Consider the following 224,083-nt stretch of genomic DNA (forward strand, 5'->3'; position numbering starts at 1 on the left):
CGGTGCACGATCAGAGCGGACAGCCGCATTTCCCGGCGGGTGCCGACGCGCTGGCGCTGGTCGCTGTGTAAACCCCATCTCGTCATTCCCGCGAAAGCGGGAATGACGAAGGATCAATTCCGCTTCGCTTCCAGCCAGGCGGCGAGGCGCGTCACATCATCGTCGGTGAAATGCAGCCCCAGCTTGCTCCGCCGCCACAGGATGTCGTCGGTGGTGCGCGCCCATTCGTGCGTCGTCATCCACTCGACCTCGGCGGCGCTCAGCCCGTGCGCGATCTCGCCGCCCAACGCGTCCCAATCCTCGGCCTTGCCAAGCCACGCGCGGGCGTCGGTGCCATAGGCGCTGACGATGCGGTCGACCGTTGCGGCAGGCAGGAAAGGGTGAGCAAGCTTATATTCGGCCCGGAGCGCCGCGGCGCCATGGGTCGGGAAATCGCCGCCGGGAAGCGGGGCCTTCGCGGTCCAGTGCTTGCCCTTCAGCGCCGGGATATGATCGACCAGTTCATCGACCGCGGCCTCGGCAACATGGCGATAGCTGGTGATCTTGCCGCCATAGATGGTGAGCAGGGGCGCGCCTTCGGCCATGTCGAGGTCGATGCGATATCCGCGTGTCGCCGCCTCGGGGCGCCCCGATCCGTCCTCGATCAACGGCCGTACGCCCGAATAGGTCCAGACGACATCGGCGGGGGTGATGGGGGTTCGGAAATAAAGGCTCGCGCCTTCGCAGAGATAGGCGATTTCCTCGTCGCTCGCCTTGGCCTCGCTCGCCGGTCCGCCGTGATCCTGATCGGTCGTTCCGATCAGCGTGAAATCGCGCTCATAGGGAATGGCGAAGAAAATGCGCCCGTCGGGAAGCTGGAAGAAATAGGCATAGTCGTGCTCGAACAGCCTGCGCACGACGATATGCGACCCGCGCACCAGCCGCATCGCGCAATCCGATTCGGCGTCGGCGCGGCGCAGCAGGTCGAGCACCGACGGCCCCGCGGCATTCACGACGCTGCGGCCGGTGAAGCGATATTGGTGCCCCTGATCGTCGCTCGCGTCGACAACCCACATCCCGTCTTCGCAGCGCAGCATGTCGGCGCGCGTCCGCGTGCGCACCCTTGCGCCATGATCGGCGGCATCGCGCGCATTGAGCGCGACGAGCCGCGCATCATCGACCCAGCCGTCCGAATATTCGAAGCCATGGACATATTGCGGTTGCAGCGGGCCGCCCGCGACGTGGTGGCGCAGGTCGATCGAGCGCGTTGCGGGCAGCTTCTTGCGGCCGCCGATATGGTCGTAGAGAAAGAGGCCGAGCCGCAGCAGCCAGCGCGGGCGCAGCCCCGGGCGGTGCGGCAGGACGAAGCGCAGCGGGCGGATGATGTGCGGCGCGATGCCCCATAATATTTCGCGCTCTTTCAGGGCTTCGCGGACCAGGCGGAATTCATAATGTTCGAGGTAGCGCAGCCCGCCGTGGATCAGCTTGGTCGATTTCGACGATGTGCCTTGCCCCAGGTCGTCTGCCTCGAGCAGCAGCACGCGGGCGCCGCGCCCGGCGGCATCGCGCGCGACGCCGGCGCCATTGACGCCGCCGCCGACGACGATGACATCATAGGGGAGGGCAGTATCGGGCATCGGGCATCCCTATGGCAGCGTTGTCGGATTTGCCAAGAGGCGACATCGTATGCGGCTTACGTATGCGCGTTGCATTCGCGGGTCGCATCCTCCAGTTCTTTGCATGTTATCCAAGGGGACGGTTGTGAGCGTGAAAGTCGAAACATTGGTGCTGTTCGGCGCGACGGGCGACCTCGCGCAGCGCATGCTCTTTCCCTCGCTCTACAATCTTCACCTCGACGGACTGCTCGCCGATGCGCTGACGATCATCGGATCGGGGCGCTCGAAAATGGACCGCGCGGCGTTCCAGCAGCAGGTTCGGGCGGCGCTGGGCGAGCATCTGCCCGCCGACCGCATCGAAGAGGGGGGCGTCGCGGCCTTTCTCGATCGCATCGATTATTGCGCGATCGATGCCGGGGCGGGCACCGGTTATGTCGAACTGGCAACCTTGCTCGGCGACCGGATGCAGCGGCCGATCGGCGTCTATCTCTCGACCCCTCCGTCGATGTTCGGCCCGATCGCGCAGGGGCTCGCCGCCGCGAACATCGCATGCGCCGATTGCCGTATCGCAATGGAAAAGCCGATCGGTCACGACCTGGCCTCGTCGCGCGAGGTCAATGCGCAGGTCGGCGACGCCTTTGCCGAAGACCGGGTGTTCCGCATCGATCATTATCTCGGCAAGGAAACGGTGCAGAACCTGCTCGCGCTGCGCTTTGCCAATATGCTGTTCGAGCCTTTGTGGAACGCGCAGGCGATCGATCATGTCCAGATCACCGTCGCCGAGACGGTCGGGCTCGAGGGCCGCGTCTCTTATTATGACGGCGTCGGCGCGCTGAAGGACATGGTGCAGAACCATATGCTCCAGTTGCTCGCGATCATCGCGATGGAGCCGCCCGCGAGCGTGTCGTCGACCGCGGTGCGCGACGAGAAGGTCAAGCTGCTGCGGTCCTTGCGCAAGATGAGCGCCGAGGATGTGAAATCGCACAGCGTGAAGGGGCAATATAGCAGCGGCGCAGTCAATGGCGGCGCGGTCGCGGGCTATGCCGACGAACTCGGCCAGCCATCGAACACCGAAACCTTTGTCGCGATCAAGGCCTATATCGACAATTGGCGCTGGAAGGGCGTGCCCTTTTACCTGCGCACCGGCAAACGCATGCCCGAGCGCAAGTCCGAAGTGCTGATCCAGTTCAAGCCGGTGCCGCACAACATCTTTGCGCGCGTCGGCGCAGGCAAGCTGGACGCGAATGCGATGATCATCAACCTGCAGCCTGAGGAGAATATCCGGGTCAAGGTGATGGCGAAGCAGCCGGGTCTCGACCGCGACGGCGTGAAGCTCAAGGAAGTGACGATGGACGTCTCGCTCTCGCACAGCTTTGCCGGGGAGCGGCGGCGGATCGCTTACGAACGGCTGCTGCTCGATTTCATCGAGGGCGACCAGACGCTTTTCGTGCGCCGCGACGAGGTCGAGGCGCAGTGGCAGTGGATCGATTCGATCCGCGATGCCTGGGCTGCGGTCGACATGGCGCCGCAGAATTACACCGCGGGCAGCTGGGGGCCGAGCTCGTCGATCGCGCTGATCGAACGCGACGGGGCGAGCTGGCATGACTGATCTGAACCCCGTAATTGCGAAGGTCACCGACCGCATTATCGTGCGCAGCCGGCCACGCCGCGCGGCTTACCTCGACCTGATGGACCGCCAGCGCGAGGCGGGCACCAATCGTGGCAACCTGTCGTGCGGCAACCTCGCGCACGGGTTTGCCGCCTCGGGTGAGGACAAGCCCGTGATCCGGTCCGGCGCCGAGATGAATATCGGCATCGTCACCAGCTATAACGACATGCTCTCGGCGCATCAGCCGTACGGCCGCTATCCTGAACAGATCAAATTGTTCGCGCGCGAGGTCGGCGCGACGGCGCAGGTCGCGGGCGGCGTTCCCGCGATGTGCGACGGGGTGACGCAGGGGCAGGCGGGCATGGACCTGTCGCTGTTCAGCCGCGACAATATCGCGCAGGGCACGGTGATCGCGCTCAGCCACGCGATGTTCGAGAGCGCGCTGCTCCTCGGCATCTGCGACAAGATCGTCCCCGGCCTGTTGATCGGCGCGCTGCGCTTCGGGCATCTGCCGCAAATTCTGATCCCCGCCGGGCCGATGCCCTCGGGCCTTGCCAACAAGGAAAAGCAGCGCGTCCGCCAGCTCTATGCCGAGGGCAAGGCGACCCGCGACGAACTGCTCGAGGCCGAAGCGGCAAGCTATCATGGCGCGGGCACCTGCACATTCTACGGCACCGCCAATTCGAACCAGATGATGATGGAGCTGATGGGGCTGCATATTCCCGGCAGCGCCTTCACCAATCCCGGCACCAAGCTGCGTCAGGAACTGACGCGCGCGGCGACGCACCGCGTCGCTGAAATCGGCTGGAGCGGCGAGGATTATCGCCCGCTGGCGCGCTGCGTCGACGAGAAAGCGATCGTCAACGCCGCGATCGGCCTGCTCGCGACGGGCGGGTCGACCAACCATGCGATCCATCTGCCCGCCATCGCCCGCGCCGCGGGGATTATCATCGACTGGCAGGATTTCGACGAGCTGAGCCACGCCGTGCCGTTGCTCGCGCGCGTCTATCCGAACGGCGCAGGCGACGTGAACAATTTCCATGCCGCGGGCGGCATCGGCTATGTCGTGCGCGAATTGCTCGATGCCGGATTGCTCCACGGCGATGTGTTGACCGTCGGCGGCACGATGGCCGATTATGCGTCGGAACCGGCGCTCATCGACGACAAACTCCAATGGCAGCCCGCCCCCGCGACAAGCCGCGACGATATGATGCTGCGCCCGGTCGCGGCACCCTTCTCGCCCGACGGCGGGATGCGGCTGCTCGCGGGCAATCTCGGCCGTGCGATCATCAAGACGAGCGCAGTGGCCGAAGATCGCTGGACGATCGAGGCGCCGTGCCGGATCTTCGACACGCAGGATGCGGTGCTGGCGGCGTTCAAGGCGGGCGAACTCGAACGCGATGTGGTCGTCGTCGTGCGGTTCCAGGGGCCGCGCGCAAACGGCATGCCCGAGCTTCACAAGCTCACCCCCGCGCTCGGCGTCTTGCAGGATCGTGGTTTTCGCGTTGCCTTGCTCACCGACGGCCGCATGTCGGGCGCGAGCGGCAAGGTGCCCGCGGTGATCCATCTGTCGCCCGAAGCCTTGCCCGGCACCGACGGCATCAGCGGCCCGCTCGCTTTCCTCACCGACGGCGATATCGTCCGCATCTGCGCACGCCAGGGCGAGGTGCTCGCGCTTGTCGATCCCGATATATGGGCTGCGCGCAGCCCCGTTGTCGCGCCGCCGCCTGCGGTCGGCGTTGGCCGCGAGTTGTTCGCTCTGTTCCGCCATCATGCCGACGAAGCCGAAAAGGGCGGGTCGGCCGTTCTTGCTGCCATGGAGTCCGTCATTTGAGCCAGTCCATCGACCAGATCATGCGCCTCGCGCCCGTCATCCCGGTGATCGTCATCGACCGGGTCGAGGATGCGGTGCCGATGGCCGAGGCGCTCGTCGCGGGAGGGCTGACGGTGCTCGAAGTCACCCTGCGCACCCCCGCCGCGCTCGACGCGATCACCGCGATGAAAGCGGTGAAGGGCGCGATTGTCGGCGCGGGCACCGTGCTCGACCCAGCCATGCTCAAGAATGCCATCGCGGCGGGCGCCGAATTCATCGTTTCGCCGGGACTCACCGACCATCTCGGCAAAGCGGCGGTCGCGAGCGGCGTCCCCTTCCTCCCCGGCACCGCCAATGCCGGCGACATCATGCGTGGCATGGACCTTGGCCTCGACCGCTTCAAATTCTTCCCCGCGGCGACCAGCGGCGGCATTCCGGCGCTGAAGGCGCTCGCTGGCCCGTTCGGTCAGGCGCGTTTCTGCCCCACGGGCGGCATCAGCCTCGCGACCGCACCCGAATGGCTTGCACTCGAGGCCGTGCTCTGCGTCGGCGGCAGCTGGGTCGTCCCCTCGGGCCCGCTCGATCCGTCGAAAATCGAAGCGCTGGCGCGCGAGGCTGCTGCACTTTCACGCCATTGATTAACCCTATTTTACCTGTCACTGTGCAGGGATAAAGCGGCATACAAGCCGTTGGTGGGGAGACAGGCGTGCCGAGACCGCAGCCGCATTTGGATGAAGTTCTGGCGTCGGAGCCGGGGTCGCATATCGCCGCGCTGTTCGATTTCGATGGCACGATCATCTCGGGCTACTCCGCCACCGCGATCCTGCGCGAGAAATTCCAGCGCCGCGAAATGTCGATGGAAGAGATTGCCGAGACCGCGCAGGTCATTGCGCAGCACAGCCTTGGCACGATCGGCTTTTCGGGCCTGATGTCGGGCGCCGCCAAATTCATGAAGGGGGTCGACGAGGAAAGCTTCATCGCGTTCGGCGAAGAACTCTACAAAAAGCATATCGCGCGCAAAATCTATCCCGAAACCCGCGCGATCATCGAAGCGCATCAGGCAAAGGGGCACCGCGTCGCGATCATTTCGTCGGCGACGATCTATCAGATCGAACCGACCGCGCGCGACCTTGGCATCGACGATATCAAATGCTCGGCTTATGAAATCGAGGATGGCGTCTTCACCGGCGACATCATCCGTCCGCTCTGTTTCGGCGAGGGCAAGGTGCTTGCCGCCGAGGAACTCGCCGCCGAATATGGTCTCGATCTCGATCAGAGCTTTTTCTATTCGGACAGCGACGACGACATCGAACTGCTCGAACGCGTCGGCAAGCCGCGCCCGCTCAACCCCAATTTGAAACTGAAGGCGATCGCCGAGGAAAATGGCTGGCCGGTGCAGCGTTTCGGCAGCCGCGGGACGCCGTCGTGGGTCGATTATACCCGCACCATCTATGCCACCGGCTCGCTCGTCGGCGCCTTTGCCGCGGGCCTGCCGATCTGGGCGCTGACGCGCTCGCAACGCGAGGCCGCCAATTTCTCGATCGGGCTGTTCGGCGATTTCGCGACCGCGATCACCGGGGTCGAGCTGGAGGTCGAGGACGAGAAACATCTCTGGTCGTCGCGCCCGTGCGTCTTCATCTTCAACCACCAGAGCAAGGCCGATGTGATGATCCTCGCCAAGCTCATCCGCCGCGACATGGGCGGGGTGGGCAAGAAAGAGATCAAGAATATCCCCATCCTCGGCAAGCTGATGGAATGGGGCGGCACCGTCTTCGTCGATCGCGCCGACGGCAAGAGCGCGATCAAGGCGATGGAGCCGCTGGTCGACGCGATCAAGATCGAGGGCAAGTCGATCTGCATCTCGCCCGAAGGCACGCGCAGCCTGACGCCCAAGCTCGAACCGTTCAAGAAGGGCGCATTTCATCTCGCGATGCAGGCGGGGGTGCCGATCGTCCCGATCGTGATTCACAATGCGACCGACGTCGCGCCGAAGAATGAGTTTGTGATGCGCCCCGCGACGGTGCGCGTCACCGTGCTGCCGCCGGTCGACACGTCGAAATGGAGGGCGCGGACGATGGGCAATCATGTCCGCGACGTCCGCAACATGTTCCTGCGCACGCTGGGCCAGCCCGAGGAGAGCGTCGCGGAATCGGTGGCTAAGGAGCCCGCGCCCGAAGCGGCGCCCGAGGCCAAAGCCGAAAAGGCGAAGCCCAAGAAGGCGACAGCGAAGAAGCCCGCCGTGAAGAAAAAGGCCCCTGCCAAAAAGCCAGCGACCGGCAAGGGAAGGGCTGCCTAAGCGGTGGCGGACGGAACGCCCCGCACCCCGATCGTGACGGAGGACGCGGCCGACCGGCTCTATATCATCGACGCGCGTAATCGGGTCGAGCGGAAGCTCTTGCTCGACTGGGTCCACGCCACCGCTGGCGACAACGATCCCCAATGGGCCAGCCTTGCGATCGAGGATGACGATCACGCCCTCCCGCTCGAAACACTCCGCGCGCGGCTCGAAGGGGCGCCCTCGCGGCAGGTCCTGCCGCTCCGTGTCGCCTGGCGCATCCCGGGGTTCGAGCGCGACCGCGCGCTCAAATTCCGCCACATCATCTTTGGTGATCCACGCCACCCCGGCCCGCTCCGCTCGCGGCTGATCCTGCTCCGCGACCGTCGCCGCGCGCAGATTTTGGTGGGTGAGGCCGCGACGCTCGATGCGCTCCGCGACCGTTTCTGCCAACAGACCGGCGGCGGCGACGGCGAGGGAACCGACAGCCCCGAATTCGCGGGCTTTGTCGCGCGGCAGGCGGGACTCGCGCTCGATGTCGCCGAACGCGGCATCCGCGGCACCCGCTACAAGGTGCCGCGCTTCGTCGCCGACGGCCTGCGCACCAGCCCGAAATTCCGCGCCGCGCTCGCCGAGCTGTCCGAGACGACAGGGCGCCCGGTTGTAGAGCTGTTCCGCGAAGCGCGGCCGCTGATGAAGGAAGTGATCGCGCGGCCCTCGGCGCTCTTCCTCGACCTGCGCGCCCGGCTCGACCGCATGATGTTCGGCGGCTACGCGCCGGAGATGGAGGTCGATGCCGTCGAACTCGCGAAGCTCCGCTCGATCCTGCGCGAGCATCCGACCGCGATCCTGTTCACCCACAAAACCTATATCGACGGCGCGACGCCCAGCCGACTGACGTATGAAAAAGACATGCCGATGCTGCACAGCTTTGGCGGCGCCAACCTTGATTTCGCGGTGATGGGTGAATTTTTCCGTCGCTCGGGGATGATCTTCATCCGCCGCAGCTTCCAGGACCAGCCGGTCTATAAGCTGGTGCTGCGCCATTACATCGCGTGGCTGCTCGCCAAGCGCTTTCCGCTAAGCTGGGCGTTCGAGGGCACACGGTCGCGGCTCGGCAAGCTGATGCCGCCCAAATATGGTCTGATGAAATATGTCCTCGACGCCGCGCATGCGACGGGGACGCGCGATGTGCATTTTGTCCCCTTCGTCACCAGCTTCGACCTGATCCGCGACGTCGAGGAATATGCCGCCGAACAGACGGGGCGGAACAAGAAGCCCGAAAGCCTGTCGTGGTTCCTCGGCTATATGAAGAGCCTGAAGGAACCCTCTGGCCGCATCCGGCTCGACATCGGCAACCCGGTGGTGATCGACGAAGCTCCCGGCCCCGACGACAAGCGCGCGCTCGAAAAGATCGCCTTCGCCGTCGCGGTCGAGGCGAACCGGGTCACACCGCTCACCGTCACCTCGGTGATGTGCCTGATCCTGCTCGGCATGGCGCCGCGGGGGGCGACGTCTGCCGAACTGCTCGGCGCAATCGGCGCGGTGACCGACTGGGCGCGTGCCCGCGATATCCGCCTCAGCAGCGAACTCGAAAGCGGCGATGACGTCGCGCTGTCGGCCACGGTCGACACGCTCGTCGAGAGCGGCCTGCTCACCCGCTACGAAGCGGGCAGCGAAAATGTCTATTCGATCGACCCCGCCAAACATCCGATGGCGAGCTATTATCGCAATATCATCGCGCATCATTTCCTCGACCGCGCGATGATCGAGCTTGCGCTGTTCGAGCTGCGCGACGCCGACAGCGGCGATGCGACCGCCGCCTTCTGGGCCAAGATCGATCGGCTGCGTGACCTGTTCAAATTCGAATTCTTCTATCCGCCGCGCGATGAGCATCGCGCGGCACTCGAAGCCGAGCTTGCCCGCATCGATCCCGTCTGGGACCGCCGTCTGGCGAGCGGCGACCGCGGCCTCGCGCAATTGCTCCGCCGATGCCAGCCGGTCGTCGGCCATGCGATCCTGCTTCCGTTCGCCGAGGCCTATTCGGTCGTCGCCGACCTGCTCGCGCGGGCGAAGCCGGGCGATGCGGTGGACGAAAAAACATTGCTCGACGCGGCACTTACCGAAGGCAAGCAGGCCTATCTGCTCCGCCGGATCAGCAGCGAGGCGGCGATTGGCAAATTGCTCTTCGCCAACGGCTTGTCGCTGATGCGGCACATCGGGCTGACCGACGAGGCGACCCCGATGAACCTTGCGGCGCGCCGCGCGCTGCTGATGGAACTGCGCGGCCTTGCCAACGTCATGGAAACGATGCGCCTGTCGACGGTGGCGCTGGCGGATCGATTGCCGTCGCCCGGAGAACAGGTGTGACCTGCCTCGAAGTTTTTGATTTGAACAGGAACTAATATGCTCAAACAGCTCAGCGCGCAGGACGCCCAGTTCCTCTACACCCAGACCGCGAACAATCTGACGCACATCATGGGGGTCTATATTTACGATCCCTCGACCGCGCCCGGCGGCTTCGTGCGGTTCAAGGATATCATCCGCCACGTCGAAAGCCGTGTGCACACTTCGCCCTTGTTCAAGCGCCGCCTCCACCGCCTGCCGTTCGACATGGACCATCCCTATTGGGTCGAGGATGAGCATTTCGATGTCGAGGCGCATATGAGCCATGCGCGCCTGCCCGAACCCGGCGACTGGCGGCAGTTCTGCATCGCGGTCGCGCGCTATTTCTCGAAGCCGATGGATATGAACCGCCCGCTCTGGGACATCTATATCATCGAGGGGCTCGACCGCATTCCGGGCATTCCAAAGGGCAGCTTCGCGATGCTTCACCGCGTCCACCATGCCGCGGTCGACGGGGCGTCGGGCGCGCACGCGTTTATCGCGATGAGCGATATCGACGCGAAGGGCACACCCGCGATTGCCGAGCCGCCGCCGGTCGAAGACCTCGGCAAGGCGCCGTCGAGCACCGAAACGCTGTCGCGGGCCTGGTCGGCCTCGATGCAATCGCCGGTCAAATTCATGAACGCGCTGATGAAAATGTCGCCGGCGATCGTCGCATCGGCGCGCAAGTCGATTGCCGAGGGCGGGATGACTGCCGGGGTTCCTGAAACGCGCTTCAATGTGCCGGTCGGCCCGCACAAGATGTTCGACGCGACGACGGTCGCGCTCGCCGACGTGGCCGAAATCCGCAAAAAGGTGCCGGGTGCGACCGTAAACGATGTCGTGCTGACGACCGTCGGCGGTGCGCTGCGCAAATATCTCGCGAAGCACAAGGAGTTGCCGAAGGACAGCCTCGTCGCGGTTGCGCCGATCAACTTGCGCGGCAAGGAAAAGGGCGCGGGCAAGGCCTCGAAGCCGGGCAATCAGGTCTCGGCGATGAGCGTCCCGATCCGCACCGACATCGCCGACCCGCTCGCGCGGCTCGCGGCGGTGCGCGACTATACGGTCGAGGCAAAGGAAGCGAAGGCGGGGGTCAGCGCGCGCATCATGACCGACCTGTCGCAGCATATTCCGGGTGCGACGATGGCCGCGGTCGCGCGGATCGTCACCAGCGAACGCTTTGCGGTGCGCGGTACCAATCTCTTCATCTCGAACGTGCCGGGCGCGCAGGTGCCGCTCTATCTGGCGGGCGCACAGCTCGTGCAGCAGCACGGCATGGCGCCGCTCGCGAACAATATGGGGCTGTTCGTCGCGACGCCCAGCTATAACGGGCGGATCGCCTTTTCGCTGATTTCCGAACGCGCGGTGATGCCCGACATCGCTTTTTTCCGCGAATGTATCGAGGAAAGTTTCGCCGATCTGATGACGGCGGTGCCGAAGCCCGAAAAGCCCAAAGCCGCTACGGCAACGCCGAAACCCGCGGCAAAGCCCCAGCCGAAACCGAAAGCGGCGGCGAAACCTGCGACGAAGAGCAGGGTGAAACCGGTTGCTAAACCGAACGGAACCCGCAAGAATCCGAAAAAATAGACCATGCTCTCGCAGGATTACCGAATGCTCTTCACCCCGACGCTCAGCGCCGACCGCGATCTTGTGACCGCGCCCGACTATATCGCATGGGCCAGGGCGGCCCGCGAACATGACAAGAAGTCGGGGCTTCAGGCGTGGCGCGATGCCGACGAAAGCAAGCATTTCGACTATAAGGCGATCCGTGCGCGGCTCGAAAAGCTGCGCAAGCTGTCGGCAGCGGGTGACGTCAAGGGGCTGCTTTTCGTGCTCAACGAGGGCATCCACGGCAATATCGACGGCATGGGGCACGAGCGGCTCTATCAAAAGGCGCGCTTCGGCACGAAGGCGCTGATCGAGGATTATGTCGCCGAAGTCGTCGCATCGCTGGACAAGATTGCGACCGCGCGCAGCATCGGGCGCGAGGAAAAGCGCGACTTTTTCCGCCGCGCCCAGCATTGTTACGGCCGCTCGGCGCTGCTGCTTTCGGGTTCGGGCAGCTTCCTGTTCTTCCATATCGGCGTCGTGAAGGCGCTCTGGTCCGAGGGCGTTCTCCCCGCGATCATGTCGGGCGCGAGCGGCGGGTCGATCGTCGCCGCGGTCGTCTGCACGCGCAAGAATGCCGACATCGGCGCCTTCCTCGAAAGCGGTCGCCTCGCCAACCCCAGCCGCAATCCCGATCAAAAACGCCTCGCGCCCGACGAGGTCCGCGAACGCCTCGCCGACCTGATCCCCGACCTGACCTTTCAGGAGGCCTATGAGATCAGCGGCCGTCACCTCAACGTGTCGGTCGCGCCCGCCGAAAAGCATCAGAACGGCCGCCTGCTCAATGCGATCACCGCGCCGAATGTGCTGATCCGCGAAGCCGTGCTGGCATCTTGCGCGGTGCCCGGCGTTTTCCCCCCCGTGATGCTGATGGCGCGCAACGACAAGGGCGAACGTATCCCCTATCAGCCCGACCGGCGCTGGGTCGACGGGTCGGTGACGCACGATATTCCCACCAAGCGGCTCGAGCGGCTGTACGGCGTCAACCATCATATCGTCAGCCAGGCGAACCCGATCGCGCTGCCCTTCGCGACCGACACGCGCAAGCAGATGGCGCCGATCGAGGCGATCCAGCATGCGTCGATGGCGACCTTCAAGGCGTGGCTCAACGCCAATATGGTCATCTTCCAGAAACCGCTGGAGCTGATTCCGCCGCTCAACAGCCTCGCGAACATGGCGCGGTCGGTGATCAACCAGGAATATACCGGCGACATCAACATCATCCGCCCGCCCAAATTCTGGTCGCCGGCCAAGATTCTGTCGGACCTGGCGCAGGACGACATCGACGAGTTGATCGACACGGGGCTGCGCACCGCGTGGCCCAAGGTCGAAATGGTCCGCACCCAGACCGCGATCAGCCGTGCGCTCGAAGCCATTCTGGCCAAGATCGACAAGGCCGGCGACGATGGCCCCGGCCATCGCAGCACCGCGCTCCAAAAGGCTGTTCGCTGAGCATGGCGGCCGGCGCGGTGATCCTTCCTGCCGGTTCCGCCGGCGCCGGGGCCAAACTCCACGTCACCCACTGGCTGCCCGAAGGCCGCCCGCGCGCGGTCGTGCTGCTCGCGCATGGCTATGCCGAACACGCCGGGCGCTATGAATATGTCGCGCAGCGGCTGACCGAGGCGGGTTATGCCATCTATGCCGTCGATCATTGGGGGCACGGCAATTCAGACGGCGAAGGCGGTTTCGTTCCCCGCTTTTCGGCCTTTCTCGACGGGATGAGTGAATTGCTGACGCTCGTCGAGATCAACCATGCCGATACGCCGCGGCTGCTGCTCGGTCACAGCATGGGCGGACTGATCGCGGCGCTGTTCCTTGTCGAGCGCCAGAGCGCCTTTGTCGCGGCCGCGCTCTCGGGCCCCGCGATCCTTCCTGCCGAACCGCCATCGCGCTTCACCGTTTTGATCAGCCGCTTTCTCTCGCGCTTCTTTCCGCGCCTTGGCGTGCTGTCATTGGACTCGAACGGCGTCAGCCGCGATCCCGAGGTCGTCGCTGCCTATCAAGCCGATCCGCTCGTCTATGGCGGCAAGATCGGCGCAAGGCTCGGCAAGGAATTCATGGACGCGATGGCCGTAGCACAGGCCGATGCGCCGAAGATCCACCTTCCGATCCTGATCCAGCATGGCGAAGCCGACCGCCTGACCGCCCCCGCGGGGTCGCGTTATCTGTTCGACAATGTGGCGTCGCAGGACAAGAAGCTCGAAATCTATCCGGGGCTTTTTCACGAAATCTATAACGAGCCCGAACGCGATGCGGTGCTGGGCGACCTGATCGGCTGGTTCGATACGCATGTGAAAGGCAAAGTCGCAGCATGAGAATCCTGCTCATCCTCATCTTTGCGCCGCTGATCGCGCTCGCGCTGATGTATTTCGTCTTCCCCGGTCGCCTCGTCGCGATCGCGCGCGCGCTGCTGCGGCGGCGCGGCGGGATGGTACAGAAAAGCGTCGCCGTCGACGGTCGGATATGGCCTTATCTGGAGGGCGGCGACCCGTCGAAACCGCTGCTTCTGCTCGTCCACGGCTTTGCGGGCGACAAGGATAATTGGTCGATGATCGCGCCGTACCTCACGCGCGAATATCATGTCATCGCCCCCGACCTGCCGGGGTTCGGAGAGAATGAGCGCAATCCCGACCTCGCCTATGACCTGCAGGCGCAGACCGCCCGGTTGAAGGCGTTCGCCGATACATTGGGGCTGCAACGCCCGCATGTCGCGGGCAACAGCATGGGCGGCTGGATCGCGCTGCGCTACGCGATCGATTTTCCCGATGCGCTCGCGACGCTGACGCTGCTCGACAACGCCGGCGTCAACGGCGCCAACGAAAGCGACCTGCAGAAACAGGCGGGGAATGAGGATTATAACCCCCTCATCCTTGCGGGTCTGGAAGATGCCGACCGACTGGTCGCGATGGTCGTGCACAAACCGCCCTACATTCCCGCACGGCTCAAACCTATACTCTATGCCGATGCGCTCAAATATCGCGACCAGCTCGACACGATCTTCTGGGTCATCGCGACCGAGGGCCGCGACCATCCGCTCAACGCCCGGCTGGGCGAGGTGAAGGTGCCGACGCTGATCATCTGGGGCCGCCACGACAAGCTGCTCGACGTGAGCTGCGTTCCGGTGCTCGAAGCCGGCATCGCGGGCAGCGTCTCGCACATCTTTGACCATATCGGCCATGTCCCGATGATCGAGGATCCCAAGGCGACCGCGGCGGTGATGAAGGGCTTTCTTGCCAAGCACTGATTCCGGCGCCACTCTCCCCGGAAAATGGGGGAGAAAAGCATGCGCCTGAAAGTGGGCCTGCTCGGCGGCGGCAGCTGGGGAACGACGGTCGCATCACTGGTGTCGCGCAATGCGCCGATCACGCTGTGGGCGCGCGATGCCGAGACGGTCGACGGCATCAACGCCGACAATGAGAATCGCAAATATCTGCCCGGGATAAAGCTGCCGACCGCGCTGCGCGCCACCGCCGACATGGCCGAGGTCGTCGCGGGCGCCGATGTGCTCGTCATGGGCGTCCCCTCGCACAGTTTCCGCGCCGTGCTCGAGGAAGCGAAAACCCATCTGCGCCCGTGGGTGCCGGTAATCAGCCTGACCAAGGGGCTCGAACTCGCCTCGGGCAAGCGGATGACCGAGCTGATCGAGGAAGTCCTGCCCGGGCACCCCGTCGGCGTGCTCACCGGGCCCAACCTTGCGCGCGAGATCATGACCGGGCAGGCGGCGGCGAGCGTGTTGTCGATGGAGGACGAGATCGTCGTGCGCGCGCTCCAGCCGGTGTTCCACTCGGGGTTGTTCCGCGTCTACACCAACACCGACCTGCTCGGCTGCGAGCTCGGCGGGGTGCTCAAGAATATCATCGCGATCGCGGTCGGCATGGGCGACGGGCTGGGGGCGGGGGACAACACCCGCTCGGCATTGATGACGCGCGGGCTTTCGGAAATCACCCGGCTTGGCGTCGCAATGGGCGGCCGCGCGGAAACCTTTGCCGGGCTGACCGGCATGGGGGACCTGATCGCAACCTGCACCAGCCCGTTGTCGCGCAACCGCCATGTCGGGGTCGAGCTGGGCAAGGGGCGCCCGATCGACGAAATTATCGCGGGCATGAATATGGTTGCCGAGGGCGTGAAGAGCGCGCCGACCGTCATCGCGCTCGCCGAAAAGCACGGCCTCGACATGCCGATCGCGCGCGATGTGTATGACGTGACGCAGGGCAAACGCAGCGCGCAGGACGTGTTTCGCGGCCTGCTCCGCTCGGCCGTCGGCGACGAAGCACACCCCGGCTGATCCATTTTTTCCCGATTCCGCCGCGAGCCGTGCCGAATCTCCGTTCGGCCGGGAAGAAAATCGCCGCGCGCTTCGTTGACTCGCTGACCGGCCCGCGAGCGGGCGGGCAATCAGGAGATGGACGATGAAAAAATGGACCACCCTTGCAATTCTTGTGGCTCTTCCCGCCACGGCCGCTGTGGCCGCCGTTCCTTATGGCTCGCAGCCGCCGGGGTTCGAGGCGCCGCACATTCGTACCAGCCCCATCGCGGGCATCGTCAACCAGCAATGGTATAATTACCGGGCGGACATCCTTGAGGCCGAGAAGGAGCTGACCAGCGACCTTCGCCATTCGACCGACCGCGAAGACCGCTGGGATGCGTGGGACGAATGGGAGAATGAGGTGGTCGACGCCGACAAGGATTATGTGAAGGAAATGCGCAAGAAGGGCTATCGCAGCGGCCGCGTGACGGTCGGCGGATAATCCTGTCGAGTTCCCCGGAGCCTTGCTCTGGGTCGCAGGAAAGGGTGGGTGTCATGGGCACCCGCCCTTTCTTTTTTCAGGACGCGGCCTCCGCCAGCAGCGCCTGCGCTTCCTTGCCCTGCCAGTCGATCGCGCCGACGACGCGCCAGATTTCGCGGCCGTCGGCGTCATAGTAAATGCTCGTCGGCAGCGCGCTGTTTGCCGCGTCGAGCAGACCGTTTTTCGGATCGATATAGGGTTGCAGTGCTTTCAGCCCCGCCTTTTGGAACCATGGATCGACAATTTCGGCGCCCTGCAAATCCTGCGCCACCGCGATCACCGTCATCCGCTTGCCACTTTTTGCCGCGAGCGCATCGAGCGTCGGCATTTCGGCGACGCACGGCGCGCACCATGTCGCCCACAGATTGACGAGCAGCGGGCGCCCGCGAAAATCCGCCAGCGTCACCGGCGTGTCGTCGGGGCCGCGAAAGGCCGCCGTCGGAGCCGCGTTGCCTTTGTGGCTGCGGTCGATCATATATTCGAACTGCCCGACGCCCTGCGCTTGGCCCGCCGAAATATTTGCTTGGCCCGCTGCCGCTTGCCCGCCCGACTGCTTTTCCCTATCGCAGCCCGCGATTGATCCGGCCAGAAGCACGGCGAGGATAGCAAGATATGGGTTTGGGACGCGGCGGATGACGAAATCTCCGGACAGCAACAGCATGTGGGGCGGCCGCTTCGGTGGCGGACCTGCGGCGATCATGCAAGAGATTAACGCATCGATCCCGGTCGACAAGCGCTTGTGGGAAGAAGATATCGCAGCGAGCCGCGCGCACGCCGCGATGCTCGGCGCGACGGGCATCATCGGCGCCGACGATGCGGTGGTGATCGACCGCGGCCTTGCCCAGATTGCCGACGAATTCGCCGCGACCGGCGTTCCGGTCGATCTGTCGCTCGAAGACATTCATATGACCGTCGAATCGCGGTTGAAGGACCTCGTCGGCGAGGCGGCCGGACGCCTCCACACCGCGCGTTCGCGCAACGATCAGGTCGCAACCGATTTCCGCCTGTGGACGCGGACCGCGTGCGAACGCATCGATGCCGGGCTCGCGGCAATTCAGGCCGCGTTGCTCGCGCGCGCCGAGGAGCATGCCGACAGCATCATGCCCGGCTTCACCCACTTGCAAGTCGCGCAGCCGGTCACGCTCGGCCATCATCTGCTCGCCTATGTCGAGATGTTCGGCCGCGACCGTTCGCGCTTTGCCGACGCCCGCCGCCGCCTGAATGAATCGCCGCTCGGCGCCGCCGCGCTTGCCGGCACCGGCTTCCCCGTCGACCGCCACGCGACCGCCGCCGCGCTCGGTTTCGACCGGCCGATGGCGAACAGCATCGACGCCGTCTCCGATCGCGACTTCGCGCTCGAATTCTGCGCGTCGGCCTCCATCGCCGCGATCCACCTGTCGCGGATCGCCGAAGAAATTGTGATCTGGGCCAGCCAGCCCTTCGGCTTCATCAGCCTGCCCGACGCCTGGTCGACCGGCAGCTCGATCATGCCGCAAAAGCGCAACCCCGACGCCGCCGAACTGGTGCGCGGGCGCGCGGGCCTGTTGCTCGGCGCGTTCCAGCGGCTCGCGGTGATCGTGAAGGGATTGCCGCTCACCTATTCGAAGGATCTGCAGGACGACAAGGAAACCGTCTTCGGCGCCTTTGACGCGCTCGCGCTGTCGCTCGCGGCTATGACGGGCATGATCGAAACGCTGACCTTTCGCACCGACCGCATGCGCGCGCTCGCCGCGTCGGGTTATTCGACCGCGACCGACCTTGCCGACTGGCTGGTGCGCGAGGCCGGGCTGCCGTTCCGCGAGGCGCATCATGTCGTCGGATCTTGCGTAAAGCGCGCCGAAGAACTGGGTGTCGAACTGTCGGCCTTGCCCGAGGGCGATGCCGCGGCGATCCACCCAGCCGTTACAGCGGATGTCCTGGCCGCGCTCACCGTCGAGGCATCGGTTGCGAGCCGCGTGAGCTATGGCGGCACGGCGCCCGAACGGGTAAGGCAGGCTATTGCTGCGGCCCGCGCCGCGCTGGAAGGAACGATTTGATGGCGACGAAGCGCCTCATCATGATGACGCTCGCTGCAACCGCGCTGCTCGGCGCGTGCGGCAGCAAGGAAGATCTGAAGCCCGTTGCAGGCCAGCCTGCACCGGTGATTCCTGTCGGCGCGACTCGCGCCCCGACCACGGAGGAGCTTACGACGCCTGACGCGCAGGCCCGGCCCGCGCGCAGCGACGAACTTCTCAAACGGTCCGAACAGCGTGAACCCGACGATTTTGACTTGCCGCCTCCGGGCTGAGCTTCAGGACTTACCAATGAATCATTTTGAACTTCGTGACGGCGTGATGCACGTCGAAGACATCCCCTTGCCGCGCATTGCCGAAGAAATCGGCACGCCCGTTTACGTCTATTCGCGCGCGACGCTCGAACGCCACGCCCAAGCGTTTCGCGACGGGCTGAAGGATGTGCCCAGGAAGCACATCGCTTTCGCGATCAAGTGCAACCCGAACCTCGGCGTGCTCCGCGTCCTCGCGCGGCAGGGCTATGGCGCCGACGTCGTATCGGGCGGCGAACTCGAACGCGCGCTGGCCGCGGGCATGGCGGCGGAGGACATCGTCTTTTCGGGCGTCGGCAAGACGCGCGCCGAACTGGCCCAGGGCCTCGACCGCGGTATCGGCCAGTTCAATATCGAGCATGAGCCCGAGGGGATCGCGCTGTCGGAGATTGCGCTCGCCAAGGAAATGACCGCGCCGGCGGTGTTGCGCGTCAATCCCGACGTCGATGCGGGCACGCATGCCAAGATTTCGACAGGCAAGGCGGATAACAAGTTTGGCGTCGGCATCGACACCGCGCCCGAGATTTTCGGGCGTCTGTCGGCGCTGCCGGGGCTCAACATGCGCGGCATCGCGGTCCATATCGGCAGCCAGCTGACCAGCCTCGATCCGCTGGAAGCCGCCTTCGAACGCGTCGGCCGCCTTGTCGCCGACCTGCGCGCCGCGGGGCACAGCATCACGCATGTCGATCTCGGTGGCGGCCTCGGCGTCCCGTACAAGGCCGATGACAATCCGCCCAGCCCCGCCGAATATGGCGCGATGGTTGCGCGCGTGACGAAGGACTGGGACGTCACCTTGATGTTCGAACCCGGCCGCGTCATCGCGGGCAACACCGGGGTTCTTCTGACCGAAGTCCTTTGGGTCAAGCCCGGTGCGACCAACCCGTTCGTGATCGTCGACGCGGCGATGAACGACCTCGCGCGACCGGCGCTCTACGACGCCTATCACGACTTTGTCGCGGTCAAGCCGAATGGCGCCACGATGACCGCGTCGATCGTCGGCCCGGTGTGCGAGACGGGCGATACCTTCGCGCGCGACCGTGTCACCGACCATGTCGAGGCGGGCGATCTCGCGGTCTTCCGCACCGCCGGCGCCTATGGCGCGACGATGGCGTCGACCTATAACAGCCGCAGCCTCGTTCCCGAGGTGCTTGTCGACGGCGATCGTTATGCCATCGTCGCCGACCGTATCACTGCGGGCACGATCATGGCCGCCGAGCGCGTCCCCGACTGGATCGACTGATGGAACAACTGCCCCTCTTCCTCAACCTGCGCGGCCGGACGGTCGTGCTGGTCGGGGCGGGGGAGGCAGCCGATGCCAAGGCGCGGCTGATCGCGCGCGCGGGCGGGCGGATCGTGCCCGAATGGGAAGAGGGTTGCATGATCGCTTTCGTCGCGCTCGCCGACGAAGGCGAGGCGCGCGCCGCGGCGGCTGCGCTCCGCGCGCGCGGCCTGCTCGTCAACGTCGTCGACCGCCCCGATCTTTGCGATTTCACCACCCCCGCGATCGTCGACCGCGCACCGGTGACGATCGCCATCGGCACCGGCGGCGCGTCGGCCGGGTTGGCCAAAGCGGTGCGCCAGCGTATCGAAACCTTGCTTCCCGCACGCCTCGGCACGCTCGCCGCTGCGCTCCTCGCGGCGCGCGAGGCGATGAAGGCGCGCTGGCCCGCTGCCGCCGACCGCCGCCGCGCAATCGATGCCGCGCTCGCCAGCGGCGGTGCGCTCGATCCGCTCGACGGCGAGGCGGCGGACAAGGTCGGCGCGTGGCTGGCGAGCGATATAGTCATGCAACCCACGCGCATCGAAACCATCCGCCTGACCGGCGCGGACCCCGACGACCTCACACTGCGCGCCGCGCGGCTGCTGGGTGAGGCCGACCATATTTTCCACACCGCCGACGTGCCCGCCCAAATCCTCGACCGCGCCCGTGCCGATGCGGTGCGGCATGTCTCCGCCACCCCGCCGGCCATATTGCCGGCCGGATTGTCGCTTTGGCTTGATCTGTAACCGGGCCGGCTACCGTCGGCCGAAAAGAGGCATTCCGGCGGTTCTAACGCCGGTCGGTCAATGCCAGGGAGAGGTGCGGACGGCCCAATAGACGGTGGTGAGCAGCCCGGCCCACAGCAGCAGAATGAACGCCATGCCGGCGCGGCTCGACGGGCGCTCGCTGGCGGTTTCGGCGGCGGTGTGAAGCTCCGCCCACAGCGGCGCCGGGATCAGCCGCCGTACGGCCAACAGGCCGAGCGGCACGATGACGAGATCGTCGATCCAGCCGAGGACGGGAATGAAATCGGGGATCAGGTCGATCGGCGACAACGCATAGGCCGCGACCGCGATGGCGAGGAACCGCGCGAGCATCGGAACGCGCGGATCGCGCGCCGCGAGCCATGCGGCGTGCGCCTCGACCGCGAGGCGGTGGCCGAGGTCGCCGATATGTTCGGAAAGGGATTTGCCGGTCATCATTTGATCCTTACTGTCCTCGCATGGCTATCCAACTGAAAAGCGCGCGTGTCGAACGCTGGCCGGTCGCGGGATCGTTCGTCATCAGCCGCGGAGCAAAGACGCATGTCGATGTCGTCGTCGCCGAAGTCGAGAGCGACGGCGAGACCGGGCGCGGCGAAGGCACGCCCATCTATTATATGGGCGAGGATGCGGCGGGATGCCGTGACCAGTTGCTGCTCGCGGCCGCGCATATCGCCGAGCTGACCGCTGCGGATGCACGCGCCGCGGTACAGGAGTTGATGGCGCCGGGCGCGGCCCGGAATGCGCTCGATTGTGCGCTGTGGGATCTCGAGGCGCGGCAGCGCGGTATGCGCCTTTGGCAACTTGCGGGCTGCGACGGTGCGCCCACCTCGCGCGTGACCGCGTTTACGATCTCGCTTGGCACGCCCGGTGCGATGGCCGAGCAGGCGGCAACCGCCGCGGCCGATGGCTATCGACTGCTCAAGCTGAAGCTGACCGGCGACGGCGACCGGCTGCGCGTCGCCGCGGTGCGAAAGGGCGCGCCCGAGGCGCGGCTGATCGTCGATGCCAACGAGAGCTGGCGCGACATCGATATTTTGAGCGAGGCCGAGGCGCTGGCCGACATGGGTGTCGAAATGATCGAGCAGCCGGTGCCGGTGGGTGCCGACGCTTTGCTCGATCCGATCTATGCGCCCATTCCTTTCGTCGCCGACGAAAGCTGCCAGACGGCGGCTGACGTTGCGCGGATCGGCGCCTTTTACGACGGGGTGAACATCAAGCTCGACAAGGCCGGGGGATTGACCGAGGCGCTGCGGATTGCCGATGCGGCCGATGCCGCGGGACTGGCGATCATGGTCGGGTGCATGTTGTCGACAAGCCTGGCGATCGCGCCTGCGTTCGTCCTCGCGCAGCGTGCGCGCTGGGTCGACCTCGACGGCCCCGCGCTTCTGGCGCGGGACCGTGATGGCGGGTTCGAGTTTCGCGAGGGACGGATCGGGCCGCCGGTGGGGTAGTCCGGTATATTCGTTCGCTCGACACGAACGGACGAGTGAGCGCTAAAGCGCCACTTCGGCGTGCTGGCCGAGTTCGCCTTCCTTCATCGTCATCCCGGTCGCCATTTTGAACAGGCCTTTGATGCTGGCATCTGCGGTCCAGATTTCGGCATTGTCGAGATCGAAGCGCAGCAGGACGAGTTTGGGATCATCCTTGCCGCCTTCATACCAGGCCGCGATGCTGTTGTTCCACAATTTGTCGAGTACAGCGCGGTCGCTTTCATGCACCAGCGTGCCCGAAATACAGGCGAACAGGTCGTGCCCTTTCGACGCGAATTGCGCCATCGCGGGGCCGCCGCCCGACAGCCGGTTGTCGGTTGCGGTAAAGAACCAGAAGGCGCTGTTGGCATCCTTGTCGAGCTGCGCGTTCATCGGGATATGATGCTCGCGCTCGCCGGTTGCGCCGACCATGACATAGGGGCTGTCGGCCAGGGCTTTCCAGAACTGCTTCTTGATGTCGTCGCTCATGGGGAGGCTCCTTTGATGCGGTGATAATCAACCAACGCACCAATAGGCGGCATGTTGCCCGGTTCAGCGCAGCCGTGCCTCGGCATAGCTGACGACCTCATATTCTATGCCATCGGGGTCGAAGAAATAGAAACGCCGGCCCGGTTCGTAATCGCCATGATTGAACGGGGTCAGGCCGACGGCTTTGACGCGCATTTCGATCGTGTCGAGATCTTCGACCTGTATCCCGACATGGTTGAGCGGGGCACCCTTTGGATATTGCGCGTCGGCGTGCTGGCCGTCGGGGCCGGTGTAGAGCGCGATATAGGCGGCGTCGCTGCCGAGGTGGATCGTGCGCCCGCCGTCGCGAGCCGGACCGCGCCAGCGTTCGTGCCAGCCAAAGATCGCCGAGAGGATTCCGGCGGTGCGGTCGGGATCGCTGACCGTCAGATTTACATGCTCGATGAAAGGATGCGTCACTTCATTCTCCTGATTCGCGTTGACGCGGCACTTATGAAAGCTCAAGTCAGGTTTAGATCAAGAGGAAAGCAAGGAGAGTGGCGGGATGCATCGGACCGACCTGATCGCGATCGGCGAACTGGCGGCGCGCACCGGGGTCGCGGTGTCGGCGATCCGTTTTTACGAGGCGAAGGGGCTGGTCGAGGCCTTGCGCACCGGCGGCGGCCAGCGGCGTTTCCTGCGCGCCGACATCCGCCGCATATCGTTCATCCTCATCGCACAGCAATTGGGGCTTAGTCTTGAGGAGATTGCGGCGGAACTGGTGCGGCTTCCCGCAGGGCGGACGCCGAATGGTGCCGACTGGACGCGGATCAGCACCGGGCTGGGCGCGCGAATCGATGCGCAGATCGCGGCGCTCGAGCGGACGCGCGAATTGCTCGGAAACTGCATCGGCTGCGGTTGCCTCAGTCTCAAGAAATGCGGACTCTACAACCGCGAGGACAAGGCCGCGCAGCGCGGCGCCGGGCCGCGCTATCTGCTCGGCGACCGGTCGGGGGAGATTGCCGAGGTCGGCTAGCCCCCTCTCCCGACGGGAAGCGGGCCAGCGTCAGGTCGCGGCGAGCGTCTCGATCTCGGGGGCACCGGCGAGGCAGGGGCCGAGGCGCGCGCCGATGCTGCGGAAATGATCGGAGGCGCGGTGTGCGTCGAGCGCGTCCTGGTCGTCGTAACATTCGAGCACCTTGTAGGCGCCGGTCTCGCCGGTCTGGAACAGGCGGTAATAGCTGTTGCCCGCTTCGTTCGCGTTCACCGCGGCCGCGAGCTCGGCGAAGATGCCTTCGAATTCCGCTTCCTTGCCGGACTGCACGCGCAGCGTGGCGATCACACCGATGGCACTCATGTCATTCTCCCTTGTCAGGTTTTCAGATCGGGATCGACGGTCCAGCCGTCCTCGACCTGAATGCCGAAGCTGTTCAAGATCATCGATACTTGCGTGTACTGGCCGACGGTCATCACCAGATCCATACGGCCCTTGTCGCCCAGTGGCGCAAGCATGGCCCAGGTCGCGTCGGTGACGAAATGGTCGGCGGCGAGTTCGTCGGTCGCACGCAGCATCGCACGGTCGATGTCGTTCCAGCCCTCTGCGTCGGGACCGGTCTTGATGCGCGCGATCTCGTCTTCGGTCAGCCCGCAGTCGAGGCCGATGCGCTTATGCTGCGTCCATTCATAACCCGAGCGGCAGTTGTAGCCGGTGCGCAGGATGACGAGTTCGCGGTCCCGCGACGAAAGCGCGTTGCGCTTCGAGAGGATATAATTGCCCCAGCCGAGGAAGGCGGTCAGCGCCTTCGGCGCATGGGCAAGGGTGCGGAAGATGTTGAGGATCTTGCCGCCGCCGACCTTGCCCCCATCGGAAGCAAGGAAGGGTTCCAGCGCGGCGCGCTGGTCGGCATCGAGCCGGTCGAGGTCGACCGGCTCGATACGCGGTTTACTTAAGCGCAAATCAGAAGACCTCGAACAGGCCCGCTGCGCCCTGGCCGCCACCGATGCACATTGTGACGACGGCATATTTCACGCCGCGGCGCTTGCCTTCGATCAGCGCGTGGCCGACGCAGCGCGCGCCGGTCATGCCGAACGGGTGGCCGATCGAGATCGAGCCGCCGTTGACGTTTAGCAGCTCGTTCGGGATGCCGAGCGTGTCGCGGCAGTAGAGGACCTGCACGGCAAAGGCTTCGTTGAGTTCCCAGAGGCCGATGTCGTCCATCTTGAGGTCGAAGCGTTCGAGCAGCTTCGGGATTGCGAATACGGGGCCGATGCCCATTTCGTCGGGCTCGGTGCCCGCGACCGCCATGCCGACATAACGGCCGAGCGGCTGGAGGCCCCTCTTCTCGGCGACCTTGGCTTCCATCAGCACCGCGGCCGATGCGCCGTCGGCGAGCTGGCTGGCGTTGCCCGCGGTGATCGAAAAGCCTTCGCCCATGACGGGCTTGAGGCTGAGCAAGCCTTCGAGCGTCGTGTCGGGACGGTTGCACTCGTCCTTGTTCGCGACGACGTCCTGAAAGCTGACTTCCTTCGTTTCCTTGTTCACGACCGCCATGGTCGCGTTGCAGGCGACGATCTCGTCGTCATATTTGCCCGAGGCCTGCGCGGCGGCGGTGCGCTGCTGCGACTGGAACGAATATTCGTCCTGCGCTTCGCGGCTGATATTGTAACGCTTGGCGACGACCTCTGCGGTGCCGATCATCGGCATATAGGTGTCCTTGTGCATCGCGATCAGCTCGGCGTCGGTCTCGATGAACACTTTCCCGCTGCCGCTGACCTTCGAGATCGACTCGATGCCGCCGGCGACGGCGATGTCCTGGCGGTCGACGATGATCTGCTTTGCGGCGGTTGCGATCGTCATCAGGCCCGACGAGCACTGGCGATCGATCGACATACCGGGGACGGTGACGGGCAGACCGGCGCGTAGCGCGATCAGGCGCGCGACGTTCATCGTCTGCGATCCCTGCTGCATCGCGGCGCCGAACACGACGTCGTCGATCTCGCCGCCAGCGACACCGGCGCGCTCGACCGCAGCACGGACCGCATGGGCGCCCAGCGTCGGGGCGAGCGTGTTGTTGAACGAACCGCGTCCCGCCTTGGTCAGCGGGGTGCGGGCGGTGGAAACGATGACGGCGTCACGCATGATGTTGTTCCTCTTCGAAGAGTTTGGCAGATTCTTTGCCGGGGAGGGCGGGGCTCAAACGAAAAACTGGCTGATCCATTCGGCGATCAGCGCGGGCTTTTCCTCGCCCTCGATCTCGACTGAAACTTCATTGGTCTGCTGCCACTGGCCGGGGCGCTTTTCCTCGAGCTCCAGCAGCTTCACATGGCTCCGCACGCGCTTGCCCGAACGCACGGGCGACAGGAAACGGACTTTGTTGCAGCCGTAATTGACGCCCATCTTGACGCCGCCGACCTTGGGGCCGTCGGTGCTCGCGCCGAGCATCGGCATCAGCGACAGCGTCAAAAAGCCGTGCGCGATCGTGCCGCCGAACGGCGTGAGCTTGGCCTTTTCTTCGTCGATATGGATGAACTGGTGATCGCCCGTCGCGTCGGCGAATTTGTTGATCATCTCCTGATCGACAAGCACCCATTCCGACGTGCCGAGATGCTCGCCGACCTTGGTTTGCAGTTCCTGCGGCGTGATGGTGGCCATAATCATCCCCTCAATAGCTGGTTCGGGGCGCGTTCTAGGCCTCTCTTGACGCGTTGCACAAGGGCCAAGCCCCGCAGCCGCGGAGCCGTAGCGTCAGCCGGGCTTCGCTGCCTTTGCCGCGCTTGCCCTCGGCTTCGGAGACTCGGCATAGGGCAGGACCATCGTGCCGTCGGGGGCCGCGGTGAAGGTCGTCTGGGTCGGATAGGCGAACTCATATCCTGCCTTTGCCATCGCCTCGAACAGCCGGATCCCGACGTCGGTACGTGCCGCCGCGACGACATCGAACTCGTCGCTGAAAACGTCGAAGAGCAGCTCGAAATCGAGGCTCGACGGGCCGAAGGCGAGGAAGCTCGAGCGGATGAATTCCTGACCCCCGGCGACAACCTGTTCCTCGAGCAAAGCGGGCAGGTCGCGCAGCATATCGGGCGTCGTCTGATAGATGACGCCGATGTGGAAGGTGATCCGGCGGCGGTGGAGATGCGCGAAATTGGTGATCTCCTTGCTCAGCAAATTGGTGTTCGAGATCACCAGCAATTCGCCGTTGAGCGAGCGCAATCTTGTGCTTTTCAGCCCGATGCGTTCGACGGTGGCGGTGCTCGTGTCATATTTGATCGTCTCACCGACGCGGAACGGCCGGTCGAAGATGATCGACAGCGAAGCAAAGAGATCGGAGAAAATGCCCTGCGCAGCAAGGCCGATTGCGATGCCGCCGATGCCCAGACCGGCGATGAGGCCGGTGACATTGACCCCCATATTGTCGAGGATGACGATCGCCGCAATCGCGAACAACGCGATACTGATCAGCAGACGGATAATCCCCATCGCGTTGCGGAGCGTTTCATTATTCCCCTCCGCCGCGCGGCGCTGGATCAGCCCGAGCACGATCTCGCGCGCCCAGATCGCGACTTGCAGCACGACGGCGACGGTGAAGACGAACTGCATGATCTGCATGATCACCGCGGGCGGCTGCGCATAGCCGGCGACCATGCGGATCGCGATGATCGCGAGTACGGTCGACTTCGTCTTGTGGATCACGCGCCCGGCGATGTGGGTCAACGACATCTCGCCTTCGGCGGATTGCGCGTGCTTGAGTGCAAAACTGCGAACCATCGACAGGACGAAATAGATGAGGAGGCCGGCGCCGATCGCGATGCCGATCTGCAGCCAGTGGCTGTTCACCCACGCAACGCTCATGTCCCAATAGCGCTGCAGGTCGGCGATTGGATCGGTCGCGACAGCTTTTGCGGGCTCGGTTTTCGGGGCGGCGGTGGTCGCGGCGGCGAGTAGAGAGAAAGTCACGTCAGTCCTCTTTTGTCGGATCAGGCGGATTGAAGCAGCACCGCGGCCGCGGGCGCCTGCTCCAGATAGGTCAAAAATCCGCGTTCGTAACGCGAAAGATGACGCGTCGCGCGAGGCAGAGTGCCGACGGAGGATGCAAAATTGTCGCGGGCCTGTGCCGCAGCGAGCATCGCGGGATGCACATAGGCTTTGCGCGCAATCGCGGGGGTATTGCCGAGCCGGTCGGCGACATGTTCGAGCATCGCCTTCAGCGTCGGCGGTTCGGGCGCGTCATAGAGGAAGGAAAAGGCCTCGACGCTCGCCGACCAGGTGCGGAAATGCTTGGCGCTGAAATCGCCGCCCATCGCCTCGCGGATATAAGCGTTCACATCTTCGGACGCGACGGCGCAGACGCCGTCGCCATCGTCATATTGAAAGAGATTCTGGCCGGGCAGATCCTGAAGCCGGCGGACGAGTGTGGTGAGGCTGCGGTCGCTGATCGTCACCTCGCGCTTGGCGCCGCCCTTCGCAATATATTTCAGGCGGAGCGTCTTGCCCGACAGTTTGGCGTGGCGTTGGCGCAGCGTCGTCGCACCGAAACTTTTGTTGGCGGCGACATATTGCTCGTTCCCGACACGGAGTGCGGCAAGGTCGAGCAGGCGCACGACCGCTGCGACGACGCGCTCCGAACACAAGGTCCGGCGGTTCAGATCGCCTTCAAGGCGCGCGCGCAGCAGCGGAAGTGCGTGGCCGAACGCGGCGCAGCGGTCATATTTGTCGGCTTCGCGCGCGACCCGGAACTCGGGATGATACCGATATTGCTTGCGACCGCGCGCATCATATCCGGTCGCGAGGATATGGCCGTTGGGGGCGGGGCAATACCACGCATCCTCATAGGCGGGGGGCAGCGCGATCGCGTTGAGCCGTCGGATTTCGGCCGTGTCGCGGATGATCCGGCCCTTGGGGTCGCGATACCGCCAATCGCCATCGACGCGCTCGCGGCCGATCCCGGGCAGGCTGTCATCGACATGGATGAGGCGGGTGGGCGACATGGGGCATTAGCGCCCCGACGGCGCCGAAGGTTCCCGCGCGATAGAAGGCGACGCGCGATCAGGTCTCGCTGCGGCCGGCGGCGAAGACCGTACGCGGCGCGGCGAGCAGGCGGTCGCCGGCGCGCTGGGCGATCCGCCGCCCCGGGACTTCCAGACCGATATGGAGAAGATGCGACACGGCCAGCGTCAACAGGATGAAGGCCAGAATCCCGACCGGATGGACCCGCGCCGGATCGGCGACGAAAAAAAGTTTGAAGAGGATCCAGAGGAAGAAGTGCGAGAGATAGACCGCATAGCTGATGTCGCCGAGCCATTGCGCGATCCGGCCCGACAGCAAAGGCCGCGCAGCGGTCGAGGCCTGCAGCGCGAGGATGACGATGGCGGTCATGATCAGTGGGACCGCCGCGGGTTGTGATTGAGCGAATATCAGTAGCAGCGTGCCAGCCCCAACAAGGGCGAGCGTGGTGCCGTAAATGATCGTGGCGGCATGGCGCCGCTCGCGCTGCGCGGTCCACCACTGGCACAGCAGGATGCCGATGCCGAATTCGACGAGGCAGCGCAGCAGACCCGTGACGGGAATGTCGTTGCCGATGCTGGTGCGTCCGGCCGCCGCGAACCACCACCCGAGCCCCGCCGCCATCGCGACGACGACAAGGGGAAAGCTCCACGCGCCGATACGCAGTTGCGCCAGCCAGCCCCCGGCGATCGCGAGCAGCAGATAGGCCGCCCATTCGGTCGAGATCGACCAGGCGGGGTCGTTCCACGTCAGCCCGTTGCTGAATCCCCAATTCTGGACCAGCAGATAATGCGCCGGCAGCTGGGCGAAGCTGTAATGCGCGCCGGGGTCGCGCCCGCTGACGAGCAACGCCAGCGCAAACAGCAGCATCGCCGACAATATGGCGATATGGAGCGGAAAGATGCGGGCAAAGCGCCGGACGATGAAGCGTGGCGCGGCGCGGATGCCCTGATCGCGAAACTCGGTGCCATAGGTCCACCACAGCACGAACCCCGACAGCACGAAGAACAGATCGACCGCGAGATAGCCCTCGGCCAGCACCGCAATGACCCGCTCGGGCAGGAAGCCCCCCATCGCGCTGCGGATGTGATAGAGCAGCACCATCAGCGCGGCGAACCCGCGGAGCCCGGTGAGGGTCGGCAGCATCTGCCGCGGCATGGCGGCGGCGCTCATGCGGCGGCCATCGGGCGCGCGATCAGCGGCCGCCATCCCGCTTCTTTCTCGCGGCGGCGGCAATAGGTCGTCAGTCCGATCTCCAATGCCAGCATCATATAGATGAAGGGCTGGAACGCGATGGCGACGAACAGCGACCCGACCAGATAGACGATGTGACCATGTTGCAGCGCGGTCGCCAGCGGCGCGATCCACTGCTCTTCGCCGCGCCGGGTCCGAAGATAGCGCCGCCGGATGCGCTCCATCTGGAACAGGCCCGCGAAATGCAGAAGCAGCCACATCGCGGTTCCGGGGTAACCCTGTTCGCCGAGCATCTCGAAATAGCTCGAATGATAGGCGCGCGATTCTTCTTCATAGACGCTTGCGGTCTCGTTCGGACTGCTCGCCTCCTTTTCGACGCGGACGCGATTTTGCAGGAAGGCGTTGAAGCCGCCGCCCATCGGATTGTCCTTCGCATATTCCCATGTCCACGCCCACACCGCGACGCGCGTCGACGCCGACTGGTCGGACTTATAGCCGCGGATCGTTTCCATCCGGTCGGTGTAGGTTTGCGGCAGGAAGGGAATGGCGGCGACCGCGAGCAATCCCGCGCCCGCAATATAGAGAAAGCGGTGCTTCACCGCGCGCAACGACAGCAAAGCGAGCACGAGGAGGCATATCAGTCCGGTGCGCGCCTGCGTGCCGACGGGCAGCAAGGCACAGGCGAGAACCAGGGCGAAGCAGAAGAGCGACACCATCCAGTCGGGCGGAAAGATCGTCCCGTGCCGCCGGTACCACAGGATCAGAGGGATGATCGATATGGCGACGCACGACATGGTGCTGCCTTCGTACAGGCCGTAATTCTCGTTGAGCAGCAGTTGGAGCGAGCCGTAGCCGCCGCCGCCTGCTGCGGTCTTGATCCCGCCCGCGATCGCGATCGACGCTGCCGACAGCAACAGGATCAGCGCCAGCGCCTCGATCCGCAGCTTGGTCCGCAAGGTCAGCGGCAGGAAGATCGCCCAGACGAGCGCCTTCCACACCCAGCTCCATTTGTCGGCCGCCTCGACCGGAAAGTCGGCGTTGATGGTCGTCATCCAGCAATAGAAGAGGAGCGCCACCAGCAGCGTCTGCCGGCCCGACCAGCGCGTATCGCGTTTGTCGTCGGCCGCGAGCCAGCCGGCGATCGCGAGCCCGAACACGATCAGCGAGATCGGGATCGAGTTGATGAGGAAATAGCTCAAACGCTGCGGCGCGACGATGTCGATGTAGCAAAAGCACAGCACGAACAGGAAAGGCTTGCGAAAGCCGATCCCGATGAAGGCGAAGAGAAAGGCGACGAACGCGATGTCACGCATCGGGGTGGACATCCTCCGCCGCGCGGTCGGCGTCGCGGCGTTGCTGCCATTGCAGGCGCGGGCTGACCTCGCGGTCGAGATCGTCGCGATGGAGCAGGCGCCAGAGCGCGATAGCCAGCAAGACGTGCGTCAGGGCAATGGAAAAATTGTCGACCATGTCCGCTCCCGCTACGCGATCGGGGTTGACGCCGCGTTAAGGCTTGTATGTCAGTGCACTGGCCCATGACACGCATATTGCACGTCCTCGATCATAGCCTGCCCGCGCACAGCGGCTACACCTTTCGCACGCGCGCGCTGATGAAGGCGCAGGCCGCAAAGGGATGGGCGGTCGCGGGCGTCACTGGCGTACGGCATCCCGAGCCCGGCCCGGACGGCGAGACCGTCGACGGGCTGACCTTCTATCGCACCCCGCCGATTGCGCCCGCGCGCGCACCAATCCGTGAATGGCGCGAGATCGGGGCGCTGGCTAAGCGCGTCGAAGCGTTGGTCGAGGAATGGAAGCCCGACCTGCTTCACGCGCATTCGCCCGTGCTCGACGGTCTCGCCGCGCTGCGTGTCGGCAAGCGGCTGGGCATCCCGGTGATCTATGAAATTCGTGCCTTTTGGGAGGATGCCTCGGTCGGCAACGGCACCGGGCGCGAGGGCAGCTTGCGTTATTGGCTGACCCGACAGCTCGAAACCCATGCGGTGAAATCGGCCGATGCGGTCGCGGTGATCTGCGAAGGATTGCGCGGCGACCTGATCGCGCGTGGGATCGACGGGGATAAAATCACCGTGTCACCGAACGGCGTCGATCTGGAGCTGTTCGGCGATCCGACCCCGCGCGACGATGCGCTGGCCGAAACGCTGGGGCTTGCCGCCGACGATGCGGTGATCGGCTATATCGGCAGTTTCTATGATTATGAGGGCATCGACGATCTGATCGCGGCGATGCCCGCGCTCGTCGTGGCGCAGCCGAAGGCGCGGCTGCTGCTCGTCGGCGGCGGGCCGATGGAGGCGGCGTTGAAGGTGCAGGCGGCGGCTTCTCCCGCTGCGGCGCATATCCATTTCGTCGGCCGGGTGCCGCATCAGGAGGTCGAGCGTTATTATTCGCTGATCGATATCCTCGCCTATCCGCGCAAGAAGATGCGGCTGACCGATCTGGTCACGCCGCTGAAGCCACTCGAAGCGATGGCGCAGGGCAAGCTGGTCGCCGCATCCGATGTCGGGGGCCACCGCGAGCTGATCGAAGATGGTGTGACGGGGACGCTGTTCGCGCCCGACGACCCCGCCGCGATTGCCGACGCGCTCGCCAACTTACTGGAAGATCGGGCGATCTGGCCCGAGCGGCGGCAGACGGCACGTATTTTTGTCGAAAGGCATCGTAACTGGTCATCAAACATTTTACGTTACGAACCGGTTTACCAGCAATTGCTGCGCGGCAGTGTTTGACGGCCGCCGCCGGATGTGACGACAGGAACGGTCCGATGGGCCGATGGATTTGGGACGATATGCAAGAGACGAGCGAGAACCGGGCCAAGGCGACAGCGAGCGCGCTGCTGCGCGCGCTCCAGCCCGCGATTCCGGCGGTGATCGGTGCCGCGGCGCTGACCTTTCTGTTCGCTGCGCTGATGCCCTTTTCGTGGGTCGCGGGAATCAGCTGGAACCTCTATCTCGACCGCCTCTCCGATTTCTTCGTGGCGCCGATCGGCAATGGCGGACGGCTCGCGCTGGCGCTGGGCATGTCGGCGGTCGCCGCGATGATCGCAGGCCTTGTCGCGTTGCTGATCGCAAAACCCGAAGCGGCCGGCTTGTCGTCGCTTCGCAACCGTTTCCGCCGCACCTCCCCTGACGTCGAGGGTGACGATGGCGAAGAGATTCTGACGCGCCGCCGCCGCGTCGACCTGCATCCCGACGATCCGCCGCGTCCGCCGATCCGCGCCGGGCGTGACCTGCCGGCCGGGGGGCTGGACGGAAGTGCGATCGTCGAAGCGGGTACATCCGGTTTGTGGCTGGGCGAGTCGGAAGCCGCCGTCGCCAACGACGAACTGGTGCTCGCCGATCTTGCGCCCGAAGACGAATTCGATGGCGACGCGCCCTGGCTGCAGCCCGCCGAAATGACCGCGCCGCTGATGCCCGATCCCGCCGACAAATCGCTCGGCGCGATGGTCGCGCGGTTCGAGGCGGGGCTGACCCGCCGTCGGCAGACAACCCCCGCTTCGACCGCGGCGATCCCGGTGCCCGAAGGCGCCGACGCCGAGGACGAACCCGAGGTCGATTTCGCGCTTGAAGCCGCGCTCAGCACGCTGCAGCGGATGACGCGCCAGTCGGCTGGCTAATCCTCGACCGTCAGGATTTCGATCCGCAGCGCGCCCGGGTCGGCGCCGCATTCGACCACCACATCGGCCACAATATGCCCCGGGAGCGCCCATTCGATCGCGCTGAGCCGGGCGTGCAGGGCGCGGCGCACCATTTCCGTATCGCCCGCGGCGAGCACGCACGGAAACAGATGACGCGCGCCGACAAAACTGGCGCTCGCCCACGGCCGAAAGGTCGAAGCGCCGGGCTCAAGCCCGCGCGGCAATTCGCGGACGAGCAGATGACGGAGCCGCCGATGCGGACAGCCGTGACGGGGCGGCCGGGCGGGCGACCAGCGCATCATGCCCCGGCTCCCGTCTCAAGGTGCTGCCGCACGGCGCGGGTTCGTCGATCACCTTGCGGCGCGACATGGCCGGCATGGCGATCGGCACGCCATTTGTTCATGAAATGTTCCGTGCGACATATCAACCGGCGACCGGGCTCGCGTCCGCCGCGCAAATCGCTGACGAGGCGCGGGTCGCGCACGGCGTCGCGACCGAATACGCTGGGCGGCATGGCCGACTCTTTCAAAAAGGCCTCGATCCGTTGCAGCAGGCTGCGCTCCATAATTTCCTCCCTGATCGCGCTCCCGAACCGGGCGACTCGCCCGATAGGATATTTCCTATCTGATGATCGTTTTCCTACTTGTCTAGGAAAAATCCGTTTGCTAGGGACGAAATAGGAAGGACCAGCCCGGCGACCTCATGACCGATTTCATTCAGGATCCGCGCACTGCGCTCGACAGCCTTTTGAACGACAGGGGCATAGATTATGCGCGCCTGTCGCAGGTGATCGGGCGCAATCCCGCCTATATTCAGCAATATATCAAGCGTGGCTCGCCGCGGCGGCTCGCCGAACAGGATCGCGCGCGTATCGCCGCCTATCTTGGCGTACCGGAAGCGATGCTGGGGGGGCCGGTGCAACGCATTGCAACGCCTGCGCGTGTGCGCGGGCCGGGCATGGTTCTGGTGCCCAAGCTCGCAATCGGGGCTTCTGCGGGTGCGGGCGCGAGCGTCGATGGCGAGGCGGTCGAAGGCGAAGTCGCCTTCGATCCAAAATGGCTGCGCGACCTTGGGGCCGATCCCCGCGCGCTCAGCATCATTCGCGTCGAAGGCGATTCGATGGCGCCGACGCTCGACGATGGCGACGATATATTGGTCGATGGCGGCGATGCGGCGGCGCGACTGCGCGACGGCATCTATGTGCTGCGCATGGACGATGTGCTGATGGTGAAGCGCGTCGCGCGCGCACCGGGGCAGGGTCGGATTTCAGTGATCAGCGACAATCCGCATTATCGCAGCTGGGACGATCTGCCGATGGGATCGGTGCAGCTTGTAGGCCGCGTCGTATGGACGGGCCGGAGGGTGAGATGACCGCTTAACGCGGCGCTGCCATCAGTGCTTCGATCTCATGCTCCAGCACCTCGGCGCGCTGGCATTGGTCCGCCTTGCCGTCGCGGCATTTTTCGGCTGCCTTGTCGCGCTGGCGCGACAGCTTTCCCAGCTCTTCCTCGCGCTTGCGCATTTCGCGGCCGCGGTTGCGATCGGATTCGTCCTGGCTGGTCGTCGACCAGTCGGCAACCTGACCGACAGCCTTAACCGGCGCGGTCACGACGGTCTTCACCGCGCTGATGCAACCGGCGAGCAGCGGGGCGGCCAGCACCGCCAGGATTATAACGCGCATTATTTTCTCCTCGCCGATTTGACGGCCCATCGCATAATCGCCGCGATCTGAACAGGATATTGCGATGGAGTGACGTCGCGCGCGGTCGATGTGTCACATCACTGAAATAAATGGTTAAATTTCTATTTACCAAGTCGCCCTAGGTCGGTGTCCGGACAGGGTGCAGACTGAAGAGAGATCGATGAACGCCATGGGATATGCCTTTACGCCATCGTCGGGCCACGCGTCCGCGATCGGTGCCGATGCGCATATGTCGCAGGTGATCGATCTGTTCCGCGGCAACCCGCAATTGCGCGCGCTTGCCGTCGTCGATGAGGCGGACCGCCCTGTCGGCATCGTCCGCGAACAGCGCGTGCGCGAGCTGCTTTTCTGCCCCTTCTGGTTTTCGTTGATGCAAAATCCGACGATCGGGGGCTCGATCGCCTCGATGATCGAACCTTGCCCGACCGCTGATGTCGCGTGTTCGACGACCGACTTGCTGCGTATCGCGACGCAATCGCCGGGGCAGCAGGAACTGATCCTCGTCAACGCGGGCCGGTTCGTCGAAACGCTCGACAGTGGCCAACTCGCGAAACTGGCCATGCTGCGCGAAGTCGAGCTGGCGCAGGAACGCGCGGCACGGACGACGCATATCGACGACGCCGGGCGGCAATTCCAGCAGGAGATAACGACACTGACCGCCGCGCTGTCGGAGATGGCGCGCAAGGTCGAGGCGGTCGCGGGCACGCTGTCCGAACGCGCCGGTCAGACGGGGCGTGATGCGGTGACGGTCGCCGGCGCCACGGCGCAAACGCTGGCGGGGCTGCACGAGCTTGGCGATCGCGGGCATGCGCTGGCCGCAACGATGGCAAAGATCGTCGACGACGGATCGCGCGCCCGGGTCGTGCGGGGCGAGGCGTATCTGAAGGTGAAGCAGGCGAGCGAGCGCGCGATGGCGTTGAAGGCCGCGAGCCAGTCGATCGAACAGATGCTCGCGCTGATTATCGACATGGCGAGCCGCACCAACATGCTCGCACTCAATGCGGGGATCGAGGCGGCGCGGGCGGGCGATGCGGGCCGCGGCTTTGCCGTCGTCGCATCGGAGGTCAAGACGCTGGCCAGTCAGACGCGGTCGGCGGCGGGCGACATCACCCAATATGTCGATCGGATCCGCGACATCGTAGGACAGGTCGCGGCAGGCTTTTTCGAAGTCGAGAAGGCGATCGATGCGAACAACGGCTTTTCCGATGCCATCGACCGCGCGGTCGATGGACAGAGCACGACGACATTGATGATCGCGAGCTATGTCGAGCAAGCTGTATCGGCCGGACGGGAGATCGACGTTCGGGTGCGGGAAATAGGGCATGGTGCGACGGCGGTGGGCGATGGCGCGCAGGCGCTGGGTCAATTGTCCGCCGGACTGACCGAGGCGGCGCTGTCGCTGCATCAGCGCGCCCGACATTTCGTCGAAGCGGTGGCCGTCGCCTGAATTTCCCTCCTCGCGCAAAGACTTGCCCGGTGGCGCAGCCCTGATAGGATGCCGTTTGCGCCGGGGGCGTCCGTGACCACCGGTGGGGAGGAGGGTCATCATGACCAATATGCAAAAGGGCCTCGCCGAGTTCATCGGCACATTCTGGCTTGTCTTTGGCGGTTGCGGCAGCGCGGTGCTTGCTGCGGCGTTCCCCGATGTCGGCATCGGATTGCTCGGCGTGTCGCTCGCTTTCGGCCTGACGGTCGTCACCATGGCCTATGCGATCGGCCATATTTCGGGCTGTCACCTCAATCCGGCGGTCACCGTCGGGCTGTGGGCCGGCGGGCGTTTCGATGCGCGCGACATCCCGCTCTATGTCATCGCGCAGGTTCTGGGCGCGATCGTCGCGGCCTTTCTGCTCTTTTACGTCGCGAGTGGCAGTCCGGCCTATGATCTCGCAACCAAGGGCCTTGCCGCCAACGGATTCGGTGCGGGCTCGCCTGGCGGATACGACATCTGGTCGGGCTTCATTATCGAGATCGTGCTGACTGCTTTCTTCCTGTGGATCATCATGGGTTCGACCGATGGCCGCGCGCCCGCGGGCTTTGCGCCGATCGCGATCGGCCTCGCGCTCACGCTCATCCATCTGATCTCGATCCCGGTGACCAACACCTCGGTCAATCCGGCGCGCAGCACGGGGCCGGCGCTCGTCGTCGGCGGCATCGCGTTGCAACAGCTGTGGCTGTTCTGGGTTGCTCCGCTGATCGGCGGCGCGGTCGGCGGCCTGCTCTACAAGACGCTGGGGGCCGACACCTTCCCGAAGCCGAATATCGAGGGCGAGTAATGGCGGATCCGGCGGGGGCTTGAAGCCTCCGCCGGTCCTATTTCAGCAAGTCGATCGCGAAGGCGCGGACTTCGGCTGCGATATCGGGACGTTCGAGCGCGACCGCGAGATTGGCCTGGATATATCCGGCCTTCGATCCGCAGTCATAGCGTGCACCGTCGAAGGTCACGGCGTGGAACGGCTGGTTGCCGATCATCGTTGCCATCGCGTCGGTGAGCTGGATTTCACCGCCGGCGCCTTTTTCCTGGCCTTCGAGCACGCGCATCACTTCGGGCTGGAGGATATAGCGGCCCGAGATGATCAGGTTCGACGGCGCGGCATCGACCGATGGCTTTTCGACAAGGCCGGTCACTTCGGTCAGTGCGCCGTCGCGCGCGCCCGGCGCGATCACGCCATAGCTCGATACCTGTTCGCGCGGGATTTCGAGGACCGAGATCAGATTGCCGCCGACCTTGTGATAGGCGTCGACCATCTGCTTCATGCAGCCCGGCGATCCGTGCATGAATTCGTCGGGCAGGAAGATGGCGAAGGGTTCGTCGCCGACGATGTCGCGCGCGCACCAGATGGCGTGCCCCAGGCCCAGCGGCTCCTGCTGCCGGACATAGGCGCAGGCACCCGGCCCGAGCCGCGTCGGTTCGAGCACCGACAGATCCTTGCCGCGTTCGGACATCGTCTTTTCGAGTTCGAAGGCGACGTCGAAATGGTCCTCGATCGCGCTCTTGCCGCGGCCGGTCACGAAGATCATCTGCTCGATTCCCGCCTCGCGCGCCTCGTCGACCGCATATTGGATGAGCGGCCGATCAACGATCGGCAGCATCTCCTTGGGGATCGCCTTGGTCGCAGGCAGGAAGCGGGTGCCAAGGCCGGCAACCGGAAAGACGGCTTTACGGATCGGTTTCATGGGCGAAGGCCTAGCTGTGAACGTCGGTCAAGAAAAGGGCGACGACATGTTGCTGCCGCTTATTGCGGCGTAACGATCACAACGACGCGCCGGTTGTCCTGGCGTCCTTCGACGGTGTCGTTGCTCGACATCGGCACCGCTTCGCCGCGCCCGACGATCTGGTCCGGCGTCAAGCGCATCCCCCCGGCCTGGAGCGGAACTGCGACAGACTGCGCGCGCGCTTGCGACAGGGCCAGATTATAGGCCGATGCGCCGGTCGAATCGCTATGGCCTTCGACCCGCGCGGTGGCGATGCCAACCGACGTGAGGTTGCGCGCGAGTTCCGCGATGCGGACGCGCTGTTCGGGCTGGATGGTACTCTCGTTCGACGCAAAAAGCAGCCGTTCGTTGAACGTCAGTTCCCATCCCGTACCGGCTTCGACAAAGCCTTCGCTCTTCAGCGCCGCGATTTGCGCGGGCGTGAAGCCGGTCGGCGCGGGCACGCTCTGGCACGCGGCGAGCATGGCGGCAAAGACGGTCAGGAGTATGAACCTGATCGAGCGAGGAGGATTGAGGGTCACGGCGTTTCTCCGCTGGTCATTGTCTGGAACGGTTGGTCAGTTTGTCGGTGTACATCGCCGCATCGGCGGCGGTCAGCAGGGCGGTGGCGTCGCTGCCATTGTCGGGAAATATCGCGATCCCCACGCTTACCGCGGCGCGATAGGTCTCGCCGCCCGGCAGCACGATCGGTTCGGCAACGCTGGCGCGAATAAGGCTTGCCAGCGTTTCGGGATGGGCTTCGCCGTCGAGCTCGATGATGACGATGAATTCGTCGCCGCCGATGCGGGCGGCAAAGTCATCCTTGCGCAGCGTGTCCTTGATCCGCCCCGACAGCGTGACGAGCACGGCATCTCCTGCGGCATGACCGAAATTGTCGTTCGCTGCCTTGAAATTGTCGGCGTCGATGAACAGAAGCGCAAAGCGGCCCTCCCGATCTTTCGCCGCCGCGATGCGCTGTGCGAGCTGCTCGTCGAAGGCGTCGCGGTTCGGCATCGCCGTCAGCGTGTCGTGCGATGCACGGTGGGCGAGCATGGCGCGTTCGCTTTCCATAGTCCCCTGCCAGCCTTGCAATTCGTCGAGCAGCGCATTGATGTCGCCGCCCAGCCGATCGAGCTCGGCAATGCCAAGCGGCTGCACCCGTTTGTCGAACCGGCGGTGCAAGCGCACATCGTGCGCCACGGTCGCGATCTCGTTGAGCGGCTTTACCAGTTCATATTCGAACCGCCGGGCGAGGAAAATCGTGCCAAACGCGGTGATCAGCAGGCACCCGAGCCCCGCGAGCAGGCCAATGCGAACATAGTCGATCAATGTCGAACTATCTCCCCACACTTCGATCGTCCCGATGGCGGATCCGTTGCGCTGGACCGTCACGGCAAAGGGACGGGGGAAAAAGATACGGGTGAGCAGCGGCGCCGGATCTGCAGCGGGCGAAGTCCATTGGGTTACGGGGCGCCCGACATCGTTGAGCACGCGCAACCGGGCAATGCCGGGAATCCGGGTCAGCGGCTCGAGCCCCTCGCGGACCGCCTGGGGATCGTTGAATACCAGCGCCGGCTCGACGCCATAGGCACCCAGTTGCGCCGCGAGTTCCATATTGCGGTCGGCATAGCCACGCAGTGCGGTGACCCCGGCGAGCAGGATGGTCAGGCCGGACAGTGCGACCGCGAACAGGGTGATGCCGAAGTGAAAGCGCGACAGCAGTTTTTGCAGCGTCGTGCGCGCGCCGATCCGTTCGACCGGAGGGTTGGGGGTCTGGATGGTCATGACCCCCCCCCCTCGCCGCCGCCGATGCGCAGAACGCGCGGGTCGATCCGCAGCGGGCCCCGACCGATGGCGTCGATATTGACCGAAAAGCTGATGCTCGCCACCCTGTTGTTCAGGCAGAACATCGCGCCATAGATGCATGCGGCGTCGTCATCGGTAATGGTCAGGATCGGGCGTCCGCGTACCCAGGCGATAAGCTGTCGGCGGTCGGCGACGGGCATCCGGCCGAGGAACAATATGTCGCAATCGGGCGTGACCGCAGCGGCCGTCATCCGGCGGACCGTGATCGAGCCCGGCCCCGGAACGTCAGGTGCCATGCGATCGGTCAACCGGGGTGCGCCGATCACGCACATCGTACGCCCGGCCGCCGGCGAGCTGCCCGGCCATCGGGCATAGCTGACGATGCCGCCGATCATCCGGTTGACGGCGCGCGTCATTCCCCCGGAACCGTCTTCGACGGCCGTCTGGCTTGCGGCCTGAACCGACATCTGCGGTGTCGTGACCAACGTGCCAATCAGAAAAAGCGATGCCAGCACCGGCAACGACCCCCAATTGCGTTACAGGGGCTATCCTGCCCCAGCGAAGGCGCGTCCGCTAGTCAAAACAATTGGAAAGTCAATGAAAAGTGACGTCATGCAGCCATATTGCAACGGCGGCCGTATGACTCACCGGTCTTCTATTCCGGACGCAAACGGTCACTGAACCCCTTGCGTAGTTTAGCGAGCTTCGGCGGGATAACAGCCATGCAATAGGGATTGCGCTGACCCTCGCCGTCCCAATAGGCCTGATGATAATCTTCGGCCGGATACCAGTCGGACGCGGTTTCGATCGTGGTAACGACCGGCGCCGGCCAGTCGGCCGCAGCGCGTTCGATAGCGGCGCGGGCGGCGTCGCCCTGCGCCGCGTCGAGCGGGAAGATCGCGCTGCGATACTGGGTGCCAATGTCGTTGCCCTGGCGGTTGAGCGTCGTCGGATCGTGCGTCGCGAAATGGACGTCGAGCAGATCGTCATAGCTGATGACAGCGGGGTCGAAGGTGATACGGATCGCCTCGGCATGGCCGGTGTCGCCGCTGCAGACCTGCTTATAAGTGGGGTTGACGACGCTGCCGCCGATATAACCGCTTTCGACGCCATCGACACCGCTCAGCGACTGGAACACGGCTTCGGTGCACCAGAAGCAGCCTCCGGCGAAAATGGCGGTTTCACGGGTCATGGTGTCTATCCTTGTCGGGGGCAAATGGCGTGTCCCCAAAATAGGATGCACGCCGCGCTATTCCAAGGGCGGCAGTGCGTCGATCAGCGAAGGACGCGCGGACGCATCGGCGGCGCGCGCCGTCCGCATCGCGGCCATTTCGGATTCGATCGCGGCGATGCGTTCGCTGCGCGGCGGGTGCGACGCCGCGCGAATCAACGGTCGCTTGTGTCGTTCCCAGAAACGGATCGCGGCGGCGGGGTCGTAGCCCGCGTCCGCCATCAGCCACACCGACAGCCGGTCGGCCTCGAACTCGGTCTCGCGGATGCGGGCTGCGGACCTGTCTCCCGCCAGCCGGTCGCGGTGGCGCAGGATGTTGTGGGCCAGCTCGTGCGCGACCACGGCCGCGAACTCTTCATCGGCGGTGATCGACTGCGCCAGATTCAGGGTCACGCGCACCAATATCCCGTTGGCGGCCGCCTGAGCGCCGCGAAGTTCGATGCGAAACGCACTGGCGCACCCCGGCGCGGCAGCCAGCCGGTAGAGGCGTCCCTCGGTGTCGGTGACCGTCCATGGCGCGGCGGGATCGAGCGTATAGAGCCTCACAATGGCGGTATCGATCCGGATCGTCGGCCCCTCGTCGGGTGTCGAAACCGCTTCGCCATTGATCGCCGCGATACGCGTGCCGCGCGCCAGCCCGGCGCGTTCGGCCGGCGAACCGGGCGCGATAGCGGAAATGAACGGCCCATCGGCGGCGGCATAGGTCTTGCTGGCTGCGGTGCGGTCGCCCGGCTTGAAGCGACGGAGATCGCCGAGAATCCAGCCCGGCTGCGGCGTCGTCTGGGGGCACCAGCGTGCACTCGCCGTCGTCAGCCGGTAGCCGATGGCGGCGAGGCGCGCCTCTTGCTGCGCGAGGGCCGAATAATAAGCCGGGCGGTCGCCGTTTGCCGCCACTGGCGCCGCCAATAGTGCAAGCATAGAAGCCATGATGAGGACGGCGAAATTTCGCATGCCGGCCTGTTACCAAGCGCACCCTGTCGAGGCTATGAAATTTGCCCGACTTGCCATCCGGCCCCTCTTGCCTATCGCCGGGCAAGCGCCGATAGGGCGGCGATGACCGAGGTTTCTACCAAATCCGCCGTTAAGCGCGCCGTCGGCGGACCTCGCCCTGCGGCGCTCGTACGCTGGCTTTGGGCGGTCGCACTGCTGGTCATCGCGGTCGTCGCGGTCGGCGGCATCACCCGCCTGACCGAATCGGGGCTTTCGATCACCGAATGGCGCCCTGTTTCGGGCGTTCTGCCGCCGCTGAACGAGGCCGACTGGATCAGGGAATTCGAGAAGTACAAGCAGATCCCCGAATATAGAGAGATCAACCTTGGCATGACGCTTGCCGGGTTCAAGGCGATCTTTTTCTGGGAATGGCTGCACCGCATCCTCGGCCGCGTGGTCGGCATGGCGCTGGTTCTCCCGTTGATCTGGTACGCTTGGCGCCGTGCGATTCCGGTCGGCTATGGCTGGCGCCTGCTCGCGCTTGCCGCGCTGGTCGGGCTGCAGGGCGCGATCGGCTGGTGGATGGTCGCCTCGGGCCTCGAATATCGCACCGACGTCAGCCATTTCCGCCTCGCGACGCATCTGCTCACCGCGCTGTTCCTGCTCGCCGGCCTGGTCTGGACCGCGCGCGATCTTGGCGCGCTGGCGCATGATCCATCGGCGCGCCCGGCGCGCCTGACCCGAACCGCGGTCGGCGTCATCGCGATCCTGTTCGTCCAGTTACTGCTGGGCGCATGGGTTGCAGGACTCAATGCCGGCTATGTCGCGAGCACATGGCCGTTGATGAACGATCATCTGGTGCCCGAAGGCATCGACTGGGCGGGCGGCGCCTGGGCCGCGCTGACCAACGATCCCTTTCTGATCCATTTCCTCCATCGCTGGTGGTCGTGGGTCGCCGCGTGCGCGCTGCTCCTGCTGGCGCGAACTTTGTCGCGGCGCGGCGCGCGCGGTGAGGCGCGGCTGCTCGTCGCGGTTGTTGCGGCGCAGATGCTGCTGGGCATCTGGACCGTCGTGTCGGGCGTTTCGATGTGGGTGGCGGTGATGCATCAGGTCGTGGGTGCGATCCTGGTCGCCGTTGCCGCGTCGGCGCTGCACCGGCTGGGCGGTCGCCCGCTATGATCGCCGCCGGCGGCCTCGGCGCGCTGTTGTTGCTGGCCGCACAGTCGCTGCCGCCCGCGACGGCGGAAGAAGTCCCCGTCGCCGCAAATGCGCAAATCGGGTTTGCGCCGCCGGTCGGGATGCCGATGGCCTATCGTGTGACGACGCGCCGCATCGGCCGCGATGGATCGCTGATTAATTTCTCACTCGACTATGCCTTGCAATGGCAGCGCCTCGGCCGGGGGTATCGGCTCGAAGCGGTGCTGCAGCGGATCGATTCCGATGCCCGCCCGGAAGTCATGCGCGCGCTGACGATGATGCTTCAGCCGCTGGTCGGCGAAGCGATGGCCTATCTCGTCGCGCCCGACGGGAGCCGTATCGACCTGGTCGATCCCGAGCAATTATGGGCGCGGGTGACGGCGCGGATCGAGGCGACGGGGGCGGCCGCAGGACGGCCCGAAGCGAAGCAGCTGGCGCAGCTGATCGCCGCGCTTCCCGCTGCCGAACGCGACCGGCTGGCGACTGCCGATATCCGCGCGCTGGTCGCGCCCGCGAATGACGCCATCCCGGCGAGGGTGCCCGACGATGGCGCCAGCGTGTCGATGATGCACGATGGCGCGCAGCAGACGATCGCCAGGGTCGAGCACGAGACTACGGCCATTGGCGGGAAGCCCCAACAGCTCGAAATCGACAATCTGTGGACCATCGACACTGCCACCGGACTGGTGTTGCGCGAGCAGCGGCAGAGCTGGATCGTCGAGGCGGACGGCGCCGGACGGACCCTCGTCGAAGAGCGGGTACGGGCGCTGGATCTCGCTCCGCAAAGCTGAAGGTATCATAATACCTGTCAGCAAAGCCGCGATATGCTTGACTTTCCGCTCGGTTGACGCCATTGGCCCGCTCCGAAGCGCCGCTGCGTCCCATCAGGATCAGGCGGCGCGGTTTGTTTCGGGCGGCGGTATGGCTGTCGTCCTGGTTCCTATCTGTCAAGGAGGTCGCCATGATGAAGGCGCTGACCAAGACGACTGTATCGGCGAACGCCGCAACGGTCGAAAAGAAATGGGTGCTGATCGACGCCGAGGGTCTCGTTGTGGGCCGCGTTGCATCGATCATCGCCAGCATCCTGCGTGGCAAGCACAAGCCGAGCTTTACCCCCCATGTCGATTGCGGTGACAATGTCATCGTCATCAACGCGGAGAAGGTGGCGTTCACGGGCAAGAAGCTTCAGGACAAGCGTTACTACAAGCACACCGGTTATGCCGGCGGCATCAAGGAAACGAGCCCCGCGAAGATCCTCGAAGGCCGCTTCCCCGAGCGCGTGCTCGAAAAGGCCATCGAACGCATGATCCCGCGCGGCCCGCTCGGTCGCCAGCAGATGCGCAACCTGCGCGTCTTCGCCGGATCGGAACATCCGCATGAAGGGCAGAGCCCCGAAGTGATCGACGTCGCGTCGATGAACCGCAAGAACAAGGTGGGTGCATAATGGCTGAAGAGCAGACCATGACCGATCTCAAGGATCTCGCCGGCGCCGTCGAAGGCACTGTCGCAGCTCCGGTCTCGACCACGCCGCTGCGTGAAAAGATCGTCGACAAGCAGGGCCGCGCCTATGCGACCGGCCGCCGTAAGGATGCCGTCGCTCGCGTGTGGCTGAAGCCCGGCACTGGCAAGATCACCATCAATGGCCGCGACCAGGAAACCTATTTCGCGCGTCCGACGCTGCGTCTCGTTATCAACCAGCCTTTCGGTCTGACCGATCGGGTCGGCAGCTACGATATCGTTGCGACCGTCAAGGGCGGCGGCTTGTCGGGTCAGGCGGGCGCGGTGCTTCACGGTGTCGCGCAGGCGCTGACCCGCTTCGAACCCGCGCTGCGCGGCGTGGTGAAGACGGCCGGCTTCCTGACCCGCGACAGCCGCACGGTCGAGCGTAAGAAGTACGGCAAGGCCAAGGCCCGCCGCAGCTTCCAGTTCTCGAAGCGTTAATCCAGTTTTTCCGTCGACGGACGGAGAAGGGAAGGGCGGTCCGGCAACGGGCCGCCCTTTTTCGTGCGTGTGGCAGCCGCAATTCGGTTCGTCGCAAACCGGTCTTTGATCGGTAACCAAATATTGTGGAAATTTTTCACGCGGTTAAGCTCTCCCCATGTGACGAGTCCACGACCCGGATGAGGCACGCTCTTGCTACGGGGGTAGTATATGAAATCGAATGATAATTCGCGGCGCGTGCGCCGCGGAGGCTTGCTGGCATCGGTATGCGCCGCAGGCTTGCTGCAAGCTGTTCCCGCGATGGCGCAGGATCAGGTCGCGAATGCCGGATATGTGACGAAGACCGACCCGGAGGCCTATAGCCTTGTTTCGGTCGCGCCCGGCCCGCAGATCGAAAAGATCGATCCGGAACCAGAGATTCTCATCGCCAATCCGGGAACGCCGACGACCGCGCGCGATCCGGTCAATATCACCGGAATCGGTCAAATGATCATCGACCAGGGGGGCGGCTTTGTCGGGCTTTGCACCGGCACGCTAATCAATCCGCGCACGGTGATCCTTGCCGCGCACTGCGTGAATACCCGCGCGGCGACCGACTATGGCGCCAATTCGGGAGGCACGGCGATCGGCTTTGGCTTCGAGACGAACACCCGTGCCAACGCCGCCGGCCAGACCGACGAACTGGTGCGCTGGCTGCTCGGCGGCGCGGGTGGTGCCGGCAAATACCAGACGAACACGGCGCAGGCCTTTTTCAACGCCAATTGGGTTGCCTATAACCCGCTCTCGCTGGAGCCCGACGCGAACAGTTTTCTCTATGGCGACGTCGCGATGGCCTCGCTCGATACGCCGGCCGCAAGCATTCCGACTTGGGCGTTGCTTTTCTCGCCGCTGCCCGATCCCGGCGCAATCACCGCGGCGGGTACCGGCTATAACGTCGGGATCGTGGGTTATGGGAATAATGGCACCGGGACGAGCGGTGCGTCGGGCAGCGATTTTCGTCGGCGCTCGGCCGAAAACATTCTCGGGGCGCTCACCGATCTTGAGACGTTCGAAGGCTTCCTGTTCGGCGGCGCGCCGAATGGCCTGAAACAAAACCTCTATTTCATGGACTTCGACGATCCGCGCCGGGGCATGAGCGGGGCGAGTCCCTTCGACTTCAACGCGTTTCGCGACAACGCGCGCGCCAATCCGAACGGCGCATCGCTCGAAGGCATCACGTCGCAGGGCGATTCGGGCGGGCCGCTGATCCTGCAGAATTTCTCGAGGCAGGTTGTGCTTGGCGTGCTGTCGGGCGGCTACACCCGCTTCTTCAACGGCCAGCCGGCGAACGGCTATGGCACCGTTTCCTTCTATCAGCCGGCCTATCTCTATTGGGACTGGATCGCGGCGAACAATCCCTATCATTATGTCTCGGCCAAGGCAGGCAACGGATCGTGGACCGATCCCAATCATTGGCTGTCGACCGTCGATCCGTCGTACATGATCCTGTCGAACGGTCAGCTGGTGAACGGCATCCCGACGCTCACCGGCGAACAGAATACCGGAACGACCGGCGATTTCGGCCAGATCTGTTTCCAGAGCGGCGGGACAAGCGACTGCCTCGATACCAGTACAGGAGTCGAGGTCATCGAAACGCGACCGATCGGCACGTCGGAAGACAGTGCCGGTTCGGCGTCGGCGGACGATATTGCCGCGGCCCGCGAAGGCCTGATCCCCGGCGCACAGCCCGAGGCGCAGGCGGCGGCAACCGTGTTGCCGCCGGCGACGCTGGCGAACGGCCTGCCCGGTGCGAGCAATTTCGTGCCAAACAATGTCGATCCGGTCCGTACCGCGGGCACCGCGCCACGGTATTTCGACGTGACGCTGACCGCGGCGGGGCTGACCACGCTTTCGGCAGCGAATGTCACGGTCGATCGACTGACGATCGGCACCGCAGGCGCCGCGCTCCAGATCGATTCGGGCGCCTCGCTGCGAGCGCTGATCAACACCAATCAGCTCGCGGGCATGGTCACCGTCAACGGGACGCTCAGCTCGGTGGGCGATTACAGCCTGTTCGGCGGCGGCCTGATGGGTTCGGGGCGGATCAATGCGCCGTTCCTGACCAGCGTGGTCGGGCAGATCGCGCCGGGGACGCCGACGACGATCGGTACGCTGACGGTCGGCGGTAATCTCGTCCTCTCGTCGGGGAGCAACCTGTTCATCAACGTCGGTCCCGCCGGAACGTCTGACGTTCTCGCGGTCGTCGCGAACGGCACCTCGACCGGCGCGGCCAACCTTGGCGGTACGGTCAGCTTCGCGCCGGTTGCGGGAACGCAGATCGCAGCCGGGAACCGCTATACCTTCCTCACCGCGGCCGGCGGCGTGACGGGCACGTTCAATTCGGCTTCGTCGATCTCGGCGATCCTGACGCCGAAACTGACCTATGGTCCGAACGCGGTGCAGGTCGAGATACAGGCGGGGCGCTATAGCAATGTCGTCGCGACCAGCTCGCACGTCCAGAATGCCTATGCGCAACTGCTCGACCAATCGCGTGGGACCGCCGCTCTTTCGGGCATCTATGGCCCGCTCGATCTGCAGAATGCGGCGACGATCCAGGCGACGCTCGAAAGCTGGGCGCCGCGCACCGAAACGTTGCGCGGCTCGCTCGCGACGGTCGCGGTCGACAATATGTCGCGCTTCACCCGCGATCGCCTGCTCAGCCTCGACGAAGGCGAGATGGGGGGGACGCTGTCGATGATCGGGCGGCCGGTGCAACTCGCTGCGCTCAACATGACCGCGGTCGGCGCCAATTCGATGGAGGTTCGCAGCGATAGCGACGCGGTGACGGTGCAACAGGGCCGTTTGCCCGACGACACCAGCGCCTTCCTGGCGGGTGGCTATCTCGACGGCGACAGCCGCCCGATGGCGACCAATCCCGCCATTGCCGGTCGCGACCAGTTCGACGGCTTCTACCTCGCTGGCGGCATCGAAAAGGCGCTTGGTGATGGCGGGGTCATCGGCTTCTCGCTCAGCTACACCGACGTAAAGGGTGACACCGCCGTTCCCGGCCAGCAAGCCAGCGGCAATCTTTATCAGGGTACGCTCTATGGCAAGACGGCACTGGCCGGCGGCCTCGAACTGTCGACGCAGATCAGCGCCGGCGTGTTCGATTCCAAGACCAGCCGGATCGTCGATCTGGTCGGTACGCCCTTCACCCTCACGGGCAAGGACGCATCGCTTGTCGTTACTGGCGAAGTCGCTTTGGCCAAGAATTTCGACCTCGGCGCGGTCGAGTTCGGGCCGCGCGTCGCGGCGCGGGCCAGCCACATCGGCTTCTCCAAATATAATGAAACGGGCGGTGGACCCGCGCTGACGGTCGACCGGTCGAGCTTCAACAGCGTACAGGGCCGCGCCGGCCTTGCGCTGTCGGGCAAGCGCGGCAGCGCCTTCCAGCCGCACCTCAGCGCCGACTATGTCCATGAGTTTCAGGACACGCCGGCGTCGTTCGGCGCTACGTTCGTCGGCGGCCCCGGACCGAACGCGATCTTCGGCCTCGCCGGGACCGACAAGGACTGGTTCGAAGTCGGCGGCGGCGTGACGTTCACCACCGGCAATGTCGACCTGTCGATCGGCGCCGACACGACGATCGGACGCAAGGATGTGTCGAACCAGAGCTATCGCGGTTCGGTGACGTTCCATTTCTGATCGAAGCGTATCAAAAAAGGGGAAGGGCGGTCCAGCGACGGGCCGCCCTTTTCTATAGAATGTCGAGGCTTCCCAACGCGAGCGCCTGTCGCGCCGGGCGCTCGGCCATCACTGCGAACATCTCGTCGCCGCGCTCGGTACGCTCGACGCTCATCGACGCGAAGACCGCCATGAAATAGCCGCTCAGGGCGCCGACGCGATAGTCGGTCCATAGCGCGTCGATATCGGGATCGACTCCGCCCGCCTTCAACGCCGCGATCCAGTGATCGAACGCCGGCCGGTCGGCGGCGGCGCGTTCGAACGGGTCGGCGATGCTGGTGCCGATCAGATAGGCCAGATCGGCGGCCCCGCTACCCCGCCCCAGCGTCTGCCAGTCGACGAGCCAGCAGGCTTCGCCGCCCGGTGCGAAGAGGATGTTGTCGATACGAAGATCGCCATGCACGATCGTCCGCGCAGCGGGCTCGCGCGTCAGATAGGCGTCGAGCTTTGCCACAATCCCGGCGCCCAGATCGAGCACGTCGGGCGCCAGCCGCGTCGCATAACGTTCGCGAAACCCGACATAGAGTTGCGGAAACAGCGCGCGGATCAGATCGCCATTGTCGCGCGACAGCCAGGTAAAGTCGGCAAGCCGCGCGTCGTTCCACAAATGCGCGTGGAGCCGCGCGGCCGCCTCGATGCACGGGACGAGCGCCGCGAGACCGAGCCCTGCGAGCTGGTCGCCCTGCCGCGCCGGGGCAAGGTCGGACAGGATCAGGACGAAATCGACATCGTCGTTGGCAATGTCGGCGAAATGGCAGACCGGCGCCGCGACGCCGCTCGCCGCCGCCAGTTCGCGATACCAGCTGACTTCCTTGACATAGGTGCCGGTGAGCTTGGCGATATTGCGGCTGGCTTCGTCGTGGCTTGGGCATTTGGCGATCACACTAGCGGGCGCGTCGACACCCGCGTCCCAATCGAGCGTAAGGCGATAGCTGTCGCACATCTGCCCGGTGCCGACCTTGGCCGAGCCGAACCCCTTCAACTTTCCGGGCTGCCCAAGCGCCGCGCCGAGCCATTGCGGTTCGATCGCTTCGGGCGAGGTCGGGAAGCTCATGCGGCGGGGTCCAGTAGACCCGTGAGCCCCGTCGGCGCGTGCGGGCCGACGAACAATTGTTCGAGGATGCCGATACCGCGATCGCTGCGGTCGCCGTCATTCAGCTCGGCGTGGACGAGCGCCTGCACGTGCATCGCGAGCGGATTGCCCCATCGGCGGTCTGCCTCCGACAGGCTGTCGTGCGCGACCTCCAGCTCGCCATGGTCGAACCCGTGCCCCCAGACAGGGTGCGTGTAACCGAGCCCGCTCATCGCGAACACCGGACCAGCCGGCGACAGCGTCAGCCGCGTGCTGCGATCGAAGTCGGCGGTCAGCTTTGACAGGCGTCGCGTGCCGGCTTCCCATTCGGCGGCGAAAGCGGGATCGGCGTAATGCCGCTCACCGCCATTGTTACCGACGAGCACCGCCCGCCGATTCCAGGGGGCGCCCTCGCCATCGTCGTTGCTGTGGAAGAACAGCGAGCGATCGGCAAAATTGCATGGCGTCCAGAGCCAGAAGAATTGATTGAAATTGCCCTGTGGCGGCGGTTGCGGTTCGGCAGCGCCGACCGGGCGGATGCCCCAGCTGCGGTCCCGCGTGCCCGCCCAGTCGGCGCCGACATCGACACGCTGGCCGTCGACCGACAGCCAGCCCGACCAATGGCCGTTCTGCGTCATGCGCGTATAGTCCATGAACAGGCGCGTGCCGTTGCGGCGGGTAAAGCGCGGCTCCTCGATCGGGAAATGGCGCGCGGTGAAACGCAGCTCGCCGGCGAGCGGGCCGTCGCCCGCGGCGATGCGCAATGTCAGCGTTTCGAGCGGAGCATCGATGGTGATCGCGATCGGTCCCACCGACAGGTCGAGCCGTTCGCCGCCCGATCGACGGCTGGCGCGCAGGTTGTGCTGCACGCCGTCGATCAGCACGCAAAAGGCGGCGTCGACGATACCAAGCTGCGGATAAAAGCCCATCGCTGCGGCGAAGAAGACCGAACCGTCGGGCGAATAGCCGTTGAAGAAATAGCGGTCGTAGAAATTGCGGTCGGTGCCCGCGAACGCAATCGGTTCGGCACTCTGGTGCAGCGGGAAATCGTCGCCCTTGGTCAGCATCGTCTCTCATCCCATTCGCGTTTTTTCTTGCAACGTAACGGGATGCCCGGGCGGGTCAATGGGCGGCGTCAATGCACCGGCGGATCGACCGGTGGTACGGCATCAACGGGGGCAACGGGTTCGCCCGGCGTTCGCGGCGGTAGTGCGTCGGGCGGCACTTCGGCGATTTGCATATCGGGAGTCGGCACAGCTTCGACGTTGCGGACGCGCACCGCGATCTCGCCATCCTTGATCCGCAGCTCGTTAAAGCTCGGCGGGGTCGAACGGATGCGCTGCGACAGCGTGCCCGCACCGATCATGCGGATCGGTCCGGCTTCGGACTGTGCGACGAGGTCGAAGGCGTCGTGAACATGGCCGGTGAGCACCGCCGCCACGCCGCGCACCGCGAGTTCGCGTAGCGCGCGTGCGCCGCCGCGGGTCAGCGCGCGCCCCCGCGTTCCCGCCTCGACCAACGGGTGATGTGCGGTCACGATCGCGGTCGTGCCGCGCGGCAACGCATCGATCGCCGCAAGTGTCTTTGCGAGCGCGGTGCCGGTCACCCAGCCTTTGGACCAGTCGAACCGCCATTGTGCGCGTGCGGTCGTCTTGAGCGGGATCACCGCGAGTCCGGCGAGATCGAGTTCGCGTTCGACCAGCCGTTCGATCCGCCGGATGCGGCGATACGGCCAAAAAAAGCGCGCGAAGGGATTGAAGTAGGGAAGGTCGTGATTGCCGACCTCGACCGTCACCGGAACGTCGAGTGCTTCGATCCAGTCGCACGCGGCGGCGAATTCATGGCTGCGCGCGCGCATCGTGAGGTCGCCAGTAATCAGCACCGCATCGGGCTGTTCGCGGCGCACGCATTCGCGGAACCAGCCGAGCGCGGCTCGATCCTCGAGCCCGAAATGCAGGTCGCTGATATGGAACAGCCGCGTCATGCCGTTGCGATGAAATCGACCGCGCTGGTGCCGAGCGAAAATTTCGCGGGCGAAGCGACCTCTTCCAGTTCGCCGTCGAACTCCAGGCTGATCGGTTTGTCGCTCTCCAGAACCACGGTTACACCGGTCGCGATCGGCTCGCTCGGCCCGTCCCGAAAATCGCCGCCCAACCAGGCGAGGCCGTGACGCAGCACGTCACCGGTGCCTTCGGTCAATATGCCATCGGCGCGGATGCCCCCGGCGGTCGGGGTCAGGATCACGGCGGGATAGGCCTTGCCATCGGCGCCGATGCGGACACCGGGGGCGTTCATCATCTCGTCGAGCGCGTCGGGTGCGGCGCGGCTCGCCTCGATCAATCCGTCCTGCCGCATCGTTTCACGCACCTCGGCCCAGCGCGTCGCAGGGCCGGCGACAATCGTGATGAAGGCGGTTCCGGTATCGGACACGACCGTCGGGATCGGCGTGCGCCGCGACTTGCCCTGCAACGCGTCGGTCAAAATTTCTGCCACCGGCCGGTCGCCGTGCAATGCTTTCGACAACAGGTTGAGCGTCCCGCCGGGCAACGCCAGGATCGCGCCGTCCCATCCCGCCGCTCGCGTCGCCGCGGCGTTGATTGTTCCGTCGCCGGTCCACACGAGCAGCAGATCGATGCCTTGCTGTTTCAGCGTCGCGGCATCGGGAGTGTCGCCGTCGGGCAAGGCAAAGGTCGCCACGAGCGGCGCGCCGTGGGTGCGGCAGATGTCGGCGATCTGTTCGCGGACAGCCTCGTCATGGCTGCCGCTTTGGGTGTTGCAGATCAGGGCGGGGCGGTGGAGGGTGCTGGTCATCGCCCTGTCCTACGCATGAGGACTAAAAAGGTGGCGAAGCCTTGTTCTCCCTTTTCGTCACCCCGACTTGATCCGCGGCTCACAAATGCTCAGCCAGGGAATGCGGGAAAGCGCCGATGGACCCCGGATCGAGTACGGGGTGATGAAACGGGGTGTGGGCTCACCGCGCTGCTTGTTCCTCGCGTCACCGACCTGTAGAGCGCCATAATGACCGCACAGGCTTCCAAAGGACGGCGATTGATCAAGTTTCTGGTTGTTGCGGTTCTGCTGGCGCTGCTGCTCGGAGGCGGCGCGCGGATGATCGTCGCGGGCGGCGCGAAGTCGCTCAACCTCGGCGACCGGTTGCTCGGTGACGGCGACGGCGCGACGCTTCAGGTTGCGGGCGAACCCTATGCGCCGGGTGCGCGTCACAAGCTGAACATATGGGTTCCGACGGGAACGGAAAATTCCGACAAGCTGCCAGTGCTCGTCTTCCTCTATGGCGGCGGATGGTACAGCGGCGCGCGCGACGATTACGGCTTTGCCGGACGCGCCTTTGCCCGGCAGGGTTTCATTGTCGTCATCCCCGATTATCGCATCGTTCCCGACGGGCATTGGCCCGATTTCCTGAACGATAGCGCCGCCGCGGTGGCATGGACTGCAAAGCATATTGGCGATTATGGCGGCGATCCGGGTCGCATCGCGCTGTCCGGTCATTCGGCGGGCGCTTATAATGCGGTGATGCTGGCGCTCGACCCGCAATGGATGAAAGCGGCGGGCAGCGATGCCGCGGTGATCCGCGGGGTCGCGGCGCTGTCGGGGCCTTACGACTTTTATCCATTCGAAAAGGGTGGCCGCGCCGACGTCGCCATGGGCGATATCCGACCGGTCGAACAGACGCAGCCGATTCACTTCGTGCGCGCCGATGCGCCGCCACTATGGCTTGGACATGGCACCGCCGACACGGTGGTGCGGGTGCGCAACAGCGAGCGACTGGCGGCGGCGATTCACAAAGTTGGCGGATCGGCGACGCTGCGCACCTATGACGGCCTCAGCCATAACGACCTCGTCATGGCGCTGACCAAGCCGCTTGCCTACAAAGGTCCGATCCTGCCCGAGGCGACCGATTTCCTGCGCAGCGTCACTGCGCGCCGGGTATCGCCCGCGCCATGACCGTTCTGATCCCGGCGATCGTCCTTGCGGGCAGCCGTCCTGGCCCCGATCCGCTGCTGACTGGCAGCGGGGTATCGACGAAGGCGTTGCTGCCGATCGCGGGGCTGCCGATGCTCGTCCATGTCGTGCAGGCGCTGCGGGCTTCACCCGAAGTGGGCGCGATCACGATCCTGGCGCAAAACAGCGCCGAACTGGCCGCCGAGCCGGGGCTGGCCGGCCTGGCCGACCTGCACTTCGCCGATTCGGGGCAGGGGATCAGCAGCTCGCTCGCCGCCGCGCTGCCGCCGGGCGACGATCCGCTGCTAGTGACCACCGCCGACAATGTTCTGCTCACCCCCGCAATGGTCGCCGAGTTTCTGGGCGCCGCCAAGGATAGCGATGTCGCGGTTGCGATGGTCGAGCGCGGGGTGTTGCTCGCGCGCTATCCGGAATCGAAGCGCACATGGCTGAAATTCCGCGGCGGCTGGTGGTCGGGCGCGAACATGTTTCGCCTGCGCGGACGCCGGGTGCTGCCGTTGCTCGATTTCTGGGGGCGCATCGAACGCGACCGCAAGAAGGGGCTCAAGATTATCGCGGCCTTCGGCCCCGGGCTGCTGGCCGGCGCGCTGCTCCGCCTGTTCACGATCCAGCAGGGCGTCGGGCGCGCGGGACTGCGTTTCGGCCTGAAAGCCAAGGTCGTCCCGATGTCCGACCCTGAGGCCTGCATCGATGCCGACAAGCCCGTCGACATCGAACTGATCGAAGCGATATTTGCCGCGCGGCGGCAAGGCGCTATAGGGCAGCCCCTATGACCATCGACAAAGCCATCATCCTGTCGGCCGGGCAGGGCTCGCGCCTGCTGCCGCTGACCCGCGACATTCCCAAATGCCTGATCGACCTCAACGGCCGGACGCTGATCGGCTGGCAGGTCGCGGCGCTCGCCGCAAACGGGATCAAGGACATCGTCGTCGTAACGGGATTCCGAACCGAACGCGTCGAAGATCATGCACTGCAACTGTATCGCGACACGGGGGTGCGTATCCGTACGCTGTTCAACCCCTTCTTCCAGGTCGCCGACAATCTTGGCACTTGCTGGATCGCGCGCGAAGAGATGGATCGCGATTTCATCATCCTCAACGGCGACACCATCATTTCCGAAGAGATCGTCGCAAAGCTGATTGCGGGCGCGAGCGAACCGATCAACGTCACCGTTGACGTCAAGGCCAACTATGACGACGACGATATGAAGGTGAACCGCGACGCCGATGGTCGCCTTCATCATATCGGCAAGCGGCTGCTGCCCCCCGACACCAACGCCGAATCGATCGGCATGCTGGCATTCGTCGGCGATGGCCCGTCGATCTTTCGCAATCAGGTCGACCAGATGATGCGCACGCCCGAAGGGGTCGAGCGCTGGTATTTGCGCGCAATCGACGTCATCGCCAAGGGCAACCGCGTCGGCACCGTGTCGATCGAGGGGCTGGAATGGCAGGAAGTCGACTTCCCGCAGGATGTCGAAGCCGCCGATGCGCTGACTGCTAAATGGGCCGAAGAAGGCCGCTACGCGAAATAGGGCTTGAGCCAGCCGGTAAGCGCTGCGACCTGCGCATCATCGAGTTTTACGGCTTGCCCAAGGTCGGGTTGCGCGGGCCATCCCCCGTCGGCGACCGTCAGCCCCGCGCCCGAGCGTTCACCCTCATAGCGGGGCAGAACGTGGAAATGGACGTAGGGGTCGACCATCATCAACATCAGATAGTTGATCTTGGAATAGCCCACCGCCCGGCCCAGCGCGGCCTCGATCGCGGCGGTCGCGATCTTGAGTTCGGCGTGCGCTTCGGCGGGCAGGTCGCCGAACGCCGTCGCGTCCGATTTTGCGGCCAACACCAGCGCACCGAGCGTCGGCTGCGCGGGACGCAACAGCACGACCCAATGGTCATATTCGGCGATCAGCGTTGCCGGATAGCCGAATTTTGTGATGGTTTCGTTCATGCCTCTTCCATCCAGCTGACGATCGGGCGGCCCGCGCGCCTCACGGCGTAGGCCTGCACAAGCTGTGCCGCATGGACGACCAGCGAGATGATGGTCCACCACGCAACCGCGATGAGACCGATATCGGGCCGTCCGGCGAGGGTTGCGAAGAACAGGATAGCGAAGTTCGGATTGCGCCGCGCGGTGATCAATCTGAACTGGCTGTCGAACCGCCGCCAGACATGGACGTCCATGCCGAAGTCCTTGATGAACATCCCCTCGATCACGCGCTGGAGGATGTAGCCGACGACGACGGCGATCATTACGAGCAGGAAGGTCTGGTTCGACAGCGCGAGACCCCAGGCGCCCAGCCCGACGCCCCAGAAATACCACCAGAAAGGCGGGTGAATCAGATCGACGCCATGGTCGGCGACATTGCCCCATTTCGACGAGGTGATCGTGCAGCGCGCGAGCTTTCCGTCGACGGTGTCGAGCACCATGAAGATGAAGGCGGCGAGCATGCCGGTCCAATAATGGCCGTAGGCGAACAAATATGTGGCATAGACGCACAGCGTCGCGCCGATCGCGGTGACCATGTTGGGCGTCATGCCGATGCTCGCAGCGCCGCGTGTCAGCCACAGGGCGAGTTCGGGCCACAGATATTTGGTCAGCGCGTCGGTGACGCCCTTGTAGGCTCCGAAATAGCTCTTCCGTTCGATCGCACGCCGTGTGTCCGGTGTCAGTTTCTGGATGAACGGGCACTCGAGCTTGCGCAGCTGGCGGTTATAGATTTGCGGATTGTCGCGATAATCGATGACCGTCAGTTCGCCGCGATGTTGCGTGATATCTTCGGGGCGCATGCCACCGGTAAGATATGCCATCACCAGGTCGGCGCCGTCCATCACCACCGTGCCGGGAAGCGTCAGGATATGGCGCAGCCACACCGGATCGAACACATAGGCGAGATTGACGTAGATTTGCGCGCCCGACGGCGCCGCCGTTTCGGGCAATCCCTCGGCGCGTGCCAGTCGGCGCAGCCGCTCGGCATTGGTCATACCCCAAAGCAGGGTCGGATTTTCGCCGATCGGCGTGAGCGCGGGGCGGGGGGCGGTGTCGGTCATCCGCCGCTCTTATCCTGTACGACGTCCTTTGCAAGGAAGCGCCGGATCGCGTCGGCGCCGCGCTGCGCTGCGCCGGCAGGATCGCCGCCGATCGATTCGGCCAGCCTTTCGCATTGCGCGCCGGCGAAGATCGAATGCCGTCCGGGCGCGGCATCGAGCGCACCGGGCAGGGCGGCAAGGTCTTCGACGACATCGCCGAGCGTCCAGAACAGATAATCGGGATCGCCCTCCCATCGGACGCGATGGGCGTTGAGGAACAGGCAGGCGCGCGGCGTCGCGAGAAATTCGTAAACCTGACTGCTGACATCGCCGAGATAGATATCGGCGCCGCTGGTGTAGCTCATGTCGAACAGGCGATCGGATTTGAGGTCGATCATTATCTTGCCGGGCACCGCCAGCGCGGTCACCGCAGCGCGATCGGCGTCGCTCGCTTCGGCGAACAGGCGAATATGCGGTGCGACCACCAGATTATAACGGTCCTGTGCCGCGAACCAGGCGATGATATCGCGTCCGAAACGGTCCCACGATGATAGTTCGCGCTTGAAATGCGGCGCATAGAGGACCGTGGGTCGGTCATTGGCGAAGAGCGGTTCGCGTGCCGCCTGCAGCCGCGGCATCAGGTCGAGTTTTACATATCCGTTGACCGCATAACGGCCCGGCTCGATCGTTCCGGCGTCGAGCAGCCGCTGCTCGCTCTTTTCGCCCGCGACGAGCACGAAATCGAAATGCCGGTCGCGCGGGTCGAGCATGATCGCGCGGTCGCCGGCGCCGTGCGGCGTGAAGATCAGACGCGTCTTGCGCGGCAGGAAATGCCGGATCGCGGTGGTCGTCCGTTCGGGCACGACGATCGCGTCGAACTGGCGCAGGAACGGCAAGGCGCCGAGCAGGATCGGCAGGCGCGGGTGTCGAAACAGCCCCTTGTCGCGGAGCCAGCGGGCAAAACCCTTTTGACCCAGCAGCGTGATGTGCGGCGCAAAACCCGGATAGGCGAGCGCGACCTGTTCGACCACGCGCAGATGGTCGGCGCTGGCGACCGCGACTTCGACGACTTGCCCTGCTGCCGCCATTTCTGCGGCGATCGGCAGCGCGTGGAAGACATGGTGCGGCTCGCCGATGAACAGGAAAAGGATGCGCATCAGACGGTCTCAATCACGGCAGGATTCTCGAAATCAGCGGCGTGCCAGCCATGTCGCGCGGCCAGCCGAACGAATTTGTCGCCGCGCCCGACCAGCCAGGATTCGTTGGCGAGTGCGAAGGTCGGGGCGTCGCTGGCGTGGTCCGAATAGGCGCGGATGTGGCCGGCCGTTGCCGCGGTGTTGGCGGCGAGCCATTCGGCGACCCGCCGCGCTTTTTCGTCGCCGTAGCAATTGGGTCCGTCGAGGCGCGGTAACCAGTTTCCGGCGGTATCCCTTTGATGGCGCGTGGCGACGATCGCGTCGAAGCCGAGCGCATCGGCAATCGCACCGGCATAGAATTCGGGCGCCGCGGTCGCCATCAGCAGGCGATATCCTTCGGCGCGGTCGCGCGTGATACAGGCGGCGGCGCCCGGCGGAACGTCGCGCGGCACGCGCCAGGCGGCGAAATCGGCGGCGAGCTTTACAGCGCGCGCTGGCGCGATGCGCGCGCCGAGCATCAAGCGGATGGCTGCAGGCTTGAACCGGTCGCGTCCATAAAGACGCAGGGCATAGCCGATCATCAGGGCGGCGAGCCCCGGAAGCAGCAGCAAGCGCCACGGCGCCTCGCGCCGCGCCGCCCACAGCAGGAACAGCGTGAAGGTCGGTTTGCGCAACACGGTGCGGTCGAGATCGTAGATCGCAACGCGGTCGGGTGGGGTCATCTCGATCATGCGTCTTCGGGGCTAAACAGCCGGAGCCGGCGGCCGGTCTTGCCGAGCGAAAGGCGGTCGGCAAGCGGCAAGGCCAAACGCAGCGAAAGCCATATCGAAGCGACCGCGATCAGCGCGAGCAACGGCAGGGACAGTGCGTCGGGCAGGAGGTCGGCGAGTAAGGCCGCCGTCCCGGTCACCAGGGTGATCGCCAATCCGCGGATAGCCACCGCCGGAAATTGCGCGTCGAACGGGTGGAGTTTCTCGACCAACGCGAGTTGAAGTGTCGGGATCGCCGCCATCACGACGAGTCCGATCGCGGTCGCCAGCGTCACCCCGGTCAGCGGATCGAGGTGTCCGACGATCAGCCACCCGGCGCCAATCGCAACACCCACGCCGATGATGCTGGCAGTGAGTTGCTGGCGGAAAGCGGCGACGACTTGCAGCACCGGCGATGAAATGCCGAGCACCGCTTCGGCCGCGCGCGCGAACAGCAGGATGACCAGCGCCGCCTGCGCCGCCTGCGCCTGATGGCCGAACAGCCCGAGCAGCGATGCGCTGCCCGCGGCGAGCACCGCCGCGAGGGGCAGTGCGATCGCCGAGATCAGCCGCGTCGCATAGGCATAGATGTCCGCTACCTGCCGCCGGTCCTCGCGCTCGGCGCTCGCGGCGAGCGGCGCCATCACGTAAGTGAAGGCGATGCGCACGAGCTGGACGACGCTCGACAGTTTGCGCGCGATCGTGAACAGGCCCGCCGCCGCGGCGCCCGCCGCGCCGGGCAGCAACATATTGAGGATCAGCGCGGGCGCATCGCCGAACAGCCGCGAGATGATGTTCGACGGCAGGATCGCGAGGCCCGCCCAGAAGGTGTGGCGCGTCGTTTCGCTCACCCACGGCCCGCGCCATAAATCGGCGAAGCTGTAGTGGCGTGCGAGCAGGCGGACGCTGAGCGCCGCTGTGATCGCAAGCGAGCAAAGATGGGCGATGAACAGACCTTTGAGGCCGAGTCCAACGGCGAAGAACACACCCGCGAACACCAGCCGCAACATTTGTTCCCAGACGATCCGCAGCCGGATTTCGGCGCCGAACACCATGCGCGCGCGCAGCGCCGAGGTTGCGATCTCGACAAAGGCCCACAGCGGCAGCGCCCAGACGAAGATGCGGATCGCGGGAGTGACGAGGTCGCGGTCCTTGTCCGCGACATTGAGCAGCGGGCCGATGTCGGCGGCGAAAAACGCGATCAGCGCCGCGACGATGATGCAGGGGCCGACGCCGAAAATCATCGCGGTGCGCAGCGCCGCCGCAGCCTCTGCCTTGCCCGCCGATTGCGGCACCGTGCGCTGCATCGCGCTCGTCATACCCATGTCGAAGATATTCTCGAGCAGGTTCACCGCGGCCCACAGCACGGCATAAAGGCCATAGCCGGCGAGGCCAAACATCAGGACATAGAGCGGCTGTGCGACGATCTCGACCACCGCGCCGAGGCGCGCCAGCACGGTCGTGCCAAGCCCGCGCGCGACGCTGCGGCTGGTAACGGCGGGTTGGGCGACGTCTTCGCTCATCGTTGCCGCACCTAGCGACTCGTCCGCCGCGCCGCCAGCGGCTTTCGTGCCCTCGATCCGGCTTCACCCTCTTGTCGATCCTGCCAATCGGGTCTAGGCAGCGCCCAATTGCATAGGGAACCCCGCGATATGGCCCAATTCGTCCTGCCCAAGAACAGCCGCCCGCAAAAGACGGGCAAGGTCCACAAGGCCGAAGGCGCTACGGCGGTGAAGAAATTCAAAGTCTATCGCTACGACCCCGATAGCGGCCAGAATCCGCGGTTCGACACGTTCGAGATCGACACCGAAAAATGCGGGCCGATGGTGCTCGACGCGCTCATCAAGATGAAGAGCGAGCAGGATTCGTCGCTGACCTTCCGCCGTTCGTGCCGCGAAGGCATCTGCGGCAGCTGTTCGATGAACATGAACGGCAAGAACGGCCTCGCCTGTACGACTGCGATCGAGGATCTGAAGGGTGAGGTCACGATCACCCCGCTGCCCGCGATGGACGTCATCAAGGACCTTGTCCCCGATTTCACCCATTTCTATGCGCAATATGCGTCGATCGAACCCTGGTTGAAGACCAAGACGACGACGCCGAGTGGCAAGGAACGGCTGCAGTCGCCCGCAGATCGCGAAAAGCTCGACGGGCTGTACGAGTGCATCCTGTGCGCCTGCTGTTCGACCAGCTGCCCCAGCTATTGGTGGAACAGCGACAAATTCCTCGGCCCCGCGATCCTGCTTCAGGCCTATCGCTGGCTGGCGGACAGCCGCGACGAAATGACCGGCGAGCGGCTCGACGAACTCGAAGACCCCTTCCGTCTTTATCGCTGCCATACGATCATGAACTGCGCCAACGCCTGCCCGAAGGGCCTCAGCCCGGCGCGTGCGATCGCCGAGATCAAGAAGCTCGAGGCAGAGCGGCAGGTGTGAACGACGGGATCGAGGACCCGAAGCGTCGCGAATATTTCAGCGCCGAGGAACTGGACGACGGCTGGATCAGCTGGGATCTTAAAGACTCGACGCGCTTCAACGCCTTCATCGAACCGCTGACGGTACGCGTTGAGGCGCCAACCGAAGATGGCCGTCCGCGCGCAAGGGTACGGATGCTTCCCGTGCGCAAGCACAGCAACCTGGGCGATAATGTTCATGGCGCGGTGACGTTCGCGCTCGTCGACATTGCGCTGTTCGCGGCGTCGCATCAGTTCGGATCGCTCAATGCCGGACATTCGGTGACGCTCGACCTGTCGACCCAGTTCGTCGGTGCCGGGCGCGTGGGCGAGCCGTTGGACGCGGTCGTCGAACTGGTGCGCGAGACCGGCCGGTTGATCTTCCTGCGCGGGCTTGTCGTTCAGGGCGACGGTGACAGCCATATCGTGCTCAGCTTTGCAGGGACGATCCGCAAGGCGAGCAATAAGTGACCACCGTTCTTGCGGCCTATGACGGGCTGGTCGCAGCGGGCGAACTTCGGCCCGATCCCGCGCAGCGCGCCGCCGCCGAGCGACTGAACCGCTTGCAGGCCGAACTCGAAGCCGTGCCGAAGCGTGGGAGCCTGCTCTGGCGCCTTGCCGGCCGCAAGCCCGAGTCGCTGCGCGGCGTCTATCTTTGGGGCGCGGTCGGGCGCGGCAAGTCGATGCTGATGGATTTATTCTACGATCAGCTTTCGATCCAGCGGAAGCGGCGTGTCCATTTCCATGCCTTCATGATCGATGTTCATGCCCGGATGCGTGAAGTGCGCAAAAGCGAGAGCGGCGATCCGATCCCGCTCGTCGCCGACGCACTCGCCGAAAATACGCGCTGTCTCGCGTTCGACGAGATGGTCGTGAACAACAGCGCCGATGCGATGATCCTCTCGCGTTTGTTCACCGCGCTGATCGACCGCGGGGTGACGATGGTCGCAACCTCGAACCGGCCGCCGACGGATCTTTACAAGGACGGGCTCAACCGCGAGCATTTTCTGCCCTTCATCGCGCTGGTCGAGGAGCGGCTCGACGTGATGGGCCTCAATGGCCCGACCGATTATCGCCGCGACCGGCTGGGTGACGGCGCGCGCTGGTTCGTTCCCGCCGACGACACCGCGAGCGCCGCGCTGTCGGCCGCCTTCTTCCGCCTCACCGACTATCCGCCCGAGGATCGCGACCATGTTCCGACGCTCGAGCTCGATGTCGGCGGCGGGCGGATGCTGCATGTTCCAAAGGCGCTGAAGGGCGTCGCGGTCTTTTCGTTCAAGCGTCTGTGCGGCGAAGCGCGTGGCGCCGCCGATTATCTGGTGGTCGCGCGGCATTTTCATGCCGTGATCATCGTCGGTATCCCGCGCATGGGTCCGGAAAACCGCAACGAGGCGGCGCGTTTCGTCACGCTGATCGACGCGCTTTACGAATATAAGGTCAAGCTGCTCGCGAGTGCGGCGGCGTTGCCCGACCAGCTTTATATCGCAGGCGACGGCGCGTTCGAATTCGAGCGGACGGCGAGTCGGCTCGCCGAAATGCAGTCCGACGACTATCTTGACCTAGGCCATGGATCTGCCGAGGGCGCCATCGCCTAGGCGATCGTTTCGCCAGTGTTGCCATCGTCTAGGCGATGGCGAGCACGACGCCGCTGGCAATCTTTCCCCAGCGCGATGAATTGACCGTCACCGAAATCAGATCGCGCACATAGCGCACCTCATGCGCCAGATGGCCATAGCCCTGCTCGATCGTGCGGCGCAGCGTGCGCAGTGGCTTCGGCGCGGCGATCCCGATCCGCGCGGGGCGCTCGGGCGGTCCGGGCAGGGTCGCGAACCCGCCGCTCGTTACACGCGCGTCGTCCGCGACCGCGCGACACAGAGCCTCCATACGGGAAATCGCGAGGCCGTTCGCGACTTCGCGGTCGCGGCTCAAGAGTTCAAAACTGTGGCTGAACGCCGAAAACTGGATCGCGCCGCTCGCGGCACTATGATCGAGCGCGTCGCGCATCTCTTCTTCGGACAGGGCGCAAAGTTGCGCGGGGCGAAAGCGGCTTGCGCGGTCCATCAGGCCGCTGACCGGTACCTCGCAGACACCGTGATGCGTGCGCATGCCAAGGTTCCCGGCGTCGAGCGAGATGTCGCAACCATGGCCTTGATACGCGCCGTTGAAGCTGCTGTCGAAACGGAAACCCAGAGCGGCGAGCGCACGCAGCGTGTTGTCATTGGCGCCGAAATTGCCGGCGCGAAAGGCGGTGGGTTTGGGCGCGCCGGCGCCCATAAGGATATCGCGGGCGAGCGCGATCAGCTTTTTCTGCGCCGCGAGCGGAAAATCGCCGATGTTGCGCCCGGTCAATCGTCCGACCGGGTTGAAGCGGGCAAAGGCGAGCCATTCGGTGTGGATATGCACCTGCACCTCATGCCCGCGCGTAACGACCGGTTTGACGATCGCGTCGATCACTTCGGGGCCATAGACGAGCGCGGGCATCGGATCGATGAAGAACACTCCGGTCAGGCCATGACGTTCGAGCATATCCATCTGGAAATGGATGCCGAAATCGCCGTCGCGGCACCGGCCGAGAATGGAGCTTTCGAAATTGGCGCGCGCGTCGGCGCCGCGCTGATACAGGCCGGCCGACAATTCGGTGTCAAAGCTGATAATTGCCCGCGTCACGCCTCGCGCTTAGCAGGGCTGCGATAAGGGAGAGTTAACCGGCGCCTGTGGGATATCCCGTATGGTGCGCCACGCTTTGATCAAGTTCGCCTAAGCCCAAAGGATGTGGCAACCCGTCCAAAGACCGGGCTTTTGCGCGGAGCAGGCTTGAGTCAGCTTCGACCGGACATCGGATGGTCCTGCCACATATCCTGCTCTTATTGTTATTGCGAACTATTTGCATAAAAAGGCAGATTTTCGAGCTTTTCGCGGTTGTTTCCTTAAGGGAATCGGCGTAGTGGCGGCGCCAGTCTTGGGACCGGCGTGGCAATTTAGCCCGTGTGCCGACCGGTCTGTGAACCAATTGCCGGGCTTGCCACGAAGGGAGTGCCTCGCGCCATGGGACGCAAGAAAATCGCATTGATCGGCGCCGGGAATATCGGCGGAACGCTGGCGCTGCTCGCCGCGCAAAAGGAACTCGGCGACGTCGTCCTGTTCGATGTCGTCGAAGGCGTGCCGCAGGGCAAGGCGCTCGACCTGTCGCAGGTTGGCCCGGTTCAGGGTTTTGACGCGAAGATCACCGGCACGAACGATTATGCCGATATCGCCGGCGCCGACGTCATCATCGTCACCGCCGGCGTTGCCCGCAAGCCGGGCATGAGCCGCGACGACCTCCTCGGAATCAACCTGAAGGTCATGAAGGCCGTCGGCGAAGGCATCAAGGCCAACGCCCCCGATGCGTTCGTCATCTGCATCACCAACCCGCTCGACGCGATGGTCTGGGCTCTCCGTGAGTTCTCGGGCCTGCCGCACAACAAGGTCGTCGGCATGGCCGGCGTACTCGATTCGGCGCGCTTCAGCCACTTCATCGCCGACGAATTCGACGTGTCGGTCAAGGATGTGAACACCTTCGTCCTCGGTGGCCATGGCGACACGATGGTCCCTGTGACGCGCTATTCGACCGTCAATGGCATCCCCGTTCCCGATCTCGTCAAGATGGGCCTGTCGAGCCAGGACAAGATCGACGCGATCGTCAAGCGCACCCGCGGCGGCGGCGGCGAAATCGTCGCGCTGCTCGGCACCGGCTCGGCCTTCTATGCTCCCGCTGCCTCGGGCATCGCGATGGCCGAAGCCTATCTGGGTGACCAGAAGCGCATCCTGCCCTGCGCCGCCTATGTCGACGGCCAGTACGGCCTCGACGGCCTCTATGTCGGCGTTCCCGTGCTGATCGGCGCCGGCGGCGTCGAGAAGATCGTCGAGATCGCGCTCGACGATGCCGACAAGGCCGGGCTTCAGGTTTCGGTCGACGCGGTCAAGGAATTGCTCGACGCGTGCAAGGCGCTGGACCCCAGCCTCGCCTGATCCTTTTTGGCTGTGCCCGGCGCTTGGCGTCGGGCCGGCTGGCTCTCCCCAGGAGAATTAGAATATGTCCATCCTCATCGACAAGAATACCAAGGTCATCACGCAAGGGATGACTGGTGCCACCGGCACTTTCCACACCGAACAGGCGCTCGCTTACGGCACCAAGATGGTCGGCGGCGTGACGCCGGGCAAGGGCGGCACGACGCATATCGGGCTGCCCAACTTCAACACCGTTGAAGAGGCGAAGGCCGCGACCGGCGCGACCGCGAGCTGCATCTATGTGCCGCCGCCGTTCGCCGCCGATTCGATCCTCGAGGCGATCGATGCCGAGATGGAGCTGATCGTCTGCATCACCGAAGGTATCCCGGTGCTCGACATGGTCAAGGTGAAGCGCGCGCTGTCGGGTTCGAAATCGCGCCTGATCGGCCCGAACTGCCCCGGCGTGCTGACGCCCGGCGAATGCAAGATCGGCATCATGCCCGGCAGCATCTTTTCGAAGGGCAGCGTGGGCGTCGTGTCGCGTTCGGGCACGCTGACCTATGAAGCGGTGTTCCAGACGACGAACGTCGGCCTTGGCCAGACCACCGCGGTCGGCATCGGCGGTGACCCCGTCAACGGCACGAACTTCATCGACGTGCTCGAACTCTTCCTCGCCGACGAAGCCACCAAGTCGATCATCATGATCGGCGAAATCGGCGGCGACGCCGAGGAGCAGGCCGCCCAGTTCCTGATCGACGAAGCGAAGCGCGGCCGCAAAAAGCCGATGGCCGGCTTCATCGCGGGCCGCACCGCGCCTCCGGGCCGCCGCATGGGCCACGCCGGTGCGATCGTGTCGGGCGGCAAGGGCGACGCCGAAAGCAAGATTGCGGCGATGGAAGCCGCGGGCATTTCGGTGTCGGCGAGCCCGTCGGAGCTCGGCACCACGCTCGCCGAAGTGCTGAAGGAACGCGTCTGATCGGACGGCCCGCCGGCACCCTTTGCCGGCGGGCCTCCGCTCCCCATATAGATCCCACCCCTACCTCCCCGTGGAAAAGCAGATGAACCTCGAACGACAAAGCTTCGACATCGACGAGCCGCAGGCCGGCCCGAGCTGGGCGCCGAAGAACTGGCCCCAGATCGACAGCGACGACCTGACTGCCGCGCTTGATCCGCAGCAGATGCAGGTCCTTGTGAAGGCGGCCGCTGCCAAGGCCGGCGCGCCTTTGTCGAACGCCGAAGTCGAGCGCGCCGCGGACGATTCGATCCGCGCGATGATGCTGATCCGCACGTATCGCGTACGCGGTCATCTGGCGGCCAATCTCGATCCGCTCGGCCTCAGCCAGCGCGAGCTGCCTGCCGATCTGACGCCCGAATTTCACGGCTTTGCCGGCGCCGACCAGGATCGGCCGGTGTTTATCGGCGGCGCGCTGGGGCTTGAGAAGGCGAGTATTCGCGAAATCGTCGCGATCTTGCGCGCCAATTATTGCGGCAACGTCGGCCTTGAATATATGCACATCTCCGACATCGAGGAGCGTGCGTTTCTTCAGGAGCGGATGGAGGGCGCCGACAAGATCATCGAATTTTCGGTCGAGGGCAAACGCGCCATCCTGAACAAGGTGATCGAGGCCGAGGAATGGGAGAAATTCCTCGCGCGCAAATATGTCGGGACCAAGCGTTTCGGGCTCGACGGCGGCGAATCGATGATCCCTGCAATGGAAGCCATCATCAAATATGGCGGCCAGTATGGCGTGAAGGAAATCGTCTATGGCATGGCGCACCGCGGGCGCCTCAACATGCTCGCGAACGTGCTCGCCAAGCCGTACAAGGTGATCTTCCACGAATTTGCAGGCGGATCGGCGAACCCCGACGATGTCGGCGGGTCGGGCGACGTCAAATATCACCTCGGCACCTCGACCGACCGCGAATTCGGCGGCGCATCGGTGCACATGTCGCTGGTTCCCAATCCCTCGCACCTTGAGGCAGCCGATCCTGTCGTGCTGGGCAAGGTGCGCGCACAACAGGTCGTGCGCGACGACCTCGACAAGCATGAGCAGGTGCTGCCGGTTCTGATCCATGGCGACGCGGCGTTCGCGGGGCAGGGGATCGTCTGGGAATGCCTCGGCTTCTCGGGCATCCGGGGTTACAATACCGGCGGTTGCATCCACTTCATCGTCAACAACCAGATCGGCTTTACGACCAGCCCGCAATATGCGCGTTCGTCGCCCTATCCGTCGGATGTGGCAAAGGGCGTGATGGCGCCGATCCTGCACGTCAACGGCGACGACCCCGAAGCGGTGACCTTTGCGTGCAAGCTCGCGATCGATTTCCGCCAGCAGTTCAAGCGGGACGTCGTGATCGACATGTGGTGCTATCGCCGCTTCGGTCACAACGAAGGTGACGAGCCGTCGTTCACGCAGCCGTTGATGTATGCGGTCATCCGTCAGCATCCGCCGGTATCGCAGTTGTGCGCCGCAAAGCTCGAGGCCGAGGGGGTGATCGACGCTGCGTGGGCCGATGCCCACCGCGCCGAATTCGTTGCGCGGCTCGAAGGCGATTTCGAAGCGGCGAAAAGCTACAAGCCAAACAAGGCCGACTGGTTCGCCGGGCGCTGGTCGGGGCTGCATGCCCCCGCCGATCCGGAAAACGCGCGCCGTAACATCTCGACGGGCGTCAGCGACAAATTGTTCGATTCGATCGGTCGTGTGATGACGACGATCCCGGGCGATCTCGACGTGCACAAGACGCTGCGGCGCGTGATCGATGCGCGCGGCGCGATGTTCGCCGACAAGAGCGACACCGAGGTGTTCGACTGGGCGACCGCCGAAAGCCTCGCTTTCGGTACCTTGCTCAGCGAGGGCTATCAGGTGCGTCTCTCGGGCCAGGATTCGGGCCGCGGCACGTTCAGCCAGCGTCACGCGGTCTGGGTCGACCAGAAGGACGAGCGCAAATATGTGCCTTTGACTACCGTGCCGCACGGCCGGTTCGAAGTGCTCGACAGCCCGCTGTCCGAATATGGCGTGCTCGGTTTCGAATATGGCTATGCGATGGCCGATCCGAAGAGCCTCGTGCTCTGGGAAGCGCAGTTCGGCGATTTCGCCAACGGTGCGCAGATCATGATCGACCAGTTTATCGCATCGGGCGAGGCCAAGTGGCTGCGCGCCAACGGTCTCGTGCTGCTGTTGCCGCACGGTTATGAAGGGCAGGGGCCTGAACATAGCTCGGCGCGTCTCGAACGCTTCCTGCAACTGTGCGCGGGCGACAATATCCAGGTGTGCAATATCTCGACCCCGTCGAACTATTTCCACGTTCTGCGCCGCCAGATGCTGCGTCCGTTCCGCAAGCCGCTGATCATCATGACCCCGAAGTCGCTGCTGCGCCACAAGCTGGCCGTGTCGCAGCGTTCGGACTTCATCGGTGACGCGCATTTCCGCCGCATCATGTCGGACCGCACGCCGCCCGCCGACAAGGACGTCAAGCGCGTCGTCCTCTGTTCGGGCAAGGTCGGCTATGACCTGATGGAAGCGCGCGATGCCGCGGGCCTGACCGACACGACGGTCGTCCGCCTCGAGCAGATTTATCCCTTCCCGGGCGAACCGCTCAGCGTTCGTCTGAAGCGGATGCCGAACCTCGAAGAGGTGGTGTGGGCGCAGGAAGAACCGCGCAACAATGGCGCCTGGTTCTTCGTCAACGAACTGATCGAAGAGGCGCTGACCGACGCCGGCAAGAAGGGCATGCGGCCGCGCTATGCGGGCCGTACCGCTGCGGCCTCGCCCGCGACGGGCCTGATGAGCCGCCACCAGACCGAACAGTCGGCGCTCGTCGCCGACGCGCTCGGCCTGTCGGTCCGCGCCGAAATCCGCCGTACCAAGAATAAAGCCTGAGCCCAAAGCTTAAGCCCCGAAGGAACTGCACCTATGAGCACCGAAGTCAAAGTCCCCACGCTGGGCGAAAGCGTCACCGAAGCGACGATCGGCGAATGGCTGAAGAAGCCCGGCGAAGCGGTTGCGCTCGACGAGCCGATCGCGAGCCTTGAAACCGACAAGGTCGCGGTTGAGGTTCCTTCGCCCGTCGCGGGCGTGATGGGACAGCAGCTTGCCGCGGTCGGCGACACGGTCAATGTCGGCGCGGCGATCGCGACGATCGAGGCTGGCGGCGCTGCCGCTGCTCCCGCGCCTGCTGCCGCCCGCGCACCGGCCCCGGCGAAGGCCGAAGCGGCAGCTCCGGCGCCCGCAACCAGCGCGAATGAGGAAGCCGGTGACGGCGTCACGACCTTGTCGCCGGCGGTGCGCCGCCTCGTGCTCGAGCATGGCGTCGACCCCAGCAAGATCAAGGGCACCGGCAAGGACGGCCGCCTGACCAAGGAAGATGTGCTCGCCGCTGCCAGCGCTGCGCCCGATGTTGTGGCTGCTCCCGCTGCCGCCGCACCCGCTCCGGTCGCCAGCGGCACGCCGGGCCGCCACGAAGAGCGCGTCAAGATGACGCGCATGCGCCAGACGATCGCCAAGCGGCTGAAGTCGGCGCAGGATACCGCCGCGATGCTTACGACGTTCAATGACGTCGACATGTCGGCGGTGATGGCGACGCGCGACAAATATCGCGAAAGCTTCGAGAAGAAGCATGGTGTCCGTCTGGGCTTCATGAGCTTCTTCACCAAGGCGGTCGCGCTTGCTGCGCATGACATCCCGGCGGTCAACGCGCGGATCGACGGCGACGAGATCGTCTATCACGACTATCTGGATGTCTCGGTCGCGGTCAGCGCGCCGAACGGCCTTGTTGTTCCCGTCGTGCGCAACGCCGACAGCCTGTCGTTCGCCGACATCGAAAAGGCGATCGCTGATCTTGGCAAGCGCGCCAAGGACGGCACGCTGACGATCGACGACATGACCGGCGGCACCTTCACCATCTCGAACGGCGGCGTGTTCGGCGGCCTGATGTCGACCCCGATCATCAATCCGCCGCAGTCGGCGGTGCTCGGCCTCCACCGCATCGAGGATCGCCCCGTCGTCCGGAACGGCGAGATCGTGATCCGTCCGATGATGTATCTGGCGATGAGCTATGACCATCGCCTGATCGACGGCCGCGAAGCGGTGACCTTCCTCAAGACGGTCAAGGAAGCGATCGAGGATCCGACGCGCCTGCTGATCGATCTTTGATCGGATGATCTCTCTGTCTGCCCGTCCGATTCTGGCCTTCGTTGCAATCGCCGCGCTCGCGGGCTGCAGCGAGGGCGAAAGCCGCATGCAAAAGGGCTTCGAGGATGGGCTCAAGACCAGCTTCGTTGAGAGCTTCGGCGAATCGTGCCGCACGGCGGCCGAAGGTAGCGGGGCGACCGCAGACGTGGCTGCCAAGGTGTGCAAATGTACGGCCGACGAATTGATCAAGAAATATAGCGCATCGGAACTGATCGGTCTGTCGCCCGAAACGGCGGCGCCGGTTATGAAAGCATGCGCCGCGAAATCCGGGCTACCCATTTGAGCGGATTCGCTCGTCCGGGTGCCAGGCAGAAAATTGAGGTAGATTGAACATGGCTGATTACGACTACGACGTCCTTGTCATCGGTTCGGGCCCCGGCGGTTATGTCGCGGCGATCCGTGCGGCGCAGCTGGGCCTGAAGACCGCGTGCGCCGAAGGGCGCGAGACGCTGGGCGGCACCTGCCTCAACGTCGGCTGCATCCCTTCGAAGGCGATGCTCCACGCGTCGGAATATTATGACGCCGCCGCGAATGGTTCGATGGCGAAGATGGGGATCGACGTGACCCCCAAGCTGAACCTGCCGGCGATGCACGGCCAGCGCATCGACGCGGTGAAGGGCCTGACCGGCGGCATCGAATTCCTGTTCAAGAAGAACAAGGTCGACTGGCTGAAGGGCTATGCTAATTTCACGTCGGCCGACACCGTCGAGGTCGCGGGCAAGGCCTATCGTGCCAAGAATATCATCATCGCGACGGGCTCGTCGGTCACCCCGCTGCCCGGCGTCGCGGTCGATAACGACAAGCAGATCATCGTCGATTCGACCGGCGCGCTGGAGCTTGCCAAGGTGCCGGAGCATATGGTCGTCATCGGCGGCGGCGTCATCGGGCTCGAACTCGGCAGCGTGTGGCGCCGCCTTGGCGCGAAGGTCACCTGCGTCGAGTTCCTCGACCAGATCCTGCCGGGCATGGACGCCGACGTCCGCAAGGATGCAAACCGTATCTTCAAGAAGCAGGGCATCGAATTCAAGCTGAAGACCAAGGTCACCAAGGCCGACGTCAAGGGCAAAAAGGCGGTGCTGACGCTCGAACCCGCCGCTGGCGGCGATGCCGAAACGCTCGAAGCCGATGTCGTGCTCGTGTCGATCGGGCGCCGTCCGAACACCGACGGGCTGGGTCTCGACAAGGCGGGGATCGCGGTCAACCAGCGCGGCCAGATCGAAACCGATCATGATTTCAGCACGCAGGTCCCCGGCATATGGGCAATCGGCGACGTTATCCCCGGCCCGATGCTTGCGCACAAGGCCGAGGATGAAGGCATCGCCTGCGCCGAGAATATCGCGGGGCTGACCGGCATCGTGAATCATGATGTCATTCCCAGCGTCGTCTACACGATGCCCGAAATCGCCGGTGTCGGCCTGACCGAAGAGCAGGCCAAGGAAAAGGGCGAGGTGAAGGTCGGCAAATTCCCGATGGCGGGCAACAGCCGCGCCAAGACCAACCACGAGCCCGACGGTTTCGTGAAGATCATCTCCGACGCCAAAAGCGACCGCGTTCTTGGCGTATGGTGCATCGCGAGCGTTGCGGGCACGATGATCGCCGAAGCCGCGATTGCGATGGAATTTGGCGCAACATCCGAAGACATCGCCTATACCTGCCATGCGCATCCGACGCATAGCGAGGCGATCAAGGAAGCGGCGATGGCGGTGACGGGCAAGCCGATCCACATCTGACGAAACAAAATAGGGGAGAGAGTTATGGCGAAGCATTGGCTGGGAGCAGCGGCTTCGCTGACCCTCTCCCTTATAGCGCCGGGGGCGCAGGCGGCCCCTGATCTGTCGGCAGCGAACGCGCGACTGGCCGCGTTGCTCGACAAGAACTACCCGGCGCTCGACGCGCTCTACAAGGATCTGCACCTGCATCCCGAACTGGGGATGCAGGAGGTCCGCACCGCAGGCATTCTGGCGCAACACCTGCGCAAGGCGGGTTTCACCGTGACCGAAAAGGTCGGCGGCACCGGCGTCGTCGGCGTGCTCAAGAATGGCGAGGGGCCGACGATCCTGATCCGCGCCGACATGGACGCGCTGCCGATGGAGGAAAAGACCGGGCTTGCGTGGTCGAGCAAGGCGCGCGCGACCTATGAGGGCAAGGATGTGCCGGTCATGCACGCGTGCGGTCACGATACGCATGTCGCGTATCTCGTCGGCGTCGCGCAGGCTTTGAGCGCGATGCGCGACAGCTGGTCGGGCACCGTCGTGCTGATCGGCCAGCCCGCCGAGGAGATATTGAAGGGCGCGAAAGCCATGCTCGATGACGGGCTGCTAACGCGCTTTCCGAAACCCGATTACGGTTTTGCGGCGCATGTGTTGAACGGGCCCGCCGGGACGATCGGGATCAAGGCTGGCACCGCCTTCTCTGCGTCCGACAGCTATTCGATCACCTTCCACGGCCGCGGCGGACATGGTTCGATGCCGTCGGCGGCGCTCGACCCGATTCCGATCGCGGCGCGCTTTGTGACTGATGTGCAGACGGTGATCAGCCGCGAAAAGGATCCCTATGCCTTCGGCGTGTTGACGATCGGCGCGATCAATGCGGGCAGCGCGCCCAATATCATCCCCGACAGCGCCGAGGTGAAGGTCAACATCCGCTCGCTGACTCCCGAGGTGCGCCAGCTGCTGCGCTCGGGCGCCGAGCGGTCGGCGAAGGCGGCTGCGATGATGGGCAACGCGCCCGAACCGACGATCACCTATCTGACCGGCACCGCGAGCCTCGTGAACAACGAGTCGATGGCGGCGAATGGTTTCGCCATCTTGAAGCCGGTATTCGGCGAACGCCTGCTCTTCGCGCCGGCCAGCGGGGCGCCGGTGCCCGCGAGCGAGGATTATTCGGAATTCGTCGACGCGGGCATCCCGTCGCTCTATTTCGCGATCGGCGGCTATGACCCCGCGGTCCTCGCCGACCTGAAGGCGAAGGGCCAGCCGGTGCCCACGAATCATTCGCCCTTCTTCGCTCCGACCGCCGAACCCACAATCCGCAATGCCGTGTCGGCAATCGTCCTGTCGGTCATCGGCGGTGTGCGGCCGGGCAACCGGTAAAGCCCGATGTTCGATATCGACAATGCGCTGATCGTCCGGCTGCTCGACCTTGTCGGGATCGGCGTCTTCGCCTTGTCGGGCGCGTTGATGGCGGTACGGCTGCGTCAGACGCTGGTCACCGCGTGCTTCTTTGCATTGGTGACCGGCGTTGGCGGCGGCAGCGTTCGCGACCTTCTGATCGGTGCGCCCGTCTTTTGGGTGCAGGACGGCGCGATTGCTGCGGTGTGCATCGCAATCGCGCTGATCGTCTGGATGACCCCCGAACGCTGGTGGCAGGGGCAATTGCTCGAATGGGCCGATGCCTTGGGCCTTGCCGCCTATGCCGTGTTCGGCACGGCGAAAGCGATGGCGTGGGGCGTGCCGCCCGTGCCGGCGATGCTGATGGGCGTGATCACCGGCTGCGTCGGCGGCACGATCCGCGACATCCTCGCCGGGGTGCCGTCGATCATCGTGCGGCCCGAAATCTATGTTACCGCGGCCGCGCTCGCGTCGGGGTTGTTTGTTCTCCTGCTCTGGCTCGGCGTCGGGACGCCGATTGCGGCGGTGACGGGCGCGGTCGCGGGGTTCATCCTGCGCGGCGCCGCAATCCGCTGGTCGCTTGCGCTTCCCGCCTACCGCGACCCCAAAAGCGGATAGGCCCAAAAAGCGGACAGGCTTGCCAAATTGCGAAACTCTGTCAGTTTCGCCTTATGAACAGTGATGTCAGCACCATCGCCCAGCGGGTGCGCGATCAGGCGCGCGCCTTGCCCGACCTGTTCGGCCGCTTCGATTTCGACAAGGCGCCCGAGCGCTGGGCGCCCGAGGCCGACGCGGTGAGCGAACTCAGCCGCGTCCGCAGCATCGACCGCGCGGCCTATCTTGATGACCCCGATCTGCTCGCGCGCATCCGCGAATATACGATGCTCGGCGACGTGACGGGCGATGCCTATGCTGCGCTGATGCCGCGGCTTGGTTTCCAGCAGACGGTCGCGATGCTGGTCGAGGCGTGCGACAAGGGCATCGAGGCCGTCGACGATGCGCCGCCCGAACTCGCGGCGCTGATCCGCGAGATGGAGCAGAAGCCCGAGTGGCTTGACATGGAGCTGGTCGAGGAGGGCGCGGCGTATGAACGCAATGCCACCGCGAACCTGTCGCCCTTCCTGATCCGCGGCGCGTTTATCGCGACCTTCCTTAACAAATATTCGGCGCTACCCATGGCGCTGACGGGGACGCTCGGTCAGGCGACCGCAGCGCGGCGGGTCAAGGAAACCGCGACCTTCTTCGCCACGACCGCGCTTCCCGGTGCGCTCGACCGCTTTGGACCGGGGTTCAAGGCCGCGGCGATGGTGCGGCTGATGCATTCGATGGTGCGAGTCAATGTGCTGTCGCGCCCCGGCATGTGGGATGTCGAAACCTATGGCATGCCGATCCCGCAGCTCGACCAGATGCCGGCCGGGCTGATCCCCGTCTATTTCCTGTCGCAGGAAGTGCTGGCGAAGGGCCGCAGCAACTTCACCCGGCTCGAGCGTGCGCGTGTCGAGCTGGCGCGCTATCGCTGCTACCTGCTCGGGCTGCCCGAGGATCTGCTGGCAGACACGCCGCAGGAGATCGTTCGCATCTGGCGCACGCGCAGCGCGACGCTGCGTTATGAATATGACGACCAGGTCTGCGGCGGGCTGCTGCGCGCCACGATGGACGCCGAACTGTCGAAGGACATGTCGCCGAAGGGACAGGTGAAGCGCCGGCTCGAGCATTCGGTCAGCCGCGTATTCTTCGTGAAGGCCTTCCTCGCCGGCGACGAGGAACGCGCAGCGACTGTCGGCGTGCCGGTGCGGCGGCGCGACCATCTGATTTATGGCGCGACGATGCTCGGGATCGCAGGGCGCATGGCCGCCTATCGCGTCGCCTCGCGGCTGCCCATCGTGCGCCACCTTGCCGACCGCCGTCTCGTGCGCCGGATCGAGCGCCAGCTCGATGGGTATGGCCGCGCGGAATTCACTTCGAACGCCGCAAATTACAAACCCGCCACCGCGGGTTGATCCAACCTCGATCCAAGGGATTTCCATGCAGACCGAACAGGCGACCGTTAATGGCATCAGCATCACTTATGAAGACAAGGGAGCGAAGGACGCCCCGGTCATTCTGTTGGTGATGGGGCTGGGCGGCCAGCTCACCTTGTGGCCCGACGAGTTCGTCGACGCGCTGAACGAACGCGGCTTTCGCACCATCCGCTACGACAATCGCGACGTCGGCCTCTCGACGCGGTTCGATTCCGCGGGCGTACCGAACGTTAAATGGATGATCGTCAAATCGGTGATCGGGCTGCCGATCCGGCCCGCTTACACCCTTGCCGACATGGCGGCGGACGGCATCGGCTTGCTCGACCATCTGGGCATCGACCGCGCGCATATCGTCGGCGTGTCGATGGGTGGGATGATCTCGCAGCATATCGCCGCGCGCTATCCACAGCATGTGCTGTCGTTGACCTCGGTGATGTCGACCACGGGGAACCGCCGCCTGCCACGCGCCAAGAAGGAGGCGATGCAGGTGCTCGCCAACCGACCGATGAATGGCGACAAGGAAGCGCTGATCGCTTATTCGGTGGGCGCCGCGCGGGTGATCGGCAGCCCGGGCTATCCGTCTGCCGAAGACCGGCTGCAGCGCCGCGTCCGCGCCGACTTCGAGCGCGGCTGGTATCCGCAGGGCGTGGCGCGTCAGATGGCTGCAATCGTTGCCGATGGCGACCGGCGTGTTTTGCTCAGGGACATCAAGGCGCCGACGCTCGTCATCCATGGCGAGGACGACCCGCTGGTGCCGCTTCCGGGTGGGCGCGACACGGCGGAGAATATCGCAGGCGCGCGGCTGTTGACGATCCCCGGCATGGGGCATGATCTGCCGCTCGCGCTCGTCGACACGATGGCCGATGCGATTGCGGTGCACGCGAAACAGGTTGCCGTCGCGGCGTAATCCTCCCCTCCCGCAAGCGGGAGGGGGACATCATTTCAACAGCAATGCCATCGTCGCGAAGAACCCCGTCGCCTCGGCCTTGCCAGAACGCGGGATGGCGGGGAGGTAGGCGCGGCAGTCGAGGCACGATGCCTGCACCGACCCCGCCTGCGTCAGCATTGTCATATCCTGCAACAGGCGCCGTTCGGTCAGCTGGCGGTTCATTGCGGCGATGCCGAACCAGCCGCGCGGCAATGCTGCGGTTTCTTTCTCGGCGCCCGACCAGCTTGCGAGCATCTTCGAAAATTCGCTCGGCTCGTCCTCGAAATATCTGGCGTGGAAATCGCCGTCGACCTTGGCGAGCTTGGCCGCTGCCGCCAGCGCGTCGGGGAGGCCGCCGAACTGGTCGATCAGCCCGATCTGCCGTGCGGTGCCGCCCGCCCATACGCGCCCTTCGGCTATCGTGCGGATTTTCTCGATCGGCTGCTTGCGGCTTTTTGCGACGAGGCCGGTGAAGCGGCCATAAATGTCCTCAACGCTGGCCTGCGCCAGCGCGTTGAACTCGTCGTTGACGCCGCCGAACACGTCGGGCTGCCCCGACAGCGGGGTCGTGGCGATGCCGTCGGCGTTGACGCCGATCTTGGCGACTGCCTGATCGAAGCTGGGCAGGATGCCGAACACGCCGATCGATCCGGTAATCGTCTCGGGCTCGGCAAAGATGCGGTCAGCGGGGGTCGCGACCCAATAGCCGCCCGATGCCGCGACATTTGCCATCGACACGACGATTGGCAGCTTCTTTGCCTTGGCGGCGAGCAGCGCCTGGCGGATTTCTTCGGACGCGAGCACCGAGCCGCCGGGCGAATCGACGCGGAGCACGATCGCCTTGATGCTGCTGTCGGCCGCTGCGTCGAGGATATGCTGGGCGATGGTTTCGCCGCCCGCGACGCCGGTCGGGGCTTCGCCGTCGACGATTTCGCCGACGATCGGAACGACCGCGATGGCGAGGCCCTTTTGCTCGGGCGGGTTGGCGGCGACCCAGTTTTCGAGCGGGATCGCGTTATATTCCCACGGCTTGCTGTCGTCGGCCGCGCCGCTGATGTCGGCAACGCGGCTGTTGAACGCCATGCGGCTGCCGAGCTTGTCGATCAGACCCGCGTCGAGCGACGCTTTCGACAGGTCGTTGCCCGCGGCGCGCACGGCGCCGGCGGTGTCGGCGATATAGGTATCGACCTTGGCCGCGGGCCGCGCCTTCTTCACGTCGGTCAGCCAGTTTTCCCACAGGACGCTGGCATAGGCGAGATCGGCTTCCTTCGCTTCGGGCGACTGGTCGGTGCGCAGGAAAGGTTCGACCGCGCTTTTGAAGGTGCCGACGCGGTAGATATGCGCGGTGATGCCAAGCCGGTCCATCAGCCCCTTGTAGTAAAGGCGCGATCCGCCGGGTCCCGCGATCGCAACACCGCCGATATTGTCGGCCCAGACTTCGCTGGCGTGCGCGGCGACCTGATAGCTGTCGGTGGTGTAGGCGGTGGCAAAGGCGAGCACGGGCTTCTTTTTCGCGCGCACCTTGTCGACCGCCGCGCCGATTTCGGCGAGCGAGACCTGTCCGCCGCCGAGAAAGCGGTCGAGGTCGAGAACGACCGAGGTCACGCGCTTGTCGACCGCCGCAGTTTCGAGGGCATGGACAACGTCGCGGACGCGAATTTCCTTGATCTGTGCCCCGCCCGACAGTGCGGCGAGCGGGTCGACTTCCGACGGCTGCTCGCTAACGATGCCGTCGAGTTCGACCAGCAGTGCGCCCTGACTAACCGGCAGGCCGGCGTTGGGGCGTCCCGCCAGCAGGCCGAACAAGGCGACAAAGAAGAGCAGCAGGAAGATCAGCGCGAGCGCATCCTTGATCCCGACGAGCAGGTTCCAGACCTTGCGCGGAAAGCTTGTGGCCGACCTGGGCTTGTCCTCACCCGGCAGCGGCCGGCGCACGGGAATGGCCCAGGGGCCGGCGGGATCATTGGGCGTGTTCGCGGTGGTATCGGTCATGCCCGCGAACCTAGGGATGCGCCTCGCCCTTGGCAATGCACGCTTCGACGGGCGGGCCATGCCATCGCATCGGCGGCGTCAGAGCCAGCCTTCGCGGCGATACCAGCGCACCGTCTCGGCCAGCGCGTCGTCGGTGTCGCGCTCGGCGCGCCACAGGTCCGCGGGGGGGCGGGCGCCGTCGGTTGCGACCCAATCGGGATGGGCGATATAGCGAGCACGGTCGGGTGTCAGCTTGGCGCGGCTGCGGCGGACGAGCCGGTCGAGCCGCCCGCCCGCCTTGAGCAGCAAGGCGGGGGTCGCGACCGTCGACAGGCTCTGCCGTCCGACGGCGCGTCCGACCGCGCGGGCAAAACCGCGATGCGACCAACCGGTCGGCTTGCCATCGTCGGGTTCATAAACCTGACCGATGCTTGCGCCGCGATCACCGGCCAGCGCGACGAGAAGCCGCGCGAGTTCATCGACATAGATCGCCGACATGCGCCCGCTGGGCACCAGCGCAATCCCGCGCCGCGCCATGCGGAACAGGTCGAGCATTTCGGTGTCGCCGGGGCCGAACACCGCGGGCGGGCGGACGATCGTCCAGTCAAGACCGCTGTCCCGTACAAGGGTTTCGGCGTGCTCCTTCGACCAGCCATAGTTGGACAGGCCCGGTTCGCGCGCCGCCAGCGAAGAGACATGGACGAGCCGTGTCACGCCCCCCTTGCGCGCGGCTTGGACCACGTTGCCGGTCGCTGTTGCATTGCCTGTCTCGAACGCGGCGCGGGTGGGTACGTTGACCACCCCGGCGATGTGCATGACGACATCGGCGCCCGCCGCCATTTCGGCGAGGCTGTCGGGCTGGTCGAGCGCGCCCATGATCCAAGTCACGCCATCGCGTTCAGGCTGCGGTCGGCGGGTGAGGGCGCGGACGTGCCAGCCGGCTGCGACCGCATCGCGCATCGTCGCGCCGCCCACGAATCCGGTTGCGCCCGTCATCGCCAAGACGCGTTGGGCAGCGACCCGCCGGGTCACAACAGCACCATATGGTCGCGGTGGACCATCGCGCTTCTCGGCGCGTAGCCGAGCGCGGCTTCCTGCGCATCGCGGCCAAGGCCGGCGATACTCGCGGCGTCGGCGCCAGGATATTCGGACAGGCCGCGCGCGACGACGACGCCGTCGGGGCCGCTGATGTCAAGCACGTCGCCGCGCGCGAAGGCGCCCGACACGATGTTGACCCCGGCGGCAAGCAGACTCGCGCCGCCGCGCAGCGCCCGTACGGCGCCCGCGTCGATTGTCAGCCGGCCCTTGGCGGTCAGCCCGCCGGCGAGCCACGCCTTGCGCGCGCTCGCGCCTTTCTCGGCGGCGAACAATGTGTGCCGCGCCGCGGTCGAAAGCGGCCGGTCGATGCGTCCCGACGCGATGGCCAGATGCGCGCCCGCGGCGTTGGCGATGCGCGCCGCGGCGATTTTCGAGACCATGCCGCCCGATCCCATGCCCGACGCCGAACCGGTGTCGGCCATCGCCTCGATCGCAGCGTCGATGCGCTCGACGCGCGCGATATGGACCGCGCCGTCTTGCACCGGGTTGCGATCGTAGAGACCGTCGATGTCCGAAAGCAGGATCACTCCGCCTGCGGCAGCAGCTTGGGCCACGCGGGCTGCGAGGCGGTCGTTGTCGCCGAAGCGTATTTCTTCGGTCGCGACGCTGTCATTCTCGTTGATGATCGGCACGACCCCAAGCGACAGCAAGCGGTTGAGCGTTGCGGCGGCGTTGAGATAGCGGCGACGATGTTCGAGATCGTCGAGCGTCACCAGCATCTGCGCCGCGGTCAGCCCCTCGGCGCCCAGCACATCGGCCCAGACCTGCGACAGGGCGATTTGTCCGGTCGCCGCGGCCGCCTGCGCGTCTTCCAGCGTCCCGCGGCCGCCCTTTGCCAGCCCCAGTCGCCGTGCGCCGAGCGCGATCGCGCCCGAAGAGACCACCGCAACCTGCTGCCCCGCGCGCGTTCGCTCGGCAATGTCGGCGGCAATCCCCACGAGCCAGTCGCGCCGCACCGCGCCATCCGGATCGACGAGCAATGCCGATCCGATCTTGACGATCAGCCGGGGACAGGAGGAGGGCGCGAACAACATACCGCCGCCGATAGCGCGGGGCGGTCGTCACGCCAATGCCTAGCTTGGTCCTGCCCGTGAATGCGAGATCGCCGTTCCGCTCAGCCTTCGGCCGAGTGACAGACGAATTCGACCAGTCGTCCATCGGGATCACGGGCATAGCCGGCATAATAATGCGGGTGGATGTGCGGTGCCAGCGCCGGGGCGCGGTCCTGTTGGCCGCCGTTTCCGTCCGATCGCAGGAAGGCATCCTGCACGAGCGCGCGCGTCGGCGCGCCAAAGGCATAATGGACATCGATCGACGGATCGCCGTCGACGAGCCAGAAATCGAGCCGGCCTTCGTGACCGAAACCCTTGGTTGGTCCATCGACGACAAGATCATAGCCGATCGGGGCGAGAACGGTGCGATAGAAGGCGACGCAATCGTCCATGCGGCGCGTGCGGATTTCGAGATGGTCGAGCATAAATCTTTCCGGGTGAGGATTGGGAAGGAGCAGCTTAGCGGGCGTTGCCGACTATTTTCCGCGTTGGCGGGCATCAAATTGCGGGCAATCGTCGAAAAATGCCTCTATCCTGCTGGATATGGCCGCGACCGACCTCGACCGCTTCGACCGGCAATTGCTGGCCGCGATGCAATGGGATTCGACCGCGACGTCCGAAAAGCTCGCGGAGACGATTGCCCTGTCACCCTCGGCGATCCAGCGTCGGTTGCGGCGGCTCCGCGATCTGGGCGTTATCATCCGCGAGACCGCCATCGTCGACCCCCGCTTCGTCGGCAATCCGACCTTGTTCGTCGTCGCGCTTCAGGTCGAACGCGAACGCCCCGAATTGCTGGCGCAACTCCGTCGCTGGCTCCTCGCGGAAGAGCATGTCCAGCAGGCTTTTTATGTGACGGGTGAGGCCGATTTTATCCTGATCGTCACCGCGCCGAGCACGGAGGATTATGATGCGTTGATGACGCGGCTGGTCAGCGAAAATGCCAATGTCCGGCGCTTCACCACCAACGTCGCGCTCGGCGTGGTCAAAAGAGGGGTGATGATTCCGATCGCCGAAGATTGAATCGGTTGCGGAAAATCCGCTGGGTGCCCGCCAGCATCGCCCAAATTCGGCGCGGTGCCATCCCGAAACGCGGCCTGTCATTCCAGGCCGATGATAAAATCGCGGCATGGAACAGACACCTGCGCATCTCGATGAATTGATGACCGACCGGCCCACGTCGTTCATCGACCTGCCATTGCTCGCCGAGCGATGCGGTGTCGCAAAAATATGGGCGAAGCTGGAAAACGAAAGACCGCTTGGCAATTTCAAGTCGCTGGGTGGTGCGCATGCCGCGCTGTGGGCGCTTGCCACCGCGACGGGACATGACAATGTCCCGGCCTTTCTGGCCCGGCTGCCGATGCCGCTGCCTACCCTGATTTGCGCAAGCGACGGCAACCACGGTCTCGCGGTCGCCGCCGCCGCCCGCCGCGTCGGTGCGCCCGCCCGCATCTATCTTCCCGCAGCGGTGGGCGGAGCCCGGGCGGCACGAATCGCTGCGATGGGGGCCACGATCATCCGTATCGAAGGAACCTATGACGACGCGGTCGCCGCAGCGGCCGCGGCGAGCGACGGTGTGCGAACTCTGCTCGTCGCCGACACCTCCGACCGCATCGATGACCCGGTCGTCGCCAGGGTGATGGAGGGATATGGACGGATCGCAGCGGAAATTCGCGGACAACTGCGCGCCAATCACGCCGCTTATCCAACCCACGCCTTTATCCAGGCGGGTGTTGGCGGGCTGGCGGCCGCGATGGCCGAAGGGCTCGCTCCGCACGCAGAGGGCGTCTGCCAATTTGTCACGGTCGAGCCGCAATCAGCGCCGTGCGTCGAACGGGCGCTGCGAAATGGCTCGCCGGTCCGCGTGCCCGGTGCGCTAGAAACCGCCGCCGAAATGCTGTCCTGCGGACTCGCATCGGCGCCCGCCGTTGCCACATTGCTTCGATACGGCGCGGTACCGCTGCTGGTCGACGAAGACATATCCGAGGAAGCGGTCGAAGGGCTGGATCGAGCGGGCGGTCCCCGGACTACCCCGTCGGGTGCAGCGGGCTTGGCCGGGCTTCTCCATGCTTCGCGGGACCTGGAGACACGGGCGCGGCTCAAGCTCGATCGTCAATCCCGCGTCCTGCTTGTCGTCACCGAGGGAGTCTGAGTAGCCGGTCTACTGCTTCACCGGTCTCCGCCGAAGGTGTAGCTGAGCGCCAATCCCGCCGAGGGCTGATTGCGCGATCCGAGTTCGCGCGTAACGGGCGAGTCTGCGGCGTCGCCAACGAGCCGGTCATAGCGACCATAGACGGCAATGCCCCAGTTTTTTCCCAGCATGCGGTGGTAGCCCGCGGTGACGCCGACCGACTGGATGCCGCCGCCGGCATCGAAAGCGGGCAGGCCCGACGATGCCGCCGCGGCAGGCGTCACGCCGAAATAGGCATTTGTGTATTTGGCGTCGCCGAGCGTCACGCGCGGGCCGATCGAAAAGAGCCAGTCGTCACCCTTTCGCGCAACATAGTCGGCGCTGACTTCGCCGATCCATCCCTTGTGGCCGCTCAGCCCCTTGCGACCTTCGAGGCGGACTCGCAGTTCAGGGGTCAGATGGACCTGCCCGAACGCGCCGGCCTCGACCGACAAGCCGACCTTGGGCAGGTCGGCGCCGATATCGGATGCCTTGCGCTTGCCAATGAAGCCGAAGGCGGGGCCGAAAGCGAAATTGCCTGAACGGAGCAGCGGCGAACCGAAGCTTTCGTCGGGCGCTTCGAACGCGAATTCGCTGTCGCGGGTGCGCGAGACGTCGATGTAGGGACCGACGCTGACCTTGTCGGCGCCCGGCCAGGACGGCGATAGTTGCGGGCCGAGGATAACGCGGGTGCGTTTCTCGCCACCGCCTTCGGTTTCTTGCGAATATGCCGGAATCGAAGCCAAAACGAGAAATGGGGAAGCATAGAGGAGCAGGCTGGGAGCATTTCGGCGATCGGCCATCAGTTATTCCTTGTTGTTCCCGGATAAAGCGCCCGCCAGACGCATTCGTTCCTAGATCGGCGACCAGTCGGTGCTTTCTTCGCCGTCGCTATCGTCTCCGCCCGGGGCTGCCTTGCGCTTTTCGGGACCAATGATCTCGAGCAGCTTGTCAAGTATTGCGGGTACGCCCGCGCCGCTGGCACCCGACAGCGCCATCACGGGATGACCGCTTTCTTCGGCAAGTTCGGCCGATAGCGCGGCGACCAGTTCGTCGTCGAGCGTGTCGATCTTGTTGAGCGCCACGATGACCGGCTTGTCGACGAGTTCGGCGCCATATGCCTCCAGCTCGTCGCGCACGATGCGATAACTGGTTGCGACATCTGCGTCATTCGCATCGACGAGGTGCAGCAACACGCGGCAGCGTTCGATATGGCCAAGGAAGCGGTCGCCGACCCCGGCCCCGTCCGCTGCGCCCTCGATCAGGCCCGGAATGTCGGCGACGACAAACTCATGCCCCTTGTGGCTGACGACCCCAAGCTGGGGGCGCAGCGTGGTGAAGGCATAGGCGCCGACCTTGGCCTGCGCGTTGGTCACGCCGTTGATGAATGTCGACTTGCCCGCGTTGGGCAGGCCGACAAGACCTGCATCGGCGAGCAGTTTCAGCCGCAGCCACACCCACAATTCTTCGCCGGGCCAACCCGGACCGTGCTGGCGCGGCGCGCGGTTGGTCGATGTTTTATAGCTGGCATTGCCGCGGCCGCCATCGCCGCCGCGCAGGAAGACGATCTGCTCGCCCTCTTTGGTCAGGTCGGCGAGCAGGCTGCGATCTTCGTCATCGTCGAGGATCTGGGTGCCGATCGGCACCTGGATGACCAGATCGGGGCCGCCCGCGCCGGTGCGGTCGCGGCCCGCGCCGGGGGTGCCGCGCTTCGCCTTGAAATGCTGAGTATAGCGAAAGTCGATCAGCGTGTTGAGACCCGCGACTGCTTCGAAAATGATATCGCCGCCCTTGCCGCCATTGCCGCCGTCGGGGCCGCCATATTCGACATATTTCTCACGCCGGAAACTGACGGCGCCGGGGCCGCCGTCGCCGGACTTGATGTAAATCTTGGCTTGGTCGAGGAAATGCATGGCGGGGCCTTTAGGGCGGAGAATGGAAATTAAACCTCTGAACCCGCTCGTGTCGAGCGAAGTCGAGACACCCCGCAGCACAGCGTTAAGCCGAGGGGCATCTCGACTTCGCTCGATGCGAACGGAGAGAGGGGATGCGCGCCTCTAACGGGTGCGACACAAAATTACCAGCCCCTAGCCCTGCGGCTTGCCACCATGCTCGGCCCAGAATTTGGCGATACGTCCGGTGATGAGTTCGGTCGCGAGAACCCGCGAGGTGTCGCGCGGCAAGCCGAGCGCCTCGGCCATCGGTCCGCCGAGCTGCGCGTCGCCCAATGCCATCAGCACCAGCGCGAGCGTATCTTCGTGCATCAGCCGCTTTTCAAGCGCGTCGGGCGACATGCCGTCGATCAGCTTGTGGATCGCATCGACGATCGGGTCGAGCGCGTCGTCATTGCCCGTCGCCGCCATCCACGTCGCAAGCGCGCCGGCGCCACCCTCGTTGAAGGCGTCGAAGGCGAGATCGACGATCTCGCGCACATTGCGCTCGCCGGGTGGCGATTCGGCCATCTTCTTGCCGATCGTCGCGCACACGGTTTCGGCCTGATAGGCCGCGAGCGCTTTTTGCAGCCCGGCGGCGCTGCCGAAATGGTGGAGCAGGTTCGCATGGGTGCGGTCGATGCGGCCCGCGACGGCTTTCAGCGTCACCGCGGCGGGGCCCATCTCGATCAGGATATGGCGCGCCGCCTCGAGCGCGGCCGAACGGCTTTCCTCGGGACTCAGGCGCTTCTTCACTATTGACATATGTGTAAGTAAACCCTATTTCCGACCCCAACGCCCCTTTTCGACGGTATGAGCCATATGTCCAGCCTTTCCCAATCGCCGACCCCGCAGGATCTGTCGATCACGCCGCGCGACATGCGCTTTGGCCGTGACGACAAACAGGGCCGCTGGTGGCTGAACGGCGATCCGATCGCATCGGCGTTCCACACCGCGCTGTCGGTCACCTTCCCGCGCGGCGAGGCGATGTTCATCGAGGCGGTGAAGGCACACCGCGACGGGGTCGACGACAAATTGGGCCGTGAAATTCGGGCTTTCACGCAGCAGGAAGTGATCCACAGCCGCGAGCATGTCGTTTTCAACAAGAAGGCGGCAGAGGCGGGTTACGACCTGTCCGAGCTCGAAGCCGATGTGAACCAGGTTCTCGACCTCATCAAAACGCGCCCGCAGATCGTCAACCTGATGGCGACGATCGCGCTCGAACATTATACCGCGATGATGGCGGCGGTGATGCTGCGTGACGACAGCATGTACGAAGGCGCCGAACCCGAATGGGCCGCGCTGTGGAAATGGCACGCGATCGAGGAAATCGAGCATAAGGGTGTCGCCTACGACACCTGGCTGCATGCGACGAAGGACTGGAGCCGGTTCCGCCGCTGGCGCGCCAAGTCGCTGATGATGATCCTGGTCACCACGCGTTTCTGGCCGAAGCGGGTGAAGGGGATGAAGGCGCTGCTGAAGCAGGATGGTCTGACCGGCTGGCGCATCACGGCGCGTATCTGGTGGTATCTGCTCGGCACGCCGGGCATCTTGCGCCGTAGTTTCCTGCCGTGGCTCAGCTATTTCATGCCGGGATTTCACCCGTGGAACCATGACGACCGTGCGCTGATCAAAAAATATGAAAGCGACTATGCCGCCGCGGTCATGCCGGCGCATTCATCGGCACCCGAACGGATCGCCGCAGCCGCCTGATCTTTCTTCTCCGCGGTTGCGGAGGCCCAGAGCGGTTCTCTCTCCCCGACTCCGGGCCTCCTCATCCGCGAAGAGGACGCGTCAATGTTGCTGGACGCCGCGGATGCGGTCCCATATTCCTCCATTTGTGGAGGGGACCATGCAACCGCAGATGACCGCGGCCGAAGTCACGCAGTTCGAACTGCAGCTGGCGGGGCTCGACTCCTTGCTCGAATTCGGCTGCGGCGGAAGTACGCTGGTCGCGGCGCGGCAGGTGCGCCGTATCGTCGGTGTCGACAGCGACCCGGCCTGGCTGGGCAAGGTCCAGACAGATATCGCGCGCGAGGCCGTCGAATTCACGCCCTTCCACGCCGATATCGGACCCGTTGGCGAATGGGGGTATCCAACCGATGAAAAGCGGATCCGCGACTGGCCGCGCTATCACACCGAAATCTGGCGGAGCCTGAACGGCAGTCCCGATGCCGTGCTGATCGATGGGCGCTTCCGCGTCGCTTGCCTGTTGCAGTCGATCATCCACTGCAAGCCCGACTGCGTTTTCCTGTTCCACGATTTTCAGGATCGCCCCCATTATCATGTCGTGCTCAAACATGTCGATGTGCTCGCGCGCGTCGACACGTTGGCGGTGCTGCGCGCGAAGCAGCAGGTCGACGGAAAAGCGGTGCTGCACGATCTGTTCGACCATTATCTGATCCCCGATTGACCGGCCGCACGCGCTTCGGCACACCCGCCCGATGTTCACATCGCCTCCCGTCATCGAAACCGACCGCCTGCGTCTGCGTCCGGGCCGCCTGCCGGACAAGGACGTCCACATCACCATGTGGGCCGACGAACGCGTCACGCGCTTCATCGGCGGCGAACCGCGCGCACCCGATGTCAGTTGGGGCAAGTTTCTGAGTTCCGCCGGATTATGGCCGGTGATGGGCTTTGGTTATTGGGTATTCGCCGACAAGGAGAGCGACGCGCTCGTCGGCATGGGCGGCCTTAGCTATTTCTGCCGCGGGATTCCCGAACTCGAAGGCGTGCCCGAAGCCGGCTGGGCGTTCGACGCGGACCATTGGGGCGCGGGCTATGCGACCGAGGCGATGCGTGCGGCGCTCGGTTGGGCCGATGCAAATCTGGACGCAAGCGAGGTGCGTTGCATCATCGACCTTGGAAATGACGCGTCCGAACGCGTGGCGGCGAAGCTTGGCTTTCGCCGCATCGGCGAGAGCGATGCCTTAGGCCATGTCGTCGCGATCTATTCGCGGCCGAAGGGCGGTTAGGCCGCTTCGACCACAAGCAGGCCGCCGTCGGCGCTGACGACGCGGACTTTTGCGCCTTCGGCGATGTCGGGACCGCGCACGGGCCATTCGCCATCGCCGACCTTGGCGCGGCCGCGGCCGTCCTCGATCGCCTTGGTCACCGTCAGCACTTCACCGATCAGCCGCCCGCCGCGCTGGTTGAGATGCGGATCGGCCGTGGTGATCGGGTTCGCTTTCAGCCAGCGGCGCGCGCCGTACAGCGCGATGAAGGACAGTATGGCGAAGATGCCGAGCTGCAACGGGATGCTCAGCGGGACGACCCATGCGATCGCGCCGGTGACGATCGCCGCAGCGCCCAGCCAGATCAGGAAGAAACCGGGCGCGACGATTTCGGCCGCCGCGAGCAGCACGCCGAGCGACAACCACGCCCAATGCGGGTCCATATTGGTCAGCCAGTCGGACATGTCAGGCTCCTGCCTTGCGTTCGAATGCGTCCTTTGCGAGCTCGCCGATGCCGCCGAGCGTGCCGATCAGCTGCGTCGCCTCGACCGGGAACAGGATCGTCTTGCTGTTCGGGCTGGTCGCGAACTGGCTGACCGCCTCGACATATTTCTGCGCGATGAAATAGTTGATCGCCTGTGCGTTGCCGCCAGCGATCGCGTCGGAGACCATCTGTGTCGCCTTGGCTTCGGCCTCGGCCTCGCGTTCGCGCGCTTCAGCGTCGCGGAAGGCGGCTTCGCGGCGGCCCTCGGCCTGCAGGATCTGGCCCTGCTTCTCGCCCTCGGCGCGCAGGATTTCCGATGCGCGCATACCTTCGGCTTCGAGGATGTTGGCGCGCTTTTCGCGCTCGGCCTTCATCTGCCGCGCCATCGCGTTCGAAATATCGGCCGGCGGGCGGATGTCCTTGATCTCGACGCGGGTGATCTTGACCCCCCACGGCGACGTCGCCTCATCGACCACGACCAACAGGCGTGCGTTGATATGGTCGCGCTTCGACAGCGTCTCGTCGAGGTCCATCGACCCCATCACGGTGCGCAGGTTCGTGGTCGTCAGGTTCATGATCGCGAGATAAAGGTCGCTGACTTCATACGCGGCCTTGGCGGCGTCGAGGACCTGGAAAAAGACGACGCCGTCGACGGCGACCATCGCATTGTCCTTGGTGATGATTTCCTGGCCCGGAATGTCGAGCACCTGTTCCATCATGTTCACCTTGCGGCCGACACGGTCGAAGATCGGCATGATGAAGTTCAGCCCGGGCTGCGCGGTGTGCGTGTAGCGGCCGAAGCGTTCGATCGTATAGGCAAAGCCTTGCTTCACGGGCGTCAGCGCCCACAGCAGGAACACCAGCGCCAAAACCACCAGTGCAAGTGCGAATTCCATCGATCATCCCCTATGCAAAATTGCGCCTTTGCAAGCCCTCTTCCTTATTGCGGCAATGGCGGGGTTGCGCCACAGAAAAGCGCATGACCCCAGATGACTATCCGCCGCGCTCGCTGCTCTATGTCCCCGGCTCGAACGCGCGCGCGCTCGAAAAGGCGGGCGGGCTCGCCGCCGACATGTTGATCATCGATCTGGAGGATGCGGTGCCCGCCGACCGCAAGGTCGAGGCTCGCGCCGCGATGCGCGCGGCGGTCATCGCTGGCTTTGCGGGCAAGCGTGTGGCGGTGCGGGTCAATGCGACGGGCACAGCCGGACAGGCGGACGATATCGCGGCGCTCGACGGGCTGACGCTCGACGCGGTGGTGCTGCCCAAGGTCGATGCGCCGTCCGACCTCGATCCTTTGCGGGGGCTTGGCCTGCCGATCCTGGCGATGATCGAGACACCCGCCGCGATCTATGCGGCGCGCGATATCGCAGCGGACCCTGCCGTTGCCGGGCTGATCGCGGGGCTCAACGATCTGGCGCACGAACTTAAGCTGCCCGACGGCATGGATCGCGGCGCGATGAGCCATGCGATTCAGGCCATCGTGCTTGCCGCTCGCGCGGGCGGCGTCTGGGGCTTCGACGGCGTCTATAACGCGATCGACGACGCCGCCGGCTTCGCGACCGAAGCGGCCGAAGGGCGAAGGCTCGGGTTCGACGGCAAGACGCTGATCCATCCGTCGCAGGTCGATCCGTGCAACAGCGCCTTTGCGCCATCGGAACGCGAAATAGCCGCGGCCGAGGCGCTCGTCGCGGCGGCGACGGGCGGGGCGCAACGGCACGACGGCCGGATGATCGAGGATATGCATGTCACCGCGGCGCGGACGTTGCTGGAGCGTGCGGGCCGCAGCGCCTGACGCCCGTTCGTCGTTCGACGAACGCGCCTTGCCTCACCGGGACGGAAATGCCATGCGGCGACCCCATGAAAACCACCCAGTTCCGTGCCGCCATTGCGGCCGTCGCCCTCATTGGCTTCACTTCCGCCGTATCGGCGGCTCCCCCCAAAGCCGACGCGCCGATCACCGAGGCACAGCTCGCCGGGCATATGCGGATTCTCGCGAGCGACGCTTTTGAAGGCCGTGCGCCGGGGACCGAGGGCGAGGATCGTACGATCGCCTATATCGTCGGCGAATGGGCGAAGGCGGGGCTTCAGGCCGCGCCCGGGAGTGAAACGCCGTGGCTCCAGCCGGTGCCCTTCGTCGAAACGCAGGCGCTGAGCGGCACCGCGAAGTTCAAGGTGAGTGGCCGCGACTTCGCGCTGGAGGATGACGGAATCATCCTGACCGGCCGCGATCCGTCGGTGTCGCTGGCGGGTGTGCCTGCGGTTTTCGTGGGTTATGGCGTCGATGGCGCGGGCAAGGTCAACGCCGACGTCAAGGGCAAGCTTGCGATCATGCTGTTCGACAATGCCCCGTTCGGCGACAAGCTGCCGCGCTATCGCGAACGGCGCCAGATGCTCGCCGATGCGGGCGCATCGGCCGTGCTTGTCATCGCGACCGACGCCGTGCCGTGGGCGCAGCTGCGCGAAAGCGCCGGCGGCAAGGCGGTCCGCCTCGCCAGCGCCAAGCTCGGTGCGCCGGTCACCGGCTTCCTGTCGCTCGAAGCCGCCGATGCGTTGTTGAAGAGGGCCGGGCAGGACGGCGGCGCAACGCGTGAAGCGGCGAAATCGCCCGACTACAAGGGCACGGCGCTGCCGGTGACCGTCGATCTTGCAACGCAATCGGCGATCCGCCCCTTTGCCAGCAACAATATCATCGCCAAGCTTCCGGGTGCCAAGCCAGATGGCAAGGCGGTGCTGTTCCTCGGCCACTGGGATCATCTCGGTATCTGTGGGTCCGAGGGTGACGCCGACCGCATCTGCAACGGCGCGGTCGACAATGCCAGCGGTATCGCGGTGCTGATCGAGGTTGCAAAGCGCTTGGCCTCGGGCGTGCGCCCCGACCGCGACATCTATTTCATGGCGACGACGGCGGAAGAAAAAGGCCTGCTTGGCGCGCATTATTTTGCCGACCACCCCGTGGTGCCGCTGTCCGACATCACCGTCGCGCTCAATATCGATACCATCGCCATTTCGCCGCGCGGCACGCCGGTCGCGACGATCGGCCGCGGCAAGCCCGCCTATGACGCGGTGGTGCGTGAGGCCGCGACGAAGCTCGGCCGCAAGCTCGACGAGGATGGGGAGGCCGACGCCTTCGTCCAGCGGCAGGACGGCTGGGCGCTCGGCGCCAAGGGCGTGACGTCGCTGATGGTCGGCGGCAGTTTTTCGGACATGCCGCTGCTCGAGGCCTTCCTTGGCAGCGATTATCACAGCGCCGCGGACAATTTTTCCGACAAGATCCCGCTTGGCGGTGCTGCCGAGGACGCGGACCTGCATGTAGCGCTGGGCCGGGCGTTCGCCGATACAAAGCGGTGGCCGGGTAAGTAACCGGCGTCGCCCCGCAAAAACGGGGCGACGATCCGTTGCTTACGCCGCCTGCTTCGCCCGCTCGGACATTTCCTGATTGAGCATCTCTGCCAGCAGGAAAGCCAGTTCCAGCGACTGTCCGGCGTTCAGGCGCGGGTCGCAGTGGGTGTGGTAGCGGTCGGCGAGATCCATCTGGGTCACGTCCATCGCGCCGCCGGTGCATTCTGTGACATTCTGGCCCGTCATCTCGATATGGATGCCGCCGCCATGCGTGCCCTCGGCGCGGTGAACGGCAAAGAAACCGCGCACTTCGGCGAGGATACGTTCGAACGGGCGCGTCTTGTAACCGTTGGGCGTCTTGATGACATTGCCGTGCATCGGATCGCACGACCAGACGACGGGATGGCCCGATTCCTTCACCGCGCGCACCAGCTTGGGCAGATGCGCCTCGATTTTGTCATGACCGTAACGCGTGATCAGCGTCATGCGGCCGGCGACATGGTTGGGGTTCAGCGTGTCGAGCAGGCGCAGGAGCACGTCGGGCTCGAGGCTAGGGCCGCACTTCATGCCGACCGGATTGCCGATCCCGCGCAGATATTCGATATGCGCCGAGCCTTCGAAGCGGGTGCGATCACCGACCCAAAGGAAGTGGCCCGAGGTGTCGTACCAGCCGCCGGTCAGGCTGTCCTGCCGCGTCAGCGCCTGCTCATAGGGCAGCAGCAGCGCCTCGTGGCTGGTGTAGAAGCTGGTGCCCTTGATCTGCGGCACCGTTTCGGGGGTCACGCCACACGCTTCCATGAAGGCCAGCGCTTCGGAAATGCGGCCTGCGGTTTCCTGATATTTCTTCGCCCATGGGCTGCGGTCCATGAAGTCGTGCGTCCAGGCGTTGACCTGACGCAGGTTCGCATAGCCGCCGTTGGCGAACGCGCGCAGCAGGTTCAGCGTCGCCGCCGACTGGTTATACGCCTTGACCATGCGCTGCGGGTCGGGCTCGCGGCCGGCCTGTTCGAACGCGATGTCGTTGATGATGTCGCCGCGATAACTTGGCAGCGACACGCCATCCACATCTTCCAGATCGGCCGAGCGCGGCTTGGCGAACTGGCCCGCCATGCGGCCAAGCTTCACGACCGGCATTTTCGACGCGAAGGTCAGCACGACCGCCATCTGGAGCAGCACGCGGAAGGTGTCGCGGATGTTGTTCGGATGGAATTCGGCAAAGCTTTCGGCGCAGTCGCCGCCCTGGAGCAGGAACGCCTTGCCCTCGGCCACGCGCGCGAGGTCGGCGGTCAGGTCGCGCGCCTCGCCCGCGAACACCAGCGGCGGATAATTGCTGAGCTCGCGCTCCGCCGCCGCCAGCGCATCGGCGTCGCGATAGGTGGGGAGTTGGCGCGCCTCGTGCGAGCGCCAGCTATGCGGTTGCCAGTTTTTCGTCATTTGCCTGTCTTTTCGCGTTCGAATCGAGCGCCACATGGCGCCTATGCTGTGCGGAAGCAATGTTTCCGGCACGATCAAACCTGAAAATTAGCATTATCGTGACATTTGCGCACCTATGCTTTTCTTAGGGGCCCAAAACTGGTAGTTTATTACACGCTGCGGAAATGCGATGAGCGTCGCGCGACCAAGGCTTTTGGCTATCGACACCGTTATACACCCGGTGACCCGAGGTCGGGTCTCGACGCGAAGCGATTGGCTATGGCGAACTTCGATTCCGCATGGTTCCTGTACGGAGCGCTGCTCCTCCTGCTCGCGACAAGTTTTGTCGTGCGGATCGACTATGTCCGCGTGGGCCTTGCCGCGGCGGCGCTGGTGGCTTTGCCGCTGGCCTTGTTTCGCGGGCCGGGCGTCGGCTCGAGCCTTCTGATCCTCGCGATTCTGGTCGTCAACATCGGCATTCTCGCGCGGCTGTGGCTGCGTGGCACAAAGGTGGAGTTTTCGACCGAAGAAGAGCAATTGCGCCGCCAGCATTTTTCCGGACTTAGCGCCGGGGTTGCGCGCGACCTGATCGATCAGGGACACTGGATTTCGGCGAAGCGCGGCGAGGTGCTGATCCGTGAGAGTCAGGCGGCGCCCAGCCTCTTCTATCTGGCAGAGGGGCAGGCGGCGATTTTGCGCGACGGCGTCGAGATCGGGAAACTCTCCGACGGCGCGCTGATCGGCGAAGCGACGGTGCTCGACGGCGCCCATGCGACCGGGACGGTAACACTCGGCAGCAATTCCCGGCTGTGGTTTGTCCCCGCCGCGGCGCTGCGCGCCTATCTCGCGGCCAATCCCGGGATTGCGGGCGCGCTTCACGAAGGTTTTGCGCGCGCGCTTCGCGGCAAGCTGGCGAGCGCGAACACACGCATCGCGGAGCGGCCGACAAATTCTTGAGCATGGCCTTTCCTGGCCTCGAATCTGCAACCCTCGCCTGCTAGTCCTTGCCCATGACGATGATTCTCTATGGCATTTCGAACTGCGACACGGTTAAGAAAGCGCGGCGCTGGCTCGACGAGCAAAGCGTCGCCTATCGCTTTCACGACGTGCGCAAGGACGGGCTCGACGCCGAGCGGCTGCAGCGCTGGATCGACGCGCTCGGCTGGGAAAAACTGCTCAACAAAGCGGGAACGACTTTCCGAAAGCTTTCCGAAGCGCAAAAGGACGGGCTCGACGTCGATGCGGCAAAGGCGCTGATGCTCGAGCAGCCGGCGATGATCCGCCGCCCTGTCGTCGAAGCCGCGGACGGGATCAGCGTCGGCTTTTCGGCCGCCGACTGGCAAGTGCGTTTTGCGGCATGATCCGCTCGCTTATGGCCTTTCTGGCCGTCATGCTGTGCGCCGGCTGCTCGGCTGACAAGGTGACGGCGCAGCCGACCCTCGATGGCCAGCCGCCGATCGTCATCGCGCATCGCGGCGCGTCGGGCGAACGACCCGAACATACGCTGGCGGGTTACCGGCTCGCGATCGACCTCGGCGCCGATTATATCGAGCCCGATCTGGTGCTGACCAGGGACGGGGTACTTGTCGCGCGGCATGAGAATGAGATTTCGGAGACCACCGACGTTGCATCTCATCCCGAATTTGCGAGCCGCAAGGCGACGAAGACGATCGATGGCGCCGAGGTCACCGGCTGGTTCACCGAGGATTTTACCCTCGCCGAACTCAAGACGTTGCGCGCGCGGGAGAGGCTGCCGAAACTGCGCAGCACCGAATATGACGGTCAGTTCGAAATCCCGACCTTCGAAGAAATTCTGACGCTGCTTGCGGAGGTTAACAAGGGCAGGAAGAGACCCGTGGGCGTCTATCCCGAAACCAAGCACCCGAGCTATTTCGTCTCGATCGGCCTGCCGCACGAAGCACCCTTGCTCACGATGCTCGATCGCTTCGGCTATCGCGGCCGCGCTGCGCCGGTGTTCATCCAGAGCTTCGAAGTCGGCAATCTGATGGATCTGCGCGCGAGGAGCGAGCTGCCGCTGATCCAGTTGATGGACGCAGAGGGCGGCCCCGCCGACCGGCCGGGCACCAGCTACGCCGCCATGACGTCGCCGGCGGGTCTGAAAATGATCGCAGGCTATGCGGACGGCATCGGCCCCAACAAGACGATGGTGATCCCGCGAGCGACGCTCGGCCGGCTCGACAAGCCTACCGCCCTGGTTCGCGATGCGCATGCCGCAGGACTGAAGGTTCATCCCTGGACTTTCCGCCGCGAAAATTACTTCCTGCCGCTGGGCGACAAGGGCGGGGTGAATCCGGCAGGGCACGGCGATCTTGCGGCGGAAATCGACGCTTATCTCAAGACCGGGATCGACGGCCTGTTCAGCGACAATCCGCGCGAGGCCGTCGCAACCATGAAAAAGGGGAACGGACAATGACCGAAGCGCGATTGGGCAACAGCGGGCTGGCCATCCATCCCTTCGTCCTTGGCGGTAATGTGTTTGGCATGACCGCGGGCCGCGATGCGAGTTTCGCGGTTCTCGACCGCTTCGTCGAACGGGGCGGCGGGATGATCGATACCGCCGACGTTTATTCGGCGTGGGTTCCGGGCCACAAGGGTGGCGAGTCCGAGAGCATGATGGGCGCGTGGCTTAAAGACAGCGGCGCGCGCGATCGGGTGCTGATCGCAACCAAGGTCGGGATGATGCCCGGCGGGCTGAAGCCCGACCGGATTCGCGAAGCGGCGCAGGGCTCGCTCGACCGCCTCGGCACCGACGTCATCGACCTTTATTTTGCGCACAAGGACGATCCAGATGTGCCGCTCGACGAAGTGCTGGGCGCTTTTGCCGAACTGATCGATGCGGGCATCGTGCGTGCGATCGGCGCGTCGAACTATTCTGCCGAGCGTCTGGCGGAGGCGCTGCGCGTGGCGGATGAAAACGGTCTGCCGCGTTTCACCGCGATGCAGCCCGAGCTCAACCTGCTCGACCGCGAGCAATATGAAGGACCGCTACAACAGCTCTGCATCGAAGAGGGGCTGGGCGTCGTCACCTATTTCAGCCTCGCCTCAGGCTATCTGTCGGGCAAATATCGCGGTGCCGACGACCTTGGCAAAAGTCCGCGCGGCGCGCGCGTCAAACCCTATCTCGAAGGCAAGGGCCCCGCGGTGCTGGCGGTGATGGACCGTATCGCGGCGGAGACCGGCGCCACGCTGTCGCAAATCGCGCTGGCATGGGTTGCCGTGCAGCCCGGCGTCACCGCACCGATCGCCAGCGCGACCTCGGTGGACCAGCTCGACGAATTGCTCGGCAGCGTCGATCTGGAGCTCAGTGAAGCGCATCTGGCGGAGCTCGGCGCGGCCTGAAGCCCGGCCCGACGCCGCCGGGGAGAAGCGTGGACCGGGCCCGCGCGGCCGCGCTGTCTCAATCCCCGGCGTCATCCCACTGGAACACCGTCTCAAGTGGCTTGTCGAAGACGCGCGCGATGCGAAACGCGACCTCCAGCGAAGGCGAATATTTGCCCTGCTCGATCGCGGCGATCGTTTGCCGGGTGACCCCGACGCGGTCGCCGAGGTCGCCCTGCGTCATCTCGCCGGCGAGGAAACGCAAAGTGCGGATGTCGTTGGTGAAAGGGGGCTTAGCCATGCCAGCCTCGGCGATAGCTCGTCACCATGACAAGCAGGCCGGCCAGTTCCGCCAGGACGATAGCGAACAGCGCGGTATTGACGATTTTGATCGGAAGATCGGAGAAGGGCATGACGACACCCACCAGGATCGTCCCGGCCATTAGCACATAATAGGATATCCTTGCACCGCGCGCGGCAATGGCGCGGTCGCGTTCGTCGATACGCGCGCGCGGCGATTCCCGGGCTTCGATCGCCAGATAGATATGTCCGATGATCACGATCACCGCCTGCGTCGCCGCGATGGGGCCGAAGAGCCACAGCATTGCAAAGAGTGAAGCGCCCGCGGGATGGCCCGCGATGGTCAGCCCGAAATAGAGCGTATAGGCCAGCACCATCGCAATCAGGATCAGCCAGCTCGTTTTTTCCCTGTAGGTCATCGTCGATCCCCGTGTCTTGGTCGGGTCCACGTCAGCCAGTGGCGCGGCGGGCGAAGCTTAGTGGTGGCGATAGAACCATATCTGCGAGCCAATCCTCAGCAGTTCGGACACCACCACCATGGCGAGCAGCAGATTGAGGAGGATGACCGGCTCGACGCCGGTAAAGAGCAGCCCGATGCACGCCCAGGTGCCCGTCACCATCGGGTAATAGGCCAGATGCGTACCGCGCCAGTGGATCATGCGGTCGCGCTCATCCTCGGCGATATCGACTTCGCGGCGGTTGCGGATCGCAATGATGGCGGTCGCCACCGACATTGCGACGATGATCCCGAGGGTGAGCGGGATCAGCATGCCGCCTGCTATCCACAGCGCAGCCGGACCCTTGGCATCGCTCCACGGGAAGGTCAGGAAATACCAGCCGAAGGCCAGCAGGATGGCGATGAAAGCCACCCAGTGCATTTTTTCGCGGAACGACATTGCCGACTCCATGTCATTGAACACGAACATCATGTTAAAAATATCAAACATTGAGTCAAGAAGAATTTACATCGGGCGTGTTCGACCTTTCGTTTGGGCCGCCGAAGGGCTAGACGCCGGCCCCATGTCCACACTGCCTAAAACGCTCACCTACGACACCTCGACCAGCCGCGCCAACCCGACGCCGCAGCCGATGAAACGCTTGACCGTGCCGCGCATTCGCCAGCGTAAAGGCGGCGAACCGATCGTCATGTTGACGGCTTATACGGTCCGGATGGCGCAGCTGCTCGACCCGCATTGCGACATGCTGCTCGTCGGCGATTCGCTGGCTCAGGTCATTTATGGTTTGCCGCACACCGTCGGCGTGACGATGGAGATGATGGCGCTGCACGGTGCAGCGGTAGTCCGCGGCAGCTATCATGCCGCGGTGATCGTCGACATGCCGTTCGGCAGCTATGAAGCCAGTCCGGAACAGGCGTTTCACAACGCTGCGCGGCTGCTCAAGGAAACCGGCGCTGCAGCGGTCAAGGTCGAGGGCGGCAAGGTGCTCGCGCCGACGATTGAATTCCTGACCCAGCGCGGCATTCCGGTGATGGGCCACGTCGGACTGACGCCGCAGGCGGTGAACATCCTCGGCGGCTATGGCGTACGCGGCAAGAGCGAGGAAGAAGCGCGCTCGATCGTCGAAGATGCTGTCGCCGTTGCGCAGGCCGGCGCCTTTTCAATCGTTATCGAGGGCGTGCTTGAATCGATCGCGATCGAAATCACGAACAAGGTCGATTGCCCGACGATCGGCATCGGCGCATCGGCGCAGTGCGATGGTCAGGTGCTGGTCACCGACGATATGCTCGGCATGTTCGACCGCGTCCCCAAATTTGTGAAACGTTATCAGGATATGGCGGGCGTCGTCAGCGGCGCGGTCAAGGACTATGCCGAAGAAGTCAGGTCCCGTTCATTCCCCACGGAGGATCAGACCTACGCAGGTTGAAGGTCCGGCAATACACGCAAAGTGAATCGCTTGGCCTTTTTCGGCGCCGTCGCTAAGGAAGCGGCCGGCGCGATGCTGAAAGCCCGGTGCCAATATTGAGTTTATGGAGGTTTGATTGGCCCTGAGCCCGACGAATGATGCCGCGCTGTTGCAGGAAGTCGACGAGGCCGTCCGCAAGGACCGGCTCGATACGATCATGCAGCGCTATGGCCGCTGGATCATCGCCGGCGTCCTCGCCGCGCTGCTCGCGTTCGGCGGCTATCTCTTCTGGAACCATCGTCAGGACGCCGCGCGCGGCGAGCAGGCCGAGGAGCTGATCGCGGCGTTCGAAAAGCTCGGCACCAACCAACCGCGCGCCGCGACAACCGACTTGCAGAAGCTCGCCGCCGAGGGCGATCCCGCCTATCGCGCGGTTGCGCAGATGCAGGAAGCGAACATCAAGGCGCAGGCCGGTGATCTGAAGGCGGCGGCTGCGTTGATGGCGAAGGTCGCGGCCGACAGCAAACTCGATCAGGCGCTGCGCGATCTCGCGCTGATCCGTCAGACGGCGTTCGAATATGACACGCTGAAGCCCGCCGTGGTGATCGCGCGGATGAAGCCGATGGTCGATGCGAAGGATCCGGCATCGAGCTGGTTCGCGAGCGCCGCCGAATTGTCGGCCACCGCGCATTATCAGCTTGGCCAATTCGACCAGGCGGGGGCGCTTTACGGCCGCATCGCCAAATTGCCCAATGTTTCGAAGTCGCTGCAATCGCGCTCGGTCCAGATGGCGGGAATGCTGGGTGTCGACGCGGTCGCGGATCGGGCGGCGGAAAGCGTCGATGCAGAGAAGACAAAGGCGGCACAAGGTGCCGCCGGGGACCAGAAAGGCAGTGCTGCGCCGAAGGCAGCGGCAGCCGAAAAGACTGAGGAAGCCCAATAATATGCGGAAAACGCGTTTCGGAATTTATGCGATGCTGCTCGCGCTGCCGCTGACGGCATGCGGCGTGCTCAAGGGCGATGGCGGGCCAAAGACCCCGACGATCGGCGATCGCGTGTCGATCCTGTCGAACGATAACAGTATCAAGGTCGATACCGCGACCGCAGCGATTGCGGTCGTGTTGCCCGAGCCTGCGGTCAATGCCGCATGGGCACAGTCGGGCGGTAACGCATCGAAATCGATGGGGCATCCGGCGCTCGCGGCGACGCGGACCAAGCTGTGGGAAGCCAATATCGCGGGCAGCACCAACAAACAACGGATCGCGGCCTCGCCGGTGGTCGCCGACAATCGCCTGTTCGTCGTCGACACCGACGCGATCGTCACCGCTTTCGCCGCCGACACGGGCGCGAAGCTGTGGAGCGCAGCCATCGGCAGCACGGGCAAGGACTTCAAGGATTCGCTGTTCGGCGGCGGCGCTGGGGTTGACGGCAATGTCGTTTACGCGACCAGCGGCGTCGGCGATGTCGCGGCGCTCAACGTCGCCGATGGATCGGTGATCTGGAAGGTGAAGCCGGCAGGGCCGCTACGCGGCGCGCCGACGATCGCCTTTGGCGGCGTCTATGTGATCAGCCAGGACAATCAGATTTTCGCGCTCAACGCTGCCAATGGCGCGGTGCAGTGGCAGGCGACGGCGTCGGCAGAGGCCGGCAGCGTGTTCGGCGCGGCGTCGCCCGCGGCGGGGCAGGGGACGATCGTCGCCGGCTTCTCGTCGGGCGAAGTTCAGGCCTACCGCTACGAGAATGGCCGCGACCTGTGGGAAGACGCGCTCGCGCGCACGTCGATGGCGCTGTCGGTATCGACGCTCACCGACGTCGATGCCGATCCGGTCGTTGATCGGGGCAGGGTTTTCGCGCTTGGCCAGGGTGGCCGCATGGCGAGCTATGAGCTCGTCACCGGGCAGCGAAGCTGGGAGATCTCGATTGCCGGTATCTCGACGCCTTATGTGGTGGGCGAGTGGGTCTATGCGATGACCGACGACGGCAAGCTGCTCTGCGTCGCGCGCGGAAACGGCAAGGTTCGCTGGTTGCAGCAACTCGCCCGCTTCCGGGTCGAAACCGAAAAGAAGAAGAAGGATCCGATCCGCTGGACCGGGCCGATCCTTGCGGGTGGCCGGTTGATTTCGGTCAACAGCGAGGGAATTTTGTCGGAATTTTCGCCGACAGACGGTTCTTTGCTGGGAACGACCGAGTTCAAATCGTCGTTGTCGCAGTCCCCGGTGGTTGCGAACAATATTTTGTACGTCCTCGCGGACGACGGGCAGATCACGGCCTGGCGCTAGGCCAATAAATAGGGACTGTCCCTATTTAATTTAAATAGGGACAGTCCCTATTTATTGAAGGAAAAACGGATGTCGCGATTCGCGACGATTGCCATTGTCGGCCGGCCTAATGTGGGCAAATCGACGCTGTTCAACCGGCTGGTCGGAAAGCGCCTCGCGCTTGTCGATGACCAGCCCGGGGTGACGCGCGACCGTCGCGAGGGCGACGGCCATCTGCTCGGGCTGGATTTCCGCATCGTCGATACCGCGGGTTTCGAGGATTATGATGCCGCGACCCTGCCCGGCCGGATGCGGGTGCAGACCGAAAAGGCCGTGCGCCAGGCCGATGCCGCGCTGTTCATGATTGACGGCCGCGCCGGGGTAACCCCGCTCGACGAGGAAATCGCGCGCTGGCTGCGCAGCGAGGACACGCCGATCATCCTCGTCGTCAACAAGGCCGAGGGCAAACAGGGCGAAAACGGCCTGATGGAATCCTATTCGCTCGGCTTCGACAATCCGATCGCGCTCAGCGCCGAGCATGGCGATGGTATCGTCGACCTGTTTGACGCGCTGCGCCCGATCGTCGACGGCTATGACGCTGCCGTGTTCGAAGCGGTGCTACCTTCGGTTGAGGGCGAGGAGGACGAAGACCCGCCGCTCGGCCCGATGAAGCTCGCGATCGTTGGCCGCCCCAACGCGGGCAAATCGACTTTGATCAACCGCATGATCGGCGAGGATCGCCTGATCACCGGGCCCGAAGCCGGGATCACGCGCGATTCGATCCGCGTCGACTGGCAGTGGGAAAAGGACGGCGAGGTCCACGAGATCCAGCTGTTCGACACTGCTGGCATGCGCAAGCGCGCCAAGGTGCAGGACAAGCTGGAAAAGCTGTCGGTCGCCGACGCGCTCCACGCGGTCGATTTCGCCGAGGTTGTCGTACTGTTGCTTGACGCGACAAAGGGCCTTGAGTCACAAGATCTGCACATCGCCGACCGGGTGCTGCAGGAAGGCCGCGCACTGGTTGTCGCGCTCAACAAATGGGATGTCGCCGACGAGCCATCGTCACTGTTCAACGGCGTCCGCGCCGCGCTCGAGGACGGGCTCAGCCAAGTTAAAGGCGTGCCGGTCCTCACCATTTCGGGGGCGACGGGCCGGGGAATCGACACGCTGGTCCGCGTTGCCTTCGAACAGCGCGCGATCTGGAACAATCGCGTTTCGACATCGGCACTGAACCGCTGGTTCGAACGCGCGGTCGATGCCAATCCCCCGCCGGCGCCGGGCGGCAAGCGGATCAAGCTGCGCTATATCACCCAGGCGCGGACGCGGCCGCCGACCTTTGTCGTTTTCGGCACCCGCACCGATTCGCTGCCCGGCAGCTATGAACGCTATCTCGTCAACGGCATGCGTAAGGAACTGGGTTTTCAGGGCGTGCCGGTGCGCCTTAACTTCCGCAATTCGCGCAATCCCTATGACGAATGACGATATTTAACACCGCGGGCGCGCTCGTCGTCGATGCCCGCGGAATGCGCTGCCCATGGCCCGCGCTGCGGTTGGCGCGCGCGATGCGCGATGCCCCGGATGTGTATCTGATCGCGGACGATCCGCAGGCGGGGCGTGAGGTCGCGGCGCTTGCAGGCGAGCATGGCTGGACGGTGGTGTCCGATGGAACGCCGACCGGCGAAGGGCGATGGCGCATCCGCCGCTGACCCAAAACGGAGCGCCTTTCTTTGCAAGGGTGCTGACACCGTAACGTCTTTTTTACCGAACTTGGGCATGGATCGGTTGGGACCACGGCCGAATTTGAACACCAAGGGACGAAACATTGGACGAAATCCTGGTCGATTGGGATGAATTTCGCGCGACGCGTACCCAGCTGGGGGCGGCGTTTGTGCGGATTCTCGGCTATTTTCGCGAAGACGGCACCAAGTCGGTGGCGGCGATCGAGGAAGCCATGCGCGCGCGCGACGCGCGCGGCCTCGTCATGCCCGCGCACACGCTAAAGAGCGAAGCGCGCCAGTTCGGCGGGGAAAAGCTCGGCGCGTTGGCCGAAGATATCGAGGTCTTCGCGCGGCACTGCGTCGAAAGCCAGATCAGTCCCGAGGAATATCTGCCGCGCGTCGTTGGACTGCGCCCGCTGTTCGAGGAAACGCTGGCTGCGCTGGAGCGAGAAGCCAATCCGCTCGTCCAGCGCCGCGCAGGCGGCCTCGACCGCGCTGTGGGTTACTGAGCCGCAGCCTTCCGCATCGGTTGCAGCGCTCCGCGTGCGAGGCTGCGCCACAGCCATTCGAGTGGTCCATAGCGAAAGCGTTCGAGCCACGGCTTTGACCACAGCAGCATGGCGGCCCACATCCCGGCGCAGAAGAGATAGAGCGTCCAGCGACCAATTTCGCCGAACAGTCCAGTCCCATAGCCGTAGAAAATCGTCGTCATCACGATGCTGGTGCCGAGATAGTTGGAGAAGGCCGCCCGGCCCGTCGCGGCGATGCGGGCGATCCACGCGCTATCGCTGGCGCGCCGGATCAGCAGCACGAGCAGCGCGGCATAGGCGATGGTCATCATCAGCCGCCCGGGACCCGCCCACGCCATGAAGGCATTAACCCCGACGAGATAATCGAACCCCGACCGCCACTGAAGCCAGCCGACCAGCAGCGTCAGGAACAGGCCGGGCGGCAGCCAGCGCCGTGCCGTCCGCCTATAATCGCCCGATGTCCACCCACCGGTCAGGAAGCCATTGCGGAACAGGGCCATGCCCAACATCATCAGCGGTAGCGTTTCGAGCATCATCATCAGCACGCCGATGAACGGATTCGCGGCGCTGCCCAGGCGTTCGTCGAGGATGGGCAGATAGCGACCGCGATAGAGTTCGAGTTCCTCGGTCACTTCGTCATCGATCTTGGCATATTCGGCGCGGAGTTCGCGTCCGGTCTCGGCCATTGGCGACGCGGGATTGTCGGCGGCGCCGGCGACGACGAGTTGCGCGCCGAAAAACAGCGATGTCAGGAGAATGCCGAGGGTGAAAAGGCCGAGCGCCCATTTGATCAGCCGGCGCGGCTCCCAGCCGCGAAAATTAAACGCGATGCAGCCGACAGCGGCATAGAGGAAGAGGATGTCGCCCCACCAGATGAAGAAATAATGGCAAAGCCCAAAGATCGCGAGCCACGCCATGCGGCGATAATGAACCGATCCGGGATTTTGTCCCGACGCTTCGGCGCGGTCGACGATCAGGAGCAGGCTCGCGCCGAACAGGATCGAGAACAGCCCGCGCATCTTGCCGTCGAACAGCATAAAGCCCAGCGCCCACGCAGCGATGTCGGAAGGTGTTTCGCCGCCATAGGCTTTCGGGGAGACATAGGCCATTTCGGGCATTGCGAAGGCGACGATGTTCATCGCCAAAATGCCCATGACCGCGAAGCCGCGCAGCGCATCGAGGGTGATGAGGCGTTCGGTCGCAACTTCTCTATCTTCGCGCACATCGATCCCCTGCTGTATTATGAAGATATAACGGTGGGGACCCCGTGCGGTCCAGCGATTAAGTCATTATTGACATCTATGTCAGTAGTGGTAAATCACCATCATCAAACTGATTCGCAAGAGACCAGCCATGACCCCCACGATCTTTTCTCATCCCGACCGCCAGCCGCAGCGGTTCCGCCCGTTCAAGGCGTTCCAGCACTTCCGCAAGCTGATCGCGGACAAGGAAGACACCGAACAGGTGTTCCACATCTTCGAGAATTTGCCGCGCAAGGGCTTCATGGACGACGCGCGCGCTTTCGTCGAAAGCGATTTCGGCCGGAAGCTGATGGAACGCGAACCCTATCTGCCCGACCTGCTCGACGATCACAGCTGGATCGATGAACTGCCCGAAGGCAGTGTCGGCCACGCCTATGTCACCTTCATGCGCCGCGAAGGCCTGTCGGCCGCCGGCCTTGTCGCCGAGGCCGACAAGATGGGCCGTCCGAAGTTCGACGACCAGGTGCAATGGTATTCGAACCGTCTGCGCGACACGCACGACCTGTTCCATATCCTGACCGGCTATGGCCGCGACGCGCTGGGCGAACAGTGCGTGCTCGGCTTCACCTATGGCCAGACGGGCAATTACGGCAATGCGTTTATTGCCTATGCCGGCGGCTATGAAGTGAAGCGCAGCATCAAGAGCGATGCGCCGGTGATGGGCGCGATCCGCCAGGGCCAGCGCAACGGCAAGGCTTCGAAAGCCATCATCGAGCAGGACATCCGCTCGCTGCTCGCCGAACCGCTCGAAGCCGCACGCGCGCGGCTGGGGATCGGCGAGCCGACGCTGTATCACGAAGCGCATCGGGCATATCGCAACCGCGGGATCGATCCGTACAACTTCCTCGCAGCAAAGGCTGCGATGGCCTGATCCAAAGATCCTCCCTGCGCCGTAGGCGTGGGGAGGGGGACCGTCCGCGCAGCGGACGGTGGAGGGGACGCGTTGTAGCCCCTCCGTCAGCGCTTCGCGCTGCCACCTCCCCATGGCTTCGCCACAGGGAGGATCGTCATTCCGCCAGCTTCGCGATCAGCGCTTGCGCCGCCGCCGGGTTGCGGACCTTTGCGCCGGATATGAAGAAGATATAGACGTCGCGGTCACCCTTGGCCCAGTCGCGGGCGCGGTTGGCCCAAGCGTCCAGCGCCTTGTCGTCATAGCCGGTTTCGACATCCTCCTGGCTGCGCTGAAGCCGCGCATAGGTGAAGTCGGCGGTCTGTTCGTCGATGCACGGAAATTCGTCGCTGTCGGCGAAGACGATCGCCATGTTCCGTTCGCGCACCATGTCGATGAACGCCGGGTCGCGGAAGCTTTCGTCGCGAACCTCGATCGCGTGGCGCAGCGGCACACCGTCCTGCGTGTCGGGCAGCAGGTCGAGGAAGCCGGCGAAATCGTCAGGCACGAATTTCTTTGTTGCCATGAACTGCCAGTGGATCGGGCCGAGCCGGTCGCCGAGCCGCGTGAGCCCCTGCGTCAGGAATTTCTCGATCGATCCGGCGCCCTCGGCCAGAACCTTGCGATTGGTGGTGAAACGTGACGCCTTGACGCTGAATTTGAACCCGTCGGGGACCGATGCGGCCCAGTTGGCGAAGGTTTCGGGTTTCTGGCTGCCATAATAGGTGCCGTTGATCTCGATCCCGGTCAGATGCTGGCCGGCAAATTCGAGCTCGCGCTTTTGCGCGAGACCGGCGGGGTAGAAGGGGCCGCGCCACGGTTCGAAGGTCCATCCTCCGACTCCGATATGGATGCTCATCGGCCCCTCTCTTTCACAAAGACGTCAGGCGAGTGCCGCGTCGGCTCCCATCAGCTTCGGGAAGAAACCCTCATGCGCTTCGCGCAGTTCGGCGAGCGTCACCTGATGGTCGCTGCCCTCCAGTTCGAAGACGATGCGGTCTTTGATCGTGCGGCCGACCGGATCGACCGGCACGTCGGCGCGGCCAGCGGCGTCGAGGAAGTCGGCGAGGCAGGTGTCGCAGACGGTGACCAGATACAGCCCCTGATCCTCGCCGAAGAAGCTCTCGGCGACGCCGAAGGGCTGTTCTTCGCTGACCAGCACGCCGATGTTCGATTTGAGCGCCATTTCGGCAAGCGTCACCGCCATGCCGCCGTCCGACACGTCGTGGCAGGCGGTGATCCAGCCGGCATTGATCGCATGGCGGATGAAGTCGCCCGTCCGCTTTTCGCAGCGCAGGTTGACCTCGGGCGGCGGCCCTTCTTCGCGGCCCAATATTTCGCGCAGCCAGATCGACTGGCCGAGATGGCCGGCGCGTTCGCCGACCGCGAGAACGATGTCGCCGGTGCGCTTGAAGCCGATGCCGACCGCGCGGTTCCAATCCTCGATCACGCCGACGCCGCCGATTGCGGGGGTGGGCAGGATCGCGCTGCCGCCGCCGGTCGCCTTGCTCTCGTTATAGAGGCTGACGTTGCCCGACACGATCGGATAGTCGAGTGCGATGCACGCTTGCGCCATGCCGTCGAGGCAGCCGACGATCTGGCCCATGATTTCGGGGCGCTGCGGGTTGGCGAAGTTCAGGCAGTTGGTGATCGCGAGCGGCGTCGCGCCGACCGCGCTGATGTTGCGCCAGGTTTCGGCGACCGCCTGCTTGCCGCCCTCGACGGGGTCGGCGTAGCAATAGCGCGGGGTGCAGTCGGTCGACATCGCGAGCGCGCGGTTGGTGCCGTGGATGCGGACGAGTGCGGCATCGCCGCCGGTCTGCACCGTATCGGCGCCGACCTGGCTGTCATATTGTTCCCAGATCCAGCGGCGCGAAGCGATGTCGGGGGTGCCCATCAAGGTCTTGAGGTCGGCCGCGACGTCCGTCGTCTCGGGGACGTTGGTCAGCGCGGGCTGCTTCGGCGTCGGGACGTGCGGGCGGTCGTAGAGCGGCGCATCGTCGGCGAGCGGCGCGAGCGGGATGTCGCAGACGATCTCGCCATGATGCTCGAGGACCATGCGGCCGGTGTCGGTGACGGTGCCGATGACCGCGAAATCGAGTTCCCATTTGTGGAAGATCGCGGCGGCGAAATCCTCGCGGCCCGGCTTCAGCACCATCAGCATGCGTTCCTGCGATTCGGACAGCATCATCTCATAGGCGGTCATGCCGGTTTCGCGCTGCGGCACATCGTCCATCTTGAGGTGGAGGCCGACGCCGCCCTTCGATGCCATTTCGACCGACGAGCTGGTGAGGCCCGCGGCGCCCATGTCCTGAATCGCGACGATCGCGTCCGATGCCATCAGTTCGAGGCACGCCTCGATCAGCAATTTTTCGGTGAAGGGATCGCCGACCTGCACCGTCGGGCGCTTTTCCTCGGCATCTTCGCCGAAGTCCGCCGACGCCATGGTCGCGCCGTGGATGCCGTCGCGGCCGGTCTTGGATCCGACATAGACGATCGGATTGCCGACGCCGCTGGCGGCCGAATAGAAGATCTTGTCCTGTTCGGCGATGCCGACGGTCATCGCGTTGACGAGGATGTTGCCGTCATACGCCTTGTGGAAATTGACCTCGCCGCCAACCGTGGGGACGCCCACGCAATTGCCGTAACCGCCGATGCCGTGGACGACGCCCGAGATGAGGTGCTTCATCTTCGGATGGTCGGGGCGGCCGAAGCGGAGCGCGTTGAGGTTTGCGACGGGGCGCGCTCCCATCGTGAAGACGTCGCGCAAAATGCCGCCGACCCCGGTCGCCGCGCCCTGATAGGGCTCGATATACGACGGGTGGTTGTGGCTCTCCATCTTGAAGATCGCCGCCAGCTTCTTGCCGTCGGGTCCTTCGCCGATGTCGATAACGCCGGCATTTTCGCCGGGGCCGCAGATCACCCACGGCGCTTCGGTCGGCAATTTCTTGAGATGCAGGCGCGAGCTTTTATAGCTGCAATGCTCGGACCACATGACCGAGAAGATGCCGAGTTCGACAAGGTTTGGCTCGCGCCCGAGCGCGGCGAGGACGCGCTCATATTCTTCCGGCGACAGGCCGTGGTCGGCGACGACCTGGGGGGTGATGACGGAGGCGGGCGCGGTTGCGGTCTGAGTCATGGCGCGCCTTTAGCCGCACACGCGCAAACCGAACAGGCTCAATAAATAGGGACAGTCCCTATTTAATTTATCGACGGTCTTGCGTGTCGGGGCGTCGCACGCAATAAATAGGGACAGTCCCTATTTAATTTGCCAATTTGGAGGGCCCATGCCGCGTGCGTCCCGCATCGTGATCCCCGGCGTCCCGCATCATGTGGTGCAACGGGGCAACCGCAAGCAGCCGATTTTCTTCTCGGACGCCGACCGGAATCGCTACGTCGACTGGCTCGCCGAGGGATGCCAGCGCTATGCGACGACGTGCCTTGCCTGGTGCCTGATGGACAATCATGTTCACCTCATCCTTGTTCCATCGACAACCGATGGATTGCGCGGGCCGATTGCGAGCGCCGCGACCCGGCTGTCGCAGCGGATCAACCTGATGCAGGAGACGAGCGGCCACCTCTTTCAGGGGCGCTACGCCAGCTATGCCATGGACGAGGCGCACCTGATGGTCGCGCTGCGCTATGTCGAAAACAACCCGGTGAAGGCGGGGCTGGTCAAAACGGCCGAGCAATGGACATGGTCGAGCGCGGCGGCGCATGTGGCGCGGCGCCCTGACCGGCTGGTGAGCGGGAAAGAATTTGCCGATACCGTGTCGAACTGGCGCGCGATGCTGGCGAGCGGACTGGAAGCCGCCGATGAGGAGGCGGAGGCGATCGAACAGGCGTTGCTGTCGGGCCGGCCGCGCGCGGTTCCGGCGTGGCTGGCTGCGCAGTCCGAATATATCGGCGACCGCGCCGTTCCAGGACGGCGCGGTCGTCCGTTTAAAATTAAATAGGGACTGTCCCTATTTAATTAGCGCGAGGCGAGGGTCGCGACGGGCTTTGTCAGCGGTTCGACATCGCGCAGCGCGAAGCTGACCTGCTGCGAACCGACGGTACCGCGGACGCGGTTCGCACCGACGCGGAGCGTGAACGGCTTGCCGGTGCGTTCCTCGATGCCGCTGATGACGCGGGTGTCGCCCACCTTGGTCACGGTGTAGCTGTAGGTCGCACCCTCATATTCGAACCGGCTGGTCGGCGCTTCCTGCGCCAGCGCGATCGACGGCGCGAGCGCGAGCAGGCCGAGGGCGGGGAGAATGATTTTTTTCATGATGCAAGTCCTTGTCGGTTGAACAAAACTTGCCTTCGAGCCCCTCTCTTCTTGTGCGGTGCAACATGAATGGCGGCGCGGGTGTCAGCAATTGCAAAAAACGGAATCGCGATTGTGCCGGGTGAAGCGGGTCAGTTGCTGCGGGGCAGCAATGTCAGGACCAGCCATGCTGCTGCGCCTGCGGCAAAACCCGTTGCCACGGTGCCCCAGGCGATGTCGAGCAAAGTGACCCTGGCCGACCAGATCTTCATCGTGGCGTGATTGGTGAGGTCGTAGGTCATATAACAGAAGAAGCCGAACAGCGCCCCCCACTGCGCCGCGACCTGCCATTTTCCCGCTGCCAGGGCCGGTGCGATGGCGAAAATCTGGATACCGAGCATGTAAAGCGCATAGAAAATGAGCGCGGGGGCGGGGCGCCATCCGTCCATCAGGAGCGCCCCGATCTCGGGCCGATAAACTTTGGTGACCATATATTGCAGCCACAGCGCGTCGAGGATTCCAAAGATGATCGCGGTCGCGACATAACTGGCAACAAGTTGAGGATTCATGGGAAAGCCTTGGCGGTGCGAACGTGGCGACCGGCGCCCGCCCAAGCGGCCGTTCCCGCAAGCAACGCGTAGGCGAAGAGCATCGTTGCGGGGACCGCGAGCGAATAGACGGGCTCTTTCGGGCCGAACCAGTCAACCGCCTGCGCCAAAGCCAGCAACGCGGCAAGCACCCACAGCCGAAGGTTGCCCGTCGGTGCCCGGGTACGGCGCAAATAATAGAGAAGGGCTCCGCCGATCATCAGGGTCTCGAGCGGCATCGCGATCAGCGGATGGTTCCACAAGCCAAAGCCGAGCTTCGGCGGCGCGCCATAGAGGGTGAGATCGGGGATGTGCACCAGCACATCGATGAACCAGTGCGAGACGACGACCAGCGCGGCGCCGATCGCGGCTTCGCTGCGCCTTGTCGCGAACCACAGCAGCGCGCCGAAAATCGTCGCCCAGATGAGGGCGCCGAGCAGGCTGTGGGTATAGGGCATGTGGTGGAGGTCCATCGGGTTCATCGCCGTGATGCCGGGGACGATCCGCATCGCCTCGACACCCGGGATCAGCAGCGCGGCGAACCCGATATCGACGAGCTGCGCCGCGACGAACAGCGTTCCGAGCCCCGCCGCGCGGGGGCGGGTCGCGGCGATCAGCGCCGGGGCGAAATGGCCGATGAACATGGAGGCAAATCTATCGTCGGGCGCGCGGGGGTCAATGCCCCCGAATCACCCCGAGACGGTCATTCCATGAAGGGAATCAATATCCCGTCGATCAACACCCATATCGCGAGGGCGCCGAGTATGAAGAGCGTCAGGTTGGGACTGATGAAGACGATGACTATCTGGGCAAGAACGATGCCGAGCTGGACGAATCCGGTCGTCAGGCGATCCATATAGAAGCGATGGAGGCCGAGCATTCCGAAGAAGAACCACAGGAGATAGGCGACCACGAGCGACTTGTGGCGCGTCTTTTGAAACCGGATATTCGAGAACTGCGTCAGATCGCCGTGATATGTCGTCATGGAAACCGCCCCCCTTCGCCGCCGCCTTTTACGACGATAGCCTTAAAAAATTGTCAGCGCCGGGCCTGCCGTTCCGTCGGACGTCATACTTGACCGCGAGGGGGCGAAAGGGCCAAAGCAGGGACATGACGGACACCCCCGATACCGCCGCCCAAGCCGATAGCGGCCCCGCCATCGCGTCGCTGTCATTCGAGGCCGCGATGGGCGAGCTCGAAACGATCGTACGGCGGCTCGAAAGCGGCGATGTCAGCCTTGAGGAATCGGTGACGCTCTATGAACGCGGCCACGCGCTGCGCGGGCATTGCGAGGCGCGGCTCGCGGCGGCGCAGGCGCGGATCGAACAGGTCAGCCTGGGCGCCGACGGACGGCCGACGGGAACCACTCCCTTCGGCGAAAGCTGAGGCGTCATGGCATCGGTAGACAGTGAAATTTCGCGCGGTACGCAATTGCTCCTCAGCGTCCAGGCCGAGGTGGCGCTGGGGATCGACCGGCTATTCGACCAGTTTCTGCCCGTTCCGGCCGACCCGCGTGGGCCGCTGTATGAAGCGATGCGTCACGCCGCGATCGCGGGGGGCAAGCGGCTGCGCCCGCTGCTCGTCCGCGCGGCGGGCGACCTGTTCCACGTCGAGCGCGCACTGACCCTGCGCGTCGGCGCGGCGGTCGAGGCAATGCACGTCTATTCGCTGATCCACGATGATCTGCCGTGCATGGACGACGACGATATCCGCCGCGGCAAGCCGACGGTGCACAAGGCGTTTGACGAGGCGACCGCGGTGCTCGCGGGCGATTCGCTGCACGCGCTGGCGTTCGAATGGCTGTGCGACCCGGCGACGAGCAGCGATCCGTTCGTGCGCGGCGAGCTGTGCTGCGAACTCGCGCGCGCGTCGGGGCCCGCGGGCATGGCGGGCGGACAGATGATGGACCTTGCCGCCGAAACGTCGAATTTCGATCTGCCGACGGTGACGCGGCTTCAGCAATTGAAGACCGGGGCGCTGATCGCCTTTTCGGTCGAGGCCGGCGCGATCCTTGCGCGCATCCCGCCCGAGGGGCGCACGCCGCTGCGCGGCTACGCGCGCGACATCGGGCTGGCGTTCCAGATCGCCGACGACATCATGGATGTCGAGGGTGACGAAGCGCTGGCGGGCAAGGCACTGCACAAGGACGAGGCGGCGGGCAAGGCGACCTTCGTCACGCTGATGGGGCTGGAACGCGCGCGCGAACAGGCGACCGCGCTCGTCGAACAGGCGATCGGGCATTTATCGGGCTTTGGGGAAGAGGCAACGCTGTTGCGCGCGATCGCGCGCTATGTCGTGGAAAGGGACCGTTGATGCGGGTGGGGGTTTATCCGGGGACGTTCGATCCGATCACGCTCGGGCATATGGACATCATCCGGCGCGGCGCATCGCTGGTCGACCGGCTGGTGATCGGGGTGACGACCAACATCACCAAATCGCCAATGTTCGACGACGACGAGCGTATCGCGATGGTGAAGGCCGAGGTCGCGAGCATCGACGGCGATATCCGCGTCGTCGGTTTCAATTCGCTGCTGATGGACTTTGCCGAGCGCGAGGGCGCGAACATGATCGTCCGCGGGCTGCGCGCGGTCGCCGATTTCGAATATGAATATCAGATGGCGGGGATGAACCAGCAGCTGAACGACCGGATCGAAACGGTGTTCCTGATGGCTGACGTCGGGCTTCAGCCGATCGCGTCGCGGCTGGTCAAGGAAATCGCGATCTTTGGCGGCGACATCCACAAATTCGTGACGCCTTCGGTCCGCGATGCCGTGGTGGCGCGCATCGCCGAACGCGGCCTTTTGCAGGGCGATCGCTGATACCGATCATTGAGCGTTCAGCTTTTTCCAGCTACGGCGCGCCATCGGGGCGCAAATCCAGTTATTATCCAAAGGCCGATCCAGCATGACATTTTCCTTCCGCCCCTTGGTTCTTACGGCGATGGCGTTCGGTCTCGCGGCTTCGGCCATAGCGCAAGAGGCGCCGCCCGCGCCTTCGCCCAACCCCGAGCAGACCCAGCCGGCGCCGCCGGTGGAAACCCCGGCCCCGGCCCCGGCGCCTGTGGAAGCGCCGCCCGCGGCATCTGCCGCGGTTGAAGGAACGCCCGCGACCGAAGTCCCCGCGGTCCCCGCGATGACCCCCGACCAATATATCAATAACCCCGAATATATGCTCAACATCGACCTTTCGACGGGCGGCCGGGTCGTGATCCAGCTCTATCCCAATGTCGCCCCGAACCATGTCGAACGGCTGAAGCAGCTGACGCGTGCGGGTTTCTATGACGGGATCAAATTCCACCGCGTGATCGACGGCTTCATGGCGCAGACGGGGGACCCGACCGCGACCGGGCAGGGCGGTTCGCAGCTTCCCGATATCAAGGCCGAATTCAACGTGACCCCGCATCTGCGCGGCACGCTGTCGATGGCGCGCGCCGAGAGCGAGGACAGCGCGAACAGCCAGTTCTTCATCATGCTGCAACCGCGCTTCTCGCTCGACCGCCGCTACACCGCGTTCGGCCGCGTCATTTCGGGCATGCAATATGTCGATGCGATTCAGAAGGGCGAGCCGCCCGCGGTGATGTCGCGCATGGTCCAGGTGTCGGTCGCGGCCGACAACAAGCCGATGCCGCCGCCATCGGCGCTGGTCGAGGCGGCCCCCCCGGCCGCGCCCGCGGTGACGGTTGACGAGCTTAACGCTCCGATCCGCCAGTAATTCCGGGGAGGCGCGCGAACCCCCATGCGCGTCGACGCCTTCGATTTCGACCTGCCGAACGAGCGCATTGCGCTGCGCCCCGCGCGGCCGCGCGACGCGGCGCGGATGCTCGTCGTCAATGGCGGCAAGATGATCGACGCGGGCGTCAGCGACCTGCCGCAATGGCTGCGCGCGGGCGACTGCCTTGTCTTCAACGACACACGCGTGATTCCCGCGCAGCTCGAAGGACGGCGCGGGGAGGCAAGGATCGGCGCCACCTTGCACAAGCGGATCGACCTGCGCCGCTGGCAGGCGTTCGTCCGCAACGCCAAGCGGCTGCGCGTGGGCGAGACGGTCGATTTCGGCGCCGGGGTCGCGGCGCTGGCCGAGGAGCGGCTGGCCGACGGCAGCTTCATCCTCACCTTTGCCGGCGACGAGCCGGTCGAAATCCTGCTCGAGCGCGCCGGCACGATGCCGCTGCCGCCCTATATCGCGGGCAAGCGCGCGACCGACGACGACGACCGCGCCGATTATCAGACGATGTTCGCGCGCGAAGACGGTGCGGTTGCGGCGCCGACCGCCGCGTTGCATTTTACGCCGGCCCTTCTCGAAGCGCTGGCGGCGGCGGGTATCGCGTCCGAAACGCTGACCCTGCATGTCGGCGCCGGGACATTCCTGCCGGTCAAGGCCGACGATACCGAAGACCATGTCATGCACGCCGAATGGGGGCGGATCGACGCCGATACCGCGGCGCGGCTCAACGCTGTGCGCGCCGGTGGCGGCCGTGTCATCGCGGTCGGGACAACCAGCCTGCGTGTGCTCGAAAGCGCGGCGCAGGACGATGGCATCATCGCGCCCTTCGCCGGCGACACCGCGATTTTTATTACGCCGGGCTATCGGTTCAAGGCGATCGACGGGCTGATGACCAATTTCCACCTGCCGCGATCAACCCTGTTCATGCTGGTCAGCGCGCTGATGGGATTGGAGACGATGCAGGCGGCGTATCGGCATGCGATTGAAGGGGATTACCGCTTCTATAGCTATGGCGATGCGAGCCTGTTGTTGCCGGAACCGTAAGGCGAGAATCCCCCTCGATAGACGGGCGGGGCGGGGCGGTCGTAGCATCAGCGGCGGATGCAGCTGTGCTTGCAACGTCTGTAATCGACCAAAAGCGGACATTGATCCTCCCTGTGCCGCAGGCATGGGGAGGTGGCAGCGCGAAGCGCTGACGGAGGGGCGAATGGCGCGAGGTCGCGGCCCCTCCACCCCTCGCTTCGCGAGCGGTCCCCCTCCCCATCGCTTCGCGACAGCGAGGATATTATCCTCCTCGTCACCCCGGACCCGATCCGGAGTCGATGACTTCAGCGCTGCAGCGGGTCCCGGGTCGAGCCCGGATAACGAACGTGCGGGGATGCCTGCTTTCAGCCCCAAAGCGGACGTGGGCTGCCGATTTGGCCGCAATCCTTCGCCTATATCTCGATGGTGAATTTGACGTTGCTCGGGCTGACTCCGGCGGCCCTGGCGATTTGCGCCTTTGCCTTTGCGACCAGATCGTTCAGATTCCCGGCCTCGTCAAAGCCGTGCAGTTCGGAAATTTCGACCCCGAGGGCGACTGACAGGGCCTCCATCCGGCCCGCTTTTGGCCGGGCCTTGTCGAGTTCCCATGCCGAAATCGACGGCTCGCTGACCCCCAGCCGGCCCGCAAGCTGTCCCTGAGTCCATTCCTTTGCCGCGCGCAGCCGTTGCAGACGGACGCCGAAGCTTTCGGTGGCCGGGACCGGCCCGTCGTTGGGGGCGTGCGCATCGGGCCCCACCACACTTTTCAACTGCGCGGCGCTGAGCGTTGCTGGCGAGATCGGCATTTCGAACTGGCATCCGGCGAGACCGCCGCTGGTCCAGATCACTTTCGTCGCGGTTTTGCCGCTGTGCGGCAAATTGACCTCGATTACCTCGCCGATTTCGAGCGGCGCCCGGCTTTCGACGAGCATGCCGGTGGCTGAAATATTGTGAACGAAAGCCTCGATTTCGGAGCCCGCCGCCTTTGATCCGTGGAGCGGAAGCCGCAATTGCCGACGCGACGCACGCCCATTTGCCGTCGATCGCGGGACGTCGTTCAGATATACGGTCATTGCCATGCGCGCTTCCATCGCGAGCCCTATATTAACATCGGGCTTCGGCGAAAGGTTAATGGGACAGGCCGCCCGAAAGTCACGAAGACCGAAGGGGATCTGGCGCGCGCAATGCGCACAACGCCCTCAAATGGAATGGTTTCCGGAAAACCCTTAGACATTTACACTATCGCAATCCCTTGCCTGCATAGCGAATGGGGTGTGGGGATCAGATAAAGAGTTTGTTTGATGGACGTGCCATCGCGGATGGATTTCGGCGACAGGGGGGAGGGCGACGTCGATGAGGGCCAGCGGGGCTTTTTCGGCCTGCTCGGTTCCCGGATCGGCAAACAGCGGGGCGATGCCGCGGCGAACCTGCACACCCACGAAGCGCTGTTGCTCCTTCAAAATTATGAGCAAAGCGGCCTTGGCTGGTTCTGGTCGACCGATGCCAGGGGACGGCTGACCTATATCACCGATTCGGTAGCGCAATTGATGGGCCGGACGACGGGTTCGCTGCTCGGGACCGCCTTTACCGACCTGTTCCTGCCCGTCGACAGCCATGGCGAACGGCAGCGGACGCTGCCCTTCCTGCTGACCAGACAATCGAAATTCGACGCCTTGCCGCTGCGCAGCGCATTCGAAGGCGACGACCGCTGGTGGGCGATATCGGGCCGGCCGCAGATCGATGCCGGCGGCAAGTTTACTGGCTATCGCGGCAGCGGCACCGATATCACCGCGCAGCGCCGATCGGCCGAGGATGCCTCGCGGCTCGCGCTCTATGACTCGCTGACCGGGCTTGCGAACCGCTTCAACATTTCGAAGAAGCTCGATTCCACCCTCGCCGCCTTTGCGCAGCAACAACGCTCGTGCGCGATCATGCTGCTCGATCTCGACCGCTTCAAACAGGTCAACGACACGCTGGGCCATCCGGCGGGCGATGCGCTGCTGAAACAGGTTGCCGAACGGCTGCTCAAGATCGTCGGCGACCGCGAGATGGTCAGCCGTCTCGGCGGCGACGAATTCCAGATCATCCTTCCCGACATCGAGGATCGCGGCAAGCTGGGCGATATGGCGGCCGACATCATCGCCAGCCTGTCGCAACCCTATTCGGTCGAGGGCAGTCGCTGCATCATCGGTGTATCGGTCGGCGTCGCGATCGCGCCGTTCGACGGCCTGAGCAGCGACGACCTTGTCCGCAACGCCGATCTCGCGCTTTACGCTGCCAAGGGCAATGGTCGCGGACGCTTTGCTTTCTATTCAAGCGATCTGCACCAGGCGGCCGAGCAGCGCCGCGCGCTGGAGGACGATCTGCGCGACGCGCTGGTGCGCGGCGAAATCGAACTTGGTTATCAGCCGGTCGTCCATGCCAGGTCGAACATGGTGACGGGGGTCGAGGCGCTGGTCCGCTGGACCCACCGCGAGCGCGGCGCGATTTCGCCCGCGGTGTTCATCCCGATCGCCGAGGAAACCAATCTGATCTGGGAACTTGGCGAGTGGGTGCTGCGCAAGGCGTGCGAGGACGCCGCAAGCTGGCCGGGTGACATGCGGGTCGCGGTCAATGTCTCGCCGATCCAGTTCGCGAATCAGGAGCTGCCGAAAATCGTCGCGCAGGCGCTCGCCGCGACCGGCCTTGCCCCCGACCGGCTGGAGCTGGAGATCACCGAAAGCGTGTTCCTCGGCGATACGGCCGAAACCGCGCTGATGTTCAAGGCGTTGAAAGATCTGGGCGTGCGTCTGGCGCTCGACGATTTCGGCACCGGCTATTCTTCGCTCGCCTATCTGCAATCTGCGCCGTTCGACAAGATCAAGATCGACCAGAGTTTCGTCCGCGACGCGACCATACCGGGGTCGCGCAACGGGGCGATCATCGCGGCGATCGTCGCGCTCGCCGAAGCGCTCGAGATGGAAACGACCGCCGAAGGCATCGAATCGCTCGATCAGCTCGAACTGATCCGCAAGCTCAACGTCAGCCATGTTCAGGGCTATATCTATAGCAAGGCCGTGCCGCAGGCGGAATTGCTCGAGCATGCGGAGGGGGCGTGGACGATCAAGCCTGCGGGGCCCGCGCGCCAGCGCAACGACCGGTTCTCCCTGTTCCGCAAGGTCGGCGCGATCCACGACAACCACCGCTATGCCGTCGTCATCCGCAATCTGTCGACAACCGGCGCGTTTATCGAGGGTCTGCTGGATGTCCCCGTGGGAACGCGTTTCGTCATCGATTTCGGCGAAGGCCAGCTGGCCACCGCGACGGTTCGCCGGTCGATGAAGCATCAGCAGGGCGTCGAATTCGAACAGACGATGGTCAGCGACGGCAATGGCGGACTGTGCACGCGCCACCGCGTCTCGCCCTATCTGATCGCCGCGGCGGCCCAGTCGACGGTTTCGGCACTGGCATTGCCGTCCTTCACGACGACGAATGACTGGAAGGCGGCATAAGGCCGGAACCGCCGCTTCACTGAGCCGTTTGATCTTCGACCGCCAACGGACGGAGAGACAGATGACCGAGACCAAAATCTTTGCGCGACTGAAGGCCGATCATGATCGCCATCGCAAATTGCTCGACCAGATCGACGACACGCACGGCGACAGTCCCGATCGCGAAAAACTGTTCGAGGCGTTCCGTATCGAAGTGACCGCGCACGCGGCGTCCGAGGAAATGTCGCTCTACGCGACGATGCTCGGCAAGCCCGATTTGCGCGAGGATGCGCAGCACAGCGTTTCCGAACATAAGGAAATCGACGAGCTGTTGACCGAGCTTTACGAGATGGATTTCGCGTCGACCGGCTGGCTGACGCGGTTCCGGACGATGAAGCATCGTTACCTCCACCATATCGACGAGGAGGAAGAAGAGATGTTCCCCGAGGCCGAGGAGGGTCTGTCGGAGGCAAAGAAAAAGGAACTTGTGGCGATCTTCGAGAAGGAAAAGCCGAAGGAAAAGGCCAAGGCGGCGGCCGACGAGCCGTCGAGCGAGGATGAGAAGGAGTAAGGGCGGGTCGGTCAAACTCGACTTTGTGCGCCTTCCCCGCCATAGGCGCGCGCGATGACCGACAGATTCACTTTCTCGATCGCCGCCACCGACGGCGCCGCGCGCACGGGCACCATCGCGATGCAGCGCGGCGAAATCCGCACCCCCGCCTTCATGCCCGTCGGCACCGCCGCGACGGTGAAGGCGATGCGGCCGGCCGAGGTGCGCGCGACCGGCGCCGACATCATCCTTGGCAACACCTATCATCTGATGCTGCGTCCGACCGCCGAGCGCATGGCGCGGCTGGGCGGGCTCCACAATTTCATGGCATGGGACCGGCCGATCCTGACCGACAGCGGCGGTTACCAGGTGATGAGTCTGTCGGCGCTGACCAAGCAGAGCGAGGAGGGTGTCGCGTTCAGAAGCCACCTCGACGGCTCGCGCCACATGCTGACCCCCGAACGCTCGATGGAAATCCAGCGCCTGCTCGGCAGCGACATCGTGATGGCGTTCGACGAATGTCCGCCGAACGGCGTCGATGCCAAACGCGCCGAGGCGAGCATGGAACGCTCGATGCGCTGGGCGGCGCGCAGCCGCGCAGGGTTCGATGCGGGCGAGGACCATGCGGCGCGCGCGGCATTGTTCGGCATTCAGCAGGGTTCGCTCGATGAAAAATTGCGCGCGCGATCGGCGGCGGCGCTGACCGACATCGGATTCGACGGCTATGCGATCGGCGGGCTCGCGGTGGGCGAGGGGCAGGCGGCGATGTTCGGCGTGCTCGATTATGCGCCCGCGCAGCTCCCCGCAGACAAGCCGCGCTATCTGATGGGCGTCGGCAAGCCCGACGATCTGGTCGGCGCGGTCGCGCGCGGGGTCGATATGTTCGATTGCGTGCTGCCGACGCGGTCGGGACGGAACGGGCAGGCCTTTACCTGGGACGGGCCGATCAACATCCGCAACGCGAAATTCGCCGAGGATCGGGCGCCGCTCGATGCGACATGCCAATGCCCGGTGTGCACGACCTGGTCGAGGGCGTATCTGCACCATCTCGTGCGTTCGGGCGAGATGCTCGGCGCGATGCTGATGACGCAGCATAATCTGCATTTCTATCAGGATCTGATGCAGGGCATGCGCGATGCGATCGGCGCGGGACGCTTCGCGGCTTTCCAGAGCGATTTCGACGCGCGCTACAAGCGCTGACGCAAAGCCTTCGTCTCAGTCGAGCTTGCTGAGCAAATCGAGCAGGGACTGGGGAATCGACTCATCGACGGTCGATTCATAGGCACGGCGCAGGGCGCCATTGACGTCCTGCCCCTTGGCGGGAGATTTCTTCTCCGCGTCCTTACCCAAAGCCTCGCCGCGCGGCGAACCGGTCTTGGACGACATTATTGGGGCATCTGATTGGACATGGGGCCTTTTGCTAACCGCGCGTACACCAAACTGCAATGGGGCGATTGTTCCTTCGCCATGAAACTATTTTGCGGTTAAATCGTTCCCTAACGTCGAAATATATCCGATGTGGACGGGGGAGCGGGCCGATTTGTCCCTTTTCCGGACGCGTCGATCACAGATTACGTCGCTTTCAGGAGGTAAAATATGTCTTTGGGTCAGTCGGTTGCGCCGCATCTTCCATATCTGCGGCGTTATGGCCGGTCCATTTCCGGAAGCCAGCAGAGCGGCGATGCCCTTGTCGCGCGGCTGCTCGAAACACTGGTCGCCAATCCCGGCGCGGTCGACACCGGCGCCGATTTGCGAATCCAGCTCTACCGGATGGTGCATGACAATTTCGGGCTGATGTCCGAACAGGCAGCGGCTAACGACGACGGCGCGCTGACCGATATCGCGATTGCCGATGCGCGCCTGCGTCGCATTCCGTCGCTCGCGCGGCAGGCGTTGCTGCTCACTGCGGTCGAGGGTTTCAGCTTCGAGGACACGGGCCGAATCATCGGCCGCGATGCCGACGCGGTGCGCGCGCTGATTTCCGATGCGACCGAAGAAATCGACCGCCAGACGCGCGCACGCATTCTCATCATCGAAGATGAACCGATCATCGCGATGGATATCGAGATGATCGTCCGCGAGCTTGGCCATGACGTTGTCGGCGTCGCGACGACGCATCGCGAGGCGGTCGACGAGGCGCAGAAGCATCAGCCGGGCCTCGTGCTCGCCGACATCCAGCTCGCCGACAACAGTTCGGGGATCGAGGCGGTGCAGGAAATTCTGACTGACCTCAGGGTGCCGGTCATCTTCATCACCGCTTTCCCCGAACGGCTGCTTACCGGCGACCGCCCCGAGCCGGCGTTCCTGCTTACCAAGCCGTATCAGCCCGCAACTCTGCGCGCGGCGATTTCGCAGGTTCTGTTCTTCGACGAATCGACGATTCCCGCCTGACCAATAAATAGGGACAGTCCCTATTTATTGGTCGCGCTGTCGGCTTGTCACGCGGTGCGGCGCGGGTGATAGGCGGGCGATGACTTTCCTGGACGCATCCAGCCGCCAGTCGGCGCTCGACCGGCTCACCGCGCACGCACCTTTCCTTGCGCGGCTCGCCGAACTCTATCCCGGTGACGTCGATCGCTTTCTGAGCGATGGCACCGATGCCGCGCTCGCAGCGGTCACGGCGCCGCCGGCGGGCGACGATATCATGCGGACGCTGCGTCAGTGGCGCGGACGGATGGCGTTGCTCCTTGCGCTCGGCGATCTGTCGGGCGAGCATGGCGTGGCGACGACGACGCGCCTTTTGTCGAATTTTGCCGATCAGGCTTGCGACGCGGCGCTGGCCGCGGCTTTCGCCGAGCGCGTGCCGGGCGAGGAACCGCGCGGCCTTTCGGTGATCGCGCTGGGAAAGCTCGGCAGCTACGAGCTCAACTATTCGTCGGACATCGACCCGATCCTGATCTTCGATCCCGAAACGCTGCCGCGCCGCTCGCGCGACGACCCGGGAGAGGCGGCGGTGCGGATCGCGCGGCGAATAACCGAAATCCTGTCGGCGCGCACCGGCGACGGCCATGTCCTGCGCGTCGATCTGCGGCTGCGTCCGCATCCCGAGGTGACGCCGATCGTCCTGCCGGTGAACGCCGCAATCTCTTATTATGAATCCGAAGCGCTGGCGTGGGAACAGGCGGCGTTCATCCGCAGCCGCGCGTCGGCGGGCGACCGGGCGCTTGGCGAACAATTTCTGTCGGCGATCCAGCCCTTCATCTGGCGCCGCAGCCTCGATTTCCGGCAATTGAAGGAAATCGGCGCAATGAGCGACCGCATCCGCGATCATTTCGCGCAGGGGCAGGCGTTCGGGCCGGGTTTCGATTTGAAGCGCGGGCGCGGCGGCATTCGCGAGATCGAGTTTTTCGCGCAGGTTCACCAACTCATCTACGGCGGGCGCGATCCGTCGCTGCGTGTCCCCGCGACGGTCGATGCGCTCGCGGCGCTGGCGGCGGCGGGGCGGATCGAACTGGATGATGCCGAACGCCTGTCGGGCCATTATGCAACGCTGCGCCGCATCGAGCACCGATTGCAGATGATCGAGGACCAGCAGACGCATTGCCTGCCGACGCAAGAAGCGGCGCTCGATTGCGTCGCGCGGCTCGATGGCGAAGCCGACGGCGCGGCGCTGCTTGCGGCGCTCGCGCCGGTCGTCGCCGATGTCGGGAGCTGTTACGACCGGCTGGTCGCCGATCGTGCGGTCACGACCGGCCTGCCGCGCGACGAAGACGGGCTGGCAGGACAACTGATCGCGGCGGGGTTCGATCCGCCCGATGCGGCGCTGCGCACGATCGCCGATTGGCGCGGCGGCAAGCTGCGTGCGCTGCGCAGTCCGGCGGCACTCGACGCGCTGGAAACGATGCTGCCCGAACTGGTCAAGGCGCTGGGCGCGGCGCCCGACCCCGACACTACGCTGACGCGTTTCGACAAGCTCGTTGCGGGGCTGCCGAGCGCGATCAATTTCTTTCACCTGCTCGGCGCGCAGCCCGCGCTCGCGCGGATCGCGACGCGAATCCTGTCGCTCGCGCCGACGCTCGCCGATGCGCTGGGCGTGCGCGTCGAGTTGATCGAGGGGCTGATCGACCAGCGGGCGTTCGACGCGCCGGCGAATATCAGGCAATTGCGCGCCGAATGGGGGCCGGGGCTCGCCGGGCTCGACTATGAGCGATTGCTCGACCGCGTGCGCGATCATGTCGGCGAACGGCGTTTTGCCTATGGCGTGCAGCTTGTCGCCGGCGCGACCGACCCGCTGACGATCGCATGCGGCTATTCCGACCTCGCCGAAGCGGCGCTCGGCGTGCTCGCCGACGCGACGGTCGCCGAATTCGTCGCGGCGCATGGCCGCATCGCCGACAGCGAACTGGTCGTGCTTGCGCTCGGGCGGCTTGGGGGCAGGGCGCTGACGCATGCGTCCGACCTCGATCTCATCTATCTGTTCACCGGCGATCATCTCGCCGAATCCGACGGGCCGCGACCTCTCGGGGCGACCACCTATTACAACCGCCTTGCACAGCGCGTGACGGGGGCGATGTCGGTGCCGACCGCGGCGGGCAAGCTCTACGATGTCGATACGCGGCTGCGCCCGCAAGGCGCGCAGGGGCCGCTGGTTGTCACGGTCGACAGCTTCGAACGCTATCAGCGCGAAGAGGCGTGGACGTGGGAGCATATGGCGCTGCTTCGCGCGCGGCCCGTCTATGGCTCGGACGAGGCGCGCGGCGAGGTCGAACGCATCATCGCCGAACTGCTCGCGATCCCGCGCGATCCGGCCAGGCTCGCCGCCGATGCTGCCGACATGCGCGACAAGATCGCGGCGCACAAGCCCGCGACCGGCGCGCTCGACATCAAGGGCGGACCGGGCGGGCTCGTCGACCTCGAATTCGCGATGCAGGTGACGCAGCTTGCCAGCGGCGAGTGCCACAACCCGAACATCGCGGCCGCGCTCGCTTGCATGAAGGCGGTAGGGCTCGTGCCGCCCGAGGTGGTCGAGGCGCACGGCCTGCTCGCGCGCATGCTTGTGATGCTGCGCCTCACCGCGCCTGAGGGCGAGCCGCCGACCGCGGCGGCGCGGCAGCTGGTGGCAAGCCAGTGCGGCGAGCCCGGCTGGCCGCAATTGCTTGCCGCGCATGACGCGGCGCGGCAGGAGATCGCGAACTGGTGGGCGGCGATTCGCCAATAAATAGGGACAGTCCCTATTTTCCCCGACCAATTAAATAGGGACTGTCCCTATTTATTGAGGAGAAAAGCAAATGAGCGGCGCCCAAATCGGAGATGCCATTCCCGCCGTGACGCTTCTCGACGCGGACGGCGCGGCGATCGATCTCGCAGGCCTGAACGGCGGCCCGCTGGTCGTCTATTTTTACCCCAAGGCCGATACGCCCGGCTGCACGGTCGAAGCGCAGGATTTCACGCGGCTCGCGCCCGAGTTCGCCAAGCTGAACGCGCAGGTCCTGGCGGTTTCGCGCGACGCGCCCGCGAAGCTATGCAAGTTCCGCGACAAATATGGCCTGACCGTCCGCCTCGCCTCCGACGAGGATGGCGCGGTGTCCGAGGCGTTCGGCACCTGGGTCGAAAAACAGAATTACGGCCGCGCCTATATGGGAATCGAACGCTCGACCTTCCTGTTCGGTGCCGACGGCAAGCTCGCCAAAGAGTGGCGCAAGGTGCGCGTGAAGGGCCATGCCGACGCGGTTCTGGAGGCGGCAAGGGCCCTCTGACATGGCGAAATTGGGCGAAGCCGCGCGCGCGGTCCTGCTGACCCCGGACCCGCACGACAAGCGCCGTGCGGCGCGGGGTCTGGCGCGGGCCTGGCGGCAGGGGGCGCTCGAACATCGCTGCGATACAGCGATGCCCGACCAGCCGGCGTGGCCCGCCGCGCCCGAATTGCTCGCGCCGAACCAGATGCCCAAACGCGGCAAGGGCGGGTCCGAGCGCGGCCGGATCGCGCTGCTCCATGCGCTCGCGCATATCGAGTTTGTCGCGATCGACTTGGCGGTCGATCTGGTCGGGCGGTTCGGCGATCAGTTTCCGCGGCAGTTCGTCGACGACTGGATCGGCGTGGCGGCCGACGAGGCGATGCATTTTGCACTGCTCGACCGGCGATTGCGCGCGCTCGGCAGCCATTATGGCGCGCTTCCGGCGCACGCCGGATTGTGGGAGGCGGCGCAGCTCACCGCCGATGATGCGCTGGCGCGGCTCGCGATCGTTCCGATGGTGCTCGAGGCGCGCGGGCTGGACGTCACCCCGGCGACGATCAGCCGATTCATCGCCGCCGGCGACAGTGTGTCCGCGAATATTTTATCGCGCATTTACAAGGACGAAATCCGGCATGTGAGCGCGGGCACAGTCTGGTTCGGCTGGCTGTGCGACGAACGGGGATTCAACGTCGTTGAAACGTGGCACGCCCTCGTAAAATCGCGGTTTCGCGGATCGTTGAAGCCTCCGTTCAACGACTCGGCGCGCCACGACGCCGGTTTAACGCAAGAATTCTACGCTGTTATTGCTTAGTAAGGATTGGACCAGCACACAGGCTTCGCGGGGGATGAGCAATCATCCAAACCAACAAACACCGGCACCAAGGTCCATTTCCGGACTTTGGCGACATGGCAAACGCGGGGTCGTATTTTGATAAACACTCTTCTGACGCAGAAGTTGCACCAGGTCGCAATCCTCTGCGCGGCAGCATGTTTCGGACTGGCCACACCGGCCGCCCACGCTGCCGAAACCAGCGCCGATGCTGGTATTGTCGCTCCCGACGAACCCGATGACGACAGCTTCACCGCTGGTGTTCCCTCAGCTGGCGAAGACAGCGAAGCCCGCGCCATTTTTCAGGCGTGGAAGCGCCTCGACACCGGCCTGACCGCCTCGATCGGCGTTGCAGTGCCCTCGCGCCGCCCGATCGACCAGATGTCGCTTTCGTCGTCCTACGGCATGCGCGTCCACCCGGTCACCGGCAAGGTCGCCCGCCACAACGGCATCGACATCCCGGCGCCGCACGGCACCCCGATTTACGCAACTGCCGACGGCATCGTCGGCCGCGCCCAGCGCCTCGGCGGCTATGGAAATTATGTCGAAGTCGAGCATGGCAACGCGATCCAGACGCGCTACGGCCATATGTCTTCCTACGTCGTCACCCCCGGCCAGTCGGTCAAAAAGGGCGACGTGCTCGGTTATGTCGGTTCGACCGGCCGTTCGACCGGCAACCACCTCCATTATGAAGTCCGCATCGAAGGCGCGCCGGTCAATCCGATGCCCTTCGTCCGCTCGGACCAGATGGCGATCGCCGCCATCACCGGCAAGAATATCGCGATGGGCGGTCCCGAATAATCAGCTTAACAGGGTCGGAGAGGAGGGGCGCCAGGCGGGACAACCGTCGAGGCGCCCTTTTCATTTGGAACAAAGCGCCTATCTAACGGTCATGGCCACACAGCTTTCCGATATCACCCTGTCATCCGCCGCCGCGGCGCGCGTCCGCTGGATTGCGACGCGCAAGGGCGGGACCGACGCCGCGCTGCGGCTCGCGGTCGATGGCGGCGGCTGTTCGGGCTTCACCTATCGTTTCGGCCTGGCCGAAGGCATCGACGCCGACGATATCGTCACCGAGACCGACGGGGTGAAGCTGGTGGTCGATCCGGTCAGCATCGACCTGGTGCGCGGCTGCGTCGTCGATTTCGTCGATTCGCTCGGCGGATCGTCGTTCAAGGTTGAAAATCCCAACGCGGCGTCGGGCTGCGGCTGCGGGTCGAGCTTCTCGATCTGACGCCTTTCTAAGCTGCCAGCTTGCTGGCATAGGTGCGCCATGAAAATCGCGACCTTCAATATCAACGGGATCAAGGCCCGTCTGCCGCGCCTCGTCGAATGGCTCGAGGAAACGCAGCCCGATATCGCCTGCCTGCAGGAACTGAAATCGAGCGATGAAACCATGCCGACGAAAGAGATTGAGGCGGCGGGGTACGGCTTTCTTTATCATGGGCAAAAGGGCTTCAACGGCGTTGCAATTCTTGCCAGGGGGACGCAGCCGGTTGAAACGCAGCGCGGGCTCGCGGGCGAGGCCGAGGACGAGCAATCGCGCTATCTGGAAGCCGACGTCCACGGGCTGCGCGTCGCGTCGATCTATCTTCCCAACGGCAATCCGCAGCCGGGACCGAAATTCGATTACAAGCTGCGCTGGATGGCGCGGCTGCGTGAGCGCGCCAAGGAATTGCTCGCGTCCGAAATCCCGACGATCCTGACCGGCGATTACAACGTCATCCCGCACGACGACGATGTGTGGGACCCGCGCGTCATGGCGACCGATGCGCTGATGCAGCCCGAATCGCGCGATGCGTGGTTCCGTTTGCTCGGCGATGGCTGGACCGATGCGCTGCGTAGCCGCCATCCGGCTGGCGGAATCTGGACCTTCTGGGATTATCAGGCCGGCGGCTGGCAACGCGACCATGGCTTTCGCATCGACCATCTGCTGCTGAGCCCGGCGCTCGCCGACCGGCTGGTCGATGCCGGCGTCGACAAGGACCATCGCGGGCGCGAAAAGGCCAGCGACCATGCCCCGACCTGGGCGGTGCTTGCCTGAGCCTCAGGCGTCGGGATAAAGAGTCGTCATCACCCGTTTGGGGTCGAGCGCATAATGATGCGCCACCGCGCCGGCGATGACGCTCTCGAGGCTGCGCGTCGGTTTGAGGTCGCGGCCTTCGTAGCGCGCGGCGGCGCCAAGCCCCGGCCAGTCGGCCGACACCTTGCCGCCCTCGTTCAATCCGCCGCCGAGCAGCATCGCGGTCGACGCGGTGCCATGGTCGGTGCCGCCGGTGCCATTGACCTCGACCGTGCGGCCGAATTCGGTCGCAACGATCACCAGCGTATCGCCCCATGCAGCGCCAAGCCCGGCCTGAAGCGCGCCGACGAGCTGGTCGAGCCCGCGCAATTGCGCCGCGAGCCGGCCGCGCTGGCCGCTGTGCGTGTCCCAGCCCCCGGTTTCGACCATCATCACGCGCGCGCCGTCGGCGGGGAGCATCAGCGAGGCGGCGAGCTTGCCGAGGTCGGCGCCGTTGCGGCCGTTGTTGCCGCCGATGTCGCTCGCCAGCTCCTGCGTCTTGACCGCGCTGTCCCACAGCGGATGGAGCAGGGGATCGTCGGCATAAAGCGCGGTCAGCCGCGCGATGAGGTCGCTATCGGCCTGCGGCAGGCGACTAGGCGCGTAGGTGCCGACCTGTACTGCGCCGCGCAGCGCGAGCGGCACCGCGGGGGCGATCGCGATCGCGTCGCGCTCGGCCGCGGGGAGCAGGGTGAGCAGTCGCCCGATCCAGCCGGTGTCGCGTCCATAGGGGCGTGATCCGCCACCCTCGAGCATATTCTGCCCGTCGAAATGCGAGCGGTCGCGATAGGCGGTGGCGACGGCATGGGCGAAATGCGCCTGTTTGCCGGTGAAGAGGCCCGCGGTCGTCGCCATCGCGGGATGCAGCGTGAACATCGCGTCGAGCTTCGCGCCGCCCGCGGTTTCGTCGGCCATCGCGCGGCGCGCGGCGGCAAAGGCGGGGTCGCCCGTCGGCGCGACGATCCCCAGGCCGTCGGCGGCACCGCGCTGGATGATGAAGACAAGGCGTTTGGGCGTGCCCGCTGCGGCATAGGCAAAACCGGGCAGCGCACCTGCTGCGGCGACGGTGACCCCCGACAGGATGATCGAACGGCGTGAGAGGATCATCATCTATCTCCGCAAAAAGGCCGGGCTGGCGAACAGCATCGCGATGCCTTGTCCGGGGCTGTCGGCGCGGGCGATCGCCTCGCCGGTTTCGGGGGTGAGCGCGTCGGCGAGCACGAGCGGCGCGAGCCGGCGTGCGTCGGCGCGGTCGCCGATCCGCGCCGCGATCCGGCTGGCGAGTTCGACGCGTTGCATCAGCGCCGCCGACCCCGCCCAGGTCGCGATCTTGTCGTCATAGCCTGCAGGGGAGCCGGGTCGCCATATCGGCTGACCGAGCTGGGTGAACATCGCGGCGACATTCTGCCGCTCGCCGAGCGCGGGAATTTTCAGCGCGCGCAGCATCGACACCGTCCAGTCCCACGGCGATTTGAACATTGCGGGGCCTCCCGCCCAAGGCTCGGGCGAGGCGATCAGCGTGCGATAAAGCGAAGGCAGCTCGCCGCCGGTCCGGACGAAATCGCCCGCGAGCCGGTCGACGAGTGCCGCGGGCGGGTCATCGGCGGTGAAATGGCGTGCCAGCTTGGTCGCGACGTGACGCGCAGTGGCCGGATGAACCGCGAGGTCGCGCAGCACGGCTTCGGCCTGCTTCGCCCCGGCGCCATCATATCGTTTGCCGAGGATCGTCTGTGGGCCGGGTTCGTGAAGGCGGTCGATGAACAGCGTGGCGCCGGGCTGCGCATCGGCGGGCATGAGCCGCTGGCCGGCGCCGCGCCCGAGGCCCGCGACCGTCACCCCGGTGAGCGCCTTGGCGAAGGACGTCACATCGGCCTGTGTGTAGCCGGTGCGAACGCCCAGCGTGTGCAGTTCCAGTATTTCGCGCGCGAGATTTTCGTTGAGGCCCGGCGCCTGCCGGTTGCCACGGTTGCGGACGCGGGTGGCGAAAGCGCTTTGGGGGCCGAAACTCTGCGCCTGATCGAGATAGAGAAGCATCGCAGGATGACGAACCGCGGCGATCAGCAGGTCGGAGAATTTGCCCATGATATGCGGGCGGATCGCCTCATTTTCATAATTGCCGGCGAAGCCGATCACGGTCTGTTTGTCGGCCGACACCGCGAAATGATTGGCCCAGAAATGGACGAGCCGTTCGGGGAAGGGGGTCGGCGTCGCGACGGCGGCGGAGAGGCGCGCGGCGGTCGCGTCGACATAATGGCGGCGGATCGCCGAACGCGAAAGCCGCCTCATTTCGGGCTGCATTCCCTTTTCGTCTTCGGTCATCGGCGTGTAGGCCGCCTCGCGGCGCATCGCCCGTCGTTCTTCCTGATATTCGACATAGGCGGCGGCGATCGCGGCGCGCCCGGCCAGTGCGGCGATGGCCGCGGGGGCGGGATCATAGTCGCCGAGTTGCCGTGTCAGCCAACCTTTCGGGTCGGCGACCGCGGGGTCGTCAAACCGGCGACCGAGGCCGAAGCGACTGGCGGCAAGATAATGGACTGTCATGACAATGCCTTTCCGCGCCCCGAAAGCACGATGGCTGCCATTTGTCGCAAAGCTGTCCCAGCGTCAGAGCGGCTTGTCGTAAATCTGATACACCCGGTTGACCTTGGCATCGATCGCCTCGGCGACCGCGTTCATCCCTTGATTGTCGTCGAGCACCCAGCCGATATCGCCGCGCTCGGTACCATAGTCGCGCACCGCGTCGCGGCGGATGAATTCGATCATCATGAAGGCGAGCGTGCTCGCCATGCGGCTGTTCTGCAGTTTCTTGGCGACCCCCATCAAGGGCACGCGCAGGGTGCGGCTTTTCGGCTTGTGGAGCCACCACAGCAACCGCGCCCAATTGAAGGGGAGCAGCGATCCGTCCATGTCGATCAGCAATTCGTTGATATTCGGCAGCACGATGATGAACGCCACCGCCTCGCCGTCGAGTTCGGCGACGCGGACCAGGTCTTCGAAAACGATCGTCTTGAGCTTCTTGCCGACAAAGGCGATTTCGCTGTCGGTCAGCGGAACGAAACCCCAATTGTCCGACCAGGCGTCGTTGAGCAGGCCCATGATCAGCGCCGCTTCGGCGTCGAAATTCTTCTTGTCGACCTTGCGCACCCGGATGCGCGCATTCTTCTCGCCCGCCGCGACGATGCGGTTCACCAGAGGCGAAAAGCCTTCTTTGACATAGACATCATAGTTGATGAGCTGCTTGATCGGGCGATAGCCATGGCCCTCGATCCAGCCGCGATAGAGCGGGCTGTTGTGCCCCATCATCACCGTCGGACGATTGCCGAACCCCTCGATCAGCAAGCCCGGTTCGTCCCAGATCGAAATCGACAGCGGGCCGAGCGAGCGGTGCATGCCCTGGGTGCGTAGCCAATCTTCGGCAGCGACGAGCAGCGCCTGCGTGGCTTCCTCGTCCTCGGCTTCGAGCAGCCCCCAGTTGCCGGTGCCCGGACCCATCCCCTGTTCGACCGGCTGCGCGAGCGCGAGGTCGTCGATATGCGCCGAGATGCGGCCGATCGTGCGACCGTCGCGTCGCGCGAGGAAGAATTGCGCCTTGCCATGTTCGAACCACGGATTCTTGCGCGGGGTGAGCAGGCCGTAAACCTCGCCCTTCAGCGGCGGAACCCACGACGGATCGCTGCGATTCAGGCGAAAGGCGAGTTCGACGAATTCGCGCAGATCGGGCTTTGTCTTGACCGGGTGGATGGTGATCGGGCCGTCCGAATGTCCGCTCATACTGGTTTCCTGCTTTGGACGTCTTATATGTTTGGCGACGCATTAGGGCATTGCTGTGGCGCTGACGACCCGCATTCGGCCATTTTGCTGCCACGAAATCATGGTGAAGAACCCGATATGTTAGCGATGAACACTCTTGTCGACCGCTTGTCGGCTCCGTCGGCGGTCCCCGTCCCGAAATCCGCGATCGCCGACGACATGGCGATGATCCGCGCCGCGTCGGAGCTGACGCGCGACCTCGTCACGCCGAGCGCGCGGATCTATTGGACCGACTTCCTTGCCTCGACGCTTATCGGCTATGCCGGCATCGCAGCGGCGATTCTTGCCCCGTCGACGGCGTGGATGCTGGTCGCGGCGGCGATTGCCGTGATCGCGCTCTATCGCGCGGGCAGCTTCATCCACGAACTGACGCATATCCGCAAAAATGCGCTGCCGGGCTTTCGCCTGGTGTGGAATATCCTTGTCGGCGTGCCGCTGCTCATCCCGTCGTTCATGTACGAGGGCATCCACAGCCTGCACCACAACCGCACCAAATATGGCACGGTCGACGATCCCGAATATCTGCCGCTCGCGCTGATGAAGCCGTGGACGGTGCCCTTGTTCGTCGTTGCCGCGGCGTTCGCGCCGGTCGCGCTCGTCTTCCGCTATGCGGTTCTCACCCCGCTCTCGTTCCTGATCCCGCCGCTGCGCCGGATCGTGGTCGAACGCTATTCGGGGATGATCATCAACCCGATGTTCCGCCGCAAGGCGCCCGAGGGCGAGTTCCGCCGCCAATGGGCCTGGCAGGAAGGCGGCGCGTGGGCGTGGTCGAGCCTGCTGATCGCCGCGGGTGTGTTCGGCTGGGTGCCGCTGCGCGCGCTGCTGATCTTCGGCGCCATCGCCGCCGCGACGCTGGTGCTCAACCAGATCCGCACGCTCGTCGCGCATCTGTGGGAAAATGACGGCGCGGTGCTGACCGTGACCGGCCAGTTCCTCGACAGCGTCAACGTCCCGCCGCCGGGCCTGCTGCCCGAATTGTGGGCGCCGGTGGGGCTGCGCTATCACGCATTGCACCATCTGCTGCCGGGTGTCCCCTATCATGCGCTTGCCGAAGCGCATCGCCGCCTGAAGGACGCGCTGCCCGCCGACTCGCAATATCATGGCGCGAACTACGACAGCCTGCCGAAGCTGGTCGCAAATTTGGTGGCGGGGTCTGCGCGGGGCGCTGCGACCTGAATCAGAGAAGGCAGCCCTGTGGCGCCTTCTTCCGGCGACTAGCAGGCGCTAACGTCGGAGTGATCGGTCGAGCAGCTTAGACGTTTTCCTGTTACCGCTGCGCATCCGGATGCGCGAACGACGGCATTCAAATGTTCGATGGCTTCCTTGGGAATGGGGCCAAATTCCATGACACCATGGCCGCCTTTCCATTCAGGAAAGCGTGCGACACCTATTCGCGCCTTAGCCATTTCTTGTGTCAAATCACCGAGGCACGAAGAACTGCCGCTGACCGTAATTCGCCAATGCGTTGCGTTCGGCGTCGGGGGATGACCACAGGATGTGAGTAGAAGGCCGGACGCCAACACCACGGCTTGAGGGAAGTTTACGGTCGGTTTCCCCGATCCGGACAAGCCCTATTCCTCGGTCCGTATCAAGATCATCTCGCCAATCAGCGCGAACAGGATAAATGGCCCCCACGCGGCGAGGAAGGGCGAGTAGGCGCCCAGATCGCCCATCGCGAGCGCGAAATTGTCCGCGACGAAATAGGCGAAACCGAGCCCCATGCCGAGGATCGCGCGGATGAACAGCTTACCCGAGCGGGCAAGGCCGAACGCCGCGACCGCACCGAGCAGCGGCATCAGTATCGCCGAAAGCGGCCCCGAAATCTTGTGCCAGAGCACGCCCTTGAGCGCGTCGACGGGGCGCCCCGCGGCTTCGAGGTCGGCAATCGCAGCCTTCAGCTGCAGGAAGGGCAGTTCATCGCCATCGACCTGCGCGAGGGTGAACTGGTCGGGGCGGACATTTTTGGCCGCGACGATCGTACCCAGCGGTTCGAGCGTGCCCGACCGGCGGATGAAGCGCCGCGCATTGTTAAGCTGCCAGCCACCGCCCGCGACCGCGCGCGCGCTGTCGGCGGACAGCATCGACGACAGCACGCCGCCCGTGCGTTCATAGATCGTCACATAACCGAGGACGATCACCGGGCCGCTGGTATCGACCGTCGCCGCATTGATCAAATCGTCGCCGTCGCGCACCCAGATGTTCGTGCGGATGCCGCTGTCTTTGGGGACCTTTTTATACTCGACCTTTTGCCAGGCGCTGAGCGCGGCGGTCGAGCGCGTAACGATGCGTTCGTTGAAGGCAAAGCTGATCCCGGCGACCAGCAGCGCGGCGAGGAACAGCGGCGCCAGCACCTGATGCGCCGACATGCCCGACGCCTTCATCGCGACGACCTCGCTGTTCTGATTGAGCGTGATCAGCGTCAGGATCGTCCCGAGCAGCACCGAAAAGGGCAGGAAAGTCTCGACGATCTGTGGCAGCCGCATCCCGACATAGCGCCAGACGTCCGAATCGCTGTTGCCTGCGACGGCGAGGATCTTGCCGCTTTCGCCGAGCAGGTCGAGCGTTTGCAGGATGAGCACCAGCGCGAAGAGGATCGAGAAGGAGCGGACGAGAAAAAGGCGCCCGACATAAAGCGCCATCGTGCGCGACGGGAAAAAATGGAGCTGGTGCATCAGACGCCCTGTGGCTTGCGCTGGAACATGGTGAGCATCGTGCGTATCTTTTGCGCCGCCTTCGCCGCGACGCGCTCGAGTGCGCCGATCGGCTGGCCGCCGGGGACGTGCGCGACGGTGTAATACATCCAGATCGCGAGCGCGGAGAACAGAAGGAACGGCACCCACAGCGCGATCAGCGGATCGATGACGCCCCGCGCGCCGAGGTCTTCGGCATATTGGTTGATCTTGTGCTGGGTCACCAGCAGCACGATCGACAGGAAGACGCCGAGCGACGAGGTCGATCGTTTGGGCGGGATCGCCAGCGCGATCGCCATCAGTGGAATCAGCAGCATCGACATCACCTCGACGATGCGGAAGTGGAAATTGGCGCGCGATTCGAGCCGCGTCTGCACCGACTGGCTCCGGTCCTTGCCCGCAACGAACAGTTCGGGAATCGTCATTTCGCGGTCGGCGCCGCCGCGCAGGCGGAACGCCTCGATCTTGGGCAACGGAATCGGCAGGTCGTGATTGTCGAAGGTCAGCACGCGCGGCACCGCGAATTTGGGCGATTCATGAATCAATACGCCCTGCGACAGACGCAGGATGATCGTGTTCGGATCGTCGGTCGCCAGGAACTGCCCGCGCGCGGCGGTCGCCGATACGCGCTGCCCGTCCTTGTTGTCGCCGCGCACGAAAATCCCGCGCAGGCTGCGTCCGTCGTCATAGCTTTGTTCGATCCGCAGCGTCATGCGGTCGCCCAATTTGGTGAATTCGCCCACCTTGATCGACGCACCGAGCGCCCCCGAACGCAATTCGAACTGCAAGCCTTCATAGGCGTAGCGCGCGACGGGCTGAATGAAGCCGACGATCGCAAGGTTCAGCAGCGCGAGTGCGATGGCATAGGCGTAAGGCACGCGCATCAGCCGCCCGAAACTCATCCCCACGCCCTTCAGAACGTCGAGTTCGCTCGAGGTCGCAAGCTTTCTGAAAGCGAGCAAAATCCCCAGCATCAGCCCGATCGGGATGCCGAGCGAGAGATATTCGGGGATCAGATTGGCGAGCATCCGCCACACGACGCTGACCGGGCCGCCCTCGGTGGCGACGAAGTCGAACAGGCGCAGCATCTTTTCGAGCACGAGCAGCATCGCCGACAGGACGAGGGTGCCGAGCATCGGGAAAAAAATGAGCCGCGCGATGTAGCGGTCGATGGCAGGAAGCTTATTCAATCTTTGGTCGCCCCATCACCATGTTTTGGCCGCAGTTGTTCCCGATATGCCGATTCAAGGGCGACAGGGACCCGTGTCAGCGCGCGCATTTGCGCTTGCTGAGATGGCTATAGCCTCTGGAGGTTTTGAGGTCATGTCGAAAATTTTTCTCGCCGGACTGCTGGCTGCCGGTGCCGCCGGGGTGCTGATCGCACCCGTCGCGGCGCAGGGTGCCGCGCTGGGTCCGAGCGCCGCGCTGTGCAACAGCAACGCCACCGCCGTCCAGGTCGACGTGCGCGGTTTCAAGCAGCGTACGGGAACCGTGCGCGTCCAGATCTACAGCGCGAACAGCAACTATCTGGAAAAGCGCAAGTGGATCGAACGCGTCGACGTACCCGTCTCGCGCGCCGGCACCATGTCGGTTTGCGTGCCCGTGAAGCAGCCGGGCAGCTATGTCGTTTCGGTGCGTCACGACATGAACGGCAACGGCAAGTCGGACCGCAGTGACGGCGCGGGCCTGTCGGGCAATCCCGACATGAAAGTCAGCGATTTCATCTTCAAGCGGAAGCCCAAATTGACGCAGGTCAGTTTTGCGGTCGGCGGCGCCACCAAGCGTGTTCCGGTCGTGCTGAATTACGTCAACGGGTTGTCCTTCGACCCGGTGGAATAGGGGATATATGGCCAGCGTCGCGCTTCTTTCGAATCCGCATTCGACGGGCAACCGTGCCCTGTTGCCGCGGGTTCGCGAATATTGCGCGGCGCACCCCGACATTTTTCATTATGAGGTCGAGGATGTCGACCAGATCGGCGAGGCCATTCGCACGATGGCGATGGTCGGTCCGCGGGTTGTCGTCATCAATGGCGGCGACGGCACGGTCCAGGCCGCGCTGACCGAACTCTATTCCGGCGGTCATTTCGGCGGTTCGCCGCCGCCGGTCGCCGTGCTTCCCAACGGCAAGACCAATCTGATCGCGCTCGACCTTGGCGCCGAGGGCGATCCGATCAAGGCGTTGCAGCGCGTGCTCGACCTCGTCGAAACCGGCCGGCTGGAGGATCATGTGATCCAGCGCCAGCTGATCTCGCTCGACAGCGGCGGTGAAGCGCGGCCGGTGCTCGGCATGTTTCTCGGCGGCGCCTACCTCGCCGATGTGATGCTCTATTGCCGCAACCGCATCTACCCGCTCGGCCTGCCGAACGGGGTGTCGCATTTCCTTGCGGCGATCCTCGGCCTGTTCGCGATGCTGTTCGGCCTCGGCGGCGGGCGCTTGCCGCCCAAGCCCGAGGCGATGACGGTGTCGCTGATCCGGCAGGGCGAGTTCAAGGGCAAGTTTTCGCTGCTGATCGTGACGACGCTGGAAAAGCTGCTGCTCAGCATCCGCACCAACGACGCTGCGGGCGAAAGCGGACAGATGAAATTGCTTGCGGTGGAGCGCGGCATGGGCGCGCTCGTTCGCATGCTCGGTGCGACATGGCGCGGCACGCTCGGCCAAAACCAGCTCGACGGCGTGCATTTCCAGCAGGGCGACGAAATCCGCATCGAAGGCGAGCGGTCGAACGTCATCCTCGACGGCGAAATTTTTCAGGCCCGGCATGGCAGGCCGATCATCCTGACCTCGACGCAGCCGGTTCCCTTCCTGCGCCTCGCCGCCTGAGCGTTCTTTATGGCCGCCCTCAACGAACTCGTCCGCGAAGAACTCGGGGTCCCGGTGGACCCGCGTGCCGCCGCGATGGCGCGCGCGATCGCCGCGCAATATCCGGGCAGCGCGCGCGCCGTGCTATTCTATGGCAGCTGCCTGCGCGAGCGCGAGCTCGACGGGCTGATGCTCGATTTCTACCTGATCGTGTCCGATTACAGCGATGCCTATCCCAAACGCTGGATGGCCGCCGCGAACCGGCTGATCCCGCCCAATGTCTTTCCGTTCCAGCACGACGGGCTGATCGCCAAATATGCGGTGCTCAGCGAGGCCGATTTTGACCGTCTGAACGGGCCCGAAACGCGCAATGTGTCGGTGTGGGCGCGCTTTGCCCAGCCGTCGCGGCTGGTCTGGGCGGTCGACGACACCGCGCGCGACCGTGCGATTGCGGCGGTTGCGCGCGCGGCGCCGACGCTACTCGCCGCCGCTGGCCGGGTCGATGGCGAAACGCCGCTCGACTGGTGGCGGCGCGCCTTTTCGCTCACTTACTCGGTCGAATTGCGCGCCGAACGTACGAGCCGCGCGCAGTCGGTCGTCGATGCCGATGCCGGACGTTATGAGCGATTCAGCGCCCCGGCGATCGATGCGATTCCAGCCGACACGCGCGGCGGCGCCTGGGCGCGGCGGCGGCTGGAGGGCAAGGCGCTCAGCATCGTGCGGCTCGCCAAGGCCAGCCTGACCTATGCCGGCGGGATCGATTATCTGGCATGGAAGATCAATCGCCACGCGGGGACGAAGATCGAGATCAAGCCGTGGCAGCGCCGCTGGCCGCTGGTCGCCGCGCTGACGCTGGTGCCGCGCCTGATGAAAAGCGGCGCGATCCGGTAATCCGCGGCCCGTCTGCCGGATTACGGCGGGCGTTCAACTCGCGAGCCGTTGCCCTTCGCCCGGCCGTGCATCGCCGCACCGCCGGATCGCCTGGTCGAGCGCGGTGAGGGTGAAGGGTTTGCGCAGCACGTCATGATCGCCGAAGCTGGCGATCTCGCCCGCGTCACCGGCGTAGCCGGTCACGAACAGCACCGACAGTTCGGGCCAGCGCTGTTTCAGCTGCGCGACCATTTCGGGACCGGTCAGCTCGGGCATCAACACGTCGGACAGGATCAGGTCGAAACCGCCCTGGCCCTCCGCCAGCCGCCCCTCGACCAGCGCTTCGGCCTCGAGCGGATTGCCGCATGCGACCGCAGTGTGGCCCAGTTCGCTGACCGCATCGACGGTCGCGGCAAGGACGCGTTCGTCGTCCTCGACCACCAATATGCTCAGCGCGTCGGCGGGCAATGCAGGGGCGTCCGCATCGCCGACTGCGCTTTCCGTCACGCTATCGTCTTGCGGCTTCGCGATCGGCAACAGCATCGCGACGTTGGTGCCTTCGCCCTCGGTCGAGGAAATCTGCACCTCGCCGCCCGACTGGCGGCAGAAAGCGAAAACCTGGCTCATGCCCAGCCCGGTTCCCTGACCCGCGGGCTTGGTCGTGTAAAAGGGATCGAATACGCGCTCGAGGACCTCGGGCGACATGCCGCAGCCGGTGTCGATCACCTGTACTGCGAACGCCTTGCCCTCGCCATCGTCGAGCGTCTGGATCGTCAGCGAACCATGGCCGTTCATCGCGTCGCGCGCATTGACCGCGAGGTTGAGCAGCGCGTTTTCGAATTGTTGCCGATCGACCCAGCAGGCGAGGCCGTCGGCGCGAAGGTCGAGGGTCAGCGCGATCCGGTCGCCGATCGTGCGTTCGATCAGTTCGGCGAAGCTCGTAATACACTCGTCGATCGTCACCATCTCGGGTCGCGCGGGCTCGGACCGGGCAAAGGTCAGCAGCCGCCGCGTCAGGTCGGCGGCGCGGTTGGCGCCGTCGAGCGCGTTGGCGAGGTGACGCGATGCCTTTTCGGGCGCGCGTTGCGCCAGTTCGAGGCCGCCGACGACAACCGCCAGCATATTGTTGAAATCATGCGCGATGCCGCCGGTCAGCTGGCCGACCGCTTCCATCTTTTGTGCCTGCCGCAATTGGGCTTCGGCGGCTGCACGCTCGCTCATCTCGTTGCGAAGCGCGATATTCGCCTGTTCCAGTTCGGCGGTGCGGGCATTGACCGCCTCCTCCAGTTGCATCGCGCGGTCGCTTTCCTCGGCCTGTTCGCGCCGCGCCACCCGGCGTTCGGCTTCGGCGCGCACCAGCGAGAAGGTGGCGCCGATCGCGATCACCGCAGCGCCGGCACCCAGCAGCGAGAAAAGCAAAATGGCCTGGTTCAGACTGGCGCGGTCGGCCGCCGCGATGCGGTTGCGCTCGCGAAGCAGCGTGCGCTCGGTGGCGATGACGCGATTGAGCAATTTGTCGATGCGGCTAAGGCCGGCGTCGTGGCCCGCGGCATGATATTTGGAAATCGCGGCGATGGTCTGGTTGTAATTGGCACTGAGCGCGGCATCGCCGAGCTGGCTGCCGCGGCGGTTCATTTCGGTTGTCAACTCGTCGACCAGCCCGGCCTGTGCGGGGTTGTCGCGGACATTGCGTTTCAGCAACGACAGATATTGCCGCGCCAGCCCCCATTGCTGTTCGAAGACGCGCCCATCCTCTTTCTGGAGGCCGACGGCGAAACGACCCAGCGCGGCCTCGGCGCGCGCGAGCGCGGCGTCGAGCGAGCGGGTCTGCGAGATGACTTCAAGGCTCTGCGTTTGCCAGCCGAGCGAGCGGTCATAATTGTCGTTGGCGCGCGCGAGCAGCAGGACAAGCGCCGCCACGACGCCCGCCAGCATCGTCGCCACCCCGATCGTCAGCCAGAAGCGCGTCCGCTCTCGCCGGCCTTCGGTTTCGGTATCGCCATCCCTCTCGAACACGCGCATCTCTTACCGGACAAGCGCGTCGCCGCAAAGCGCCGAAGCCCCCCGGGCTTCACCGCCGCTTCCATTCGCCGCGAAAAGGAATCCGCTGGTCGGCGGGTGCGTTCGGCTCAGCCGATAATGCCGACGCGCTGGCCCGCACGCTCAAACCGGCCGAGGATTTCGCCGACCTGTTCGATCGTATGTTCGGCGCACAATGAGCAGCGCAGCAACGTCATGCCCGCGGGGGTTGCGGGCGGACGCGCGAGGTTGACGTAAAGCCCTTCCTCGAGCAGCGCTTCCCACATCATCGCACCCTTTTCGAGGTCGGGCATGATCACCGCGATGATCGCCGACTGCGGCTCTTCGGTGCCGAGCTGGAAACCCAGGTCGCGCAGGCCCTTGTGCAAAACCTTGGAATTTTCCCAGAGATGCGCGCGCTTGTTGGACCCGTGCATCAGCTTGCGGATGCTGGTGGCGGCGGTCGCGACGACGCTCGGCGGCAGCGACGCGGTGAAGACATAGGGGCGGCAGACGAGCCGAAGGATTTCGAACTTCGGGTGGTTCGACACGCAGAAACCGCCGACGGTGCCGACGCTCTTGCTGAACGTGCCGATCACGAAATCGACGTCGTCCAATACGCCCTGCGCCTCGGCGACGCCGCGGCCATTCTCGCCGATGAAGCCCATCGAATGCGCCTCGTCGACCAGCACCATCGCGCCGGCTTCCTTCGAGACGCGGATCATTTCCTTCAGCGGCGCAACGTCGCCGAGCATCGAATAGACGCCCTCGAGCACGACGAGCTTGCCGGCTTCGGGGGGCAGGCGCTTCAGCCGCTTTTCGAGCGCCTCGACGTCATTGTGGCGGAAGGCGACGATTTCGGCATTGCCCATCGCGCAGCCGTCATAGATCGACGCATGGCTGTCGATGTCGAGGATGACATAGTCGCCCTTGCCCGCGATCGTCGAAATGATGCCGAGGTTCGCCTGATAGCCGGTTGAAAACACCATGGCATGGTCCATGGCGTAAAATTCCTTGAGCGCTTCTTCGCACTCCTTGTGCCCCTGATAGGTGCCGTTGAGGACGCGGCTGCCCGTGGTGCCGGCGCCGAACTTGTCGAGCGCATCCTTTCCCGCGGCGATGACATCCTCGTCGAAGGTCATGCCCATATAATTATAGGTGCCGAGCAGGATCGTCTCGCGCCCGTTGCAGATCGCGACGGTCGGCGAGATCACCTTTTCCATCACCAGATTATACGGATCGGTGACGCCGGTCGCTAGCAGGTCTTCGCGCTGCTGGATCAGCGGGTCGAATTTCGAAAAAAGGTCGGTCATCGCCCTGTCAGCCCTGCAGCTTCTCGACCGCCGCGACCAGCTGGCCGACGGTTTCGATTTCGGCCTGCATGTTCATGCTGATGATGATGTCGAATGTGTCTTCGACCTCGGCGACGAAATCCATCACCGTCAGGCTGTCCCATTCGAGGTCGCCGGCAAAGGTCGTGGCGTCGGTCAGCTCGATGCCCTTCTTGTTGAACGGGCCGATCAGGCCGAAAATCTGGTCGCGCAGGGCGGTGCTCATGTTGTGCGTCCCATAAAGATATGAAGTTGCGTGCGGCATGCCGCGAAGGCTTCCGATTGGCAAGCGAATGCGGCGGGAACAGGGCAGCATCTTGCCGCCCCTGTCACTTCATGTCATCCCTGTGACGGGTCGCTGGCGGGTTACTGACAAGGGGCAGGCACATGGGCAGCGAAGAATCGAAGGCATCGGCCGAACGGCCGGCAATCTCTTTCCCGCCGAACGCGGTGCACCTCGTTCGCACCAATCAGCAGATCACGATGCAATTGTCGCAGATGGCCGATCAAAAGGCGTCGATCCTGATGGGCGCGACCTTTGTCGTTTTCACCCTCGCGATCGGGCAGGCGCGCTCGGGCGGCGGGGCGCTGGCGATGCCGCTCGCCATCCTCGCGACCTTTTCCTTCCTCTCGGCGCTGCTCGCGGTGTCGGCGGTGCTGCCGCGCGTCGGCAAGGCGCCGCCGGTCCTCTACAAGGACGGCAAGGACCACAGCAACATCCTGTTCTTCGGCCGCTTCGAACAGATGGATGAGGATGAATTCATTTCTGCGGTAAAGGCGCGGCTGCGCACCGAAGAAGATCTCTACGAGACGATGTTGCGCGATACCTACCAGAACGGCGTTGTGCTGGCGCGGCGCAAATATCGCTACCTTGCCTATGCCTACCGTCTGTTCGTCGTCGGATTGACGCTGACCTTCATTGCGTTCGGGGTCGAGATGGCGATGCTGTGGACCTGAAGACCCTCCCCCTTGGTGGGGGAAGCAGTGAGACTTGCCAGCTTGCTGGCTAGTCGCAGCGGTCGGAGTGCGGCTTCGGCCCAAAGCGGCGGCGCGATGACGCGCCATCACCCTCATCCAACTCCGCCTGGCCGCTTCGCGACCCTTCTCCCATCCAGGGAGAAGGCCTCGCCTGTTGCCTTTCTGCCACCCTCGCCCACAAATGGCCTGCCCGGCACCGCCCGGTATTGAACCCCCGGACTCGCGCGCCTATCCGGGCCGGCTATGTTGCAGCAGGCTGCCCCCTTGACCGCGGAAACACCGCAGGGTCTTCGCAAGGAGTTCCGGGCGACGCTGGCGCTCGCCGTGCCGCTGGCGGCGGCAAACCTGTTGCAGATGATGGTTCATGCGGTCGACGTGATCTTCGTCGCGCGGCTCGGTGACGCCGCGCTTGCCGCCTCGTCGCTGGGGGTTGCGATCTTTGGTCTGTTGCTCTGGACGGGGACGGGACTGATCGGCGCATCGGCGCCGTTGATCGCCGCCGAACTCGGGCGCCGCAAACATGCGGTGCGGGAAGTGCGGCGCACGGTACGCATGGCGATGTGGCTTGCGGTGCTGGTATCGCTGGTCTTCATGGGTGTTTGCGCTGCGGGTGGCCCGATCATGCTCGCGACGGGGCAGCCGGCGGACACGTCGGCGCGCGCCGCGGGCTTCCTGTTGATCCTTCTTTGGGGTCTGTTCCCGATGATCGCCGCGGCGGTACTGCGAATCTTCGTCTCGGCATTGGGACGACCCGTGATCGCAACTGTCATCACCTTCGGCGCGCTGTTCGTCAACGTGCTCGGCAACTGGGTCCTCGTGTTCGGACATCTCGGCATGCCCGCGCTCGGCCTGCATGGCTCGGCGATCTCGAGCGTGATGACCAGCGTCCTGATGCTCGTCGCTTATGTCGTCGTGATCCAGCGCGACCGGCGTCTGCGGCGTTATCATCTGTTCGGCAATTGGTGGCGCACCGAATGGTCGCGCTTTTTCGATATGCTGCGCATCGGCACCCCGATCAGTCTGACCATTCTTGCCGAGGCGGGGCTGTTCACTGGCGCCGCCTTCCTGATGGGCCGGATTGGCGAGGCTGAACTGGCCGGGCATACGATCGCGTTGCAGGTCGCGGCGCTCGCCTTCCAGATCCCGTTCGGGGTCGCGCAGGCGGCGACGATCCGTGTCGGCCTGGCCTATGGCGCGCGTGACCATCGCGGCATCACGCATGCGGGGCAGGCGTCGCTGGTGCTCGGCATCGGGTTCATGGCTTTTACCGCGTTGCTGATGTGGCTGTTCCCCGGGCTCGTGCTATCGATCTATGTCGATGTCGATGCGGCGCGCAACGCCGCGCTCGTGGGCTTTGCTATGCAGTTCCTCGTCGTCGCGGCCGCCTTCCAGCTTTTCGACGGGGCGCAGGCGGTTGCGGCCGGGGTGCTACGCGGGCTGCAGGATACGCGGACGCCGATGATCATCGCGATCTGCGGTTACTGGATCGCGGGATATGGCACCGCGATTTACCTTGGCTTCTGGACCCCGCTCGCCGGAGTCGGGGTGTGGATCGGCCTTGCTGTGGGTTTAGTCGTCGTCTCGGCGGTGCTGCTGCTTCGCTGGCGGATGCGTGGCCGTCTCGGCCTGCTTCCGGCCTGACGCAAAAACTTCGCAAGAATCTTGTATCGCGGTGCTTGACGCCCCTCTGACTCCTACCCATATGCCGGCTGTTAGCACTCGCAACCCGTGAGTGCTAAAACGACATCCATTGCATTACCGGAGAGATATCCATGCAATTCCGTCCGCTGCACGACCGAGTGCTCGTCCGCCGTATCGAAGCCGAAGAAAAAACCGCTGGCGGCATCATCATTCCCGACACCGCCAAGGAAAAGCCGCAGGAAGGCGAAGTCGTCTCCGTCGGTACCGGTACCCGCGCCGACGATGGCAAGGTGACCCCGCTCGACGTCAAGGCCGGCGACCGCATCCTGTTCGGCAAATGGTCGGGCACCGAAGTCAAGGTCGACGGCGAAGAGCTGCTGATCATGAAGGAATCGGACATTCTGGGCGTCATCGCCTGAACCGTCTCCGCATCCCTCGCGGATGCGATTTCCCCCGCGTCCCCTGTGGATGCGATTTCAGTGTAAAGTTGCGCAGTTTTCTGCGCCTTTGAAAGGAATAGCCACATGGCTGCTAAAGACGTCAAATTTTCGCGCGACGCGCGCGAACGCATTCTTCGCGGTGTCGACATCCTCGCCGACGCGGTGAAGGTTACCCTCGGCCCCAAGGGCCGTAACGTCGTGATCGACAAGAGCTTCGGCGCGCCCCGCATCACCAAGGACGGCGTCACCGTCGCCAAGGAAATCGAACTCAAGGACAAGTTCGAAAACATGGGCGCCCAGATGCTGCGCGAAGTCGCATCGAAGGCGAACGACAAGGCCGGCGACGGCACCACCACCGCGACCGTTCTGGCGCAGGCTATCGTGCGCGAAGGCATGAAGTCGGTTGCCGCCGGCATGAACCCGATGGACCTGAAGCGCGGCATCGATCTCGCGGTCACCAAGGTCGTCGAAACGATCAAGGCGCAGTCGAAGCCCGTTTCGGGCACCGCTGAAATCGCCCAGGTCGGCATCATTTCGGCCAATGGCGACACCGAAGTCGGCGAAAAGATCGCCGAAGCGATGGAAAAGGTCGGCAAGGAAGGCGTAATCACCGTCGAAGAAGCCAAGGGCCTCGATTTCGAACTCGATGTCGTCGAAGGCATGCAGTTCGACCGCGGTTACCTGTCGCCCTATTTCATCACCAACCCGGAAAAGATGCTCGTCGAGCTGGCCGATCCGTACATCCTGATCTTCGAAAAGAAGCTCTCGAATCTGCAGGCGATGCTGCCGATCCTCGAAGCCGTGGTTCAGTCGGGTCGCCCGCTGCTGATCATCGCCGAAGACATCGAAGGCGAAGCGCTCGCAACGCTGGTGGTCAACCGCCTGCGCGGCGGCCTGAAGGTCGCCGCCGTCAAGGCACCGGGCTTCGGCGATCGCCGCAAGGCGATGCTGCAGGACATCGCGATCCTCACCGCCGGTGAAATGATCAGCGAAGACCTGGGCATCAAGCTCGAAACCGTCACGCTGAACATGCTCGGCCAGGCCAAGCGCGTCACCATCGACAAGGACAACACCACCATCGTCGACGGTGCCGGTGAAGCCAGCACGATCAAGGGCCGCGTCGAACAGATCCGCGCGCAGATCGAAACGACGACCAGCGACTATGACAAGGAAAAGCTGCAGGAACGTCTGGCGAAGCTCGCCGGCGGCGTTGCGGTCATCAAGGTCGGTGGCGCTTCGGAAGTCGAAGTGAAGGAACGCAAGGATCGCGTCGATGACGCCCTCCACGCGACCCGCGCTGCGGTCGAAGAAGGCATCGTCCCCGGCGGCGGTACCGCGCTTCTGTATGCCACCAAGGCCCTCGAAGGCATGTCGGGCATCAATGAAGACCAGACCCGCGGCATCGACATCATCCGTCGCGCGCTGCAGGCTCCGGTTCGCCAGATCGCCGAAAACGCGGGCTTCGACGGCGGTGTTGTCGCGGGCAAGCTGTTCGACCAGAAGGACACGAGCTTCGGCTTCAACGCCTCGACCGACGTCTATGAAGACCTGGTCAAGGCCGGTGTCATCGACCCGACCAAGGTCGTTCGCATCGCGCTTCAGGATGCGGCCTCGGTTGCCGGTCTCTTGATCACGACCGAAGCCGGCATTGCCGAATCGCCCGACGACAAACCCGCCATGCCCATGGGCGGCGGCGGCATGGGCGGCATGGGCGGCATGGACTTCTAAGTCCAAGCCGTTCGGCACTCAGCCAGTAAAAAGAGGGCCGGGGCAGCAATGCTCCGGCCCTTTTCTTTTGCGCCGAAAAGCGGAGGCGGGACATTGCCAGTTCAGACGATGCGGCATAGCTAGGACCGCGATGATGTTGATCCTCGCCCTTGCGCTGCTCGCCGAGCCGGCAGTCGCCACGCCTCCGGCGCCGCCGCCCGCGATCGAGCGCTGCGGTTATCGCATCGTTCAGACCTATCCGCATGACGCGACCAGCTTCACGCAGGGTCTGTTCTGGGACAAGGGGCATCTGTACGAAGCCACCGGCCAATATGGCCGATCGCGGATTGCGCGGCTCGATCTCAAGACCGGCAAGGCGCTCGCCCAGACAAAGCTGCCGCCCGACCAGTTCGGCGAGGGCATTACGCGCTGGGGCGATCAGATCATCGGCGTGACTTGGCAGGGCGGCGTCGGCAATCGCTGGTCGATCAAGGATCTCAAAAGCGTCGGCACCTTCAGATATCAAGGTGAGGGGTGGGGGCTCACCATGGTCGGCGACGCTCTGGTACTGAGCGACGGGACGCCCGAGCTGCGGTTCCTCGACCCCGCGACGATGAACGAGCAGAAGCGCGTCACGGTGCGCTTCGGCGGCCGGCCGATCACGATGATCAACGAGCTTGAGACGATCGACGGCCAGATCTGGGCGAATATCTGGATGACCGACTTCATCGTTCGCATCGATCCCGCCACCGGCAATGTGGTCTCGCTCGTCGACCTTTCGGGGCTCAAGGCCGACGCAGGCGCGAGCGGAAACGACAGCGTGCTCAACGGCATCGCGTGGGACGCGAAAAAGAAGCGGCTATTCGTGACCGGAAAATATTGGCCGAAGCTTTACGAAATCACGCTCGCCGACTGCGGTTAGGCGCGGGACAGCGCCGCCTCCATACGCGCTGCGGCGGCGTTATAGACATGCTCTTTCAATCCGGCGGTGATCGCCTTGGGGGCGCGATCGGGATGGCCGCCGGGGAAGGGCGGCGCGGGGTCATATTCGATCGCCAGCTGGATCGCCTGCGCCACATCCGCGCCGCGCAATCTGGCGATCAGCGTCAGTGCGAAATCAAGCCCCGAGGTGACCCCGCCGCTGGTGACGATATTCCCGTCCTCGACGACGCGCGCCTTGACCGGCTCGGCGCCGACGAGCGGCAGCAGATGGGTATAGGCCCAGTGCGTCGTCGCGCGCTTGCCGTCCAGCAGCCCGGCACGGCCGAGCAGGAAGGCGCCGGTGCAGACGCTCGTTACCCATTGCGCGCCCGCCGCCTGCCGCGTGATGAAATCGGTCGTCGCAGCATCGCCCAGCGCGTCGGCAACGCCGTGGCCGCCGGGGATGCAGAGGATATCGGCCTGTGGCGCATCCCCGAAATCATGCGTCGGCACGATCGCGAAGCCACTGTCGGTCATGATCGGATCGCGGCTGGCCGCCGCGCCTGCGATAACGGCGCCGGGCATGCGCGAAAGCGCCTGCGCGGGCGCGGTAAAGTCGAGCTGGGTGATGCCGGGAAAGAGCAGGAAAACGATTGTGGTGGCGGGCGTATCGGTCATGCGGATGTCCTTGCACTGGCAGTGGATCACCCAGGCGCGCGGCTCAAATCGGCCTGCCGGCCAGCCCCGCTTCCCGATGGGATCCCATCTTTAGCGCCAGTTGCGGGGCCCGTTCAATCTACCCCCGCCGCGTGGTGAGGGGAAGGCGCTATTTGCCGGCCTCGGCCGCCTTGTCGGTTGATTTGCTCATGCTCGCGTCGGCAGCAGGCGCGCTGTCGCGGCTTTCCAGCATTTCGGCGGCATCGTCGAGCGCCCTCGCCTCGCTGACGGTCACGCCGCCCGGCCCGGGCTCGTTGTCGGTGCGGCTGCAGGCCGTCGTCAAAATCAATATCGCGAGCGCGGCGCCCGTCGTTCGAAGGTCGGTCATTCCATGCGCTCCCACGAAAAAGGGCCCCATCCGAGGTGGATGGAGCCCTCAATATCAGCCCGAAGGCGTGCCGACGACTTACTTCTTGTCGTTGGCTTCGGCCTTCTTGGTTTCTTCGGCGATCTTGGCGCCGGCCTTGTCGGCAGCTTCGCCAGCCGCGTTCACGGTGCCTTCGACGGCGTTGCCGGCGTCCTTGGCAGCAGCGGCGGTCGCGTCGGCGGCGTCGGCTGCACCAGCAGCGACGGTGTCGCCGGCTTCGGCAGCGCCTTCGGCAACGGCGTCGCCAGCAGCGGCGGCGTCGTCAGCGACGGCGGCGCCGGCTTCCGACGTTTCTTGCTGTGCCTTTTCCGAGCAGGCGGCGAGGCTGAAGGCCGCGGCGGCCATCGAGGCGATGATGATCTTGCGCATGGGTTAATCCTTTCGAATGCAATGGCCGGGCGGCGGCCAAGAGGCCCAGAGTTAACGATGGATGGGGGGCTTGGCAACTATGCTGCGAAGCAGCTGTCCCAAAAGGAAAAAGGGGCCGCCGGCGAACCGGCGACCCCTTTCCTGTTCTTTCGGCCCAAAGACCGGAAAGAGTCTTACTTCTTGGCTTCTTCCATCGCGCCCTTGGCAGCGTCGGCAGCTTCCTTGGCAGCGCCAGCAGCTTCGGTTGCCTTGTCGGCAGCCTTGGCAGCGTCGCCAGCAGCAGCGGCATCGCCGGCAGCGTCGGCAGCGGCACCGGCTTCGCCAGCAGCAGCGGCGGTCGCGTCGGCAGCGCCTTCGGCTGCTTCCATCGCGCCATCAGCAGCGCCTTCGACGGTCGCAGCTGCGTCTTCGGTTGCAGCGGCCGTGTCGTCGGCAGCCTTATCGGCGCAAGCAGCGAGGCCCATCGAGGCGGCGAGGACGAGCGACAGAGTGATCGATTTCTTCATTTGGGAATACCCCTCTCGGTTTGAACTGATCGACCGGCACAGGAACTGATCGATCCCGAAATTTGCCAATCGCGCGGAGAATTACCCCCTCGCCAAAGGGCGCGCAACGTCCTTTTTGTCCGAGCCCCGGCGTTTCGTCTTAATTCGGTCCTGCCTTGATGATGCGTGGCGGAAATTGTGGCACGGTGGCTGGTTGACCGGATATAAAGAAAGCTTTATATGTGGGTCCATGAGCGAGCTGATCGACATTTTCCGCGCCCTCGCGGACCCGACGCGGCTGCGAGTCGTCGCGCTTTTGCGCGAGATGGAACTTGCGATCGGCGAACTCGCGGTCGTGCTCGACCAGAGCCAGCCGCGCGTGTCGCGTCATGTCCGTATCCTCGTCGAGGCGGGCATCGTCGCGCGCCGGCGCGAGGGAAGCTGGGTTTTCCTGCGCATCGCGGCGGAAGGACCGGTCGCCGATATTATCGGGCAGGCGGAAAAATGGCCTTTTTCGGCGCGCGAAACCCGCGTCATCACCCATGATGCGCGGCGGTTGGCGGCGGTGCGCGACGAACGCGCCGCGTCCGCCGAACGCTATTTCGCCGAACATGCCGCCGAATGGGATGCGATCCGGTCGCGCCATGTCGCCGAAAGCGAGGTCGAGGCGGCGATGCTCGCGATGATGCACAACCGCCGGCTCGGTCATCTGCTCGACATCGGCACCGGCACCGGGCGGATGGCGGAAATTTTCGCGCCGACCGCGCGCCGCATCACCGCGCTCGACCGCAGCCCTGAAATGCTGCGCATCGCGCGCACCAAGCTGGAGGGGCAATCGGTCCCGGTCGACCTGCTCCAGGGCGATTTCCTGAACCTGCCGGTTGCCGACGCCAGCATCGACAGCATCGTCATCCATCAGGCATTGCATTTCGCGCACGAGCCCGATCGTGTGATTGCCGAAGCGAGCCGGGTGCTGCGCGGCGGGGGGCATTTGCTCGTCGTCGACTTCGCCCCGCACGAGGATGAAGATCTGCGCAATCTGGCCGCGCACGCGCGCCTCGGTTTTTCGGACGCGCAGATCCGCGGCTGGTTCGCCTCGGCCGGGCTGTTGCTCGAAACCGCGCAGACGCTCGAAGGCGGCGAACTGGCGGTCAAGCTCTGGCTCGGCCGCCGCCGCAGCGATGAAGATCAACCCCCTGTCTCCGGTGACGGGCAAAACAAAAGGCTTGCGGCATGACGTCGAACCTCAATTCGCTCGCGGAAGCGCGGCGCGCCGCCGCCTCGCCGCTCTTCGCCAATCTTGAAGGCGACATCGGCGTCAGCTTCGAATTTTTCCCGCCCAAGACCGAGAAGATGGAAGCGCAGCTGTGGGATACGTTCCGCACGCTCGAACCATTGGGCCCGAGCTTTGTGTCGGTCACCTATGGCGCGGGCGGATCGACGCGCGAGCGCACCCACGCGACCGTCGCACGCATCGCCGCCGAAAGCCGCGTGCCGCCCGCCGCGCACCTGACCTGCGTCGAGGCGTCGCGCGCCGAGATCGACGAGGTCGCGCGGGCCTATTGGGATGCCGGGGTGCGGCATATCGTCGCGCTGCGCGGCGATGTCCCGGGCGGCGAGCCCTATCGCGCGCACCCCGATGGTTATGCCAATGCGATCGAACTGGTCGCGGGGCTGAAGGCGATCGCGCCCTTCGACATTTCGGTCGCGGCTTATCCCGAAACCCATCCCGATGCCGATTGCGCGCAATCCGACCTCGACAATCTGAAGCGCAAGCTCGACGCTGGCGCAACGCGCGCGATCACCCAATTCTTCTTTTCACCCGACAGCTTCCTGCGCTTTCGCGATGCAGCGGCGGCAGCGGGGATCGACGCGCCGATTATCCCGGGTATCCTGCCGGTGTCGAACGTCTCGCAGACGCGGCGCATGGCCGACATGTGCGGCACCGCGATCCCGGGCTGGATGGTGTCGCTGTTCGACGGACTCGACGATCTGCCCGCCGCGCGTCAGCTGGTTTCGGCAACGATCGCCGCCGAAATGTGCCGCCGGCTGTATGCGGGCGGCGTGCGCGATTTCCATTTCTACACGCTCAACCGGGCCGAGCTGAGCTACGCCATCTGCCACTTGCTCGGCCTGCGCCCGTCGGCGGCGCCGGCGACGGAGAAAGCCGCATGACCCATTCGACCACGAGCGCACGCGAAGCGCTGCAGGCGGCGGCGAAGGAACGCATTCTGCTGACCGACGGCGGCTGGGGCACCCAGATCCAGGATCGCAAGCTCGTCGAGGCCGACTATGCCGGCAACCTTGGCCTGTCGCACGATCAAAAGGGCAATAATGATATCCTCGCGCTGACGCGCCCCGACATCGTCACCGCGATCGGCGAGGCCTATCTGGCGGCGGGGTCGGACATCGTGTCGACCAATACGTTCAGCGCCAACACGATCAGCCAGGCCGATTATGGCGCCGAACATCTGGTCGCCGACATCAATCATGAAAGCGCGCGGCTGGGGCGCGAAGCCGCCGATAAATATGAAACGATCGACGGCCGTCGTCGGTTCATTGCGGGGGCGGTGGGGCCGACGAACAAGACGCTGTCGCTGTCGCCCGACGTCAACAATCCCGGCTATCGCGAGATCGATTTCGACGAACTGAAGAATGTCTATCTCGATCAGGTCGTCGCGCTCGCCGAGGGCGGCGCCGACTTCATCCTGATCGAGACGATCTTCGACACGCTGAACGCCAAGGCCGGGATCGCGGCGGTGCTGGAGGCCGAAGCGAAGGTCGGGCGCGAACTGCCGCTGATGATTTCGATGACGCTGACCGACCTCAGCGGCCGGAACCTGTCGGGGCATACGGTCGAGGCCTTCTGGTACGCGGTGCGCCATGCGCGGCCGCTGACGATCGGGCTCAATTGCAGCTTCGGTGCGGCGCAGCTTCGCCCGCATGTGCGCGTGCTCTCCGATATCGCCGACGCGCTGGTGATGGTTTACCCGAACGCCGGGCTGCCGAACGAGCTTGGCGAATATGACGAGATGCCCGACACGACCGCGGCGCTCGTCCGCGAATGGGCCGAGCATGGTCAGGTCAATATCCTCGGCGGCTGTTGCGGTTCGACCCCTGCGCATATCGCGGCGATGGCAAAGGCTATCGCGGGTCTGCCCGCGCGGCAGATTCCGGCGGTGCCGGTGCGAACGCGACTGGCGGGGCTCGAACCCTTCACGATGGCGGCCTGAACGATGACCGACATTCCGACGTGGACGATCCGGAGGGCCGGAGCGGAGGACGCGCCGGCGCTCGCGCTGATCGGCGCCGCGACCTTCCTCGAAACCTTCGCGGGCATTCTCGACGGCGATGCGATCGTCGGTCACTGCGCCGCGCAGCACACCGCCGCCGCCTATCTGGCCTATCTCGCCGACGGCGGACAGGCGTGGATCGCCGAGGCGCAGCCCGGCGGCGCGCCGATTGGCTTCGCGCTGGTCGGCAGGCCCGATCTCGCTGCCGCGCTCGACGGCGATATCGAATTGAAGCGCATCTACTCGCTGTCGCGCTTTCACGGGACGGGCGTGGGCGCGGGATTGATGAAACAGGCTTTGGCCGCGGCGAAGGATCATCGCCGCCTGCTGCTTGGTGTCTATGCGCATAACAGCCGCGCGCTCGCCTTTTACCGCAAACAGGGTTTCGTCGATATCGGCACCCGCCAGTTCAATGTCGGCGGCAAGCTCTATGACGATCTCGTCCTCGCTCGCCCGCTTGCCGCTTGATGCCCGCCAGGATTAACCGATGACCACCGCCGCTTCCTCCAGTTTCGTCAATATCGGCGAACGCACGAACGTCACCGGATCGGCGGCGTTCAAGAAGCTGATCCTCGCCGACGATTATGCGGTGGCGGTGGAAGTCGCGCGTCAGCAGGTCGAAAATGGCGCGCAGGTCATCGACGTCAACATGGACGAGGGCCTGCTCGACGCCGAATATGCGATGACGACCTTTTTGAAGCTGATCGCCGCCGAGCCCGATATCGCGCGGGTGCCGGTGATGATCGACAGCTCGAAATGGAGCGTCATCGAGGCGGGGCTGAAATGTGTGCCCGGCAAGCCGATCGTCAATTCGATCAGCATGAAGGAGGGCGAGGAGGCCTTCCTCGACCATGCCCGCAAATGCATGGCTTATGGCGCCGCGGTGGTGGTGATGGCGTTCGACGAGGTCGGGCAGGCCGACACGATGGAACGCAAGATCGAAATTTGCGAGCGCGCCTACAAGCTGCTGATGACGATCGGCTTCCCACCCGAAGACATCATCTTCGACCCCAATGTGTTCGCGGTCGCGACGGGGCTGGAGGAACATGATAATTACGCGGTCGACTTCATCGAGGCGGTGAAAATCATCCGCGCCCGCTGTCCGCACGTCCATTTCTCGGGCGGGCTGTCGAACCTGTCCTTCGGTTTTCGCGGCAATGAGACCGTGCGCCGCGCGATGCACAGCGTGTTCCTCTACTACGCGATCCCTGCCGGGCTCGACATGGCGATCGTCAACGCGGGGCAGCTCGATGTTTACGACACGATCGATCCCGAACTGCGGCAGGCGGTCGAGGATGTCGTGCTCAACCGCAAGGTCGAAGGCGAAGCCGAAAGCCCGACCGAGCGCCTGATCGCGCTTGCCGAACGATACAAGGGCAGCAATCCCGCGCAGGAAAAGGCCGCCGAGGAATGGCGCGGCTGGCCCGTTGCGAAGCGGCTCGAACATGCGCTGGTCAAGGGCATCGACGCGCATGTCGTCGACGACACCGAAGAGATGCGGTTGCTGATGCCGCGCCCGATCGAGGTGATCGAAGGGCCATTGATGGACGGCATGAATGTCGTCGGCGACCTGTTCGGGTCGGGCAAGATGTTCCTGCCGCAGGTCGTCAAATCGGCGCGCGTGATGAAAAAGGCCGTCGCGCATTTGCTGCCCTTTATCGAAGCATCGAAGGAGCCGGGCGCGAAGGGCAAGGGCAAGGTCGTGATGGCGACCGTAAAGGGCGACGTCCACGATATCGGCAAGAATATCGTCGGCGTTGTGCTGCAATGCAATGGCTTCGAGATCGTCGATCTGGGCGTGATGGTGCCCTGGTCGAAAATCCTCGAGGCCGCGAACGAGAATGACGCCGACATGATCGGCCTGTCGGGCCTGATCACCCCGTCGCTCGACGAGATGGTGACGGTCGCCGAGGAAATGCAGCGCGCCGGGATGACGATGCCGCTGCTGATCGGCGGCGCGACGACGTCGAAGGTCCACACCGCGCTGCGCATCGATGTGGCGTACAAAGGGCCTGTGCTTCATGTGCTCGACGCGAGCCGTGCCGTTGGGGTCGCGACGGCGCTTGTTAGCGACACGGGGCGTGACGCCTATGTGAAGGGCTACAAAGACGATTACGAGCATGTCCGCGACGTGCGTGCGAACAAGGGGCAGAGCGCGCTGATCCCGATCGAGGATGCGCGCGCTAACGGCTTCGCGATCGACGAACATATCCGGCCGTTTCCGCCCGAGAAACCCGGCGTGCATGTCTTCGACAGCTGGGATCTTGCCGAACTCGTCGAGTGGATCGACTGGACGCCCTTCTTTCGTGCGTGGGAACTGGCCGGCAATTATCCGGCGATCCTGACCGATCCGGTCGTCGGCGAGAGCGCGTCGAGCCTCTACGCCGATGCGCGCGCGATGCTCGACAAGATCATCGGCGAAGGCTGGCTGACGGCCCGCGGCGTAGCCGCGCTCTGGCCGTGCCGCCGTGAGGGCGACGATGTGATCATCCATCTCGAAGAAACCGAAGAGCATGTCCGCATCCCCTTCCTGCGCCAGCAGATCGCCAAGCGCGAAGGGCGTCCGAACATGTGCCTCGCCGATTTCGTCAGCGAGGATGGCGACTGGATCGGCGGTTTTTCGGTCGCGATCCATGGCATCGAACCGCACCTCGCCCGCTTCAAGGCAGGGCATGACGATTATAACGACATTCTGCTTAAGGCGTTGGCCGACCGCTTTGCCGAGGCCTTTGCCGAACGGCTTCACGCGCATGTTCGTACCGATATCTGGGGCTATGCGCCCGGCGAACAGCTGACCCCCGAGGCGATCGTCAAGGAAGAATACCGCGGCATCCGCCCGGCGCCCGGCTATCCGGCGTGCCCCGACCATAGCCTGAAGCCGATCCTGTTCGACCTGCTCGACGCAGGCAATAATTCGGGCGCGATCCTTACCGAGAGCTTTGCGATGCTACCGACCGCTGCGGTGTCGGGTTTCTATTTCGGGCATCCCGACGCGAGCTATTTCGGGGTTGCCCGCGTCGGCCCGGACCAGCTGGCCGACTATGCGACAAGGCGCGGGGTCGATATCGAAACCGCGACGCGCTGGCTGCGCCCGAACCTCGATTAACCGGCGGCGGCGCGGCTGTCCGATAAGGGGACAGCCGCGCGGTTAACCAGCTTCGCAAACGACGGGCGCGCAAAAAGTCGCTATGGGCGGCGCATGTTCAAGGCAATTCTCCGCCGGCCGTTGCTGCCGCTGCTCGCCCTTCCGCTCCTTCTCGCGCCGGTGCCGGTGCCCGCGCAATCGGGTTCCGGGCCGTTTGTTGTCGCCGAAAGCGGCCGGAGCTTCGGACGGCTGCAGGACGCGGTCGATGCGATCGGCGAGGGCGAAGGCACGATCCGCGTTGCAACGGGCTATCACCGCGACTGCGCGGTACAGACCGCAGGCCGCATTACGTTCGTCGCGGCGGAACCCGGGCGGGCGATTTTCGACGGCGTGACGTGCGAGGGCAAGGCGGCGCTGGTGCTGCGCGGTGCCGGGGCGAAAATCGACGGGATCGTGTTCCAGAATATGCGCGTCCCCGACGGCAATGGCGCGGGCATCCGCCTCGAAAAAAGCGATCTCGAGATCGTCAACAGCCTGTTCCGCAACAGCGAGGAAGGCATACTGACCGCCGACGATCCGCAGGCGACGCTGACGATCGACCGCTCGACCTTTTCGCGCCTCGGCCGCTGCGACCGCGGACTCAGCTGCGCACACAGCGTCTATACCGGGGTCTATGGCCGCGTCGTCGTTACGCGCACGCGCTTTGAAAAGGGCAGCGGTGGCCATTATCTCAAGACCCGCTCGCCGCGCGTCGACATCCGCGACAACAGCTTCGACGATACGCAGGGCTCGACGACCAATTACCTGATCGACCTGCCGGCGGGATCGACCGGGCGGATCGCCAACAACCTGATGATCCAGGGACGCAACAAGGAAAATCACGGCGCGCTGATCGCGGTCGCGGCCGAGGCGCGCGACAATCCGTCGCGCGGGCTGGTCATCGAAGGCAATCGCGCGAGCGTTCCGCAAGGCACCGGCCGCAAGACGATCTTCGTCGCCGACTGGAGCGGCGAAGCGCTGGCGATCGGGCCGAACGAACTGGGGCCGGGGCTGACCCGCTTCGAGAAGATTTAGGGCTTACGCCTCGCCGCGCGTTTCGATGAGCGATGCGGCGAGGGCTTCGGCGGGGGATTTGCCGCCCCACAGCACGAACTGAAACACGGGGTAAAAGCGCTCGCACTCGTCGATCGCGCTTTCGATCAGCGTTTCGGTCAGATCGAGCGGCAGCGATGCGTCGGCGCCGAGCAGCATGCCGTGACGGAACAGGATCGTGCCGCTGTTCGACCAGAGTTCGAAATGGCCGAGCCACAATTGCTCGTTGATCAGCGCGAGCGCCTCGTGCGCGGCGGCACGTTTGTCTTCGACGACGCGGATGTCCGGGAAGGCGAGCAGCTGGATGACGCCATCGTCGGCGCGCCACACGGCCCGTAGTTCGTAAGTCGTCCAGCTGCCCTGCGCGGTCGCGACGATCTCGTCCTCACCGACCATTTCGTGCGGCCAGTCGTGCGCGGCGAAATAGGACGCCAGCATCTCCATCGGTGCGGCTTCCTGGCCATCGTCGTCGTCGTAGATATCGTCACTCATGCGCGCGCCTTAGCCCGGATGGCCGGACGACGCGAGTCCGCGTCCCATGCCATCCGGGGAATATATTGTGCATAAACTGCCAAAAAGCGCGTCGCGCGCCTTAGCTCTTGGGCTTGCGCGTCGCAGGCCTGGCAGCGGGTTTCACAGCCGGCTTCGCTGCGGCGGGCTTTGCTGCGGCCTTCGGTGCCGCCGCAGCCTTCGGCGCGGCTGCGGGCTTCGTTACGCCTTCGAGCTTGTCGAGGCGCGCTTTCAGCGTTTCGGCTTCGGCGCGCGCCGTGGCGGCCATTTTCTTCACGGCCTCGAATTCCTCGCGGCTGACGAAATCCATGCGGCCAACCCATTCCTTCGCGCGGTCGCGCATCGCGGACTCGGCTTCGCGGCCCGCGCCGGCAACGGTTCCGGCAATGCCGTTCACCATCTTGGCCAGATCGTCGAAAAAGCGGTTTTCGCTCTGCATGTCTAATATTCCTTCGTCGGGGTCTGTCCCCTTGCCATCAGCCTATTTGGGTGCTGGCGGCGGCGGGGACAAGGGTTTCGGCATCGGGATTGCGCTGATCGATCTGAAAATTGAGGATCGTGGCAAAGCTCAGCCAGACCATATAGGGGACGAGCAGCCACGCCGCGGCCTTGCGGATCGGGGCAAAGGCGAAGGCGGTGGCGATCGTCACCATCAGGATGAAGATGATCAGATAGAGCGCGCTCGTCACTTGATACTGCCCGAAAAACAGCGGCGACCAGGCGAAATTGGCGATCAGCTGGACAAAGAACAGCAGCAGCGCAAAGCCGCGTCCCTTCGCGCCGCGCGCGTGCAGGATCATCGCCAGCGACAGCCCGAGCATGATGTAGAGGATCGGCCACACGACCCCGAACACCCAACCGGGCGGGGTGATCGCGGGCAGGTCGAGCGAGGCGAACCAGCGATTGCCGTAACCGCTGTTCGAAAGCACGCCCATCAGGCTGCCGATCAGGACGATCGCCGGCACGGTCACAAGCGCCCAGCGCAGATAGGACATGCGAAGCTGTCCTGGCGTTGCGATTTCGGTCATGTCCGCCTTACCCCCCACACGCGAATCCGTTGCATCGGTGTCGCGTTTGTGCGGCGCAGCGTCAAGCGGCTCGCTTCATCGCGGCGATCAGAAATTCGACATTGCCCTCGGGGCCGGTGATCGGGCTTTCGAGCGTGTCGAGCACATCCCAGCCTTCGCTCCCCAGCCATTCGCGGACTTCGGCGCAGACGCGCGCGTGCAGCGCGGTATCGCGGACGACGCCTTTTTTGCCAACCTCATGGCGTTCGACCTCGAACTGCGGCTTGATCAGCGCGACCATGCGCGCGCGCGCTCTGGCAAAGGACATCGGCACCGGCAGGACCTTCGACAGCGCGATGAAGCTGGCGTCGCAAACGATCAGGTCGATCGGTTCGGGGATATGCGCCGCGGTCAGGATACGCGCGCTCGTCTGTTCATGGACGATGACCCGCTCGTCCTGCCGCAGCTTCCACGCGAGCTGGTTGGTGCCCGAGTCCACGGCATAGATGCGCGCCGCGCCGCGGCTGAGCAGCACGTCGGTAAAGCCGCCGGTCGACGATCCGACGTCGATCGCTATCGCGCCCGCGACATCCCAGCCGAGATGCGCAAGTGCATGGTCGAGCTTGATCCCGCCACGCGACACCCATGGATGGTCGCGGCCCTTGACGCTGATTTCGGCGTCGTCGGCGACCTGCTGCCCCGCTTTGTCGATCTTGCGGTCGCCGACGAAGGCAAGCCCCGCGAGGATCAGCGCCTGCGCGCGCGTCCGGCTTTCGGCAAGGCCGCGGTCGACGAGCAACTGGTCGGCGCGCTGCTTCGCCATCACACCACCGCCAATAAATAGGGACTGTCCCTATTTAATTCGGGAAACCCTGAGCGAGCAGAGGCCGCGATAATTAAATAGGGACAGTCCATATTCATTGGTGTTCCGGTCATTGGCCAGCCTTCTCGGTGAGCAGGCCGGGGGTCAGGATTTGCGGCAGGATTTCTGGCTTCGCAGCACCCGGCGCGTACCAGAGATAAAGCGGCACGCTGTTGCGGCCATGCTCGGCAAGCGTGCGCGTGATGATCGGATCGCCGTTGGTCCAGTCGCCCACGAGAGTAATGATGCCGGCCTTGTCGAACGCCTTTTGCACCGCCTCGCGGTTGATCGCGCTGGCTTCATTCGCTTTGCACGACAGGCACCAGTCGGCAGTAAAATAGACGAAGACGGGTTTGTTCGAGGTGCGTGCCTTGGCGAGCGCGTCGTCGGAGAAGGTCGAGCCCGCGCCGCCGGTCGTGCGTTCGGCCTCGGCGACCTCGGTCACTGTGCCCGCGAGGCTGACGAGCAAAAGCAGGCCGGAGGCGTAAAGCAGCCACGACCGGCGGTCACCGCGCTGGATCGAGCCATAATGGGTGAGCAGGACAAGCGCCATGGCGACTGCAAGGATCGGCCACATCAACTGCTCGCCGCTGCCAAGCTGGCGCCACAGCAGCCACGCCAGCGCGAGCGTGGTGAGTCCCATCGGCAGCGCCATCCATTTGCGGAAGCGGTCCATCCACGGCCCCGGTTTTGGCAACCGGTTGCGCAGCGCGGGTACAAAGCCGATCGCGAGGAAGGGCAGGGCGAGCCCCAGACCGAGCCCGCCAAAGATCGGCAGCGCCGCCCACACCGGCAACACCAGTGTTGCGCCGAGCGCCGCACCGAGTAGCGGACCACTGCAAGGTGTCGCGACGAACGCCGCCAGCGCGCCGGTCCAAAAGCCGCCCGCCGCGCCGCCCTTGTCGACCAGCGCCTGTCCGCGGCCGAAGGATGGCAGCTCATAGGCACCGAGCAGGTTGAGCGTAATCGCCAGCGCGAGGATCAGGAGCGCGAGCACGCTCACCGGATGCTGCAACTGGAACGCCCATCCGACCTGCTCGCCCACCGCGCGGAGCGCGAGCAGCGCCCCGCCTAGCAGCAGGGCCGTAACGACGGCACCGGCCGTATAGGCGAGCGCCTCGATTTTAGCGCTTCGCACGTCGCCGCCCGAGCGCGCGAGGCTGAGTGCCTTGAGGCTCAGGATCGGGAAGACGCAGGGCATCAGGTTGAGGATCAGTCCGCCGAGGATCGCGCCGCCGAGCGCGGTCCAGAACAGGCCCATATCGATACCGCCGGCGTTCCCGGCGATCGCCTCGCCGGCCGCGGGCACCGCGCCGGGGTCGAACGTCAGCGACAGGCCGCGTCCGCCACCGAGTTTCAGCAATGCCGAAACGGGCCCCGTCTTTTCGCCCTTCACGCGCGTTTCGACGATGATGTGGTCGCCATTGCGGCTGAAGCGTTGCGGCGCGGCATAGTCGACGACATCCTGCGTCTCGACGAACAGGTGCGGCGCGTCGACCGCGGTGCCGGCGGGAACGGGGATCGCGAAGCGGACCATGTCGCCGCGCTTTTCCCAAGTGCCGTGGCGGTCGAGCGGCTGCGGGAGCAGCGCGCGCCAGCCGTCGAAGCGGGTGCGATCCGTGGGCGCGATCTTGCCATCGCCCGCCTTCATCGCGACCGAGATCACCGCCTTCTCGGGCACGCACACCTTGTCGGTGCAGGCGAGCCAGTTCGCGACCCCCGACATCGTCAGGTCGGTCCCCGGGGCGACGCTTTTATCGACGGTCACGTCGGCGAGCAGCGCATAGGGATGCTCATAGACATGGTTCATCATGCCAAAGAGGATCAGTGCGTCGGGCACCGGATAACGAAAGGGTGCGATCGTCACCCCCTCGGGCGCGTTCCATTCGACCGAGAGACCGAAGCCTGCGTCGCCGCCATTGACCCAATAGCCGTGCCAGGTCTTTTCGGGCGCCATGGTCAGCGCGAGGGTCGTCGCGCCGCCGGGTGCCGGGGCGGCCGATTCGGCCACAAGCTTCGGCTGGATATGCGTCGATTGCGCCGCCGCCGGGGATGCCGCGAGCATGGCGAGTGTCAGCAATGCGAGCATCGCGCGCCATGTCTTTGTCACAAAGCCGTCTTTCCAGCGATCCATGCTCGTCCCGCGTCTGCCTGTCGTTCGAGGCTTGCCATATAGGCGGCTTTCGTCGAGAGGACAGCCCGCGCTGACACACCCCAGTTGGAGAAGCCGTCCGTGAAGCTGAAATATCTGACCACCGCTCTCGCCGCCACGCTTTGCATGACTGGTGCCGGCGCCGTCCTCGCGCAGAACTCGGCGCCGCCGGCGCAAAAGGTGACTGCCGCGACTCCTCCTCCCAAGCTGGTAGTGATGGTCGCGATCGATCAGTTTTCGGCCGACCTGTTTACCGAATATCGCGGCAAATTTACCGGCGGCCTCGCACGGCTTGCGTCGGGCGTGGTGTTCCCGTCGGGCTATCAGGCGCATGGCGCGACCGAAACCTGCCCCGGGCATTCGACGATCCTGACTGGCAGCCACCCGGGGCGGGCGGGGATTGTCGCCAATAATTATTTCGACCTGTCGGTCGGTCGCGAAGACAAGCGCGTCTATTGCGCCGAGGATGAGACGGTGCCCGGCACCTCTTCGAAGAGCGGCCAATATGCGCCGTCGGTGAACCATCTGCTCGTCCCGACGCTCGGTGACCTGATGAAGGCGCGCGATCCCGGCGCGCAGGTCGTTTCGGTTTCGGGCAAGGACCGCGCGGCAATCATGATGGGCGGGCGGCAGGCCGACGAACTGTTGTGGCTCGCGCCGACCGGGCTCACCAGCTATCGCGGCACCGCGCTGTCGCCGACCGCGCAGCAGGCCAGCACCGCGATCGCCGCCGCGATCGGCCAGGCGCGTCCGGGCCTGACGCTGCCCGCCGATTGCGCGACCCACGACATCGCCATTCCGGTGAATGACAAGGGCGGTACGGTCGGCACCGGCCGGCTCGCGCGCGACGCCGGGGACTTCCGCCGCTTCATGGCGTCGCCCGAGGCCGACGGTGCGGTGCTCGCGACCGCCGCCGCGCTGCGTCAGGTGCGCAAGATGGGTGAGGGCAGCAGCACCGACCTGCTCATCGTCGGGCTGTCGGCGACCGACTATGTCGGCCATGGCGCGGGCACCGAGGGCGCGGAAATGTGCCTTCAGATGGCGGGGCTCGACCGCGAACTCGGCGATTTCTTCGCCCGGCTCGACGCGACCGGCATCGACTATGCCGTCGCGCTGACCGCCGACCATGGCGGCCATGACATGCCCGAACGCAACCGCCAGAACGGCTGGCCCGCCGCCGAGCGCGTCGATCCGGCGCTCGATCCTGACAAGCTGGGCAAGGCTGTCGCCGAAAAACTCGGCCTGCCGCAGCCGTTGCTCTATGGCGACGGCCCGTTCGGCGACATGTATCTGTCGAAAGCGCTGACCCCGGCGCAGCGCAAGGCGGCGATGGCAGAACTCTTGCCACGCCTTCGCGCGCATCCGCAGATCGAGGCGGTCGTGACGGGCGAGGACATCGCGCGCCATCCGGTCTCGAAGCGATCACCCGATGTCTGGAGCCTGATGGACAAGCTGCGCGCGTCCTATCATCCGCAGCGATCGGGCGATTTCGTTGTCGTATTGAAACCGCGTGTGACGCCGATTCCCGAATCGGGGCTGGGTTATGTCGCGACGCACGGGTCGGTATGGGATTATGACCGCCGGGTGCCGATCCTCTTCTGGCGCAAGGGGCTTGCCGGGTTCGAACAGCCCAATGCGGTGATGACGGTCGATATCATGCCGACGCTGGCATCGCTGATCGGCGTTCCGGTGGACGCGAACAAAGTGGATGGCCGCTGTCTCGACCTGTTGTCGGGGCCCGAAAGCAGCTGTCGATAAAAAAGAAACAAAGAATTTATGACCAAGGCATTGCAGAACTTCTCCGGCCGCCTCCTCCTTGTGGGCTGCGGCAATATGGCGGGCGCAATGCTCGATCGCTGGCTGGCGGCGGGGCTCGACCCGGCGCTGGTCGCGATCGTCGATCCCTATGCGGCGCCGCGCGCCGGCATTGCCCAGTACGCATCGCTCGATGAATGGCAGGCGGCGGGTGGCAGCGCCGACTGGATCATGCTCGGCATGAAGCCGCAGCAACTCGGCGACGTCGCCGAGCTGCTGGCGCCGCTCGCCACCGGCGGCGTGCACTTGCTTTCGATCCTGGCGGGCGTGTCGCTCGCCGATCTTGCCGCGCGCTTCCCCGACGCGGGCGCGCAGGTCCGCATCCTGCCCAATCTCGCCGCGCGTATCGGCGCCGGTGTGTCGGCCGTTGCGACGTCAGGCGACGCCGATGACAAGATGATCGATGCGCTGCTCGACACTCTGGGTCAGACGGTGCGGCTTGCCGACGATTCGACGATGGACCTTGTCACCGCTTTTACCGGCAGCGGCCCCGCCTTTGTCTTTCGCCTGATCGAATCCTATGCCGCTGCGGGCGAACGGCTCGGCCTGTCGGCAGAGGACGCGCTGGCGCTGGCCACCGCGACCTTCGGCGGCGCGACCGCGTTGCTCGCCGAGAGCGGCGAAAAGCCCGGCGTGCTGATCGCGCAGGTCGCAAGCAAGGGCGGCACGACGCAGGCGGGACTCGATGTGCTCGACAGCGATGGTCAGCTTGCCGCGCTGCTTACCAATGTGCTGCGCGCGGCGCGCGATCGTGGGCGCGAACTGGCCGATATCGCGCGCGGTGAGGGATAGGCCCTAACCCGCGTCCTTCCCCAGCATCGCGATCCGCCGGCGCTCGCGGGCGGGCACGAGCGCCTCGCTGACCTGCCAGAAACCGGTCACCGCCTGCTGTCCCGCATGGGTATAGGCGCGGCTCATCGTGTCGCGCAGCATGGTGAAGATCCCGGCCTCGACCGCGCGGCCGGCGTCGGTCAGCCGCAGCTCCTTTTGCCGCCGGTCGCGATTGCCCGGACGCGTCGTCAGATATTCGCGCGCTTCCAGCTCCTTCACGACGCGGCCGAGCGACTGTTTGGTGATCCCGAGCAAGGCGAGGAGATCCGAGATCGTCAGCCCCGGTTGCCGTGCGATAAAATAGAGCGCGCGGTAATGGGCGCGTCCGATTTCCTTTTCGGCGAGCCGCGCGTCGATCGCGCGCCACAGCGAAGCATGCGCGAAGAACAGATATTCGATGCCGCGGCGCACCTCGTCCTCGCGCAAGAAAAGAGCTGAGGCAGCGGGTACTTGTGAAAGAAAATTCTCATCCGGCATAGTCGCTACCGTTGCGCGCGGCGCCCGTCTTTGGCAAGAGGCGCGCACCACAAACCCTCAAACCACAGGTGTTTCCGCATGTCCGCTCCCGCTTTTACCCATCTGCCGCACCCCAATCTGATCGCGGACGATGTACGGGTGGCTGCGATCGCCGATCCGGCGTTCGGACGCGTCTTCACCGATCATATGGTGTCGATCCGCTATACCGAGGGGCAGGGCTGGCACGATGCGCAGGTGATGCCGCGCGGGCCGCTGTCGCTCGATCCCGCGACCGCGGTGCTCCATTATGCGCAGGAAATTTTCGAAGGGTTGAAGGCGTATCGCCTTGACGACGGATCGATGGCGCTGTTCCGCGTCGAGGCCAATGCCGCGCGCTTCAACGCCAGCGCGCGCCGCATGGCGATGGCCGAACTGCCCGAGGATCTGTTCATCGCCGCGGTGAAGGAAGCCGTGGCCGCGGACGCGCACTGGTTCCCGCCGGTCGACGGCGGCGCGCTGTACCTGCGCCCCTTCATGTTCGCGAGCGAAGTGTTCCTCGGCGTCAAGCCCGCGGCCGAATATCAGTTCCTCGTCATCACCTCGCCGGTCGGCAATTATTTCAAATCGGGCGCCCCCGCGATCTCGCTCTGGGTGTCGGAGGATTATACCCGCGCCGCGCCCGGGGGCACCGGCGCCGCCAAGTGCGGCGGCAATTATGCGTCCAGCCTGATTGCGCAGCGCGAGGCGATCGCCAAGGGCCATGATCAGGTCGTCTTCCTCGACGCCGCCGAGCATCGCTGGATCGAGGAACTGGGCGGCATGAACATGTTCTTCGTCTTCGACGACGGCAGCATCGTCACCCCGCCGCTGACCGGTACGATCCTGCCCGGCATCACGCGCGACACGATCATCACGCTGGCGCGCGACGCTGGCCTGATCGTGCGCGAGGAACCCTATGCGATCGACCAGTGGCAGGCCGACGCGGAAAGCGGCAAGCTGACCGAAAGCTTCGCCTGCGGTACCGCTGCGGTCGTGACCCCGGTGGGCAAGGTGACCCGCGGCGAGGCGAGCTTCACGATCGGTGCGGGCGGCCCGGGACAGGTGACCACGAAGCTTAAGGACAAGCTCGTCGACATCCAACGCGGCCGCGCTGCCGATCCGCATGGCTGGGTGACGCGCCTTTAAGGCGTCGCCTTGCCAACGCATCCCAAGACGCTATAGACGCGCTCGCACCGGCCCGTTGGGGCGTCGCCAAGTGGTAAGGCAGCGGCTTTTGATGCCGCCATTCGCAGGTTCGAATCCTGCCGCCCCAGCCAGCCGGTGCTGTGCCTCAGCCAAGGGACGGAAAACCCCAGGTTTCTCCCTTAACTGAACAAGGCCGACCATCGCAGTGGCATCAATTGCTACCAGTGGGTGGAGCCAGTGCCTGACGCCAGCAATCGAAAATGTGAACCGTCGCGGGGCCACCTACTGGTGGCGTCGCCGGGTGCGCTTCGTTGGACGGCTTGAACGTCCTATAACCATCGCAACAACGGTCAGCCTTCTGACGAAGGACCAGTCGGTCGCGCGACGGCGCGCGGCCGCGATGACCGGCCGAAGCGAGGTTGTGCGAATGAGCTTATACGAACGGATCGAGAAGGAATGATTGACCAGTGAGCAGGTGAACCATCTCTTTCGAAAGGAGATGGTGCGGTATCGCAACATGCTGGCGCATCAGTTGGCGGTGATCGAGAAGGACGGTGAGGACAATGTCACCGCTCGCTTGTCAGCCATGTCCGCTTATTTCAATTCCATCCCAAAAGCGGCCTGACCGCTAACGGCGAGATCGAGCCAACTGGCGGCCAGGCTGCAATGCGTCTCATCCCGATTGTTTAGCCGATCAAGCGCCCTTGCCGGAACCTGCCGTTCGAGAACGTCAATCACCTTTGAACCCGAATTACTGGATTTGGGACAAAGCGGTCGTGCCTGTGCTGAGGTTGGGTAACACCGCGCCGAGGGTCATACCTGCGCCAGTTACGATTGGTAGCGCTTTGGCAATCATGTCATCGCGTGAATACGGTCTTCCCCCGGGTGCGGCCCTCGATCATGTCGCGGATCGCCTCGCGCGCTTCGGTCATCGGTACCACCGCGCCGACCTCGGGCTCGATGTCGTTCCGGATGACGAACTGCATCATGGCGTTCATCTCCTCGCGTGTGCCCATGATGGTGCCGCGGATGTCGATCTGTTCGACGAAGATACGCAGCAGGTCGGTATCGGCGGCGTGACCCGTCGTGATCCCGTTGATCACCAGGACCCCGCCGCGTTTGACGGCTTTCAGGCTGTCCGCCCATGTCGCGGCGCCGATATTGTCGACAACCGCGTCGACGCGGCGGGGCAGTGGGTCGCCATGCCGGAATATGCGGTTGGCGCCGAGACGTTCGGCAATCGCTGCCCCTTCGTCATTGCGGGTCGTGGCCCACACTTCGAACCCGGCCGCGCGGCCGATCTGGATAAGCGCCGTCGACATGCCTCCCGAAGCGCCCTGCACGAGCAGGGTCTGGCCGGGAATCAGTCGTGATTTGGTGAAGAGCGCGCGATAATCCTTCAGCCAGGCCGTGCCGAGCAGCGATGCGTTGAGCGCCGACAGTCCTTCAGGAATCGGCACCGCGTTGCGCTTTGGAACAGCGACATAATCCGCCATCGTCCCGGGCACGAGTTCGCTCAAGACGTGCCAGTGTGGGTCGATCGTCTCATCGCTCTTCCAGCTGTCCGTCCCCATTACCGGATAGATGACGACCGGCGTTCCGTCGTCCCGCAGCCCGGCGCCGTCATTGCCCAGGATCATTGGAAAGGGGATCGGCTCTTCCTGTGCTGTGAGCCCGCGCAGGGTGAAAATGTCATGCCGATTCAGGCTGGCATGGGTCACCTTCACCCGCACCCATCCTTCTTCCACGATTGGGTCTGGGCGTTCGCCGACGACAACGGAGGCAAGCGGGTCTTCGAAATTCGCTTCTTTTGCATAGACAGCGAACAGGGTGGTTCCTTTCAGAACAGATTGGGAGATTGGTGCTGCGCGGGGCATTGATCGATTGCCGTCGTCGGCATGCCGACGCCCGCCCTCCCGAAGGGGGCGAGCGCCGGGCGGCACCCTCAGACGGTGCTGATGGTCCCGCCATCGATCACGAACTCGGCGCCGTGGATCGCGGCGGCCCGGTCTGAGGCGAGATAGGCGATGAGGTCGGCCACCTCTTCGGGCTCGGCGCCCCGCCCGATCGAGATCCCGCCCAGGGCATCGAGCACGGACTGACGCGCGTCCTCGATCGTGCCGCCATTGGCTGCGCGAAGCGTTTCGAGAAAGTCTCCGGTGGCCTCCGTCATGATCCAGCCCGGCGAGACGGCGTTGACCCGCACGCCCTTGGGGCCGAGCTCTTTAGAGATTGATTTGCTGTAGGTCCTCAACGCGGCCTTGGCCGCGGCATAGCCGGTGGTGGACTCAGGCAGCGGCAGGACGGACTGGATCGAGGTGACGTGCACCACGGTGCCCTTGCCCCGCTCGAGCATCTGCGGGATCAGCAGCCGATCGAGCCGAACCGTCGCCAGCAAATTCAGGTTCAGCTCGGCGAGCCAGTGGTCGTCCGTCAGCGCGGCGAAGCCACCCGCCGGCGAAGCCGAACCTCCGATCACATGGGCGAGAATATCGATGCCGCCCAGCCGCTCGAGCGCCGCCTTGGCCAGCGCTTCGCTGCCCTCCGCAGTCGTCAGGTCGGCCTGGACATATTCGACGCCCTCGATGGGATCCTTGATCGCGCGGGCGGCCGTGACGACACGGGCTCCGCCGGCGAGGAAGCGCTCGACCGTGGCGCGGCCCAGGCCCTTGGTTCCACCGCTGACGAGGACGCGCTTGCCAGCGAACTCGGCGGGATCTGCCTTGATGCTCATACCGTGGTCTCCAGGGTTTTGATCGCGCCGTGCACCAGCGTGAAGCGATAGGTGAAACGGAGCGGGCTGCCCGGGAAGTCACCATGTGCGGGCCCCTCGACGACAACATCGCCGCCTTCTTCCCGCACCGCATCGGGCACGAAGATGGCTTTCACCGGGATCACTTCTTCTTCGAACAATTGCCGAATTGCCGGCTGCCCCTCGAAATGCTTGCCGTTGTCGATGAAGACCGCGTCGGGCAGGAAAGGCTTCAACATACCGTCGATATCGAGACGGGCATTTGCCTCGACATAGTCGGCGATGGGCTTGGGTAGGTCCATTGACATTTTCATCTCCTCATTCGTGACGAGACTTAATTAGCGATAGACTTCTCGCCTGATAATCGGGACAAATCGGCATAGGGTATCACGGAGATCGGGATAATGACTCGCCATTCGCTAATCGAGCTGGAGGCAGTCCTTGCCATTGTTCGGTGTGGCTCGTTTCGAGCAGCGGCGCTCGATCTCGGCATGTCGACCACGGCCATCAGCAATGCAGTGGGCAAGCTCGAGCGGGAGCTTGCCGTGAGGTTATTCAATCGGACCACACGCAGCGTCTCGCTCACCCATGCAGGACGAATTTTCGTCAAACAGATCAAACCGGCTCTCGAAGACATTCAAAAAGCGATGAATACGGTGCGCTCTCAGCAGGAGACGCCGTCCGGCACTCTGCGCATCAATGCGTTCGCAATGGCGGCGCGCGAGATCATGGCGCCGTTGGTCCTGAGCTATTTGCAACGCTATCCGCAGGTTCACATCGACCTCGTCACCGAGGGGCGGCTTGTCGATGTCGTGGCGGCGGGTTTCGATCTGGGAGTGCGCAGCGCGGATCTGGTGCCAAGCGACGCGATCGCCATACCGCTGGGCCAGATGCGACGCATGGCGGTTGTCGCATCCCCCGCCTTTTTCGAAAACAGGGCTATCCCCCAAGTGCCGCAGGAGCTGCTCACTTACCCCTGCATTCGTGTGCGGCTTCCCAATGGCGCGTTGTTCCGATGGCGGTTCGAGAAGGGCGGCGAAGAATTACAGCTCGACGTCGAGGGCCCGATCACCCTCGACGAAGCCTCCCTGACCCGGATTGCGGTGATGAGCGGGGTAGGGATCGGCTATTTCATGGAAGCCGATGTGCGCGAAGACATCGCGGCGGGACGGCTCGTGCGCATTCTCGACGACTGGACGCCGCCGCTGGTGCCGCTGTGCCTCTATTATTCCAATCGGCGCAATTCCTCTGCGGCGTTCCAAGCCTTTATCGCGCTCGCACGCGACTTCGCTGCTGGACGGCTCGCACAGCCTTGAGCCTGCTGCGGCGCGTTCAGATGCGCCGGTTCGGCTCACGCCGCGCGATGAGGCATGAGCATCGACGGCCTTCGGCCCGAAAAATCGGACCGAAGGCCTTCGGATGAGGGGCGGCTCTAGAGACCGTGGTCTGCGCGTAGACGCGTCGCGGCCTGTTCGCCAATGATCGCGCAGGGTGCCTGCGTATTGCCGGTTGTCACCCGCGGCATGATGGAGCCATCGGCGATGCGCAGCCCTTCGATCCCGTAGACGCTGAGCGAGGCATCGACGACCGACATGTCGTCCTGTCCCATCTTGGCGGTACCGCATTGGTGCCAATAGGTGACCGCGGAATCGCGAATGAACGCATCGAGTCCGGCGACGTCGCGGTCTCTTGGCATGACCTCTCCCTTGACGAAGGGTTTGAACGCCTCGCCATTGCCAAGCTCGCGACAAAGCTTGACGCATTCGCGCGCCGCCTCGAGGTCGGCCGTATCCGAAAGCATGTTCGTGTCGATCGCCAATGGCTGCGCGGGGTCTGCATCGCGCAGGAACAGGCGCCCGCGGCTCTTCGGCTGCGCAAGCCCCGCGAACATCGTCCAGCCATGGTCGGGAACGCCGAGAGCCGCCGTACGCTCGCTCGGCACGGGAAACTCGACCTGGCAGAAAAGCAGGTCGGGTGTCTCGAGATCGGGACGGCTTTTCCAATACAGCGTTGCCTCGCTTCCGCTGTTTCGCGGCGCCATCGGCCCCGCCAGCTCCCACATGCAGCCAAAGGATACATGATCCTGCATGTTGCGCCCGACACCGGGCAGGTGCTGGACGACGGGAATTGAATGGCGGCCGAGTTCGGAGCGATCGCCGATGCCGGACAACATCAGGAGCTTAGGGGTGTTGATCGCGCCGGTCGACAAGATGAGTTCGCTCCGCGCACCGACCGAAAAGACCCGGCCGTCCTTTTCGATCTCGACGCCGGTCGCGCGGCGCTGATCGAACAGGATGCGACGGACATGCGCCCCCGTCATGATCGTGAGATTGGGCCGGTCCGAAAAGGGATGCACATAGGCGCGGTACAGCGACTGGCGCCGGCCGCCCTGGACGAGCATATCGGTGATCGCGGCGCCACCCGGTCCTTCCATCATCGCGCCATTCGGGCTCGCGAATGTCGGGATGCCCTGCTCGCGCGCGGCGCCGAGAAGGGCGTGCGCCAGCGGGCTCGGATCGTGCGCGGGCTGCACCCACACGGGGCCGTCGGTACCGCGGAAAGGCGCATCGGGCGCCCCCTGCCAGTTTTCGATGCGGCGATAGATGTCGAGCACCGATGCATAGCCCCAGCTGGCATCGCCCGCCTGAGCGGCAAAATGATCCCAATCGTTTTTGTGGCCCCGCGCCCAGACCATGACATTGATGCTCGAACCGCCGCCGAGACCCTTGCCCATCGCCATCGACAGTTCGCGGCCATCGAGGTGCGGATTGGGCTCGGCCTGAAAGCCCCAGTCGCGTTCGCTCCCAAGGTTTGTTGGCCAGAGCGCGGGGTCCATGACAGATTGCGCTTCGTCGCCGCCACCCGCCTCGATCAACAGAACCTCTGCGCTGCCGTTCTCGGCAAGGCGGCGGGCAACGACGGAACCCGATGCGCCTGCACCACAGACAATGAAGTCATAGCTGCGCTTGAGATCGGCATTGAGCCTCGTCTGGTTCTCGCGAGCGCGCCGGGAAAAATCGGTGTCCTGGCCGGGGAAAGCCTCGGTGATCATCATGTTTTCCTTTTACTTTGGGGAGGGGTGGGGACGGAACGTCCCCAGTTGTCGGCCGCGCCGAACCGGCACGGCGGCGTGCAGCGGCGTCGCGGCCTGGCCCGCCGCGTCCGCTGCTGATCCGACCGTAAGACCGGCTGAAGACTGGCAATTATGGAAGGCAGGCGAGACCTGCCGGTCCCGCCTACCGGCGCCCTGCCACCGGGGAAGAGGCAGGGCGCAAGTCCGTTATTTGGAGCTGCGCGAGGCCGCCTGCGCCGCCTGGTCGATCACGTCCGTCACGACTTTCGGCTGGGTCATGAAGACGGCATGGCTTGCCGGCACTTCGGTGACCTTCGCACCGATGCGCTTCGCCATATGCTGCAGCATGCGCTGGTCGAATGCTTTGTCGTCGGTCGCGATCACTGCCCAACTCGGCTTGCTGCGCCAGGCGGCCTGGGTCAGCTTCGTGCCGAACGCCGACATGTTGATGGGGACCTGCGAGTCGCGCATGAACGCTGCATCGCTATCGGTCGTATCCGCCGCGAACCCGGCCTTGAACTTCGCGAGATCTATGAAGCCGAAACCGTCGCTTTGGGTGTCGAGAACGAACTCGCGCGGTGTAACGAACCCCTGATATTGCTGCGCCGTCGTCTCGCCGGCATCGGGGGAGAGCGCCGACACATAGACGAGGCCCGCCACCTTCGGGTCGACCCCGGCTTCGGTGATGACCGTGCCGCCCCAGCTATGGCCGACGAGGATGGCGGGACCGTCCAGCCGGGCGATCGCGCGCTTCGTCGCCGCGACGTCATCGGCGAGCGAGGTCAGCGGGTTCTGGACGATCGTGACGCGATAGCCGCGGCCCGTCAGCTCGTCGTAGACGCCGCGCCAGCCCGACCCGTCGGCGAAGGCGCCATGAACGAGAATGACGTTGCGCACCGGCTGGGTCGCGGCGATGTGACCGGGATTATCGGTCGTCTGCGCGGACGCGGCGAGGGGGAAGGAGGCGACAACGGCAGCGGCGGCGAGGACGGTGCGGACATTGTGGAACAGGGACATGCAATCTCTCCTATATGGCGATAACATTTATCGCGATAAATGAAGAGATATGAGGATTCGCTTTGCTTGTCCAGCATAAATATATCGCGATATATATTTTTGCGATTCAGTCGCTATATTGGGGGTGAAATGGAGTTCATGATGACCACCGACAATCCGCCTGTGCCGCTCGACGATCAGCTCTGCTACGCGATCTACTCTGCAGGCATCGCCGTTCAGCGCGCCTACAAGCCACTGCTCGACGAGCTTGGGCTGACCTATTCTCAATATCTGGTGCTCAACATATTGTGGCGCGAGGACAGGCAACCGATCGGACGCATTGCCGACCAGCTCGCGCTCGAATCGAGCACGCTGACGCCTTTGCTCAAACGGCTCGAAGCCGCGGGCATGGTGAGCCGAACCCGAAATCCGTCGAACGAACGTCAGGTCGTCGTCGCGCTCACGGATGCCGGGCGAGCGCTTCAAGCGAGGGCCGGCTGTCTCGGTGATGCGCTGCTGGAGGCCTCCGGCCAGTCGCCTGCAGCCCTTGCCGATCTCAACAGGGACATCAGGGCCTTGCGCGATGCCGTCTATGCCAAGGTCGGCGGCTGGAACCTGACGGACAAACCTAGCGCCTGATCGATTGCGATGATTCAGGATGCCACGGCACCGCCCGTGCGAAAGATACGCAAGGGCGCGAATTCATCGGCGGGGGACGTGGCGCGACTGCTTTAGCTGAGTCTGCACCTGATAGCGGCCTGTCCGCTTTCGGCCAGCTTCGGCGGCAGGAGATGGACGGGTCGTCTGGCTTCCGCGGCTGGCGTCACAAATGGCGCTGCCCTATCAGAGCAGCGCCTGGATCGCCTCGGTCGGATAGCGCGCTTCGACCTCTTCGCCGTGCAGGAGCGCGTCGCGCATGACCGCTCGCAATCGCTCGAATACCGACCCCGCCGCGGGTGGCGCCGCCCCCTCGAGCAGGTCGAACCATTGTCCTTCCTATTGCGCGCTGAAGCTTCTCTGCACAAATATTTCGAGAGCGGACCAAGCCGCGAGAAAAGCCTGCAGCTCATCGGTCTTTTGGTCATGCGACAGGCTGAGAAGTCGCGAACTTCGCTCGAGTCCGCCATCCTCGACAAGCTTTGCCGCTTGTCGCGCAATGCGCTCGGCGTTTGCGGTATCGAGCGAGTTCGATACCGATGCCCGTCCACCCATCGCAACCATGCCGACGCTGTAGATGGGTTCGCTTCTTCCCGGTTCGGTGAGATAGCCCGTCTCGCCCACGAGCGCATACTGCCGGTCATTATGGTGGGGAAGATTGAGTGCCGTCGCGGTGATCAGTGCGCGCGCGAGCGATTTGAAGGTTTCACGCGCGGAATCGAAGATCGTTTGGTCCATGCTCACATTCAGGCCCGCCAACTCGCGCCGGAGATTCGGATCGATCGGGGGCGCAGCAATCTGGCCCTCGATCACAAGATACGCGCCGCTCGCCATATCTTTCTGCCGACTCGCGCGAATATCGGCTGGCCGAACATGCGGGTTTCATCGTCTATCGCATGCCGACCTGACGCCGATCCTGCGGGGTCATTCCCCGCGCTGGAGTGTCATCGCCAGTTCCTCGACGTCGAGATCGCGTTCGAGTTCATGGAGGACTTCGTCCTCGATCAGGCCCGCACGGTGGATCCGGATCAGCTCGGCGCGCCCCCCGGCGATGGCCTGGAGCAGGACGTCGAAATGCGACCTCAGTCCGTCCATTGTGGTGCTGGCGTCGGCCTCATACCGCTCCATGAAATTCATCCGCTTGCGATGTTCTTCGAGCATCATCGGGTGGATCAGCGTCCCATTCTCGTCATAAGCGAGCCTTTCGATGACCGCGAACCGCGCGCGCGCCATCGCCGCTTCGGCGGCGGGCATCGCCATTTTCGCGGGCGGGTCGGTATCGACCGGCTTGACCGCGCGAATAAGCATGCCGAGGCTCGATCCCTGCGCGACGACAGTCACGAAGATGACTGCGAAGGCGCAAATCAACATCAGGTCGCGGCCGGGCATATCGACGGGAAGGGTCAGCGGAACCGCCAGCGTCACGACGCCGCGCATCCCCGTCCAGCTCAGGACCGTCGCTTGCCGCCAGCCCAGCGGGCGCGCGCGTTCCAGTCCCAGCTTGCGGGCAATTCCCAGAACCGCCTCCGATCCGAAGATCCAGACGAAGCGCGCGACGGTAAGCGTGATCACGACGGCCGCAATCACGATGACCCACGACAGCGGCATCGCCTCGATCCCGCCGATCCGCTCGAGCGCGCCGCGCAGCGAAAAGCCGATCAGGATGAAGACCAGCGCTTCGAGGACGAACACCATGATGAACCACGCCGAATTGGCGCGAAGCCGCACGTCGGCGGACAATATCTCATGCTGATACCAGCCCATCGCGAGGCCCGCGGTCACCGTCGCGATCACCCCCGAAACATGGACGGCTTCACCGGCAAGATAGGCGGCCCAGCACAGCAGGATCGTGATCAGCATGACGAGCATGCGATCCTGGAGGCGCCTGGCGAGGAAGACCCAGCCTGCGGCGACGAGCGCGCCGACGATCACCCCGCCGATCGCGACAAAGGCAAAGCTCTGCACCGCCTCGCCGGTGTGGAAAACCCCGCTCAGCGTCGCGGCGACGGCGAAGCGGAAGAGGATGAGCCCGGTCGCATCGTTCAGCAGGCTTTCGCCTTCGAGCAAAGCTTCGAGCCGACGCGGCAAATGGACTCCCTTCAGCACGGCGCGTGCCGACACCGCGTCGGGCGGCGAAACGATCGCGCCGAGCGCGAAGCAGGCGGCCCAGGGCAGGTCGGGGAGGATCAAATGCACGACCACGCCGACGACCAGCGTCGTGAAAACCACCGCGCCGACGGCGAGCGACAGGATGCCGGGAAGGTGGCGCCGAAAACGGCCAAGCGCGGTGTAATAGGCGCCGTCCATCAACAGCGGCGGCAGGAACAGCACGAGCGCGAGTTCGGGATCGAGCGATATCTCCGGCAACCCAGGGAGGAAGGCGAGCGCGCCGCCGCCGACAAGGAGCGCCGTCGCGGGCGGCCAGCGCAGCTTCAGCGCGAGCCAGTGCAGCCCGATGACGAGCGCGAGCAACCCGAGGACGAGTTCGAAGGCCTCGACCGCGTGCATCGGCTCAGGTCCGGTCCGCGCCGAGGTCGAACAATGCTATCATCTTGAGGCCCCTGTCTCGTCCAATCCCACAACGCCGTTTGTGACGCTGTTTGCAGCCGCGATCAATGCCGGAGATTGTGCAAGCTCAAAAGCTTGGCGGCCTTCGCGACCGGGCCGGACATGTCGGTCCGGGGAAGGTGAAAGGGCGGAACCCTTTATCCCCCGTCCGCCGCGCTCGGCAGCCGCGACGGGGGATGAGGTTTGGTGTGCACAAGAGGAACATTAAGGGAACAAATATGATCCGTCAACCTGTTTTTCCCGGTTTTCCGGTGGGGCCGCGCGCTCGGTTGACGTGAACGTCAATCGAGACCAATGCATAGGAAACGAAGGAAAGGGAGTATGATGGCGGAGCAACCGAAGTTCGACCTCACGGGACGCGTGGCGCTGGTGACCGGCGCATCGTCGGGACTGGGAGCGGGCTTTGCAAAAGCGCTGGCGGCATCGGGAGCGAAGGTCGTGCTGGCAGCGCGCCGAGCCGACAAGCTCGCCGAACAGGTCGCCGCGATCGAGGCGGCGGGCGGGCAGGCGATTGCGGTCAGCATGGACGTCACCGACGAAGCGTCGACGATCGCCGCCTATGACGCCGCCGAAGCCGCGTTCGGCACCGTCGACACGATCGTCGCCAACGCTGGCGTCGCGACCGAGAAGATGGCGATGAGTCTGACGGCGGCCGACGTCGATTTCCTGCTCGCGGCCAATGTCCGCGGCGTCTTCCTGACCGCGACCGAGGGCGCCCGGCGCCTCGACAAGGCGGGCAGCCGCGAGAAGCAGCATGGCCGCATCGTCCTGATCGGCTCGATCACTGCCGAGAAAATCTTTCCCGCAACTTCGGTCTATGGCGCGACCAAGGCGGCGGTGCGCCACCTTGGCAAGGCGCTGGCGCGCGAATGGGCGCGGCGCGGGATCAGCGTCAATGTGATCCAGCCCGGCTATTTCGAATCCGAAATGACCGCCGAGCTGTTCGAGAGCGACACGGGCGCGGCGATGGTGAAAAGCTTCCCGCGCCAGCGTATGCGCCCGGCCACCGACCTCCATGCGCCGCTGCTGATGCTCTGCTCCGACGCCGCGCTCGGCATCACCGGCAGCGTCATCACCGTCGACGATGGACAGACGCTGTGAGCGAACTGCTGATCGAAAGCCGCGGCGCGGTCGAGATCGCGACGCTCAACCGGCCCGAGCGACTTAATGCGCTGAACGAGGGGCTGGTCGACGAACTCAATACCTATTTCGGCGGGCTTGCTGACCGTCCCGAGGTCCGCGTCGTGATCCTGCGCGGTGTCGGGCGCGGCTTCTGCGCCGGGCTCGACATTCAGGAAGACCGGACGAGCGACGAGACGCCGGTGCTCCGCACGCTGCGTACCCAGACGCGGATCGGCAATATCTATCGCAAGATGCGCGCCTGTCCGCAGCCGATCATCGCGCTGGGCCATGGCGCCGCGTGCGGCGGCGGGCTGTCGCTGCTGCTCGCGTCGGACGTCCGCTATGCGGCGCCGTCGTTCAAGGCGAACGCTGCCTATATCCGCATCGGCCTTGGCGGGTGCGACATGGCATCGAGCTATTTCCTGCCGCGCCTCGTCGGCGCCAGCCTGGCATCCGAGATGATCCTGACCGGCCGCTTCATCGATGCCGAGCGGGCCTTGCGCGCCGGACTGGTGAGCGAGATCGTCGAGGAAGCGGCGCTGCTCGACCGCGGCCTCGCGCTTGCCGACGAGATGCTGGCGACCAGCCCTTATGGCCTGCGCCTCTCGAAACAGGCGCTCAACCTCAACATCGATGCGCAAAGCCTCGACGCCGCGATGGCGATCGAGGATCGCCAGCAGGTGATCCTGTCGGCGACCGAAGACCATCGCGAAGCGCTCGCCGCATTCCTCGAAAAGCGGGCGCCGGAGTATCGTGAGCGATAAGATTGGCGGCACCGGATTTGCCCCCCATTGACTCATGAATATATTGACATAGTAAGTGCCATATCCCGAGGGGGTGGGAGTGATGGCAGTGCGCAGGAGGACCACTAAATGCCGGGTCGCATAGGCGGGTCCCGGCGTGCTGCCATCATCTTCGCCGGCGCACTGATCGCCGCGACCCCTGTGCAGGCGCAGCGCGCCGCACCGGCGCCAACGCACCCCAATATCGTGATCTTGCTCGCCGACGATTGGGGCTTCAGCGACGTCGGTGCATTCGGCGCCGAATTCGCGACTCCGAACATCGACGCGCTGGCGCATTCGGGAATGCGCTTTTCGAATTTCCACGTCGCGGGGTCGTGCTCGCCGACGCGCGCGATGTTGCAGACGGGGGTGATGAACCACCGCAACGGGCTCGGCAACATGCCCGAGACGATCCCCGACGCGCATCGCGGCAAGCCCGGTTATGATACGGTGATGAACCACCGCGTCGTGACGATCGCGCAGCTGTTGAAGGCTGCGGGATATCGCACCTATCTGACGGGCAAATGGCATCTGGGCAGCGACCCGTCGCGCCTGCCGCACGCGCGCGGATACGACCGTGCCTTCAGTCTAGCCGACGCCGGCGCCGACAATTTCGAACAGCGCCCGATCGAGGGCATGTACGACAAGGCGAACTGGACCGAGAACGGCAAGCCCGCAACGCTGCCCAAGGACTATTATTCGTCGCATTTCGTCGTGCAGCGGATGATCGATTACATCGAGGCCGACCGCAAAAGCGGCAAGCCTTTCTTCGCGTCGATCAATTTCCTCGCCAACCATATCCCGGTGCAGGCGCCCGACAGCGACATCGCGCGCTATTCGGCGATGTACAAGACCGGCTGGACCGCGCTGCGCGAAGCGCGGGCAAAGCGCGCCGCGGCGCTCGGCATCATGCCCGCGGGCGTCCCGATCGTGACGATGCCGACGACGCCCGACTGGCAAAAGCTCGATGCCGACGAGCGCGCCGCCGCCGTCCGCGTGATGCAGGCCTATGGCGGCATGGCGACCGCAATGGACCGCGAGGTTGGCCGCCTCGTCGCGCATCTGAAAGCGACGGGCGATTATGACAATACGATTTTCGTTTTCCTCTCCGACAATGGCGCCGAGCCGACCAACCCGTTCCACAGTCTGCGCAACCGTATGTTCCTCGGCATGCAATATGATTTGGGGACCGCGAATATCGGTCGGCGCGGCAGCTTTTCAGCGATCGGGCCGGGCTGGGCGAGCGCCGCTGCCTCGCCGCTGTCGGGATATAAGTTCACCGCCGCGGAGGGCGGCCTGCGGGTGCCGCTCATCATCGCCTGGCCGGGCAATTCACAGGTCCGCCCGGGCGCGATCAGCGATGGCCTCGCGCATGTTACCGACATCCTGCCGACGCTGACCGAAATGGCCGGGGTGCCTGGCCACCGCGGCGACTGGCAGGGCAGGGCGGTCGAGCCGCTGACCGGCCGCAGCCTTGTCCCTGTGCTGAACGGACAGCCGGGCAGCGTCCACGGTGACGCGCCGCTCGGGTACGAGCTGTCGGGCAATGCGGCGCTGTTTCGTGGCGATTACAAGCTGGTGCGCAACCTCGCACCGACGGGCGACGGTCAATGGCGGCTCTACGACCTGAAGGCCGACCCCGGTGAAACGCGCGACCTTGCCGCCGCGATGCCCGACCGTTTTGCTGCGCTGATGGCCGATTACCGGGCCTATGCGAAAGCGAACGGCGTCCTCGAGATGCCGGCGGGCTATACCGCCGACGAACAGATCAATCGCTATGCTTTCGAACAGCAGGGGAAACCGCGCCTGATCCGCTTCGGGCTTTGGATCGGGGGCATTGTCCTGCTGCTGTCGGCGCTGGTCTGGGGGCTGCGCCGCCGCCGCCGGGCACGCCGCGATGGGGTGGCCGGCCCGCCTTCCTGACAGCGGCTCCCCCCGCCGGCTTCCGCTTCAACCCTCTTCGACGATGGCCGCCATCAGCGCTTCGACCATCTGCCCCATCACCGCTCCCGCCTCGTCGGCCGAAAGGCTCTGGTCGTGGCGCAGCGTGCGCCAGGTGTGGAACGACAGCGCGGCGCACAGCGCTTCGACCCCGATGCGGTCGGCGCGGACCGGACCGGGAAGCAGGCAAAGGATCAACTCGCGCTCGAACATCACGACGCGGCTATATTGCCCCATCAGAAACGGGGATTGGTAACGCTTGATGTTCGCCGCGAGGCGGAAGGGAAGCGTGGTCTCGAACAGGCGGACGCGGCGGCGGACCAGCTCGCGGACATTGGCGCGCCACGGCTGGTCGGGGTAGGGCGCCATGACGATCGGCGCGACGCGTTCGGTGATCGTTGCCGTGATCTCGGCATAGAGCGCATCCATATCGTCGAAATGGCGAAACACGGTGCGCAGGCCGATGCCGGCCTCTTCGGCGACGCGCGCGGCGCTCGGCGACAGGTCGCCCGCGACGATCAGCTCCATCATCGCCTCGACGATGCGTTTATGGCTCGACCGTCCGCGTTCGCGGCGGCCATCGACCCGATCGGGTTCGGCCTCTGGCGCGCTGATTTTCTTCACCCCTGTCGTCATCGCGCCCCTGCTGGCCCGACTTGGCGCCCGGGTCAATTGATCTTGCACACCCATCGGTATAATGACACGTATAGTGTCAATAGTTTTTGCGCGGGCCGACAGCGCTGAACAGGGGCGAGCAGATGAAGAAAAGATGGGTCGCGCTTGGCGTATTGGCATTGGCGGGTGCCGGCGGATATTGGGCCTTCGAGGCGAACAAATATCGCATTCCCGGCCTCGTTCAGGATTGGAAAGACCCGGTCCAGCCGAACCGCGCGGTCGCGTGGCAGCAGGGCCCCACCGAGTCCGCCGCCAACCCGCTCGGCGGCAAGCGTCCGCCCAATATCATCCTGATCGTCGCCGACGACCTTGGCTTCAACGACATCAGCCTGAACGGCGGCGGCGTCGCGGGCGGGATCGTCAAGACGCCGAACATCGACGCCATCGCGCGACAGGGGATCAACTTCACGACCGCTTATGCTGCGAACGCGACCTGTTCGCCATCGCGCGCGGCGATGATGACCGGTCGCTATCCGACGCGCTTCGGCTTCGAATATACCGCGGTGCCGGTGCAGTTCGCTGAAAGCGTCTCGCACGGCGAGGGGGTTGGACCGCACAAGGCGATCTTCCACAAGGAACTGATCACGCCCGGCATCCCCGACTATCCCGACATGGGCGTTCCGGCGAAGGAAGTGACAATTGCCGAGGCGGTGAAAGCCGCGGGCTATCATACGCTGCACATCGGCAAATGGCATCTGGGCGAAGCCCCGGCGCTGCAACCGCAGGCGCAGGGTTTCGACGAAAGCCTCGCCGTGCTTGGCGGTGCCGCGATGTTCCTGCCCGAAGATGATCCCGACGCGGTGAATGCGAAGCTGCCGTGGGACCGGATCGACCATTTCATCTGGGCCAATCTGCGCCACGCGGTGACCTTCAACGGCAGCAAGCGCTTCCATCCGAAGGGTCATATGACCGACTATTTCGCCGATCAGGCGATGGCGGCGATCGAGGCGAACCGCAATCGCCCCTTCTTCATGTACCTCGCCTTTAACGCCCCCCACACGCCGCTGCAGGCGACGAAAGAAGACTATGCGAAGCTGCCGCAGATCAAGGATCACAAGGCACGCGTTTACGGCGCGATGATTGCGCAACTCGACCGGCGCATCGGCGACGTGATGGCAAAGCTCAAAAAATTGGGGATCGACGACAACACGCTCGTCATCTTCACCAGCGACAACGGCGGGGCCTGGTATACGGGCATCGACGATCTGAACGCGCCTTATCGCGGGTGGAAGGCGACCTTCTTCGAAGGCGGCATCCGCACGCCCTTCTTCATGCGCTGGCCGGGGCAGATCGCGCCGGGGTCGACCCGTGCCGATCCGACGGGCCATATCGACCTCTTCTCGACCATCGCGGCGGCGGCGGGCGCGGCGATACCCGCCGACCGGATCGTCGACAGCGAGGATATCCTGGCCGGTCCGGCAAAGCGTGCTGCGCTTTATTGGCGCTCGGGCGATTATCGCGCGGTGCGGGCTGGCGACTGGAAGCTGCAGATGACGAAGCGCCCGGAGAAAATCCGCCTCTACAATCTCGCGGCCGATCCGACCGAACGGCACGACCTGTCTGCGACCGAACCACAGCGGGTCGCGCAACTCAGCGCGATGCTCGCCGCGCAGAACAAGGACATGGCCAAGCCGATCTGGCCCGGATTGATCGAGGCCCCCGTGCGGATCGACGTGCCCCAGAACGCGCCGTGGAAGGACGGGCAGGATTATATCTACTGGACGAACTGACTGGAGCTAGCGTTCGACCTTGGTGGCGAGGATCACCGACGTCGTCGTGCGCTCGACGCCGTCGAGCAGGCCGATTTCGTCGATCAGCTCGTTGAGCTGCGCGCCATCCTCCGCCTCCAGCATCGCGATGATGTCATATTCGCCGCTGATCGCATGGATCGCCTGCACCAGCGCGAAGGATGCCAGCGCCTGTTCGACCTCGCGGTGAAAGCGCGGCAGCGTCTTGATCATCATATGCGCGCGCACCCGGCTCGCGATAAAGGCATGGCCCAGCCGCACCGTATATCCGGCGACGACCTTCTCCTCCTCCAGCCGCGCGAGCCGCGAATAGATCGCCCCGCGCGAAATGCCGAGTTCCTTCGCGAGCTGCGCGATCGTCTGCCGTGCGTCGTCGCGCAGCAGGGTGAGCAGGCGTTCGTCGACCTCGTCGAGATTGACGCCCGACTGCGGCATCATTCGGCCAGCTTCTCGTCGGCGAAGATCGCGGTTTGTGGACTGCCCCCGGCGCGCATTCCGCCACGATACATGCCCAGGTCGTTGATGGCAAAGGCGGGGCGTCCGTCGGGGCCCATCGCGATCAGCCCGCCGTCGCCGCCGATCGCGCCGACCGCCATGATCGTCGCTTGCGCGGCGTCCCTCAGGCTTTCGCCCTTCCACGCGACGCGGTCGCACAGCTGCCGCGCGGCGCTTTCGCGGATGAAATATTCGCCCGATCCGGTCGCCGACACCGCGCACTGCCCATTCTTGGCATAGGTGCCCGCGCCGATGATCGGCGAATCGCCGATGCGGCCCCAACGCTTGCCGGTCATGCCGCCGGTCGAGGTCGCGGCGGCAAGATTGCCGTCGGCGTCGAGCGCGACCGCGCCGACGGTGCCGAACAGATGCGTCGGGTCGACCGCCGCCTGCTGCTTCGCGCGCCACGCGAGCAATTGCTGCCAGCGATCGTCGGTGCGGAACCAGCTCGGGTCGACCTGCTCCAGTCCGCGCTCGACCGAGAAACGGTCGGCGCCCGCGCCCGCCAGCATCACATGCGGGCTCTTGTCCATCACCGCGCGCGCCAGGTCGATCGGGTGCCGCGTCCGCGTCACGCCCGCCACCGCGCCCGCCTTTTGCGTCTTGCCGTCCATGATCGCGGCGTCGAGTTCATTCTTTCCCTCGGCGGTAAACACCGCCCCGCGCCCGGCGTTGAACAGGGGATTATCCTCCAGCACGCGGATCGCCGCCGCGACGGCATCGAGCGCCGCGCCGCCCTTGTCGAGCACCGCGCTGCCCGTGCGCAACGCTTCGTCCAGCCCGGCGCGATACGCCTTGTCCTTTTCGGGCGACAGCGACCCGCGCTCGATCACCCCGGCGCCGCCGTGGATTGCAAGCGACCAGCGCGGCACTTCGACGATCTCGCCGGCGCGCGCGGCATAATTGCGCACAAACACTGGCGCATCGACTTGCCCCGACGGCAGGTGCAGCACCGACCCGGGGCCGACCCCGGTCACCTTGACGCGCGGCGCGTCGAGCGGGCCGCGCTGTTCCAACCCGCGCAGTCCGGTCCCGTCGACCACCCACGCATAGCCGTCGGGCTCGGTGGCATAGATGCGCGCCGTGCCATCGGGCTCGACCGCGAGCGCGGCGCTCTCGTCGACGCCGACGCCCAGCATCGCGGGCTCGCTCGCCGCGCGCCCGACCTGCGCCTTGGCGACGAAGGCGAACAGCCGCCCCAGCCGCTCGCGTTCCTTGAAATGCGTGTCGGTGACGACGCCCTTGAGCAGTGCGAAATGCAGGAAGTCGCCCTCGATCGTGTTTGCGGGTCCAAAGGGATCGGCAAGCGCCTCGGGGCTTTTCAGGCTGCCGTCGTCCATCGCGCCATATAGTTTCTCGCCCTGGATCGCGAGGCCGGCGCTGGTGCCCGCGAGCGGCTTGCCCGCCGCAACATGCGCGTTCAGGATGTCGCCGACGGGCGTCCCGCGCCAGTATCGCACGTACCGCGCCTGATCGCCGCCCGCGATAAAGATGCCGTCGGCCTTTTTCAGCCGGTCGAGGATCTTCTTGTTCGTCGCCTGCGACCGGCCGTGAAAGACGAAGATCTCGGTCGACTGGATGCCGCCGATCTCGTCGAAAAATTCCTCGCCGATCTCCTTGCCATAGGATGCGCTAATCACGACGATATGGCCGTTCCCGGCTTTGCCGAAGAACCATTTCATCGAATCGACATTGCGGTCGCCGCCGCCCATCAACAGCAGCCCGCCCGACACCGGCCCCGGCGTCGGCGTGTTCAGTTTGCCGAAGACATAATGTTCATAAGGCTTGTCCTTGGCCTCTTTCGCAGCCGCCGGCGCCAGCGACAGCCCCATTGCCGCGACCAACAGCCAAAATCCCCGCATCATCGAACGCAGCATCCGTCTTCCTTCTGGCGACCCCTGAAAGGCGCGATGTTACATAATGACGGCACAAAAAGACAATATGATTTCCCATTTCGCCATAGTGATTGAAATTATCGACGTTTTCTGGTGGATGGGATGAAATATCCGGTTGGTGGGCCAGCGATTTGATTCGGGCCGGAATGAAGCAGGGGATCTGATAGATGAGGAATTTCGGTAAGCGGGCGTTTCGGATTGTTCTGGGGCTGGGCGTTTGCTTGCCCGCGCTGGCCGCACCGGCCTTTGCGCAGGACGCCGCCGAAGGCGAAGCGCAGGAGATCATTGTCACCGGATCGCGCATCCCGACGATAAAGGATCAGGGGCCCTCGCCGGTCACCACGATCGATTCCGACACGATCCGCGCCAATGGTTATACCAGCGTCCCCGAATTGCTCGCCGCGATGACGCAGAACAGCGGCGAAACGCAAAGCCCGCAATCGGGCAGCAGCGCCGACTTCACCCCCGGCGCGCAGCAGGTCGACCTGCGCGGCCTCGGCCCCAACCACACGCTGGTGCTGATCAACGGCCGCCGCATCGCCGACTTCCCGCTGCCTTATATCGGCCGCAGCAATTTCACCGACATCTCGAACATCCCCGTCAGCCTGATCGAACGCGTCGAAATTCTGAGCGGTGCAGGCTCGGCCATCTATGGCTCCGACGCGATCGCGGGCGTCGTGAACTTCAAGATGAAGGAAAAGCTCGACGGCATCACGCTCGACTATCGCCACGGCCGCACCCAGCACGGCGGCGGGCTGTCGCACCGCTTTACCGCGACCGGCGGCTGGTCGACCGACCGTTTCAGCATCGCCGGCGGCATCGAATATCTCGATCAGCGCCCGCTCTGGGCGTATCAGCGCAAGATCCAGGACAGCACCGACGACAGCCCGGGCAGCACGATCGCGCGGCGCACCTTCCTGCGCTATAACATCGACAGTGACACCTATATCGATCCGGGCGCCGACACCTGCGCCGCGCTGTCGAACCTTAACCGCGGCACGACCATCTATGCCTCGCGCCCGCGGTACGGCGAATTCGACGATGCCCTCGATGATTATGGCCCCGGCTATTATTGCGGCAGCAAGGAATCGATCGGCTACGGCACGATCGTTTCGGGGCGCAAGGGCTTCAACAGCTTCGGCACCATGTCGTACGAGCTGTCGGACAATGCCAAGCTGTTCACCGACTTCCAGTTCGGGATCAGCAAGGTCCGGCTGATGTACGACGTGACGAGCTGGGCGTTCGAAAATTCGTCGTCGAGTTCGGACAATACTTTCTACAACAGCTTCATCGACGACGTCGACGACTGGTCACGCCAGTTCACGCCGGAGGAAACCGGTGGCTTCGAAATGCAGCGCAACAAGCAGACGACGTACAGCATCACGCCGGGCATCCGCGGCAATTTCGGCAGCAGCTGGAATTACGAGCTGTCGTTCAACTACAGCCGCTACAAATCGATCGTGCGCTGGCCGCAGATCATCAACAGCAAGGCGCGCGACCTGTATCTCGGGCCGCAGCTCGGGATCGACGAAGACACGGGCTATCCGATTTTCAACGCCGATCCGGCGCGCTTCTATCGCGCGCTGACCCGCGCCGAATATGACAGCATCTCGGCCGACACGGTGTACAAGCCGGTCAGCTGGACCAGCAATCTGCAGGCGACGATCACCAACGGCGAGCTGTTCCAGCTTCCCGCCGGCCCGGTCGGCTTCGCCGCTGTCGCCGAATATGGCAAGCAGGGCTATAATCTTAATCCCGACCCGCTCGCGCTCACCGATTATTATTACAGCTGGAAGGACAGCGACGGCGCGGGCAAGCGCAGTCATGGCGCGATCGGTGGCGAATTGCGCGTTCCGGTGCTCAGCTTCGTCACGCTGACCGGCGCCGCGCGGTACGACACCTTCGGCTTCGACGGCCGCGATGTCGGCAAATTCACCTATAATGGCGGCATCGAAGTCCGCCCGACCGAAAGCCTGCTGTTCCGCGCCGCCTATGGCACCGCCTTCCGCGCGCCCGACCTCCACTATGTCTTCACCGGACCGGGCAATGTGCAAAGCAGCGTCGACGACTATTATCTCTGCCGCACTGAGGAACCCGGCGAGGATATCAGCGATTGCAGCTATTCGGGCACCGGGGTCGTCGTCAATCGCAACGGCAACCGCGATCTCGCCGCCGAAACCGGCAAGACGCTGACTGCGGGTATCGTCTTTTCGCCGTCGAGCCGCCTGCACGTTTCGGTCGACTATTTCCGCGTCACGCTCGACAATCAGGTCGACGACCTCAGCACCAACCAGATTGTGCGCGACGAAGCCGATTGCCGGATCGGGCGGACCGAGAATGGCGCGGCGGTCGATATCAACTCGCCGACCTGTCTGGACGCGATCGCCCGCGTCAACCGCTTCACGAGCGGCTCGCTGGCGGGCGAGATCGAAGCGATCCGCGTCAACCCGATCAACATCGCGCGCGAAAAGACCAGCGGCATCGACGTCGCGTTCCGCGGCACGTTGCCGACCAGCTTCGGCGACTTTACCCTGTCGCTCGCGCACAGCCATGTGTTCAAGCACAGCTTCCAGCAATATCCGGGCGATCCGGTGATCAACAAGCTGGCGGCGGACAGTGGCTATTACCTGCCGCGCGACAAGTCGAACGGCAGCATCACCTGGGCGTCGGACGGCGCGCAATTCACTTTCTCGGGTACGCGTCTCGGCAAGCTGCCCAATTTCGACGAAGATGCCTTCATCAAGGCAAGCTATTTGTTCAACGCCACGCTGCAATATGATTTCACCGATCATATGCGCGGGTCGCTGACGGTGCGGAATGTGTTCGACAAGATGCCGGTGAAGGATCCGACCTGGACCAGCTATCCCTATTACAACACCAGCTGGTTCGACAGCGTCGGCCGCAGCGTTTTTATGCAGCTGACCTACAAACTCGGCGGTTCGCCGCTCTGACCAATGCGCGGCGCGGGGCTGGTTTCAACGCCCCCCGCGCCGCCGATCCGCTCCGAGGTAATTGGCGATGAGCTCGCTTTGTGGCAAGTCGGGGCATTCCCGACTTTACCCATTGGAGCCCCCATGCGCGCCCTGTTGCTTTCGATTGCCCTCCTGACGCCTGCTATTCCTGCCGCCGCGCAGGATGCCGTCATCGACACCCACGTCCACCTCCACAACGGCGAAGCCTCGATCGCCGAATATCAGGCGCAGCTCAAAGCGTCCGGGCAATCGGTCGATGCGTTCGGCGCGATGTGGTTCGGCGGCCCCAATCAGGCGCTCGCGGGCAATCCCGCCGATATCCGGACGCGCAACGACGCGCTGATCGCGCTTGCGGCAAAGCACCCCGGCATGATCGCTATCGCGACGGTCCATCCCTATGACGGCGATGCCGCGCTGGCCGAAGTCGATCGCGTCGCCGCGCGCGGGGTGAAACTGCTCAAGATCCACCCGCACACCCAGAAATTCGACGCCGCCGATGCGCGGGTGCTGGCGCTGGTGAAGCGCGCAGGCGCTGCCGGGCTGATCGTGGTGATGGACAATGCCAACATCCTGCCCGGCGACAGTGAGAAACTGTTCAACCTGGCGCTCGCGGCGCCGAAGACGAAGTTCATCTTCGGGCATATGGGCGGAATGAACTTCCGCTTCTGGAACATCCTCGCGCTCGCGCGCACGGCCGACCGCCTCTTCGCCGACAATATCTATTTCGACATTTCGGCAAGCGTGATTCTTGCGGCGGACTCGCCGATCGAGGATGAATATGTCTGGACGATCCGTAATGTCGGCGTCGACCATGTGCTGCTCGCGTCGGACTTCCCGCAAATCTCGCTGCCCAAGACGCTCGAAGCCTTCGCGAAGCTCGACCTGACCGACGAGGAGCGCGTCAAAATCCGCTCGGGCAATGCGCGAAAGCTGCTCGGGCTTTAGACGATCGCGAGCGCGAACAGCAGCGATACGGCAAAGCTCGTCAGCGAGGCGAGCAACACCGGAACGCCCGCGCGCCAGCCCATGTCGAGCAGCAGGTCCATCCGCGTCCGCATCGCGGTCGCGGTGACCGCGAGCAGCAGCAGCGCCTTCGACGCCGTCAGCGCGCCGCCGCGCACGGCATCGGGGATCGGTGCAAGACTGTTCAGCGCCACCATCGCAAAGAAGGCAGTGATGAACCAGGGCAGGGCAAGACGCCGCCAGATGCGTTGCTCGCTGCCGTCCTCGGGCTTCAGCAGCAACCCGACCAGTGCGACCACGGGCGCGAGCAGCGCGACGCGCGCCAGCTTGACGATCGTCGCGCTTGCCCCCGCTGCGTCGGAAAAGGCGTAGCCGCCGCCGATCGCCTGCGCGACGTCATGGATCGACGCCCCGATCAGGAAACCCGCCTGCGCATCGCTCAGCCCGAACCGCGCGGCGAGCAAAGGATAGATCGTCATCGCGAGCGCGCTCGCGAGCGAAACACCGACCAGCGTCAGCGCGAATTGCGCCTGCGACAATCGCTCCCGCCCGATCACGCCATAGAGCGCGAGCGCGGCGCTGGCGCCGCAGATCGCCGTCGCGCCGCCTGCAAGCAGTCCGGCATAGGGCGATTGCCCCGACAGCCTTGCGCCCAGAAAGCCCGCGCCCATCGTCAGCGTCATGATGACGATCAGCGCGGCAAAGGGCACCGGGCCGATCACCGCGATCTGCTGGAAGGTGACCTGCAACCCGAGCACGACGATTCCGACGCGCAGGAAGGTGCGCGACGCAAAGTCGAGGCCGCGGTGCGTCGCCTCATTGGCCGAGATGAAATTGAGCGCCAGCCCGACGAGCAGGCCGAGCAGGATGATCGGAAAACCATAATGGTCGGACAGCCATGCCGCGGCCGCCGATGCCACCGCGCAGGCGGCGAGGCCGGGGAACAGGCTGCCTTTCGGCGCCGTCCCGGCGACGGTCTGCGCAAGGTGCAATTCGCCGAACAGGTCGCCGCCGCTCGGCAAATTGTTCCAATGCGCGTGCCGCATCGAGGTCAACTCGTTTCTGTCTAGCGCTGTCATATAATCGGGACATATCGCCAACCCCGACGCGGGCGCAAGGCTTCTCTTGCGGTGCGCGGTGTGACGCGCCAAAGCAGACAGCGTGGTCAGCAGGCCGAACGGGGAGATGCGCAGCCGTGACGATGATTTGCCAGCCAGGCGCGGAATGCCGCAGCGCATGACCCGGGCGACGATCAAGGATGTCTCGCGTGTCGCCGGGGTGTCGATCAAGACCGTGTCGCGCGTGCTCAACAAGGAACGCTATGTCAGCGACGACATGCGGCAAAAGGTCGAGGAGGCGGTCGCGCGCCTCAACTATCACCCCAGCCTTGCCGCACGGACGCTTGCCGGGAAACGCTCGTTCCAGATCGGGCTGATCCACGACAACCCCAGCCCCTATTATATCTTCAACATGCAGGCCGGCGTCGGGCAGCGCTGCCGCGAGGCCGATTTCCGCATGATCGTCCAGCCGTGCGACATCAACTCGCCCGGCCTCGTCGACGATATCGGCGCGCTGATCGATCAGGCGCAGCTCGACGGCATCATCATGACCCCGCCGGTGACCGACGTCGGCACCGCGCTCGCCGAATTGTTCCGCCGCAAGATCCCCGTCGTGCGCGTCCAGCCCGGCACCGATCTGACCGCCACATCGGCGGTTTACATCGACAATGTGCAGGCCGCCGACGACATGACCGCCTATCTGATTTCGCTCGGCCACCGCCGCATCGGCTTCGTCACCGGGCATGGCAATTATTTCGCGAGCGGCCAGCGACTCACCGGCTACCGGCAGGCGCTTCAGCGCGCGGGGATCGGCTTCGACGCCGGGCTGGTCTTTCCGGGCCAGTTCGATTTCCAGTCGGGATCCGCCGCGGCCGAGGCGCTGCTGGCGCTCGATACGCCGCCGACCGCGATCTTCGCCAGCAGCGACGATATGGCGGCGGGCGTCCTCGCGGCGGCGCACCGGCTGGGCGTCGCGGTGCCCGGGCAGCTATCGGTTGCGGGCTTCGACGACACCGATCTGGCGCAGGTCGTCTGGCCGGCGCTTACCACGATCCACCAGCCGATCCGCGACCTCGGCTATGCCGCCGCCGACCTGCTGCTCGCATTCGGCGAGACGGTCGAGCGCCGCCAGCTCCCGCACAAATTGGTCGTGCGCGGCTCGACGGCAGCGCCGCGCACCTAACCGTCGCCCCCGCGAAGGCGACGAAAATTTCGCTGTCCATTCCAGTATGACAACGTTATCTTATCCTGAGACAGAAGGATTCGGGGAGAGACAAGTGGCGCAAATCGCCGACAGACGCCGCTGGCTCGTGGTGGGGCTCGTCTTCATCGCGATCGTCCTCAACTATGTCGACCGCCAGATCCTCGCGCTGCTGAAGCCGACGCTTCAACTCGAGTTCGACTGGTCCGACCGCGATTACAGCCACATGGCCTCGGCCTTCCAGTTCGCCGCCGCGCTCGCCTTTCTCGGCACAGGCTGGTTCATCGACAAGGTCGGGCTGCGCTGGGGCTTCGCCATCGGCGTCGGCGTGTGGAGCCTCGCGGGCATGGCGCACGCCTTTGCCTCGACCGTCTCGGGTTTCGTCGCCTCGCGCGCCGTCCTCGGCGCCGCCGAATCGATCGGCACCCCCGCCGCGGTGAAGACCGCCGCCACCTACTTCAACGCGAAAGAGCGAAGCTTCGTCCTCGGCCTCGGCGGCATCGCGCCCAATGTCGGCGCGATCCTGACACCGTTGCTGATCCCGGTGATGGCACTGATGTGGGGCTGGCAGGCGACCTTCCTGATCGCCGGCGGGCTCGGGCTTGTCTGGGTCGTCGTCTGGCTGGCCGTTCGCATCCCCGAACAGCCGAACGCCGCGCGCGACGCCGCGGCGCCAAAGATCGCGTGGAGCAGCCTGCTCCGCGATCGCCGCCAATGGGCGGTCATCCTCGGGAAAGCGCTCACCGATCAGGTGTGGTGGTTCCTGCTTTTCTTCATGCCCGACCTGTTCCACCGCCTCTTCGGGCTGACGCAGGGCACGCTCGGGCTTCCCGTCGCCTTCGTCTATTTCATGGCGGCGCTCGGCGGCATCACCGGCGGTTTCCTGCCGTCTTACCTGATGAACCGGGGTTGGACCGTCAACGCGGCGCGCAAGACGACGATGCTGATCTACGCCTTGCTGATCCTGCCCGTGCCCTTGCTTATCGGCGTCGACAGCGCGTGGGTCGCGGCGATGATCCTCGGCCTCGCGCTCTTCGCGCATCAGGGCTTCTCGACCAATATCTTCGGGCTGACCACCGACGTCTTCCCCGCGCGTATCGTCGGTTCGGCGATCGGCATCGGCGCCTTTGCCGGGAACCTCTCGGGCATGGCGATGATCGAGTTCGCGGGCTGGTCGCTCGATACGGGCAGGGGGTATCTGCCGATGTTCCTTGTCTGCGCCGGAACCTATCTCGTCGCGCTCGCCGCGATCCACCTCATTCTGCCGCGCATCATGGCGGTCGATGAGGAGGACGACGGCGAGGCCGCGCCGGTGCTCGCGCACTGAGATAACCAGTCACAACAAACCCGCTTTCCTCGCATCCGATTAAGGAGTATATGACAGCGATGTCAGATTTTCTTCCCGCTCCCGCCAATGTGACTCTCGCCGGTCATGAGGTTTCACCGATCGCCTGGGGCATGTGGCGTTTCGCCGGTGTCGATGTCGCCACCGCGCGCGCGCGCATCGATGCCGCGTTCGAGGCCGGGGTGAACCTCTTCGACACCGCCGACATTTACGGCTGCGACACCCCCGGCGGCTTTGGCTCGGCCGAGGCGCTGCTCGGCGACGTCTTCGCCGAAGCCCCCGGGCTGCGCGACAAGATGGTGCTCGCGACAAAGGGCGGGATCATCCTCGGCGTCCCCTATGACAGCAGCGTGACGTACCTGACCTCGGCGATCGACATCTCGCTGCAGCGCTTGCGCACCGATCATGTCGAGCTGTGGCAGATCCACCGCCCCGACCTGCTCGCGCACCCGCAGGAAATCGCGCGGACGCTCGAGGATGCGCACATTGCGGGCAAGATCGGCGCGATCGGCGTCTCGAACTTCACCCCCGCGCAAACCGCCGCGCTGGCAAAATTCCTCCCCGTGCCGCTGGTCAGCCATCAGAGCGAATTTTCCCCGCTCCACCTCGCCCCGCTCTTCGACGGCATCTTCGATCAGTCGATGGCCGAGGGCATGAGCTTCCTCGCCTGGTCGCCCCTCGGCGGCGGCCGGCTCGGCGATCCGGCCGACGAGCGCACGCGCGCAGTCGCCGGACTGCTCGATGCCAAGGCGGCCGAGTACGACGTCTCGCGTGCCGCCGCGACCTATAGCTGGGTGATGGCGCATCCCGCGCGTCCGATCCCGATCGTCGGCACGCAGAACCCCGACCGTATCAAGGACATTCCGCAGGCCTTCGCCCCGCGCTGGACGCGCGCCGAATGGTATGCGGTGCTGCAAACATCGATGGGGGAGAATCTGCCATGACCGACCGCTCGTGCGAAGTCAGCTGGTTTTCGGCGCTCTGCGACGACGACTATGAATTTCTCGGCGTCCCCGACCCGATGCTCAAATCGAGCTGGGAGCATTGCCGCGACATCGTGATGCAGGCCGATACACTCGGCTTCGACAATATCCTGCTCCCCTCGGGTTATGCGCTCGGCATCGATACCACCGCCTTCGCGGCCGCGATCGCGACGATGGTCAAGCGCATCCGCCTGCTGATGGCGGTCCGCATCGGCGAAAGCTGGCCGCCGCAGCTTGCGCGCCAGATCGCGACGATCGACCAGATCCTCGGCGGCCGCCTGACGGTCAACATCATCTCCTCCGACATGCCCGGCGAGGCGATGGACTCCGAACCGCGCTACCGCCGTACCGTCGAGGCGATGCATATCCTCAAGACGCTGCTCAATGGTCAGGGGCTCGACCATGACGGCGAGTTCTGGAAGCTGAAGCTCGAACCCGCGCGCGTCGGCACGGTGTCGGGCAAGGCACCGCCGCTCTATTTCGGCGGCCTCTCGCCCGCCGCCCGCGATGCTGCCGCGAAAGGCTGCGACGTCTTCCTGATGTGGCCCGACCGCGAAGAGGTCGTTCGCGACATCATCGCCGACATGACCAAGCGCGCCGCCGCCTATGGCCGCACGCTCAAATTCGGCTACCGCGCGCACATGATCGTGCGCGACACCGAAAGCGAAGCGCGCACCGCCGCCGACCGCCTGCTCTCGAAACTCGACGCCGCGAAGGGCGCCGAGATCAAGGCCAAGTCGCTCGATTCGCAGTCGTTCGGCGTCAACGCGCAGGTTGCCTTGCGCGAGGCCGCGTCCGACGACGGCTATGTCGAGGACAATCTGTGGACCGGCGTCGGCCGCGCCCGCTCGGGCTGCGGCGCCGCGATCGTCGGCGATCCCGACCAGGTGCTCGCAAAGCTGAATCGCTATCAGGACATGGGCATCGAAGCCTTCATCCTCTCAGGCTATCCGCACGCCGCCGAAGCCGACCTCTTCGCGCGCCATGTGCTGCCGAAGATGAAGCATGGGCCGCTGGAGCTCTGACTCTACCGTCACCCCGGGCTTGACCCGGGGCCTGCCTTCTCTCGAAGGAACAGGCGGGTCCCGGATCAGGTCCGGGATGACGATCATGTGTAGTAGGATACCCCGCCCCCACGTTTGAGACGTAGGAGAGAAGGGGACGGGGCAAGCGCGCCTAAGCAGGGCGTGGGTTACCCGTTGATGAACAAAAGATTTTATCCCGCCCAAACCTGCGCATAAAGCATCGCCATCTCCTCGGCACCCGGCACGCGCGGATTGTTCGCGGGTGATCCCGAAGCCGCCGCCTGCGCGCACATCACTGGTACCAGCGCGTCCCAGCGCGCCGCGTCGATGCCCCAAGCCGCCGGCCCCGGCACCTCGAGCTCGCGGTTGAGCGCCGCCAGCTCATCGAGCAACCGCGCCACCGCCGACTGATCGCCCTCGCTGTCGTCCGCCACCCCCATCGCCCGCGCGCAGTCCGCATAACGATGCAGCGCCGCGGGCGCCGACCAGGCGGTCACCACAGGCAGCAGCATCGCGTTCGACAGCCCGTGCGGGACATGGAAATGCGCCCCGATCGGCCGGCTCATCCCGTGCACCAGCGCGACCGAGCTGTTCGAAAAAGCGATCCCCGCCTGCGTCGCGCCCAGCATCATCGCCTCGCGCGCCGCCGCATCCGTCGGGTCGCTGCACACCCGCCGCAAATTGGGCGCGATCGCGCGCATCGCCAGCAAAGCCATGCCGTCGCTGAACGGGTTCGCGCGCTTCGATACATAGGCCTCGATCGCGTGCGTCAGCGAATCGATCCCCGTATCGGCGGTCAGCCGCACCGGCTTGGTAAAGGTCAGTTCATAATCGACGAGCGCCGCGACCGGCAGATAGGCGAGCCCCGGGCACAGCATTTTCTCGTCGGTCGCCTCGTCGGTGATGATCGTGAAGCGCGTCGCCTCCGACCCCGTGCCTGCGGTCGTCGGGATCGCGATCACCGGCAGCCCCGGCGCATCCTGAACATGCGGCGCCTTGTAATCGGCCATCGCCCCGCCGAATTTGCCGAGCAAGGCGATCGCCTTCGCGCTGTCGAGCGGGCTGCCGCCGCCAAAGCCGACGACACAATCGTGATCGCCTTCCAAAAGGAACGCCACGCCCGCATCGATCGACACGACCGTCGGGTCGGGCACCGTATCGGCGAACACCCGCGCCGCGATCCCCGCCGCCGCCAGCCCATCGGTCAATTCGGCGACGCGTCCGCTGCTGACCAGATAGGTATCGGTGACGATCAACGGCCGCGACAACCCCAGCGCCGCCAACACCTCGGGCAGCTCTTTCGATGCGCCGCCGCCGATGCGGAAAATGCGGGGCAGGGCGATGCTGGCGATACTCAACGGACGATCTCCTCGCCCTGTTCCTAGGTCGGGATTCAGGCCGCGACAATCCCGTCGAACAGCGCCGCATCGGCCGATCCCGCGCGATAGAACACCGGCGGCTGGCCGAACGGCGCCGCGACCGTCACATGGGCGCCGCCGCCATAAGTGTCACCCGACCAGACATGCACCCACTCGGCCCCCGCGGGCAGATAGGTCGTCCACGCGCTTTTCCCCGCCGCAATCACCGGCGCGACGAGCAGATCCGGCCCGAGCAGATAGCTCGTCTGGACGGAATAGGTTTCCGGATCGTCTTCGAAATGCAGGAACAATGGCCGCTGCACGGGCAGCCCCGTTTCCGAAGCCTCTTTTGACAACCGCCGCAAATAGGGCGCCAGATGCGCATAGATCCGCGTCATTTTCGCAAAATGCGCGAGCAGATCGGGATCGTCGTCATATTGCACATTCTGCCGCGGCCGGTTGCCCTCGTGCGTGCGGATCATCGACGTAAACGCCGACATCTCGGCCCAGCGCATCGCCAGCTCGGCGTCGCGGGTGGTGTCGAACAGGCTGGTATAGCCGCCACAATCGCTATGATGATGCGCGTTGCCCAGCATCCCCGCCGACAGCGCGGCGCAGATCACCGTGCCGATGCCGTCATGGCGGCTGAAATCGACCGCCTGATCGCCGGCCCACAGCATCGGGCAATGGCCTTGCACGCCCGCCGCGCCCGACCGCATGAATAGCATCGTCTCGCCGGTCTGCCCGCGCCCTGCCACGCCCTTCGCATTGACCTCGCCCCACAGCGCCGGCCAGCGATTATGTGCCGTCATCCCGCTCTCGCCATTCGCCAGCCGGACATCGACGGGCAGATATTCGCCAAAATCGGCCATCCAGCCCGACAGGCCGAAATCGATCATCTTCTCGCCGATGATCGTGTCGGCGAACCAGGCCGCCGCTGCCGGATTGGTGAAGTCGACATGCCCGCAATCGAACTCGCCAAAGTCAATGACATAGGGCTCGTCCTTTTCGGAATGCATCACCATGAAGCCTTGCGCGACGGCCTCGGCATAGAGCGGCCCGTCGACCGCGAGATAGGGGTTCACATAGCCCAGAAACCGGATCCCGCGCTCGCGCAGCTCCGCGATCCGTGCGGGCAAGTCGGGGTAACGCTCGGCGTTCCACTGCCAGTCCCAGAACAGCCGGTTGCCGAAACTGGTGATCCGCAGCCCGACCCAATCCTCGCACCACAGCCCCGACACCGCGACCCCGGCTTCCTCATAGACCTTCAATCGCGCAAAACTCTTTTCGCCATCCTTCAGCCCGATCACCGCGCCCTTCAGCAGCCATTCGGGCAGCGGCGGCTGGCGCCCGAAGCGGTCGGACAGCGCCGTGACGAGTTCGGTGAAACGCGGCCGCGCCCACAGCTCGATCTGCGCCGGAATCTCCCAGACCTCGACCTCGTGATAATCCGCCGCGCGGAAATCGAACGCCGCATAGGCAAAGCTGTCGACATGCAATGCATAACGCCGCGAACTGACGAAGGTTGGCTGCGGATAATTGGTGTGCCTGGTGCTGCCGCCGCCGCCCTTGCGATGCGCCTCGACCTGCTGGAACAACGGTGACGCCGGATCGCGGCCGACCCCGGGCTCGCTCGACCACAAAGGAAAATGCCGCCCGCGCAGATCGAAATAGGAAAATTGCTCGCCGCCGCCCCACACATGCTCGCGCGCTTCGGCGGGCACGCGCAGCCACAGCCGGTTGAGCGCCGGGTCGAGCGCCGTCAGCGCGATCGTCGCATCGTCGCCATCGCCCGAAACCGTCGCCTCGAGCAACCATGCTGCGCCCGCGACTTCGGCAAAGCGCACCACATCGCCCGCGACCTCGACATGCCCCAGCGCGGTCCGTTCGATCACCTCTTGGCTCACATCGAAATGCCCGAGCTTCGAATGAACATGCGCCTCACCGCGCCCGACGAAAAAACAGGGCGCGCCTTCGCTGTGCGTCAGGATCGTCTGTCCGCCGAGGCGGAGTGCAAAGCCCGTATCGAGCGCGTCGAGCGCCATGGGGGAGGTTCCTTTCGCCGCCACGAGGCCGGCCGTCTATACACGAACCCCGCCGCGTCGTGGACAGACGCGGCGGGGCAGGGGGGGTTAGAAGTTCATCCGCGCCGTCACCCCGAAATAGCGCTCGGCATCGCGTGGCGTAATCTGGCGCATGAACGACGTGCCGTTCGGGATGCGCTGGATCACGAACTGCTTGTCGGTCAGGTTCTTGACGATGAACGAAAGGCTGTATTTGTCGTCGTCGGTGCTCACCTTGATCCCGGCATCCCAGATCGCATAGGCGCCTTGAACCGCATTGGGGTTCTGGTTGATGTCGAAACGGGTCTTGCTCTGATAGCCGAGCGAGCTGTTCAGATCGACGTTGAACCCGTCGATATTCAGCGGTAGGCGCCAGTCCATCGTCACCGTGCCCTTATATTTCGGTGCAAAGGGCAAAGGCTTGCCGTTGATCGCATCGGCGCAGGTGATCGCGGCGCCCGGCGGACAGATGAACTCGTTGATATGCGCATCGGTATAGTTGAACCCGCCCGACAGCGAGAAATCATCGGTCACCGCGGCGTTGAAATCGACCTCGATCCCGCGCGTCGACACCGTGCCCGCATTGGTCAGGCGCGTGACGACCTGCCCCGCGACCAGGTCGAGGAAGTTCGCCTGATAATTGTCATATTTGGCATAAAAGCCGGCGATGTTGAGCGTCAGGCGACGGTCGAACAGCCGCGTCTTCAAGCCGACTTCATAGGCGTCGGACTTTTCGGGATCGATGCGGCCGGTGTCGCGCGCCAGCATGTTGAAGAAGATATTGAGCGCCGGACCCTTATAGCCGCGGGTATAGGTCGTGTAGGCGACGACATCGTCGGTCACATCATATTGCAGGCCCGCATTGCCCGACCAGCCGGTGTCCTTGATCGACCCCGCCGAAGCGAAGGCCGGGTTCACCCCGGAAAAGGCCGCGAGCGAGGTCGAACGGCGGGCAAAGTCGTAGCTGACCTTGTCGTTGGTATGCCGCAGGCCGACGATACCGCGGAACGCGTCGGTAAAATTCAGCGTCGCCTGACCGAATGCCGAGTAGCTGGTGAGCTTCGTCGTGAAATCGGCATTGCCCTCGTTGGTCAGATAGGTCGACGACCCGGCGGCGCACGGCGTCAGCCCGCCGACGGTCGGCAGCGTCGATGCGGTGCAGCTTGTCACCGTGCGGTTGAAGAAATCGACTTCCTTGGTGTGATAATAATAAAGCCCCGCAACATATTCGAAAAATTGCGGATTGGCCGACGCGATGCGCAATTCCTGCGTGAACTGGTCGAACTTCAGGTCGCCGCGATCGTGCGAGCGGACGTCGCCCGCCGCGGTGCCGGTGTTGACATAGGATGGCGCATCCGACCGGAAATCGCCGTCGCGCTGCTGGAAATTATACCAGTGACGATAAGCGGTGATCGAGGTCAGCGTGACCCCGCCGAGGTCGAGGTCGATCTGCCCCGACACGCCGCTGTTCTTGTCCTTGGTGTACGGATCGAGGTCGTTGTCGATGTCCTTGTTCTTGCCGTCGAGCGTCAGCGGCGCGAGGCTGGGGATGAACACCGCATTGTTGAATGCCGACGGGAAGACGGTCCCGATACTGTCGGCAAAGCCATTGTCGCTGTTCTTCGAATAATCGGCGATCAGCGTGATCTTGAGGTTGTCGGTCGGCTCGGCAATCACTTTGCCGCGCACGCCCCAATGCTCATATCCATTGACCTTGCGGTTGTTGAACACGTTGCGCGCGTTGCCGTCATATTGCGACCAGAAGCCGGTGAGCGAGGCGCGAATGCCGTCGCCGAGCGGGCCGCCGATGCTGCCGCGGATGCGATATTCATTGCCCTCGTACCAGGCGGCATCGATATAGCCGCCCAGCTCGTTACCGGGCTCGCGCGACACGATGTTGATCACGCCGGCGCTGGCGTTCTTGCCGAACAGGCTGCCCTGCGGCCCGCGCAACACTTCGATGCGCTCGACGTCGAGGAAGTCCGACGTCTGCTGCCCGGTGCGCGCATAGACGACGCCGTCGATGACGGTCGACACCGACGGCTCGACGCCCGACGAGAAGGAAATGGTGCCGACACCACGGATCGACAGCGCCGAATCCTTGTTCGTGTTGCCCTTGCGGAAGGTCAGCGTGGGGACACGCTGGAACAATTGCTCGGCCGAATTGACGTTCGATCGCTCGAGCTGGTCGCCCGACACGACCGATATGGCGACCGGCACATCCTGCAGATTCTGTTCGCGCTTCTGCGCGGTGACGATGATGTCGGTGCTGGCAAAGGCTTCTTTGGTTTCGGCCTCCTGTGCGTGCGCCGGAACGGCGAGCATCGCCATTCCCAACGCCGTGGTGACCGCCAGATACGCTTTGGCTTTCGACGAAACCATGTTCAAATCCTCCCTTGATGCGCTGCAAATCGATATGTCAATTAATTCAATTGACAATAAGGGGCCGACCCATGCGCGCATTCATATTTGTGGTCCAATAGAGAAATCTCGCGGTGCCATGTTCAAATGCTATGGCTTGCAGGATAGGGCGAGGGGCGGGCTATGCGCCCGGAATCGCTTGTCGACTTTATCATCAGCACCACACTCCCCTCGTCGTGGCGGATCGTCCGTCCGCTTCGACATCAGGCCGCGAACAGGTGTCGCGCGCGGCCACGAATCGACTGACCGGCGCATCGCCAATCAGCCGACTTGGGGATGCGCGCCAAATTCATTGCAGTCTAATCGAGAAATGTCGGTCTGTTATGTCCAAATGCTATGACCTCCATCGACGGCCGGAACGACCCGTTGCGCAAGGTTCGCATGTTCGCACGTCGTCATTCGCGGTTTTCGCGCGAAAGCGGGACTGCTGGCGCCGAACCTTGCGGTATCGGCCAGCTTGACACCATCCAGTCGGCATGGTGATCTGCGGCCAGCCGATGCTTTAGCCCGGCCTGGAGGGGGGACTTCCATGTGGTTTCGCTGCCTGTCGGCGGTGGGAGCGGCCGTTCTGACCGTTCCAGCCGTCGCGGAAACGCCCGAACAGCTTGACCGGCTGGTCGTTGCGACCCCGGCCGCCGGTCTGGCATTGGCCAGCGAGCAGGCACAGTCGGGCAATCTGCTTCTGGCATTGTCGACCATAGAAAGCGTGCTGTTCGCGAGCCCCAGGAACAAGGAAGCGCGGCTGATGCACGCGGCTCTCCTCTGCCGGCTCGACGACCTCTCGGGCGCGGCGGTCCATATCGCCCAGCTGAAACGGAAGGATTATCCGCCAGCCGAATGGCAGCAGATGATGACGATCTGCGGCGCGAAGAATTCGGAATGAGCATAGGGTCGCTGTCTTCTCGCCCGGCAAAATTGGCGCTGGTTGTCGCCGTGTCGCTCGCAACTGCGGGCGGCATCGTCCACGCGCAATCGGCCACAAACGCCATAGGTATCGCATCGGCGATCCGGGGCGATGTCCGCTACACCAACATCAAAGTGACAAAAGCTGCGAAGATGCTGCTGCGTCAACCTGTCCTGCTGGGTGATCTGGTCCAGACGGGCAAGGGCAGCCAGCTGCAAATGATATTGCTCGACCGGGCCACCTTTTCGATCGGCGCCAATGCGCGCGTCCGGATCGATCGGTTCGTCTATGATCCGGCGCGCGGGCGCAGCATGGGAGCAACCGCGACCAAAGGGGCTTTCCGGTTCATGTCGGGCCGGCCCAACGCGGGCGGCAACGGCGCCACCAGTATCAGTTCACCGGTCGCGACAATTGGCATCCGCGGAACGATCGTCGAAGGCGTGGTTGGAAAGGCGGCCTTACAGATTGCTGCCGATGAACTGCCGAACTTCAAGGCCTTGTCCAGCGATACTGCGAACGCGACACTGGTTGTGTTGCGCGGCCCGGGCACGCGGAATGAGGGTCGGCTCACCCCCGGCTTTGTCAGCATTTCCTCCTCGGCGGGCAGCGTCGATCTGACCCAGCCGATGCAGGCAAGCTATGTTCCGCGCGCGGGCGCGATGCCGATCGGGCCGTTCGTCATCTCGCCCAAGGGGCTGATCAAGGTCGAACAGGAAATATTCCCCGAGAAATATAAAGGCAGCGGTCTTTGGAAAGGGTTGCTCGCCGCCGGCGCGCTTGTCGCCGTTCCGGTCCTGCTCGGCCGCAACCGCACCGACTGTCCGCCCCCGCCGCAGGGCGGTCCGACAATTCCTACTTGCTAGCCGCCTGAGCGACGCCATCCCAGTCGGCGCCCGGCGGGTTGGACGACAGCGTTTCGGTGCGTTGCCGATAGATCATGTGCAACCGGCGCAAGCCGAAATGCGTGGCCTGAGCCTCCAGCGCCGACAAGCTGGCCCCGGCCGCCGCCCACTGTTGCGCGCGATAGGCCGTAAGCATGGCGTGGTGCTGAGCGGCAAAATCCTGAAAGCCCGGACTTTGCGCCAAAAGCTCGTCGCCCAGCAAGGCGAACACCCGGACGGGCCGATCGCGCCCGACCACGCGCACCAGATCCATTTCGATCAGCGCGAAGCCCGGCAGATGTTCGGCAAGATCCTCACCCAGCGCGATGGTGACGCCATATTCCTTCGTCAGCCCCTCGATCCGTGAGGCCAGATTGACCGGATCGCCCAGCAGCGAATAGCTCAGCCGCTGTGACGATCCCATATTGCCGACACAACAGGCGCCCGAATTCAGGCCGATTCCGATCTTCAGGTCGCCGGGCCAGGCCGCGCCCTCGATCGCGGGCGCGCGCGCGTTGAGCGCCTGCAATCCGTCAATCATCGACAGGGCGGCGCGCGCGGCATTCACATGATGCTCGGGATCGTCGAGGGGCGCATTCCAGAACGCCAGTATGGCGTCGCCCATGAATTTGTCGACGGTCGCTTTTCGGGCGAGCAACAAGTCGCACATCGGCGTCAGGAAAGCGATCAGCAGTGAAATGATCTGGCGCGGCCCCAATTCTTCGGAAATGCGCGTAAAGCCCCGAATGTCGCAGAACAGGACGGTCATATCGCGCTCTTCGCCGCCCAATTCCAGCTTGTCGGGATTTTCGGCAATCCGGCGGACCATCTCGGGGGACAGATAGCGGTCGAAGGCGCTGTGGATATATGCGCGGCGGCGCTCTTCGCGATAGAAAATGATGGCCGTCTGAACGACATATACGGCGGCGGTGGCCAGGATCGGCCATGTCGGGTCGAACAAATAGCCTTGGCGGGTAAACAGCAGCCAGCTCGCAGCCATCGTCGCGCCGGCCGCGGCGAACGCGATGGCGGCCCCCGCGATAGACCCCAGACGCGGCAGAAAGAACGCCAGGCTCACGCCCAGCAGAATGATGAGCGACCGTTCCGCTCCCGTCGCCCAGTCCGGGCGCTGGAGGAACCGGCCCAATATGATCTGTTCAATCGCCTGAGCATGCGCGGCTACACCCAATTCTCTCTCGCGCACCGGCGTGGAGATCAGGTCGCGCAGGCCGGCGGCTCCGGTTCCGACGAGTATGATGCGGCCTTGCAATTCGGCTCGCAGCGCATCGCGTGAAATGTCCCCGGAAATCAAACGCCAGGCGGGAATACTCGGGACCGCATCATTCGGCCCGGTAAAATGCATCCACAGGCTGCCCGATGCCGTCGTTGGCGCTTCGAATTCGCCCACCTTGACCGCGGTCACCTGTCCGGCCGCACCGCCGGCTTCGCCGCTCGCGTCGCTTGTTCGCACCTGTATCGATTCTGCGCCCTGCGCGACGCGCAAAGCCTCAAGCGTCAGGGACGGCACCAGACCCTTTTTCGAGTTTGCGACCAGCGGTATCTGACGGACGACGCCGTCGCTGTCGGCGGCCAGGCTGACAAAGCCCGCTCCGCGTGAGGCCGCCATCAACGCGGGAAGGGGTTCGGTGGCGCGCCGAAAATAGGGTACGGCTTTGTCCGGCGGCGTCCCCGCAACCGCAAAGCCCGCCTTTGGCTCGCTGATATCGCCTTCGTGATCGTTGAGCAGGAAATATCCTGCGACCACCGGCGCGCGCGCAAAGCTTTGCGCCAGTTGCGCGTCGGGATCGGGCAAGGCGTCGAAAGCCTCGGCGATCGCGCGGCTGCCGCCTGACTCGCGCATCCGCTTGGCGACGAGACGCGGCGATGTCCGATCGGGCTCCGAGAACACAATATCATATACGATAGCGGACGCGCCGGCATCGGCGATGACATCGTTCAACCGGGCCAAATCGGATCGCGGCCAAGGCCATTGGCCCAGACGGCGGATGGATTCTTCGTCGATGTCCACAATGCGGACCGGCGCGTCCTGCCGTTCGCGCGGCGCCGCTCTTTGGAAGCTGTCGAACAACAGCATTCCGGCACGTTCGACGGCAGGCACCCCGATGAAATTGAGCGCAAGGGCGAGGGCCGTGACGATGAGTCCGGCCAGAAAGGGCCAGCCGCTGCGGCGCAGCGACATGCGCCATCGCATCAGCACATTTGGCGCCCGTCCCAAACCATCCTGCTTCCCCCGTCTCCTTGCCCGTTGTCGCCCACAACATGACAAGCTCGATCAGGCTAGCCCAGCTTCGCATAGGAAGTCGATAGGACGCAGCTTGCTGGTCGTAACAAGTCCGCAGACACCATTTCCTTCGCGATGCCGTTCGTCGACGTCATCGTGAGGAAACTAGGACGACGAAACCACCTGCTTCACATGCGCCAGGCACGCCTCGGTCTCGCGCTGCACATCGGCGTTCAGCCACGCCACGATCTCGGGGGTCGGCCCAATATCGGGCTCCAGCAGCGCGAAATCCAGATACACGGGCGGGGTGATCGGGCGGACCGCGACGCCCAGCCGGTGAAAGCGCGGGGCGCTGAACGGCTCGGCGATCGTCACGCCCAGCCCGGCTTCGACGAAGGCATATAATATCTGCGAATGTTGCGTTTCTAACCGCCGCGATACGCTGATGCCCGATGTTTCCAGCGCGGTGTCGATCCCGGTCCACAGCGCATCGGCTTCGTGCATCGGGCCGACGAACTCCTCGCCTGCCAGATCGGCGATCGTCAGCCGCTCGCGCGCCGCGAGCGGGTGGCTGGCGGGCAGGATGCAAACATATTCGGCGCGCGCGAGCGGCGTCGCCCTGATGCCTTCGCGCCCCTGCATATCGACCCCGATGCCCAGGTCTGCCTGCCCCAGAAAGACGCGTTCCTCGATCGCGCGCTGGCCGAGCGATTCGACGATGATCTTGATGTCGGGATACAGGATGCGAAAGCGCGCGATCACCGCGGGCAATATCGCCATCGCGATCGCCGCCAGCGCCGCGATCCGCACCGTGCCGACCGGATGCGCGCGAATCCGGCGCGCCGCCTGGTCGAGCAGGTCGAGCCCCGCATAGCTTCGCCGCACCGCTTCATACAGCGCCTGCGCCTGCGCGGTCGGATGCACTCGCGCGCCGCGCCGGTCGAACAGGCGAAAGCCCACCGCGCGCTCCATGTCGGCGATCAATCGGCTCACCGAGGGCTGGCTGATATTCAGCATCGCCGCGGCGGCCGTAATGCCCCCGCTCATCATCACGGCGCGAAACGCCTCAACCTGTCTCATTCGCATCGCCCATAGTATAGACGTATGATCAGGCGATGCAATTCGATTGGATGCGATGGACGATGTTGCGCTACGTGGCACCTTAGACAACATCGGGAGAATGAGGATGGATTACGCCGCCCAGCGCGAACAATTCGCGACCGAAGGCTATGCGGTGTTCGAACGCATCCTCGAAGGCCCGCTGCTCGACCTGCTGCGCAAAGAATGCGGCCGCGTCATCGATCGCGAAGACGCGCGTCTCGACAGCCTCGGCGTCGAAGTCGACGGGATCAGCCACAAGGGCAAACGCTATTTCGCGGGCGAATGCCAGCGCCAGCAGCCCGACCTGCGCACGATGCTGTTCAGCGAAACGATGGCGGAGGTGTGCCGCGCAACGCTCGGCGACGACGCCTATTTCTTCTATGACCAATATGTCGTGAAGGGCGCCAGCGAGGGGATGCCGTTCAGCTGGCATCAGGATTCGGGCTATGTCGTCGGCAACGGCGGCCCCGTCGATCACAAGCCGTACCTGACCTGCTGGTGCACCCTCGACGACACCACGGTTGCGAACGGCACCGTGCGCATCCTGCCGTTCTCGCAGGCGCCCGATACGCGCGACGGGATCGTTCCGCACATCCGTCAGCCGGGCAGCAACGACCTCGTCGGCTATACCGGCGACAGCGAAGGCGTGACGCTCGAGGTTCCGGCGGGCAGCATCGTCGCGTTCTCCAGCCTCGCTCTCCACGCGACCGGATCAAACACGACCCCGAACATGCGCCGCGTCTATCTTGCGCAATATTCGCCCGAGCCGATCCTCAACCCCGGCACCAATCATCTGCGCCGCAATGCGATCGCGTTCCTCCGCAGCGGCAGCCAGGTGACCTTCAACTGAGGGAGAATATCATGATCGATCGCCCCGTTTCCGCCCACAGGCCGCGTATCGTCGCACTCGGCGGCAATGCAACCGCCGGCGGCTCGGCCGAACGATTGCTCCGCCACGCGCTTGCCCGCTGCGAAACGGAGGGGGCGGAAACGATGCTCTTCGCCGGTGATGCGATCGACCTTCCGATGTATGCCCCGCATCGTAGCGAACGCTGTTCGAAGGCGAAGGCGCTGATGGATGCGTTGCGCGCGGCCGACGGCATCATCGTTGCGTCGCCCGCCTATCACGGGACGGTGTCGGGGGTGGTCAAGAACGCACTCGATTACGCGCAGGATCTCGTCTCCGACGCGCAGCCTTATTTCGACGGACGTGCCGTCGGTCTCATCGCGGTCGCGGGAGGATGGCAGGCCGCAGGCAGCACGCTTGCGACGTTGCGTTCGATCACGCATGCTTTGCGCGGCTGGCCGACGCCAATGGCGGTCACGGCCAATTCCGGCCAACCGCTTTTCGACCCCGACGGACAGCTTACCGACAACGGCATAGGGGGGCAGCTCGACATTATGACGCAACAGGTCGTGATGTTCGCCCGGATGAAAGCCGAGCATGCGGCCGCCGTGCTGCGCAGGAGGTCGGAAACGCTATCGACGATGGCTGGCTGACGCGGGCGGCCGGCTTGGTCGTTCTTTCGCCTCAACATCGATCGCCGTTTCCGATGCCGGCCGGCCGGCATGACGGCAGCGCCGACGAAGATCAGTGTCGGGGTGTCAGCCGCAAAGGCGCGCGTTGCAAGGTCAAGCAGGTCGAGGCGGGTCGATAGCCGCTTCTCCTCGGGCCGACTGACGTCGCACGCGATGAGGACGGGCATTCCTCCCGGCATTCCGGCGGCGATGAGGTTGCGCATGATCTCGCCCGCCGCGTCGCGACCCATTTAGAAAGCGAGCGTTGATCCGCCGCGCGCCAGCGAACGCCAGTCGATGTCGAGAGCGGCGCTGCGGCAGGGACAGCGAGATGGCCGCAGACGCCGCAGCGGCACACGCCGTCGTCATGCCGGGATATATGAAGACCGGAAATCCGGCCGTCTGCAGTGCGCCGATCTTCTCAGCCGCGCGTCCGAAAATCGTCGGATCGCCGCCCTTGAGGCGCACGACCTTTGCCCACATCGATGCGCTCGGCCTGCGGCGGGATGAGGCCCAACACGCCTGTACCCACAAGCGTGTCGTGAAAAACGATATCCGCGCTCTCGATCAGACGAAACGCCTTCATCGTCAGAAGTTCGGGATCACCGGGGCCGGCGCCGACAAGCCAGACCGTTCCCGGTGCGAAATCGTCATGCGGCATCGCTCGTCTTCTCGGTGAGGATGCGCGCAAGCGCGGGACGGCAGGAACCGCAGTTGGTTCCCGCATCAAGCGCGGTGCCGATCGACGCGACGCTGGTCAGCTTCTGGTCGCGGAGGGCCGCCACGACGGTCTTCAGCCCGACGTCGAAGCAGACGCAAATGACCGGGCCGCGATCCACCTGTACCCCGGGCGTGCGTCCTGCGAGCAAGGTCGGCGCCACATCGGGTGCGGCGAGTTGCGCCATGAGCCAGTCGCGGGGCGGCAGCTCTCCCTGTTCGGCGAGTGTCGGCGAGGCGGCCTCCTGCGCCGCCTGGCTGGGCTACGGGAAATTGGCGGCTTCGCGGTACTGGAACATGAAATCGGGATAGTGGATTGGTGCGCCACCCGGGACAAGACGGATGCGGTCGGTGATCGCGCGCTTTATCGCATCGCGCGGCGCATCGAGATATTCGGATCGCGCCCGGATATCGGCGTTTTCCGCGGCCGTGCCGGGGGCGACGAAATGGGCGGCCGCGGCGTGGTGGGCTGGTTACGACGATCTCGACATCGGCGTCAGGCCGGATACCGGTGCCGGCGAGCCAGTAGCGTAGCATGTAATTATGGCTCGAATAGCGATGCACGACCCCAAAGCGCAGGGGCTTTCCGGCCGCTTTTCGCGCCGCCGCGACGCTCTTGAGCGCCGCGCCGACAATCGTGGGCTCACCAAGCCTGTCGCCAAGTCCGACATTCTGCGCGAGCGCGCTCGAAAATGTGACGGCATTGCCGTTGAGCCCCCGTACGAAAGGGACCGCAATCGGCACCGCGGGTCGGCCCCGGCCGAGCGTGGTGGCGATAGCGAGCGGTGCGATCATGTGGGCGGCGTCGGTGTGTCGATAAAGCAGCCGGTCGCGCACTGTTGCCCACGTCATGTCGCGGACCAGCTCGATTCGTACGCTCTCGCGTCCCGCGAAACCCGAGTTCATGCGCAAGGATCGGCAGCGCGGCGTCGACGAGGGGCAAAAGCCGATGCGGAATGTCTCGAGGGTCATTCTATGTCTCCAAGGAGCGCTTCGCTCGTCACGATCGCCTCGGCGATCTCCGCAAGGCGGCGGTTGGTGCGCATCGCATGTCCGCGTAGCAGCGTGTAAGATGCAGGTTCGTCGATCCCGCGCCTTTTCATCAAAATCATTTTGGCGCGGTCGATCGTCGCGCGCTCGACCAGGGCGTTCTTCGCCTCGGCAAGTTCGCGTTGCAGTCGCGAGAATGCCTAGAACCGCCGCACGGCCAAGTCGATAACCGGCTTGATCCGCTGTTTAGACAGACCGTCCACGACATAGGCGGACACCCCCGCGTGGATCGCAGCACCGGTCGCTTCGGTATCGCTCTGGTCGACGAACATCGCGATCGGGCGAGCAAGCGCGCGCGACATCGCAAAAAAATCCTCAAGCAGGTCGCCGTAGGGATTCTCAAGGTTGATCAGCACGACTTCGGGCTTTGCCGCCTCGACCTGCGCGACCATCGGGGCCCCCGGATCGATCAGGACCAGATCGTCGAGTCCGGCCTCGCGCAAACCATCCGATATGATGGCGGCGCGCGTCGTGCTCGTGTCGATGATCGCGATCCTCATGGCCGCGACTTACGTCGAGGTTGTCGAATCCGCCAGCGCGATGATGTTCGGCGCACCCCGCAGAAAGGTTTGATGGTTGGTTCCGACATGTTTTTCCGGCGGCATTTGCATTGGCAACGCGGGCCCGAACGGCCGACTTTCTATCGCGGGGCATCAGCTGTTCGCATAGTATCAGCCATAAACTGGCAATGATGGTGCGGTCGAGAAGACTCGAACTTCCACGGCCTTTCGGCCACAACGACCTCAACGTTGCGCGTCTACCAGTTCCGCCACGACCGCACATCATGATGGTCCGGACGGGTCCGGCACCAGGTAGGAGCGGGCGCCTAGCAAAGCTTTTCGGGCGATGCAAGCGAGCTTCGCCGCATTTATTTTTGCAGGTGCGAACAAGCAGCCCCCAGCATCGCTGTCGATGTCATCGAACCGACTCAAAAGAGTCACTCAACTGTCACGGCTCTGGCGTCAGACCGTCATCGAATCACCCTAGTGGCGGCGTCACCGGGGGCGAGACAGCGTTTTCTCTCATCCGCGGCGTGTTTTTCATCAGGGGCGCTTTCCAGCGCACACCGGGACGGAGATTTTCATGGCGGCATTCGCGCGCGTTCGTTTGGTCATGCTTAGCGGCGTGGCCTGTTCCATCCTTGCGGCGTGCGGTGCCGACGGCGTCGCTTCGCCGGGCGAAGGCGTGATCGTCATTCCGACGCCGACTCCCACCCCGACGCCGACCCCCACCCCGACACCGACCCCGCCGGCAACCGTCACCCCCGCCGCGAACTGCCCGACGATCGCCGGCCCCGACCAGCTTTCGAACCTCGGCACCATCTCCGGCCCCGGTGGCGAATGGCGCAACTGCGGCTTCCCGACGCGCTTCACCGCGACGACCGCGATCCCGAAGGTTCCGGGCGTCATCTACTCGCTCCCCGGCCGCGTCGATGTCGGCACCGATCAGGGCGCGACCACCACGAACACCGTGGCCACACTGACGATCGATCCCGGCGTGACCATCTTTGGTGCGACCGGCGTGTCCTTCCTCGTCGTCAATCGCGGCAACAAGATCGACGCGGTCGGCACCCCGACCCAGCCGATCATCTTCACCGGCCGCGGCAACGTCGTCGGCTCGGCGGGCGACCAGACCTCGCAGCTGTGGGGCGGGGTTGTCCTGCTCGGCCGCGCGCCGATTACCGATTGTCTTGCGCCGGCAGCGACGCCCGGCACCGCAGCGTGCGAGCGTGACACGGAGGGCACGTCAAACGCGCTTTATGGCGGCGCTCAGGCGGCCGACAATTCGGGGCGCATGTCCTATGTCCAGATCCGCTATTCTGGCTTCGTCCTGTCGTCGAACAGCGAACTTCAGGGTTTGACGCCGTCGGGCGTCGGTTCGGGCACCCAGATCGACCATATCCAGATCCACAACAGCTCGGATGACGGCGCCGAAGTATTCGGCGGCCGGGTGAACCTGAAGCATTTGGTCGTCACCGGCGCCGAGGATGATGGCCTCGACACCGACGTCGGCTATCAGGGCAACATTCAATATGTGATCAGCGTCCAGCGCGCTGGCGGTGCCGTCGGCGACTCGATGATGGAAATCGATTCGGACGGTAACGAGGAAACGACGCCGCGTCAGCGCGTCGCGCTCTCCAACTTCACCTATATCCAGCGCAACAATGCGGCGAGCAACGGCGCGGCGATCCGCATCCGCGGCGGCGCAGACTATACCTTTGCGAATGGCCTGATCGTGGCGCCGGGGCTTAGCTGTCTGCGTATCGACAGCGCGACGACCAGCCGTCCGGCTAATCCGGCGCTCGACGATCAGGGGCCGCCGAAGTTCTTCTCGATGTCGCTTCAATGCAACGGAACGCCCTTCCGCGGGTCGAACGGCGTGACCAACGCCGAAGTGCAGGCGATCTTCGAGGCCGGAACGAACAACCGCTCGACCTACACGCCCAGCCTGACGAACCTGTTCGTGAACGGCGCGACCGAGACCGGCTTCACGCCGTTCGATGCGAAGACGATCGCGGCCTTCTTTGACACGACCGCCTATGTCGGCGCCGTCCGCGACGCCAACGACACCTGGTATCAGGGTTGGACCTGCAACTCGGCGACGGCGGACTTCGGCACGTCGAGCGGCAACTGCAGCGCCATCCCGACGACCTGATCGCTCGCGATCCAATTGGGGAGCGGGCACGCCTGACGGGCAGGCCCGCTCCCTTCCTGCATATTCCTTGGGGACTTTCCATCATGACCAAGCGGCCGATTTTCGCCAGTCTGCTCCTCCTCAGTTCCGCCCTTGTTGCCCCAGCGGCGCTTGCGCAGGATACTGGCGCGCCGGCATCCGACGCCCCGCCCGTTGCCACCGAAGCGCCAGTCTCCGACGATGCGGCGACGCAGGATGACGAAGCCGACGTTTCGATCCCCGGCGGCGCCGATCAGGAAATCGTTGTCACAGGCCGCTTTACCCCCAACGTCGTTCGCGCGACCCCTGAAGTCGTCTCGGTCCTCTCGTCGGCCGATATCGCCCGCACGGGCGAAGGTGACATCTCGGGTTCGCTGCAGCGCGTCACCGGTCTGTCGGTCGTCGGCGGCGGGTTTGTCTATGTCCGCGGCCTCGGTGACCGTTACTCGCTGGCGCTGCTCAACGGTTCGCCGTTGCCCAGCCCCGAGCCGCTGAAGCGCGTCGTCCCGCTCGACATTTTCCCGTCCAACGTCATCGATTCGACCCTTGTCCAGAAAAGCTATTCGGCGAACTTTCCCGGCGAATTCGGCGGCGGTGTGATCAACCTCACGACCAAGGCGATCCCGCGCGAGCCCTTCCTGACCTTCAGCGGCGGCATCGGCTGGGACAGCGAGACGACCAATGAACTGGGCTATACCTATTATGGCAGCGACACCGACTGGACCGGTTTCGACGATGGCACACGCGACGTTCCGCCGCTTCTAAAAGCGGCCTTCGCCAGCGGCAAGCCGATCCTCGAAGGCGCCGATTTCACGCAGGACGATCTGGAAGCGATCCAGATGGAACTGGTCAACGCCGAAACGACGCTGCTGCAACAGAACAACCATATCCCGGTCAACTGGTCGGCTGGCCTCACCGGCGGCACGACGATCCCCATCGCCGACGGTGAACTCGGCATCATCGCAACCGGGGGGATCAGCAACAAATGGCGCACGCGCGATACGCTGCAGCAGACCTCGCTCAACGCGGATCTCTCGGGCGACCCGCAGACGAGCTATAATCGTGTCATCACCGACAACCGCATCGTTGTGAACGCCCTGCTCGGCCTCGGGCTCGAGATTGGCGACCACAAGTTCCGCTGGACCAACCTCTATATTCGCGACACGCTGAAGCAGTCGCGCCTTGGCCTTGGTACGGATCGCAACCAGTCCGAGCGCGATATATTGAAGCAGGACACCGCCTGGTACGAACGTCAGCTGATCAATACGCAATTCGTCGGCGAACTCCACTTCGACCGGCTGAAGGTCGACCTGCGCGGCGCCTATGCCAATTCGCAGCGTGAAGCCCCTTATGAACGGGGGTTCACCTATGTTCGCACCAACCTGCCGTCCGAACAGGATCCGACCGGAGACAAGTTCGTCAATGACCTCGGCGGCAACCGCGGCGATGCGACGATCGCTTTTTCGGACCTCAACGAGGATCTGTGGTCGGGCGGCGTCGACCTGTCCTATGAGCTCGCCTCACATATCACGGCGACCGTCGGCTATGCCTATACCGATACCAGTCGTACCGCTGTGCGCCGCGCCTTCCAGTTCCGTGCCTCGGGCCTGCCGGTCGCAGTGCAGCAGCTGCGACCCGATTATCTTCTGTCCGATGCGTCGATCCAGCTTTACGATATCGCGCTTGTCGAAACTTCGGCGCAGGACGGCACCGCAGCGTTCGACGCGGGGCTGACGACGCACGCAGGCTATGCGCAGGTCCAGGCCGAGCTGGTTTCGGGCGTGAACGTCAATGCCGGCGTTCGTTATGAGGATGCCAAACAGACCGTTGTTCCGATCGACCTGTTCGGCACCGGAGGCAGTGCGATTGCGGCGACCAATCTCAACAATGATTATTGGCTGCCCGCCGTCACGCTGACCTGGGAAGTGGCTCCCGACATGCAGGTCCGCCTCAATGGGTCGAAAACCATCGCGCGTCCGCAATTTCGTGAGCTTATCGCGCAAATCTACCAGGATCCCGAATCGAACCGCCAGTTCCGCGGCAACCCGTCGCTGACCGACAGCGAGCTGTGGAACGCCGAATTGCGTTACGAATGGTATTTCGCCAAGGACCAGCGCTTCACCGCGGCAGGCTTCTACAAGTCGATCGACAACCCGATTGAAACCTATACGTCGATCAGCACCGACTCGGTCGCCAACTCCAGCTTTGCCAATGCGCCCAAAGCCACACTCTATGGCGTCGAACTTGAAGCGCAGAAATATTTCCCGCTCGACACGCTGTCGGACTCGCCTTTCTGGGCAAGCCGCCGCCTCGTGCTGATCGGCAATTACACCTTCACCAAGTCGGAGATCAAAGTCGGAGCCGACGACAAGACCGTCATCAACGGTGTGACGCTCAATGCCGCCGACTTCTTCTTCGATGGCTCGCCGCTCACCGGTCAGTCAGATCATCTGGTCAATGTCCAGATCGGTCTGGAAGATCAGGACAGGCTCTCGCAGCAGACCTTCCTCATCACTTATGCCAGCCCGCGCGTTACCAGCCGCGGACCGTCAGGCCAGCCCGATATTCGCGAAAAGCCGGGCATCTCGCTCGATTTCGTCGCGCGGCAGGGCTTCAACCTGCTGAACAAGGAAATCGAACTGAAGTTCGAGGCGCGCAACCTGACCGGGCGGAATTATGAAGAAGTGCAGCAATCGGGCGACAATCGCATCTTCCTCAACCGGTACAAGCTGGGCCGCACCTTCTCGCTCAGTGCCTCGTTGAAGTTTTGATATAAATTTCGGCCTCCCCTTCAGGGGAGGGCAGCGAGCCCCGGACTTGATCCGGGGCGCAGCGGGTGGAGCTCATCGGTCTAGCGCCACCCCGACCGCCCCCACCCCAACCCCTCCCCTGAAGGGGAGGGGGCTTTATGCGGGTCGAGCCGTCTCACCAGACTCGCCCGCTTGTCAAAAAACTGTAATCTTCCGGTCAACTGATTGTCACCGTTCGCCCCTAGGCGATTCGCGAGACAGGTTTTTAAGTCTGGGGGGACAAGGGTAGTTTCATGGCAACGCTGATGTCCGGATCGGCCGTTCGGCTGCCGCGCGCGCTGCCTGCCTGGCTGCGGGTCGGGCGGCGCTCGCCACGCGAAATCTGGCCTATGCTGCTCGCCGGACTGCTTGGCGCGCTCTTCGTCTGGCAGTGCGTCCGCCTGCTCTGGACTTTGCTTACTCCGCTGTCGCCGCTCGGCGCGTGGCAACCGCAAGCCGCGGTCATTGCCTCACCGGCCGAACGTCGGGCGCTCTTTTCCAGCTTCGACCCCTATTTCCGCAGCAACGTGCAGGGAGTTGCGTCGGCGACGGTGACCTCGGCGGGCCTGACACTCTTCGGTATCAACCTCAACGAGGCGACCGGCGGCGGCTCGGCGATCATCGCGGGCGAGGATGGGGTCCAGACCAGCTATGCCGTCGGCGACGAAATCGCGCCGGGATTGAAGCTCGCTGGTGTCGCCTTCGACCACGTGCTGCTCGACCGCGGCGGTGCGCGCGAAAGCCTGTTCCTCGACCAGAGCGGCGAGGCGCCCATCGCGAACCCCGCGACGCCGCTGCCCGCGCCGACGCCCGAGATCGGGGCTGCGTCTGGCGGTGCGTCGGCGAGCGGCGAGATGACTCCCGCAGCGATCAAGACTGGCGTCGGCTTTGCCCCGCGCACCGAAAATGGCCGCGTCACCGGCATCGTCGTCCAGCCGCAGGGCGACGGTGCGGCGTTCCGTGCCGCGGGCCTGCGTCCCGGCGATGTCATCCGCTCGGTCGGCGGTCGCCCGATCGGCTCGGCGAGCGATGCCGCTGCGCTCGCCAATCAGCTTACGCCGGGAGCGCGTATCTCGCTCGAAGTCGAGCGCGGTGCCAGCGTCGTCCCCGTCGCCATTTTCCTCTCGAAACAATAGAGATATATGCGCTTCAAACTGTCCCTGATGCTCGCCGCCGCGTTGGTTTCCGCCGCGCCTGCACCTGCGTTCGCCCAATATACCCTCAATGTGCGCGACGCCGACATCCGGGCCTTCATACAGGATGCTGCGCGGATCACCGGCCGCACGTTCGTCATCGACGGCCGCGTCAACGGCAAGGTGTCGGTCGTCACCGACCGGCCGCTGTCGCGCAGCGAGTATTTCGAGATATTCCTCGCGACACTCCGTTCGAACGGCCTCGTCGCGGTGCCCGGCCCCAGCGGCAGCTATCGCGTCCAGCCGATCGATGGCGCGGCGGCGCAGCCCGGCCGGATCGGCAGCAGCGGTGCGGCGCAGAACCAGTTCGTCACCGAAATCATCCGCCTGCGCCATATCGACGCCGTTGCGGCGGTCGAAACGCTGCGCCCGCTGGTCAGTGCGCAGGGCTCGCTCACCGCGAACCGTAACGCCAACAGCCTGGTCGTCGCGGACTTTGCCGACAATATCCGCCGCATCCGAGCGCTCGCGTCGAGCATCGACCGCGATACCTCGACCAGCCAGATCGTCACGCTGAAGAACGCCGGCGCGCGTGAAATCGCGGCGGCGTTGGTGGCGCTCGTTCCCGCAGCGGGGGAGGGCGGGAAGTCGCCGGTCGCGATCGTACCGATCGACAGCAGCAATGCGATTGCCTTGCGGGGCGATCAGGCCATGGTCGCGCGGTTCGTGCAGATGGCGAACGACCTTGATGCAAAGGCTGCGGGTGGGACCGAACTGCGCGTGTATTGGCTGGAGCATGCCAATGCCGAAACCCTGCTGCCGACGCTGCAACAGCTGATCGGCGGCGGCAGCGACCCGGTGCAAAAGGCGGGTCTGCCGCCGGCCTCGGCAACATCTTCCTCTTCTTCGGGCGGCAATGCGACACCGGCACCAGCTCCGGCCTCGACCGCGGGGGCTTCGACCGGCAGCGGCGGCAGCGGCAGCATTTCTACCCGCGGTCCCGCGATCATCACGCGGTATGAAGGCGCTAATGCGATCATCGTCGCCGCCAACAGCGAAGTGCAGCGCATGCTCGGCGAGCTGATCCGCCAGCTCGACAGCCGGCGTCAACAGGTGCTGGTCGAGGCGATCGTGGTCGAGATCGGTGACGATGCGGCAAAACGGCTCGGCGTGCAGTTCCTGCTCGGCGGCAAGAACATTCCCTTCGTTGCGACAAGCTATAGCAATGCGTCGCCCAATATCCTGACGCTCGGCGGTGCCTATGCGGCCAATCAGCTGTCGCAGCAGACGACGACGGTCAATGGCACCACGACGGTCACCCAGACGAACAGCTCGCTCGGCAACAGCCTGCAGGAAGCGGCTGCGGCATCGCTCCTGACCGCGACGGGCGGATTTGCTGGCTTCGCGGGCGATATCGGCAAGAACACGATCTTCGGCGCGATCATCAATGCGGTAAAGTCGGACACGACGTCGAACCTGCTCGCGACGCCGCATATCGTCACGCTCGACAATCAGGCGGCAAAATTCCTCGTCGGACAGGATGTCCCGATCACGACCGGCGAGAAGCTGGGCGACAATTTCGAAAATGCCTTCCGCACCGTCCAACGCGAAGAGGTCGGGATCAAGCTGGAAGTGACGCCGCAGGTCAACGGCGCGGGCGAGGTGAAAATGTTCCTGCGCCAGGAGGTGTCGAGCGTTGCCGGCCCCGTCTCGTCGCGCAACAGCGACCTCATCCTCAACAAGCGTTCTTTCGAAACGGTGCTGACCGTCGACGATGGCGAAATCCTCGCTATCGGCGGCCTGCTCAACGACGATGAGCGCAAGACGATCGAACGCATCCCGCTGCTCAGCGACATTCCGCTGCTGGGTGAGCTTTTCAAATCGCGCAGCCGCACGCGGTCAAAGACCAACCTGATGGTATTCATTCGCCCGACGATCCTGCGCAACCGTGAAGACAATGCCGCGCTCACCGCGCGCCGCTACGGCTATATCCGCGACTTCCAGTTGCAGCGGAACCCCGATGTGGAACCCGCGATCGACACGCTGGTGCGCGACTATCTGGGCGCCGTGCCGCCGATCCCGACGCCTGCGACCGCCACCGATATCACCGTCGGTCCCGTCAACCTGCCCGAACTGCGCGGCCCCGACGGCAGCGTCACGACGACCGACGTTCCACCTTCGATTTCGCAGGCGCCCGCGCCCCCGACCGGAGAATATCCGTGACCGACATCGAACCGGCGGCGCCTCCCCCGGTGCCGGTCGATATTCCTTATGGCTTTGCTCGCACGCACGGTGTCGTCATCGCACAGGGCGAGGGCGGTGCCTGGCTCGCGACCCTGCGCGAGGATGCGGATCCCGCCGTGCTGATCGAGGTGAAGCGCTATCTTGCACAGCCGCTGCGCGTCGCGACCGCGAGCGTCGCCGATTTCGACCGGTTGCTTTCCGATCACTATGCCGTCGACAGCTCGGCGGCCGCGATGGCGGGATCGCTCGACGGCAGCGACATCGACTTCAGCCTGCCGAGCGCCGAAGATCTGCTCGACAGCGCCGACGATGCGCCCGCGATCCGGCTGATCAATGCAATCATCGCCGAAGCGGTGCGGCAGGGCGTCAGCGATATTCATATCGAACCTTATGAAAGCGGGCTTGTCGTGCGGATGCGCACCGACGGTGTGCTGCGCGAGCATCTTCGCATGCCGCCGCATGTCGCGCCCGTCATCGTCAGCCGCATCAAGGTGATGGCGCGCCTCGACATCGCCGAGCGCCGCGTTCCGCAGGACGGCCGCATCGGGCTGACGCTCGCGGGCAAGGCGGTTGACGTGCGCGTCTCGACCTTGCCTAGCCGCGCGGGCGAGCGCGTCGTGATGCGTATCCTCGACAAGGATGCGGCGGGGATCGACTTCGATATCCTCGGCCTGACGGGCGCCGCCGACCAGATTCTTCGCGAGGCGCTGGCCGAACCCAATGGCATTATCCTTGTCACCGGGCCGACGGGTTCGGGCAAGACGACCTCGCTCTACGCCGCGCTCAAGCAACTCAACGACGGTCAGCGTAATATCCTGACGGTCGAGGACCCGGTCGAATATGCCGTCGACGGCGTCGGTCAGACGCAGGTGAACAGCAAGGTCGGGCTCGATTTCGCCGCGGGCCTGCGTGCGATCCTGCGCCAGGATCCCGATGTTGTGATGGTCGGCGAAATCCGTGACCGCGAGACCGCCGACATCGCCGTGCAGGCGTCGCTGACCGGCCACCTTGTGCTCTCGACCGTTCACACCAACGATGCGGTGGGTGCGATCACGCGCCTGAAAGACCTGAAGGTCGAACCTTTCCTGCTCGCCTCGACGCTGCGCGCGGTGATTGCGCAGCGGCTCGTCCGCAAACTGTGCGACCATTGCCGCGAGCCGGTGCAGGCCGATAATGGCGTCGCCGCGATGCTTGGGCTCGATATCGGTACGGTGATCTGGCGGCCCAAGGGCTGCGAGCATTGCAGTGGCACCGGCTACAAAGGCCGCATCGGGGTGTTCGAGGCGATCAAGGTCGACGACACCGTCCGCCGTTATATTTACAATGGCGGCGACGAGGCGATGATCACGCGCCACGCCTTCCTGAAATCGCCAACGCTCGCTTCGGCGGCGCGAACGATGGTGGCGAAGGGGCTGACCACCGCCGAGGAGGCGATCCGCATCGCGCGGCGCGAGGAAATCGATGCCTGATTATCGCTATGTGGCGATCGATCCGCAGGGCCGCGAGCGCAAGGGACGGCTGACCGCCGCGAACGACGATGCCGCGCGCGCGGATCTGGTTCGCCGCAAATTCCATATCGTCGCGGTCGAGGCGGCTGGGGCCAAGCCGGCGAGCCGCTCGCTCCTCGCTTTCCGCCGCGTGCGGCTGAGCAGCAAGGATCTCGCGCTGTTCACGCGCCAGTTGGCGACGCTGGCGGAAGTCGCGCCGCTCGAAGAGGCACTGCGCACCTTGACCCGGCAGAGCGAGGCCGAGAGCGCGCGCACGGTCATCGGCGACGTCCACGCCGGGCTTCTCGAGGGCCGCCGTCTCGCCGATGCGATGGCCCGCCAACCTGCGAGCTTCCCGCCGCTCTATCGCGCGATGATCGCCGCGGGCGAAACGACGGGCAGCCTTACCACCATCCTCGCGCGCCTCGCCGACCTGCTCGAACGCCAGGCCGAGGTCCGCGGCAAGCTGATCGCCGCGCTCGCTTACCCGATCGTGCTCGCGGTCGTCGCGATCGGCGTCGTCGCCGCGCTGATGATCTTTGTCGTCCCGCGCGTCGTCGAACAATTCACCGACGTCGGCCAGCAGCTTCCCTTCCTGACCCGCGCGGTGATCGCGATCTCCAGCTTTGCCGCAAGCTGGTGGTGGCTGATCGCGCTGCTGATCGCCGCCGCGAGCTTTGGCTGGGTCGCCGCGATGCGCCGCCCGGCCTTCAAGGCGCGGGTTGATGCGCGGTTGCTCCGCCTGCCGTTGTTCGGGCGCTTGCTCCGCGATCTCTACGCGGCGCGGTTCGCGCGCACGCTGTCGACGATGGTGTCGAGCCGCCTGCCGCTCGTCGAAGGCTTGCGCCTGACGCTGCCGACGATCCGCAATGCGGCGCTGGCGGGTGCCACCGCGACGATCGTCGATCAGGTGCGCGCCGGCGGCAGCTTGTCGACATCGCTGCGCGATGCCGGCGTGTTCCCGCCGCTGCTTGTCTATATGACCGCGAGCGGCGAAAGCGCGGGCCGGCTCGAGCAGATGCTTGAGCGCGCCGCCGATTATCTCGAACGCGAATTCGACCGTTTTACGGCCGCGTCGATGGCGCTTCTCGAACCTGTCATAATTGTCGTTATGGGGTCGTGCGTTGCCCTTATCATCCTCGCCATTCTGCTTCCGATCCTTCAGTTGCAGAACCTTGCAGGTCTATAATAGATGTCCCTGATGCAGCTTTTCATTCGCCTGATGCTCGACTCCGGTCGTCCGCCCGTTCATCGGCACGGCAAGAAGGACGAGCGCGGCTTCACGCTCACCGAGTTGATGGTCGTGATCTTCATCATCGGACTTCTCGCCACCGTGGTGATGATCAACGTGCTGCCCAGCCAGGACCGCGCGATGGTGACGAAGGCAAAGGCCGATATCGCGACGCTTGAAACCGCGTTGGAGCAGTATCGGCTCGATAATCTGACCTATCCGGCCTCGACCGACGGGTTGAACGCACTCAGCACGCCGCCGCCCGCGCTGGCGCAGCCCGAACGCTATCGCCGCGGCGGCTATATCAAGAAGCTGCCCGCCGATCCGTGGGGCCGGCCTTATAATTATCAGGCGCCCGGGCCGAACGGGAAGGTGTTCGACGTCTGGTCGCTCGGCGCCGACGGCGCCCCCGGCGGGACCGACGACAATGCGGATATTCGCAGCGAAGGCTGAGGCACGGAGGCGCCCGGGCGCCAACGGCTTCACACTCGTCGAATTGATGGTCGTGCTGGCGATCATGGCGCTCGCCGCGACTGCCGTTGTGCTCACCATTCCTGGCGAGGAACGGACCGTGCGCAGCGAAGCCGACCGGCTCGCGGCGCGCCTTGCTGCCGCGCGCGATATCGCGGTGATCGAGGGACGCAGCGTCGCGGTCAGTTTCGCACCCTCGGGCTATGGTTTCGAACGCCGGATTGCGGGCGAATGGCAGCCACTTCCGGGCCGGGCCTTCGAACAGCGCAACTGGCCTTCCGACGTGCGCTTTACGGCGGGCAACGGGCAGGGCGCGGCGCGCGTCCTGTTCGATCGGGTCGGCATCAGCCCAACGCCGCAGGTCGTTGTACTCACGGGCGGGGATGCGCGCGAGATCGTGCGCGTTTCGGCGACGGGGGAGGTCAGCCGTGGGCAATGAGGTTGCCGGTCGGTCACCATCCGGCGATGCCGGCTTCACCCTGCTCGAAATGCTCGTCGCCTTGAGCGTCATCAGCATTGCCGCGCTCGCGCTTATCCGCCTCGATGCCTATGCCGTGCGTACGGCAGGCGACCTCGACGAGAGCACGATGGCTGGCATAGTGGCGCAGAACCGCGCGGTCGAACTGTGGACCGATCCGGCGCCGCCGACGATTGGAAACAGCGCGATCGGCGTCGCCAATGCCGGGCGCAACTGGCGTGTGGAACAGCGGGTTGCGAAAACCGCCGACGATGCGTTGTTGCGCATCGACCTGCTCGTCCGTCCGGAAAGCGGGCGCGGGCAGGCGGTGCTGACGATTATCCGGCCTTCGCGATGAAGGACGAACACGGCTTTACCCTCGTCGAGATGCTCGTCGCGCTGTCGATCTTTGCCGCGATCGCCGCGATGGGCGTTGGCCTGCTTCGCAGCAGCGTCGATACGCAGGAAGCCGTGCAAGGCCGGCTGAAGGCGATGGGCGGGATCAATCGCCTCCGCGCCGTGATGGCGAACGATCTGGCGCAGGCCGTCCAGCGGCCGACACGTGGGCCGTCGGGGGAGGCTGTTCCAGCTTTCATCGGGTCGTCGAACGGATTTGCTTTCGTCCATGGCGGCGCCGGTTCGCTGGACGGCAGCGCGCGTCCCGATGTCGAGCGCGTTGCCTACGCGCTCGTCGAAAGCGAGTGGCGCCGCGCGACGCAGCCGATGCTGGACGGCACGGCGCTGACCCAAGGCGATCGGCTGATCGGCGATGTCGCCTCTGTCGGAGTGCGATATCGCGACGATGCGGGCAATTGGAGCGAAAGCTGGAGTTCGGAGCCCGGCGAGCGGTTGCCGCGCGCGGTCGAGGTCAGGGTGATGCGCACCGGGCGTGAGGCGTTGACGATGTTGTTCCTGACCGCGCCAGCCTTGCCGCCGCCCCCGCCCGTAACGGAGGCGCCGCAGCCATGAAGCGCGACGCCAAAGGCGAGCGCGGCGCAGCGCTGCTTACCGTATTGCTGCTCGTGGCGGTGATGGCGGTGATCGCGGCAACCGCGCTCGACCGGCTGACGCTCGCAACGCGCATTGCGGGCAGCGCCGCGACGGTCGATCAGGGCCGCGCCTACACGTTCGCTGCCGAACAGATTGCGCTGCGCCGCGTCGCCGATCTGGTCGGGCGCGATCCGGCCAAATTGACGCTCGCAGGCGACTGGCTGGGCCGCGATTTTATCCTGCCGCTGCCCGGCGGTGAGGGGCGCGCCAAGCTCGCCGACGCGAACAATTGCTTCAACCTCAACAGCCTTGTTGCCGAAACGGTGCCCGGGCGGTTCAGCCAGCGATCGGGTTCGATGCGCCAATTTGGAGAGCTGATGACCTTGCTCGGGATCGACCCGGGGCAGGCGCAGGCAATCGCCGGTGCCGCCGCCGACTGGATCGACAGCGACAGCAATGAAGGACCGCTGGGGGCGGAGGACAATGTGTATCGGTCGGCGCAGGGCGCGTATCTTCCCCCGAACCGCAAGATGGCGGATGTCAGCGAACTTCGTGCGGTGCGCGGCGTGACACCGAAAATCTATGCGCGGCTCAAACCGTGGATTTGCGCATTGCCAGTGACCGATCCGGTGAAACTGAACGTCAATACGCTCGCGCCCGAACAGGCACCGCTGGTGGCGATGTTGGTGCCGGGCGAAATTGGCGTTGCCAAAGCGCGGGCGGTGCTGGCGGCGCGCCCCAGCGGCGGCTATGGCAGCAGCGTCCGATTCTGGGAGGCGGGTCCGTTCGAAGGACGCAAACCGCAGGATGATGTCGCCGAGCAGGCGGGGGTGACCAGCCGCTGGCTGACGCTGACAACGAATGTGACGATGGGGGACGGTTTCTTGACCGCAGTTTCGCTGATCGATGCCAATGGCGGGGCGCCCTCCGCGGGCCAGACACCGCCGACGATCGTGCGCCGTGATTGGGGCGAGAGCGACTGATATGACGCGCACGCTGGTCCTTTGGCTGCCCTCGGTGGCGGCGCTTGGCGAAGAGCAGGGTCGCGATACCGCCTGGCTGCGGGTCGAGGACGGCGTCATTGTCGATTCAGGGCAGGACGACGGTTGGCTTGGCGCGTGGGAAAAGCCGCGGGACGACGGTCCGGACGATCGTCTGGTCGCGCTGGCACCCGCTGCAGACGTGCCAATGCGCTGGCTGCACTATCCCGATGCCGCGCCTGCGCAGGCGGCGGCGGCGGCGCGTATCGACGCGCTCAAGAACAGTTTGGGCGATGCGGCGGGTCTGCATGTTGTCGCGGGCCAGCCAGCGGGCGAGGGGCAGGCGGTCCCGGTCGCGGTGACGACCCATGCCGCGATGACCATGTGGACCGAATGGCTGACGGCGCGCGATCTGGTACCGGCCGCGATCATTCCCGCCGCCGCGGCCGTGCCGCCGCCCGAGCCTGAAACGCTGTGGGCGGCCGAGGTCGGCGGCGAAATACTCATGCGCACGACCGACCGCGCTTATGTCTCCGACCCCGAACTCGATCCGCTGATTTCGGGCGGCCACACGACGCTGCCGCTTGATTCGGAGCGAATGCGCGAGTCGCTTCTGTTGACGCTGTCTACGCCACCGCTCGACCTGCTTAGCGGGGGATGGAAGCCGAAGCGGAGTTGGTCGGTCGATCCGGCGATGCTGCGGCTGGCGAAACGGCTGCTGATTGCCCTTGTTATCGTGAGCGTGCTGATCCCGATCGTCTATGCGATACGCCTCTCGTCCGACACCGGCAGGGCTGACGACGCCGTCGTCGCGATGGCGAAGAAGGCCGGCGTAACCGCGACCGACGCGGCGATGGCCGAAGCCGAACTCGACCGCCGTCTCGCGATGGCGGGGGGCGGACCACTTGCCTTCTCCGTCCCGGCTTCGGCGCTTTACGACGCGATGGGCGATACGCCGGGCGTGTCGCTGAAAACGCTGTCGCACCGCACCGACGGGACACTGACGACGACACTTGCCGCACCCCGCGTCGAGGATATCAACAAGGTGCTGCTCGCACTGCAGGCGCGCGGTTATCGTATTACCGCGCAGCCGATGGCGGGCAGCGATGGCCAACAGATGGCCAATATCACGATCCGGGCGGTGCCATGACCGAGAGACTGCAAAACTGGTGGATCGCCCTGTCGCAGCGCGAGCGGTGGCTTGTCGGTATCGCTGGTGCTCTGGCATTGGGCGTCGTTCTTTGGGGCTTCGGCCGCCCTGCGGTTGCGGCGTTCATCGATCTTGAGAACCAGCATCGTGCCGCAATCGAACGCGAGGGCCGCGTGGCGGCGAAACTGCAATTGCTGGCGCAGCGCCCCGCGAAATCGGTTGCCGCGGCGGTCGATGCGGTTGCGATCGACCAGTATCTTGCGCAGTCGGCGGGTGAGATCGGGCTGACGCTCGATCGCAACGAGGCGCGGGGCGCGGGGCAGGCGACGATCGCCATTGCCACAGCCAAGGCGCCCGTGCTGACCGACTGGCTGGCGTCGCTTGAGGGGCAGGGTTTCGTTGTGGATCAGCTGACGATTACCCCCGCCGCCGATGGCACCGTCGGCCTGACCGCCGAACTGCGGAAGGGCGGACAATGAGCGCGGCAAAACGCTGGGGCGTCGCGGCGCTGCTGCTCGCGCTGATCCTGATCATCGCAACCTTCCCGATGCGGCTTGCACTGGGCCTTTCGGGCGCGACCGACGCGGGCGTCACCGCGCGCGAGGTCCGCGGCTCTGTCTGGTCGGCCGAACTGGTTGAGGCGCGGCTCGGCGCGCTGCCGCTCGGCACCGTCCGCGCCAGCGTGTCGCCGCTCGCGCTGCTGGGCGGCAACACCGAACTCGCTTTTTCGCGCACCGACGAGCGGCTCGGCGCCTTGGCTGGGCGGCTGTACGGCAGCGACCCGCGCGGCGTCTCCGACGTCAACGGCACCACCGCGATGTCGGGCGGGCTCGGGATGATCCCGGTCGACACCATCCGCTTTGAAGGCACGACGGTGCGTTTCGACGGCGCGGGGCAATGCGCGGCGGCGAGCGGGCGAATCCAGCTGGCGGTTACGGCGCCCATCGCGGGCCTCGATCTGTCGCGCGGGCTGTCCGGGCCGCTGAAATGCGCGAACGGGCGTGCGCAAGCGGCGCTCGCCAGCCAGTCGGGGATGGAGCGGCTGACGCTGTCGTTCGATGGCAGTGGCGTTTATCGCGCGCAATTTGCGATCAATGTCGATCGCGATCCGGCGATGGCCGCGGCGCTCGCGGCGCTGGGGTTCAAGGCGGGGTCGGGCGGATTCGTGCTGGCCACATCGGGCCGCTTCTGAAATTAGCGCAGCGCGATAAATAGGGACT

At 64.7% G+C, this 224,083-nt stretch carries 219 protein-coding genes, 2 tRNA genes, 3 pseudogenes and 1 riboswitch (1 of these 225 running past the window's edge); of the genes and pseudogenes, 129 read left to right on the forward strand and 95 right to left on the reverse strand.

Annotation, left to right across the window (positions count from 1 at the left end):
* Positions 1–71: the end of an SDR family oxidoreductase gene (locus AC3A43_RS13960; protein WP_487793160.1), read on the forward strand. 670 nt of this gene lie to the left of the window's left edge; 71 of the gene's 741 nt are visible here — the last part of the coding sequence; its start codon lies beyond the left edge, outside the window; its stop codon occupies positions 69–71.
* Positions 72–113: 42 nt separating this feature from the next.
* On the opposite strand, the gene glpD is transcribed toward AC3A43_RS13960, so the two are convergent.
* A complete protein-coding gene (glpD, locus tag AC3A43_RS13965; RefSeq protein WP_487793161.1) occupies positions 114–1,616 on the reverse strand; it encodes a glycerol-3-phosphate dehydrogenase in 1,503 nt (500 codons plus the stop codon).
* A 103-nt stretch (positions 1,617–1,719) separates the two neighbouring features.
* Here glpD and zwf point away from each other — a divergent pair, with 103 nt between their 5' ends.
* The 11 genes from zwf to AC3A43_RS14020 all read left to right on the forward strand — a co-directional run bounded on the left by zwf (position 1,720) and on the right by AC3A43_RS14020 (position 16,033).
* On the forward strand, positions 1,720–3,204 hold the full coding sequence (zwf, locus tag AC3A43_RS13970) for a glucose-6-phosphate dehydrogenase (RefSeq protein ID WP_487793162.1): 1,485 nt from the start codon (positions 1,720–1,722) through the stop codon (positions 3,202–3,204).
* On the forward strand, positions 3,197–5,038 hold the full coding sequence (edd, locus tag AC3A43_RS13975; RefSeq protein WP_487793163.1) for a phosphogluconate dehydratase: 1,842 nt from the start codon (positions 3,197–3,199) through the stop codon (positions 5,036–5,038). The genes zwf and edd overlap by 8 nt, the downstream gene beginning before the upstream one ends.
* The gene (gene eda, locus AC3A43_RS13980) at positions 5,035–5,655 is read left to right on the forward strand and encodes a bifunctional 4-hydroxy-2-oxoglutarate aldolase/2-dehydro-3-deoxy-phosphogluconate aldolase (RefSeq protein ID WP_487793164.1); all 621 of its coding nucleotides are present in this window, start codon (positions 5,035–5,037) and stop codon (positions 5,653–5,655) included. Before edd ends, eda begins: the two co-directional genes overlap by 4 nt.
* A gap of 68 nt (positions 5,656–5,723) precedes the next feature.
* Entirely contained in the window at positions 5,724–7,313 is a 1,590-nt protein-coding gene (locus AC3A43_RS13985) for an HAD-IB family hydrolase (RefSeq protein WP_487793165.1), read from the forward strand.
* Positions 7,314–7,316: 3 nt separating this feature from the next.
* Positions 7,317–9,662, forward strand: coding sequence for a glycerol-3-phosphate 1-O-acyltransferase (locus tag AC3A43_RS13990; protein WP_487793166.1), 2,346 nt, complete (start codon positions 7,317–7,319; stop codon positions 9,660–9,662).
* A gap of 36 nt (positions 9,663–9,698) precedes the next feature.
* Positions 9,699–11,264 (forward strand): wax ester/triacylglycerol synthase family O-acyltransferase, encoded by a 1,566-nt coding sequence (locus AC3A43_RS13995; protein WP_487793167.1) that lies wholly within the window; start codon positions 9,699–9,701, stop codon positions 11,262–11,264.
* A gap of 24 nt (positions 11,265–11,288) precedes the next feature.
* Positions 11,289–12,737, forward strand: a complete 1,449-nt coding sequence (locus AC3A43_RS14000; protein ID WP_487793168.1) for a DUF3336 domain-containing protein — start codon at positions 11,289–11,291, stop codon at positions 12,735–12,737.
* 2 nt (positions 12,738–12,739) lie between these two features.
* On the forward strand, positions 12,740–13,600 hold the full coding sequence (locus tag AC3A43_RS14005; protein ID WP_487793169.1) for a lysophospholipase: 861 nt from the start codon (positions 12,740–12,742) through the stop codon (positions 13,598–13,600).
* Entirely contained in the window at positions 13,597–14,529 is a 933-nt protein-coding gene (locus AC3A43_RS14010) for an alpha/beta fold hydrolase (protein ID WP_487793170.1), read from the forward strand. Before AC3A43_RS14005 ends, AC3A43_RS14010 begins: the two co-directional genes overlap by 4 nt.
* A gap of 39 nt (positions 14,530–14,568) precedes the next feature.
* On the forward strand, positions 14,569–15,570 hold the full coding sequence (locus AC3A43_RS14015; RefSeq protein WP_487793171.1) for an NAD(P)H-dependent glycerol-3-phosphate dehydrogenase: 1,002 nt from the start codon (positions 14,569–14,571) through the stop codon (positions 15,568–15,570).
* A gap of 124 nt (positions 15,571–15,694) precedes the next feature.
* On the forward strand, positions 15,695–16,033 hold the full coding sequence (locus AC3A43_RS14020) for a hypothetical protein (RefSeq protein ID WP_487793172.1): 339 nt from the start codon (positions 15,695–15,697) through the stop codon (positions 16,031–16,033).
* A gap of 76 nt (positions 16,034–16,109) precedes the next feature.
* Here AC3A43_RS14020 and AC3A43_RS14025 read toward each other — a convergent pair whose 3' ends face one another.
* A complete protein-coding gene (locus AC3A43_RS14025; RefSeq protein ID WP_487793173.1) occupies positions 16,110–16,733 on the reverse strand; it encodes a TlpA family protein disulfide reductase in 624 nt (207 codons plus the stop codon).
* On the opposite strand from AC3A43_RS14025, the gene argH reads away from it, so the two are divergent.
* The 4 genes from argH to AC3A43_RS14045 are packed head-to-tail and all read left to right on the forward strand — an operon-like array spanning position 16,732 to position 20,402.
* Complete coding sequence (argH, locus tag AC3A43_RS14030; RefSeq protein ID WP_487793766.1) at positions 16,732–18,108, forward strand: argininosuccinate lyase; 1,377 nt, start codon at positions 16,732–16,734, stop codon at positions 18,106–18,108. The two genes, AC3A43_RS14025 and argH, sit on opposite strands and share 2 nt — an antisense overlap.
* Positions 18,108–18,359: a hypothetical protein gene (locus AC3A43_RS14035; RefSeq protein WP_487793174.1), complete on the forward strand. Its 252-nt coding sequence runs from the start codon at positions 18,108–18,110 to the stop codon at positions 18,357–18,359. The genes argH and AC3A43_RS14035 overlap by 1 nt, the downstream gene beginning before the upstream one ends.
* Positions 18,360–18,375: 16 nt before the next feature.
* Positions 18,376–19,635 carry a diaminopimelate decarboxylase gene (gene lysA / locus AC3A43_RS14040; protein ID WP_487793175.1) on the forward strand — a complete coding sequence of 420 codons (1,260 nt, stop codon included), beginning with the start codon at positions 18,376–18,378 and terminating at the stop codon, positions 19,633–19,635.
* Entirely contained in the window at positions 19,635–20,402 is a 768-nt protein-coding gene (locus AC3A43_RS14045; protein WP_487793176.1) for a precorrin-2 dehydrogenase/sirohydrochlorin ferrochelatase family protein, read from the forward strand. Before lysA ends, AC3A43_RS14045 begins: the two co-directional genes overlap by 1 nt.
* A gap of 57 nt (positions 20,403–20,459) precedes the next feature.
* On the opposite strand, the gene AC3A43_RS14050 is transcribed toward AC3A43_RS14045, so the two are convergent.
* A complete protein-coding gene (locus AC3A43_RS14050) occupies positions 20,460–20,855 on the reverse strand; it encodes a YkvA family protein (protein WP_487793177.1) in 396 nt (131 codons plus the stop codon).
* A 23-nt stretch (positions 20,856–20,878) separates the two neighbouring features.
* Here AC3A43_RS14050 and AC3A43_RS14055 point away from each other — a divergent pair, with 23 nt between their 5' ends.
* The gene (locus AC3A43_RS14055) at positions 20,879–21,871 is read left to right on the forward strand and encodes a dipeptide epimerase (protein WP_487793178.1); all 993 of its coding nucleotides are present in this window, start codon (positions 20,879–20,881) and stop codon (positions 21,869–21,871) included.
* A gap of 42 nt (positions 21,872–21,913) precedes the next feature.
* Here AC3A43_RS14055 and AC3A43_RS14060 read toward each other — a convergent pair whose 3' ends face one another.
* Both AC3A43_RS14060 and AC3A43_RS14065 read right to left on the reverse strand, forming a co-directional pair.
* Complete coding sequence (locus AC3A43_RS14060; RefSeq protein WP_487793179.1) at positions 21,914–22,378, reverse strand: pyridoxamine 5'-phosphate oxidase family protein; 465 nt, start codon at positions 22,376–22,378, stop codon at positions 21,914–21,916.
* Positions 22,379–22,441: 63 nt separating this feature from the next.
* Positions 22,442–22,837, reverse strand: coding sequence for a VOC family protein (locus AC3A43_RS14065; protein ID WP_487793180.1), 396 nt, complete (start codon positions 22,835–22,837; stop codon positions 22,442–22,444).
* An 85-nt stretch (positions 22,838–22,922) separates the two neighbouring features.
* Between AC3A43_RS14065 and soxR the strand changes: the two genes are divergently transcribed.
* Positions 22,923–23,393: a redox-sensitive transcriptional activator SoxR gene (soxR, locus tag AC3A43_RS14070; RefSeq protein WP_487793181.1), complete on the forward strand. Its 471-nt coding sequence runs from the start codon at positions 22,923–22,925 to the stop codon at positions 23,391–23,393.
* 30 nt (positions 23,394–23,423) lie between these two features.
* Here the strand turns inward: soxR and AC3A43_RS14075 are convergent, their stop codons facing one another.
* The 9 genes from AC3A43_RS14075 to AC3A43_RS14115 form a co-directional block, all read right to left on the reverse strand.
* Positions 23,424–23,714: a putative quinol monooxygenase gene (locus tag AC3A43_RS14075; RefSeq protein WP_487793182.1), complete on the reverse strand. Its 291-nt coding sequence runs from the start codon at positions 23,712–23,714 to the stop codon at positions 23,424–23,426.
* A 14-nt stretch (positions 23,715–23,728) separates the two neighbouring features.
* Positions 23,729–24,313 (reverse strand): carboxymuconolactone decarboxylase family protein, encoded by a 585-nt coding sequence (locus AC3A43_RS14080; protein ID WP_487793183.1) that lies wholly within the window; start codon positions 24,311–24,313, stop codon positions 23,729–23,731.
* A gap of 1 nt (position 24,314) precedes the next feature.
* On the reverse strand, positions 24,315–25,496 hold the full coding sequence (locus AC3A43_RS14085) for an acetyl-CoA C-acyltransferase (RefSeq protein WP_487793184.1): 1,182 nt from the start codon (positions 25,494–25,496) through the stop codon (positions 24,315–24,317).
* Between the two features lie 54 nt (positions 25,497–25,550).
* A complete protein-coding gene (locus AC3A43_RS14090) occupies positions 25,551–26,009 on the reverse strand; it encodes a MaoC family dehydratase (protein WP_487793185.1) in 459 nt (152 codons plus the stop codon).
* Between the two features lie 93 nt (positions 26,010–26,102).
* Positions 26,103–27,203, reverse strand: coding sequence for a mechanosensitive ion channel family protein (locus AC3A43_RS14095; RefSeq protein ID WP_487793767.1), 1,101 nt, complete (start codon positions 27,201–27,203; stop codon positions 26,103–26,105).
* 125 nt (positions 27,204–27,328) lie between these two features.
* Positions 27,329–28,339 (reverse strand): DNA topoisomerase IB, encoded by a 1,011-nt coding sequence (locus tag AC3A43_RS14100; RefSeq protein WP_487793186.1) that lies wholly within the window; start codon positions 28,337–28,339, stop codon positions 27,329–27,331.
* A gap of 58 nt (positions 28,340–28,397) precedes the next feature.
* A complete protein-coding gene (locus AC3A43_RS14105; protein WP_487793187.1) occupies positions 28,398–29,564 on the reverse strand; it encodes an acyltransferase family protein in 1,167 nt (388 codons plus the stop codon).
* Complete coding sequence (locus tag AC3A43_RS14110; RefSeq protein WP_487793188.1) at positions 29,525–30,862, reverse strand: putative O-glycosylation ligase, exosortase A system-associated; 1,338 nt, start codon at positions 30,860–30,862, stop codon at positions 29,525–29,527. Before AC3A43_RS14110 ends, AC3A43_RS14105 begins: the two co-directional genes overlap by 40 nt.
* Entirely contained in the window at positions 30,855–31,019 is a 165-nt protein-coding gene (locus tag AC3A43_RS14115) for a hypothetical protein (RefSeq protein ID WP_487793189.1), read from the reverse strand. Before AC3A43_RS14115 ends, AC3A43_RS14110 begins: the two co-directional genes overlap by 8 nt.
* Before the next feature lie 65 nt (positions 31,020–31,084).
* Here AC3A43_RS14115 and AC3A43_RS14120 point away from each other — a divergent pair, with 65 nt between their 5' ends.
* Positions 31,085–32,293 carry a TIGR04063 family PEP-CTERM/XrtA system glycosyltransferase gene (locus AC3A43_RS14120; protein ID WP_487793190.1) on the forward strand — a complete coding sequence of 403 codons (1,209 nt, stop codon included), beginning with the start codon at positions 31,085–31,087 and terminating at the stop codon, positions 32,291–32,293.
* Positions 32,294–32,328: 35 nt separating this feature from the next.
* Positions 32,329–33,180: a hypothetical protein gene (locus AC3A43_RS14125; protein ID WP_487793191.1), complete on the forward strand. Its 852-nt coding sequence runs from the start codon at positions 32,329–32,331 to the stop codon at positions 33,178–33,180.
* Here the strand turns inward: AC3A43_RS14125 and AC3A43_RS14130 are convergent.
* Positions 33,177–33,503 carry a hypothetical protein gene (locus AC3A43_RS14130; RefSeq protein ID WP_487793192.1) on the reverse strand — a complete coding sequence of 109 codons (327 nt, stop codon included), beginning with the start codon at positions 33,501–33,503 and terminating at the stop codon, positions 33,177–33,179. The genes AC3A43_RS14125 and AC3A43_RS14130 overlap by 4 nt on opposite strands.
* Entirely contained in the window at positions 33,500–33,766 is a 267-nt protein-coding gene (locus tag AC3A43_RS14135) for a hypothetical protein (protein ID WP_487793193.1), read from the reverse strand. Before AC3A43_RS14135 ends, AC3A43_RS14130 begins: the two co-directional genes overlap by 4 nt.
* Before the next feature lie 137 nt (positions 33,767–33,903).
* Between AC3A43_RS14135 and AC3A43_RS14140 the strand changes: the two genes are divergently transcribed.
* Positions 33,904–34,572, forward strand: a complete 669-nt coding sequence (locus AC3A43_RS14140) for a S24 family peptidase (protein ID WP_487793194.1) — start codon at positions 33,904–33,906, stop codon at positions 34,570–34,572.
* Between the two features lie 4 nt (positions 34,573–34,576).
* On the opposite strand, the gene AC3A43_RS14145 is transcribed toward AC3A43_RS14140, so the two are convergent.
* Positions 34,577–34,882, reverse strand: coding sequence for a hypothetical protein (locus AC3A43_RS14145; protein ID WP_487793195.1), 306 nt, complete (start codon positions 34,880–34,882; stop codon positions 34,577–34,579).
* A gap of 181 nt (positions 34,883–35,063) precedes the next feature.
* Here AC3A43_RS14145 and AC3A43_RS14150 point away from each other — a divergent pair, with 181 nt between their 5' ends.
* Together AC3A43_RS14150 and aqpZ are read left to right on the forward strand one after the other, a co-directional pair.
* Positions 35,064–36,350: a methyl-accepting chemotaxis protein gene (locus AC3A43_RS14150; RefSeq protein ID WP_487793196.1), complete on the forward strand. Its 1,287-nt coding sequence runs from the start codon at positions 35,064–35,066 to the stop codon at positions 36,348–36,350.
* A gap of 100 nt (positions 36,351–36,450) precedes the next feature.
* A complete protein-coding gene (gene aqpZ, locus AC3A43_RS14155) occupies positions 36,451–37,176 on the forward strand; it encodes an aquaporin Z (protein ID WP_487793197.1) in 726 nt (241 codons plus the stop codon).
* A 37-nt stretch (positions 37,177–37,213) separates the two neighbouring features.
* On the opposite strand, the gene galU is transcribed toward aqpZ, so the two are convergent.
* From galU to AC3A43_RS14185, 6 genes are all read right to left on the reverse strand, one after another.
* Positions 37,214–38,077, reverse strand: coding sequence for a UTP--glucose-1-phosphate uridylyltransferase GalU (galU, locus tag AC3A43_RS14160; protein WP_487793198.1), 864 nt, complete (start codon positions 38,075–38,077; stop codon positions 37,214–37,216).
* Between the two features lie 59 nt (positions 38,078–38,136).
* Positions 38,137–38,637 carry an outer membrane lipoprotein YfiB gene (yfiB, locus tag AC3A43_RS14165; protein WP_487793199.1) on the reverse strand — a complete coding sequence of 167 codons (501 nt, stop codon included), beginning with the start codon at positions 38,635–38,637 and terminating at the stop codon, positions 38,137–38,139.
* A gap of 16 nt (positions 38,638–38,653) precedes the next feature.
* Entirely contained in the window at positions 38,654–39,880 is a 1,227-nt protein-coding gene (dgcN, locus tag AC3A43_RS14170; protein WP_487793200.1) for a diguanylate cyclase DgcN/YfiN, read from the reverse strand.
* Complete coding sequence (gene yfiR, locus AC3A43_RS14175; protein ID WP_487793201.1) at positions 39,877–40,416, reverse strand: regulatory sequestration protein YfiR; 540 nt, start codon at positions 40,414–40,416, stop codon at positions 39,877–39,879. The genes dgcN and yfiR overlap by 4 nt, the downstream gene beginning before the upstream one ends.
* Positions 40,417–40,556: 140 nt before the next feature.
* A complete protein-coding gene (gene msrA, locus AC3A43_RS14180) occupies positions 40,557–41,093 on the reverse strand; it encodes a peptide-methionine (S)-S-oxide reductase MsrA (RefSeq protein WP_487793202.1) in 537 nt (178 codons plus the stop codon).
* A gap of 57 nt (positions 41,094–41,150) precedes the next feature.
* Positions 41,151–42,083, reverse strand: a complete 933-nt coding sequence (locus AC3A43_RS14185) for a M48 family metalloprotease (protein WP_487793203.1) — start codon at positions 42,081–42,083, stop codon at positions 41,151–41,153.
* 102 nt (positions 42,084–42,185) lie between these two features.
* Here AC3A43_RS14185 and AC3A43_RS14190 point away from each other — a divergent pair, with 102 nt between their 5' ends.
* The 5 genes from AC3A43_RS14190 to AC3A43_RS14210 all read left to right on the forward strand — a co-directional run bounded on the left by AC3A43_RS14190 (position 42,186) and on the right by AC3A43_RS14210 (position 48,884).
* Complete coding sequence (locus AC3A43_RS14190; RefSeq protein WP_487793204.1) at positions 42,186–43,241, forward strand: COX15/CtaA family protein; 1,056 nt, start codon at positions 42,186–42,188, stop codon at positions 43,239–43,241.
* On the forward strand, positions 43,238–44,050 hold the full coding sequence (locus AC3A43_RS14195; RefSeq protein WP_487793205.1) for a hypothetical protein: 813 nt from the start codon (positions 43,238–43,240) through the stop codon (positions 44,048–44,050). The genes AC3A43_RS14190 and AC3A43_RS14195 overlap by 4 nt, the downstream gene beginning before the upstream one ends.
* Before the next feature lie 173 nt (positions 44,051–44,223).
* Positions 44,224–44,703 carry a 50S ribosomal protein L13 gene (rplM, locus tag AC3A43_RS14200; RefSeq protein ID WP_428632629.1) on the forward strand — a complete coding sequence of 160 codons (480 nt, stop codon included), beginning with the start codon at positions 44,224–44,226 and terminating at the stop codon, positions 44,701–44,703.
* A 17-nt stretch (positions 44,704–44,720) separates the two neighbouring features.
* A complete protein-coding gene (gene rpsI, locus AC3A43_RS14205; RefSeq protein WP_487793206.1) occupies positions 44,721–45,200 on the forward strand; it encodes a 30S ribosomal protein S9 in 480 nt (159 codons plus the stop codon).
* Positions 45,201–45,410: 210 nt separating this feature from the next.
* On the forward strand, positions 45,411–48,884 hold the full coding sequence (locus AC3A43_RS14210; RefSeq protein ID WP_487793207.1) for an autotransporter domain-containing protein: 3,474 nt from the start codon (positions 45,411–45,413) through the stop codon (positions 48,882–48,884).
* A 52-nt stretch (positions 48,885–48,936) separates the two neighbouring features.
* Here AC3A43_RS14210 and AC3A43_RS14215 read toward each other — a convergent pair whose 3' ends face one another.
* The 4 genes from AC3A43_RS14215 to AC3A43_RS14230 form a co-directional block, all read right to left on the reverse strand.
* Positions 48,937–49,977, reverse strand: a complete 1,041-nt coding sequence (locus tag AC3A43_RS14215; protein WP_487793208.1) for a phosphotransferase — start codon at positions 49,975–49,977, stop codon at positions 48,937–48,939.
* On the reverse strand, positions 49,974–51,062 hold the full coding sequence (locus AC3A43_RS14220) for an Rv3169 family protein (RefSeq protein ID WP_487793209.1): 1,089 nt from the start codon (positions 51,060–51,062) through the stop codon (positions 49,974–49,976). Before AC3A43_RS14220 ends, AC3A43_RS14215 begins: the two co-directional genes overlap by 4 nt.
* A 68-nt stretch (positions 51,063–51,130) precedes the next feature.
* Entirely contained in the window at positions 51,131–51,979 is an 849-nt protein-coding gene (locus AC3A43_RS14225) for a metallophosphoesterase family protein (protein ID WP_487793210.1), read from the reverse strand.
* Positions 51,976–52,806, reverse strand: coding sequence for a diacylglycerol/lipid kinase family protein (locus AC3A43_RS14230; RefSeq protein WP_487793211.1), 831 nt, complete (start codon positions 52,804–52,806; stop codon positions 51,976–51,978). The genes AC3A43_RS14225 and AC3A43_RS14230 overlap by 4 nt, the downstream gene beginning before the upstream one ends.
* A 207-nt stretch (positions 52,807–53,013) precedes the next feature.
* On the opposite strand from AC3A43_RS14230, the gene AC3A43_RS14235 reads away from it, so the two are divergent.
* Genes AC3A43_RS14235 through AC3A43_RS14245 form a run of 3 tightly spaced genes read left to right on the forward strand, consistent with a single transcriptional unit; the run spans position 53,014 to position 55,510 of the window.
* Positions 53,014–53,958, forward strand: a complete 945-nt coding sequence (locus AC3A43_RS14235) for an alpha/beta hydrolase (protein ID WP_487793212.1) — start codon at positions 53,014–53,016, stop codon at positions 53,956–53,958.
* A complete protein-coding gene (locus AC3A43_RS14240; protein WP_487793213.1) occupies positions 53,955–54,749 on the forward strand; it encodes a nucleotidyltransferase family protein in 795 nt (264 codons plus the stop codon). Before AC3A43_RS14235 ends, AC3A43_RS14240 begins: the two co-directional genes overlap by 4 nt.
* Positions 54,746–55,510, forward strand: a complete 765-nt coding sequence (locus AC3A43_RS14245; RefSeq protein WP_487793214.1) for a phosphocholine cytidylyltransferase family protein — start codon at positions 54,746–54,748, stop codon at positions 55,508–55,510. Before AC3A43_RS14240 ends, AC3A43_RS14245 begins: the two co-directional genes overlap by 4 nt.
* On the opposite strand, the gene AC3A43_RS14250 is transcribed toward AC3A43_RS14245, so the two are convergent.
* The 5 genes from AC3A43_RS14250 to AC3A43_RS14270 are packed head-to-tail and all read right to left on the reverse strand — an operon-like array spanning position 55,498 to position 60,413.
* Positions 55,498–55,926, reverse strand: a complete 429-nt coding sequence (locus AC3A43_RS14250) for an HIT family protein (protein WP_487793215.1) — start codon at positions 55,924–55,926, stop codon at positions 55,498–55,500. The genes AC3A43_RS14245 and AC3A43_RS14250 overlap by 13 nt on opposite strands.
* Positions 55,923–57,026: a CDP-alcohol phosphatidyltransferase family protein gene (locus AC3A43_RS14255; RefSeq protein WP_487793216.1), complete on the reverse strand. Its 1,104-nt coding sequence runs from the start codon at positions 57,024–57,026 to the stop codon at positions 55,923–55,925. Before AC3A43_RS14255 ends, AC3A43_RS14250 begins: the two co-directional genes overlap by 4 nt.
* The gene (locus tag AC3A43_RS14260) at positions 57,023–58,162 is read right to left on the reverse strand and encodes a hypothetical protein (protein ID WP_487793217.1); all 1,140 of its coding nucleotides are present in this window, start codon (positions 58,160–58,162) and stop codon (positions 57,023–57,025) included. Before AC3A43_RS14260 ends, AC3A43_RS14255 begins: the two co-directional genes overlap by 4 nt.
* A complete protein-coding gene (locus AC3A43_RS14265) occupies positions 58,162–58,872 on the reverse strand; it encodes an HAD-IB family phosphatase (protein WP_487793218.1) in 711 nt (236 codons plus the stop codon). Before AC3A43_RS14265 ends, AC3A43_RS14260 begins: the two co-directional genes overlap by 1 nt.
* Complete coding sequence (locus AC3A43_RS14270) at positions 58,869–60,413, reverse strand: lipopolysaccharide biosynthesis protein (RefSeq protein WP_487793219.1); 1,545 nt, start codon at positions 60,411–60,413, stop codon at positions 58,869–58,871. Before AC3A43_RS14270 ends, AC3A43_RS14265 begins: the two co-directional genes overlap by 4 nt.
* Positions 60,414–60,542: 129 nt before the next feature.
* Between AC3A43_RS14270 and AC3A43_RS14275 the strand changes: the two genes are divergently transcribed.
* From AC3A43_RS14275 to zapE, 3 genes are read left to right on the forward strand one after another with little or no spacing between them, the layout of a single operon-like run.
* On the forward strand, positions 60,543–61,325 hold the full coding sequence (locus AC3A43_RS14275) for a succinate dehydrogenase iron-sulfur subunit (protein ID WP_487793220.1): 783 nt from the start codon (positions 60,543–60,545) through the stop codon (positions 61,323–61,325).
* Entirely contained in the window at positions 61,322–61,813 is a 492-nt protein-coding gene (locus AC3A43_RS14280; protein ID WP_487793221.1) for a PaaI family thioesterase, read from the forward strand. The genes AC3A43_RS14275 and AC3A43_RS14280 overlap by 4 nt, the downstream gene beginning before the upstream one ends.
* The gene (gene zapE / locus AC3A43_RS14285; RefSeq protein WP_487793222.1) at positions 61,810–62,937 is read left to right on the forward strand and encodes a cell division protein ZapE; all 1,128 of its coding nucleotides are present in this window, start codon (positions 61,810–61,812) and stop codon (positions 62,935–62,937) included. Before AC3A43_RS14280 ends, zapE begins: the two co-directional genes overlap by 4 nt.
* Before the next feature lie 28 nt (positions 62,938–62,965).
* Here zapE and AC3A43_RS14290 read toward each other — a convergent pair whose 3' ends face one another.
* Positions 62,966–64,009: a polysaccharide deacetylase family protein gene (locus AC3A43_RS14290; RefSeq protein ID WP_487793223.1), complete on the reverse strand. Its 1,044-nt coding sequence runs from the start codon at positions 64,007–64,009 to the stop codon at positions 62,966–62,968.
* A 378-nt stretch (positions 64,010–64,387) separates the two neighbouring features.
* On the opposite strand from AC3A43_RS14290, the gene mdh reads away from it, so the two are divergent.
* From mdh to AC3A43_RS14340, 10 genes are all read left to right on the forward strand, one after another.
* Positions 64,388–65,350 (forward strand): malate dehydrogenase, encoded by a 963-nt coding sequence (mdh, locus tag AC3A43_RS14295; protein ID WP_487793224.1) that lies wholly within the window; start codon positions 64,388–64,390, stop codon positions 65,348–65,350.
* Between the two features lie 64 nt (positions 65,351–65,414).
* Positions 65,415–66,305, forward strand: a complete 891-nt coding sequence (gene sucD / locus AC3A43_RS14300) for a succinate--CoA ligase subunit alpha (RefSeq protein ID WP_487793225.1) — start codon at positions 65,415–65,417, stop codon at positions 66,303–66,305.
* A gap of 82 nt (positions 66,306–66,387) precedes the next feature.
* A complete protein-coding gene (locus AC3A43_RS14305; RefSeq protein WP_487793226.1) occupies positions 66,388–69,210 on the forward strand; it encodes a 2-oxoglutarate dehydrogenase E1 component in 2,823 nt (940 codons plus the stop codon).
* Between the two features lie 33 nt (positions 69,211–69,243).
* Positions 69,244–70,482, forward strand: coding sequence for a 2-oxoglutarate dehydrogenase complex dihydrolipoyllysine-residue succinyltransferase (gene odhB, locus AC3A43_RS14310; RefSeq protein ID WP_487793227.1), 1,239 nt, complete (start codon positions 69,244–69,246; stop codon positions 70,480–70,482).
* 4 nt (positions 70,483–70,486) lie between these two features.
* The gene (locus AC3A43_RS14315) at positions 70,487–70,804 is read left to right on the forward strand and encodes a hypothetical protein (protein ID WP_487793228.1); all 318 of its coding nucleotides are present in this window, start codon (positions 70,487–70,489) and stop codon (positions 70,802–70,804) included.
* A 49-nt stretch (positions 70,805–70,853) separates the two neighbouring features.
* Positions 70,854–72,251, forward strand: a complete 1,398-nt coding sequence (gene lpdA / locus AC3A43_RS14320) for a dihydrolipoyl dehydrogenase (RefSeq protein ID WP_487793229.1) — start codon at positions 70,854–70,856, stop codon at positions 72,249–72,251.
* Positions 72,252–72,275: 24 nt separating this feature from the next.
* Positions 72,276–73,613, forward strand: coding sequence for an amidohydrolase (locus tag AC3A43_RS14325; protein ID WP_487793230.1), 1,338 nt, complete (start codon positions 72,276–72,278; stop codon positions 73,611–73,613).
* A gap of 6 nt (positions 73,614–73,619) precedes the next feature.
* A complete protein-coding gene (locus AC3A43_RS14330; protein WP_487793231.1) occupies positions 73,620–74,249 on the forward strand; it encodes a trimeric intracellular cation channel family protein in 630 nt (209 codons plus the stop codon).
* A 53-nt stretch (positions 74,250–74,302) separates the two neighbouring features.
* On the forward strand, positions 74,303–75,631 hold the full coding sequence (locus AC3A43_RS14335) for an oxygenase MpaB family protein (protein WP_487793232.1): 1,329 nt from the start codon (positions 74,303–74,305) through the stop codon (positions 75,629–75,631).
* A 25-nt stretch (positions 75,632–75,656) separates the two neighbouring features.
* Positions 75,657–76,559, forward strand: coding sequence for an alpha/beta fold hydrolase (locus AC3A43_RS14340; RefSeq protein ID WP_487793233.1), 903 nt, complete (start codon positions 75,657–75,659; stop codon positions 76,557–76,559).
* A 30-nt stretch (positions 76,560–76,589) separates the two neighbouring features.
* On the opposite strand, the gene sppA is transcribed toward AC3A43_RS14340, so the two are convergent.
* The 4 genes from sppA to AC3A43_RS14360 all read right to left on the reverse strand — a co-directional run bounded on the left by sppA (position 76,590) and on the right by AC3A43_RS14360 (position 81,126).
* The gene (sppA, locus tag AC3A43_RS14345) at positions 76,590–78,572 is read right to left on the reverse strand and encodes a signal peptide peptidase SppA (protein WP_487793234.1); all 1,983 of its coding nucleotides are present in this window, start codon (positions 78,570–78,572) and stop codon (positions 76,590–76,592) included.
* Positions 78,573–78,650: 78 nt separating this feature from the next.
* Positions 78,651–79,547, reverse strand: coding sequence for an NAD-dependent epimerase/dehydratase family protein (locus tag AC3A43_RS14350; RefSeq protein WP_487793235.1), 897 nt, complete (start codon positions 79,545–79,547; stop codon positions 78,651–78,653).
* 32 nt (positions 79,548–79,579) lie between these two features.
* Complete coding sequence (proB, locus tag AC3A43_RS14355) at positions 79,580–80,683, reverse strand: glutamate 5-kinase (protein WP_487793236.1); 1,104 nt, start codon at positions 80,681–80,683, stop codon at positions 79,580–79,582.
* Positions 80,684–80,763: 80 nt separating this feature from the next.
* Positions 80,764–81,126, reverse strand: coding sequence for a VOC family protein (locus AC3A43_RS14360; RefSeq protein WP_487793237.1), 363 nt, complete (start codon positions 81,124–81,126; stop codon positions 80,764–80,766).
* A 118-nt stretch (positions 81,127–81,244) separates the two neighbouring features.
* On the opposite strand from AC3A43_RS14360, the gene AC3A43_RS14365 reads away from it, so the two are divergent.
* Together AC3A43_RS14365 and AC3A43_RS14370 are read left to right on the forward strand one after the other, a co-directional pair.
* A complete protein-coding gene (locus AC3A43_RS14365; RefSeq protein ID WP_487793238.1) occupies positions 81,245–81,721 on the forward strand; it encodes an Lrp/AsnC family transcriptional regulator in 477 nt (158 codons plus the stop codon).
* A 106-nt stretch (positions 81,722–81,827) separates the two neighbouring features.
* Positions 81,828–82,850 (forward strand): pyridoxal-phosphate dependent enzyme, encoded by a 1,023-nt coding sequence (locus AC3A43_RS14370; RefSeq protein WP_487793239.1) that lies wholly within the window; start codon positions 81,828–81,830, stop codon positions 82,848–82,850.
* 17 nt (positions 82,851–82,867) lie between these two features.
* Here the strand turns inward: AC3A43_RS14370 and AC3A43_RS14375 are convergent, their stop codons facing one another.
* From AC3A43_RS14375 to AC3A43_RS14385, 3 genes are all read right to left on the reverse strand, one after another.
* Positions 82,868–83,671, reverse strand: a complete 804-nt coding sequence (locus tag AC3A43_RS14375; RefSeq protein WP_487793240.1) for a MipA/OmpV family protein — start codon at positions 83,669–83,671, stop codon at positions 82,868–82,870.
* Between the two features lie 51 nt (positions 83,672–83,722).
* The gene (gene obgE, locus AC3A43_RS14380) at positions 83,723–84,781 is read right to left on the reverse strand and encodes a GTPase ObgE (RefSeq protein WP_487793241.1); all 1,059 of its coding nucleotides are present in this window, start codon (positions 84,779–84,781) and stop codon (positions 83,723–83,725) included.
* Positions 84,782–84,955: 174 nt separating this feature from the next.
* Entirely contained in the window at positions 84,956–85,564 is a 609-nt protein-coding gene (locus tag AC3A43_RS14385; RefSeq protein ID WP_487793242.1) for a TetR/AcrR family transcriptional regulator, read from the reverse strand.
* A 57-nt stretch (positions 85,565–85,621) separates the two neighbouring features.
* Here AC3A43_RS14385 and AC3A43_RS14390 point away from each other — a divergent pair, with 57 nt between their 5' ends.
* The 3 genes from AC3A43_RS14390 to AC3A43_RS14400 all read left to right on the forward strand — a co-directional run bounded on the left by AC3A43_RS14390 (position 85,622) and on the right by AC3A43_RS14400 (position 87,774).
* On the forward strand, positions 85,622–86,512 hold the full coding sequence (locus tag AC3A43_RS14390) for a metal-dependent hydrolase (RefSeq protein ID WP_487793243.1): 891 nt from the start codon (positions 85,622–85,624) through the stop codon (positions 86,510–86,512).
* A 139-nt stretch (positions 86,513–86,651) separates the two neighbouring features.
* A complete protein-coding gene (locus AC3A43_RS14395) occupies positions 86,652–87,212 on the forward strand; it encodes a hypothetical protein (RefSeq protein ID WP_487793244.1) in 561 nt (186 codons plus the stop codon).
* A gap of 31 nt (positions 87,213–87,243) precedes the next feature.
* Positions 87,244–87,774: a GNAT family N-acetyltransferase gene (locus AC3A43_RS14400; protein WP_487793245.1), complete on the forward strand. Its 531-nt coding sequence runs from the start codon at positions 87,244–87,246 to the stop codon at positions 87,772–87,774.
* Here AC3A43_RS14400 and AC3A43_RS14405 read toward each other — a convergent pair.
* The gene (locus AC3A43_RS14405; protein ID WP_487793246.1) at positions 87,771–88,217 is read right to left on the reverse strand and encodes an NfeD family protein; all 447 of its coding nucleotides are present in this window, start codon (positions 88,215–88,217) and stop codon (positions 87,771–87,773) included. The two genes, AC3A43_RS14400 and AC3A43_RS14405, sit on opposite strands and share 4 nt — an antisense overlap.
* Position 88,218: 1 nt before the next feature.
* Positions 88,219–89,133, reverse strand: a complete 915-nt coding sequence (locus tag AC3A43_RS14410; RefSeq protein ID WP_487793247.1) for an SPFH domain-containing protein — start codon at positions 89,131–89,133, stop codon at positions 88,219–88,221.
* Positions 89,134–89,216: 83 nt separating this feature from the next.
* Here AC3A43_RS14410 and AC3A43_RS14415 point away from each other — a divergent pair, with 83 nt between their 5' ends.
* Together AC3A43_RS14415 and AC3A43_RS14420 are read left to right on the forward strand one after the other, a co-directional pair.
* Positions 89,217–90,032, forward strand: a complete 816-nt coding sequence (locus AC3A43_RS14415) for an HpcH/HpaI aldolase/citrate lyase family protein (protein ID WP_487793248.1) — start codon at positions 89,217–89,219, stop codon at positions 90,030–90,032.
* Between the two features lie 65 nt (positions 90,033–90,097).
* Positions 90,098–91,600 carry a M28 family peptidase gene (locus AC3A43_RS14420; protein WP_487793249.1) on the forward strand — a complete coding sequence of 501 codons (1,503 nt, stop codon included), beginning with the start codon at positions 90,098–90,100 and terminating at the stop codon, positions 91,598–91,600.
* 39 nt (positions 91,601–91,639) lie between these two features.
* On the opposite strand, the gene AC3A43_RS14425 is transcribed toward AC3A43_RS14420, so the two are convergent.
* On the reverse strand, positions 91,640–93,013 hold the full coding sequence (locus tag AC3A43_RS14425; protein ID WP_487793250.1) for a class II 3-deoxy-7-phosphoheptulonate synthase: 1,374 nt from the start codon (positions 93,011–93,013) through the stop codon (positions 91,640–91,642).
* A gap of 258 nt (positions 93,014–93,271) precedes the next feature.
* Between AC3A43_RS14425 and AC3A43_RS14430 the strand changes: the two genes are divergently transcribed.
* Genes AC3A43_RS14430 through AC3A43_RS14445 form a run of 4 tightly spaced genes read left to right on the forward strand, consistent with a single transcriptional unit; the run spans position 93,272 to position 96,352 of the window.
* A complete protein-coding gene (locus AC3A43_RS14430; RefSeq protein ID WP_487793251.1) occupies positions 93,272–93,949 on the forward strand; it encodes a Crp/Fnr family transcriptional regulator in 678 nt (225 codons plus the stop codon).
* Between the two features lie 53 nt (positions 93,950–94,002).
* Positions 94,003–94,353 (forward strand): ArsC family reductase, encoded by a 351-nt coding sequence (locus AC3A43_RS14435; protein ID WP_487793252.1) that lies wholly within the window; start codon positions 94,003–94,005, stop codon positions 94,351–94,353.
* A complete protein-coding gene (locus AC3A43_RS14440) occupies positions 94,350–95,426 on the forward strand; it encodes a glycerophosphodiester phosphodiesterase (protein WP_487793253.1) in 1,077 nt (358 codons plus the stop codon). Before AC3A43_RS14435 ends, AC3A43_RS14440 begins: the two co-directional genes overlap by 4 nt.
* Entirely contained in the window at positions 95,423–96,352 is a 930-nt protein-coding gene (locus tag AC3A43_RS14445; RefSeq protein WP_487793254.1) for an aldo/keto reductase, read from the forward strand. The genes AC3A43_RS14440 and AC3A43_RS14445 overlap by 4 nt, the downstream gene beginning before the upstream one ends.
* Positions 96,353–96,410: 58 nt before the next feature.
* Here AC3A43_RS14445 and AC3A43_RS14450 read toward each other — a convergent pair whose 3' ends face one another.
* The 3 genes from AC3A43_RS14450 to AC3A43_RS14460 are packed head-to-tail and all read right to left on the reverse strand — an operon-like array spanning position 96,411 to position 97,527.
* Positions 96,411–96,632, reverse strand: a complete 222-nt coding sequence (locus AC3A43_RS14450) for a helix-turn-helix transcriptional regulator (RefSeq protein WP_487793255.1) — start codon at positions 96,630–96,632, stop codon at positions 96,411–96,413.
* Entirely contained in the window at positions 96,625–97,050 is a 426-nt protein-coding gene (locus tag AC3A43_RS14455; protein WP_487793256.1) for a hypothetical protein, read from the reverse strand. Before AC3A43_RS14455 ends, AC3A43_RS14450 begins: the two co-directional genes overlap by 8 nt.
* A 57-nt stretch (positions 97,051–97,107) precedes the next feature.
* Complete coding sequence (locus AC3A43_RS14460) at positions 97,108–97,527, reverse strand: hypothetical protein (RefSeq protein WP_487793257.1); 420 nt, start codon at positions 97,525–97,527, stop codon at positions 97,108–97,110.
* Positions 97,528–97,651: 124 nt separating this feature from the next.
* Between AC3A43_RS14460 and panB the strand changes: the two genes are divergently transcribed.
* The 6 genes from panB to AC3A43_RS14490 all read left to right on the forward strand — a co-directional run bounded on the left by panB (position 97,652) and on the right by AC3A43_RS14490 (position 102,979).
* Positions 97,652–98,515, forward strand: coding sequence for a 3-methyl-2-oxobutanoate hydroxymethyltransferase (panB, locus tag AC3A43_RS14465; protein WP_487793258.1), 864 nt, complete (start codon positions 97,652–97,654; stop codon positions 98,513–98,515).
* Positions 98,516–98,630: 115 nt separating this feature from the next.
* Positions 98,631–99,437, forward strand: a complete 807-nt coding sequence (locus tag AC3A43_RS14470) for a tetratricopeptide repeat protein (RefSeq protein WP_487793259.1) — start codon at positions 98,631–98,633, stop codon at positions 99,435–99,437.
* A gap of 1 nt (position 99,438) precedes the next feature.
* Positions 99,439–100,773 (forward strand): outer membrane protein assembly factor BamB family protein, encoded by a 1,335-nt coding sequence (locus AC3A43_RS14475; RefSeq protein WP_487793260.1) that lies wholly within the window; start codon positions 99,439–99,441, stop codon positions 100,771–100,773.
* A 69-nt stretch (positions 100,774–100,842) separates the two neighbouring features.
* On the forward strand, positions 100,843–102,231 hold the full coding sequence (der, locus tag AC3A43_RS14480; RefSeq protein WP_487793261.1) for a ribosome biogenesis GTPase Der: 1,389 nt from the start codon (positions 100,843–100,845) through the stop codon (positions 102,229–102,231).
* Complete coding sequence (locus tag AC3A43_RS14485; protein ID WP_487793262.1) at positions 102,228–102,458, forward strand: sulfurtransferase TusA family protein; 231 nt, start codon at positions 102,228–102,230, stop codon at positions 102,456–102,458. The genes der and AC3A43_RS14485 overlap by 4 nt, the downstream gene beginning before the upstream one ends.
* Before the next feature lie 116 nt (positions 102,459–102,574).
* On the forward strand, positions 102,575–102,979 hold the full coding sequence (locus tag AC3A43_RS14490) for an Hpt domain-containing protein (protein ID WP_487793263.1): 405 nt from the start codon (positions 102,575–102,577) through the stop codon (positions 102,977–102,979).
* Here the strand turns inward: AC3A43_RS14490 and AC3A43_RS14495 are convergent.
* Positions 102,973–104,223 carry a DUF418 domain-containing protein gene (locus tag AC3A43_RS14495; RefSeq protein ID WP_487793264.1) on the reverse strand — a complete coding sequence of 417 codons (1,251 nt, stop codon included), beginning with the start codon at positions 104,221–104,223 and terminating at the stop codon, positions 102,973–102,975. The two genes, AC3A43_RS14490 and AC3A43_RS14495, sit on opposite strands and share 7 nt — an antisense overlap.
* 130 nt (positions 104,224–104,353) lie before the next feature.
* Between AC3A43_RS14495 and AC3A43_RS14500 the strand changes: the two genes are divergently transcribed.
* The gene (locus tag AC3A43_RS14500; protein WP_487793265.1) at positions 104,354–105,133 is read left to right on the forward strand and encodes a Coq4 family protein; all 780 of its coding nucleotides are present in this window, start codon (positions 104,354–104,356) and stop codon (positions 105,131–105,133) included.
* Between the two features lie 136 nt (positions 105,134–105,269).
* Here the strand turns inward: AC3A43_RS14500 and AC3A43_RS14505 are convergent, their stop codons facing one another.
* Positions 105,270–106,010, reverse strand: coding sequence for a DUF72 domain-containing protein (locus AC3A43_RS14505; RefSeq protein ID WP_487793266.1), 741 nt, complete (start codon positions 106,008–106,010; stop codon positions 105,270–105,272).
* Between the two features lie 24 nt (positions 106,011–106,034).
* Positions 106,035–108,290, reverse strand: a complete 2,256-nt coding sequence (gene purL / locus AC3A43_RS14510) for a phosphoribosylformylglycinamidine synthase subunit PurL (protein WP_487793267.1) — start codon at positions 108,288–108,290, stop codon at positions 106,035–106,037.
* Between the two features lie 148 nt (positions 108,291–108,438).
* On the opposite strand from purL, the gene AC3A43_RS14515 reads away from it, so the two are divergent.
* Complete coding sequence (locus AC3A43_RS14515; protein WP_487793268.1) at positions 108,439–109,107, forward strand: transposase; 669 nt, start codon at positions 108,439–108,441, stop codon at positions 109,105–109,107.
* A gap of 17 nt (positions 109,108–109,124) precedes the next feature.
* On the opposite strand, the gene AC3A43_RS14520 is transcribed toward AC3A43_RS14515, so the two are convergent.
* The 4 genes from AC3A43_RS14520 to AC3A43_RS14535 form a co-directional block, all read right to left on the reverse strand.
* Positions 109,125–109,421, reverse strand: a complete 297-nt coding sequence (locus tag AC3A43_RS14520) for a hypothetical protein (protein WP_487793269.1) — start codon at positions 109,419–109,421, stop codon at positions 109,125–109,127.
* Between the two features lie 131 nt (positions 109,422–109,552).
* The gene (locus AC3A43_RS14525; RefSeq protein WP_487793270.1) at positions 109,553–109,969 is read right to left on the reverse strand and encodes a DUF2177 family protein; all 417 of its coding nucleotides are present in this window, start codon (positions 109,967–109,969) and stop codon (positions 109,553–109,555) included.
* On the reverse strand, positions 109,966–110,631 hold the full coding sequence (locus tag AC3A43_RS14530) for a hypothetical protein (protein WP_487793271.1): 666 nt from the start codon (positions 110,629–110,631) through the stop codon (positions 109,966–109,968). Before AC3A43_RS14530 ends, AC3A43_RS14525 begins: the two co-directional genes overlap by 4 nt.
* A 59-nt stretch (positions 110,632–110,690) precedes the next feature.
* Complete coding sequence (locus AC3A43_RS14535) at positions 110,691–110,972, reverse strand: TM2 domain-containing protein (RefSeq protein WP_487793272.1); 282 nt, start codon at positions 110,970–110,972, stop codon at positions 110,691–110,693.
* Positions 110,973–111,097: 125 nt separating this feature from the next.
* Here AC3A43_RS14535 and AC3A43_RS14540 point away from each other — a divergent pair, with 125 nt between their 5' ends.
* From AC3A43_RS14540 to queA, 5 genes are all read left to right on the forward strand, one after another.
* Entirely contained in the window at positions 111,098–111,373 is a 276-nt protein-coding gene (locus AC3A43_RS14540; protein WP_487793273.1) for an exodeoxyribonuclease VII small subunit, read from the forward strand.
* A gap of 6 nt (positions 111,374–111,379) precedes the next feature.
* Positions 111,380–112,300, forward strand: coding sequence for a polyprenyl synthetase family protein (locus tag AC3A43_RS14545; protein ID WP_487793274.1), 921 nt, complete (start codon positions 111,380–111,382; stop codon positions 112,298–112,300).
* Positions 112,300–112,806, forward strand: coding sequence for a pantetheine-phosphate adenylyltransferase (gene coaD, locus AC3A43_RS14550; RefSeq protein WP_487793275.1), 507 nt, complete (start codon positions 112,300–112,302; stop codon positions 112,804–112,806). The genes AC3A43_RS14545 and coaD overlap by 1 nt, the downstream gene beginning before the upstream one ends.
* A gap of 85 nt (positions 112,807–112,891) precedes the next feature.
* Positions 112,892–113,698, forward strand: a complete 807-nt coding sequence (locus AC3A43_RS14555; RefSeq protein ID WP_487793276.1) for a peptidylprolyl isomerase — start codon at positions 112,892–112,894, stop codon at positions 113,696–113,698.
* 24 nt (positions 113,699–113,722) lie between these two features.
* Positions 113,723–114,754 carry a tRNA preQ1(34) S-adenosylmethionine ribosyltransferase-isomerase QueA gene (gene queA / locus AC3A43_RS14560; RefSeq protein WP_487793277.1) on the forward strand — a complete coding sequence of 344 codons (1,032 nt, stop codon included), beginning with the start codon at positions 113,723–113,725 and terminating at the stop codon, positions 114,752–114,754.
* Positions 114,755–115,146: 392 nt separating this feature from the next.
* On the opposite strand, the gene AC3A43_RS14565 is transcribed toward queA, so the two are convergent.
* Positions 115,147–115,812 (reverse strand): helix-turn-helix domain-containing protein, encoded by a 666-nt coding sequence (locus AC3A43_RS14565; RefSeq protein ID WP_487793278.1) that lies wholly within the window; start codon positions 115,810–115,812, stop codon positions 115,147–115,149.
* Positions 115,813–116,034: 222 nt separating this feature from the next.
* On the opposite strand from AC3A43_RS14565, the gene AC3A43_RS14570 reads away from it, so the two are divergent.
* The 3 genes from AC3A43_RS14570 (at position 116,035) to tgt (ending at position 119,953) form a co-directional block, all read left to right on the forward strand.
* The gene (locus tag AC3A43_RS14570) at positions 116,035–118,224 is read left to right on the forward strand and encodes a putative bifunctional diguanylate cyclase/phosphodiesterase (RefSeq protein WP_487793279.1); all 2,190 of its coding nucleotides are present in this window, start codon (positions 116,035–116,037) and stop codon (positions 118,222–118,224) included.
* 61 nt (positions 118,225–118,285) lie between these two features.
* Complete coding sequence (locus tag AC3A43_RS14575) at positions 118,286–118,774, forward strand: hemerythrin domain-containing protein (RefSeq protein ID WP_487793280.1); 489 nt, start codon at positions 118,286–118,288, stop codon at positions 118,772–118,774.
* A gap of 54 nt (positions 118,775–118,828) precedes the next feature.
* Positions 118,829–119,953 (forward strand): tRNA guanosine(34) transglycosylase Tgt, encoded by a 1,125-nt coding sequence (gene tgt, locus AC3A43_RS14580; RefSeq protein ID WP_487793281.1) that lies wholly within the window; start codon positions 118,829–118,831, stop codon positions 119,951–119,953.
* A gap of 15 nt (positions 119,954–119,968) precedes the next feature.
* On the opposite strand, the gene AC3A43_RS14585 is transcribed toward tgt, so the two are convergent.
* On the reverse strand, positions 119,969–120,139 hold the full coding sequence (locus tag AC3A43_RS14585) for a NepR family anti-sigma factor (RefSeq protein WP_487793282.1): 171 nt from the start codon (positions 120,137–120,139) through the stop codon (positions 119,969–119,971).
* Positions 120,140–120,349: 210 nt separating this feature from the next.
* Here AC3A43_RS14585 and AC3A43_RS14590 point away from each other — a divergent pair, with 210 nt between their 5' ends.
* The 7 genes from AC3A43_RS14590 to xth all read left to right on the forward strand — a co-directional run bounded on the left by AC3A43_RS14590 (position 120,350) and on the right by xth (position 127,301).
* On the forward strand, positions 120,350–121,144 hold the full coding sequence (locus tag AC3A43_RS14590) for a response regulator (protein ID WP_487793283.1): 795 nt from the start codon (positions 120,350–120,352) through the stop codon (positions 121,142–121,144).
* A gap of 79 nt (positions 121,145–121,223) precedes the next feature.
* A complete protein-coding gene (locus AC3A43_RS14595; protein ID WP_487793284.1) occupies positions 121,224–123,911 on the forward strand; it encodes a bifunctional [glutamine synthetase] adenylyltransferase/[glutamine synthetase]-adenylyl-L-tyrosine phosphorylase in 2,688 nt (895 codons plus the stop codon).
* Between the two features lie 70 nt (positions 123,912–123,981).
* Positions 123,982–124,449 (forward strand): peroxiredoxin, encoded by a 468-nt coding sequence (locus AC3A43_RS14600; protein WP_487793285.1) that lies wholly within the window; start codon positions 123,982–123,984, stop codon positions 124,447–124,449.
* 1 nt (position 124,450) lies between these two features.
* Positions 124,451–125,239 (forward strand): ferritin-like domain-containing protein, encoded by a 789-nt coding sequence (locus AC3A43_RS14605; protein WP_487793286.1) that lies wholly within the window; start codon positions 124,451–124,453, stop codon positions 125,237–125,239.
* A gap of 117 nt (positions 125,240–125,356) precedes the next feature.
* Entirely contained in the window at positions 125,357–126,058 is a 702-nt protein-coding gene (locus tag AC3A43_RS14610; RefSeq protein ID WP_487793287.1) for a M23 family metallopeptidase, read from the forward strand.
* A gap of 91 nt (positions 126,059–126,149) precedes the next feature.
* On the forward strand, positions 126,150–126,491 hold the full coding sequence (erpA, locus tag AC3A43_RS14615; RefSeq protein ID WP_487793288.1) for an iron-sulfur cluster insertion protein ErpA: 342 nt from the start codon (positions 126,150–126,152) through the stop codon (positions 126,489–126,491).
* Positions 126,492–126,530: 39 nt separating this feature from the next.
* Positions 126,531–127,301 carry an exodeoxyribonuclease III gene (gene xth, locus AC3A43_RS14620; RefSeq protein ID WP_487793289.1) on the forward strand — a complete coding sequence of 257 codons (771 nt, stop codon included), beginning with the start codon at positions 126,531–126,533 and terminating at the stop codon, positions 127,299–127,301.
* Positions 127,302–127,304: 3 nt separating this feature from the next.
* On the opposite strand, the gene AC3A43_RS14625 is transcribed toward xth, so the two are convergent.
* The 3 genes from AC3A43_RS14625 to AC3A43_RS14635 form a co-directional block, all read right to left on the reverse strand.
* Positions 127,305–128,426, reverse strand: coding sequence for a DUF1501 domain-containing protein (locus AC3A43_RS14625; protein WP_487793768.1), 1,122 nt, complete (start codon positions 128,424–128,426; stop codon positions 127,305–127,307).
* 3 nt (positions 128,427–128,429) lie between these two features.
* Entirely contained in the window at positions 128,430–129,860 is a 1,431-nt protein-coding gene (locus AC3A43_RS14630) for a DUF1800 domain-containing protein (RefSeq protein ID WP_487793290.1), read from the reverse strand.
* Between the two features lie 63 nt (positions 129,861–129,923).
* Positions 129,924–131,090, reverse strand: a complete 1,167-nt coding sequence (locus tag AC3A43_RS14635; RefSeq protein WP_487793291.1) for an N-acetyltransferase — start codon at positions 131,088–131,090, stop codon at positions 129,924–129,926.
* 126 nt (positions 131,091–131,216) lie between these two features.
* Here AC3A43_RS14635 and AC3A43_RS14640 point away from each other — a divergent pair, with 126 nt between their 5' ends.
* Positions 131,217–132,305 carry a fatty acid desaturase family protein gene (locus AC3A43_RS14640; protein WP_487793769.1) on the forward strand — a complete coding sequence of 363 codons (1,089 nt, stop codon included), beginning with the start codon at positions 131,217–131,219 and terminating at the stop codon, positions 132,303–132,305.
* A gap of 395 nt (positions 132,306–132,700) precedes the next feature.
* On the opposite strand, the gene lptG is transcribed toward AC3A43_RS14640, so the two are convergent.
* Both lptG and lptF read right to left on the reverse strand, forming a co-directional pair.
* Positions 132,701–133,801 (reverse strand): LPS export ABC transporter permease LptG, encoded by a 1,101-nt coding sequence (gene lptG, locus AC3A43_RS14645; RefSeq protein WP_487793292.1) that lies wholly within the window; start codon positions 133,799–133,801, stop codon positions 132,701–132,703.
* Positions 133,801–135,009, reverse strand: a complete 1,209-nt coding sequence (gene lptF, locus AC3A43_RS14650; protein WP_487793293.1) for an LPS export ABC transporter permease LptF — start codon at positions 135,007–135,009, stop codon at positions 133,801–133,803. Before lptF ends, lptG begins: the two co-directional genes overlap by 1 nt.
* A 133-nt stretch (positions 135,010–135,142) precedes the next feature.
* Here lptF and AC3A43_RS14655 point away from each other — a divergent pair, with 133 nt between their 5' ends.
* The 3 genes from AC3A43_RS14655 to AC3A43_RS14665 are packed head-to-tail and all read left to right on the forward strand — an operon-like array spanning position 135,143 to position 137,510.
* Positions 135,143–135,658 (forward strand): DUF2141 domain-containing protein, encoded by a 516-nt coding sequence (locus tag AC3A43_RS14655; protein ID WP_487793294.1) that lies wholly within the window; start codon positions 135,143–135,145, stop codon positions 135,656–135,658.
* A gap of 7 nt (positions 135,659–135,665) precedes the next feature.
* On the forward strand, positions 135,666–136,640 hold the full coding sequence (locus AC3A43_RS14660; protein WP_487793295.1) for a diacylglycerol/lipid kinase family protein: 975 nt from the start codon (positions 135,666–135,668) through the stop codon (positions 136,638–136,640).
* A gap of 9 nt (positions 136,641–136,649) precedes the next feature.
* Positions 136,650–137,510, forward strand: a complete 861-nt coding sequence (locus AC3A43_RS14665) for a hypothetical protein (protein ID WP_487793296.1) — start codon at positions 136,650–136,652, stop codon at positions 137,508–137,510.
* Between the two features lie 33 nt (positions 137,511–137,543).
* Here AC3A43_RS14665 and AC3A43_RS14670 read toward each other — a convergent pair whose 3' ends face one another.
* From AC3A43_RS14670 to AC3A43_RS14680, 3 genes are all read right to left on the reverse strand, one after another.
* Positions 137,544–139,505: an ATP-binding protein gene (locus AC3A43_RS14670; RefSeq protein WP_487793297.1), complete on the reverse strand. Its 1,962-nt coding sequence runs from the start codon at positions 139,503–139,505 to the stop codon at positions 137,544–137,546.
* Positions 139,506–139,618: 113 nt separating this feature from the next.
* The gene (gene spt, locus AC3A43_RS14675; RefSeq protein WP_487793298.1) at positions 139,619–140,821 is read right to left on the reverse strand and encodes a serine palmitoyltransferase; all 1,203 of its coding nucleotides are present in this window, start codon (positions 140,819–140,821) and stop codon (positions 139,619–139,621) included.
* 7 nt (positions 140,822–140,828) lie between these two features.
* Positions 140,829–141,065 (reverse strand): acyl carrier protein, encoded by a 237-nt coding sequence (locus tag AC3A43_RS14680; RefSeq protein ID WP_487793299.1) that lies wholly within the window; start codon positions 141,063–141,065, stop codon positions 140,829–140,831.
* A 161-nt stretch (positions 141,066–141,226) separates the two neighbouring features.
* Here AC3A43_RS14680 and AC3A43_RS14685 point away from each other — a divergent pair, with 161 nt between their 5' ends.
* The 5 genes from AC3A43_RS14685 to AC3A43_RS14705 all read left to right on the forward strand — a co-directional run bounded on the left by AC3A43_RS14685 (position 141,227) and on the right by AC3A43_RS14705 (position 146,527).
* A complete protein-coding gene (locus AC3A43_RS14685) occupies positions 141,227–141,796 on the forward strand; it encodes a Pycsar system effector family protein (RefSeq protein WP_487793300.1) in 570 nt (189 codons plus the stop codon).
* A 264-nt stretch (positions 141,797–142,060) separates the two neighbouring features.
* On the forward strand, positions 142,061–143,458 hold the full coding sequence (locus AC3A43_RS14690; protein WP_487793301.1) for an MATE family efflux transporter: 1,398 nt from the start codon (positions 142,061–142,063) through the stop codon (positions 143,456–143,458).
* Positions 143,459–143,589: 131 nt separating this feature from the next.
* Positions 143,590–143,877 (forward strand): co-chaperone GroES, encoded by a 288-nt coding sequence (gene groES / locus AC3A43_RS14695; RefSeq protein ID WP_037514464.1) that lies wholly within the window; start codon positions 143,590–143,592, stop codon positions 143,875–143,877.
* Positions 143,878–143,982: 105 nt separating this feature from the next.
* Entirely contained in the window at positions 143,983–145,626 is a 1,644-nt protein-coding gene (gene groL, locus AC3A43_RS14700; RefSeq protein ID WP_487793302.1) for a chaperonin GroEL, read from the forward strand.
* A 130-nt stretch (positions 145,627–145,756) separates the two neighbouring features.
* Positions 145,757–146,527 (forward strand): glutaminyl-peptide cyclotransferase, encoded by a 771-nt coding sequence (locus AC3A43_RS14705; protein WP_487793303.1) that lies wholly within the window; start codon positions 145,757–145,759, stop codon positions 146,525–146,527.
* On the opposite strand, the gene AC3A43_RS14710 is transcribed toward AC3A43_RS14705, so the two are convergent.
* From AC3A43_RS14710 to AC3A43_RS14725, 4 genes are all read right to left on the reverse strand, one after another.
* Positions 146,524–147,204 carry a DJ-1/PfpI family protein gene (locus AC3A43_RS14710; RefSeq protein ID WP_487793304.1) on the reverse strand — a complete coding sequence of 227 codons (681 nt, stop codon included), beginning with the start codon at positions 147,202–147,204 and terminating at the stop codon, positions 146,524–146,526. The genes AC3A43_RS14705 and AC3A43_RS14710 overlap by 4 nt on opposite strands.
* Before the next feature lie 21 nt (positions 147,205–147,225).
* A riboswitch (ZMP/ZTP riboswitch) is annotated at positions 147,226–147,318 on the reverse strand.
* A gap of 34 nt (positions 147,319–147,352) precedes the next feature.
* Positions 147,353–147,571, reverse strand: coding sequence for a hypothetical protein (locus tag AC3A43_RS14715; protein ID WP_487793305.1), 219 nt, complete (start codon positions 147,569–147,571; stop codon positions 147,353–147,355).
* Between the two features lie 78 nt (positions 147,572–147,649).
* Positions 147,650–147,979 (reverse strand): entericidin EcnAB, encoded by a 330-nt coding sequence (locus tag AC3A43_RS14720; protein WP_487793306.1) that lies wholly within the window; start codon positions 147,977–147,979, stop codon positions 147,650–147,652.
* A 173-nt stretch (positions 147,980–148,152) separates the two neighbouring features.
* On the reverse strand, positions 148,153–148,485 hold the full coding sequence (locus AC3A43_RS14725; RefSeq protein ID WP_487793307.1) for a hypothetical protein: 333 nt from the start codon (positions 148,483–148,485) through the stop codon (positions 148,153–148,155).
* 229 nt (positions 148,486–148,714) lie between these two features.
* On the opposite strand from AC3A43_RS14725, the gene AC3A43_RS14730 reads away from it, so the two are divergent.
* The 6 genes from AC3A43_RS14730 (at position 148,715) to AC3A43_RS14755 (ending at position 155,916) form a co-directional block, all read left to right on the forward strand.
* A complete protein-coding gene (locus AC3A43_RS14730) occupies positions 148,715–149,701 on the forward strand; it encodes an ArsR/SmtB family transcription factor (RefSeq protein ID WP_487793308.1) in 987 nt (328 codons plus the stop codon).
* Positions 149,698–150,639 (forward strand): methylenetetrahydrofolate reductase, encoded by a 942-nt coding sequence (metF, locus tag AC3A43_RS14735; RefSeq protein ID WP_487793309.1) that lies wholly within the window; start codon positions 149,698–149,700, stop codon positions 150,637–150,639. Before AC3A43_RS14730 ends, metF begins: the two co-directional genes overlap by 4 nt.
* A complete protein-coding gene (locus tag AC3A43_RS14740) occupies positions 150,636–151,697 on the forward strand; it encodes a homocysteine S-methyltransferase family protein (RefSeq protein WP_487793310.1) in 1,062 nt (353 codons plus the stop codon). The genes metF and AC3A43_RS14740 overlap by 4 nt, the downstream gene beginning before the upstream one ends.
* A 3-nt stretch (positions 151,698–151,700) precedes the next feature.
* Positions 151,701–152,225 carry an N-acetyltransferase family protein gene (locus AC3A43_RS14745; RefSeq protein WP_487793311.1) on the forward strand — a complete coding sequence of 175 codons (525 nt, stop codon included), beginning with the start codon at positions 151,701–151,703 and terminating at the stop codon, positions 152,223–152,225.
* 19 nt (positions 152,226–152,244) lie between these two features.
* The gene (gene metH / locus AC3A43_RS14750) at positions 152,245–154,863 is read left to right on the forward strand and encodes a methionine synthase (RefSeq protein ID WP_487793312.1); all 2,619 of its coding nucleotides are present in this window, start codon (positions 152,245–152,247) and stop codon (positions 154,861–154,863) included.
* A 93-nt stretch (positions 154,864–154,956) separates the two neighbouring features.
* Positions 154,957–155,916 carry a right-handed parallel beta-helix repeat-containing protein gene (locus AC3A43_RS14755; protein WP_487793313.1) on the forward strand — a complete coding sequence of 320 codons (960 nt, stop codon included), beginning with the start codon at positions 154,957–154,959 and terminating at the stop codon, positions 155,914–155,916.
* 3 nt (positions 155,917–155,919) lie between these two features.
* On the opposite strand, the gene AC3A43_RS14760 is transcribed toward AC3A43_RS14755, so the two are convergent.
* The 5 genes from AC3A43_RS14760 to AC3A43_RS14780 all read right to left on the reverse strand — a co-directional run bounded on the left by AC3A43_RS14760 (position 155,920) and on the right by AC3A43_RS14780 (position 160,447).
* Positions 155,920–156,426 (reverse strand): type III secretion system chaperone family protein, encoded by a 507-nt coding sequence (locus tag AC3A43_RS14760; RefSeq protein ID WP_487793314.1) that lies wholly within the window; start codon positions 156,424–156,426, stop codon positions 155,920–155,922.
* A gap of 100 nt (positions 156,427–156,526) precedes the next feature.
* Positions 156,527–156,883, reverse strand: a complete 357-nt coding sequence (locus AC3A43_RS14765; protein ID WP_487793315.1) for an accessory factor UbiK family protein — start codon at positions 156,881–156,883, stop codon at positions 156,527–156,529.
* A gap of 37 nt (positions 156,884–156,920) precedes the next feature.
* On the reverse strand, positions 156,921–157,472 hold the full coding sequence (locus tag AC3A43_RS14770) for a TspO/MBR family protein (protein ID WP_487793316.1): 552 nt from the start codon (positions 157,470–157,472) through the stop codon (positions 156,921–156,923).
* A gap of 61 nt (positions 157,473–157,533) precedes the next feature.
* Entirely contained in the window at positions 157,534–158,274 is a 741-nt protein-coding gene (locus tag AC3A43_RS14775; RefSeq protein WP_487793317.1) for a TlyA family RNA methyltransferase, read from the reverse strand.
* 109 nt (positions 158,275–158,383) lie between these two features.
* A complete protein-coding gene (locus AC3A43_RS14780; RefSeq protein ID WP_487793318.1) occupies positions 158,384–160,447 on the reverse strand; it encodes a protein-disulfide reductase DsbD family protein in 2,064 nt (687 codons plus the stop codon).
* Positions 160,448–160,591: 144 nt separating this feature from the next.
* Between AC3A43_RS14780 and AC3A43_RS14785 the strand changes: the two genes are divergently transcribed.
* Both AC3A43_RS14785 and proC read left to right on the forward strand, forming a co-directional pair.
* On the forward strand, positions 160,592–162,223 hold the full coding sequence (locus AC3A43_RS14785) for an alkaline phosphatase family protein (protein ID WP_487793770.1): 1,632 nt from the start codon (positions 160,592–160,594) through the stop codon (positions 162,221–162,223).
* Positions 162,224–162,241: 18 nt separating this feature from the next.
* Positions 162,242–163,072 (forward strand): pyrroline-5-carboxylate reductase, encoded by an 831-nt coding sequence (proC, locus tag AC3A43_RS14790; protein ID WP_487793319.1) that lies wholly within the window; start codon positions 162,242–162,244, stop codon positions 163,070–163,072.
* Between the two features lie 3 nt (positions 163,073–163,075).
* On the opposite strand, the gene AC3A43_RS14795 is transcribed toward proC, so the two are convergent.
* Positions 163,076–163,588: a MarR family winged helix-turn-helix transcriptional regulator gene (locus AC3A43_RS14795; protein WP_487793320.1), complete on the reverse strand. Its 513-nt coding sequence runs from the start codon at positions 163,586–163,588 to the stop codon at positions 163,076–163,078.
* A 78-nt stretch (positions 163,589–163,666) separates the two neighbouring features.
* Between AC3A43_RS14795 and AC3A43_RS14800 the strand changes: the two genes are divergently transcribed.
* The 3 genes from AC3A43_RS14800 to AC3A43_RS14810 all read left to right on the forward strand — a co-directional run bounded on the left by AC3A43_RS14800 (position 163,667) and on the right by AC3A43_RS14810 (position 165,377).
* On the forward strand, positions 163,667–164,752 hold the full coding sequence (locus AC3A43_RS14800; RefSeq protein ID WP_487793321.1) for a branched-chain amino acid aminotransferase: 1,086 nt from the start codon (positions 163,667–163,669) through the stop codon (positions 164,750–164,752).
* Between the two features lie 56 nt (positions 164,753–164,808).
* Positions 164,809–164,883, forward strand: a tRNA-Gln gene (locus tag AC3A43_RS14805).
* Positions 164,884–165,212: 329 nt separating this feature from the next.
* The gene (locus AC3A43_RS14810) at positions 165,213–165,377 is read left to right on the forward strand and encodes a hypothetical protein (RefSeq protein ID WP_487793322.1); all 165 of its coding nucleotides are present in this window, start codon (positions 165,213–165,215) and stop codon (positions 165,375–165,377) included.
* Positions 165,378–165,609: 232 nt separating this feature from the next.
* On the opposite strand, the gene AC3A43_RS14815 is transcribed toward AC3A43_RS14810, so the two are convergent.
* The 3 genes from AC3A43_RS14815 to AC3A43_RS14825 form a co-directional block, all read right to left on the reverse strand.
* Positions 165,610–166,629: a zinc-binding dehydrogenase gene (locus AC3A43_RS14815; RefSeq protein ID WP_487793323.1), complete on the reverse strand. Its 1,020-nt coding sequence runs from the start codon at positions 166,627–166,629 to the stop codon at positions 165,610–165,612.
* A gap of 68 nt (positions 166,630–166,697) precedes the next feature.
* Positions 166,698–167,486, reverse strand: coding sequence for an SDR family oxidoreductase (locus AC3A43_RS14820; RefSeq protein WP_487793324.1), 789 nt, complete (start codon positions 167,484–167,486; stop codon positions 166,698–166,700).
* Positions 167,483–167,812, reverse strand: a complete 330-nt coding sequence (locus tag AC3A43_RS14825; RefSeq protein WP_487793325.1) for a YybH family protein — start codon at positions 167,810–167,812, stop codon at positions 167,483–167,485. Before AC3A43_RS14825 ends, AC3A43_RS14820 begins: the two co-directional genes overlap by 4 nt.
* Before the next feature lie 96 nt (positions 167,813–167,908).
* On the opposite strand from AC3A43_RS14825, the gene AC3A43_RS14830 reads away from it, so the two are divergent.
* Complete coding sequence (locus AC3A43_RS14830; RefSeq protein ID WP_487793326.1) at positions 167,909–168,820, forward strand: LysR family transcriptional regulator; 912 nt, start codon at positions 167,909–167,911, stop codon at positions 168,818–168,820.
* Positions 168,821–168,936: 116 nt separating this feature from the next.
* On the opposite strand, the gene AC3A43_RS14835 is transcribed toward AC3A43_RS14830, so the two are convergent.
* Together AC3A43_RS14835 and AC3A43_RS14840 are read right to left on the reverse strand one after the other, a co-directional pair.
* Positions 168,937–170,559, reverse strand: a complete 1,623-nt coding sequence (locus AC3A43_RS14835) for a GMC family oxidoreductase (RefSeq protein WP_487793327.1) — start codon at positions 170,557–170,559, stop codon at positions 168,937–168,939.
* Between the two features lie 225 nt (positions 170,560–170,784).
* Positions 170,785–171,594 carry an alpha/beta fold hydrolase gene (locus tag AC3A43_RS14840; protein WP_487793328.1) on the reverse strand — a complete coding sequence of 270 codons (810 nt, stop codon included), beginning with the start codon at positions 171,592–171,594 and terminating at the stop codon, positions 170,785–170,787.
* A gap of 138 nt (positions 171,595–171,732) precedes the next feature.
* Here AC3A43_RS14840 and AC3A43_RS14845 point away from each other — a divergent pair, with 138 nt between their 5' ends.
* Positions 171,733–172,212: a MarR family winged helix-turn-helix transcriptional regulator gene (locus tag AC3A43_RS14845; protein WP_487793329.1), complete on the forward strand. Its 480-nt coding sequence runs from the start codon at positions 171,733–171,735 to the stop codon at positions 172,210–172,212.
* Positions 172,213–172,569: 357 nt separating this feature from the next.
* On the opposite strand, the gene AC3A43_RS14850 is transcribed toward AC3A43_RS14845, so the two are convergent.
* Positions 172,570–173,064: a hypothetical protein gene (locus tag AC3A43_RS14850; protein ID WP_487793330.1), complete on the reverse strand. Its 495-nt coding sequence runs from the start codon at positions 173,062–173,064 to the stop codon at positions 172,570–172,572.
* 90 nt (positions 173,065–173,154) lie between these two features.
* Positions 173,155–174,738 carry a Na+/H+ antiporter gene (locus tag AC3A43_RS14855; protein WP_487793331.1) on the reverse strand — a complete coding sequence of 528 codons (1,584 nt, stop codon included), beginning with the start codon at positions 174,736–174,738 and terminating at the stop codon, positions 173,155–173,157.
* Between the two features lie 384 nt (positions 174,739–175,122).
* Between AC3A43_RS14855 and AC3A43_RS14860 the strand changes: the two genes are divergently transcribed.
* The 3 genes from AC3A43_RS14860 (at position 175,123) to AC3A43_RS14870 (ending at position 178,625) form a co-directional block, all read left to right on the forward strand.
* A complete protein-coding gene (locus AC3A43_RS14860; RefSeq protein ID WP_487793771.1) occupies positions 175,123–175,899 on the forward strand; it encodes an SDR family NAD(P)-dependent oxidoreductase in 777 nt (258 codons plus the stop codon).
* Positions 175,896–176,684: an enoyl-CoA hydratase/isomerase family protein gene (locus AC3A43_RS14865; protein WP_487793332.1), complete on the forward strand. Its 789-nt coding sequence runs from the start codon at positions 175,896–175,898 to the stop codon at positions 176,682–176,684. The genes AC3A43_RS14860 and AC3A43_RS14865 overlap by 4 nt, the downstream gene beginning before the upstream one ends.
* 108 nt (positions 176,685–176,792) lie before the next feature.
* Entirely contained in the window at positions 176,793–178,625 is a 1,833-nt protein-coding gene (locus AC3A43_RS14870; RefSeq protein ID WP_487793333.1) for an arylsulfatase, read from the forward strand.
* A gap of 27 nt (positions 178,626–178,652) precedes the next feature.
* Here the strand turns inward: AC3A43_RS14870 and AC3A43_RS14875 are convergent, their stop codons facing one another.
* Positions 178,653–179,279: a TetR/AcrR family transcriptional regulator gene (locus AC3A43_RS14875; RefSeq protein ID WP_487793334.1), complete on the reverse strand. Its 627-nt coding sequence runs from the start codon at positions 179,277–179,279 to the stop codon at positions 178,653–178,655.
* Between the two features lie 122 nt (positions 179,280–179,401).
* Here AC3A43_RS14875 and AC3A43_RS14880 point away from each other — a divergent pair, with 122 nt between their 5' ends.
* Positions 179,402–181,048, forward strand: coding sequence for a sulfatase-like hydrolase/transferase (locus AC3A43_RS14880; RefSeq protein WP_487793335.1), 1,647 nt, complete (start codon positions 179,402–179,404; stop codon positions 181,046–181,048).
* 6 nt (positions 181,049–181,054) lie between these two features.
* Here the strand turns inward: AC3A43_RS14880 and AC3A43_RS14885 are convergent, their stop codons facing one another.
* Positions 181,055–181,504, reverse strand: coding sequence for an Lrp/AsnC family transcriptional regulator (locus tag AC3A43_RS14885; protein WP_487793336.1), 450 nt, complete (start codon positions 181,502–181,504; stop codon positions 181,055–181,057).
* Complete coding sequence (locus AC3A43_RS14890) at positions 181,501–183,426, reverse strand: isoaspartyl peptidase/L-asparaginase (RefSeq protein ID WP_487793337.1); 1,926 nt, start codon at positions 183,424–183,426, stop codon at positions 181,501–181,503. Before AC3A43_RS14890 ends, AC3A43_RS14885 begins: the two co-directional genes overlap by 4 nt.
* A 197-nt stretch (positions 183,427–183,623) precedes the next feature.
* Here AC3A43_RS14890 and AC3A43_RS14895 point away from each other — a divergent pair, with 197 nt between their 5' ends.
* Entirely contained in the window at positions 183,624–186,407 is a 2,784-nt protein-coding gene (locus tag AC3A43_RS14895) for a TonB-dependent receptor domain-containing protein (protein ID WP_487793338.1), read from the forward strand.
* Between the two features lie 123 nt (positions 186,408–186,530).
* Positions 186,531–187,373, forward strand: a complete 843-nt coding sequence (locus AC3A43_RS14900) for an amidohydrolase family protein (protein ID WP_487793339.1) — start codon at positions 186,531–186,533, stop codon at positions 187,371–187,373.
* Here AC3A43_RS14900 and AC3A43_RS14905 read toward each other — a convergent pair.
* Positions 187,370–188,437, reverse strand: a complete 1,068-nt coding sequence (locus AC3A43_RS14905) for a YeiH family protein (RefSeq protein WP_487793340.1) — start codon at positions 188,435–188,437, stop codon at positions 187,370–187,372. The genes AC3A43_RS14900 and AC3A43_RS14905 overlap by 4 nt on opposite strands.
* A gap of 190 nt (positions 188,438–188,627) precedes the next feature.
* Between AC3A43_RS14905 and AC3A43_RS14910 the strand changes: the two genes are divergently transcribed.
* The 4 genes from AC3A43_RS14910 to AC3A43_RS14925 all read left to right on the forward strand — a co-directional run bounded on the left by AC3A43_RS14910 (position 188,628) and on the right by AC3A43_RS14925 (position 193,003).
* Positions 188,628–189,632: a LacI family DNA-binding transcriptional regulator gene (locus AC3A43_RS14910; protein WP_487793341.1), complete on the forward strand. Its 1,005-nt coding sequence runs from the start codon at positions 188,628–188,630 to the stop codon at positions 189,630–189,632.
* A gap of 94 nt (positions 189,633–189,726) precedes the next feature.
* The gene (locus tag AC3A43_RS14915; RefSeq protein WP_487793342.1) at positions 189,727–190,977 is read left to right on the forward strand and encodes an MFS transporter; all 1,251 of its coding nucleotides are present in this window, start codon (positions 189,727–189,729) and stop codon (positions 190,975–190,977) included.
* A 59-nt stretch (positions 190,978–191,036) separates the two neighbouring features.
* Complete coding sequence (locus AC3A43_RS14920) at positions 191,037–191,939, forward strand: aldo/keto reductase (protein ID WP_487793772.1); 903 nt, start codon at positions 191,037–191,039, stop codon at positions 191,937–191,939.
* Complete coding sequence (locus AC3A43_RS14925) at positions 191,936–193,003, forward strand: LLM class flavin-dependent oxidoreductase (protein WP_487793343.1); 1,068 nt, start codon at positions 191,936–191,938, stop codon at positions 193,001–193,003. Before AC3A43_RS14920 ends, AC3A43_RS14925 begins: the two co-directional genes overlap by 4 nt.
* Before the next feature lie 191 nt (positions 193,004–193,194).
* Here AC3A43_RS14925 and AC3A43_RS14930 read toward each other — a convergent pair whose 3' ends face one another.
* The 3 genes from AC3A43_RS14930 to AC3A43_RS14940 form a co-directional block, all read right to left on the reverse strand.
* Positions 193,195–194,361: an iron-containing alcohol dehydrogenase gene (locus tag AC3A43_RS14930; RefSeq protein WP_487793344.1), complete on the reverse strand. Its 1,167-nt coding sequence runs from the start codon at positions 194,359–194,361 to the stop codon at positions 193,195–193,197.
* Positions 194,362–194,396: 35 nt separating this feature from the next.
* Positions 194,397–196,406: an alpha-glucosidase gene (locus AC3A43_RS14935; RefSeq protein WP_487793345.1), complete on the reverse strand. Its 2,010-nt coding sequence runs from the start codon at positions 196,404–196,406 to the stop codon at positions 194,397–194,399.
* An 87-nt stretch (positions 196,407–196,493) separates the two neighbouring features.
* Complete coding sequence (locus AC3A43_RS14940) at positions 196,494–198,806, reverse strand: TonB-dependent receptor (protein WP_487793346.1); 2,313 nt, start codon at positions 198,804–198,806, stop codon at positions 196,494–196,496.
* Between the two features lie 568 nt (positions 198,807–199,374).
* On the opposite strand from AC3A43_RS14940, the gene AC3A43_RS14945 reads away from it, so the two are divergent.
* Together AC3A43_RS14945 and AC3A43_RS14950 are read left to right on the forward strand one after the other, a co-directional pair.
* A complete protein-coding gene (locus AC3A43_RS14945; RefSeq protein ID WP_487793347.1) occupies positions 199,375–199,728 on the forward strand; it encodes a hypothetical protein in 354 nt (117 codons plus the stop codon).
* Positions 199,725–200,612, forward strand: coding sequence for a FecR family protein (locus AC3A43_RS14950; protein ID WP_487793348.1), 888 nt, complete (start codon positions 199,725–199,727; stop codon positions 200,610–200,612). Before AC3A43_RS14945 ends, AC3A43_RS14950 begins: the two co-directional genes overlap by 4 nt.
* On the opposite strand, the gene AC3A43_RS14955 is transcribed toward AC3A43_RS14950, so the two are convergent.
* Positions 200,602–202,842, reverse strand: coding sequence for a CHASE2 domain-containing protein (locus AC3A43_RS14955; RefSeq protein ID WP_487793773.1), 2,241 nt, complete (start codon positions 202,840–202,842; stop codon positions 200,602–200,604). The genes AC3A43_RS14950 and AC3A43_RS14955 overlap by 11 nt on opposite strands.
* A 195-nt stretch (positions 202,843–203,037) precedes the next feature.
* Positions 203,038–203,952 (reverse strand): LysR substrate-binding domain-containing protein, encoded by a 915-nt coding sequence (locus AC3A43_RS14960; RefSeq protein WP_487793349.1) that lies wholly within the window; start codon positions 203,950–203,952, stop codon positions 203,038–203,040.
* A gap of 106 nt (positions 203,953–204,058) precedes the next feature.
* Here AC3A43_RS14960 and AC3A43_RS14965 point away from each other — a divergent pair, with 106 nt between their 5' ends.
* Both AC3A43_RS14965 and AC3A43_RS14970 read left to right on the forward strand, forming a co-directional pair.
* On the forward strand, positions 204,059–204,823 hold the full coding sequence (locus tag AC3A43_RS14965) for a phytanoyl-CoA dioxygenase family protein (RefSeq protein ID WP_487793350.1): 765 nt from the start codon (positions 204,059–204,061) through the stop codon (positions 204,821–204,823).
* An 11-nt stretch (positions 204,824–204,834) separates the two neighbouring features.
* Positions 204,835–205,473 carry an NADPH-dependent FMN reductase gene (locus tag AC3A43_RS14970; protein ID WP_487793351.1) on the forward strand — a complete coding sequence of 213 codons (639 nt, stop codon included), beginning with the start codon at positions 204,835–204,837 and terminating at the stop codon, positions 205,471–205,473.
* Between the two features lie 132 nt (positions 205,474–205,605).
* On the opposite strand, the gene AC3A43_RS14975 is transcribed toward AC3A43_RS14970, so the two are convergent.
* The 3 genes and pseudogenes from AC3A43_RS14975 to AC3A43_RS14985 form a co-directional block, all read right to left on the reverse strand.
* Entirely contained in the window at positions 205,606–205,974 is a 369-nt protein-coding gene (locus AC3A43_RS14975; protein WP_487793352.1) for an SAM-dependent methyltransferase, read from the reverse strand.
* Positions 205,913–206,152: an SAM-dependent methyltransferase gene (locus AC3A43_RS14980; protein WP_487793353.1), complete on the reverse strand. Its 240-nt coding sequence runs from the start codon at positions 206,150–206,152 to the stop codon at positions 205,913–205,915. Before AC3A43_RS14980 ends, AC3A43_RS14975 begins: the two co-directional genes overlap by 62 nt.
* Positions 206,142–206,423: pseudogene (locus tag AC3A43_RS14985) on the reverse strand ((2Fe-2S)-binding protein); the annotation flags it as partial. The pseudogene AC3A43_RS14985 and the gene AC3A43_RS14980, both read right to left, overlap by 11 nt.
* A 127-nt stretch (positions 206,424–206,550) precedes the next feature.
* Between AC3A43_RS14985 and AC3A43_RS14990 the strand changes: the two are divergent.
* Positions 206,551–206,742, forward strand: a complete 192-nt coding sequence (locus tag AC3A43_RS14990; protein WP_487793795.1) for a hypothetical protein — start codon at positions 206,551–206,553, stop codon at positions 206,740–206,742.
* Here AC3A43_RS14990 and AC3A43_RS14995 read toward each other — a convergent pair.
* From AC3A43_RS14995 to AC3A43_RS15005, 3 genes and pseudogenes are all read right to left on the reverse strand, one after another.
* A pseudogene (locus AC3A43_RS14995) lies at positions 206,728–207,180 on the reverse strand (ABC transporter substrate-binding protein); the annotation flags it as partial. The gene AC3A43_RS14990 and the pseudogene AC3A43_RS14995 sit on opposite strands and share 15 nt — an antisense overlap.
* Positions 207,177–207,758: pseudogene (locus AC3A43_RS15000) on the reverse strand (ANTAR domain-containing response regulator). The pseudogenes AC3A43_RS15000 and AC3A43_RS14995, both read right to left, overlap by 4 nt.
* Before the next feature lie 192 nt (positions 207,759–207,950).
* Positions 207,951–208,037: transfer RNA gene (locus tag AC3A43_RS15005), tRNA-Leu, on the reverse strand.
* Between the two features lie 304 nt (positions 208,038–208,341).
* On the opposite strand from AC3A43_RS15005, the gene AC3A43_RS15010 reads away from it, so the two are divergent.
* The 14 genes from AC3A43_RS15010 (at position 208,342) to gspN (ending at position 224,055) form a co-directional block, all read left to right on the forward strand.
* Positions 208,342–209,913 carry a hypothetical protein gene (locus AC3A43_RS15010; RefSeq protein ID WP_487793354.1) on the forward strand — a complete coding sequence of 524 codons (1,572 nt, stop codon included), beginning with the start codon at positions 208,342–208,344 and terminating at the stop codon, positions 209,911–209,913.
* A gap of 83 nt (positions 209,914–209,996) precedes the next feature.
* Positions 209,997–212,702 (forward strand): TonB-dependent receptor domain-containing protein, encoded by a 2,706-nt coding sequence (locus AC3A43_RS15015; protein ID WP_487793355.1) that lies wholly within the window; start codon positions 209,997–209,999, stop codon positions 212,700–212,702.
* Between the two features lie 272 nt (positions 212,703–212,974).
* Positions 212,975–213,856 carry a type II secretion system protein N gene (locus AC3A43_RS15020; protein WP_487793356.1) on the forward strand — a complete coding sequence of 294 codons (882 nt, stop codon included), beginning with the start codon at positions 212,975–212,977 and terminating at the stop codon, positions 213,854–213,856.
* A gap of 6 nt (positions 213,857–213,862) precedes the next feature.
* The gene (gene gspD / locus AC3A43_RS15025; RefSeq protein WP_487793357.1) at positions 213,863–216,076 is read left to right on the forward strand and encodes a type II secretion system secretin GspD; all 2,214 of its coding nucleotides are present in this window, start codon (positions 213,863–213,865) and stop codon (positions 216,074–216,076) included.
* Positions 216,073–217,566: a type II secretion system ATPase GspE gene (gspE, locus tag AC3A43_RS15030; RefSeq protein ID WP_487793358.1), complete on the forward strand. Its 1,494-nt coding sequence runs from the start codon at positions 216,073–216,075 to the stop codon at positions 217,564–217,566. Before gspD ends, gspE begins: the two co-directional genes overlap by 4 nt.
* Entirely contained in the window at positions 217,559–218,773 is a 1,215-nt protein-coding gene (gspF, locus tag AC3A43_RS15035; RefSeq protein ID WP_487793359.1) for a type II secretion system inner membrane protein GspF, read from the forward strand. The genes gspE and gspF overlap by 8 nt, the downstream gene beginning before the upstream one ends.
* Positions 218,774–218,776: 3 nt before the next feature.
* Complete coding sequence (gspG, locus tag AC3A43_RS15040; RefSeq protein WP_487793360.1) at positions 218,777–219,268, forward strand: type II secretion system major pseudopilin GspG; 492 nt, start codon at positions 218,777–218,779, stop codon at positions 219,266–219,268.
* Positions 219,243–219,725, forward strand: a complete 483-nt coding sequence (locus AC3A43_RS15045; protein WP_487793361.1) for a GspH/FimT family pseudopilin — start codon at positions 219,243–219,245, stop codon at positions 219,723–219,725. The genes gspG and AC3A43_RS15045 overlap by 26 nt, the downstream gene beginning before the upstream one ends.
* The gene (gene gspI / locus AC3A43_RS15050) at positions 219,715–220,101 is read left to right on the forward strand and encodes a type II secretion system minor pseudopilin GspI (RefSeq protein WP_487793362.1); all 387 of its coding nucleotides are present in this window, start codon (positions 219,715–219,717) and stop codon (positions 220,099–220,101) included. Before AC3A43_RS15045 ends, gspI begins: the two co-directional genes overlap by 11 nt.
* Positions 220,098–220,712 carry a type II secretion system minor pseudopilin GspJ gene (gene gspJ / locus AC3A43_RS15055; RefSeq protein WP_487793363.1) on the forward strand — a complete coding sequence of 205 codons (615 nt, stop codon included), beginning with the start codon at positions 220,098–220,100 and terminating at the stop codon, positions 220,710–220,712. Before gspI ends, gspJ begins: the two co-directional genes overlap by 4 nt.
* Positions 220,709–221,716 (forward strand): type II secretion system minor pseudopilin GspK, encoded by a 1,008-nt coding sequence (gene gspK / locus AC3A43_RS15060; RefSeq protein ID WP_487793364.1) that lies wholly within the window; start codon positions 220,709–220,711, stop codon positions 221,714–221,716. The genes gspJ and gspK overlap by 4 nt, the downstream gene beginning before the upstream one ends.
* Position 221,717: 1 nt before the next feature.
* Positions 221,718–222,863, forward strand: a complete 1,146-nt coding sequence (gene gspL / locus AC3A43_RS15065; RefSeq protein ID WP_487793365.1) for a type II secretion system protein GspL — start codon at positions 221,718–221,720, stop codon at positions 222,861–222,863.
* Positions 222,860–223,342, forward strand: a complete 483-nt coding sequence (locus AC3A43_RS15070; protein WP_487793366.1) for a type II secretion system protein M — start codon at positions 222,860–222,862, stop codon at positions 223,340–223,342. The genes gspL and AC3A43_RS15070 overlap by 4 nt, the downstream gene beginning before the upstream one ends.
* On the forward strand, positions 223,339–224,055 hold the full coding sequence (gene gspN / locus AC3A43_RS15075) for a type II secretion system protein N (RefSeq protein ID WP_487793367.1): 717 nt from the start codon (positions 223,339–223,341) through the stop codon (positions 224,053–224,055). The genes AC3A43_RS15070 and gspN overlap by 4 nt, the downstream gene beginning before the upstream one ends.
* The last annotated feature ends 28 nt before the right edge of the window (positions 224,056–224,083 follow it).

It is taken from the genome of Sphingopyxis sp. Soil_C_28 (assembly GCF_057657055.1).

Bases quoted from the DNA above. Each gene is read 5' to 3' on its own strand.
- glpD (WP_487793161.1), bottom strand. From the start codon at position 1,616: ATGCCCGATACTGCCCTCCCCTATGATGTCATCGTCGTCGGCGGCGGC.
- zwf (WP_487793162.1), top strand. From the start codon at position 1,720: ATGTTATCCAAGGGGACGGTTGTGAGCGTGAAAGTCGAAACATTGGTG.
- edd (WP_487793163.1), top strand. From the start codon at position 3,197: ATGACTGATCTGAACCCCGTAATTGCGAAGGTCACCGACCGCATTATC.
- AC3A43_RS13995 (WP_487793167.1), top strand. From the start codon at position 9,699: ATGCTCAAACAGCTCAGCGCGCAGGACGCCCAGTTCCTCTACACCCAG.
- AC3A43_RS14000 (WP_487793168.1), top strand. From the start codon at position 11,289: ATGCTCTTCACCCCGACGCTCAGCGCCGACCGCGATCTTGTGACCGCG.
- AC3A43_RS14005 (WP_487793169.1), top strand. From the start codon at position 12,740: ATGGCGGCCGGCGCGGTGATCCTTCCTGCCGGTTCCGCCGGCGCCGGG.
- AC3A43_RS14010 (WP_487793170.1), top strand. From the start codon at position 13,597: ATGAGAATCCTGCTCATCCTCATCTTTGCGCCGCTGATCGCGCTCGCG.
- AC3A43_RS14015 (WP_487793171.1), top strand. From the start codon at position 14,569: ATGCGCCTGAAAGTGGGCCTGCTCGGCGGCGGCAGCTGGGGAACGACG.
- AC3A43_RS14020 (WP_487793172.1), top strand. From the start codon at position 15,695: ATGAAAAAATGGACCACCCTTGCAATTCTTGTGGCTCTTCCCGCCACG.
- argH (WP_487793766.1), top strand. From the start codon at position 16,732: ATGTGGGGCGGCCGCTTCGGTGGCGGACCTGCGGCGATCATGCAAGAG.
- AC3A43_RS14025 (WP_487793173.1), bottom strand. From the start codon at position 16,733: ATGCTGTTGCTGTCCGGAGATTTCGTCATCCGCCGCGTCCCAAACCCA.
- AC3A43_RS14035 (WP_487793174.1), top strand. From the start codon at position 18,108: ATGGCGACGAAGCGCCTCATCATGATGACGCTCGCTGCAACCGCGCTG.
- lysA (WP_487793175.1), top strand. From the start codon at position 18,376: ATGAATCATTTTGAACTTCGTGACGGCGTGATGCACGTCGAAGACATC.
- AC3A43_RS14045 (WP_487793176.1), top strand. From the start codon at position 19,635: ATGGAACAACTGCCCCTCTTCCTCAACCTGCGCGGCCGGACGGTCGTG.
- AC3A43_RS14050 (WP_487793177.1), bottom strand. From the start codon at position 20,855: ATGACCGGCAAATCCCTTTCCGAACATATCGGCGACCTCGGCCACCGC.
- AC3A43_RS14055 (WP_487793178.1), top strand. From the start codon at position 20,879: ATGGCTATCCAACTGAAAAGCGCGCGTGTCGAACGCTGGCCGGTCGCG.
- AC3A43_RS14060 (WP_487793179.1), bottom strand. From the start codon at position 22,378: ATGAGCGACGACATCAAGAAGCAGTTCTGGAAAGCCCTGGCCGACAGC.
- soxR (WP_487793181.1), top strand. From the start codon at position 22,923: ATGCATCGGACCGACCTGATCGCGATCGGCGAACTGGCGGCGCGCACC.
- AC3A43_RS14075 (WP_487793182.1), bottom strand. From the start codon at position 23,714: ATGAGTGCCATCGGTGTGATCGCCACGCTGCGCGTGCAGTCCGGCAAG.
- AC3A43_RS14085 (WP_487793184.1), bottom strand. From the start codon at position 25,496: ATGCGTGACGCCGTCATCGTTTCCACCGCCCGCACCCCGCTGACCAAG.
- AC3A43_RS14090 (WP_487793185.1), bottom strand. From the start codon at position 26,009: ATGGCCACCATCACGCCGCAGGAACTGCAAACCAAGGTCGGCGAGCAT.
- AC3A43_RS14095 (WP_487793767.1), bottom strand. From the start codon at position 27,203: ATGAGCGTTGCGTGGGTGAACAGCCACTGGCTGCAGATCGGCATCGCG.
- AC3A43_RS14100 (WP_487793186.1), bottom strand. From the start codon at position 28,339: ATGTCGCCCACCCGCCTCATCCATGTCGATGACAGCCTGCCCGGGATC.
- AC3A43_RS14105 (WP_487793187.1), bottom strand. From the start codon at position 29,564: ATGGCGGCCGCTGATCGCGCGCCCGATGGCCGCCGCATGAGCGCCGCC.
- AC3A43_RS14110 (WP_487793188.1), bottom strand. From the start codon at position 30,862: ATGCGTGACATCGCGTTCGTCGCCTTTCTCTTCGCCTTCATCGGGATC.
- AC3A43_RS14115 (WP_487793189.1), bottom strand. From the start codon at position 31,019: ATGGTCGACAATTTTTCCATTGCCCTGACGCACGTCTTGCTGGCTATC.
- AC3A43_RS14120 (WP_487793190.1), top strand. From the start codon at position 31,085: ATGACACGCATATTGCACGTCCTCGATCATAGCCTGCCCGCGCACAGC.
- AC3A43_RS14125 (WP_487793191.1), top strand. From the start codon at position 32,329: ATGGGCCGATGGATTTGGGACGATATGCAAGAGACGAGCGAGAACCGG.
- AC3A43_RS14130 (WP_487793192.1), bottom strand. From the start codon at position 33,503: ATGATGCGCTGGTCGCCCGCCCGGCCGCCCCGTCACGGCTGTCCGCAT.
- AC3A43_RS14135 (WP_487793193.1), bottom strand. From the start codon at position 33,766: ATGGAGCGCAGCCTGCTGCAACGGATCGAGGCCTTTTTGAAAGAGTCG.
- AC3A43_RS14140 (WP_487793194.1), top strand. From the start codon at position 33,904: ATGACCGATTTCATTCAGGATCCGCGCACTGCGCTCGACAGCCTTTTG.
- AC3A43_RS14145 (WP_487793195.1), bottom strand. From the start codon at position 34,882: ATGCGCGTTATAATCCTGGCGGTGCTGGCCGCCCCGCTGCTCGCCGGT.
- AC3A43_RS14150 (WP_487793196.1), top strand. From the start codon at position 35,064: ATGAACGCCATGGGATATGCCTTTACGCCATCGTCGGGCCACGCGTCC.
- aqpZ (WP_487793197.1), top strand. From the start codon at position 36,451: ATGACCAATATGCAAAAGGGCCTCGCCGAGTTCATCGGCACATTCTGG.
- galU (WP_487793198.1), bottom strand. From the start codon at position 38,077: ATGAAACCGATCCGTAAAGCCGTCTTTCCGGTTGCCGGCCTTGGCACC.
- dgcN (WP_487793200.1), bottom strand. From the start codon at position 39,880: ATGACCATCCAGACCCCCAACCCTCCGGTCGAACGGATCGGCGCGCGC.
- msrA (WP_487793202.1), bottom strand. From the start codon at position 41,093: ATGACCCGTGAAACCGCCATTTTCGCCGGAGGCTGCTTCTGGTGCACC.
- AC3A43_RS14185 (WP_487793203.1), bottom strand. From the start codon at position 42,083: ATGCGAAATTTCGCCGTCCTCATCATGGCTTCTATGCTTGCACTATTG.
- AC3A43_RS14190 (WP_487793204.1), top strand. From the start codon at position 42,186: ATGACCGAGGTTTCTACCAAATCCGCCGTTAAGCGCGCCGTCGGCGGA.
- AC3A43_RS14195 (WP_487793205.1), top strand. From the start codon at position 43,238: ATGATCGCCGCCGGCGGCCTCGGCGCGCTGTTGTTGCTGGCCGCACAG.
- rplM (WP_428632629.1), top strand. From the start codon at position 44,224: ATGAAGGCGCTGACCAAGACGACTGTATCGGCGAACGCCGCAACGGTC.
- rpsI (WP_487793206.1), top strand. From the start codon at position 44,721: ATGACCGATCTCAAGGATCTCGCCGGCGCCGTCGAAGGCACTGTCGCA.
- AC3A43_RS14210 (WP_487793207.1), top strand. From the start codon at position 45,411: ATGAAATCGAATGATAATTCGCGGCGCGTGCGCCGCGGAGGCTTGCTG.
- AC3A43_RS14215 (WP_487793208.1), bottom strand. From the start codon at position 49,977: ATGAGCTTCCCGACCTCGCCCGAAGCGATCGAACCGCAATGGCTCGGC.
- AC3A43_RS14220 (WP_487793209.1), bottom strand. From the start codon at position 51,062: ATGCTGACCAAGGGCGACGATTTCCCGCTGCACCAGAGTGCCGAACCG.
- AC3A43_RS14225 (WP_487793210.1), bottom strand. From the start codon at position 51,979: ATGACGCGGCTGTTCCATATCAGCGACCTGCATTTCGGGCTCGAGGAT.
- AC3A43_RS14230 (WP_487793211.1), bottom strand. From the start codon at position 52,806: ATGACCAGCACCCTCCACCGCCCCGCCCTGATCTGCAACACCCAAAGC.
- AC3A43_RS14235 (WP_487793212.1), top strand. From the start codon at position 53,014: ATGACCGCACAGGCTTCCAAAGGACGGCGATTGATCAAGTTTCTGGTT.
- AC3A43_RS14240 (WP_487793213.1), top strand. From the start codon at position 53,955: ATGACCGTTCTGATCCCGGCGATCGTCCTTGCGGGCAGCCGTCCTGGC.
- AC3A43_RS14245 (WP_487793214.1), top strand. From the start codon at position 54,746: ATGACCATCGACAAAGCCATCATCCTGTCGGCCGGGCAGGGCTCGCGC.
- AC3A43_RS14250 (WP_487793215.1), bottom strand. From the start codon at position 55,926: ATGAACGAAACCATCACAAAATTCGGCTATCCGGCAACGCTGATCGCC.
- AC3A43_RS14255 (WP_487793216.1), bottom strand. From the start codon at position 57,026: ATGACCGACACCGCCCCCCGCCCCGCGCTCACGCCGATCGGCGAAAAT.
- AC3A43_RS14260 (WP_487793217.1), bottom strand. From the start codon at position 58,162: ATGCGCATCCTTTTCCTGTTCATCGGCGAGCCGCACCATGTCTTCCAC.
- AC3A43_RS14265 (WP_487793218.1), bottom strand. From the start codon at position 58,872: ATGATCGAGATGACCCCACCCGACCGCGTTGCGATCTACGATCTCGAC.
- AC3A43_RS14270 (WP_487793219.1), bottom strand. From the start codon at position 60,413: ATGAGCGAAGACGTCGCCCAACCCGCCGTTACCAGCCGCAGCGTCGCG.
- AC3A43_RS14275 (WP_487793220.1), top strand. From the start codon at position 60,543: ATGGCCCAATTCGTCCTGCCCAAGAACAGCCGCCCGCAAAAGACGGGC.
- mdh (WP_487793224.1), top strand. From the start codon at position 64,388: ATGGGACGCAAGAAAATCGCATTGATCGGCGCCGGGAATATCGGCGGA.
- sucD (WP_487793225.1), top strand. From the start codon at position 65,415: ATGTCCATCCTCATCGACAAGAATACCAAGGTCATCACGCAAGGGATG.
- AC3A43_RS14305 (WP_487793226.1), top strand. From the start codon at position 66,388: ATGAACCTCGAACGACAAAGCTTCGACATCGACGAGCCGCAGGCCGGC.
- odhB (WP_487793227.1), top strand. From the start codon at position 69,244: ATGAGCACCGAAGTCAAAGTCCCCACGCTGGGCGAAAGCGTCACCGAA.
- AC3A43_RS14315 (WP_487793228.1), top strand. From the start codon at position 70,487: ATGATCTCTCTGTCTGCCCGTCCGATTCTGGCCTTCGTTGCAATCGCC.
- lpdA (WP_487793229.1), top strand. From the start codon at position 70,854: ATGGCTGATTACGACTACGACGTCCTTGTCATCGGTTCGGGCCCCGGC.
- AC3A43_RS14325 (WP_487793230.1), top strand. From the start codon at position 72,276: ATGGCGAAGCATTGGCTGGGAGCAGCGGCTTCGCTGACCCTCTCCCTT.
- AC3A43_RS14330 (WP_487793231.1), top strand. From the start codon at position 73,620: ATGTTCGATATCGACAATGCGCTGATCGTCCGGCTGCTCGACCTTGTC.
- AC3A43_RS14335 (WP_487793232.1), top strand. From the start codon at position 74,303: ATGAACAGTGATGTCAGCACCATCGCCCAGCGGGTGCGCGATCAGGCG.
- AC3A43_RS14340 (WP_487793233.1), top strand. From the start codon at position 75,657: ATGCAGACCGAACAGGCGACCGTTAATGGCATCAGCATCACTTATGAA.
- sppA (WP_487793234.1), bottom strand. From the start codon at position 78,572: ATGACCGATACCACCGCGAACACGCCCAATGATCCCGCCGGCCCCTGG.
- AC3A43_RS14350 (WP_487793235.1), bottom strand. From the start codon at position 79,547: ATGACGGGCGCAACCGGATTCGTGGGCGGCGCGACGATGCGCGATGCG.
- proB (WP_487793236.1), bottom strand. From the start codon at position 80,683: ATGTTGTTCGCGCCCTCCTCCTGTCCCCGGCTGATCGTCAAGATCGGA.
- AC3A43_RS14360 (WP_487793237.1), bottom strand. From the start codon at position 81,126: ATGCTCGACCATCTCGAAATCCGCACGCGCCGCATGGACGATTGCGTC.
- AC3A43_RS14365 (WP_487793238.1), top strand. From the start codon at position 81,245: ATGGCCGCGACCGACCTCGACCGCTTCGACCGGCAATTGCTGGCCGCG.
- AC3A43_RS14370 (WP_487793239.1), top strand. From the start codon at position 81,828: ATGGAACAGACACCTGCGCATCTCGATGAATTGATGACCGACCGGCCC.
- AC3A43_RS14375 (WP_487793240.1), bottom strand. From the start codon at position 83,671: ATGGCCGATCGCCGAAATGCTCCCAGCCTGCTCCTCTATGCTTCCCCA.
- obgE (WP_487793241.1), bottom strand. From the start codon at position 84,781: ATGCATTTCCTCGACCAAGCCAAGATTTACATCAAGTCCGGCGACGGC.
- AC3A43_RS14385 (WP_487793242.1), bottom strand. From the start codon at position 85,564: ATGTCAATAGTGAAGAAGCGCCTGAGTCCCGAGGAAAGCCGTTCGGCC.
- AC3A43_RS14390 (WP_487793243.1), top strand. From the start codon at position 85,622: ATGTCCAGCCTTTCCCAATCGCCGACCCCGCAGGATCTGTCGATCACG.
- AC3A43_RS14395 (WP_487793244.1), top strand. From the start codon at position 86,652: ATGCAACCGCAGATGACCGCGGCCGAAGTCACGCAGTTCGAACTGCAG.
- AC3A43_RS14400 (WP_487793245.1), top strand. From the start codon at position 87,244: ATGTTCACATCGCCTCCCGTCATCGAAACCGACCGCCTGCGTCTGCGT.
- AC3A43_RS14405 (WP_487793246.1), bottom strand. From the start codon at position 88,217: ATGTCCGACTGGCTGACCAATATGGACCCGCATTGGGCGTGGTTGTCG.
- AC3A43_RS14410 (WP_487793247.1), bottom strand. From the start codon at position 89,133: ATGGAATTCGCACTTGCACTGGTGGTTTTGGCGCTGGTGTTCCTGCTG.
- AC3A43_RS14415 (WP_487793248.1), top strand. From the start codon at position 89,217: ATGACCCCAGATGACTATCCGCCGCGCTCGCTGCTCTATGTCCCCGGC.
- AC3A43_RS14420 (WP_487793249.1), top strand. From the start codon at position 90,098: ATGAAAACCACCCAGTTCCGTGCCGCCATTGCGGCCGTCGCCCTCATT.
- AC3A43_RS14425 (WP_487793250.1), bottom strand. From the start codon at position 93,013: ATGACGAAAAACTGGCAACCGCATAGCTGGCGCTCGCACGAGGCGCGC.
- AC3A43_RS14430 (WP_487793251.1), top strand. From the start codon at position 93,272: ATGGCGAACTTCGATTCCGCATGGTTCCTGTACGGAGCGCTGCTCCTC.
- AC3A43_RS14435 (WP_487793252.1), top strand. From the start codon at position 94,003: ATGACGATGATTCTCTATGGCATTTCGAACTGCGACACGGTTAAGAAA.
- AC3A43_RS14440 (WP_487793253.1), top strand. From the start codon at position 94,350: ATGATCCGCTCGCTTATGGCCTTTCTGGCCGTCATGCTGTGCGCCGGC.
- AC3A43_RS14445 (WP_487793254.1), top strand. From the start codon at position 95,423: ATGACCGAAGCGCGATTGGGCAACAGCGGGCTGGCCATCCATCCCTTC.
- AC3A43_RS14450 (WP_487793255.1), bottom strand. From the start codon at position 96,632: ATGGCTAAGCCCCCTTTCACCAACGACATCCGCACTTTGCGTTTCCTC.
- AC3A43_RS14455 (WP_487793256.1), bottom strand. From the start codon at position 97,050: ATGACCTACAGGGAAAAAACGAGCTGGCTGATCCTGATTGCGATGGTG.
- AC3A43_RS14460 (WP_487793257.1), bottom strand. From the start codon at position 97,527: ATGTCGTTCCGCGAAAAAATGCACTGGGTGGCTTTCATCGCCATCCTG.
- panB (WP_487793258.1), top strand. From the start codon at position 97,652: ATGTCCACACTGCCTAAAACGCTCACCTACGACACCTCGACCAGCCGC.
- AC3A43_RS14475 (WP_487793260.1), top strand. From the start codon at position 99,439: ATGCGGAAAACGCGTTTCGGAATTTATGCGATGCTGCTCGCGCTGCCG.
- der (WP_487793261.1), top strand. From the start codon at position 100,843: ATGTCGCGATTCGCGACGATTGCCATTGTCGGCCGGCCTAATGTGGGC.
- AC3A43_RS14485 (WP_487793262.1), top strand. From the start codon at position 102,228: ATGACGATATTTAACACCGCGGGCGCGCTCGTCGTCGATGCCCGCGGA.
- AC3A43_RS14500 (WP_487793265.1), top strand. From the start codon at position 104,354: ATGACCCCCACGATCTTTTCTCATCCCGACCGCCAGCCGCAGCGGTTC.
- AC3A43_RS14505 (WP_487793266.1), bottom strand. From the start codon at position 106,010: ATGAGCATCCATATCGGAGTCGGAGGATGGACCTTCGAACCGTGGCGC.
- purL (WP_487793267.1), bottom strand. From the start codon at position 108,290: ATGACTCAGACCGCAACCGCGCCCGCCTCCGTCATCACCCCCCAGGTC.
- AC3A43_RS14515 (WP_487793268.1), top strand. From the start codon at position 108,439: ATGCCGCGTGCGTCCCGCATCGTGATCCCCGGCGTCCCGCATCATGTG.
- AC3A43_RS14520 (WP_487793269.1), bottom strand. From the start codon at position 109,421: ATGAAAAAAATCATTCTCCCCGCCCTCGGCCTGCTCGCGCTCGCGCCG.
- AC3A43_RS14525 (WP_487793270.1), bottom strand. From the start codon at position 109,969: ATGAATCCTCAACTTGTTGCCAGTTATGTCGCGACCGCGATCATCTTT.
- AC3A43_RS14530 (WP_487793271.1), bottom strand. From the start codon at position 110,631: ATGTTCATCGGCCATTTCGCCCCGGCGCTGATCGCCGCGACCCGCCCC.
- AC3A43_RS14535 (WP_487793272.1), bottom strand. From the start codon at position 110,972: ATGACGACATATCACGGCGATCTGACGCAGTTCTCGAATATCCGGTTT.
- AC3A43_RS14540 (WP_487793273.1), top strand. From the start codon at position 111,098: ATGACGGACACCCCCGATACCGCCGCCCAAGCCGATAGCGGCCCCGCC.
- AC3A43_RS14545 (WP_487793274.1), top strand. From the start codon at position 111,380: ATGGCATCGGTAGACAGTGAAATTTCGCGCGGTACGCAATTGCTCCTC.
- coaD (WP_487793275.1), top strand. From the start codon at position 112,300: ATGCGGGTGGGGGTTTATCCGGGGACGTTCGATCCGATCACGCTCGGG.
- AC3A43_RS14555 (WP_487793276.1), top strand. From the start codon at position 112,892: ATGACATTTTCCTTCCGCCCCTTGGTTCTTACGGCGATGGCGTTCGGT.
- queA (WP_487793277.1), top strand. From the start codon at position 113,723: ATGCGCGTCGACGCCTTCGATTTCGACCTGCCGAACGAGCGCATTGCG.
- AC3A43_RS14565 (WP_487793278.1), bottom strand. From the start codon at position 115,812: ATGGCAATGACCGTATATCTGAACGACGTCCCGCGATCGACGGCAAAT.
- AC3A43_RS14570 (WP_487793279.1), top strand. From the start codon at position 116,035: ATGGACGTGCCATCGCGGATGGATTTCGGCGACAGGGGGGAGGGCGAC.
- AC3A43_RS14575 (WP_487793280.1), top strand. From the start codon at position 118,286: ATGACCGAGACCAAAATCTTTGCGCGACTGAAGGCCGATCATGATCGC.
- tgt (WP_487793281.1), top strand. From the start codon at position 118,829: ATGACCGACAGATTCACTTTCTCGATCGCCGCCACCGACGGCGCCGCG.
- AC3A43_RS14585 (WP_487793282.1), bottom strand. From the start codon at position 120,139: ATGTCGTCCAAGACCGGTTCGCCGCGCGGCGAGGCTTTGGGTAAGGAC.
- AC3A43_RS14590 (WP_487793283.1), top strand. From the start codon at position 120,350: ATGTCTTTGGGTCAGTCGGTTGCGCCGCATCTTCCATATCTGCGGCGT.
- AC3A43_RS14595 (WP_487793284.1), top strand. From the start codon at position 121,224: ATGACTTTCCTGGACGCATCCAGCCGCCAGTCGGCGCTCGACCGGCTC.
- AC3A43_RS14600 (WP_487793285.1), top strand. From the start codon at position 123,982: ATGAGCGGCGCCCAAATCGGAGATGCCATTCCCGCCGTGACGCTTCTC.
- AC3A43_RS14605 (WP_487793286.1), top strand. From the start codon at position 124,451: ATGGCGAAATTGGGCGAAGCCGCGCGCGCGGTCCTGCTGACCCCGGAC.
- erpA (WP_487793288.1), top strand. From the start codon at position 126,150: ATGGCCACACAGCTTTCCGATATCACCCTGTCATCCGCCGCCGCGGCG.
- xth (WP_487793289.1), top strand. From the start codon at position 126,531: ATGAAAATCGCGACCTTCAATATCAACGGGATCAAGGCCCGTCTGCCG.
- AC3A43_RS14625 (WP_487793768.1), bottom strand. From the start codon at position 128,426: ATGATCCTCTCACGCCGTTCGATCATCCTGTCGGGGGTCACCGTCGCC.
- AC3A43_RS14630 (WP_487793290.1), bottom strand. From the start codon at position 129,860: ATGACAGTCCATTATCTTGCCGCCAGTCGCTTCGGCCTCGGTCGCCGG.
- AC3A43_RS14635 (WP_487793291.1), bottom strand. From the start codon at position 131,090: ATGAGCGGACATTCGGACGGCCCGATCACCATCCACCCGGTCAAGACA.
- AC3A43_RS14640 (WP_487793769.1), top strand. From the start codon at position 131,217: ATGAACACTCTTGTCGACCGCTTGTCGGCTCCGTCGGCGGTCCCCGTC.
- lptG (WP_487793292.1), bottom strand. From the start codon at position 133,801: ATGCACCAGCTCCATTTTTTCCCGTCGCGCACGATGGCGCTTTATGTC.
- AC3A43_RS14655 (WP_487793294.1), top strand. From the start codon at position 135,143: ATGTCGAAAATTTTTCTCGCCGGACTGCTGGCTGCCGGTGCCGCCGGG.
- AC3A43_RS14660 (WP_487793295.1), top strand. From the start codon at position 135,666: ATGGCCAGCGTCGCGCTTCTTTCGAATCCGCATTCGACGGGCAACCGT.
- AC3A43_RS14665 (WP_487793296.1), top strand. From the start codon at position 136,650: ATGGCCGCCCTCAACGAACTCGTCCGCGAAGAACTCGGGGTCCCGGTG.
- spt (WP_487793298.1), bottom strand. From the start codon at position 140,821: ATGACCGACCTTTTTTCGAAATTCGACCCGCTGATCCAGCAGCGCGAA.
- AC3A43_RS14680 (WP_487793299.1), bottom strand. From the start codon at position 141,065: ATGAGCACCGCCCTGCGCGACCAGATTTTCGGCCTGATCGGCCCGTTC.
- AC3A43_RS14685 (WP_487793300.1), top strand. From the start codon at position 141,227: ATGGGCAGCGAAGAATCGAAGGCATCGGCCGAACGGCCGGCAATCTCT.
- AC3A43_RS14690 (WP_487793301.1), top strand. From the start codon at position 142,061: ATGTTGCAGCAGGCTGCCCCCTTGACCGCGGAAACACCGCAGGGTCTT.
- groES (WP_037514464.1), top strand. From the start codon at position 143,590: ATGCAATTCCGTCCGCTGCACGACCGAGTGCTCGTCCGCCGTATCGAA.
- groL (WP_487793302.1), top strand. From the start codon at position 143,983: ATGGCTGCTAAAGACGTCAAATTTTCGCGCGACGCGCGCGAACGCATT.
- AC3A43_RS14705 (WP_487793303.1), top strand. From the start codon at position 145,757: ATGATGTTGATCCTCGCCCTTGCGCTGCTCGCCGAGCCGGCAGTCGCC.
- AC3A43_RS14710 (WP_487793304.1), bottom strand. From the start codon at position 147,204: ATGACCGATACGCCCGCCACCACAATCGTTTTCCTGCTCTTTCCCGGC.
- AC3A43_RS14715 (WP_487793305.1), bottom strand. From the start codon at position 147,571: ATGACCGACCTTCGAACGACGGGCGCCGCGCTCGCGATATTGATTTTG.
- AC3A43_RS14720 (WP_487793306.1), bottom strand. From the start codon at position 147,979: ATGCGCAAGATCATCATCGCCTCGATGGCCGCCGCGGCCTTCAGCCTC.
- AC3A43_RS14725 (WP_487793307.1), bottom strand. From the start codon at position 148,485: ATGAAGAAATCGATCACTCTGTCGCTCGTCCTCGCCGCCTCGATGGGC.
- AC3A43_RS14730 (WP_487793308.1), top strand. From the start codon at position 148,715: ATGAGCGAGCTGATCGACATTTTCCGCGCCCTCGCGGACCCGACGCGG.
- metF (WP_487793309.1), top strand. From the start codon at position 149,698: ATGACGTCGAACCTCAATTCGCTCGCGGAAGCGCGGCGCGCCGCCGCC.
- AC3A43_RS14740 (WP_487793310.1), top strand. From the start codon at position 150,636: ATGACCCATTCGACCACGAGCGCACGCGAAGCGCTGCAGGCGGCGGCG.
- AC3A43_RS14745 (WP_487793311.1), top strand. From the start codon at position 151,701: ATGACCGACATTCCGACGTGGACGATCCGGAGGGCCGGAGCGGAGGAC.
- metH (WP_487793312.1), top strand. From the start codon at position 152,245: ATGACCACCGCCGCTTCCTCCAGTTTCGTCAATATCGGCGAACGCACG.
- AC3A43_RS14755 (WP_487793313.1), top strand. From the start codon at position 154,957: ATGTTCAAGGCAATTCTCCGCCGGCCGTTGCTGCCGCTGCTCGCCCTT.
- AC3A43_RS14760 (WP_487793314.1), bottom strand. From the start codon at position 156,426: ATGAGTGACGATATCTACGACGACGACGATGGCCAGGAAGCCGCACCG.
- AC3A43_RS14765 (WP_487793315.1), bottom strand. From the start codon at position 156,883: ATGCAGAGCGAAAACCGCTTTTTCGACGATCTGGCCAAGATGGTGAAC.
- AC3A43_RS14770 (WP_487793316.1), bottom strand. From the start codon at position 157,472: ATGACCGAAATCGCAACGCCAGGACAGCTTCGCATGTCCTATCTGCGC.
- AC3A43_RS14775 (WP_487793317.1), bottom strand. From the start codon at position 158,274: ATGGCGAAGCAGCGCGCCGACCAGTTGCTCGTCGACCGCGGCCTTGCC.
- AC3A43_RS14780 (WP_487793318.1), bottom strand. From the start codon at position 160,447: ATGGATCGCTGGAAAGACGGCTTTGTGACAAAGACATGGCGCGCGATG.
- AC3A43_RS14785 (WP_487793770.1), top strand. From the start codon at position 160,592: ATGACTGGTGCCGGCGCCGTCCTCGCGCAGAACTCGGCGCCGCCGGCG.
- proC (WP_487793319.1), top strand. From the start codon at position 162,242: ATGACCAAGGCATTGCAGAACTTCTCCGGCCGCCTCCTCCTTGTGGGC.
- AC3A43_RS14795 (WP_487793320.1), bottom strand. From the start codon at position 163,588: ATGCCGGATGAGAATTTTCTTTCACAAGTACCCGCTGCCTCAGCTCTT.
- AC3A43_RS14800 (WP_487793321.1), top strand. From the start codon at position 163,667: ATGTCCGCTCCCGCTTTTACCCATCTGCCGCACCCCAATCTGATCGCG.
- AC3A43_RS14815 (WP_487793323.1), bottom strand. From the start codon at position 166,629: ATGCCCCGCGCAGCACCAATCTCCCAATCTGTTCTGAAAGGAACCACC.
- AC3A43_RS14820 (WP_487793324.1), bottom strand. From the start codon at position 167,486: ATGAGCATCAAGGCAGATCCCGCCGAGTTCGCTGGCAAGCGCGTCCTC.
- AC3A43_RS14825 (WP_487793325.1), bottom strand. From the start codon at position 167,812: ATGTCAATGGACCTACCCAAGCCCATCGCCGACTATGTCGAGGCAAAT.
- AC3A43_RS14830 (WP_487793326.1), top strand. From the start codon at position 167,909: ATGACTCGCCATTCGCTAATCGAGCTGGAGGCAGTCCTTGCCATTGTT.
- AC3A43_RS14835 (WP_487793327.1), bottom strand. From the start codon at position 170,559: ATGATGATCACCGAGGCTTTCCCCGGCCAGGACACCGATTTTTCCCGG.
- AC3A43_RS14840 (WP_487793328.1), bottom strand. From the start codon at position 171,594: ATGTCCCTGTTCCACAATGTCCGCACCGTCCTCGCCGCCGCTGCCGTT.
- AC3A43_RS14845 (WP_487793329.1), top strand. From the start codon at position 171,733: ATGATGACCACCGACAATCCGCCTGTGCCGCTCGACGATCAGCTCTGC.
- AC3A43_RS14850 (WP_487793330.1), bottom strand. From the start codon at position 173,064: ATGGCGAGCGGCGCGTATCTTGTGATCGAGGGCCAGATTGCTGCGCCC.
- AC3A43_RS14855 (WP_487793331.1), bottom strand. From the start codon at position 174,738: ATGCACGCGGTCGAGGCCTTCGAACTCGTCCTCGGGTTGCTCGCGCTC.
- AC3A43_RS14860 (WP_487793771.1), top strand. From the start codon at position 175,123: ATGGCGGAGCAACCGAAGTTCGACCTCACGGGACGCGTGGCGCTGGTG.
- AC3A43_RS14870 (WP_487793333.1), top strand. From the start codon at position 176,793: ATGCCGGGTCGCATAGGCGGGTCCCGGCGTGCTGCCATCATCTTCGCC.
- AC3A43_RS14875 (WP_487793334.1), bottom strand. From the start codon at position 179,279: ATGACGACAGGGGTGAAGAAAATCAGCGCGCCAGAGGCCGAACCCGAT.
- AC3A43_RS14880 (WP_487793335.1), top strand. From the start codon at position 179,402: ATGAAGAAAAGATGGGTCGCGCTTGGCGTATTGGCATTGGCGGGTGCC.
- AC3A43_RS14885 (WP_487793336.1), bottom strand. From the start codon at position 181,504: ATGATGCCGCAGTCGGGCGTCAATCTCGACGAGGTCGACGAACGCCTG.
- AC3A43_RS14890 (WP_487793337.1), bottom strand. From the start codon at position 183,426: ATGATGCGGGGATTTTGGCTGTTGGTCGCGGCAATGGGGCTGTCGCTG.
- AC3A43_RS14895 (WP_487793338.1), top strand. From the start codon at position 183,624: ATGAGGAATTTCGGTAAGCGGGCGTTTCGGATTGTTCTGGGGCTGGGC.
- AC3A43_RS14900 (WP_487793339.1), top strand. From the start codon at position 186,531: ATGCGCGCCCTGTTGCTTTCGATTGCCCTCCTGACGCCTGCTATTCCT.
- AC3A43_RS14905 (WP_487793340.1), bottom strand. From the start codon at position 188,437: ATGCGGCACGCGCATTGGAACAATTTGCCGAGCGGCGGCGACCTGTTC.
- AC3A43_RS14910 (WP_487793341.1), top strand. From the start codon at position 188,628: ATGACCCGGGCGACGATCAAGGATGTCTCGCGTGTCGCCGGGGTGTCG.
- AC3A43_RS14920 (WP_487793772.1), top strand. From the start codon at position 191,037: ATGTCAGATTTTCTTCCCGCTCCCGCCAATGTGACTCTCGCCGGTCAT.
- AC3A43_RS14925 (WP_487793343.1), top strand. From the start codon at position 191,936: ATGACCGACCGCTCGTGCGAAGTCAGCTGGTTTTCGGCGCTCTGCGAC.
- AC3A43_RS14935 (WP_487793345.1), bottom strand. From the start codon at position 196,406: ATGGCGCTCGACGCGCTCGATACGGGCTTTGCACTCCGCCTCGGCGGA.
- AC3A43_RS14940 (WP_487793346.1), bottom strand. From the start codon at position 198,806: ATGGTTTCGTCGAAAGCCAAAGCGTATCTGGCGGTCACCACGGCGTTG.
- AC3A43_RS14945 (WP_487793347.1), top strand. From the start codon at position 199,375: ATGTGGTTTCGCTGCCTGTCGGCGGTGGGAGCGGCCGTTCTGACCGTT.
- AC3A43_RS14950 (WP_487793348.1), top strand. From the start codon at position 199,725: ATGAGCATAGGGTCGCTGTCTTCTCGCCCGGCAAAATTGGCGCTGGTT.
- AC3A43_RS14955 (WP_487793773.1), bottom strand. From the start codon at position 202,842: ATGCGATGGCGCATGTCGCTGCGCCGCAGCGGCTGGCCCTTTCTGGCC.
- AC3A43_RS14960 (WP_487793349.1), bottom strand. From the start codon at position 203,952: ATGAGACAGGTTGAGGCGTTTCGCGCCGTGATGATGAGCGGGGGCATT.
- AC3A43_RS14965 (WP_487793350.1), top strand. From the start codon at position 204,059: ATGGATTACGCCGCCCAGCGCGAACAATTCGCGACCGAAGGCTATGCG.
- AC3A43_RS14970 (WP_487793351.1), top strand. From the start codon at position 204,835: ATGATCGATCGCCCCGTTTCCGCCCACAGGCCGCGTATCGTCGCACTC.
- AC3A43_RS14975 (WP_487793352.1), bottom strand. From the start codon at position 205,974: ATGTGGGCAAAGGTCGTGCGCCTCAAGGGCGGCGATCCGACGATTTTC.
- AC3A43_RS14980 (WP_487793353.1), bottom strand. From the start codon at position 206,152: ATGCCGCATGACGATTTCGCACCGGGAACGGTCTGGCTTGTCGGCGCC.
- AC3A43_RS14990 (WP_487793795.1), top strand. From the start codon at position 206,551: ATGCGGTCGGTGATCGCGCGCTTTATCGCATCGCGCGGCGCATCGAGA.
- AC3A43_RS15010 (WP_487793354.1), top strand. From the start codon at position 208,342: ATGGCGGCATTCGCGCGCGTTCGTTTGGTCATGCTTAGCGGCGTGGCC.
- AC3A43_RS15015 (WP_487793355.1), top strand. From the start codon at position 209,997: ATGACCAAGCGGCCGATTTTCGCCAGTCTGCTCCTCCTCAGTTCCGCC.
- AC3A43_RS15020 (WP_487793356.1), top strand. From the start codon at position 212,975: ATGGCAACGCTGATGTCCGGATCGGCCGTTCGGCTGCCGCGCGCGCTG.
- gspD (WP_487793357.1), top strand. From the start codon at position 213,863: ATGCGCTTCAAACTGTCCCTGATGCTCGCCGCCGCGTTGGTTTCCGCC.
- gspF (WP_487793359.1), top strand. From the start codon at position 217,559: ATGCCTGATTATCGCTATGTGGCGATCGATCCGCAGGGCCGCGAGCGC.
- gspG (WP_487793360.1), top strand. From the start codon at position 218,777: ATGTCCCTGATGCAGCTTTTCATTCGCCTGATGCTCGACTCCGGTCGT.
- AC3A43_RS15045 (WP_487793361.1), top strand. From the start codon at position 219,243: ATGCGGATATTCGCAGCGAAGGCTGAGGCACGGAGGCGCCCGGGCGCC.
- gspJ (WP_487793363.1), top strand. From the start codon at position 220,098: ATGAAGGACGAACACGGCTTTACCCTCGTCGAGATGCTCGTCGCGCTG.
- gspK (WP_487793364.1), top strand. From the start codon at position 220,709: ATGAAGCGCGACGCCAAAGGCGAGCGCGGCGCAGCGCTGCTTACCGTA.
- gspL (WP_487793365.1), top strand. From the start codon at position 221,718: ATGACGCGCACGCTGGTCCTTTGGCTGCCCTCGGTGGCGGCGCTTGGC.
- AC3A43_RS15070 (WP_487793366.1), top strand. From the start codon at position 222,860: ATGACCGAGAGACTGCAAAACTGGTGGATCGCCCTGTCGCAGCGCGAG.
- gspN (WP_487793367.1), top strand. From the start codon at position 223,339: ATGAGCGCGGCAAAACGCTGGGGCGTCGCGGCGCTGCTGCTCGCGCTG.